This window comes from Clostridium transplantifaecale (genome assembly GCF_900626075.1).
Taxonomy (GTDB): Bacteria; Bacillota; Clostridia; order Lachnospirales; family Lachnospiraceae; genus Otoolea; species Otoolea transplantifaecalis.
In genome coordinates this window covers 173015-350482 of record NZ_UYZY01000006.1, presented here as the reverse complement: position 1 = coordinate 350482, position 177468 = coordinate 173015, and the positions used below count along the sequence as shown (strand labels likewise).

The following is a 177468-nucleotide window of genomic DNA, read 5'->3' as shown; positions in this document are numbered from 1 at the left end:
GCCCCCGACCGTCCCGGCGGCGTCCTCATTTCTCAACCACCCCCCTATTTTATAGTATAAGTATTACAGCGCCTATGCGCCGGCTTTTCTTCCTGTATTGACAAGCCGCTTTTTCTTTACTACAATGGGAAATGGTTATTACCAGTATGCGGCATCAGAGCCGCACAGAAAGAGGAGAGCTTCTTTACACGAGGCAAAGGGAGAGTACAATTATGAAAATTGCAATCGGAAACGACCATTCAGCCGTGGAGCTGAAAGAGATTATTAAAGAATTTTTAATGGAAAAGGGTTATGAGGTTCTGGATTTAGGAACGAATTCTACGGAGAGCTGTGATTATCCGGTTTATGGTGAGAAAGTCGGACGCGCGGTGGTTGACGGCGAGGCTGATCTGGGAATCGCCATCTGCGGTACGGGACTCGGTATTTCCCTGGCTGCCAATAAGGTAAAAGGCGTGCGCGCCTGTGTCTGCAGTGAACCGTATACTGCTAAAATGTCCAGGTTACATAACAATGCCAATGTACTTTGTTTCGGGGCACGTGTAGTAGGAAGTGAGCTGGCAAAGATGATTACCGAAGTATGGCTGAATACAGAATTTGAAGGCGGAAGACATCAGCGCAGAGTCGATCAGATTATGGCAATTGAAGATAAATAATATCAGTGAAATAAAAAAGGCATCCGCCGGACGGAATTCACTTCCTGTCCGGCGGATGCCTTTTTTATTTCATAGGAAATTACGTCCTATGAATTTGAAAACGCTCCGCGAGGATGCACATGCCGCGCAGAGATAAATAGTTGCTGAAGCAACCGCGCGGCAGCGCAAGAATCCCGCGGAACATTTATGCTTCAATTGAAATACTGTTTTACAATTTCAGTTCCATGAAAATCGCATCGGGCATGGGATTTTCATAGTAGGCCGGAATTTCCCGGAATCCATAAATATGATACAGTTTTACAGCGCTCTGAAGCGGTGTAACGGTATCCAGCAGCATGGAGTGATATCCCATATTCCGTGCGTTTTTAATGATTTCCTCCACCAGAGCCTGTCCGGCCCGGCGGCCGCGGTACTCCGGTTTGACAAAAAGACGCTTCATTTCGCAGCGGTTCTCATCAAACCTGCGAAGCGCGATGCAGCCGATGGCTTTGCCGTCCTCAAATGCCGCCAGGAGCTTCCCGTCGTGATCCGTGTACTTGGCCTTGATATCGTTCAGCTCCTCGTCCAGATTCTGGAAGGTCAAATCTCTCTTCAGGGAATTAGTATATTCCCTGATCAATTCCTTAATTTCTTCTATATATAATTCACCGGGTAAAATTTCCATAGTAGTTTCCTCTTCTCAATAAAAAGTAGTTTCTTACGATGTGCTGCATCGTATCAATTCCATTTTCTATACAGATATAAAAAGGATATCACTCATGGCCGGGTTCTGCAACCATTAAAGAAAAACTAAACATGTATCAGTCAGATATGCAACCGGAAGTTGCAACAAGGTAAAAATGTAAACTGCTATTTTTAGATAATTACATCTGTTAGAATAAAATCATTAGAAAATAAGACAATACGTGAATTGAATACTAACATCATTGCGCCGACTATCCTGGTGTCTGATAGGGCAGCGGTCAGTGGGGGAACTGTCCACGAGTGGACGGAAGCCGGAGCAGAGAAACGAGAGGAGCAGGAGGAAAGAGATGCCACATATTTTATCAGAAGAAAACAGGGAAATTCAGAAAATGGCCATGGAATTTGCGGAGATGAAGATCCGGCCGGTATCAAAAGAGTATGATTTAAAAGGGGAAACGCCGCTGGAGGTTTATAAGGAAGCGGCGGAGTTAGGATACACCTCCCTCTGTATCCCGGAAGAGCTGGGAGGGGCGGGGCTGGAGACGACGGCTAATATCCTGGTAGCCGAGGAATTTGCCAGGGCCGACGCGGGATTTTCCGTAGCGGTTCAGGCCAGCACACTGGCGATGAAGCCGATTCTCCTTGCAGGCACCAGGGAACAGAAACAGCTTGCAGCCGACGCGCTGATAAACGGAGGAATGGGTTCCTTCTGTCTGACAGAGCCGGATGCCGGTTCCGATGCGGGAGCAATCAGAACAAAGGCTGTTAAAAAAGATGGGGAATACATCATCACAGGACGCAAATGTTTTATAACCAATGCGCCGCATGCCGATTTTTACGTTGTGTTTGCAAAGACGACGCCCGATATGGGAACAAGAGGAATTTCCGCATTTTTGGTAGAGCGGGACAGGAAAGGCGTTTCGGTTGGAAAGCATGAGGATAAAATGGGAATCCGCCTCTCCACAACGGCCGATGTAATCCTTGAGGAGGTTCACGTACCGGAGGATCACCTTCTGGGAGAAGAGGGAAAAGGATTTAAACTGGCAATGCAGACGCTGGACAGAACGAGACTTGAGTGCGCTGCTATGGCAGTGGGACTCAGCCAGAGGGCCATCGACCTGAGCGTGGAATATGCAAAGACCAGGGTCACATTTGGAAAACCGATCGCAAACCTGCAGGCTATCCAGTTTATGCTGGCGGATATGGAAATCAGAAACCAGGCGGCCAGAAGTCTTGTTTACCAGTGCGCGGCTATGATTGACAGCGGAGCGGTGGACGGTAAAATGGATGCCATTGCAAAGACATTTGCCTCGGAAGCGGCCATGCAGAATGCGCTGGATGCCGTACAGATTTTCTCAGGATATGGTTACTCCAGAGAGTATGAGGTGGAAAAACTGATGCGTGATGCCAAGATATTTATGATTTTCGAGGGTACGAACCAGATTCAGAGAGCCGTTATATCGGGGCATCTGCTTAAATAAAACACAGAGCGGAGAGAGCCGGAAGGGAGGAAACTTGTGGCTGGTATTTTAGAGGGAATACGCATTGTGGATTTGACACGTTATATTGCAGGGCCGTACTGTGGCGCACTGCTCGCGGATATGGGGGCGGAGGTCATCAAGGTTGAAAAACCGGGAGCCGGTGAAGCCACCAGGACGGTAGGACCGTGGAAGGACGGAGTCAGCCTGTTCTTTCCGGCATACAACAGGAACAAGAAAAGCGTCACCGCAGATCTGCGCACCCCGCAGGGAATTGAAGTGGCGAAGAAACTCATTGAGAAATCGGACGTTATAATAGAAAATTTCCGTGTTGGGGTTATGGACAAGATGGGTCTGGGATATGAGGAGATAAAGAAAATCAATCCGCGTATGATCATGGTCTCCGTGACCGGATTTGGCCAGAGCGGGCCGATGAGCCGCAGAACGGCCTTTGACGGAATCATTTCCTCTGTATCAGGAGTGACAAGAATAGAAAAGGGCTGTGTAGAGCGCAGTAAAGGTCCCATTCATGATTATATGGCGGCTATGTATGCTGCTTTTGGAGCTGTTTTAGCTTTGTATGAGCGGGACAGGACAGGAGAAGGCCAGTATCTGGATGTGTCTATGGTTGCCGGTTCCTCCATGATCCGGACAACAGCGATAGCGGATGCCAGCGTCAATGGGGATGAGGCGGCCATAAGCGGAGATGACAGTTCGCCCTATGGGTATTTAAAAGCAGAGGACGGATGGATTAATTTCCACGCAGGAACGGATCCGCTTTTTAGAAGGCTGCTCAAATTAATTCCCGACAACAGCATCCTCGGAGCCCCGAAGTATCTGGACAACATTGAACTTCGGGTGACAGACATGGATCTGCTGATGGAAGAAATTCAGATATGGGCGAATGGAAAAACGTGTGGGGAGCTGGAAAAAGAATTTATCAGCGCCGATATCCCATGCGGAATCTGCGCAACACCGGGACGGCTTCTGCGGGATCCCCACCTGAATGAGAATGGCTATATTATCAGGCAGGATGTACAGGGTGTGGGGGAAGTCGCTTATATGGGATTCCCATTCAAAATGAGCGCCCATCCCGAACTGGAATACAGGCCCGCGCCAAAGGTTGGGGAACATACGGAAGATATTTACCGGAATGTGCTTCAGATGACGGAAGACGAGTTGGAGCAATTGAAAATGGAGGGTATTATTTAAGCGCAGAGACACATCTGCATGCCTGAGATGCCTACATATTGGGACACACCTTCCTATTGGAGTATACCTGCATGCCAGGCTCCGGTTAGATTCCCTACGCTTTTCATCCATATGGCGGGTCTGATTAGAAAAGATATAAAGCACAGGCGCCGAGCCCGTGTATATTTGCAGATAAAAATGTATGATATAATAGGAGAAAGTAACAGAACACAAATAAAATGAATATAAAGGAGATGGACAAGGATGTACAAACAGTATATTAATGGGAAACTGGTCGACGGTCAGGGCGAAATTGTCAGGATACTTGACCCGTCCGACAACACGGTTATCACAGAACTGGCAACCGCATCTGAAAAGCAGTGTGAAGAGGCGCTTGAGGCAGCCCAGGCGGCTTTTAAACCGTGGGCAAAAACTCCGGTTGGAACCAGGGTGGAGTGGTTATTAAAACTGAACAGCGCAATCATGGATGAGAAAGAAGAGATTGCTGAGATTCTGTCTGTGGAATCGGGAAAACCGTATGCGACGGCCATGGATGATCTTGTTATGTTTGATGAATTTATCCAGTATTATGCCGAGGAGGGAAAGAGGATGGACGGAACGACCGTTTATTCCCCGAATAAATCCTACGGTGAACTGTATCATGCCATAGAACGCCGTCCCATGGGTGTTGTCGTGGCTCACATTGCCTGGAATTATCCTGTTGCCATGATGGCGTTAAAGATTGGTCCGGCTATGGTGGCAGGAGATCCCCTGATTGTCAAACCGGCCAGCGATACACCGCTGTCCACGCTCTATATCGGAACAATTTGTGAAAAGATAGGCCTTCCGGCCGGTGTAATCAACTTTGTCAGCGGCCCGCCGAGTACCGTTGCCAGGGTACTGAATACAAGCAGGATCCCGAGAATGATTACTTTGATTGGTTCCTGTGAGACGGGCCGCCGGGCCATGGCCGAAGCATCGTCCACTTCTATTAAACGTTTTTCACTGGAACTGGGAGGAAACGCCCCCGTTATTGTTATGCCTGACAGTGACGTAGATTACGTTGTGGCGAATACAATCGGTATGAAGGTTTCAAATGCGGGACAAATCTGCACCAACTATAACCGCATTTATGTACATGAAGATATTTACGAAGAATTCCTTAAAAAAGTGGAAGAAGGCCTGAAAGAAGTTAAACTGGGCTGCAAGCACGATGAAGGTTACGTGATGGGACCGATGATCAGCCGTAATGCCAGAGACCGTATGCTGGAACTGATTGACGAAGCGGTAGCCGGAGGCGCCACACTGATATGCGGCGGCACGGTTCCGGAAGAGAAACAGGACGGCAACTACATCACGCCTGCTCTTTTACGCGATGTGCGTGAGGAGATGAGGGTCTGCAAAGAAGAGATATTCGGGCCGATTATCAGCGTACAGCCGTTTAAAGAGCTGGATGACGCCCTGGCAAAGGCAATTGACACTGAATACGGCTTGGCATCTTATTTCTACGGCCATGACGCACGCGATATCGCCAAAGCATTTGAAGTTCTGGAATCTGGCGACGTTTACATTAACGGAGCAGGCGGAGGCCCGCACACACCTCATATTGGAATCAAGCAGTCGGGACTTGGGTGTGACCAGTCACGCTGGAGCATGGAAGAGTATTTTGATTTAAAACGTATTTCCCTGATTCCGTAATCACAGTATTTTGTATTTATTGTATAGATATTTACAACATTCACATCATTTTAGTTTCCACATCAATCACAGCATAGGTCCTGCACAATTCATAACAGTAAAAATATAAATTATCCACCGGTTGGGGAACCGGAAAGCCGCTGCCGCCGTAACAGGCGGCGGACGGTGGGATTTTTGTACGCAAAAATTGGTTAAATGAGGGTTGGGAAAGCTGGTTTCTGCCGAAAAAGCGATTGGAGAACCGCAGGCATCGATTGGCTTCCGGGAGAGGAGGAGTACTTTGATTACTACGATTGTAATTGTAATGGCTATTTATTTTATCAGTATGATTGTCATCAGCTGGATGGGGAAAAAACATGCGAGCAATTTTGATTCCTATCTTAACATGGGCCGCTCCGGAGGAATTCTGCTCATCATGGGCGGAGCCATCGGCGCGCATATCGGCAACGGACTGGTGGTAGGAGGCGCGGGGGAAGGAGCCGCCGTCGGGTTCAGCGGGGCTGCCTATGGTTTCGGTTGTGCGCTTTCCTATGTGATTCTGGCCTTCTGCATCAGCAATTTTATGTACCGCGGAGGTTACCTGACGCTGGCGGATTATCTTCGCAAACGTTATAAGAGTGAAATTCCCGCACAAGTCTACAATGTGGCCACCGTTCTTTCTTATCTGGGAATCCTGGGGGCGCAGCTCATGGCGGGTAAGGCCCTGTTCATCGCCCTGGGGCTGAACGGAACCGCCGGTGTTATCGTAATCGCCGTCGTTGTTCTGCTCTATTCACAGATTTCGGGTCTGTGGGGAGCCTTTGCCACATCGGTTGTCCAGACACTTGTCATTGCCGCCGGACTAATTGTCAGTGTGGTCGTGCTGGTGTCGATCGGGGCGATGGATCTGATTCGGGAGGCTGTGGCAACAGGCGCGGTGCCGGAGACATTTACCAGTTTTACCGGAGGATATGACGCTGCAACGATGATGCTGCTCATTATCCCGGTTGCGCTCAGTATTTTTACGGATCAGTGCACGTTCCAGAGGGTTAACTCTGCAAAGAGCGCCGGGACTTCTAAAATTGCCCATCTGCTGGCCGCAGTCGTGATCATTCCTCTGAGTATTGCACCCACATTCGTGGGTATGTACGGGGCGGTCAAGTTTGGAGCCACGGGCAACGACGCATTCTTTTCCGTGGTAATGAATATCCTGCCGCCCGTTGCGGCCGCTCTGATTGTGACAGCGGTTGTCGCGGCTGTAATGTCCACGATTGACAGCGCCCTGATTGCATTTTCAGCCGTGCTTTTAAATGACATTTACAAGGGATATATCGACCGTGAAGCCACCCCTGAAAAACTGTCTAAGATGACCCTTGGGTTAAATATCGGCGTAACTGTGATTGGAATTGTGATTGCCCTGAGTTTCGGTTCAATTGTAAGTGTGCTTTCCAATACATATATGTTCCTCTGTGCAGCCTGCCTGATCCCGTTTCTTGGAGGCATTCTCTGGAAAAAGGGAACGCCGGCGGGGGCGGTTGCCAGTTCGGTGGTCGGAGTAGGATTTGAGCTGCTGGAACTTCTGGGCATTTATGCTCTGCCTTTTTCCACCATTACGGTATTTATTCCATCTCTGATTGCCTTTGCCGCAGTCAGCATGATGACACAGAAACAGTTAATAGATTAAAAAGGAGAGAAGAATATGATTAATCTGGTATTGCGTGGTAATACGGACCTCATCTACGGAAAAGGTGAGATAGCCAAAGTAGGCGCTTTGATTAAAGAAAACGGCGGATCCCGCGTGCTGGTCCACCATGTGAGCGAACCTTTTGTGCAGCCGTTAATTGAGACGGTAAAAGGGTATCTGGAAGCGGCCGGCCTGGAATATGTGGATTTGGGCGGAGTTGTGCCGAATCCCAGGCTGGATAAGGTATATGAAGGAATCGAATTGTGCCGCAGGGAAAAAGTGGATTTTGTCCTGGCTATAGGCGGAGGTTCGGTGATCGACAGTTCTAAAGCGATTGCGCTCGGCGTGCCGTATGATGGAGATGTGTGGGACTTCTTTACAATGAAAGCGGTCCATGAAGCATGCCTGCCGGTCGGAGTGATTTCCACATTTGCCGCCACCGGAAGTGAGTGTACTACGGGAACGGTTATCACCAAGGAAGATGAACAGTTAAAACGCGGTGTGGAGGATAACAATGACAATATAATGATCCGGCCGAAGTTTGCCATTCTGGATCCGACGCTTACCTTTACAGCGCCCCGGTTCCAGACGGCTTCGGGGACGGCGGATATCGTGTCACACATCTGCGAAAACTTCTTTTCAGCGGATCCGGATAATGATTTTTCCGATTATTTCTGTATCAGCGGACTGAAGACGGCAATCAAGTTCGGCCCTGTCTGCCTTGAAGATCCGAGGAATTATGAGGCCAGAGGGGCGCTGATGCTCCTGAGCGGCTATGCAATAAACGGATATATGAAATTCGGCCGTCACGGTGACTGGAACTGCCATGCCCTCGAACATGAGATGAGCGGCGAGTGGGATATTCCGCACGGCGCAGGGCTGGCAATTATCACACCGCACTGGATGAGATATATCTACAAAGAACACATGGACCTGTTCTTAAAATTTGCGACAAATGTGTTTAACATTCCTTATAATGCGGACGACCCGGATCAGACCGCGCTGGCGGGAATTGAGGCGCTGGCCGATTTCTTCCATAATAAACTGGGACTTCCGAAAAACCTGCGTGAGCTGGGAGTGAAGGAAGAACAGATGACGGATGAAATCCTGCACAAGGTGTGCAAACGAATTTTTTACTATGGAACTGATGTGGCGGGAGATCTGCACCCGATGCGTGAGGAAGACTTCTTTACTATCCTCAGGCAGTCTGTTTAGTCCGGCTGAAAGGAGGACACTGCGATGATCAATTTTGAACTTAAGAATATTCCTGATATGATTTTTGGCCGCGGCACGGAGGCAAGATGCGGCGAACTGCTTAAAAGCTTCGGTGGGACAAAGGCCCTGATTCACCACTCGGGCGAGCCGTTTGTACAGCCCCTGATCGAGAAAGTAAAAGGGTATCTGACGGATTCCGGCATGGAATTTGCGGAGCTGGGCGGCGTTGTTCCAAACCCCAGACTTTCCAAGGTATACGAGGGTATTGAACTGTGCCGGAAGGAAAAGTGTGACTGCGTTCTGGCCGTAGGAGGCGGATCCGTCATTGACAGCGCCAAAGGGATTGCCTGCGGCGTGCCTTATGACGGAGATGTGTGGGATATGTACCGGATGGTGGTAACGCCGGAAAAGGTGCTGACTCTGGGCGTTATTTCCACCTTCTCGGGAACGGGAAGCGAGTGCAGCTGCGCCTCGGTGGTAACGAACGAGAAGACACAGTTAAAGCTCTCCATTGACGACAACCCGCTGGTGCGTCCGGCGTTCTGTATCCTGAATCCGGAACTGACCTACAGCGTTCCGCCGATGCAGACCGCGTCCGGAGCCTCGGACATCATGTCCCATCTGGTGGAAAATTTCTGCACCGCGACGCCCGACGTATATATGAACCACCAGTTCCTGATAGCAGGGATGAAGACGGTGCTTAAAAATGCGCCGATCGCCGTCAGGGAACCGGATAATTATGCGGCCCGCAGCGCACTGGCCGCGACAGCTCCTTTTGCCATCAGCGGACTGCTCAGGATCGGACTGGTGGGAGACTGGGCCTGTCATCTGATGGAACACGAGATGAGCACGGAGTGGAACGTTCCCCATGGCCTGGGCCTGGCGATTATCACGCCGGTATGGATGCGTTATGTGTATAAACGGAATGTGAATCTTTTTGCAAAACTGGCTGTGGAGCTGTTCGGAATAGAGTATGATTTTGACTGCCCGGAGCGCACCGCTCTGGCCGGAATCGACGCCCTGTCGGAATGGTTCCAGTCCATCGGCATGCCGCGGACGATCCGGGAATTTGTGGACGGCGATACGTCTGAGGCCACACTCCGCAGGATGGCAGCCAGAATTGATTATCCGCTGGAAGGCCACAAAACCGGTTTTGCATTTGCAATCTCGTCGGAGGATGTCGTGAACATCTATAAGCTGGCTTTATAGAGGGAGAAGAATACTCGGCCGCAGGACGGCCAGGCAGTGATAAGCGAAACACAAATAAGCCGGGCGGAAATAAGTCCTAGCGGCAACAAGAAATCAAAAAAGCGTCCGGAAATTATGGGTACTAATGCATAATTTCCAGACGCTTTTCCTGTTGAAGGAGACAGTCCGGCCGCGGAGCGTACGGTTTCCCCTTCGATTACAGAGCAGCAGCCTTGGGGAGGCTGAAAATAAACTCAGTGCCTACGCCTTCGGTGCTGACTACGTCGATATTTTCGCCGTGGGACTGGATAATTTCTTTGACTATAGCGAGGCCCAGGCCGGTTCCTTTTTTGTCCTTACCGCGGGAGGCGTCACTTTTGTAGAAGCGTTCCCAGATTTTTTTGACGTTGTCTTTGGGGATGCCTACGCCGGTGTCCTTGACGGATACGAATACTTTTTCGTAGCGCACGGAGGTCTGGATATAGATGACGGAGTCTTCGTGGCTGAATTTGATGGCATTGTCGATCAGATTATAGAGAACCTGCTGGATTTTGCCAAGGTCTGCGTAGACCATCTGGATGGAATCCGAGAAGGTCAGGTCGAAGGTGATGCCTTTTGCGCTGCATGTACCTTCAAATGTGGCCGCCGTGTCTTTGACGGTCCTGTTAATGTCGAAGTTGGTGCGGCTTAAATAACCCTTACTGTCCAGGGAGTTGAGAGTGAGCATTCCCTGGGTCAGCTTGTTCAGGCGCTCCGTCTCCGAGATGATGATACCCAGATATTTTTTGTATAGTTCCGGAGGAATGGTCCCGTCCAGGATCGCTTCCAGATATCCCTTAATGGAGGTAAGGGGGGAGCGGAAGTCATGTGAAACGTTGGCAATGAATTTTCTCTGGTATTCCTCCATGTCGTTTAACTCATTCGACATATAGTTCAGCGTGCTGGCCAGATAGCCTATCTCATCCTGGCTGGTGACTTTGATATTGTGCGACAGGTTTCCGTCTGCGTACTGGTTCGCTGCGTAGGTGATCTTTTTCAGAGGAAAATATACTATTTTCGTAAATACGAGCAAAATAATCAGTGAGAGGCAGAAGATAATGGCGGATGTAATGTATACAATGTTCAGAAAACCGTTCTGCTCCGCTTTCACTACGCTGATGGGAAGGTGGATCGCCACATATCCGTAAGTGTTCATATTTCCTGTAACGGGAGCCAGCACCGACAGAACGTCGCTGTCAAACATCCCGTAATACCGGCCGATGGAATAGAGGCGGTTTCCCTGCGCTGTGGGGTCAAATCCTTCTATTGTGGTTCCGGTCGCTTTGCGGCTGCTGTCGGCGGTGATGACGCCGCTGTGATCCAGGATCCACACCCGCGCCTTCAGATAAGTGGCTACCGCATCCAGCTGGGGGTATGTGGCGTCGAGGTCCAGGTGCTTGCCTTCATAGACTTTGCTGCAGTTGTCTGCAATCATGGTGGCCTCGTCATAGAGGGCCTCCGCTTTCTGCCCGATCAGATGGTCGTATGTCATATCGGATGAAACTGTTGCAATTGTGACAAAACCCAAAAAACCGAACAGCAGATATCCCAGTATAAACTTGTAATAAAGTGTGTGTGTCATGACTTTCCTCCGTCCTGTAAAGTTAATATAAGACGCTGTTCAGGGAATAGGTGAGGAAGTCCACCAGTTCTTTGATCAGTGTTGGTTTGGGATAATTATTTCTTACAACCAGCGTAAGCGGGTAAGGAAATGCGTTGTCTTTGAATGGAATTGTCCTCAGTTCAGGATATTTGGGAACGAGATTTGACGCATTGGAGTCGATGCAGAGTCCGCAAAGCCCGTCCTCACTGCACAGCTTATACATGTAAACCGTGTCGCTGGTACGGCGCACATTGGGGGTAAAGCCCTCCGCCTGGCAGAGACGCAGAAACTTATTATAAGCAAAATCGTTGATGCACAGGATAAATTTCTGATTCTTCAAGTCTTTAAATTCCAGCTCTTCTTTTGAGGTCAATGGATTGTTTTTCTCAACAATTACAAGGCGTCTGGTGGACGGAAGACTGTAAGTGACATAGCCGTCAGAATTCTCATAGTCGGAGATAATGACGGCATCCAGCGTCCCGGCCTTCAGGAGTCTCAGCCCTTCTATGTAACCGTGTTCAAAGGACTCGATCTCCGTGTGCGGATGAAGTTCTTTAAAGTATTCCCAGATCTTGCTGGAACCAAAGTAAATAAGGCCTCCGGACAGACCAAGGCGTATCTTGCCTTTATAGTGGTTCGCCGATTCCTCCAGTTTCTGGTTCAGGCGCTCCCATTCTTCCAGGAGCGGACGGCTGCTCAGAAGCAGCTCCTGTCCGAACTGGGTGGGAATCATGCCTTTTGGAGTACGGTAAAACAGGGCGGCGCCCAGTTCCTTCTCCAGCAGAGACAGCGACTTGCTGAGAGCCTGATGGGAGATAAAAAGTATCTCGGATGCTCTCAAAAGACTGCCGCTCTCACATACCTGCACAAAATAACGCAGTTGCCTTATTTCCATCTAATCACCTGCCTGTCTGTATAAACTCACCTGCTCAAAACCGCCGGAAATCCCGTCGGATAACGGCTCCGGATAGTACCCTAATTATAGATCACTTTATTTTCAGATGCAACTTTCAGTTGCAAGATAGTAAAAATTTAAACTGCTATTTTTAGAAAATTTGCTCTGATACAATGAATACATAGAAAATTAAAAGGACGGTGGAAAAAGAATATGAAGATTATTGTATGTGTAAAACAGGTTCCCGACACAACGGAAATTAAAATTGATCCTGTGACAAACACACTGATACGCGCCGGTGTCCCAAGTATTGTAAATCCGTATGACGCATATGCCCTGGAGACAGCAATCCGTCTGAAGGAACGGTACGGGGCCGAGGTCCTTGTCATTTCCATGGGACCGGATCAGGCCAGAGCAGCGCTCAGGGAATGCCTGGCTATAGGGGCGGATCGGGCCTGGCTCATCAGTGACAGGGCGTTCGGAGGTTCGGACACTCTGGCAACCAGTTTTGTGCTGTCGGAGGCTGTTTCATGGCTGGGCAAAGAGGTCGGAGGAATCGATCTGGTACTCTGCGGAAAACAGGCGATTGACGGCGACACTGCCCAGGTCGGGCCGGAGATGGCGGAACATCTCGACATTCCGCAGATTACATATGCCTCCGACGCGGAACTTGCGGAGGACGCAGTGCTGGTGAAGAGGGAGAATGATGATGGATACGATGTGATAAGGGCGAAACTTCCGGCTGTTGTGACGGTAACCAAGATTTCCGGTGATACGAGACTCCCATCGATTAAAGGTAAAATGAGGGCGTCGAAGGCAGAGATTCCGGTACTCACGGCCGAGATGCTGGGGATCGACACCGAACGGTGCGGCCTGAAGGGCTCCCCGACGAAAGTAAAGAAAACATTTACACCGGTCAGGACAAAACAGGGAATTAAAGAGGAAGGAAAGACTGCTCCGGAATTTGCAGCCGGCCTGGCGGAATTTCTGGACGAAAAAAAATTGGTGTGACATGCGGGAGGGGATTTAAGTGGAACAGAAACAGGATTATAAGAATATCTGGGTATTTATTGAGACCGAGGAGGGAAAAGCAAAGCCAGTGGGCTATGAACTGCTGACGCCGGGCCGGATGCTGGCTGATAAGATGGGCCAGAGGCTGGTGGCGGTGATTCCGGCATATGGTGCGGACGAGACGGCCGCACAGGCCGCTGCTTACGGTGCGGACGAGGTGCTCCTGGTGGAGGATGAGATATACAGGAACTACAGAACCGACGTGTTTGCAGACTGCATGACACAGCTTGTGGAGAAGTACAGGCCCCTGGTGATTCTGATGGGAGCGACAAACAACGGAAGGGATCTGGGACCGAGGCTGGCATGCCGGCTGAAAACGGGGCTTACGGCTGACTGTACGGCGCTGGATATCAATGCGGAGACGGGAAACGTGGAGTGGACAAGACCGGCATTCGGCGGAAACCTGATGGCCACGATTCTCTGTCCTGACCACAGGCCCCAGATGGGAACCGTGAGACCGGGAGTATTCAAGAAGCCGGTAAAAGAAACAGGCATCGCGGAAGATACCCGGAATGAGATGAATGCGGAACAGAAGATTGTCAGAGAGAAGGCCGATATCAATCCGGAACGCATCCGGACCGAGATTGTGGAGCGCGTCAGGGAGGTGGTCCAGTCCGTCAATCTGGAGGAAGCGGATATCATCGTGTCCGGCGGCCGCGGAATCGGAAAAGCGGAAAACTTCTCCTACATCAGAGAGCTGGCCGAGGCGCTGGGAGGAGCGGTCGGTTCGTCGAGGGCCTGCGTGGATGCCGACTGGATTCCACATGCACACCAGGTGGGGCAGACCGGCAAAACGGTGGCGCCGAAGCTCTATATCGCCTGCGGTATTTCAGGGGCCATCCAGCACCTGGCCGGAATGTCGGGAGCTGAGACGATAGTGGCAATCAATAAGGACCCGGACGCCCCCATATTCGGAGTGGCCGATTATGGAATCGTGGGAGATCTTCTGGAGGTAATTCCGGAACTGATCCGTGAGATTAAGAAAATAAAAGCAAACTGATTAAAAATTCAAAAAAGAAAGTTCAAGGAAAGGATGGTTCAATATGAACGAATTATTATATGAAAAACAGGGGGCAATCGCCAAAATTATCATCAACAGACCGGAGAAGAGAAACGCGTTAAACAGCGCTGTCATTCACGGAATCGACGAGTCGCTTAAACTGGCGGCGGAGGACGATGAGGTCCGTGTTGTCATTCTCACGGGAGCAGGAGAAAAAGCGTTCACGGCAGGATTTGATTTAAAGGAGGCCATGGAGCACAACATCACCGGCGTTGTGGAGAGAAGGAAAGATACATCGGAGGAGATAGAGTTTTTCATGAGAATGTGGCATTTCCCAAAACCAATCGTAGCGGCTATCAGGGGATACTGCATCGGCGGAGGTATCACCCTCGCTATGCTCAGCGATATGGTAATCGCTTCGGAGGACGCTACATTCGGCAACCCGGAGATCCTTTTAGGATATGTGCCGGAGTTCCCGATGGAAGTCTGGAAAATGCCGTTTAACAAAGTAAGGGAATTCTTCTACCTGAGTAAATTCTTTACGGCTGCCGAGATGCGGGACATGAACGTGGTGAACCAGGTCGTTCCGGGTGATAAACTGGAAGAGACGGCTATGGCGGTTGCGGAGAGAATTGCACAGATACCGCCGGAGAGCACAAAGATTATTAAATACTCCCTGAATAAATGTTATGAGCTTCAGGGTTTCCGGAACACAATCGATTTTGTTTCCGAACTGTTCAATCTGGGCAGAGTCCATATGCAGACGACGCAGGTGGATGATTTCAGGAGCGATATTGCGGAGGGCGGACTTGCCTCGGCTCTCAAGAAACAGTACAACAAATAATGATGGAGGCCGGCAGAATGGAACGATTATGGAGAGAACAATATGCTGATAAAGTGATTTCCGCCCGTGAGGCGGCAGCCATGATACAGGATGGGGACAGCTTCTGCTGCGGAGCCAGGGAACCGGTGGGAATTCTCACCGAGCTTGGTAAAAGAAGCGATCTGACCGGGGCGAATTATTACGCCCCGGAGGAGGATTTTCCTCACCTTCTGGAGAATATGGGAAACGGGCTGAACGTCTATACCAGCTTTATGGATTCAGTGAACCGGGACTATATCAAAGAAGGAAGAATGCAGTTTATACCCTGCGGTTTTTCGGGATTTTCCAAGGTGGCGCTGAAAGACTTTCAGTGCCGTGTGGCTATCACCTGCGTGTCGGCCCCCAACAAGGACGGTTACGTCTCTTTCGGTAATTCGGCCGATATGATGGCTGATGTATGCCGGGCGGTGCCGCTTGCTATTGCGGAGCTGAATGAGGAGCTTCCGTTTGTCCACGGCGATAATGTGATGCATATTTCGGAATTTGACTATCTTGTGGAGGGGGAAGGCTATCCGCTCAACATCGGACAGATAGACGATTCCGATGAGAACCGGGAAAAATATAAGGCTATCGGAGCCAGCCTGTCAGAGCTGGTGGAAAATGAAGCCACTCTGGAAGTGGGAATCGGGCGCCTTAATTCCTCCGCTATGATGTACCTGGACGGTGTAAGAGATCTGGGAATCCATACGGAAATATATGGGGATCTTCTGATGAACCTGACTAAAAAAGGCCTTGTGACCAACCGGAAAAAGACCCTGAACCCGGGCGTTTCCATTTGTACCCAGGTGGTCGGCTCCGGGGAGCTGTTCGATTATGTGCAGGACAATCTGGAAATCCGCCTGGATTGCTGCAACCATGTCCTGACTCCCGGCATTATTGCAAAAAATAATAAGATGACGGCTATCAACAATGCGGTACAGGTCGATCTTCTCGGACAGGCTAATGCGGAATATTTAAAAGGGCGGCAGCACTCTGGAATGGGCGGAATCGGTGATTTTGCCGCGGGAGCGGTAAGCTGTCCCGACGGAAAATCCATTGTGGTTATAGAATCCGTCACAAAAAATGGAAAATACTCCAAGATAGTGCCGTATTTCGAGCCGGGAACACCCGTATCCCTGAGCCGTACAATGGTGGAGTATGTGGTATCGGAATATGGAATTGCGGTTTTAACCGGCAAATCGGTAAAAGAACGGGCGGAGGAATTAATCCACATTGCTCATCCGGCATTCAGGGAAGAGCTGAAGCATCAGGCAGAGACGGTGGGCATTTTGTAAAACAGAAGGCGGGCAGAGGCTGCCTGGAGATACGAGGGGAGAAAGGGGAAACGTATGAGCAGTTTAGGCATAGTATTAGTAATACTGGGAATTTACATGGCAGTGATGATTGCGATCGGACTTGCAGGCAGAAAATACGGCGGGAGCATGAACGATTTTATGACGGCCGGTAAACAGGGAACGCTTCTTTTGGTAACGGGATCCTATATCGGTTCCCATATCGGAAACGGTATCGTGGTCGGCGGAGCCGAATATGGGGCTGTATATGGAATTGGAGGCATGTGGTTCGGCGTCGGAGCCGCATTATCCTACATCCTGTTTGCCGCCGTTATGTCGAGACGTGTGTACAGGGGGAACTGTGTCACACTTTCGGATATGCTGGAGCAGAGATATGGGGACAAGGTCACGACCATTATGATGGCCGTCTTAAACGGAGCCGCCAATACGGCGGTCATGGCGGGACAGATTATGGCCGGAAAGCGTCTTTTTGAATACATCGGCATTAACCCGGTGGCGGGAGCGGTCATCACAACTTTGATTGTCATCATCTATTCTTCGATGTCGGGCCTTTGGGGCGTTATGATGACGGATGTGATCCAGAGTACGGTTATCTTCATCACAGTCATTGTCACTGTCATTTTCATCGGCAGCAAAGGCGGATTTCAGTTAATGGCCCAGAATCTGCCTGCGGAAAGTTTTAAGTTTATTCCGTTCAGCATGGACACGTTCATTATGATGCTGGGGCCGACGGCTCTATACGGCCTCGTTTCATCCGCGGCCTTCCAGCGTACCGTATCATGTAAAAATGAAAAAACGGCCGTGAGGGCGCCAATCATTGCAGCCCTTATGATTATTCCGTTTGTTATCCTTCCCGTTCTGATTGGAATGTACGGAAAGGCAATGTGGCCGGACGCAGCAAACGGCACGATTATTTTCCAGGTGTTGTTTGAAGCAATGCCGCCGGTGCTCGCAGGGCTCTTAATTGCATCGATCTGCGCGGCGGTCATGTCTACCTGTGACGGCGGTCTTGTTACAATTACGGCTAATATTGTCAGTGATATTTACTATAAACATATCAATCCGCAGGCCAGCGAGAAAACATTGGCGAGAATGACAACCTGGTCCACCGTGATTGTCGGACTTTTAGCCCTTGTTTTGTCCCTGCAGTTTACAAGCATTATTTCCCTGCTGTCAATGGCATATACGTTTATGACGGCCGGAGGCCTTGTCATGATTCTGGGCGGGATACTCTGGAAAAAGGGAACGACACAGGGAGCGGTTGCAAGTTTCTTTATCGGAATCGCCTGTGTCATTATAAATAAGATGGGAGTCCAAATGCCGTTTGCATCGATTTTCCCGATACTTCCGTCGGCAGCGGCCTATGTGGCGGTCAGCCTGGCAACACAGAAGAAAAGCCGGGAAACTATTTAAACGCAGGTCCTTCATCATTTTCATAGATTTATGCCGGCTGCATTATTTCTTACAGGGTTGAATGCAGACGGCAGCAAAAAAGGACTTCCTTTCGGATTGTGTCTTGTCCGGGGGGAGGTCCTTTTTACTGCCTTTTATTCCAAATCCTGAATATTCATCTTTTCCAGTTCCAGGTTCTTCTTTCTCCGGCTGCGCCGGGCGGTATAAATGCCGAGGAGAATCACGGTGGGAATATTGTTGCCGATGAATACGGAGAGTGCGGTTGCAGCTATCTGGCGCGAATCCTTCTTCTCAGGCGGTACGACGACATCCTCCTGGGTGACGGAGGTGCCGTTCTCCGTGATGGTAGTGACCGAGGTGCGCACGGAACTGTAGGTTGCGATGCCCAGCAGCGCCTGCAGAGACAACAGGAAGCAGATCAGGGGCAGGATGAGTCCCGGCCACCTGCCGGGTTTGCCTGACAGATAGAACTGAAGCCACAGGGAGCCTCCAAAAAAGACCAGAATAACAAGGATGATAACAAGCATGAAAGAGTTTGCCATTGCCATCTAGGGTTCCTCCTTTTTGATTTTCTTATATTCGGATATCAGAAGCTTGGCGGTGTCAAAATCCAGCTTTTCGTTCAGCGCAAGCCGCTTAATCAGGGCGATATACGGCTCATTCGCTGTGTCCTCGCTGATCAGGATCTTCTGAATTATTTTATCCAGTCTCAGCCGGACCGTGGGATAGGTTACATGATACTGGCCGGCAATCTCTTTCAGGGAACCGGAGGCCAGTATAAACTTTTTGATAAAAGTGACGTCCTCGTCATCCAGGTTTGCCATCCAGTCGGGTATGATTTCAATTGACATAAGCATTCACTCCTTACGTATACTGCTTATTTAATTTATGCATTAAATTTTATCGCTGAGATGCATGATTGTTTAATTAAATTTAGTATATACTTTAATATTGTTAAAGTCAATATAAAATTAAAGCTTAATAAAAATGAAATAAATCAGTAAGAAAAAGGGGTTCGACGGACCTTTTCTCCGTCAGAATCTACTTGAAGGGAAGAGTTCCGTATAGTAGAATAATGAGTAACGATTCTGTATTGAAACAGGAGCATTACGGTTACCGCGCTGCCGTGCACAAAACGTATTACAGAACAGACGGAAATCCGGGTTCAGGGCGGGAAGAAGGAGGCGCAGATGAAGGAGCTTTTTACAATCGGAGAGATGGCGAGGCTGTTTGATGTGAATATCCGCACGCTCCGGTATTACGATGATATCGGCATTCTGCGGCCGGAGACGACGGATCCGGATTCGGGCTACCGTTATTATTCCAGCCGGCAGTTTGAGCGTATGAATACAATCAAATATCTGCGCGCCCTGGACATGCCGCTTAAAAAAATAGCCCTGTTTTTTGAAAAGAGAGACGTGAAGAGCCTCCAGGTGATGATGGAGGAACAGAAACAGGATACAAGACGAAAGATCGAAGCACTGATGCGGATTGAACAGAAGCTGGAACGGAGACTGAATTCCCTGGAGGATGCCCTCGGCTCACCGACGGGGGAGATTCGGGAAATTTACTGCAAAAAGCGGCAGATTGCATTTCTGCGAAAGGAGATTGCCCTGGAGGATGATTTGGAATACCCAATCAGGGAACTGGAGCGGGCAAGCCTGCCCGAACCGGCGATTTTCCTGGGTAAGGTAGGAGTTGCCATTTCTAGGGAGAATTTACTGAAACGCAGCTTTGAACATTTTTCCGGCATTTTCGTGGTTCTGGAGGATGGGGATACCTGCAGCGGCGCGGAGCAGTATCTGCCGGAGGGAACGTATCTGACGGTACGTTTTACGGGCACGCATAAGGGAGCGGCCGGACATTATGAGAAGTTACTCGCCTGGATGGAGGAAAAAGGATATTCCCTGATCGGGGATTCCGTGGAGGTGACACTGATAGACGCCGGATTTACCGATGATACGGAGCAGTATGTGACGGAACTTCAGATCCCGGTGGAAAAGATGAGCTGACGGCTCTGGTGGAATAGGGAACCGGTTTAATGCGGGGCCTGTCAGCCGCCGTATATTCAATCAAATTAAAATTGAGTTGACCCTCTACTTACTGGAGGGTTTATTTTATTCTATAGGGAAGTAATACGAACTCTTCTTAACAAAAATCCTTCAGTCAAAATCCGCTCAGCGGCGGGAAGGACACAGCAGGTTAAGATGAGACGGAAGATAAATTAGTTTAAAGGAGTTAGAAATTATGAAACAGGAAAACCTTTTAACGGAAGGTAATATTTTCCGGGCGCTTTTGACATTTTCAATCCCGTTTTTGATAGCGAGCCTGATACAGGCGCTGTATGGCGCCGTGGATTTGATGGTGGTGGGATGGTACTGTTCTCCGGAGAGCGTTGCGGCCGTATCTACCGGAACCCAGGTGACCCAGATTATCACTAACCTGGTTTCGGGCCTTACAATGGGAGGCACTATCCTGGTGGGGAAATATACGGGGATGCAGGATGAGGAGCAGACGAGGAGAACCATAGGAACAACACTGTCTGTTTTTGCAATCGCCGCTATTATCCTCACGGGCGTTATGCTGTATTTTACCGACCCGATTCTGGCCCTCCTTAAGACACCGGCTGAATCGCTTTACCTGGCAAAGCAGTATGTCACGATCTGTTTTTGCGGAATCTTTTTCATCTGCGGATACAATGCAATCAGTGCAATCCTCCGAGGATACGGCGATTCCAGGCGGCCGATGTATTTTGTGGCCCTCTCCTGCGTACTTAATATCATCGGTGATTTTACATTTGTAAAATACCTGAATATGGGAGTGGCGGGAACGGCGCTGGCTACGGTTCTGTCTCAGTCCGTCAGCATGATTGTCTCAATTATTTACCTGAATAAAAAGAAATTCCTGTTTACGTTTACGCTCAGTAATATGCGGATTTATAAAGACAGGGTCAAAGAACTGGCCTGTGTCGGAATCCCGATTTCGTTCCAGGAGAGTATGGTCAGGCTCTCATTTCTCTACCTGACCTCGGTGACCAACAGGCTGGGAGTCAGTACGGCCGCCGCAGTGGGAATTGCAGGAAAATACGATGTGTTTGCCATGCTTCCGGCAACCTCCATTGCCAGCGCCCTGGCCGTTATCACCGCCCAGAATTACGGCGCGGGGAAACTTTACAGGGCTAAAAAATCACTGGCAGCGGGAATTGGCTTTGCCTTTCTTGCGTCCTGTCTGTTTTTTGTCTGGGCCCAGGTTTCACCGCAGACGATGATCGGCGTATTTAATACGGATCCGGAGATTGTCCGGGCCGGAATCCCGTTTTTCAGGGCCTGCAGTTATGATTATCTGGCGGTTTCCTTTGTGTTCTGCCTGAACGGTTATATGAACGGCAGGGGGAAGACCGTATTTACGATGATTAGCTGCTGCTTCGGCGCGCTGCTTTTAAGAATGCCTCTCATCTGGATTGTATATACAAATTACCCCGATAATCTGCTGCTGATCGGTTCTATAGCGCCTGCAGTTTCCGGTTTTATGGCCGTCTATACGCTGGGATTCGTCATCAGGCAGATACGGAAGGATTCGCGATAGGACGGACAGCGTTAATCCTGATAAAATCCGTATTTATGCATCCCGTACCATTCACGGGCGCCGTCTTCCGTCTTTGCTTTTAATATCAGAAGTATCTCCCTGGAAAATTCCAGGGCCGCGGAGCCGTTGGCCGTGATGATGCCGGAATCGGAGACAGCCTGCTTCTCAAGATAAAGCTTTTCACCTGAGTAATTCGGGGCCTGAGATTTCATAAATTCCACAGTATTCCCCGTATGGCGGACATGATCTAAAAATCCGTTTTGTGCCATGAAATTTGTAGCGTTGCAGATAGCCCCAACCGGAATATGGTTTCGGACCGCATAGTCTACAACGGGCAGGATTGCATCATTCTTTCGTTCCATCCAGGCAAGGCCGCCGGTTAAAAGCAGGAAACTGAAATCGTTCGGGAAATTATCTACCGTATAATCAGGAAGCGTGCGGAACCCGCCCATAGAAAGCTTCGGTTCACTGTCAAGACTGAGCGTTTTTACCACATAGTCAGTTTCGGGGTTATTTAACTCCGGGCAGATATAAGCGGGTTCCCAGTCGGCGTAACTGTCAAATATAAATACCAATATTTCTTTTTTCATTCCAATCACCTCGTTTTTAATTTTCTGTGTGTAGTTCCCCGCTTTTGCAAGGTGGTATGATTGTATAACAAAAAAGGTGACATCAGTGTGTCACCTTTTTGCTATACAGAAAAAGTTTTTCGTATTTTAGTCACCGGATCCGGTTTGCTTTTTGTAATTGTTTTATTTCACTGCTTAGTTCAGGAGGAGAGACGACCCTGACCTTGTTTATAAATCCAAGAATAAAGACTGCGGTCAGATAAAGGTCGGAAGTGTAAAAACGGATTTCACAGGGATTTTCGCCGTCATCCTTATTTCTCTTAAAAAAGGAGGCATCCACCTTTTCGGTCAGTTCAAATGCATCCTCCGGCTCATATTCCAGGACGACTTCCTCAAAGCCGTCCTGCTCATGCGCCGAAAAGAGTTCTTCTCCATAATATGAGACAAATTCGATGCTGTCTACAGGCCGGGGCCGGAACTGCTGTTCCAGTATATCAAACCAGACAATCCGGCTCAGCCTGAAGAGGCGGAATTCTTCTTTTTCCTGACAGAAGGCATAGAGATACCAGTGGGACTGCTTAAAAACCAGTTTGCAGGGTTCAACCGTTCTTACGGATCGTGATCTCCTGGAGATATATTCTAAACTCACGCAGCGTTTATCGCAGATTGCCCGGTGTAATTTCAGCGCTTTATCGTGCGTAATACTGTCACTGAACCAGGAGGAAAAGTCGATTACGTAATTACTCCGGGAGAAGAAGTCCGTCTCATTCTCTGGCACCAGTTTTGCGATCAGGCTTGAGACGGAGTCATCACTGCCCAGGCTTTTCAGGCCGTTCAGGGCGGTAAATATTTTTTCCTTATCATCGTTTGAGAGCATCTGGTTATTTAACTTGTAGCCCTCTATTACCGATACGCCCCCTCCAAATCCGGGACAGGAGGTGATGGGTATTCCGGCACGGCTTAATGCATCCAGATCGCGGAAAATAGTCCGTCTGGAAACCTCGAAACGGTCGGCAAGCTCCTGGACCGTAATCTGCTCCGTATTCGCCAGAACGGAAAGCAGGCCCGATAATCGGTCAATTTTCAAAATATTCCTCCTCTCATGAGAATTTTCATTTTACATTGCTTTATTGTGCTATAAAGGAAAGGAAAAGTCAAACCGTTCCGGTGGAGTATCTGCTTTCGGACCTTAAGCGGCATAATCCTGTCAATTCTTTCCAAAGCCTGTATTTTTCTGACGTTTCTATTAAGCTCGTTGTAAAAGAAGAACACGCATGTTAAAATTTCAGTAAATATCAGACAAGTATCAGGAGGAAAGAAACATGGAACTCAAGTACGAAATATATAAGGAATGCGGCAGTCTTTGCAAGCCCAATAATGGCTGGATCAAGGAGCTGAACCTGATAAGCTGGAACAACAGGGAGCCGGTCTACGATATCAGGGCATGGTCGGAAAACCACGAGAAGATGGGAAAGGGAGTCACCCTGATGGCCGGGGAACTCAAAGCGCTGAAAGAACTTCTGAACGGTATGGAACTGTAAAGCAGAGGCAGGAGATGAAACGGAATATTTAAGATTAGGATAATTTAGACAGGATAAGGTTGTATTGGGAGGTGGCTCATGAAAGATGCAATTCTTGAAAAGGGTGAAAGCTGGTACACCAACATGGCAGATGTTTTCCGGGCGCTGGACGGCGCACCGGCCATGTACAACTGGCTGATTACGGATATCCTGGTTTCTGGAAGAACCCGGTTACCATGCAGCATCCCCTGGCAGAGGTGGAAGTGACGGCCTGGGACAGCGCCTGCACAATGATAATCAGCAGGAATGAAAAAATAGTGGATGATTTTATGGCTGCGTTTCCGCTTAGCCGGACGTTAACAGAATATAACAGCCCGAAAGGAGAAAATGAGTATGTCAAATGGTGGTTATCAAATCATTGATGAAACGAACTGGAAGCTTGACTGGGGAAAGTATTTTGAGCGGGACGGGAGAGTCATTCTGCCGTTTTCCGTCCAGGCACACCACTCCTTTGTAGACGGTATCCATATTGGAAAATTGATCGATTTACTGCAGAAATACCTGAACAAAGGATAATGCTACAGAAAAGGGAGGAGATTTTATGAAAAACAGAAACACAATACGGAGCATACTTCTGCTCCTTAGTATTGGCTTTCTGCTCACGGCGTGCGGCAGTTCGAGTTCGAAAACAAGCGCGGTCGTAAATGCGCAGGATGCCATGCTGTATCACGAGGTTCCGCAGGAAACCGAGGCGGCCCAGGTGATGAAGGAGGAATACAGGTCGGATTCATCGGAAGAGGCGGACACGGTCACCTCTTCCGGCGGGATTCAGCCTGTGGACACGCAGAGAAAATTGATACGCACTGTGTCCATGAGCCTGGAATCTACACAGTTTGATTCACTGATGGAAAGCATCACTAAAAAAGTAACGGAACTGAACGGATACATAGAGAATTCTAATATTTCGGGCAGCAGCATCCGCTATGGCAACGATCGGAATCAGAGAAGCGCACAGATTACGGCGCGCATTCCGGCCGACAATCTCCCGGCCTTTATCACCGAGGTGGAGGAGAACGGAAACGTGACCGGGAAACAGGAATCCGTGGAAGATGTCACCCTGAGCTATGCCGACGTCGAGAGCAGGAAAAAGACACTGGAAGTGGAACAGGAACGCCTGTGGGAACTTCTTGAGAAAGCCGATACCACGGAGGCTATCATCACGCTGGAATCCAGACTTTCCGAGATACGTTACCAGTTGGAGTCCTATGAATCCCAGCTCCGCCTTATGGCAAACCAGGTTTCCTACAGTACCGTGAACCTGTATGTCGATGAGGTCAGTTTATTTACACCGACAAAGGAGGAGACGGTAGGCCAGCGAATCAGGAGAGGTTTCCTGGAAAACCTGGAGAGCGTAGGAAACGCCCTTACCGACCTTCTCGTATGGCTGATTTCCACCAGCCCGGCTATCGTACTTTGCCTGGCCGTGTTCTTTGTTATCTGGATGGCGGTAAAAAAATACGCACGCAGAAAAGAGAAAGACTCCGGGGAAGAAGGAATGGAAGAAAAGAAGAGATTTTTTAGACGGAAGAAATAGGGAGTTGATTGAGAAATGAGGACGCCGCCGTCAGGCCAGGGGCCGGGGTGGTGAGGGGGATCGATGAGTCTTTCGTCCCGGGCGTCAGGGTGTCGCGGGCGGGGAATCCGGGCAGAAAAAGTTCCTCCGGGAAACGCTTTCGCTCGTTGGAGTACATAATGGTCCTAACCTCGAAAAGACCTCGGTAAGTACCAATGAACTCCCAGGTTCCCTCCGGAATCTTTTTCTCCCTCCTAGTATAATAATGGTGTAGTCAAGAATGACTGCTAAATGAATCGTTACAGTTCGATTTTTTTATTATGTCTGAGGTTTCCATGATGCACCAGGCTTAGCATTGAGGTATAATCATTCTGAGCAGGATGATCGACGTTCCCTCCTTGGGAACCAGCGGTAGTTCGCCGGCAAAACCTCTTAGGAAGTCTGTCTGTCCATTCGGTGGTGATTTATGCTTTGGCTGGTTGGGAAGCCTCAGGCCATACCCGTATAAGCCGCTAGGTTGTGTATCCACCTTTTGGAAATGGAATCCTGCCAGAAAGGAGAAGACCATGCATGTTCAAAAAACACTTCCGATGCCTAAAGGCATTTCCTATCTCTCCGTCGGGTTTGATGTTGGCGCTGATTTTTCCTGGATGTCCATCATGCTCCCAAACGCCACTCTGAGCGGAAAACCTTCTAAGATCCTGCATACGGACTCGATTTCCAGGGAACTTGCTGTCGCAAAAATAAAGGAAGCACAAGAGCTGTATTCCCTTGAAAGCAAATGCTTCCTCGAGTCCACTGGGATCTACCACATCCCACTCCTGTACTTCCTTCGTGATAAGGGGTTTGACTGCTCGGTCATTAATCCTATCATCACTAAGAATAGCACAAATCTGAACATAAGGAAACTGCATAGTGACAAATTCGATTCAAAAAAGGCTGCAAAAATCGGTCTGGATCCTTCCCTGAAGACCTCGATTGTCCCGGATGATGACATCATTGACCTCCGGAACCTTGCCCGTGACTACTATTACTTCAAAGATCTGCAATCCGCAGTTGTCCTAAAGCTGCATGCAGAGCTTCGGGTATCGTTCCCGGCATATCTGCATGTATTCAGCAAGATTACCACGCTGACTTCACTTAAGCTGCTTGCTGAATACCCACTCGCCTCAGACATGCTTGCCGCCCCAAAAGAGAAGATCATAGAAATGATTAAGGGTATATCCCGTTTTGGGGATGCATATGCCCTTTCCAAATATGATGCTATCTGCGCGGCGGCCAGGGATGCAGCTGTCTTTGGACGGGCCCTTCCCAGCAACGCCCTCCGGATCAGGCTGTACATACAAACCTATCTGGAGTACCAGAAGCATCTGGATTCCCTACTGGAGGAGCTCCACAAAGCGATGGATAAGCTGAAGGGAAAGCCTGCCTATGACCGGTTCTGCCTTCTGCAGTCCCTGCACGGGGTCGGTTTCCTGAGTGCTGTGGTCCTGATTGCGGAAATGGGTGATTTTGACCTGTTTACTTCGCCAAAAAAGCTGTACGCCTACTTTGGCCTGGATCCTGCCGTGAAGCAGTCCGGCAAGTTTCATGGGGATAATGTCCATATGTCAAAACGGGGTTCAAGCCTCGCACGGCGCGTCCTGCATATGGTTGCCGTAAACAACCTGAAGATGGATAAAGGTACAAAATCACCGGTAAACCCGGTCATTTACGATTACTATATCCGTAAATGTGTGGGAAAGAAAAAGAATGTTGCGGTTGGGGCTGTCATGCATAAAATCTGTAATATTATTTTTGCGATGCTCCGGGATAACAAGCCGTTTGAGATCATCACACCACAGGAACATTGCAGCCGCTATACGGCAGAGCACCCTGCATCGATTGAGGGAGCTGCCTAATGAATCACGAAACAAGTTGATAGGTTCCCATGTAGATGGGCTTATTAAATTTACCCTTTTGTAGGAAGCGAAAAATATTTAATTTATTTAAGTTCCTACTTGACATTTCTTAGCTGGACTTCCCCGCAGGAAGGTTATGGCCGGGACGAAAGACTCAGCAAAGATGGCTGCCCGGCCCCCGGCCTGCGGCGTCTGATCTGTCCTCTTTCTTCAAGAGGGGAGGTGCTTGCCGCTGCCACTACGATTCTAGAGAATGCCTGGAAACTATATCCTGTTCACTATGAGACTGTGTAAGATTATAATCCTATAGTGTTTATTCTGATACTCTTTTTATGCAGCCCAAAATGCCGTTAAAAATGTAAAAGAATCACGATTATATAGTGGACGCGACAATACCATTCCCCCACTTGACGAAAGAGACAATCAGCCCCTGAAGCCGGCGGACGGGGCAACAACCTTCGCTGAGTCTTCAGTCCCGCCGACAACCTGCCCGGGGAAGGAAGGAGAAAACTTTCCGAAGGGAGACCTTGGAATCCGCCGGTGCTCGCTGAGGTTTCTCACGAAGCTAGCATCCGTTGCGCATTCCACAAGCGGGAGCGAGTCCCCGTAGGAATTTTTTCTCCTGGATTCCCCCTCACAACAACTTACAAACCGGGACTGAAGACTCATATACACCCACCAACTCCCCCGTCCGCCGTCTTACAGAGGCGTCCTCGCATCTCAACTAAATCCCCCTCACCGCTTCACTTCAAATTTATACCCAATACCCCATACCGTCGTCAAAGCCCATTTGTCATGATCCTTGATCTTCTCGCGCAGACGCTTAATATGTACGTCAACTGTTCTGGTATCTCCGATATATTCATATCCCCATATGTGATCCAGAAGCTGTTCCCTCGTGAAGACCTGATTGGGTGAAGAGGCCAGAAAGTATAAAAGCTCCAGTTCTTTCGGAGGCATCTCGATGGAATGCCCGTTGTAAATGACGGAATAATTGGTCAGGTTTACAATTAAATCCGGGTATTCGACGAAATCGCCGTGCTGATCCGTGGGCTGTGGGGCCGCCACAGGCGGAGCAGCCTGGTAACGCCGGAGTACGGCCTTTACCCTTGCAACCAGTTCTTTGGAGTCAAAGGGTTTAATCATGTAATCGTCCGCACCCAGTTCCAAACCGAGCACTTTGTCGAAAATCTCACCCTTGGCCGACAGCATGATGATAGGGACCTGTGAGGAGGCCCGAAGCTCCCGGCAGACCTGATACCCATCGATTCCGGGAAGCATCAGGTCCAAAAGCACCAGGTTAGGCCCGAAGACCGGGAAAAGCTTCAGAGCTTCCTCCCCGTCTCCGACAATTCTTGTCTCAAAACATTCTTTTGTCAGATAAAGAGAAATTAATTCTGCGATGTTGTAATCATCATCTACGATGAGGATCCGCTGTTTTTCTGCCATTTCTGTACCCCCTACTTAAATGTAACGATAGTAACACCGGTATCGCCTTCACCGAATTCACCAAGGCGGTAATCTTTAACATATTTTAAATTCTTCAGATGTCTGTGGACGCCTGCTTTCAGTGCGCCGGTGCCGCGTCCGTGTACGACCCGGACCTGTGGAAGATGGGCCAGATAGGCGTCATCCAGGTATTTGTCAAGCGCCGGCACCGCCTCGTCGACGGTCATCCCGATCAGATTGATCTCAGGAGAAACGGAATAGGATTTGGACATCTTGATTTTACTGCTGCCGCTGCCACCGCTTTTGCTTCCTGAGCTGCGGGGGCCGCCCTGTGGGATTCCCGGGCCGCTGATGGAATTTTCGTCAACCATCTCCAAATCCCTGATATTGACCATGGAGCGGAGGATTCCCATCTGGACATAGAGGTCTCCTTTGGCATTGGGAAGGGAGCTTACCGTACCCTTGAGGTTCATTGAGAGCACCCTGACAGTGTCTCCGAGCCTGAGTGTCTTTGGAGACACTGCCTTTTTCGGCGCCGCAGGTTTTAACGCCAGCTTTTTATCCACGTCGTTCAGTTTGCCTCTCAGCTTTGCGCGTTCTGCTTCCAGTTCCTTACTTACGCCGGATTCCCTGGACAGCTTATTGATATTGCGGATCGTCTGGTCAGCCGTATCCTTGGCATCCTGAAGAATTGCCTGAGCCTCCTCGCGGGCCTTTGCAAGCATTTTTTCCTTCTGCTCTGAAAAACGTTCCTCTTTCTGTTCCAGGCGTTTCTTTAAAATTGCCACCTGATCTTTATAGGAGGCGATTTCCGCGCGTTCTTTTTCGATCGTGACACGGTTGTCCTCCAAATCGGCCAGCAGGTCTTCGAAGGATTCATCCTCCTTTTCAATGTGCTTTTTCGCATCTTCTATAATGTAATCGGGAAGTCCCAGTTTTTTTGAGATCGCAAACGCGTTGCTCTTGCCGGGAATACCGATCAGCAGTCTGTAGGTTGGACGAAGCGTCTCAAGGCTGAACTCACAGCAGGCGTTTTCAACGCCGGGGGTGGTCAGGGCAAAGACTTTGAGCTCACTGTAATGGGTGGTTGCCATAGTCCGGCACGTCATATTGTGAAGGAAATTTAACACGGCAATGGCCAGTGCGGCTCCTTCTGTCGGATCGGTTCCGGCGCCCAGCTCGTCGAAGAGGCAGAGGGAATTGGAATCCGCCTGCTCCAGGATTGAGACGATATTAGTCATATGGGCGGAGAAGGTACTGAGACTCTGCTCAATACTCTGCTCGTCGCCGATGTCGGCAAAAACTTCGTCAAAGACGGCCAGTTCCGAACCGTCGAACGCTGGTATGTGGAGGCCTGCCTGCCCCATCAGGGTGAAGAGGCCCACGGTCTTTAAGGAAACGGTTTTACCGCCGGTATTGGGGCCGGTCACGATTAGCAGATCAAACTGATCACCCAAATAAATGTTGATTGGCACAACCTGTTTCGGATCCAGCAGCGGGTGGCGTCCGTCTTTGATATTGAGGTACCGCCTGTTATTGAATTTAGGCTCGGTACAGTTAAAATGTCTCGACAGTGCGGCTTTTGCAAAAATAAAGTCCAGCTTAGCCAGGATTTCAAGATTGACTGTGATTGGCTCGGTATAGGGAACCAGCTCACTTGAAAGGGCGGCCAGCACGAATTCAATCTCTCGTTTCTCCTGAATTTCCAGTTCGCGCAGTTCGTTGTTGAGCTTCACAATAGCCATCGGCTCAATGAAGATTGTAGAACCGGTGGAGGACTGGTCATGCACCATACCCGCAACCTGATTCTTATATTCTGATTTAACAGGAAGGCAGTAACGGCCGTCACGCATTGTGATTACAGCCTCCTGAAGGTAAGCTCTGCTGGAATTCAGGATAGAGTTTAACTGTGTGTGGACGCGGCCCGCGATAATCTTCATAGACTTACGGACTTTGGAAAGTCCCGGGCTGGCTTCGTCACTGACTTCATCCTCAGAAACGATACAGCGTTTAATCTCCGTATTGACCGGAGTTAACGGTTCCAGTGTCCGGAACATCTCATCCAGGGAATCATCCGTAAGCTCGGATTCCTCGTGGCGGCCGTAGGCCTTGGCCCTGGCGGTCACGGTCAGGAGGGAGCTTATGGCGAGCAGCTCGATCATATTTAAAGAGCTGCCGATTTCCAGACGTTTTAAAGAGCCGCGCACGTCCCTCACACCTCCGAAGGAAAGGCCGCCTTTCATGCGGACGCGGGAGACCGCATCCGTCGTCTCAGTCTGGTTCTGGCGAATCTCTTCCAGGCTGCATGACGGAATCAGTTCGCGGCAGAGGGCCTTACCCATCTCTGTGGATGCATACTCCTCCAGCTGGCTGATAATTTTATTGTATTCTAATGTTTTAAGTGCTTTTTGATTCATTTTAATTCACCTTGTATAGATAATTGAGTTATGGGTTCATAATTGCTGAGCTGAAATAATGACAGCCGGCACAGGTTGGCTGTCATTCGGTCTGGGGTATAATATCCGCTTACGCACACATTATATCATATCCAGTTTCCGTTATGCCACCCCTTAATTCCGTCCTTTTTCTTAAGATAAGGGGAAAATGTGTCGTTTAAGGTAAAAATATGCCGGTTTTTAAGAAAGAGAAGAAGAATATGATAAACAGCGGCCGCTTTAATAATCATTTCCGTGAATCGAAGAGTGAGTTGCTGAGCATGGAGCGCCTGATAACTGTAATTGCATAGCGCCTTATTTGCCTTGACTCTGCTGCAGCGGGAGTAGTAAAATACAAGGTATTATGGCAGGCTGCATATGAGCGGCAAGGGGTGGGGAGTATATGGATATCAAGCAACTGAAACGTTTCTTAGATTTGTGCGAGACAGGGAGCTTTACCAGAACGGCGGAAAATATGTTTCTTTCACAGCAGGCGCTCAGCACCTCCATGAATATTCTGGAGGAAGAGTTGGGGAGGATGCTGTTTAAACGCACTTCTAAGGGCGTCGTTTTGACAAAAGAGGGGAAGGTGCTGAAGGAACTGTGTACCCCTCTGGTTCAGAGTTTCGACGATATGACACTGGAACTCAACCGGCGTTTTAACAACGAGAGGGGGCATCTGGTGATTGGCCTGGCTCCGGGAGTTCTGCAGGCGAGTTCCCCGGACATGCTGCTGCGGTTCCGCTATGCTTATCCCAATTTTGATTTCAGGGCCATTGAAAGTCCCGATACGACCTGCGTCGACAACGTTCTGAACGGCGCTGTTGATCTGGCCTTCTGTCCGCGGCCCCACGATGAATCGGAGATAGAGTATCTCCCCCTGAGAGAAGAAAAGCTTTGCGCGGTAATCAACAGAAACAGCCCGCTGGCCTCTCTGGGCGCGCTGGGAGTGGAAGACCTGAAGGAGGAAAAGCTCGTTTCCCTCAACAAATATTATCAGATTTATTATCAGATCCTGGACTGGTACCGTCTGCACGGACTGGTACCCGACTTTGCGGTGGAATCCGGGGAAATCAGCATTCTGCTGAGTATGGTAAAGATGGATACATATGTATTTATATGTATGGACCACATTGCCGAGGACATGGATAAAAACAGCTGTGTCAGAGTTCCCATCGCCGATGACAATTTTGTATGGCAGTACGGAATTGTGTATAAGAAGGGGAAAAAACTGGATCACAGCGCCAAGGTGTTTATCGATTTTGTCAACAATAATTCACACCGGCATCTGTAGGCGGTAACCTGTCCGTGGTGCGTGCGGGTTGCTGTAAGCCGGCAATGAAACGTTCCGCGGGCTGTTTTACCGTTCCGCGGGTAAGGGAGAGGACAGACGGAAGATTCCGCCTGTCCTCTCTTTTTTCTTCTGTTTTGTATATATGAAAGGACATAAGTGATACAAATTTTATTTGTGGTTCCGACTCTTTATAACTGTTGGATTTCTAAGGCGCAGTGTTAGATAATTAAAGCACAGAATAAGTCAGCATTAGTAAATAGATTGGCGCCTGAAAATGCTGGTTTGAATGTCCGGAAAAGAGTCAGATTACTGACGAAAGCATGCTTGATATGAATGAAAGTGAATTGATAACACAAGTAAATCAGGGAGGTAAGGTTATGCAGGTAGTTAAAACTGACATACTTGTCATCGGCGGGGGAATCGCAGGCTGTTTTGCTGCAATCAGAGCGGCGAAAATGGGAAAAAGCGTAGCAATTCTTGACAAAGCCACACTCCGGCGGGGAGGCAGTGTGGGACCGGGCATGGATCATGTATCCATCGGCGTACATCCGGATTCTATCAGCTATGAAGAAGCCAGAAAATATGCTTCCACATCCAAAAAAGAACTGGTAGACCCAAACGTCACGCTGGCGGTTGACGTTCATGCTTATGAGCGCGTACAGGATATGGAGGAATTCGGCATTCCGGTCAGGGAAGATGACGGAAGCTATTTTATCTGGAGAATACCGGAGCGCCATTATTGCTGCGTTTCTTACAGAGGCGTGGATACAAAGGTAAAGCTGGGTCAAGCGGTTGAAAAGACAAATGCCCAGGTTTTTGAGAGAACGATGGGAGTGGAACTCCTGAAAAAAGACGGCCGGGTGGTCGGAGCAATCGGATTGAACACAAGGACCGGAGAACTGACGGCGTTCCTTGCAAAAGCGACGATACTTTCAACCGGGGAGACGACAAGGCAGTACATTGCCCCGGACGGACCCTATAATACATACTTTTCACCGACCAACACCGGTGACGCCGAGGCAATGGCTTACAGGGCGGGCGCCAAGATGGTCAACATGGAATTCCTTTACTGGGACTATGTGCTGGTGAGAGCCGGAGGCGGAATCGTGGGAGTGAAGCCCTTTGACAAGATGGCAAAGCTCGTAAACCGCAACGGCGACGTCATTCTTAATACGCCGGAAGAGAGCGTCATGCGCTGCTTCCTGATGCAGAAAGAATTGATTGAGGGCCGCGGTCCGCTGTACTGGGATTTGAGGGACCTTCCCGAAGACATCATAAAGATGCACGAGAGGGAGATGTCCAACGAGTATCCAATCACAAAACAGTGGTTTAAACAGAGAAAACTGGATCTGAGAAAAGATCTGATACCGATGAAACTGGATCCCTGCTGTATCATGGGAGGTCCGTTAGTAGATGAAACACTGAAAACCTCGGTTCCGGGCTTGTATGCAGCCGGCGCGACGACGGCGTTTGCGAGGGCAATTGTAGGAGCCAGCGTAACCGGTGATATTGCCGGTGAGCAGGCATCCATTTTTGCGGAAACGGCAGGAGAACCGGAAGTTACGGCCGAATATCTGAAAGAACTCGAAAACACGATCCTGGCTCCTCAGGGCAGGGAGGAAGGCATCGATCCGAAGGAGCTGGAACTGGCAGCAAGAGGGCTGATCACGGAATACGTGGGATACTTCAAAGATGAAAAAATGATGGAGTATGCACTGGAAAAACTCCTGGATCTCAAGAATAATTTTACGGATAAGATGACCGCGTCAAATCCTCATGAGCTGATGCGCTGCTGTGAAGTCAAAAGCATTATCGATTATGCGGAAATGCATATCAGGGCCTCCCTTTACCGCAAGGAAACGAGGTTCCGCCATCTGGCTAATTATGTGCACTACCGGGCCGACTATCCGGACACCGATCCGAAGTGGGAGAAGTGGGTGGTTGTGGAAAAAGGCGAGAACAATGAGATGGAGCTCAGCACAAGCGAAATTCCGGAATTAAAGGAGGCATAATTTATGAGCGTTAGAATTATTCACGACAATTGCAAAAAATGTAAGGCATGCTATAATCAATGTCCAAACGATGTGATTGGCTGGGATGATAAAAAGAATGCCCCTTTTATAGCATATCCCGACGAGTGCAGCCACTGCGGCGTGTGCGCGCTGGAATGTAAATTCGGGGCCATCAGCCATACCATACCGCTGGCCTGCTGTGATGATATTATGACATTTACGCCTGCCATCAATAAACCCGAGAAATTTGACTGGAAAAAGTGGGTTTAAAATCTGAAAGAGGGGAAACGTCTATGAAAAAAGATAAACCGAAACCACGTGAAAAACGTCAGCCAAGTCTGTTTGTTGCTCTTTTACCTATTGTTCTGATGCTGTTTATTATCGGCATTGGTTTCTCGGTCCTTAAGCTGCCCCTGACTATGGTGCTTTTGATGTCGGGCGCTGCCGCAGGCCTTGTGGCTCTCTATCTCGGCTGTACCTGGGAGGATATGCAGGAAGCAATTTCTGAAAAAGTAGGACGTTCCACCGGAGCCATCATGATTCTGATGGCGGTTGGAATGCTGATCGGCTCCTGGATGATTTCCGGCACCCTGCCGATGATGATTTATTACGGAATCCAGATTATCAACACCAAGTTTTTATATGTCACGGCCTTTTTAGCTACGGCGATTGTAGCCGTAATGTCGGGAACGTCTTACGGAGCGGCAGGCACCATGGGTGTCGTTGTCATGAGTATTGCCGCAACGCTTAACATGTCGCTGCCGATTACGGCGGGAGCCGCTGTTGCCGGAGCCTATTTCGGTGATAAGCTGAGTCCTCTGTCAGACACGACGGTTCTTGCATCCACCGTAACAAACACAAATATTTACGACCATATCAGACATATGCTGTGGACGACGCTTCCGGCCAGCCTTCTGGGCCTTGTCGTGTACCTGATTGCAGGCTTTAACAGCCCCGGCGGAGCCGTAGACTCCGAACTCGTCACCACGATGATGTCGCAGTTCAGCCAGATTTACAACTGGCACATCCTGCTGCTTCTTCCGTTAGCTATCGTCCTGATAGGCAGCGCCATGAAGTACCCGACTGCGCCCGTTATGTTTATATCCAGTATTGTGGCCTGCATTCTGGCCATGGGAATCCAGGGTTTTTCCTTTGTAGACGTCTTTAATTCCTGTGCAACCGGTTTTAAGGTTACTATGGTTGACAAAGCCGGCTTCGATTCCGCAGCGGTAATACCAGAGGTGCTGAAACTGGTCAACAGGGGCGGCATCAGCAGTATGATGGAGATGGTATTAATTACATACTGTGCCTATATTTTTGGAGGAATTATTTCCTGCGCGGGCTGCCTCGACGTACTGCTTCAGAAGCTCCAGACCAAAGTCAAAACGGATTCAGGCATTATCTGCAGTACCGTAGCGGCCAGCCTGCTCACAAGCTTAATCGGAGGAGTTTCCTACCTGACAATTATCGTATCGGCCGAATTATTCGGTGATGTGTACAAGGAGCGGGGACTTGCCTCCTGCAACCTGTCGCGTACGCTGGAAGATTCCGGTACCGTAATCACCGCGCTTGTTCCGTGGACGGGGGGCGCCGTATACATGGCGGCCACTCTGGGCGTTGCAACGCTTGACTATCTGCCGTGGGCTATCATGAACTATACAGGATTCCTGTTTGCCATTTTCTATGCAATTACGGGCATCAGCATCAAAAGAGTCGCCCCGGAAAAGCCCAATAAGGCGAAAGGAGCGACGGCGGAAGCCGAGGGATTATGCGCAGCCGGAGGAGCGGCAGAAAATTAATAGCCAATACTGCATTATCTTTAAACAAAACTATATTTAGCAAAATGACAGCGGGAAGTATTTCCACTGCGAATCAGTTAAAAGCGGCGTACGGACGAGAGACCGGCGCCGCTTTGTGTTGGAAAGATGTTTTCTGAAATGGTAATATTTTGAGCCGGGAAAATTTTCTTGCATAACGCCACGAAGAAAAGTATAATAGTGTTATGTTGTTCAAAGGAGAAAAGATATGCCGGATACGGAAGGACCTGAGAAAAAAAATCCCGTTAACCGGGAATTTATGAGGGAAAAGATTGTGAAACAGCCGTTGTCTAAAAAACAGATTGCAAAGCGCGTCCTCATTCTTATGTGCCTTGCGGTGTTGTTTGGCGTGATCTCGGCTGTCAGTTTTGTGCTGGCCAAACCTTTGGCGGACCGTTATCTGGGTAAAGAAGAGACGGAGGAAAGCACTTCAATTGTATTTACCAAGGATGATCCGGAGGCAACTGCCGTCAGCACGGCCGAGGAGGAGACGGTTCCCCTGAAGGTCGAGGAGGAAGAGCTTCGGATGGCGATTGAAGAAGCGCTTACCCGCTACAGCTTTACGCCGGAGAACCTGAATTCATTTTACAGTTCCCTTCGCGATGTGGCGGTTCAGGCAGATAAAAGAATTGTAAAAATCAGCTCGGGGAAACAGCAGACCGATCTCTTTTGCAATCCGGTTGAGAGTACCGGCGAATATGCCGGCGCGGTAATTGCCAGGACAAGCGGTGAGTATATGATATTTACCAGCGCGGATGCGGTCAGACAGGCGGACTCGATTTCCGTGACGTTTTTTGACGGAACCAGGGTTTCGGGACAGGCAAAACAGATTGACGAAGTTCTGGACATGGCGGTCATCAGCGTGAAAAGCGGGGAACTGGGAGAGGATCTCAGAAAAGATGTAAAGGTGCTGGTTCTGGGTAATTCCTACTCGGTGAAAGCGGGCGATATGGTGATCGGAGCAGGCGGTCCTTCGGGACAGGTACACTCCATGACATATGGAACCATTTCCTATATAGCAAGAAACGTTCAGATGACGGACGGCATTACCAGAATTTTATATGCCGATATCAGCAGCAATTCCAACATGGGTACATTTCTGCTCAACACGGCAGGAGAGATTATCGGATGGACTTCCGAGGATTATAAGACGGAAGAGAGCCAGAAGATGACGGCGGTCGTCGGGATATCCGACTATAAGCCGGTAATTGAGAAGATGACCAACGGGTTCCAGGTGCCTTATTTCGGCGTCAGAGGCCAGGAGGTCAACGAGGCCATGGTGGAGAACGGTTTTCCGCAGGGAGTCTACGTGGTAGAAGCGGTGGCCGGAGGACCTGCCTATGATGCAGGAATTCAGAACGGCGATATCATAACGCTGTTCGGTGAGAAAGAGATAACCACATTCAAGGAACTCCAGATGCAGATAGAAAACGCCCATTGCGGCGCCAGGGTCAATGTGAAAATCATGAGAAAAGGCCCGGACGGTTACAAGGAGCTGGATCCGTTTGAAGTGGAAATAAGAGCCAGATAGACGATAGAAGTCTGGCGTAAATGAAGAAGGTAATGCAAGCGTATTATGTGGGAGCCTGACTTGTCAGGCTCTCTGTTAACGAGGAGAGAGAGGAAAAGTATGAAATATATCGAGCAGTTCCGCGAGGGGATGCGCATCTCAGATGTGTATCTGTGTAAGACAAAACAGATCCTTCTGACGAAGAATGGAAAAGAGTATGTGTCCATGACGCTTCAGGATAAAACAGGGACCATTGACTCCAAGATCTGGGATCTGAGTTCCCCGGGAATCGGCAACTTTGAAGTGATGCAGTACGTGTTTATCGACGGGGATGTGACTGTATTCCAGGGCTCCAACCAGCTGAATGTGAAGAGAATCCGGAAAGCCGATGAGGGAGAGTACATAGAGAGCGATTACCTGCCGGTCAGCTCCAAAGATATTAAAGAGATGTACCGGGATCTTACCGCACTCATCCTGTCCATGAAGAATCCGTGGCTGAAACAGCTGGCAGGCAGCTATTTTATCGATGATAAGGATTTTGTTAAACAATTCTGCTTCCACTCAGCGGCCAAGAGCGTTCACCACGGTTTTGTAGGCGGACTGCTGGAGCATACACTGAGCGTGATGAAGCTGTGTGATTACTATTCCGGAACCTATCCGATGATCAACCGTGATCTGCTTCTGACGGCGGCGCTGTTCCACGATATCGGCAAGACAAAAGAACTGTCTGCATTTCCGGAGAATGATTACACGGATGACGGCCAGCTCCTGGGCCACATCATAATCGGTACCGAGATGGTGGGCGAGAGAATCCGCACTATTGCCGGTTTCCCGGAAAAGACGGCATCGGAATTAAAACACTGCATTCTGTCCCACCACGGTGAGCTGGAATACGGTTCTCCGAAAAAACCGGCGTTAATGGAAGCTTTGGCGCTGGCATTTGCAGACAATACGGACGCAAAACTGGAGACAATGACCGAGCTTCTCAAAAAAGCGGGCGACAACAATGAATGGCTCGGCTTTAACCGTCTGCTGGAGAGCAATGTGAGGAAGACGGCAACAGTTACTGATAACAGGTAGCATTCCGCGGTAAATTGGGATTGACGGGGCGGGACTGTCAGATTATAATAATCTCAACCGGCAGCACAAGCTGTCATAATGTTCCGGCTGAAAGCAATTTTCAATCACGCTCCAGGCCCGGCATGATTCCTGCACAAGCGGGATAAATAGTATGAAAATAAGTAATAACTGAAAAGTCACCCGCAGATGGCGTGATATTGAAATATGAAATTATACCAGGAAGGTATTTTTGTCCTCAAGGGGCAGAGTCTTTTCTGGTATTTTTTTCTGGAAAATTATCTTCATCGATTGAGTGGTAAAATTCAAATTGAAATGGATTGAAAGGGGAAACAGGTAATGAAAAAAATAAAGATTACTGCATTTTTTGCCGCCGCTGCCGCTGCCGGGCTGCTGCTAACGGGCTGCTCCGGTTCTGCGAAAAGATCCGGAACCGAAACGGAGACGAATGAGTCCGGAACGCAGGCACAGGAAACGGGAACGGAAGCGAAGAAGGATTCCGTCGTGGTGGTGATGACGACGAACTCCGAGCCGGAATCAGGATTTGACCCGGCCTATGGCTGGGGCGCGGGAGAGCACGTCCATGAGCCGCTGATCCAGAGCACCCTCACCGTGACCACACCGGATCTGGGGATTGGGTACGACCTTGCAACCTCCATGGAGGCCTCGGACGACGGAATGACATGGACCGTCACGATCCGCGACGATGTGAAATTTACGGATGGGGAGCCTCTGACGGCGGAGGATGTGGCATTTACCTATAATACGCTTAAGAAAACAAGTTCCGTCAACGATTTTACCATGCTTGAGAGCGCCGAGGCGGTGGATGGGACTACGGTTGCTTTCCATATGGAGCGTCCGTATTCCATCTGGCCTTATACGATGGCCATAACCGGAATTGTTCCGGAACATGCCTACGGTTCCGACTACGGAAGCAATCCGGTTGGTTCCGGGCGGTACATCCTGAAACAGTGGGACAGAGGGCAGCAGGTCATCCTGGAGGCCAACCCGGACTACTATGGGGAGGCGCCGAAGATGAAACAGGTGACCATCCTCTTTATGGATGAGGACGCTGCCTTTGCAGCAGTAAAAGCGGGGCAGGTGGATCTGGCCTACACGGCCGCTTCCTACACCGATCAGGAGACGGCGGGATATAATCTGCTATCCTGCGAGACGGTTGACAACAGAGGTTTTAACCTCCCGGCAATACCGAAGACGGAACTGGACGGCCTCACGGTGGGTAATGACTTTACAGCCGATGTGAAGGTCCGCCGGGCAATTAATCTGGCAATCGACAGGGAAGAGATGATAGGAAACGTTTTGAACGGATACGGCAGCCCCGCGTTCAGCGTCTGCGACAAAATGCCGTGGTATAACAGCGATGCGCAGATTTCATACGATCCTGAAGCGGCGGCCAGGCTGCTGGATGAAGCGGGATGGGTGACAGGCGCGGACGGAATCAGGGAAAAGGACGGAGTGAAGGCGGAGATCGAATTTATCTATCCGGCGGATGATTCCGTCAGACAGGCCCTGGCGGCGGATACGGCCAATCAGTTAAAGGAGCTGGGCATTCAGGCCACTTCCCGGGGAACAGGCTGGGATACAGCTTATGACGAGGCACAGTCACAGCCGCTCTTATGGGGCTGGGGAGCGCATACTCCGATGGAGCTTTACAATATCTACCACACGATGAAAGATACGGGTCTCGCATCCTACTCACCTTATGCCAATGAGACAGTTGACAGGTATATGGATGAGGCGCTGGCAAGCACGGATCTGGAAGGTTCCCTGGAGTTCTGGAAAAAGGCGCAGTGGGACGGAACCACAGGCATTACACAGGAAGGTGATATTCCGTGGATCTGGCTTGTGAATATCGACCATCTTTACTGGGAGCGGGACGGCCTTCATGTGGCCGAACAGAAACTTCATCCCCACGGCCATGGCTGGTCTATCGTAAATAATGTGGATCAGTGGAGCTGGGAATAAGAAAAAAGAGTGATAAGACATCCATCCCGGCGCGGGAATTCAGGATGGCGCTCCGCTGCTTTGCCGGATACGGCGGTGCAGCGGGCCGTCATACGGAATTCCCTGCCGGGATGAACAGGAAGAAGGAAGAAAACAGTGACTGGACGGTATGGTACATTTTTGGCAAAGAACGTGGTACGGATGGTAATATTACTGCTGGCTGTGAGTGCGGCGGCGTTTTTTTTGATTTCCATCTCGCCCGTGGATCCGTTGAAAACAAATGTGGGACAGGCGGCGCTCGGTTCCATGTCGGAGGAACAGATTAAGAGGCTGGAAGAATACTGGGGTGTCACGGTGCCTGCCGGTGAACGGTTTGCAAACTGGTTTTCCGGTATCTGCCATGGTGACTTCGGCACCTCCCTGCTCTACCGCAGGCCGGTTTTGGAAGTCATCGGGGAGAAATTTGCAAATTCCGCCTGGCTGATGGTGTCCGCCTGGATTTTTTCGGGCGTCGTCGGAACGGCCCTCGGCGTTGTGGCCGGTATGAAAAAGGGTAAGTGGCAGGATAAGGCGGTGACGGCATACTGCATGGTAATCGCCGGTACGCCTGCCTTCTGGCTGGCTCTGGTGCTTCTTTTAATCTTTGCCATCCAGTTTCCCATTTTTCCCATCGGTTTCAGCGTTCCCGTGGGAGTCGCCGCATCGGAGGTGACGCTTGGCGACCGGCTTATCCATGCCGCGCTGCCTGCGCTGACGCTCGGCCTGACCGGTGTTTCCAATATTGCCATGCATACCAGGAGCAAGATGATAGAGGTTTTAGAGAGCGACTATATTTTTTATGCCAGGGCAAGAGGAGAGTCCCCATGGCAGACCGTGAGGCGCCACGGGCTCAGAAATATCCTTCTGCCCGTCATTACGCTTCAGTTTGCTTCCATCAGTGAGATATTCGGCGGCTCCGTTCTCGTGGAGCAGGTTTTTTCTTACCCGGGACTCGGGCAGGCTGCCATTACGGCCGGTCTGGGCAGTGATGTGCCTCTGCTCTTAGGGATTACCCTGATCAGCGCGGCCGTTGTATTCCTTGGCAACTTTACGGCCGATCTGCTCTATTACGCCGTGGATCCGAGAATGAAGCGGGACAGGAAGAGATCGGCAGGAAAGGGGGAGGTTCTATGAATAACAGAAGAGCCAGAACTTTGACCGCTGTTTTCGCCTTTTCCCTGATTCTCCTTCTGGTTGCGGTTCTTGGGCATATCTGGGAGAGCGATGCGCTGGTGACCGATTTTTCCAGAAAGAACTTAAAACCGTGCGGCGCCTATCTTTTTGGTACCGACTGGCTGGGGCGCGATATGCTGAAACGGACGGCAGCCGGTCTTTCTATGAGCATCCGCCTCGGCGTCGTGACGGCTGCGTCCAGCGCGGTGATCGCCCTGGTTCTGGGTACGGCGGCTGCGGTTCTCGGGAAGGCGGCCGATATGGCTGTGTCGGGACTGATTGATACGATGATGGGAATCCCCCATATGCTCCTTCTTATATTAATATCCTTTGCCTGTGGAAAAGGTTTTACCGGAGTGGCTATCGGCATTGCGCTGACACACTGGCCTTCCCTGGCCAGGCTTATCAGGGCCGAGGTCCTTCAGCTTAAGGCCAGCCAGTATGTGAAGATTTCGGAACGGCTTGGAATGGGGAGATGGAGGATAGCGGCCGAACATATGCTGCCCCACCTGGTTCCGCAGTTTCTCACCGGCCTGGTGCTCATGTTTCCCCATGCTATCTTGCATGAGGCGTCCATCACCTTTTTAGGATTCGGACTGCCTCCGGAGGAACCGGCTATCGGCATTATTCTTTCGGAGAGCATGAAGTATCTCATCACCGGGAAATGGTGGCTGGCCGTTTTTCCGGGGGCGGCCCTGGTGGCCACGGTCCTCATTTTCCAGGGGCTGGGACAGAGCATAAGCGGCCTGCTGGATCCGGGGAGCGCCCATGAGTAAGCGGACGGTAATGGAAATCGTGACAGGGAGGAAGTAATATGCTGAATGAAACAATTCTGGAAGTCCACCGGCTGGGGATTTCATTTACCCAGTATGGGAAGGGACTCAGCCGCCGGACGCTTACCCCGGTTAAAAATCTGAACCTCACTCTGCGCGAAGGAGAAATGACGGCGGTCGTGGGAGCCAGCGGTTCCGGAAAAAGCCTGCTGGCCCATGCGATTCTCGGCATCATGCCATATAACTGCCGGGTTACCGGGGAGATACTGTACGGAGGTGAGCGTCTCACTGAAAAGAGGCTGGAAACACTGCGCGGTGGCGAGATTGCCCTGGTACCTCAGGGCGTATCCTATCTGGATCCTCTGATGAGGGTGGGAGAACAGATAAGAAAAGGAAAAAAAGACGGCGTTTCAAGGGAAAGATGCAGAGAGCTGCTTTCGCGGTTCGGCCTGGATGAAGCGACGGAAGAACTCTATCCTTTTGAACTGTCGGGAGGAATGGCAAGGCGGGTACTGATAGCGTCGGCCCTGATGGAGAATCCGCGTCTGGTGATTGCGGATGAGCCGACACCGGGCCTGGAACTGAATACGGCCAGACGCGTCATGGGACATTTCAGGGAAATTGCCGGTGAGGGCGCTGCGGTTTTGTTTATTACTCATGATCTGGAACTGGCACTGGAAACAGCGGACAGAATTATGGTATTCTATGAGGGAGAGATTATAGAGGAAGTAATGCCGGAGGATTTTGGCAGCCCGGAGAGACTTACACATCCCTACACAAAGGCGCTTTATTATGCCATGCCGGAACACGGATTTGCGGTGCCGGGACGAGGAAACGCAGTATCGGGGGATGGAGTTTCAGCACCGGACGGAGATGTGGAAATGACGTGTTCGGAGGTGAGGCCATGAGACTGGAAGCGAAAGACATTTCATTCCGCTATGATACCGGAAGCCGTCAGATTTTAAACAGGGTGTCCATTTCAGTTGAGAGCGGGGAGCGCGTCGCAATTGCGGCACCCAGCGGATTCGGGAAAACTACATTCTGTAAGATTCTTGCAGGCTACGAGAAGCCGGATTCGGGGAAGGTCATGCTTGACGGAACGGAGCTTGTAAATTTCAGAGGAAGGCTGCCGATCCAGATGATATGGCAGCACCCGGAGCAGTCGGTGAACCCGCGCTGGAAGATGGCGCACGTTTTAAAAGAGGGAGGCCGGATTTCTTCGGAATTACTGGATAAACTGGGAATAAGGCAGGAATGGCTGGACCGTTTTCCCTCGGAGCTTTCGGGCGGTGAGTTGCAGCGTTTCTGCATTGCAAGAGCTCTCGGAGAGGGTACGAAAATTCTGTTGGCGGATGAGATAACAACGATGCTTGATATGGTGACTCAAAGCGCCATCTGGCATGCACTGATAGAAGAGACGGAAAAGAGGGGGATCGGAATGCTGGTAGTCAGCCACTCCGACAGCCTGACGGACAGAGTCTGTACAAGAAAAATAAATTTAGTGCAGTGAGATAAGCGGCGGCACGCTTCATACAGGAGGAATAAATGGACGTAAAAATGATGTTGGAACAGGTGAAGGCAGGCACACTGTCCACCCTCGAGGCGGAGGAAATGCTTAAAAACCTTCCATACGAAGATTTAGGTTATGCAAAGCTGGATCTTCACAGAAAGCTCCGCTCCGGATTTCCGGAGACCGTATTCTGCCAGGGAAAACCGGATCAGTACCTGGCAGAGATATTCGCCGCGCTGTACCGTGAAAACGGCGAGGTGATGGGTACAAGAGCCACGGCGGAGCAGTATGAACTGGTAAGGGAGAAAATTCCCGGGATTGTCTATGACCCGATATCCCGTGTGCTGAAGGCAGAACCGGAGGGTAAAGTGAGAAAAGGCTGTGTTGCCGTCTGTACAGGCGGAACGGCCGATATTCCCGTGGCGGAGGAAGCGGCACAGACGGCGGAATTCTTCGGATGCTATGTGGACAGAATCTATGACGTCGGCGTTGCCGGAATACACAGAATTCTTTCCAAACGGGAGCAGATTACAAAGGCAAACTGTGTCATTACCATTGCGGGCATGGAGGGCGCCCTGGGAACCGTGGTGGCCGGGCTGGTGGAAAATCCGGTTATCGCAGTCCCCACATCAGTCGGTTACGGAGCCAGCTTTCACGGACTGTCGGCATTACTTACCATGCTCAATTCCTGTGCTAACGGGATATCTACAGTGAATATTGACAATGGTTACGGCGCAGGATACCTTGCGGCGCAAATTAACAGACTGGCAGTGGGAAACGGGAACGAAGGCGGGATTTAACGAAGGAAGGATGGAGAAGAATGAGCGGAAATACAAACCAGAATAAAGAGGAAAAATGGCTGTACCTGGAATGCTATTCCGGTATCAGCGGGGATATGACGGTAGGGGCTCTTCTGGATCTTGGAGCCAGCAGAAAAGTTCTTGAGGATACACTGGCGAGTTTGGGAGTGGAGGGATATCATCTGCATTTTGGAAGAAAACTGAAATGCGGTATTGATGCCTACGACTTTGATGTGCATCTGGAAGATGGTGCGGATCATGGACATGGTGAAGACGGTCATGATCATAATCACGGCGACGGCCACAATCATGACCACGCTTACAATTATGACCATGATCACGACCACAACCATGACCACAATCATGATCATGGCCATGACCATGCTCATACCCATGATCACGATCACGGCCATCCCCACATCCACAGAAACATCCACGATATTGTCTCAATCATCGATCGGATGAACGCAGGGGAGCCAGTTAAAGATCTGGCGAAAAAGATGTTCCAAATCGTAGCGGAAGCAGAGTCAAAGGCGCACGGTCTGCCGATAGAAGAGGTGCACTTCCATGAGGTGGGAGCCGTCGATTCCATCGTGGATATCATCAGCGTGGCGGTATGCCTCCACGATCTGGGAATAACAAAAGTGGCGGTATCCTCCCTGGCGGAAGGAAAAGGCTATGTCCGCTGCCAGCACGGCGTGATGCCGGTTCCGGTTCCGGCTACTGCCAATATTGCCGCGGCACACGGACTGGAACTGAAACTGACGGACAACGACGGGGAGATGGTAACGCCGACCGGCGCTGCGATTGCCGCCGCACTCCGCACGGAGGAGGAACTGCCGGAGCGCTATGTAATTGAAAAGATAGGCGTCGGAGCCGGAAATAAAGACTTTAAAAATGCTAATATTCTGAGGGCAATGCTGATCCGTCCTACGGAGGATAACAGGCATAAACCAGTAAAAAACAGGCAGGATACAGGAGAAAATCAGCAGAATACGGAGGAAAGACTCTGGATTCTGGAAACGAACATGGACGACTGTACGGGTGAGGCCCTGGGTTTTGTCATGGAATGCCTGATGGAAGAGGGGGCAAGGGACGTATGGTATACCCCGGCCTACATGAAAAAGAACCGTCCCGCTTATGTGCTCCGCATTCTCTGTACCGTTGATAAGAGAGAGGCAATGGAGGCGGCCGTATTTGCCCATACGACAACGATAGGAATCCGCCGGTGGCCTGTAGAGCGTACGGTTCTGGAACGGGAAGTCAGACGTGTGGAGACACGTTACGGCGTTGCCGATGTCAAGGTCAGCCGCAGCGCAGGCGTGGAGTATTTCTATCCCGAATATGAGAGCGTACGGAGAATCTGCCGCGAGCAGGGACTTGCTTTTACGGAAGTATATCACGCTCTGAAAGAGGATGCCCATGAGTGAAACAAAAAGGAACACGGACAGGCTGAAACAGATGATGGACGAATATGCGAAATCTCCTGTCTGCCTCGCTTTTTCCGGCGGGGTAGACAGCAGTCTTCTGCTGAAGCTGGCCTGTGAGAGCGGAAGAAAATACGGAAACCCCGTCTATGCGGTGACTTTTAATACGATGCTCCATCCTGCCTGCGATCTGGATACGGCAAAAAGAGTGGCGGACGAGATGGGGGCGGAGCATATTGTGATTCAGGTGGATGAGCTTCAGATGGAAGGTATGAAAGACAACCCTCCGGAGCGGTGCTACCTCTGTAAAAAGCATCTTTTCACAACGCTTCTTGATTTTGCCCGGGAAAAGAACATTGCCTGTATACTGGATGGCACGAATGAGGATGATATGCATGTATACCGTCCCGGCATCCGGGCGCTTAAAGAACTTGGAATCATCAGTCCCCTTGCCCTCTGCCATATCACAAAAAAAGAAGTCAAGGAGCTGGCCGCAGAACTTTCTATTTCAGTTGCATCCCGGCCTTCGACCCCGTGTATGGCAACCCGTCTTCCCTACGGAGAGAAATTAGACTATGAAATTCTCAGGAAAATAGAGGCCGGGGAGGAATATCTTCGCACCGTGTTCCGGGGGAATGTCCGTCTGCGCCTGCACCGTGATACGGTCAGGCTGGAGCTGGATCCGGATCAGATGACTGCGGCTATTGAAAAGCGGGACGAAGTCTGCAAAAAACTGAAGGAACTGGGATTTTGCTATATTACGCTGGATTTGGAAGGATTCCGTTCCGGGAGTATGGACCTGCATATTCTGGAACGTGTTTGAAAATTCTAAAATCAGAAATAACGGATAAAGTGCATGGCTCAGTCCGGCGGCAGAGGAGAAGATGATATGACGATAAGACATTTACAGATATTTGTAGCGGTTGCTGACTGCGGGAAGATGAGGGCCGCGGCAGACAGTCTGCACATTTCACAGCCCTCCGTCAGCCAGGCGGTGCGTGAGCTGGAGACGTACTATAATGTGAAGCTTTTTGAACGTCTGTCACAAAGAATCTATATAACCGAAACGGGCCGGAAGCTGCTTCCCTATGCACGTCATATCATTGACTCTTTCGAAAATATGGAGGGATTTTTAAACGATACTTCCGCAGGCAATATGATACGCGTAGGAGGCAGTGTATCCGTCGGAACCAGGCTGCTCCCGTCCCTGATAAAGAGCCTGGAAGTAGCGGTTCCCGGTATCGATGTCCGCGTTGTTGTGGACAATACGGCAGCCATTGAGGGGATGATTCAAAGAAGTGAGCTGGATATTGCAGTGGTAGAGGGAATTGTGAGAAGCGGAGAGCTGGTGAAGAAAGACGTCTGTGACGATGAGCTGATGCTCGTCGTGGGACCGGAACACGAGCTGTTTGACCATCCCGACATCACGCTGGGCGGACTGACCGGCCACGCCCTGATTTCCAGGGAAACAGGAAGCGTGGAGCGCAACCAGTTTGAACAGTTTCTGCTGGAACATGAAATCAGGATGAAAAACAAGTGGAGCTGCAGTAATACCGAGACGATTAAAAAGGCGGTGATGAACGGAGAGGGGATTGCCATCCTTTCCAGACTGGTGATTGAAAAGGAGATAGCCTGCGGTGAGGTCCACGCCCTGAACGTAGAAAATATCCAGATGAAGAGAAAAATTAAACTGATTTACCACAAAAATAAATTTATCTCCCAGTCCATGGAGCGGTTTATAGAAATCTGTGCATCGGTTCAGCCCTAATGTACTGACACATTTATAATCAGCCTAACTGCCCCGCCTATTTTGCACACCGGAGCAAATTCTAAAAATAAATCCCGCCATCTGTTGAAAATGAGGCATACAGATGGCGGGATTTATTTTTAAATACACTTTCATGTTCAGATTTTTCTTGTTAACTTATTTAAAGCGCAAGGCCGGTGGCCAGGTACATAACGGTTCCCACGACGCCGCTGCCAAGTATTACGGAAATGGAACCGGCTTTCTTTTTCCGGAGGAGATATAGGCCTCCGATGAAAAGAAGACATTCAATCACATGGAAATTCTCAAGTCTTACGCCCTGAAGCCCGGACTGAAAAAGTCCCAGTAACAGGATGGAGAGTCCGGCTGAACCAATCAATGCCACAACGGCCGGACGCAGCGCGCCGAGTACGGTCTGAACGCCTGAAAAGCTGCGGTATTTATAATAAAAATGTGCCAGTGTAAGACAGATGATGAACGACGGTATAATGCAGCCCAGCGTACAGAGAATTACGCCAAAGGGCCCTGAAAGTCTCATACCGACGAAAGTCGATGAGTTGATGGAAATCGGTCCGGGTGTCATTTCTGCGATTGTGATTAAGTCGGTAAATTCCTCCAGGGTCATTAAGCCATGGATGTTTACTATCTGGTTCTGAATCAGCGGAATTGCGGCATAGCCTCCGCCTACACTAAAAAGTCCTACCTGGATAAAACTTAAAAATAATTTAATCAGCAGCATATGATTCCTCCCTCTTTCCTGCCTGTTTTCTCATAGTGATTCCAAGATCCGCAAGGCCGATACCCAGGCAGACTAAGATGACGACCATAGCGCTGACGCCCAGGAAAAATGTTGCGATAAAAGAGACCGTCATCATTCCCACATACAGGAAACGTCTTGTCTTGCAGACATTGGCCGCCAGATTCCAAACCACATCCATAATAACCGCAGCAACTCCGGCTCTCATGACTTGAAGGGCGATTGCAATGTAGGTATTGGTGCGAAACTCCGTGTAAAACATGGAGATGACGGAGATAATAAACATCGGCGGTATAATGGTGCCGAGGATAGCCGTCAGCGAGCCGATAATTCCGCCCATTCTATATCCGATAATAACGGAAGCGTTGACCGGAAGGGGTCCCGGCGAGGACTGTGTGATTGCCGTGATATCTAACATCTCACTTTCATCCAGCCATTTAAGTTCCTCTACAAATTTCTTTTTCATTAACGACACAATGACGAAACCGCCGCCAAAGGTACATGCGCTTAAAACAAACATTGATTTAAACAGAATCCATAACGTCTTAACGTCTGCCTTCTTATTCATAATCGTTTACCTTCTCCTTTTTATTCCATTCCTTTTTGTGCTTGTCGAATTCGATAATTGGATTATATTTCATGACAATTAATATGTAAAATACATAAAAATAATAAAAATGATAAGTGATTACCTATTAAATTTGAATTTATAAGCAAATATGGATTTTTGTTTTACAGAAGATCTCTTATATGGAAGAAAGAGGAATGAAATGAAAGCAGGAACAATAATAAGAAATAAAAAGATTTTCAAGTCCGGGAAGAAAATATCTTAACTTTCAGGTTTGTGATATACTTTTATTATATAGGATGGAAGAAGGGGCAGCATATATTTTTTAATGAAATACACCACAGCGGAGTTTATCAAAGAGTATATGAAAAGCTGGATATTGTACAGGATATCTACGCTCACCCGGAAAATTATAAAGCGGAAACTCTTGAACATCATACGAGAGTGGCGATGAGGGAATTGGCGCTGGAAAAAGTGCGGAAGCTCAAGTATCCGGAATTTCCATCCAGAATGAGCTGCCTGTATGTTTCGGACAGCCCGGAGGAGGCCGAAAAGTGGGCCGGGCTTTTTATCGCATGGGGCAGACCGACTTATTCGATTGTAAAGCTGAGGATCAAGGGAAATCTGTTCACCGGCGATGCAAATAATTGTAAGGGGGTGTATTTTCAGGGGGCATAACAAAAGAGCCGCAGGGACGACCTGTGGCTCTTTTGTTATAAAAAAAATTTTTTTCAGTTTTGACTCCGGAAGTTTCTGAATAAGAAGGCTGTGTGTCAGGTTTACGCTACAAAAGCATACATCATAATATAATGACAAAGGCTTCCACCCATGACAAAGAGATGGAAAATCTCATGGGAACCAAAGTTCTTGTGCCTGGAATTGAAGATAGGCAGCTTCAGTGCATATATGATGCCTCCCACGGTGTAAATGATGCCCCCGGCCAGAAGCCAGCCGAAAGCAGCTCCGGGCAGAGCCAGGACAATCTGCTTGAAAGCCAGGACGCAGACCCAGCCCATGGCAATATAAATCAGAGAGGAAAACCACTTCGGGCAGTTGATCCAGAGGGCATTAATAATAATACCCGCCAGGGCAATTCCCCAGACAAGGGCCAGCATGGAATATCCCGATTTATCACCCAGGACAATGAGGCATACCGGGGTATAGGTTCCTGCAATCAGTATAAAGATCATCATATGATCCAGTTTTCTCAGGCGTTTGTTAACTTCTTCCGAAATATCAAGTGTATGATAGATAGTGCTGGCCGCGTACAGAAGGATCATGCTGACGATAAAAATAAACAGAGCCGCAAAATGAATATGATCCGGTTCGTGTGATGCCTTCAGCAGCAGCGGAACCGCCGCCGCGCCTGCTCCTACCATGGCGATAAAATGGGTCAGTGCACTGCCAGGGTCTTTGACTTTAATTTTCATAAGATTACCTCCTTACAACCTGTAGAAATTTTGTTACGTATCAATACCGGTCATTACCGAAAAATTACATAATAGAATATAAAAGCATGCAAAATATTTGTTTGAGTTCTCCGCGGTGTCAGCAATCCTGTAAATTTTGCTGAGATCAAGTTTTGACTAATCTGTTATGTAGTTTTGAAAACTACATCTTATATTTAACTATACTATACTCTTTTTTGTGCAAATATTCAAGACGGAATTATTATTTTTTTCAGGACAATAACAGAAAGCAGAATTAAAACGTAAAGCAGCAGGTATTGCCGCGGTCAGGTAAAATCTGCCGCCGGCCTGTTAGATGTTACTTGAAGAACGGGCCTTATCATAGTAAAATGAGACATAGAAACCGGAAACAGATTGAACAATGGCTGTTGGAACGACACTTATTTGGAAGAGAATCTAAGGAACGAGAATCTAAGAAAAGAGAATTAAAGAAAAGAGAATCCGGGGGACAGTAAAACGAGTATATGCATAGTAAAGATGAGAAAGTCAAATTATAAAAATAAGAGCAGAGGATAAACAATGTTAAATATACTATTTGAAGATTGCGATATTATGGTGGTGGAAAAACCGGCAGGGCTGGAGTCCCAGACCAGCCGTGGATTTGAGCCGGATATGGTCAGTGAAATTAAAAATTATCTGAAGAGAGCGGAGTTATCCCATTTATCCACAAAGCTGTCCACAAAAGCATCCACACGGCCTGTGGAACCTTATGTGGGAGTTATCCACAGGCTGGACAAGCCTGTTGGCGGCGTCATGGTCTATGCAAAGAATCAGAAGGCCGCTGCCTCCCTTAGTAAGCAGGTTCAGGACGGCCGGATGAAGAAAATATACAATGCGGTAATATGTGGAAAACTTGTGGATATTGTGGGTAACTATGTGGATTATCTGTTGAAAGACGGGAGGAACAACTATTCCCGAATTGTGGATAAGAATACACCGGACAGCAAAAGGGCGGAACTGAAGTACCGCGTGATAGATGTCAGGGACACGGAAAATATGACTGGCGCCGCAGAATCTGGGATAGATACGATTTCTCTTGTGGAAGTAGAGCTTCTGACCGGCCGGCATCACCAGATACGAGTGCAGTTTTCCGGCCACGGCACTCCTCTCTGGGGCGACGGAAAATACAATCCGCAGTGGGGAGGAACCCTGCCGACCGGCGTTAACATGCAGACGGTGCAAAGTCCGGTAAGGGGCAGGGGAGAGCGGGAACTGGCCCTTGCCGCCGTTAGGCTGTCCTTTGACCATCCCTCCACCGGCAAAAACATGGAATTTTCCATGAAACCGCGCGGAAAGGCATTTGAAAGGTTCGGTGAACGATGAAGAGGATCAGGAAACATATCTATTTCAGCGGAATGGTTCAGGGTGTCGGTTTCCGGTACCGCGCCATGCACGCCGCCCAGAGTCTCGGTCTGACGGGCTGGGTTAGAAATCTCTGGGATGAGCGGGTGGAAATGGAAGTGCAGGGAGATGAGGAATCCATCGACCGGATGATCAGACAGTTGGAGGAAGGCCATTTTATCCGTATTACAGGGATAGAAGCAGAGGTGAAAAACACCGATGATAGGGAGAGCAGTTTCCGTGTAATCGGATATTAAAAAGTTTGAATATTTTTAATTGTTTTGCTTATAATACTGTCTGTACAAAAGAAGTACAAATCATAAATGGGCGAGACCATGGGTAAGCTCCTTAAAGAAACTGAAGAGAAGCTTACAAAAGAGGATGCAGGAATGTCGGAGTATGGTGAGATACAGACGATGTTCCTGCATTTTTGTTTTGAATCAGATTCCTGAGGCAGAAAAATATAAAAGTTGGAAATTAAGATTCCGTCTGATTATCCGGGCATAAGATGCACGGCCTGTGGTGATACTAATTTCATTCAGAAAATATTAGAGCGTGTTTGAAGATTGCTTTCCGTCAGTTGGGTGTCGCACTTTGCGGGAATGAATTTTCAAACACGCTCTAGGGAAAGCAGGTGGGACAGATGCCGGAATTCACGGAAAAGCAGCGAAAAGTACTATTGACAGCGGGAGTGACGGCCGCTGTCTATCTTTGTTTTAAATTCCTTTTACCGCTGTTTCTGCCATTTCTTGTTTCATATCTGATTGCCTTAATTCTACGGCCGTCCGCGGCTTTTCTGGAGCGGAAGCTGCGCTTTCAGATCAAGGGAAAATCCTGCGGCGTGCCGATTGGGGTGATTGGAGGAATCGAGATTATTTTAGTTCTCACACTTCTTGGCGCGGGCTTTTTCTATGGGGGACGGCGTCTTTTTATGGAAGCCAACCAGCTGGTCAATGCCGTACCGGGATGGATTCAGAGCTTCGATGAATGGCTGACCGGCATGTGCCATTCGGTGGAGGCATTCTGCCGCCTGAAAGAGGGCGTCCTGGTAAAAATGATGCAGGATGTGCTCCTGGGCACAGCCAGAGCGTTTAAAACGGCAACAATGCCGAATCTGGTAGTCAATTCCGTGGCCGTTTTTGGATTTTTCATTAAAGTGGCAATCATAACGGTGATTCTTTTTATTGCATCCATCCTTTCCCTCCAGGAGATGGATGAGCTGAGGGAGAGACGGTACAATTCCATTTTCAGGAGAGAGTTTTCCCTTCTGGGCAAGAGACTGGCGCTGACGGGAAATGCATGGCTTAAGACCCAGTTTGTAATTCTCTTTCTGACCACCTGTCTCTGCATACTGACTTTAATAGCGATCGGAAATCCTTACTATATCATCGCGGGAATCGGAATCGGGCTTCTGGATGCGCTGCCTATCTTTGGAACAGGCACGGTTCTGATACCCTGGGGCATTTTTCTGTTACTGCAAAGAAAGTGGTATCAGGGCCTGATGCTCCTGGGCGTCTATCTGGTGTGCTACTTCCTGAGGGAGTTCGTTGAGGCCAAGCTGATGGGAAAAAAGATGGGCCTGTCGCCGCTGGAAACGTTGATGTCGATGTATGTTGGCCTTCAGCTTTTTGGATTTCTGGGATTCATTCTTGGTCCCGTCGGGTTAATGCTGATCGAAGATCTGGTGGAAGAATACGATAAAAACAGCAGGCACAAATACGGCTCAGGAAACAGTGGTGCAGACAGTACAGAAAACAATTGAGGTACCCGTAATAAGAATACGCTGCCTCCGGGACCGGCAATATAGAACTGGCAATATAGAACTGCGGGAAAATGTTGTCGAAATGCGATGAAATAACTGCAACAGGTTCACTAAATGTGATAAAATAGCAGAATGAGACTTCCGGCAAAACAGCCGGGGTTTAAAAGACAGAGGACAAGGAAGAAGAAACAGCATAAAATTAAAAACAGCAATAAAATAAAAAACAGTAATAAAATAAAAAACAGTAATAAAACAAAAAAGTAAAACGGAGGAACAGGAATGAAACTCTATTACCGGGAAAGCGGAAAGGGGCAGCCAATGATCCTGCTCCATGGAAATGGGGAGGACGGCACTTATTTTGAAAAACAAATCCGGTTTTTCTCAAAGAAATACCGGGTTATAGCTATAGACACGAGAGGGCACGGAAAATCTCCGAGAGGGACGGCGCCCTTCACGCTGGAACAGTTTGCAGAAGATTTAAAGAACTTTCTCGATGATAAAAAGCTCAGGCGGATTATTCTTCTTGGCTTCAGTGACGGAGGTAACATTGCTCTAACATTCGCGCTGCACTATCCGGAATATGTAGACCGCCTTATTCTAAACGGAGCGAATCTGAATCCATTTGGAGTAATATCTTCCGTACAGCTTCCAATAGCAGCAGAGTATGAACTCTGCCGTTTCCGCAGAATGGCGCCAAAGCTGTCCGGGGGAAAGAAGACCGTGAAAAGGGCGGCCGGAAATAAGATGCCCGCAGGAAAAACAGCCGGCTCAGAGAAGCAGCCCGAAGAAAGAGAGCGGTATAAGGGTTCCCTGGAGCAGAAGACAGAGCTTTTGGGCCTGATGGTCAAGGAACCCTGGATTCATCCGTCGGAGCTTAAAAAGCTCAAAATGCCGGTGCTTGTCATTGCGGGAACGGAAGATATGATAAGAGACGGCCATACGAGGCATATACACCGTGCGATTCCCGGCAGCAGGCTGAAGCTGATCCGCGGAGACCATTTCATCGCATTGAAAAAAAGCGCAGAATTCAACCACGCCGTAGCCGCTTTCCTTCATGCAACGGAAGGAAGCATGACAATGACCATGAAACGCCTTTGGGCAGACCGCCATCCGGGGCGGTTAGATCACGAGGATGGGGTGGATTTTTCAGTGCTTGTACCGCTTGTTAAAAAAGACGGGGAATATCATCTTTTATTCGAAGTCAGATCCGACGTGCTGAAGAGCCAGCCGGGAGAGGTTTGCTTCCCTGGCGGCGCAGTGGAGCCGGGAGAGACAAGAAAAGAGGCCGCTATCCGTGAAACAATGGAAGAACTGGGCATTTACGAAAACCAGATTGACATGATAGCCCCGCTCGACATACTCATCACTCCCGCCAACATGGGAGTATATCCATTCCTGGCGGAACTCAAGGGATACCGCGGAACATTCTCGGCCGAAGAAGTAGACCATATATTTACGGTCCCTCTGAAATGGTTCCTGGCCCATGAGCCGGAAAGCTATTCCACAGAGGTGCAGACAATACCGGGAAAAGACTTCCCATTTGAGCTGATCCCGAACGGAGAAGAATACCATTGGCGTAAAGGAAAATATAAAGTAATGTTCTATCAGTACGAGAATCAGGTAATATGGGGCATGACGGCCAAGATACTGCATTCCTTTATCCAGAGATGTAAAGAGGAAATGGGCATGAAAAAATAGTGGTCTCGGCAATTCCCCCAACGTGAAAAAGAGGCGGGATGGCCAGGCAGATTGGATGGCCGGGACCGAAGACTCATAACCCCTCCCTCATCCCATCCCCAATTGCCGCCCGCCCCTCATTTTTCACACCCTCCTCACCAGCACCTGCAGTTCTGTCAGATACTCCTCATGCCGGTTTGTATCATTCATATCAATATGGTACAGCTCCAGCGGCGTGCCGCAGCTTTCGCAGCCCGCGTCCCGGATACGTTCCATCAATTCTGCAAAAACTTCGGATATCCTCTGTTCATACATCCCCCAGTAAAACAGCGACGCGTAATGTCCTTCCGGTATCACGGAGCTGTGATTGTCCCAGTCACTGATGAAGAACACGGAACGGAAATGGTTATAAATCCCCTGTTCTATGCTGGCCGGATCCATTTCCGCGCCGAATCCTTTTATTCCTATGATATGGATATTGTCTTCATATCTGTTTTCCAGTTTCTTCAGGACAAAATCCACGTCGTTTTCCAGAATGATGTCTTCCGTAAGCTGGAAACATGGCCTGGCGTCGAAATGACGGATGGTGAATTTGCGGTCCTCGGTCAGCCGGTCCTCCAGCAGCTCTTTTTTGCGCGCCTCAATATCCTTATATTTTTCCTGCAGCCTTGCAACCTGAGTCAGAATCAGGTCCTCTTCCTCATCCAGAAGGTTCAGTGTGGACTCAATATCCCGGTTATTAATATATTCCCGTATCCGTTCCAGCGGGATATCCAGCTCTCTCAGGGAACGGATGATATTCAGCTTTCCAATATCCTGCACGCCGAAGATGCGGTATCCGTTTTGCCCCCGTTTGGGCGAGAGCAGCCCCTGTTCCTCATAATATCGCAGCGTGTCGCTGCAAAGTCCGTATAGTCTTGAAATTTCCTTGATTTTATATGAATTGTTCAACTTTTCATTCCTCCCTTGACCTTCGTATTATACGAAGGTTTATAATAGAAGTCAAGAAGAGGAGGTTTTATCATGTTACTTAAAAAATTCTGCCGGTTTGTTATTCCCTCCATTATCTCGATGTGGATCTTTGCGCTCTACACGATGGTAGATGGAATCTTCGTTGCAAGAGGAGTGGGGGAGTATGCCCTGGCAGCGGTTAACCTGTCCATGCCATATACGATTTTTATCTTTTCACTGGGGCTGATGATGGCGACGGGAACATCGACACTGATTGCAATATTTATGGGAGAAGGGAAAGAGGAGGAGGCCCGCAATACATTTAACCAGAACCTGGTTATCCTCATAGCGGCTGGAATCATTGTTTCCCTCCTGACCTGGTTTAATCTTGAGAGGATCGCGTACTTTCTGGGGGCGGCTCCGGAGACGATTGAATACGTGAAGGGATACCTGGGCTGGATATCGGTATTTGCGGTATTCTTTATTGTTTCTTATAATATGGAGATATTCGTGAAAACGGACGGCTGTCCGCCGCTTCAGATGGCCGGAGTAATGACCAGTGCAGTCACTAATATTATATTGGATTATCTCTTTGTCATGAAGCTCCACATGGGCGTGGAGGGAGCCGCAATTGCTACAGGTATTGCACAGGTGGTTTCCACTACACTGTTCCTTTTGTATTTCCGTTTCCGCTCCAAACGCCTGTATTTCTGCAAGTTTAAGTGGAACCTGAAGCTTTACCGGAGAATTATCCCGCTGGGACTTTCCGACAGTATCACCGAGATGTCGGGCGGCCTTGTGATTTTTCTGTTTAACCACATGATTTTGAGCGTGATTGGAAACGAGGGAATTGTCAGCTACACCGTTATTTCCTATATGAATACGCTGGCTCTCAACAGTATGGCGGGAATCAGCCAGGGAGCGCAGCCGCTTGTCAGTTTCCAATACGGAGCCGGGGAACAGAAGAAGTACCGGCAGCTGTTCCGTTATTCCGTCATATCCGCCTGCATTTCGGCTGTAGTGTTCCTGTTTATAGCAGAGGGGATGCCTCAGGCAGTGGTAGGGCTGTTCCTGGGAAATGCCGATCAGGAGCTGTCGGCCTACACGGTGAACGCGCTCCGCATGTACGGTCTTTCTTTCGCTATCGTTGGATTTAATGTGGTGACGGCCGGTTTCTTTACGGCGATTGAGCGGCCAATTTACTCCGTTGTGATTTCCTCCGCCAGAAGTTTTGTCCTCTTATCGGCCTGCCTCGTTGTTATGACGGCGCTGATTGGGGAGAACGGAATCTGGTTGTCTACCGTAGCATCGGAAACACTGTGCCTCTGTATTACCCTGTTTTTCTTTTGGCGATACAAAAAAGCAGGTAGTTTCAACGGAAACAGAGTGAGAAACGGTATGGCTTCGTCAGCGGAGAATACCCTATAGATTACCGGGGGCTGACTCATTCCCGGGCAATAAAAAAGTCCCGTATGGAACGGCAAAACGCACGGACCATATGGGACTTTACTAAATATATGCGCCGGAACGGATTTTTCCGAAATGCGCCTGTATTTACAATCATCACAGCGGGAAGATGTCGAGCCTCATAATCTTTCCGTCTTCGTCTATCTCGGTGATATAGGCGGTTACCGGGACAACCCGGTCGCCGTATTCGATGAAATAGCACACGTTGTCGTCTGCCTTATGCACCGTGTTGGTGATCGGGAACGGACCCCCGTTGAACCCGAATCTGTGATGGAACATCATTTCAATAGCCATCTTACCCTCCAGATGCATGATATCTTTGTTGAGTTTCAGGAAGGACGTATCGTGTAAGATCCCCTTTTCATTAAATAAATCGGCCAGGCCGATATTGTCGCCTTTTTTCATGCACTCCATGTATTGTTCTAAAATGCGCATAGCTTTTGCTCCCTTCTGATTATAATCAATATAAAATACGGCTAAAGTCCGTCCGCTTTTTTGTTAAAACCGGCTGTTGACCCGAAAAGTTAGGGTTCCCCGGCGCCTAGAAGCGCTCGGAACGGAGCAGGGCGTCGATTCCGCCGTCTACAAACAGGATAACGCCGTTGATGCCGCTGGCCAGAGGTGATGCCAGGAAAACGATAGCATTGGCGATCTCGGAAGCGTCCAGGAATTCCTTGCGGCCGTATCTGGTCGGGATGGGAATCAGCAGGGCTGCATCCATCTGTTTCTCCGTCATGCCTTTAGTCATCGGTGTGGTGGTGTTGCCGGGAGCTACCGCATTGATGCGCAGTCCGTCTGCAGCCCAGGAAGAAGATACACGGCGCACCCAGCGGGCCAGGGCGTGTTTGGATGAGCTGTAGCAGGACGGTGTTTTGTCCGGCGGGATATGTCCGGCAAATTCCATAGTTGCGCTCTCATCGGCCACGTTGGAGAGCATGTCGACCCAGTCTCTTTTTACGGTTGCGTTCGTAATAGAGTTGGACGAGGTCACGACGCAGTTGCCGCCCTTTTTCTTCAGCAGGGGGCGCAGGCCGTCGGCAATAGCGATTGCCGCAAAGAAATTCAGTGCAAAAATTTTCTTGGGCGGAGCGGTAGGTCCGACGCCGGCGTTGCAGATAACGCCGTCTATGCCGTCCGGGTATTTTAAAAATACAGCCTTGATGGCTCCCTTTCTTCCCTCATCTGTGGAGAGGTCCGCAGTATAATCGCCTCCGTTAAAGTCAATGTTAAATACTTCGTGGCCTTCGTCCTCCAGCTTCTTGCGGGCTTCGGCTCCTATTCCGGTAGTTCCTCCGGTAATTACATAGATACTCATTCTCCTCACCTCATTCTCTAAAATCCAAACGGCCGCCGTATGGTTTCGATGCGCTGTCGATTGGTGTGCTCCCAATTATAGTAAGCTCAAAAGTATTTGTCAAACTATTTTGTTTTCATTGTGAAGAACGTAACAATTGCTAATAAAACTGTTAAAGTTATAACGCTTGTTAAAAAAATAATATAAATAATCAGATAATTACTCGGAGCCCTTTATTTTAAAGCATTTCGCTGTACCCGGAGAGGAAAAGGCAAGAAGGGCATAACAGGGCCGCTCCCATCGGAGAGAGTAGAAAAACAGGGCTAAAAAAACATTTTTTTGACAATATATTTTTAATTGCTTTCAGCATGCCGCGCTTGAGCGGAGATGCTGCCCGTGAATGGCAATGCGGAGAAAACCTGTTATGATTCCTGTTGTGATTCCTGCCCTTCGGGGCTTGACAAAGAACGTATTCTGGCGTAGAATCAAATTTACCGAAAAAATTATAGAAAACATAATTTGATAGAGTAAAAAAGCGTTGAAGGGGACTATTAAATCTTTACACACATCCAGAGAGGAAACCGGCGGTGAGAGGTTTTCGTGTTAAGGAAGGTTGAACCTGCCCCGGAGCCATGCATGAAAGTGTATCGTAGATCCGGCGTTAACGGATATAAAGTGAACCGCGCACCGATGTCTCAGACCAGATGCCGAAGCCGGTTAAATTGGGTGGTACCGCCGAAGAATGTTAAGCCATTCGGTCCCTTCGATCATTTCGATGACGAAGAGATCGCGTGGCTTTTTTAGTCTATTAAAAAAGGAGAGTCATTATGGCAAAGGACAAAAAATTAGTGGAGGCCATCACGTCCATGGATGTGGATTTCGCACAGTGGTATACGGATGTGGTGAAGAAAGCAGAGTTAATCGATTACTCCAGCGTAAAGGGCTGTATGGTGATTAAACCGGCCGGATACGCTATCTGGGAGAACATCCAGGGGGAACTGGACCGGAGATTTAAGGAGACGGGTGTACAGAATGTATACATGCCGATGTTTATCCCGGAGAGCCTTCTTCAGAAAGAGAAGGATCACGTGGAAGGATTTGCGCCGGAGGTTGCCTGGGTGACTATGGGAGGCCTTGAGCCGCTTCCTGAAAAAATGTGTGTAAGACCGACTTCCGAGACCCTGTTCTGTGATTTCTATGCAAGGGATATCCAGTCCTACCGCGACCTTCCGAAGTTATACAACCAGTGGTGTTCGGTTGTACGCTGGGAGAAGACAACCAGGCCGTTCCTGCGTTCCAGGGAGTTCTTATGGCAGGAGGGACATACGGCACATGCTACGGCAGAGCAGGCAGAAGAGAGAACGGAGATGATGTTAAATCTCTACGCCGATTTCTGTGAGGAAGTGCTGGCAATGCCGGTTGTACGCGGCAGAAAGACAGACAAAGAGAAGTTCGCCGGCGCCGAGGCCACCTATACAATCGAAGCGCTGATGCATGACGGAAAAGCCCTGCAGTCGGGAACCAGCCACAACTTCGGCGACGGATTTGCAAAGGCGTTTGAGATCCAGTATCTTGATAAAGATAACCAGTTAAAATATGTCCATCAGACATCATGGGGCATGACAACACGCCTGATTGGTGCTATTATTATGGTACATGGTGACGACAACGGACTGGTGCTTCCTCCGAGGATTGCTCCTGTCCAGGTCATGATTGTCCCGATTCAGCAGAATAAGGAAGGCGTTCTCGACAAAGCATTTGAGATTAAGGAAGTGCTTTCCGGCTTCAGCGTAAAAGTGGACGATTCCGACAAATCACCGGGATGGAAATTCAGCGAATCAGAGATGCGCGGAATTCCGGTACGCGTGGAGATTGGACCGAGAGACCTGGCGGAAAACCAGGCAGTGCTGGTACGCCGTGACACACATGAGAAAATGACTGTTTCACTGGATGAGATAAATGAAAAGGTGGCTGAACTCCTTGAGACAATCCAGCATGATATGTTTGAGAGAGCGAAAGCACACCGCGACGCGCATACGTATCAGGCTGTGAACATGGAGGAGATGAAGGATCTGGCCGACAATAAACCGGGCTTTATCAAAGCGATGTGGTGCGGCTGCCAGGAGTGCGAGGATCAGCTGAAGGAGAGCGTGGGCGTTACGTCACGCTGTATGCCTTTTGAGCAGGAAACATTATCTGATAAATGTGTATGCTGCGGAAAACCCGCAACAAAGATGGTATACTGGGGAAAAGCATACTAATTCATGAGATCAAGAGTTCCGCGTGCGGGACTCTTGATTGATATTCAGGACAGAAAGGAGCTGGCGGGGTGCAGATAATAATACCAAAACAAGTGGAATGGATTCTTGCAGAGCTGAGAGAGCACGGCTATGAGGCATTTGCCGTTGGCGGCTGTATCAGGGATGCGCTTCTTCACCGTGAACCGGGCGACTGGGACATCACTACGTCGGCCAGGCCGGATCAGGTAAAACAGGTTTTTGGTAAAACTATTGATACCGGTCTTCAGCACGGAACCGTAACGGTCATGCGGGAGCATGTCGGGTATGAGATTACCACATACCGGATAGACGGGGAATACGAGGATGGAAGGCACCCGAAGGAGGTGGCGTTCACCTCGGATTTAAAGGAAGATCTGAGACGGCGTGATTTCACGATCAATGCCATGGCCTACAACCGTGAGACCGGGATTGTGGACATTTTCGGCGGAATCCCGGATTTGGAGAAAAGAATCGTGCGCTGCGTCGGCGACCCGATGGAACGGTTCACGGAAGATGCACTTCGGATCCTCCGGGCTATCCGGTTTTCCGCCCAGCTGGGGTTTGAGATAGAGGATAATACGTACCGGGCGCTGTCGGTGATTGCCCCGAACCTTGCTCATGTGAGCAAAGAGAGAATCCAGGTGGAGCTTACAAAGACACTTCTGTCGGAACATCCGGAACGGATTTATCTGGTGGATGAGACGGGGATGAGCCCTTATGTGTCAGATACCTTTGGCGCCGTTTTTGAGGGAACCGGGAAAGAGAGGGGAATCTCCGCCTGTACGAGGGCGTCGCGCCTGCCTGCCCGGAAAGCGCTCAGATGGGCGGCCTTTCTGGCGTATGCCGGGGAGGTAAACACGGTCCGGATTCTCAAAGAATTGAAGATGGACAATGACACGATAAACAGGGCGGAGACCCTGGTAAAGTGGTTTGCACAAGAGCTTTCCCAAGAGGAGGCAAAGCTCCGGGCCGTCATGAGCAGCATGGAGGACGATCTTTTTGACGATCTTCTTCTGCTCAGGGAATTTCTGCTTCCGGAGGAAAGGGCGGTGACGGAGACATTCAGGGAAACGGCCGAGATAATCCGCGGCCGCGGTGACTGTATCCGTATGAAGGATATGGCGGTGAGCGGAAAAGATCTGATTGCGGCGGGGGTAAAACCGGGACCGGAGATGGGCGGCATCCTGAGCAGCCTGTTCGCACATGTGCTTAAGCATCCCGAGGACAATGAAAAGGGATATCTGCTTCATATGGCAGGTACGCTCAGATGACACTGCAAAGGCGGAACGTAACAGGAAGGAGAAAAGCAATTAATGAGTGAGGCAAACCTGGACGCAAAATACATTCAGATGACGCAGACACCTGTGGAGAGCCTGATTTGCAGGCTGGCTGTTCCGACGATCATCAGCAACCTGATCACAACATTTTACAACATGGCAGACACTTTTTTTATCGGCAGAATCAGCACCAGCGCCTCCGGCGCGGTAGGAATCGCTTTTTCCGTCATGGCGGCCATACAGGCTGTGGGCTTTTTCTTCGGCCAGGGTTCGGGGAACAATATTTCCAGGCTCCTGGGCAGGCAGGAGACGGACAAGGCGGGAAAACTGGCCGCGGTCGGCTTTTATTCGGCGTTAATAGGAGGGGCGGCCATTGCCTTTCTCGGGCTTTTTTTCCTGGAACCGCTCTGTATGCTGCTGGGTTCCACGGAGACCATCCTCCCTTATGCGAAAGACTATCTCAAATATATACTCATCGGCGCACCCTATATGGCGGCTTCACTGGTACTGAACAACCAGCTTCGTTTTGAGGGAAGCGCGTTTTACGGCATGATAGGCCTGACGACGGGGGCTTTGCTCAACATCGTACTTGACCCGATCCTGATATTCGGATTCCATATGGGAATCTCCGGCGCCGCCCTGGCTACCATCATCAGCCAGTTTGTCAGCTTCTGCCTGCTGTACTGGGGAGTCAGAAGGGCAGGCAACGTCCTGATACGGTTTAAGAATTTCAGGCCGTCGGTTTACTTCTATAAAATGATATTAAACGGCGGCCTGCCTTCGTTGTGCCGTCAGTCTATCTCAGGCATTGCCATGATCTGTCTGAATACGGCGGCCAGGCCCTATGGGGATGCAGCTATCGCAGCCATGGCGATCGTATCCAGAATTACCAACTTTACGAATTCCATCCTTCTCGGTTTCGGACAGGGTTTCCAGCCAGTGTGCGGATTTAATTATGGGGCAAAGCTCTATGAAAGAGTGAAAAAAGGATTCTGGTTCTGCGTGAAAATCGGAACGGTATTTCTCCTGGTTCTGGCTGCGGTGGAATTTGCCGCTGCGCCGCTTCTGATTCAGCTTTTCCGGAAAGGTGACGCGCAGGTACTGGAGATAGGAGTGAAAGCGCTGAGACTCCAGTGTCTTACATACGGTTTGAACGGCTGGGTTATGATCAGCAATATGATGATGCAGACGACGGGAAAGATGTTCCGGGCTTCATTTATGGGCGTGTCCAGGCAGGGGATATTCCTGATTCCGGCCGTACTGATGCTGCCTGCCTTTATCGGCATACTGGGGATCCAGATTGCGCAGCCGCTGGCCGACTGTATCACGTTTGTCGTATGCCTGGTTCTGCAGACCGGGCTTTTGCGGGAAATGAGCAGGGAAGAGAAGGAAAATGAAAGACTTCAGGCGGAAGCTTCCGGCCCGGATTATATGGGAGGATAGTCAGGAATGGTTTTTGATCGAAGAGAGAAAATAATTGCGATGCTGAACCGCGACGGCATGGTCAAGGTAAGTGAACTGGTGGAGCTGTTCCAGGTGTCGGTGGAAACAATACGCCGCGATTTGGAATATCTGGAGAAACAGGGGCTTTTAAGCCGTGTTTACGGAGGCGCCGTGGCCAACAAGAAGCGGGGAATCGAACCGCATATTGAGTTGAGGCAGACGGAGCATTACGCGGAAAAATGCGCAATTGGGGAGCGGGCCGTCGATTTTGTGGATGACGGTGACGTGATTGCAATCGATTTGGGGACAACGACCCTGGAATTTGCCAAAGCGCTGGCAGGGAAAAAGCGCGGTCTGACGGTTCTGACCAATTCGATCCCGATTGCCGTGGCGCTCTCGGAGGACGACGGGACCCGTGTGTTCCTGGTCGGTGGAGAGGTAAGAAAAAGGGAGCTGTCTGTTTCAGGACATCTGGCCGATGAGAATATGAGATTATTCCAGACCGATAAGGTGTTTCTGGGGGTCGGCGGCCTGACGGAGAATTTCGGAATCACAGATTTCCATGTGGAAGAGACACCGTTTCGCAGAATCGGGATTAAAAAGACACAGAAGGTATTCGCGCTGTGCGATCACAGCAAATTCGGAGTCACGGCGATGAACCATGTCTGTGACCTCGGGGAAATCGATATTTTGATAACAGATCGTGAGACGGATAAAAAGACGGTCAGCCGGTTCCGGGCCCAGGGAGTGGAGGTTTATCTGGCATAGATGGTATCCGGCCCGGAAATTATCGGAATCAAAGACTTTCCGCCAAAATGTGGATTTGACGGAAAACGGAGGTTTACCGGATAACGGGAGACTTGTTTTTTCCTGTATCACATCAGTTTCTTATAATAAAAATAAGGTTTTAAAAGCGGTCTGCCGTTCAAACGGCGGGCCGCTTTTTTTGACTAAAATGTGTAATGTTGTGGATTTATGAGGAGATATGCAAATTTTAACTCAAAAAGTCAATAAAAAACACAAAAAACTTTTGTATATTCTGCGTATATAAAAGAAAAATTAAATGTGATATATTGAGAACTACATAAAAACATTAAAAAAGTTATCAAGAATACACATGACGGAGTTGGCAGAGAGAAAGGACAGGGGCGCGTGGGCAGCAAATACTATATGGGAATTGACCAGGGAACGACGGGGACGACGGTTCTGCTGCTGGATGGGGAATGGAATCTGGCGGCGCAGGCTCATAAAGAGCACAGACAATACTACCCCCGGCCCGGATGGGTAGAGCATGATCCGGAAGAAATACTCAGGCAGGTGACGGAAGCGGCCTGTGAGGTAATGAAGAAGGCGGGAGCTCTGGCAAAAGAGGTGCAGTGCATCGGCATCGATAATCAGGGAGAGACGGTTGTAGTGTGGGACAAAGAGACCGGGAAGCCGGTTTATCCGGCCATCGTCTGGCAGGATCGGCGGACGGCAGCATGGGTGGAGCAGTTAAAAGACGGGGAACGGAAGATAATACGTGAAAAGACGGGACTCCATGCGGATGCCTATTTCGGCGCGACAAAGATAAGATGGATTCTGAACACGGTGGAAGGAGCCAGGACAAGGGCGGAAGAAGGGAAACTTCTGGCAGGTCCACTGGATGCATGGTTCTTATGGAATATGACGGGCGGCCGTGTGTTTGCCACCGATTACTCTACCGCGTCGCGGACCATGCTCTTTAATATCCACGAAAAAAAGTGGGATGAGGATCTTCTAAAGCTTTTTGATATTCCGGTAAATATACTTCCGGCGATACGATGCACAGCAGGAGATTACGGCAGTGCCTGTCTTGAGGGAGCGGACGGACAAGAGGCGTGCATACCGATCACGGGAAATATTGTGGATCAGCAGGCTGCGCTTTTCGGCCAGGCCTGTCTTGAGGAAGGAATGGCAAAGACAACGTATGGGACAGGATGTTTCATGCTGATGAATACGGGCACACGCCCCGTCTACTCGGAGTCGGGGCTTTTAACAAGCGTAGCCTGGAAATTAAAAGAAGACGAGATGAGGTTCGAGCTGGATGGAGGAATCTATGTGGCAGGTTCGGTCATCACCTGGATGAAAAATAAGATGAACCTGATAGAGTCTGCGGAGGAGACGAATCAACTGGCCGTCTCGGTCCCGGATACGGCGGGTGTTTACTTCGTGCCTGCGATGACGGGCCTTGCGGCTCCTTACTGGGATCCGTATGCGAGAGGCATGCTGATCGGCATTACCCCGGGAACCGAAAAGGCCCATATTGTAAGGGCGGCCCTTGAGAGCATTGCATACCAGGTCAAAGATATCCTGGAACTGATGGAAAAGGATTCAGGAATAAAAATTAAGACGATGAGGGCGGACGGGGGAATTGCATCGAATGATTTTCTGATGCAGTTCCAGGCGGATATCCTGGGGATCCCGGTGGATGTTCCGGTTATTTCCGAGACAACTGCGCTGGGCGCCGCCTACATAGCCGCTTATGGCATAGGCCAGTTCAATGAACTGAGCGAGATAGAGAGCAACTGGAAACTGAAAAAGCGATATCTTCCGCGAATTGATGAAAATCAGAGGAAGAGGCTCATGGCCAGATGGCACCGCGCTGTGGAGCGCGCCAAAGGCTGGATTGAAGAAGACGAAAACCAGGAAACAAAACAATAGGAATATCCGGCTGCAGTTTGGCCAAAGGCTGAACCGCGGCGATATTTGGGAGTGAGAGAGGAGAGAATATGAAAACAGATGTTGTAATCATTGGCGCAGGAGCGGTAGGCTGCGCGATTGCGAGGGAGTTGTCCAGATATAAACTGGATGTGACTGTAGTTGATAAAAATGAGGACATTGGAGGAGACGCCTCAAAATCCAACAGCGCCATCATCCATACCGGCTACGACGCATCACCGGGAACGCTGGAATCCCAGCTCGTGGCGGCGGCCAATCCAATGTATGATAAGCTCGCTGAGGAACTGGATGTTCCCTTTAAACGGATCGGCGCGATCCTGCCGGCCATTACACAGGAGCAGTTCGAAAAGCTGCCGGAGATTAAACACAAGGCATTTTTAAACCGCGTTTACGATGTGGAATACAAAACGGGAGAGGAACTTCTCAAAATGGAGCCAAACCTGAACCCGGAGGTGAAAGGCGGACTATATATCCCAAGGGAGAGCATCATCGATCCCTTTATCCTGGTGCAGGCGCTGGCAGAGAACGCCAATGAAAATGGGGTGAACTTTCTTCTGAACACAAAGGTGACGGATATCCGGACAGAAAACGGGGCCGTAAAAGAAGTAGTTACCACAGGGGGAACCATCACGGCCGATTATGTAATTAATGCTGCCGCCCTCTACTGCGATGAGATTGCCGCAATGGTTGGCAAGGCGGATTACAAGGTGGTGGCCAGGAGAGGGCAGTTCTACATTCTGGATAAAAATACAGACTGCCAGGTAAAGCAGATTGTGCTCCCGATTCCGACAAAGGTAACCAAGGGAAAACTGATGTGCCCGACTATTCACGGAAATATGCTGGTGGGGCCGACCGCGGAGGATTTGGACAACAAGACTGATAAATCCGTGACCTCAGACGGCCTCGTCAGCATTCTCGAAGACGTAAAGCGGCTGATTCCGGGTGTCAATATCCGCGACAGCATTACACAGTACAGCGGCCTGCGTCCAAACAGGAACCCGGAGGGGCTGCATGTGGACGTATACGATGATTTGAAAGGTTACATCAACCTGTCGGGCGTCCGTTCCACCGGGCTGACACTCTCAGTTGCCATGGGAGTTTACGTGGCCGATTTGATGCGTGAAACGGGAGCCGTCATGGAGCCGAAGGAACACTTTACAGAGAGAAGGAAAGGCGTTCTCCGTTTCCACGAACTGGACAGGGAAGAACAGGACGAGGCGGTGAAGAGGAACCCGCTTTACGGGAAGATTGTGTGCCGCTGTGAGACCGTCACAGAGGGAGAAATTCTGGACTGTATCCGCAGACCGTTGGGAGCCAGAAGCATGGATGCGGTAAAACGCCGCGTCAGGGCAGGAATGGGACGGTGCCAGGGAGGATTCTGCGGCCCGAAGGTCATTGAAATCCTGGCCCGCGAACTAGGTATCACGGTGGAAGAAGTGAACAAGAACAATGAAGGCTCTTACATGGTTGCCGGTAAGACGAGATAGGAGGACGAGATGTACGAAATTGCTTGTGACGTGGTGATTATTGGCGGCGGCCCAGCCGGCCTGTCCGCAGCGGTGGCTGCCAAGAAAGAGGGAGCAGGAAAGGTATTGATTATAGAGAGAGATGAAAAGCTTGGCGGCATTCTGCAGCAGTGCATCCATCCGGGATTTGGCCTGACTTATTTCAATCAGGAATTAACGGGACCGGAGTATGCGGGACGTTTTAAGGAGGAGGCCTTGGAGCTGGGGGCAGAGGCGTTGTTAAACTCCATGGTCCTGGAGGTGCTCCCCGAAGAAAATGCGGTAATCTGCGTTAACTCCGAATACGGCATGACGAGGGTGACGTCTAAGAGCATCGTGCTCGCTATGGGCTGCCGTGAGAGAACAAGAGCAGGTATTATGATTCCGGGAACCAGGCCGGCGGGAGTTTACACGGCCGGCGCCGCCCAGCGCCTGATTAACCGCCAGAACGCGGTGGTGGGAAAAAACATCGTAATTCTGGGTTCCGGTGATATAGGAATGATTATGGCGAGAAGGATGACGCTGGAGGGAGCCAAGGTTCTGGCAGTGGTGGAACTGCAGGACTATCTGGCCGGACTGACAAGAAATAAGGTGCAGTGTCTCGACGATTTTGGGATACCGCTCAAACTGTCCCATACCGTGACCCGGATTGCAGGCAATGAGAGAGTGGAAGGCGTTTTCGTAGCCGCAGTGGATGAGAATAAAAAACCTCTCCGGGAGACGGAAGAGTACATAGCCTGTGACACACTGCTCCTGTCCGTAGGGCTGATTCCGGAGAATGAGCTGAGCAGAAAGGCACAAATCGCTATTTCCCCGGTCACGAACGGACCGGTGGTTAATCAGTATATGCAAACTTCGGAGGAAAACCTGTTTGCTTGCGGAAATGTGGTCCATGTAAATGATTTGGTGGACAATGTGACCGTGGAGAGCATGAACGCGGGAAAATATGCGGCCCGCTATGCAAAAGGGGAACTGCCGGAAGCAGTGAAAGAAGTCATAGCCGTTCCGGGAGCCAATGTGCGTTATCTCTGCCCGCACAAGGTGAGGGTGGCTGAGGAGGACGAGACGGTCCGTCTCTTTTTCCGGGTGACGGCTCCGGATCAAAATGTGACGCTCATTACAAAATCAGGTGGCAGCATTCTGTCCCATAAAAAGGAAATGCGCGTTAATCCCGGTGAGATGTGCCATGTGGATATAAAAACATCGGAGATAACAGGGGATGATGTCACGGTAGAAGCAGTGGGACAGGAGGCGTAAAACGATGAAAAAAGAGATTATCTGCACAATCTGCCCGTTGGGCTGCCATATCACGGTGACCGGCGAAGGCGACAGGATTGAATCGATAGAAGGATATACCTGCAGAAGGGGTGAGGAATACGGAAAGCAGGAGTTTGCCCATCCGGTAAGAATACTGACCAGCACGGTAAAGCTTACGGGCGGGGAGCAGCCCCTCCTCCCGGTGCGCTCCGAGAAACCGGTTCCCAGGGAACTGCTGGTTTCCTGCATGGATGTCCTTAAGGAGACATCGGTGAGCGTTCCGGTTAAACGTTATGACGTGATTGTGGAAAATATCTGCGGAAGCGGAGTCAATATCGTAGCGTCTGACACCGTAGAATGACAATATATAATTCACAGTATCCGTATCAAATAGCAGAAAAAAAGGCAGCAGGGAGATTCCCGGCTGCCTTGGCGTGCAGTTGTATAAGAGGACAAGCCGAGATAGGGGCACGGTTTTCCTTTTTATGGAAATCCCTTATGAAATATGACAAGATTTCCGATTTTTCCTATTGTAACATAAAACGAATTGTTAAAATCATGGAAAAGGGGGCTGTAATGAAAATGACAGAAGCGATGGGCGAAAAAACGAATTTTTTCTCTCAGCAGCCATTTTGGGAGGTGACGAAACAGAGAGAAAATTCACTGCTGAGAACGGAGGATTTTGAACTCAGAGTACTGCGCTACAATGTGAACCAGGGGTGCACCGGGTTAAACTGCATACCGGGCGTAGGTCAGTTGGGGCTGGTATTCTCGGTTCAGGAAAAAGAAGCTTCGGCCTATGTGTTCGGGGTACTGCCGGAGAAGAAGGAAATACCGATGTACGGAATTGAAAAGGCGCTGATGGTACAGTTCGTTCCGGGCAGCTTTACATGCGCCACCGGAATCCCGGCCGATGAGGTGCCGCCTGAAGGGCTGAAACTGGGGGATGTGTTCCCGTGGGCTATGCCGATGGTGGAGAATATCAATGCGGTGGACAGTGAGAAAGAGCATTTTATGCTGCTGGGCCGGTTTCTGGCCCAGTGTCAGGAGAAGAAGGGGGAAAGAAGGGAAAACGAGGAAAAGATGGCGGTATCTATCGCACACTATATGATGCAGAGAAACCGTTCCGTACGGATGAAGGAGCTGGAGGAATGCTATGGCTACACGGCCAGAACGCTTCAAAAACTGGTTCTCAAAAATGTGGGAATCACGCCGAAGCAGCTGAACCTTCAGATATGCCTGCAAAGCGCCATCCGGCAGATGTCACAGAGCAAAGGAGGCTCGCTGACGGAGATGTCCCACCAGATGGATTTTTATGATCAGTCCCATTTTAACAGAATTTTCCGGAAGATGACGGGGTTATGTCCGGGAGAATATTTGAAACGGCTGCAGAGCGGGCAGGTTACGGGGAAGATAACATGTTAGGGTGTATCCTTTTGATACACCGGTATGAAGGAGAGAAGAGGAGGTCGTTATATGTTAGTAGCAACATGGATTATCACATTTACATTAATTATCGGAGTAGGAATCTATGCGGGAACTAAAATTACCAGCGCCAACCAGTGGTCCGGCGGCGATAAGACGATGGGGGCGTTCGCTATCGGAGCCGTTCTCGGAGCCTGGCAGATAGGCGGCATGAGCATCGTGGGCGCGGCACAGAACGGTTACACGATGGGTATTGCCGGATGCTGGTATTCCATAGCGGGAGGTCTGTATTTTCTGCTGGTGGGAGTATTGTCCAAGGTGCTCCGCCAGAATATGGTCAGCGAGGCCCTTCCCGATTTCCTGGCCAGGAGATATTCGACTCCGTTAGCCAGAATCCAGTCCTATATCTGGGTGGTATTCGGATGTATCTACATTCCGATTCAGCTTAAAACCATTGCTTCCATTATCCAGATTGTTATTCCCGGATTCAACTCTGCGGCAGCTATGGTCTGCGGCGTTACAATTGCGGCCGTGTATACAGGATTTGCCGGCATGAAGGGTTCGTCCGCCATCGGGCGTATCGTCTGCATTTCCACTTACGTGCTGCTGATTATATTCGTGGTTAAAAATCTGGCCGGATTTGGTGGATACGCAGGTCTGATTGCCCAGCTTCCAAAAGATTATGATAAACTGATTGTTCCCGCCATGCCGAAACAGCAGATATTTGCCTGGGCGGTCGGAGGCGCCCTGAGCTCGGCGGTTATGCAGTCGGTGCTTCAGCCGGTTCTGGCGGCAAAGGATGCGAAAGCAGGACGGAACGGATGTATTATCGGTTACATTTTCGCGGCTCCTATCTGTATTTTGACAGCCATGATCGGTATGATGGGCCGTGCCGCCAACGACGGCCTGGGTGACGGAGCCACGGCATTCGCCTGGACCATTAAAGAATTCAGCTCCCCGCTCTATGCAGGAGTCATTTTCGCAGTCTGCACCATGATTATTGCCGCAACAATGGCAACCATGATGATGGCGACCGGAACAATCCTCACGAACATTTATAAGAACCAGATTAACACAAAGGCATCCGACAAACAGATCCTGAATGTATCCCGCTGGGGAACCATCATTCTGGCATTCTTTACACTGATTCCGGGGTTCCTGATTCCGTCTGCGCAGCTGACTGACTTGTTCCTGACCCTGACCTACAGCGTTACGGCTCCGTTCAGCTTCTGCGTTATCATCGGTATCCTCTGGAAAAAGGTGAACTCCAAAGCAGCCACGGCCAGCGCGGCAGTTGGAATTATCGTAGCCATAACCTGGGTGATTCTGGGACTGAATGCAAAGCTTAATATCGTATATCCGGTTATTATCGCCAGCTACACCGTGGGAATTATTGTAACGCTTCTGACCTCCAAAGAGGATGCGGTGAAAACACAGTAAAAAGGCAGTTCAGTTAAAAAAGAAAGGAGAAATGAATTATGCCAAACAGACCATATCTTGGAAGGGAAGTATCTGAAATAGCAATGTATAAGCCGCATGTATCCGGCACGGAGGGGGCAGTGAGCTGCAATAACCCCTATGCCGCGTCGGCGGGGCTTGAAATGATGAAAAAGGGAGGAAACGCCATCGACGCAGCCGTTGCGGTGTCCCTGGTCCTGGGAGTTGTGGAGCCTTACCACAGCGGCATCGGCGGAGGCTGTTTCCATATCGTATACCACAAAGAATCGAATGAATTTTTTGCCGTGGATGCCAGAGGAGTGGCGCCGATTAATGCATGGCAGGACATGTTCCTGGATGAAAACGGCGAGGTGGATTTAAACCTGACCGAATTTTCCGGCAGGGCCGTAGCCGTACCGGCTTTCTACCGCGCTATGGACAATGTGCTCAAGAAATACGGGACCATGACATGGAAAGATGTCTCCGGACCGGCCATCCGTCTGTGCCGTGAAGGTTTTAAGTGCGGCTTTGCTTATGCAAGGATCTCCAATACACCGGAGGCCGAGCATAACAAGGCGGAGTATGCAGGTTTTGCCGAGCTTTACCTGAACGGAGGAAAGCCGAGGGAGTTTGGCGAGATTATCACAAACCCCGATCTGGCCGATACGATGGAAGGCGTGGCGGAGCACGGTGTGGACTGGTTCTACAACGGCCCGGTTGCCGACGATATGGTGGCGCATGTACAGAAACACAAAGGCGTCCTTGTAAAAGAGGATCTGGAAAAATGCGCGCCGATCGAGAGGAAGCCGGTAAGAGGCACATACAGAGGCTATGACGTGGTATCCATGGCGCCGCCGTCCTCCGGCGGAAGCCACATTATACAGATGTTAAATATTTTGGAGCATTTTGATTTAAAGGGAATGGGATTCCATTCAGCGGACAGCACCCATGTGCTGGCTGAGACGATGAAACTGATGTTTGCAGACCGCTCTGTGGCTATGGGTGACCCGGATTTTGTGGAAGTACAGGTTGAAAAGATCATTTCCAAGGAATACGCGGAGGAACTGGCAGCCAAAATTGATATGAATGAGGCGAAGGAATTTGCCCCGACGGATGGAATTGAAGCAAAAGAGTACAGGGGCTGTACCTCCCATTTCTCGGTCATGGATAAAGAGGGTAACGTATTTGTGCAGACCCAGACAATCCGTAACTGGTGGGGCTGCGGCGTCGTAATCCCGGGCAGGGGATTTATCATGAACAACACCATGGCCGACTTCAGCCCGAAGGCCGGAGTCAGGACGACACAGGGGCTTGCCTACGGCATGGCTAATGCGGTGCGTCCCGGAAAGACTCCGCTTTCCAGTATGTCTCCTACTATTGTCCTGAAAGATCAGGAGCCGGTTCTGGCCGTGGGCAGCGCCGGAGGCCCAAGAATTATTACCAGCACGCTTCAGTTGATTATCAATACGCTGGATTACGGCATGATGATGGATTCTGCGGTAAAAACGCCCCATATGTGCTGCCTGACAAAGGATCAGGGCCTGGAACTGGAGGAAGGATTCTCTCCTGACACGGTAAAACTCCTGGAGGAAAAGGGCCACAAAGTAATTGGAACGTCCGATTTTGGAGTGCTTCTCGTTATGCCGAACGGCATTATGAAGAAGGACGGCCAGCTCTTCCCGGGCGGAACGAGCCGGGTAGACGGCGGGGGCGGAGTTCTCACGAAAGACGGAACCGTGGCCATCGACGGATTGTGTTTTGAACCGTAACAGAGAATGTAAAAAAAGAATGGAAATAAAGAATAGAAATAAAGAATAGGAAGAATGGCAATTAAAAAACTGTAACATCACTTTAACAAAAACCTTATTCCGGCTATAACCTTAAAAGCCCCGTAACCCGGGGCTTTTTCTTTTCGAAAAACGTTAAAATACGCGGTTGACTTTGCTTCTGCTATATGAGGGATAATAAATACCAGAGAAAAAAGAAAGGGGTATTTATTATGAGACGCAGCATGAAAACGAAAGTATTGGCAGGGGTATTAGGGGCAGTCATGACCGCTTCACTTCTGGCCGGATGCGGAACGCAGAACCAGGGCGGGCAGCAGGCGCAGACTGAAGCGGCCACAAACGCAGCAGAAACAAAAGCAGAGGAAACAAAAGCTGAGGACGGCAAAACGGACGCCGGAGATACGGCCTCCCAGGTGAAAACAGAGAAAAACACGGCGTCAGCGGAGGCGAAGGAGGGGGAAGTGCTTCTGCCGAACCGGAAACTGAACGTATCCGTCATCCAGATGCCGATGCTTGACACGGCGGAGAGCCTGCAGTATTTAAGCGACACGGTTGACGGCCTGATGTACGGAACCCTCCGTCCCGAACTTGTCGTGGGAGTGGAGGACGGCCTTGGTTTCACTCCGCAGAGGATGGACAGTGATTTTATCGACTATCTGGGTGCAATCGCCAAAAAGTACGGTATTTACTTTGTACCTGGAACGTTCCGCGAGATTTCAGACGATCTGCCGGAAGGTGAAACGTATAACACCTGTCCGGTATTCGGACCCGATGGAGAATTAATTGATGTCTACAGAAAGAAAGCTCCATACTATCCGGTAGAGTCCAACACTCCAAGCAGCAGCTCTGATTACTGCACTTTCTATATACCGGAAAAAGACGTTACGGTTGGACTTCAGATCTGCTACGATCAGTTCTTCCCGGAGATTTCCCGTACGCTGGCCCTGGAAGGAGCTGAACTGATACTGACGCCGTCCTACGATCCGGCCGAATATGATTTCATCCCCGATGTCATTCCGAGGGCAAGGGCGCTGGAAAATGAGTGCTATTACATATGGACCAACGGCGTAAACGGGCCTTGCGGCAATTCCACCATTGTGGATCCGGAGGGACAGGTCATTTATAAATGTGACTCCACGGAAATGACATATACAACGACGCTTGACTTTGCAAGAGTTACCGAAAAACGTCTTTACGGACAGGATCAGCACCTGAATTCCCTGCGCAAATTTAACCTGCAGTATCCATATGCGGGCCGTGTTGCAGAGGCGCCCGTATATGAGGGCTGGCCGGAGCTGACTCTGGACAGAACAGAGTATGATAACCGCGTTTCGGAGATCGGCATGAGCACGATGCCAAGAGAACTGAGCCAGGAAATGCAGGCGGAACAGGACAAACTGATGGATGAGAAGATGAAGAGCATCCAGGGAAGCGGAAAATAAACAAACAGAATAATATTCAAGGGGGTATCTTTCATGTCAGAAACGGCTGCAGTAAAATCAAAGGGCAGTGCAACGGCAAAGTCGGGCAGTAATATAACAAAATTTTTACTTTTAAACGCAATCGGTATTTTTATGTTCTTTATTTCCGTTACCATAAACGGAACCAAATCCATCCCGATTGACCATATTGTTACGGCAATCAGAAGCATCCCGAATTTCGGATCGGTCTACGGCGGGCTGATTGTCGTTATCGGAGCAGTCCTTCCATTTGTGAGGGGAACCTGGAATAAGGATACGGTAACAACGGTTTTCTCCATCTTCAAGGTAATTGGCATCGGCGTCGTCATCATGGCTATCTTCGGGTTTGGCCCCGCCAGATTCCATGATCCGGATATGCTTCCTTTTGTTTTCAACAAAGTGGTTGTGCCGGTAACCTCCCTTGTGCCGATCGGGGCCATTTTCCTGGCGTTCCTGATTAACTACGGGCTGATGGAGTTCATCGGAGTATTCATGAAGCCGGTTATGCGCCCGCTGTGGAAGACCCCGGGCCGTTCCGCAATCGATGCGGTTGCCTCCTTCGTGGGAAGCTATTCCGTAGGACTTCTGATTACCAACAGAGTATATAAAGAGGGATTCTATTCCCAGAAAGAAGCGAGCATCATTGCAACGGGATTTTCCACCGTATCGGCCACCTTCATGGTTGTTGTAGCTAAGACCCTGGGACTGATGGACAAATGGAACCTCTATTTCTGGTCCACCCTGATCATCACTTTCCTGGTAACCGCCATCACGACGAGAATCTATCCTCTGAACAAAAAGCCTGATCTCGGCTACGAGGGGATGGAAGTAGTAAAAGAGCCTGTCGTAGAAAAAGGCAAGCTTTTTTCCACCGCGCTGAACGAAGGCCTTGAGGCATGCTCTAAGGCGCCGGGATTCGTGGAAGGCCTGATTAAGAACTTCAAGGACGGTATCAACCTTGCCTTAAATATCGGTCCGACCCTGATGTCCATCGGTTTCCTCGGCCTGCTTCTGGCAGAGTACACGCCGCTCTTTGACATCATGGGATACATCTTCCTCCCATTCACAATGATTCTGGGCTTTGGCCCGGAGGCAATGATGGTAGCCAAGGGCTGCGCCATCAGCCTCGCCGAGATGTTCCTCCCGGCCAATATCGTGGCCGCGGGTTCACCTCTGGCACAGGGCGTAATCGCAATTGTGTGCGTAGCCGAGATTTTATTCTTCTCCGCATCAATTCCATGTATTCTAGGAACGGACATCAAGCTCAGTGTTAAGGATCTTGTGATTATCTGGGCGGAGAGGGTGGTTTTCTCATTGATATTGGCTACTCCGGTTGTGATGTTCCTGTATTAAGGGAGATTGATTGAGAAAGGAGAACGCCGCCGGTGACGGTCGGGGTTCGGGATGGTGAGAGGGAGGCTATGAGGTTCAGTCCCATGGATGGGTGTGGTGAGGGGGAATCCAGGAGAAAAAATTCCTACGGGGACTCGCTCCCGCTTGTGGAATGCGCAACGGGTGCTAGATTCGGCAATACCTCATCAAGCACCGGCGGATTCCAAGGTCCCCTTCGGAAAGTTTTCTCCTTCCTTCCCCGGGAAGGTTGTCGACGGGACTGAAGACGCGAAGGTTATCGCCATCATGAACCCCGGCCTGCGGCCGCTGATTTGTTCTATTTCTTCAATGGGGAAGAGTATTGTCGCAGCCACTATGTTTCGCCAAAGAATTTAGCTTTAGATTCTGAAACGCATTCTCTTTAGCTACAGCCGGAGATGCCGTCAGATTGTAAAGTATCACAACTGTATCGTGCCTGCGACAATACCTCTCACGCACTTGACGAAAGAGACAATCAGCCCTTGAAGATGACGGACGGGGGAGTGGGAGGTGGTGTATGAGTCTTCAGTTCCGGCGGTTGGTTATGGTGAGGGGGAATCCGGAGAAAAAAATTCCTGCGGGGACACGCTCCCGCTTGTGAAGCGCACAGCGGATGCTAAGCTCGAAAACACCTCGCCAAGCACCGGTGGGCTTCAAGGTCACCCTTCGGAAAGTTTTTCTCCTCCTTCCCCGGGGCAGGTAGTCGATGGGACTGAAGACTCAGCGAAGGATGTTGCCCCGTCCGCCGTCTTCAGGGGCTGACTGTCTCTTTCGTCAAGTGTGGGGATGGTATTGTCGCAGCCACTACTCGGTTATGGTGCTTTTCATTTTGCCGGCATTCCGGGCTGACTGGAGCCAGCTGCCAAACATTTATAAAGAACGTAGTGGCTGAGACAATACCCCTCCCTTATTGAAGGAGTAGAACAATTCAGCGGCCGCAGGCCGAGGTTCGGAATGGCGATAACCTCGGCGTCTTCAGTCCCGGGCTATAACCTTCCTGTGGGGAAGAAGGGAGAAAAAGATTCCGGAGGGAACCTGGAGTCCATCGGCACTTACCGAGGTTTTTTCGAGGTTAGTGTCCGTTATGTACTCCGAAGAGCGCGAGCGTTTCCCGCAGGAACTTTTTCTGCCCGGATTCCCCACCCGCGACCGCCCTCACTCCGGGACTGAAGACTCATCCCCACCCTCTCACCATCCCAAACCCCGACCTACCGGCGGCGTTCTCCCTCCCCAATAAAATCCCCCAGTGGCGGCCTGCAAAGCAGGAAATGCTTGCAAAGAGCCGCCCAATGTGCTATATTGCAAAACAGAGGATATGCATACCCTGAAAAAACAACGAAAGGAGACCATTACGATGAAACAGAGAAACGTTATTAAAGGACTGGATCGGAGCATAAGGCACAGTTATCACTGTGATCAGCAGATTGTGCAATTGAATATCGTGCCATGCCGCCGGGAAAACGGGTCTGTTTTTTGTAGTGGAATTCTGCATTTGTAAACAGATTGTCTCTCCGGCTGCGTGAAGACTGGCTGCCGGCGGACGAATACCCTGTTAAGGGGGATAAAAGACGTCACATATGATAGGATATGAGAATTTTTAGGAGCCAACTGGTTCCCCGTATATATGTATCGGGGATCACGGCTCCTTTTTTTGAGGTGAAAAATAAAATGAAAACAGTAAAAGGAAGATATAACGAGGCAAAAGTATTTACAGAGGTAGTGGAAGAAACAGCGTTGGAACAGATTAAGATGCTCTGCGATCAGGAATTTTCATCGGGGAGCCGGATCCGGATTATGCCCGACGTCCATGCGGGAGCCGGATGCACCATCGGAACCACGATGACGATCCGCGACAAGGCAGTCCCGAATCTGGTGGGAGTCGATATCGGCTGCGGTATGGAGACAATCCGCATTGGAAACTCCCATATCGAGCTGGAAAAGCTGGACAAACTGATCTACGAAAAGATTCCTTCCGGGTTTAACATCAGGAAAGAGCCGCATCCCTATAATGAGCAGATTGATCTGAATAAACTCCGGTGCAAAATGGCCGGGAAGATTAACCTGGATCGGGCGGTCCGTTCCCTCGGGACGCTGGGAGGCGGAAACCATTTTATAGAAGTGGACCGGGATACAGAGGGAAAACTCTACCTTGTCGTCCACTCCGGTTCCAGACACCTGGGGCTGGAGATTGCCCAATTCTACCAGAATGAGGCGTACAAGGCGCTCAATGGTAATTCCCCGGCCGATGTGGATACTCTGATTAAGGAATACAAGACGGCGGGGCGTGAGAAGGAAATCCAGAAGGCACTGAAAGAACTGAAAGCGCAGGTGACGACCACGGTTCCAAAGGCCCTGGCCTACTGTGAGGGGGAGCTTCTTGAAGATTACATCCACGACATGACGCTGGTACAGCGTTTTGCCATGCTGAACAGAAAAGCGATGATGGATGAGATGATCCGTGGGATGAAGCTCAAAGTGGAAGAGCAGTTTACTACCATCCACAACTATATTGATACGGAAAACATGATCCTCAGGAAAGGGGCTGTCTCGGCGAAGGCGGGAGGAAAACTCCTGATCCCAATCAATATGAGGGACGGTTCCCTGATCTGCGTCGGTAAGGGCAATGAGGACTGGAACTGTTCGGCACCCCATGGCGCAGGACGCCTGATGTCCAGAACCCAGGCGAAAAAATCCTATACCGTCTCGGAGTTCAGAAAAGAGATGGAGGGAATCTACACGACTTCGGTCAATACGGAAACCCTGGATGAATGTCCGATGGCCTATAAGAGGATGCAGGATATCGTGGATAATATTGGAGATACCGCCGGGATTTTATCGGTGATTAAGCCGGTTTACAACTTTAAGGCGGGAGAAGAGGGATGACGGAATTCTTTTAATTCTGGCACCGGCAGGATGCAAAAATACCGGGAAGACAGGAGAAGTTCCTGTTTCCCGGTATAGAAACATACGGAGGCGGCGGCTCAGGCCCGGATTTAGGCGGCCTCCTCAATTTTTCCCAGCTTTTTGTATTCTCTTGTAAAGAGAAGCGCCGTTGTGCTCACCGCAATGATGTCTGCAATCGGCTCAGCGATGAATACGGCCAGCACCTGGTTGCTGAAGAACTGCGGCAGTATAAAGATAAGAGGAATCAGGAGCAGAACTTTTCTGAGCAGGGCGAGAAAGACGGAGGTCTTCGCATTACCCAGGGCAATGAAGGTCTGCTGGCATGCTATCTGAATACTGAAAATCAGGGATGCGGCCATGTAAACCCGCATTGCCCAGACGGTAAACTGCGTTAAATCCGCATTGCTGGTGAAGATAGCGATGAAAACTCTTGGCGTGAACATGCAGATTGCCCACAAAAGAGTGGAGTAGCAGATGGAAACACGCAGGAGAAGGTGGAACGCCTTTTTAACACGGTCGATATTGCCCGCTCCGTAGTTGAAGCTGATAATCGGCTGCGCACCCTGTGTCAGGCCCTGGAGAGGCAGCATGGAGAACTGCATCACGCTCATCAGGATTGTCATGGCTCCGACCGCGATGTCTCCGCCGTATTTCAAAAGGCTGGTATTAAAGCAGACGGAGAGGACGCTCTCGGTGAACTGCATGATAAACGGCGCAAGGCCCAGAGAGACACAGGTGACGATAATATTTCTGTCCAGTTTCATATTCTGGAGCTTGATTTTCAGCAGGCTCTTTTTACCGGTCAAAAATTTGAGGATCCAGACACAGGATACGGCCTGTGAAATGATAGTGGCCCATGCGGCTCCGCGCACGCCCATACCCATACCGAAAATGAAAATCGGGTCCAGGATGATATTGCATATGGCTCCGATGGCGACCGTCATCATTCCGATTTTTGCATAACCCTGCGCATTGATAAATGCATTCAGGCCAAGGGCCAGCTGGACGAAGATGGTGCCGCAGGCATAGATTTCCATGTAGGCCCAGGCATAGACAATGGTCTTTTCACTGGCGCCGAACATCAGCAGGATAGAGCGCCCGAATATCAGGAAGAGCGCAGTCAGCGCAACCGAGATAATCAGGAGCATGGAGGTACAGTTACCGAGGATCTTTTCCGCCTGGTCATTTTTCCCTTTTCCCATCATAATGGAGGCGCGGGGCGCTCCGCCCATGCTGACCAGGGCCGCGAAAGCCGAGATGCACATGATAACCGGCATCGTCACTCCCACTCCGGTCAGTGCGTCGGGGCCTATGTTTTCAATGTGTCCGATATACATACGGTCTACCATATTGTACAAAACGTTAATTATCTGAGCCAGGATAGCCGGAAGCGCCAGGCTCAGCAGAAGTTTTCCGATGTTGTCGTGGCCTAAATCGGCCTCCTTCGAGATGCCGGAACCGGCTTCCTTTGATGTGAACTTATTCTGCATGATTCTCTCTCCCTTTTAATAATAATTCGGTGTTAACAAGAAGTTTATCCAGAGTTTCCGATGTGATGCGAAGCTCCTCCTGAGAAATACCGCGCTCGATATTCCGGGCCATTTCTTTCTGTTTGACGGAGATGCGTTCTGTGATCGGCAGACTCTTTTCACTGAGCTTCAGATGAACAATGCGCCGATCGGACGGCTCGCGGACTGTTTCCAGATAGCCCTTGGCAAAGAGTGAGTCTACGGAACGGGCCACCAGGCCCTTGGAGATTCCCTTGCAGCGGACGATGTCAGTCGCCGTATCTAACTCAGGGGAATTGTTGTGCAAAAATAAGATGACGGCAATCTCATTCGGCGTAAACTGGTACTCTGCCAGTTCATACTGATAAAACCTCCGGTACATCTTATCTATCTTCTGAAATTTTTCAAAAAATCTTCCGGGTGAAGCCAGCAAATTTCTTTCCTCCCTATCAATAAAGTTTATTTTTAAACTGTTCAAAAATAAACTATAATACCTTTTATTCCGTTTGTCAACAGGAAACTAAATGGAAGAAATGAGGGCATATGCGATGAAGTAAACAGTCCGGGCCGTCACCCATCTGTCCGTGATCCCATTTCTGAATTAAAGGCATGTCCGGTACATATTTGGGCAAAAGAGAACATACCCTAGAAGTAGCTTAAAAGAAAGTTGTCTGGAGGGGTGAAGCGTGAATGACAGAAATACAGAAGTATTAGAGCAATATGAACTGGAAATTAAGGCGTTTCGCAGAGGCAGGGGTGCCTGGGTCTGTGAAACCGACAAAGGGCTGAAGCTGCTCCGTGAATATAAAGGGACGGTAAAACGCCTGGAGTTTGAGGAGGAAGTGCTCCGTTCACTTAAGGCGAGTGGGAGCTGTTTTGTGGATCAGTATATCAGAAATAAAGAGGGTGAACTGATGTCGACGGCCGGAGACGGCAGCCGTTATGTGGTGAAGGACTGGTTTTCAGACCGTGAGTGCAACATCCGGGATGAAGAGGAGATTATAGGCGCCGTATCGCAGATTGCCCGTCTCCATAAGACCCTCAGAAAGATAGAGGCAAAGGAGGAGTGGAATCTGGGTTCCATTCTGGCCGAGCCAATGACAGAGGAAATGGAGCGCCACAACAGGGAACTGCGCCGCACCAGGAATTTTATCAGCTCCAAACGCAAAAAAACGGATTTTGAGCTTTGCGTGATGGGGAATTTCTCCATGTTTTATGAACAGGCCCTGGAGGCCCGTGAGGGACTGGGAAAGATGGTGAGCGAGACGGGAGCGCCGGAGCATTACCTGTGCCACGGCGAGCTGAACCAGCACCACATCCTGATGGGACCCGGCTACACGGCAGTAATCGAATTTAATAAAATGCATCTGGGCGTCCAGGTGGCGGATCTGTATCATTTTATCAGAAAGGCTATGGAGAAACATGGATGGAATATGAAACTGGGGATGCGTCTTCTGGATTCCTACGACAGGGTCCTTAAGATGGACGCCAAGGAGAGGGAATATCTCTATTATCTGTTCCTTTATCCTGAAAAATACTGGAAACAGCTTAACTTCTATTATAATGCGAACAAGGCCTGGATTCCTTCTAGAAATGTGGAGAAGCTTCAGAACCTGGAGGTACAGCAGAAGGACAGAAACGAATTTCTGAAAAGGATCCGGTAAGGTGGGGAGCGGATGAGGACGCCGCCCAAACGGCCGGGAGGGAATTGGCTGGGTCTTTAGTCCCGCAGCTTCCGCACCAGGATTGAAGACTCATGTCAATCAAATGATGCAAAACGTTCCACTGCAGTAAACCGATGGAAAACGCCGTCTTGGTCTTTCTAGGCATGGGACGCTACAACATTGACAAAATAAAAGCGCCGCTGTATGCTGAACCTGAGGGATAGGGGGAGACGTGCATGTGGATAAAAAAAACGACAGTCAAAACTCAAAAGGGGAATTATACATATATTCAACTCGTGCAGAGTACATCCGTCAGAGGGAAGAGCCGACATAAGGTGATTGCAAATCTGGGCAGGATGGATCGGCTCGACATGGAAACGGTGGAAGCGCTGGTAGCTTCTGTTTCGTCTGGCACATATGATTCCCTGAAAATGGAGGAGATAAGCTTACTTCCGGTCAAGAGGTATGGGGGTGTTTTGCTTCTTAAGTATCTGTTTGAGGAGACGGGGATTAGAAGACTGCTGGTTGACATCGCAAACTATAAAAATTTAGATTTGTCCACAGTCGATGCTGTTTTTGCACTGGTTGCGTACTATTCGACGAATCACGATGAGGCGATGCGGTTTGACGACTGGATTAAGGCGGTTCACGTTCCCAATTCTGAGAATGTAAATAAGCAGTCAATCAGAGCATCGGCGGCGCTGCTAAATGATACCACCATCATATGTGAAAGTCTGGCGAGCGTCGTAAATACGGACAGTTCCTTAAAGTACAACTACGTAAACCTGTGCATGAATAAAAATATAAAGAATATTCCTGAAAATGTCGTAGTCTCCGCGCTGACCACGGAAGATATGACGCCTGTAAATTTCAAGATTCTGAAATTTCCGGCTTTCAACCAATATGATATTTTTTCTGATTCTGATGTGATTATCTGCGACAATTTAGAGATTCTAAAGGCATGCAGAAATTTTGAAGCATGTGCAATAAAATATATTTATAAGCTCAAAAAAGAAGAGGCCTCCTTTTTCTTTCAGGATGCAGGGTGCGTCGGTGATTTTGTGTCTTCGGGCGGGTATTTCACCGTACACGGAGATATCGGATATAAATCGCAGCTCTTTGAAGGAAAGCAAATCATTGTAATCCGCCCGACCGGAGGATATGTAGAGGAGCTTTTACAATCTGCCAGGGAGCCCCGGGACGTGCTGGTAACAAATCTCGACGCCGGTGCACGGAAAATATTGGATTTATATTTTCACACGGAAAAGATACAGAACTATTTTTACACGATATTTTTACCCATTGATCTGGACTACCTGTATGCGCAGATGAGCAATGATCTCTTATGCCACATGATATTAAACATTTACTTTCTGAGTTTCCTTTTTTCGGACACGATAGAAAAGCGTGCCGCGCCGCTTGGACTCAGCACAGAGGATGTGTTTAATGAACTAGACGACATCGTGTCTGCAAAGATTTCAAACGGGGTCACGACCCGGCATTTCCATTCCAAGCTGACGGAAAGACATATTGAGATACTGAGCAGGATGGGACTTAGTCCTCATCCTACGGTTAAAATCTGAACCCAGATCACGGCTCTTCCCTATCCTCCTGCTTCTTAAGCTTTTGAAGCGTAAGGTACAGTATAATGGTGATGATGATGGTGGAAAGCGTCTTTAAAAAAACAGGGATTCCGCCAATATTGATGATAACGGCAGCGACTACCAGGGATACTGCGGCGGCTTTATAGTTCATCAGTGCAAACTGGGTAAAGATAGCGCCGAACATTGCCGGTACGATATACTGGATCATGCCGAATATTCTCTGAGGCAGGAATTTCAGCAGGGTGCCGCCCATGGTTGCAAGGAGGAGTAAACACAGAGTGTTGACCACGGTTGAAGCAATTACACAAAAAGTAGAGAGGATATCGGCCTTAGGCGTGCCGGGTTCGATTCCCAGTGAGGCCAGGGTTGACAAGACGCTGGGAAGTTTCATATTCTTTACATTGCCCGACAGGACGGATACATAGGATGCGGCCGGTCCCATAAGCAGAATATATGTCATGGTATCGGCCACGGCGATCCAGTTATGTCCCATGATTGCCCCAATACTCAACAGGCTGGTCAATATTTTATCCCAGCCGGGATGATAACCTCTGACAAAACTCAGATAGAGACCGTATAAAAAACAGCTCACTATTCCGAGAGCCAGTGTAAGCATTCCCCAAAATTGTACTTTCCTATAATAATCCCTTGTATACTCATCCATAGATAGCAGCTCCTCTCCGGTTTTCGTTTTTTGATCAGATAATACTTGCAGCGGTAATGGCGATCAGGATGGAGAGCGCCATTGCCCACTCCTTAAGCCAGGTCTTTTTGCAGCGGTTTCCCAGATAGGTTAGCAGCCACATGGATAGGGCGGCAGAACCAACTGCCACAAAATTCTTCATATCCTTGATAGAATAATCAAGAGCGAAGTATCCGAAGGAGGCGAGAGAGGCGCAAATTCCGATTATCTTACCCAGATTTCCACGCTGATTCACTTTCTGGCGCATCGTGGAAAATGGTTTCAGAAACAGCAGATGAGGCAGAATCATCAGCGCTCCGCCGATATTCATAACCCAGACAGAGCAGGTAAAGGCAGACAGACTGTATGTATCGGAATTGATGCTCGTACCCAGAGTTGATGCGGCGACTTCCGCAGCAGTAGTCTCATAGACTGCATTACCCACCACACTGAGGCGGGAGAGGGACAGGGGAGCGCCAATTTGGGTAATCAGGGCAAGGCCTACGATGAATACGGATAAGGCCGGTCCAATCGTAGTAATGATTCCGGACTTGACGGCTTTTCTAATTTCCACTCCTGTAATACCGAATTGACCCCGGTAGCGCAGACTGATCCTGGCAAATATTAAAGTCTGCAAAAATATCAGAAATACCATAGAGAGGTTGATAATCCACGAGGGAAAGCTGTTGGCTACTTGTAGAACTTCATCATGTGGTGTCATAAACGATAGCTCCTTATCTCATCGGTAATTCACAGGAGGACTCGCCGTCATTTCTCATACGGGAGCCCTTCGGTGAAGTCTGTGTAGTTTACGTTTCTCCGGGAACGGCATCCTGGGGAAGGGGACAGGTATATGGATATACGCGGATGGTCTCGTCGAATTCCTTCTTTGCCTCGGCCAAAATTTCGGGATGTGTCAGAACATCCATCGCCGTCATTGTCATCGCTTTTCCAGCAAAAATCATGCCCTTATGTCCAATGCTCATACCGGCGCATACCGCCTGCTGCCATGAGTGGTTTGGCGAACCAATGGTTTGGGCGGCGATAAACAACTGGCACATGGGGGCCATCCAACTGACATCCCCTGAGTCGGTGGAATAAGGAGATACTTTTACATTCTCAAGCAGGTTGTCGGAAATGCCCTCATGCAAGTCGAGTTCAGCCAGCTTCGGATCTGTGACTCCATGGACTACCATGGATTTTGCCTTGGCCGCTGTGCTGATTCCTTCGTTCAGTTTTTTTGCAAAGAGCTTTTCCTGCTCCGTAAAAACAGGCGCTCCGATTTCGTGCATATTTTTAAGCGCCACTTTCGACAGAACCTTGTTGGGCAGTGTACTGGAGGAGGCGGAGAGGACCTTTATATCTACGGTGGTCTCAGTTGCCATTGCCATACCGTACGCGATTTTTTTCATTCGTTCAAATATTTCATCTGCATCCGCTTTCTTTTGCCCACGCACGCCGTACCAGATTTCGGCATAATCGGGTACAATATTTGGAACAGTTCCCCCGTTTGATATAACAGAATGAATGCGCGCATCCGATGAGACGTGCTCCCGCAGGTAGTTTACGGCTACATCCATCAAAATTGCGGCGTCAAGGGCGCTTCTTCCAGCATCAGGAGAGACTGCGGCATGTGCGGCTTTGCCGTGGAAAATGTATTTAACCGAATAATGTGTCAGACACGGTGACACGCTTACATAAGAAATATTCTGGGGATGCCAGCGGATAATGGCGTCAATTCCATCGAAAACATGGTCACGTACCATGAATACTTTTGCCGCACCGCCTTCCTCCGCAGGACAGCCGAAGTATTTTACCGTACCGGTTACGTGCAATTCGGTCATCGCCTGTTTCAGGCAGAGAGCGGTGGACAGGCTGCCCACACCAAGCAGATTATGGGCGCAGCCGTGACCGGCCTTTCCTGTAGGTTCCTTTTTATCAGAAATCTTGTGGCCCAGACCAGGCAAAGCGTCATATTCGCCGATCAGCGCGATGACCGGGCCGGGGCCGTTGGACCATTCGCTGACAAATGCGGTTTGGATGCCTGCCACGCCTTTTGTTACCGTGAATCCGTTTTGTTCAAACACGTCTTCTAATAAAGCTGCAGATTGGAATTCCTGGAACAGGGTCTCTGCATATTCCCATATACGGTCGCTCAAGTCCGTCATTTTACTTTCATTTTCTTCAAACCATTTCGTTATAATCTCTTTGTAGCTCTCCGTTGTGATTCCCATTCTTTCTTCCTCCATCTTTTACATTATACGATAATCCTCATAATAAGACCTGCGATGATGGTGCATAAAATCATGATGATATAGCATGCGCCAAAGGATTTGCCCTTTACGCCGGTTACGCCCAGGATTCTTCCGATTGCCCCCGCATTGCCGGTTAACATGAGCATTGGCAACAGAATGGTGACATGCTCGGCGGTAAGAATTCCGTCGTTGAGCAGGGTGACGGCGCTGAGACAGCCGCCCGGCATTGAGATGAGGCAGGTGAGATAGGGAACGACCGCTTCACCGGGCAATGCGAAAATACTCATGATAGGACCGAGAATTTTCCCTAGAAATGTCATAAGACCTGTAACTTCAACGATCCGCATGATTAAAACCGATAATACAATGCCTGGGACATTGGAATTCAGCCACATGTGAACGCCTTTGCGGGCGCCGGCCATGAAAACTTCAATAAAAGTCTGTTTTTCCTTAACTGCGCTGCCGTCCATATTATTCTACCTCCCCGGATACTTTGTTTTTATTAGCAAATTTCAGGTAAAATCGCATCATATTTCCCGATACGAATTTCATTACGATAACTACGAGGAATACCGCTCCCTGGCCGAATTTCAGTTGGGGAAGAAACCATATACCATAGCTGACCATCATACCAATGATGGCGGTTCCGGTAAACAAATAGGAAGACAGGATATCCCGCTGGTCGGAGGTGATTTTTTTGTTCTCATACAGTTCTTTGACGATGGCGGTACTCCCGTCTGTTGTTTCCAGGTTAGCAATAATGGCCAGGGAGCTTTCTCCCGGAACTCCCATAAGAAATCCAAGTATGGGTGAAAGCAGCTTGCCTGCAGCTTTCATTCCGCCGTAGTAGTCAACCACGTTTACTACGGCTACAGCAAAAAATATGCCTGGTGCGATAGTCAGTGATTGAAGAAACATATATTTCAGGCCGTAACCGCCCGAACCGAGAATGCCAGGGGAAGCCCCTTCCACTATGGTTCCGAACTGGCCCAGATATGTTTGAAGATCAAGTATTTTTAATGGTCCGGGTCCCTTCTGGAATAACCCGGAGAAAAACAGTAATCCAAGCAGAAACACTAAATACTCTTTAAATCCTACGCCATCTTTTTTCTCTTTTTTCACACAACCGTCCTCACTTTCTGAATTTTTATAAATTTACATTCGAATTGCGGCCCGCATATGTATGATGATAATTATAATTGGTTTTTGGGGTGATGAAAAGACTTATTTTTGTTCTATTTAGAGACGAAATCGCCTATATGGTGGCAAATTTTGAGAGAGCTTGAATATGCAATTATCTATGAACGGAGGTATGGTGGCAAACTTTTGAAGGATAGGTTACTGGGCGTGGAATGGAGCAATACTACGAAGATTAGGGATTTAGTTGAGATGCGAGGACGCCTCTGTAAGACGGCGGACAGGGTGGTGAGAGGTTGTTTATGAGTCTTCAGTCCTGGTTTGCAGGGTGTGGTGAGGGGGAATCCAGGAGAAAAAATTCCTACGGGGACTCGCTCCCGCTTGTGTAATGCGCAGCGGATGCTAGCTTCGTGTAAGACCTCAGCAAGCACCGGCGGATTCCAAGGTCCCCTTCGGAAAGTTTTCTCCTTCCTTCCCCGGGCAGGTTGTCGACGGGACTAAAGACTCAGGGAAGGTTGTTGCCCCGTCCGCCGGCTTCAGGGGCTGATTGTCTCTTTCGTCAAGTGGGGGAATGGTATTGTCGCGTCCACTATATAATCGTGATTCTTTTACATTTTTAACGGCATTTTGGGCTGCATAAAAAGAGTATCAGAATAAACACTATAGGATTATAATCTTACACAGTTTCATAGTGAACAGGATATAGTTTTTAGGCATCCTGAGAAACGTAGTGGCAGCGGCAAGCGCCTCCCCTCTTGAAGAAAGAGGACAGATCAGCCGCCGCAGGCTGGGGGCCGGGCAGCGTCTTGGCTAAGTCTTTCGTCCCGGCCATAACCTTCCTGCGGGGAAGAAGGGAGAAAAAGATTCCGGAGGGAACCTGGGAGTTCATTGGTACTTACCGAGGTCTTTTCGAGGTTAGTACCATTATGTACTCCAATGAGCGAAAGCGTTTCCCGCAGGAACTTTTTCTGCCCGGATTCCCCGCCCACGACACTCTGACGCCCGGGACGAAAGACGCATCGATCCCTCTCACCACCCCGGCCCCCGACCTGACGGCGGCGTCCTCATTTCTCAATTAAATCTTTATTTTTTCGTGAAAATAGACTATAATTGTAGTTAGAATGCAGCAATAAGAATATGTCAGTGGATGGGAGATAATTATGAAGGATTACATGAAAATTTATAAAGAATGGCTGGATAATCCATACTTTGACGAGGCAACAAAAGAAGAGCTGAGAAAAATCGCTGATGACGAGAATGAAATCAAAGAGCGTTTTTACATGGATCTGGAATTCGGTACGGCAGGCCTTCGCGGTATCATTGGCGCAGGAATCAATCGTATGAATATTTATACAGTACGCAGGGCTACACAGGGACTGGCTAATTATATCATCAAGCAGGGAGGGGCCGGCAAGGGAGTCGCAATTGCGTTTGATTCACGCCGCATGTCCCCGGAATTTGCCGAAGAAGCAGCCCTCACACTGGCAGCCAACGGCATTAAGGCGTATAAGTTTGAATCACTCCGTCCGACCCCGGAACTGTCATTTGCAGTGCGGGAACTGGGCTGTATCGCGGGAATCAATATCACTGCCAGCCACAATCCGCCGGAATATAACGGATATAAAGTATACTGGGAGGACGGCGCACAGTTTACACCGCCTCACGACAAGGGAGTAACAGACGAAGTAATGGCAATCACCGATCTTTCCACCGTGAAGACAACGGACGAAGAGAGCGCCAAAGCAGCCGGTAAATACCAGATTATCGGCGCGGAGATTGACGACAAATACATAGCGCAGGTAAAAGCGCAGGTGGTAAACCAGGCAGCCATTGACAAGATGCAGGATCAGATTACGATCGTGTACACGCCGCTTCACGGAACCGGCAATATTCCTGCCCGCCGTGTAATGAAGGAACTTGGATTCACCCATGTATACGTGGTGCCGGAGCAGGAGCTTCCGGACGGAGAATTCCCGACTGTAAGTTATCCGAACCCGGAGGCAAAAGAGGCATTTGAACTGGGCCTTAAGCTGGCGGCGGAGAAAGACGCCGATCTCGTACTGGCTACGGATCCGGATGCGGACCGCCTCGGCGTTTATGTAAAAGATGGGAAATCAGGGGAATATATCCCTCTGACCGGCAATATGTCCGGTTCCCTTCTCTGTGAGTATGTGTTGAGCCAGAAGAAGGCCAAAGGGGAGATCCCGGCGGACGGCCAGGTGGTTAAGTCCATCGTGACCACGAACCTGGTGGATGCCGTGGCAGGCTTTTACGGCGCGGAGCTTGTGGAAGTCCTGACCGGTTTTAAGTGGATCGGCCAGAAGGTTCTCGAGAACGAGAAGGCGGGTAAAGGAACTTACCTGTTTGGAATGGAAGAGAGCTATGGCTGCCTGATCGGCACCTATGCCCGTGACAAGGACGCTATCTCGGCGACGGCAGCGCTCTGTGAGGCAGCCGCTTATTATAAAGAAAAAGGCATGACCCTCTGGGATGCCATGGTAGAGATGTACGAGAAGTACGGATACTACAAAGACGAGGTTCAGTCCATCGGCCTCAAAGGAATTGAAGGCCTGGCCAAAATCCAGGAAATCATGGAATATTTCCGGGCCAATACCCCGGTGGCTATCGGCAGCTATAAAGTTTTATCCGCAAGAGATTACAAGGAAGACACAATCAAAGACATGGCCTCGGGAACCGTGAAGCCGACGGGCCTCCCGTCCTCCAACGTGCTTTACTATGATCTGGAAGATAATGCATGGCTCTGTGTCAGACCGTCCGGAACCGAGCCGAAGATTAAATTCTACTACGGCGTCAAAGGCACATCTCTGGAGGATGCGAATGAAAAATCCGCAAAGCTTGGGGATGCGGTGATGGAGACGGTGAATAAGCTGCTGTAGAGATTATGGCGGGCGGCGCCCGAACTTGAATGTCTGCTGCAATTGTGAATATGAACTGGCATAAGGGCCGGTGAATATTCTCATTGCAGCAGATTTTTTATTCTATTAGGAGAATTCTACGAACTCTCCTAATAGAATAAAAAGCCCTCCGGGCAGGATGCGCACTCGCGCGAAAATGTAATATGCCGCTATGCGGCCGCGCCCGGCGCGCGAGTCCGGCTCACCGGACTCTTTCTCAGTCACAGGAACGTAATTTTCAAACACGCTCTAGTAATTTTCGATCCGGCGCTGTTTGCGCAGATCGTTCCGGCGTTTTCCGGCATCCCAGGCCGCCTTCTCCTCCTCTGTCTCCAGAATCAGGCCGGGAACGGCTGTCGGATGATCATTTTCATCCAGCGCGACCATGACAAAAAAGGCAGTGTTGACCAGTTTCCGGGTTCCGTCCAGCGCTTCGACAAAGCTGTCCACCTGTACCTCCATGGACGTGTGGCCCACATAGGTGACCTTGCCCAAAAGAATGAGCGTGTCGTTCAGATGGACGGCTTCTTTAAAATGAAGGCTGTCAACCGATGCGGTGGTCTGGTTGCAGTGGGAATGGCGGCGGGCTACAACAGCCGCTACGATGTCGATCCACTCCATCAGCTGTCCGCCGAAAAGCCGTCCTGCCCCGTTGATGTGGCTGTTTAATATAATCTGTGTCTGTGTCACTGCGGAATCCGCTACGTGCCGCATAAGTTTCTGTTCCATAATGAACGCCCCTTTCTGGATGAAAAAATGTTATGACTCAGTATAAGGCCTTTTGTGGGGAATTGGCAAGACGTTTTATTTTAAAGTTTTGCCGCTTCTGGGCGGCTGCTGCTGTTCACCCCAGTTAAAAGCAGCTGTGCTGCGAACATCACGCTTTGCAATGCACAGAAACGGGCGGTTTGCCTGAGGTGAGACTAATAATATTTAGATACATATGAATTACTTATGATATGTATCTTATTTTGATATTTTTAATTATAAATATAACCTGCTATACTTAGAAATAAGAAATTAAGAAATAAGAAATAAAAAATAAGCCTGGAAATTCAGCCGGAAGCGGCAAAACCAGGCTGTTCAAGAGCACGGCAGTATCATTTTTCGGAGGGAAACACTATGATGATTAACAAGCCGGCCGTCTGCGGCACGCTGGAATCCAGTGATGTGCAGATTACAATCAGGCCAAATGAAGGAAAAGGAATAGAAATTGAACTGGACAGTGTTGTAAAAACTATTTTTGGTGATGAAATTTTGAAAACGGTGAGAGAGGTTCTGGAGGAGTTTGGGGTGGAGGACGCCGAAGTCAGCCTGGTTGATAAGGGAGCGCTGGACTGCGTGATACGTTCCAGAATGCAGGCCGTGATTCTCCGCGCTTCCGGGGAGAAATACGACTGGTCAAAGGAGGACGCATTATGGAAAACAGCCTGACAAAGAAAAGCAGCTTAAAAAGGACATCCCTCTATGCCAGCGCATCCAGCCCGGTCAACATGATACAGGCGGCATTCTATGAGGAAGACTGCATCGTTTACGATCTGGAAGACTCCGTATCGGCGGCGGAGAAGGACTCGGCCCGGTTTTTGGTCTGCAATACCCTGCGTTACCACAGACCAAAGGATAAATATGTGGTGGTCCGTGTAAACGGCATCTACTCCGAACATATTGAGGAGGATCTGGAGGCTGTGGTACGGGCCAGGCCGGATGCCATCCGTATTCCCAAGGTGGAATATGGAAGAGAGGTAAAATCTATTTCCTTAAAGATAGCGGAGATTGAGAAAAAAGCGGGAATTGAAGAAGGAACCACCAGGCTATGGTGTAATATTGAATCCTATATGGGCGTCCTGAATGCCAGGGAGATTGCCCTTGCGGATCCGCGTGTGGAGGCGATGGCTCTTGGGGCGGAGGATTTTACCGCCAGCATGGGAGCAGTCAGGACCAGAACCGGCATGGAGGTATTTTATGCAAGAAATGCCGTTCTTCTGGCATGCCGCGAAGCAGGAATCGACGCACTCGATATCGTATTTTCCAATATTAACGATATGGAGGGTCTTAAAGAGGACGCCGCGCTGTCAAGGAATCTGGGATTCGACGGTAAAACGGTGATCCATCCAAGGCAGATTGAGGCAGTCAATACCTGTTTTGCTCCAAGCGAGAAGGAGGTGCGCTACGCGATGAGAGTGCTTCAGACTCTGGAGGAAGGAAAGCAGAAGGGGAAGGGCGTCATCACGCTGGACGGCAGTATGCTCGATAAACCGATGGAGCTGCGCGCGAAGGCAACACTTGAAAAGGCCAGGGCAGCCGGAATGAACGTGGGAGGTGAGTACCTTGATTAAGAATGCAGTGGGAAGAGAGCTTCCTGAAATGATAGGGAACTACAAAGTGAAACCTTATACAGGCATCGAAGGCGACTGTTCTTCGGAAAAGCCGGTGGCGTCGGCCAGACGTCTGTCCACGGTGAGACCGGGAGACCAGAAGCTGCAGCCGGGCTTAAAAGAGGCGATTATAGCAAGCGGGCTGAAAGACGGAATGACGATATCGTTCCATCACAGCTTCCGCGAGGGAGATCAGATTATCGGCCAGGTTTTGACGGCAATCAAAGATTTGGGGATCAAAGGCCTTAAATTTGCGCCCAGTGCAGTGGTAAATATCAAGAATCCGTCCATCGTGGATTTTGTAAAGGACGGCACAATCGTGCGTATCGAAGCAAGCGGAATCAGGGGAGAGCTGGGAGACGCCGTACTGGACGGCGTGATGGAGGAACCGGTGATTCTCCGTCCCCACGGTGCAAGGCCGAGGGCGATTGAGGCGGGAGAGCTGTCGGTTGACGTGGCTTTTATCGGAGCCTCTGCGGCCGATGATTACGGCAATGCGACGGGCCTTGTAGGACCCAATGCCTGCGGGGCGCTTGGCTATTCCTTTATCGATGCGATGACCGCGGAAAAAGTGATTATCGTTACCGATAACCTGGTGGAATACCCCTGTATCCCGATCAGCATTTCACAGGAGTATGTGGACTATGTGGTGGTAGTGGATTCCATCGGAGATACGGCTAAGATAGGCGCCGGGGCGGCGAGAGTGACGAAAAATCCCAGGGATCTTCTGATAGCAAAGAGGGCGGCTGAAGTGATAGCCGCATCGAGGCGTTTTACCGACGGCTTTGTATTCCAGACAGGAGCCGGCGCTATCAGTATTGCCTGCACAAAATATCTGGAAGAAAAGATGGAGGAGAGAGGCGTAAAGGCCTCCATGGCCCTGGGCGGAATTCCGGCGGCAATCGTGGAGATGCATGAAAAAGGCCTTGTCCGCACCGTGGCCTGTTCTCAGTCGTTTGACGCCGTGGCTGCGAAAGCGATTGTAGACTATCCGGGTATTATTGAAATTGATAACTCTCTCTATGCCAATCCGGGCAGGAAGGGATGCATGCTGAACCGGGAGACGTTCGGAGTCCTGGCGGCTCTGGAAGTGGACACGGATTTTAACGTCAACATCCTGACCGGCTGCAGCGGAGAGATGATGGGAGGACTCGGCGGCGGGCCTGATGTGGCGGCTGGGGCACAGATTTCCATTGTAGTGCTGCCAATTGTCAGAGGACGTATCCCGTCGGTAGTGAAAAGGGTATTTACCTGCTGCACGCCGGGAGATACGGTGGCCGTTGTTATTACGGAAGCCGGCATTGCCCTGAATCCGAGGCATAAAAATTATCAGGAATTGAAGGAAGATCTTGAAAAGACGAATCTGAAGCTGGTTACCATCGAAGAACTCCGGCTAATCGCCGAGGGGATGACAGGAACACCCAAGCCAATCGAATGCACGGATAAGATTACCTGCATCGTCGAGTACAGGGACGGAACGGTTCTGGATGTAATCCATGAGATTAAGAGGCCGGATGATTTATAATGGTTCATCCGCCTCAGAGAAGGACTGTTTCACGTAATTCCAGAACGCTTTGGCTCCGGCCGGGAGCAGTCTGTTACGTCCGCAAATCATATAGAGATGGGAGGTTGGCTCCGGTTCGGTGATTTTTAAATAGGCCAGCCTCCGGTCGTCCGTATAGAGCTTGACGGATTCCGGGCAGATGGCAACCCCTGTATTCTGGGCAATCAGGGGGATAATTCCTGCCAGCTGGTTATAAAGCGCAAATATCTGGTAGCTTTCCGAGGCGGAGCTGAACCAGTTCAGGATTTCACGCTGAAGCGGCTGGCGGGAGGGAATGAACAGCGGTTCACGGCTGAGCCGTTCCAGCGAGACGCATGCCTCTTTAGCAAGGGGATGATTTTTGCTGACAATGGCAATCCATGTCTCCGTCTTCAAAAAGACAGTTTCAAATTTCTGCTGTTCCAGCGGCGCCCGCACGATTCCGATATCGGCAATACCCTCCTTGATGCGGCGGCAGACGTCGTTGCTGTTTCCGCACCATATGTCATAGCTGATTTGCGGGTACAGCGTCTTAAAACCGGGAAGAATGGCGGGCAGGACACTGGCGCTGCACGTCTCGGTGACGCCAAGCAGCAGGGTTCCTTTGACGGTTTCCTGTTTCATCAGGTTAAGCTGTTTTGCGGTGTGCTCCGCCAGATTGAGAATGTGTTCCGCCTGCTGAGCCAGGTATTTCCCCTCCTCGGTCAGCTGGATTTTCCGTTTTCCTCGCACGAAAAGCTGAACCCCAAGTTCTTCCTCCAGCTGGCTCAGTTGTCTGCTTAAGGGCGGCTGGGAGATGTTGAGCTTGTGTGCAGCATGGGTGATATTCAGTTCGGCGGCAACGGTAAGAAAATATTTTAAAGTTCTAAGTTCCATTTTACGATACCTTTTTTATATGATAATAGTGATATTATATGTATTTTAAATAAATCCGTCAATGTGGTATTATGATAAAAACACAAATTTAGAAGGAAAAGGGTAAAATGGATACAACACTGCATTATATTATGTCTTATATAGGAGGCTTTTTAGGCGTCTATACAATATTGCTGCGAGGCGGAAACTTCGGTTCCGCCCAGACAGGAAACCTGATTTATCTGGTTACGGGCTGGTTTGGCGGAAGTTTTCAGGAGATGGTGATACGCGTGATCGCCCTGATGATTTTCATTGCGTCGATGATTGCCGCATATCTGCTGCCGAAGTATGTGAAGGGTGACATCAGAAGAATTTGTATCTGGGTCGAAATTACGGGGGTGGCCCTGGCGGGATTTCTGCCGGCCGAGATGAACAACGTGGTTGCACTGTACCCGATTTTCGCGGTTTCGGCGTTCCAGTGGGGCGTCTTCAGCGGAGCAAGAGGATACAACAGCGCCACGACGTTTTCAACCAACAACCTGAAACAGATGGTACTGGCCCTCACGGACTATGTCAGGACAAAAGAAGCGAAGGAAAAAGAAAAAGCGATATTCTATGCAGCTACGCTTATTTCCTTCCAGATCGGTGTGCTGGGCGGCTTCCTTGCAGTCAGCGAATGGCAGATCGCCGGCATCTGGTCCTGCCTGATTCCGCTTGGCGCAGCTTTGACCCTGATCGAAATGAAGAGCGCCAGGGTCCGCGTATTGAAGAAAAAGATGGCGGGCTGAAGGGAAAACGGTTTGGAGCCGGGTAATATTAAAGCGGAAAAGAAAAATAACAAAGAAAAATAATAACGGATAATGAAAAAGTCGGAGAGTAGTCTCCGGCTTTTTCTTCTGCAGCAGTGAAAGTGTTTTGCAATGGAACGTACAGTTCACTGCTAATCGTTCAATTCCTGAAGCTGCTCTTTAAGTTCTTTCAGTGCAGCGGAAAATTTGGTGGATACGGCTCCCGGGTTACCTCTCAGCAGACCCCTGCGGTAGAAGTGGCGGAAGCTGTTTTTCGGCAGCAGGTTGTGCCGGCGTTCCGCTACTTCCTCTAACTGGCCTGTAAGCAGAGCCAGCTTCTCACGTGTGCCCTCCCGGACGGCGGCCAGCCGTTCGGCCGAAGCTTCTTTGGCGGCGGTCAGCCGTTCAGATGAAGCTTCTTTGGCGGCGGCCAGCTTTTCGGCCGAAACTTCTCTGGCGGCGGTCAGCCGTTCGGCCGAAACTTCTTTGGCGGCAGCCAGTATTTCAGCCGTTTCTTCTTTTGCATTAGCCAGCCTTTCGGCCGTGCCCTCCCTGACGGCAGATACGTGTTCGGCCGCTTCTTCCTTCAGCGCCGCAATGCGGGCCTGGAGATCCTCCATCTCCGCCTTCAGCTTTGTCATGGCTTCCAGGGACTTTCCGAGAGCCAGGGCCTCCTTAGTAGACTCATAGGCATCGGCGGTGAACATCATAGTTACGATGAAAACGCAGAACAGCAGGATATTCGGGTTAAAATCGAGCACGATCCTGGCAATCGGTTCGTGAATGACTTCCGTCATCAATATGGTGAGAAAGCCCCAGGCGATGGAGGAAGACAGGCAGATATATCCATGTATCTGGAATTTCTGGTTGCTGTAATCCCAGTAACGGATTTTAAAGAGCTGCTCCATTACATATCCGGTCACATATTCGAGCGCGGTAGCGGCGATCACACCGGATAGATACACGAGAAACAGGTTATCTTTAAACGGCAGGGAAACCCACAGCATCATGACGGCGCCGGAGCCATAGAGCGGCAGCATGGGAATACGCAGGAATCCCCGGTTTACAAAGTGTCTTTTTTTCAGTGAAACGTAGGTAGATTCAAAAATCCACCCAAAGAAACAATATATATAGAAGAAGGCCAACCATTGGTACCAATTATAAGTATACATACAAGTCACTCCCGGTTTCTGCCCTGTGTCAGGGCGGTTATGATGATTTCTGTCGTATTATGACAAACACTGTAATCTTTTCTATCATATATAATTTTTTCCACAAGTTCAAGGGGGCGTTTAAAATAATGAACGAAAGAAAACTTCCATATTTTCTGTTAAAAGGGAAAAATAGAATAAAGGACTTGCCAGGGTTGTGCTTTTTCCTGTAAATAACTTGACAAATGAAGGCTCCTCTGTTACGATAGGAAAACAATTGAAAATCACCCGTGAGGGAGTAGTAAGCGCAGTATGCGTGGCAAGTCAACATACTGACCGGAAGCGGTCTGGCTTGTCTTAAATAACGAGACTCATGTATAGCTTTTTAGCCATACACCAGTCTTTTTTTATTTTCATGAAGATCCATGTATGGCCTGGAGGGCTGTATTTGGGTCTTTTTTTGTGTCATGGGAAGATAACCTGCGATACAAAAAGGCTCTCGGAGCAGGTTTCGAAAATCAAAGGAGGTAACCTGGTATGAGTGAATTTACAAGAAACAGCGAAGAGCTGGTGGTCTGTCTTAAGAGTGATCCAGGCAGAGGACTGACAGAGGAACAGGCAAAGAAAAACCGGGAGGTTTACGGCGCAAACCGCTTTACAAGGGAAAAACCGGAATCTCTTTTTCACAGGATCCTGGCAGCATCTTCCGAGCCGATGATTATCATGCTGATTCTCGCAGGTTTTATTACTCTGGGAGTCAATGCAGCGAGATATTACACCGGAGGTGAGGCTGATTTTCTTGAATGCGTCGGTATTTTTGCCGCCATTTCCCTGTCCGTCGTGATTACGGTGTTTATGGAGGGCAAAAGTGCAAAAGCATTCGAAACCCTGAGCCGGATTGGAGAGGATGCACAGGTAAGGGCCATGCGGAACGGGGAAATCAGAATGATTCCGCAGAAGGATGTGGTGGCCGGCGATATCCTGTACATAGAGACGGGGGATAAACTGCCCGCGGACGGAAGACTTTTGGAGAGCACGGCGCTGATGGCGGACGAATCGGTCCTGACCGGTGAGAGTATGCCTGTAAAAAAAGACGCTCAGGCTATTTTTACCGATGAAATGACGCCGGTTGCCGAGCGCAGCAATATGCTCTACTCGGGATGTTTTATCACGGAGGGCAGCGGCAGGATGGTGGTAACCGGAGTCGGTGATCATACGGAATTCGGAAAAATAGCAGGGGAGCTTTCTTCCGTGGACAAAAGTACGACGCCGCTTCAGGAAAAGATGGCCCGCCTGGGAAAAAACATTACGGTCCTGGGAACCACCGCGGCCGCGGCCGTTTTTCTTCTCCAGCTTTTTATCTTTATCTCAAACGGCACAGCATCGCTCGATACGGTTTCGGAGGCTTTTATCACCAGTATTGTCCTGATAGTCGCGGCCGTGCCGGAGGGCCTGCCGACCATCGTCGCCGTATCCCTGGCGGTCAATATCATCAAGATGTCAAAACAGAACGCCCTGGTGAAGAAAATGATCGCCTGTGAGACAGTTGGCTGCATCAATGTGATTTGTTCCGATAAGACAGGAACCCTGACAAAAAATAAAATGACGGTGACGGATGTATTTTTTCATGGGATGCTGGTAGAGCCGGATGAACTGACGGATCGCGATTTACTGGAAAACTTCTGCATCAACTCCACTGCGGATCTCAGGCGGGAAGACGGGCGGGTGGAATTCATCGGTAATCCTACGGAATGTTCCCTTCTGGCGGCTGCCGGAAAAGCGGGATATGATTACAGGCAAATGCGTTCCGGCGCAGAGATTATCCACAGGTATCCGTTTACCTCGGAGAGCAAAAACATGACAACCGTGATCGCGGACGGCAAAGTCTGTCTTGCATACAGTAAGGGCAGTCCGGAAAAAATCATGTCCATGTGCGGGATGGGAGAGAAGGAGAGGCGTGAGGCGGAGGCACAGATTGTGGAATTTCAGTCAAAAGCCTGCCGCGTCATCGGATTTGCCCATAAGAACCTGGACGTGGAACCCGATTTTGAAACGGAGCGGGCCGGAATTGAATCGGAGATGGTGTTCGACGGATTTGCGGCAATCACGGATCCTCTCAGGGATGATGTTTATCAGGCGGCCGTGCGCTGCCGTGCGGCGGGCATTGACCTGAAAATGCTGACCGGCGACAATATTGTGACGGCCAGGGCGATTGCAGGGGAGCTGGGCCTTCTCGATGATTCCCACACGGCTGTGGAAGCGGGCGAGATTGAAGGACTTTCGGAGGAGGAGCTGGCAGCGGCGCTTCCGGGAATCGGCGTAATTGCCAGGAGTACGCCTGTCATCAAGATGAGAGTGGTAAATGCGCTCAAATCGCTGGGTAATGTGGTGGCGGTCACCGGAGACGGCATCAACGACGCTCCGGCTATTAAGAACGCAGACGTCGGAGTGGCAATGGGGATCTCAGGTACGGAGGTGTCTAAAGAGGCCAGCGATATTGTCCTGCTGGACGACAGCTTTTCCACAATCGTGAAGGCCGTCCAGTGGGGACGCGGAATCTATGAAAATTTCCAGCGTTTTATCCAGTTCCAGCTCACGGTGAACCTGTCCTCGGTTATTGTAGTGCTGGCGTCTATTCTTTCCGGATTTATGGCGCCCTTTACGGCTCTTCAGCTTTTATGGATTAATATTATCATGGACGGCCCGCCTGCGCTGACACTGGGGCTGGAGCCGATCAGGGGCGATCTGATGGACAGGAAACCCACACGGCGCGATTCCAACATCGTTTCACGGGGAATGCTCTCGAGGATTCTGGTCAACGGTATATTTATTTCCGTGGTATTTATGGCCCAGCACTGGACTAATTTTCTGGGAGGGACGGAGGAACAGCTCCCTACCATCCTGTTCACGCTGTTTGTGGTGTTCCAGTTGTTCAATGCCTTTAACAGCCGCGAGCTGGGGAATAAAAGCATCTTAAAGAATATGGCTTCCAACCGGCTGATGCTGGGAATCTTTGCCCTGACCTTCGGACTTCAGGTTATCATCACTCAGTATGGCGGCGCTTTTTTCGGCACGGTGCCGCTGCCCGGGTTCATGTGGGTGCGGATTGTGCTTCTGGGATGTTCCGTTATACTTATATCAGAGCTGGCAAAGCTGCTTAAGAGGGCATAGAATGATGAAGCTGAGAGCAAAGCGGTCATAAACAGGCTGCGTTAATATTTTAGAATCCCTTTCCCGTCCGGAATAAAATCTTTCTTCCTGGAAAAACTGTTAGAAAAAGGAACCGGAAAGAAAGGTGGAACTAAAATGGTCAGGGAACTGGAAGAAAATGTAATGGTGAACTTTATGAAACGTTTTTCAGAGCACCCGTTTCTGATAAAAGTAGACGGAAAAGAATTCAGCGTGGGGGAAGGGGAGCCGGAATTTGCAGTCAGCATCAAGCAGCCTATTCCGCTTACAAATCTGGCCTCCAGCACGTCGCTGGCGCTGGGGGAGGCATATATGGAGGGGGCTCTCGATATAGAGGGAGATCTCTACCACGCGCTGGATCATTTCCTGGGACAGATGGGAAAATTCTCCACGGACAGGAAGGGACTGAAAAAACTCCTCTATCCGGCTCTGTCCCGAAAGAGCCAGAAAACGGAAGTGACGAGCCACTACGATATCGGCAATGAATTCTACAAGCTCTGGCTGGATGAGACGATGAGCTACTCCTGCGGATATTTTAGGAATGAGGACGACACGCTGCAGCAGGCCCAGGAGAACAAGGTGGATTACATCCTGAGCAAGCTCTGTCTGAAAGAGGGAATGAGTCTTGTGGACATTGGGTGCGGCTGGGGATATCTGCTGATACGCGCCGCAAAACAGTACCGCGTCAAAGGAACGGGAATCACCCTCAGCGAGGAACAGTACCGTGAGTTCTCCCGCCGGATCAGCGAGGAGGGGCTGGAGGATCTATTGACGGTAAAACTGATGGATTACCGGGATCTGCCCGAGACGGGACTGAGCTTTGACAGGGCGGTGAGCGTCGGCATGGTGGAGCATGTGGGAAGAGGAAATTACCAGCTTTTCACGGACTGCGTAAACAGCGTCCTGAAACCGGGCGGCCTGTTTCTTCTCCACTTTATCAGCGGCCTGAAAGAGTATCCGGGAGACCCGTGGATCAAAAAATATATATTCCCTGGCGGAGTCGTGCCGAGCCTCAGGGAAATGCTTTTCTGCCTTTGTGAGGACAATTTCCACACACTGGACGTGGAGAACCTGCGCCTGCATTATAATAAAACGCTCCGATGCTGGGAACAGAATTACAGGGAACACATTGACGAGGTGAAAGAAATGTTTGACGAAAAGTTTGCCAGGATGTGGGAACTTTATCTCTGCTCCTGTGCGGCAACTTTCCACAATGGGATTATTGATCTGCATCAGATTCTTGTGTCCAAAGGTGTGAATAATGAGCTGTCGCCGGTGCGGTGGTATTAGGGAAAAAGCGTAATAAAACGCTGCCTGTACCAGGGCCTGCCCATATTGAAATCTCAAAACGCACGATGTACCTGGAGCGCTATTATAGAAACGTTTTTCCAATAGAATTAAATCCCCGATCGTAAGACACAGCTTACGATTTATAAAAAACTCCCCACCGGGAGTTTTTTTAATCCCCCGACCTATTTTTTAACGTCCACATATCCATAATTTTCTACAAATCCCATTCCTATAACAGCAGGTAACACAGCCGCTCCCGGCCGGGGACGGGGGACATTAGCCTAGGCGTCTTCAGGGTGCGCAGGCGGTCCGGCGGGAGCGGTTCCCATAGGAAATCTTTTCTGCCCGTATCCCCCGCCGGGCCGTCTGTGCACCCTGAAGACTCATCGCCTCCCACTCACCCCCGTCCCAATCATCATTCCCACTTGCATCATCCCGCTTTGTCATGTAGAATGGTGAGGTGGAAACCCAAAAAAGAAAAAAACAGGCGCCGGAATCCCCAATTAGCGGGGGTCTGTCCCTGATATAAATCGAGGAGTTTATAAAATGAGTATTTTAAACGTAGAACATTTGAGCCACGGATTTGGCGACAGAGCAATTTTTCAGGATGTATCTTTCCGGCTGCTGAAAGGGGAGCATATCGGCCTGATCGGAGCGAACGGAGAAGGAAAATCCACGTTCATGAATATTATCACCGGCAAACTGCAGCCGGATGAGGGGAAAGTAGAGTGGGCCAAGAGGGTCCGCATCGGTTATCTGGATCAGCATACGGTTCTGGAAAAGGGAATGACAATCAGGGATGTTCTAAAGAATGCATTCGCCTTCCTGTTTGAACTGGAGGGACAGATGAACGACATCTGCGATCACCTGGGTGATGCGCCTGAGGATGAGATGAATGCGATGATGGAGGAACTGGGAACTATCCAGGACCTTTTGATGAACCACGACTTCTATTCCATCGATGCCAAGGTGGAGGAGGTCGGACGCGCCCTGGGACTTACGGACATCGGTCTGGACAAGGATGTAACCGATCTGAGCGGAGGCCAGAGAACCAAGGTCCTTCTGGGTAAACTTCTCCTGGAGAAGCCGGATATCCTGCTCCTGGACGAGCCGACCAACTATCTGGATGTACAGCACATTGAATGGCTGAAACGCTACCTGCTGGAATATGAAAATGCCTTTATTCTGATTTCCCATGACATTCCGTTCCTGAACAGCGTAATCAATATCATTTACCACATGGAAAACCAGCGCCTTGACCGGTATGTGGGAGATTATGATAAGTTCCAGGAAGTGTATGAGGTGAGGAAGAGCCAGCTGGAAGCTGCTTATAAGAAACAGCAGCAGGAAATTTCCCAGCTCCAGGATTTTGTTGCAAGAAATAAGGCCAGAGTTGCCACGAGAAATATGGCAATGTCACGCCAGAAGAAGCTGGACAAGATGGATGTGATTGAGCTGGCAAGGGAAAAACCAAAGCCGGAATTCCATTTCCTGGAGGCAAGAGCCACGGGAAAATGCATTTTTGAGACAGAGGGACTGGTAATCGGATACGATGAGCCGCTTTCCAAACCGCTCGACCTCTATATGGAGCGCGGTGAGAAGATTGTTCTGACCGGCGCCAACGGAATTGGTAAAACTACGCTTTTAAAGAGCATTCTCGGACTGATACCCGCCCTGGAGGGTAAGGTGACTTTGGGTGACTATCTCTATATCGGATATTTTGAGCAGGAGATGGCTCCGGGTAATACGACTACCTGTATTGAGGAGATCTGGAAGGAATTTCCTTCCTATACCCAGTATCAGGTTCGTTCCGCCCTGGCAAAATGCGGCCTTACTACCAAACATATCGAGAGCCAGGTCCGGGTTCTGAGCGGCGGTGAGCAGGCGAAGGTAAGGTTATGTAAACTGATTAACAGGGAGTCAAACCTGCTTCTTCTGGACGAGCCGACTAATCATCTGGATGTGGAGGCAAAGGAAGAGTTAAAACGCGCCCTGACGGAATACAAGGGTAATATTGTTTTAATCTGCCATGAACCTGACTTTTACGAGGGTTTTGCCACAAAAATCTGGGACTGCAGCCAGTGGAGCCTGAAAATCCAGTAACGCCGGAAAAATCAGAAAAGTTTAAATAAGCAGAGCGGGAAATGCTGGCGGTGGCATTAGAACCGTCGGTTCAAACACCGTAAACCGTCTTACAGTAGAGGAGGGGAAGAGGGATGAAAAAGAAAATCTGCCCGGTCTGTGATACAGAACTTAAGCCGGGAAACTTCTGTCCGGTCTGCAGGAAGATAGTATGGCAGCCGAGATACGAGGGGCGAAACTATAACCTGAATGAAAGCCGCGGCGACGCATCCCCTTACTCTGTGAAAGAATCACCGGCGGGGGGCGAAAGACAGTATGACGATATTTCCCCCGGGGAAGAAATGCCGCAAAAAACGCCGGGACAAGTATACAGGAGGGCGGAAACACAGAGATATCATCCGGCAGGAGGGAGACAGCGGGGCGGATTTCCTCCGTCGGTCATCATCGCCACGGCATTGACAGCGGTTGTGATAATAGGAGTGATATTTGCAGAGCCGAGAGTTCCCTACGGAACGGGCGGCGACGGTTTTATCCTGGAGCTGCCTGACGGAGGAGATAACTGGGACGACGGGTACGGCAGCACGTACCAGGAATATGAGGTGAGCGAGGAAGAGGCCAGGGCGGCAGAATCGGACTGCGACTGGTATTCCCATTCCGGGTTAACCGTTACCGGGGCCGAGGAAGCGATTGACGATTTTATTTCCGAATTCGGCAGCATTGAGGTAAAAATAGAGCGTTACAGTGACAACCGGAAATATGTTTACGATGACGGCCGCGTGGAGACTTCCTTCGTAAGCGGGAACAAATACCATGTCAAAGAGGCCAGCCCCGGGGCAGGCGGTGAAATAGAGCTGAATTATGACACATCGACCGGCCGTGTTCACTATTTCTATATTTCCGGAAGCGATATTGATTTCGTTACATCATGGGCAATGAGGCTGGGAGAAATCATGGATGATTCCGATTCGGTGAGAAGTATAACCGCAAAGGAGATGGAGGAAGCGCTGCGCACTCTTCCTGGTATGGATCCGGAAGATTATGACGATGAGCTGTGGCTGTATGGCGACGACTGGTATCTATACGGATATCCGTATGACGGCATGTACTCTGTCTGGCTGGAGGCCGATGAACGGATGGAAGAGTCCGCGCAGGTGGTACATCAATAGGCATATCAATAAGAAAAGCAGAACCTCCATCGGTGTTGCCCGATGGAGGTCTGCTTTTCTTAATTGGGAATGGTAGGTATATATAAAAAAGAAATTGGCTTAGGGGGGCCGGACGGTTATTACCATCCGGTATGAGTATGAAAAAGTTTAATTAACTTTCATGTTTATATTATGCCAGTAAATTATGTTGAAAGTATGGACATTCCATAAAAAAATCCTAAAAAGTATTGAAAAAGAATAAACTATTAATATATAAAAAAATTAAAACATCTTATGGCGAAAAATCCGCCTGGATAAAGCGGATGGAATTCTTTTATTTAGGGGAATAACCGTCATTCCTTTTGCAGCGTTCGGTACACAGCTGAATACATGTTTCTAACCAGTTACAGGTGCCTTCTTCCCGTGTGATCGCACCTAAAAGCACCATATAATCACTAAATTCAGCTTCGTCCAGCCTGGAGACGGAAGCAAACTTTTCCGAGTTATTTTTGAGATGAATCAGACGCTCCCGATGCTGGGAAAGCTGATTTTGCAGCAGCAGTATTCTTTGTCCGGCAGGAAGGCAGTCGGAAAAGAATAGCTGCAGTTTAAATTCATCTTTTGGTACCGGCTTCATTTTGCAGAATGTTTTTTCCCATTCCAGTAATTTATCTTTTCCCGCATCGGTAATCGTATATAACTTTTTCTCCAACACATTTCCTGAAATCTCAGTTTTAAATTCCACGAGTTTATTATCAGTCAGAGCCTTAAGTTCCGGGTAAATCTGGCTGTGTTTGGCGCTCCAGAATTCGGAAAGATTGGCCTCAAATTCTTTTGATAAATCATATCCGGTCATGTCTTTGCGGTTAAGAAGGCCGAGTATTGCATATTGTAAGGTTCCCATAATCGATCGCCGTCCTTTCATAAGAGGAGTTGTTATAAAAAGTATAGCATAGATGCACAATTAAATCCAGATTTAATACATGTATTTTTAAACATGTCTATATTGACATGTTAGAGAGGCGGTGTTACTATAAAAACAGAAAGACATTTTACAGCAGACAAATAAAGACAGAAAGATTTTAAGAGGGTGGATAAGATGGAAAAGACAAAACGATATATCATTTTTATACTGGGGCTGCTTGTGAATTCCCTGGGAGTCAGTTTAGTAACGAAGGCGAATTTGGGGACTTCCCCAATATCCTCCATACCGTATGTACTGAGTATGAACTTTTCCCTGTCGCTGGGAACATTTACCGTGCTGTTCAGTCTGCTATTAATCTGGCTTCAGCTTATGATTCTGCAAAAGAATTTCAAATTTGAACATATTCTTCAGATTCCGGTCGCATTTGCATTTGGTATTTTTATTGATTTATGTATGGCTCTGCTGAGTTTTCTGCAACCGGAGTTATACGGAATGAAATTCTTTTGTCTGGTGATTGGATGCCTGGTTCTTGGTACCGGCGTTTATATGGAGATTCTGGCCGACGTTGTCATGCTTCCCGGGGAGTCACTGGTGCGCTCGATTGTATTTCGCTGGAAACGGGAATTTGGCCTGACGAAGGTTGCATTTGATGTTTCAATGACAATTGGCGCGGGGGTATTATCTCTTCTGCTGGCCGGCAGGATATCGGGGGTCAGGGAGGGGACGGTTATTGCCGCCGTTCTGGTTGGGTTTATTGCAAGATTTATAGGGAGCAGGCTTGGATTTCTTTTTAACGCACTCTTTGCGGTTCCTGTCTGCGGACAGAGCGGAAACGTTGGACATGATGCCGAAAACATATAAAACCATAAAAATATAAATAACAGGCCGGCACGATGGGAAATGCAGCCGGAAAAGAGAGGAAAAGAAAGATATGAAACGAAAATATCCACATTTATGCCAGCCAATTACACTTGGCAATGTAACATTCCGCAACCGGATGTTTGCATCCCCAATCGGGGCAACCGATATCGATAAGGACTGTGTCCCGGGAGAGCGGACCCGCGCGTTCTATGAGCTCCGTGCAAAAGGCGGAGCAGCGGCCGTGACGATGAGTGAGCTGGTGGTCCACCCGGAGACGGACGGCTCCCATATGCTTCATTTAGACATTGCCACCGTTGGCTCTCTGGCCGCATTTACATTCTGCGCTGATTCCATTAAAAGACACGGGGCCGTTCCAAGCGTGGAATTTTCCCATTCCGGGCAGTATGCAGGTACGTATATGGCGGACAAAAATAAGAAACAGGGTTTGAACCAGTTCGGGCCGGATGACGCTGTGCGCCCGGATGGAATGAAGGTGAAAGCGCTTACGAAAGGCCAGATTGCCGATATTGTAAAACGCTATGGCGAAACGGCTGTTCTGGCAAAACGGGCAGGATTTGAAATGATTATGATTCATGGAGGACATACATGGCTCCTCAACCAGTTCATATCCCCCTACTTCAACCATAGAATCGATGAGTACGGCGGTTGTTTTGAGAACCGCATGCGGTTTACGCTCGAAGTGTTAAAAGCGGTCAGGGAAGCGGTCGGTCCCCTGTTTCCAATTGAGTTCCGTATGAGCGGATCCGAGTTGTTCGAGGGCGGATACGACATTGACGAGGGAGTCCGGATTGCACAGGCAGTGGAAGCATACGTTGATCTGATCCATGTATCGGCCGGTTCCTATCAGTTCGGATTTTTCCGCACTCATCCGTCCATGTTCTCAGGACATGGCTGCAATGTATACCTTGCGGCAGAAATTAAAAAGCATGTAAAGAAACCGGTGGCCACCATTGGCGCTTTAAATGATCCGGCACAGATGGAAGAAATTATTGCATCAGGAAAAGCGGATGTCGTATATATGGGACGCGCCCTGCTGGCCGATCCCTATCTGCCGCAGAAGGTAACGGCGGGAGAGGACGATAAGATTGTAAAATGCCTCCGCTGTTTCACCTGTATGGCGGAACGCCCGACGACCCAGACACGCCGCTGTACGGTAAACCCGGTAATCGGCCGCGAATCAGAGGGTACGGAAGTGCTCCCGGCATCCCGAAAGAAAAAGGTGCTGGTTGTGGGCGGCGGCGTGGCAGGGCTGAAAGCTGCTGTAACGGCGGCACAGCGGGGCCATGAAGTGATTCTCTGTGAAAAGTCGGACAAGATGGGCGGGATTTTAAAATGTGAGCAGGCAATCGACTTCAAGCGCGAGATGTATGAGCTGGGTCTGGCCCTGGAAGCGCAGGCGGAAGAGGTGGGCGTTGAAATCCGCCGCAGCACGGAGGTGACTCCTGAATATGCGGAAAAAATCAATGCAGATTACATGATTCTGGCAGTCGGTTCCAGGCCCATCGTACCGCCGCTGCCTGGAATGGATGGAGAAAACGTGGTAATTGTAAATAATTACTACCTGGAGAAAGAGAAAGTCGGCGGCTCGGTTGTGGTTCTTGGCGGCGGGCTGGCCGGATGCGAGGCGGCAATCCACTTTGCACAGGAAGGCAAAAAGGTTCATCTGGTAGAGATGAGGGATACGCTTGCCCCCGACGCCAATATCCGCCACCGCCCGATTCTTATGAAGATGATAGACGAATATGTGGAGGCACATACGGGATATCAGGGCATAAAGGTAACTGCCGACGGTGTGCTCTGTAAAGATCCCGAAGGCAGAGAAGTGCTTGTTTCGGGCAAAACCGTCGTCTGCGCAGTCGGACAAAGGTCGGACCGGGAGAGTGTGAACGCACTTCTGGACGCAGCGCCGGTGGTACGCCAGATAGGCGACTGCGTCAGGCCGGGCAATATAACGGCTGCGATTTACCAGGGCTATCATGCCGGACTGGATATATAGAAAGAGTAAAACAGAGATTCATTGATACGGCGGTTCTGCACCGGGCGCTGTTTGGGTTTGGATTCATGAAATGGAATTCTACCCGGGCAGGCGCCCGGTGTTTCTGGTTATACTCTGGATTCCGGAGCAGAAACGTTGTAATAGTCCATTACAAAGTTCCAGAAATCTTTTGCCACCTCCGTCATCTGTGCTTTGCGGCGGCGCATCAGATAGAGCGTGCGGGTGGTGTCGTGATCCAGGATAGTAAAACTGCGTGTAGCGGGAGACAGTTTATGGACGGCAGGAAGACAGCATTCGGGAAGAAATGCGATTGCCAGACCAGCATCCACCAGACGCACCTTTGTCAAAAAATCTTCTGTTGAGCAGAAGATTTTGGGTGCAAAACCAGATTCATGGCAGAGTGAATAGGTAATATCTTTTGTGAAGCTGTTGTCTAACGGCATTCCGATAAACTGCTCCTCCTTTAAATCGGCAATATTAAGCCCGGTTACATCATCCGGATAAGTGCGGTATCCGGGAGAAATAACAAGGCGGATTGATTCCGTCATAACAGGCTGGGAGACCCAGTTGTCCGTATCCAGATCCGTCAATTTTGGATTGACGGAAAGAAAATAGAAATCATGTTCCCTGGCCGCAGAGGGAGCGTCATGGCCGCGCTGGCAGATTGACAGCCTTATTTTGGGATTGAGCCGTGTATACTCTACGATACTGTCTTCAATTGCACCAATAAAAGCATAGCAGATGAGCTGAATGGAGCCGACCATGTCATACATGGACTGTTTTACGCTTATGATGCCGCTGTCCAGGGAGTCAATACAATTTTGAGCATAATGCATAAAATTATGGCCATACGCGTTCAGGTAAATCCTGTTTCCACGCCTGTCGAACAGCCTTGCTCCCAGTTCTTTCTCAAGGCCGGCGATGCTGCGGCTGAGAGCCGGCTGTGATATTCCCAGTATTCCGGCGGCTTCCGACACGTGCTCCAGACTCGCAAGCGTCAAAAAATACCGAATCTGAGTAAGTTCCATATAGTTCCCCTCCTTAGTATAACTTTAATGATATAGTATCATGATTTGTGCAATATTGCAAAGATATACGGAAAAGTATAGACTTATTTTGTTGAATGTGTCGACACTTATTTATGAAAAACTTTAATGAAAAATCAACTTATTTTACGAAGGGGGAAACGTGTAATGAATATTAGCCTGCTTATCACGCTGATTGCTTTTATTTTTGTAGCCGTCTGTCTTTTGACCGGTAGGATTCCCGGCTCGATCGCCTGCGGGACGGCAGTTGTGGTTCTTTGGTTTACGCATGTTATTACGGAGGCGGAGGCCTTTGCCAATTTTGTCAGCAGCAGTATTATTGTTATGGTCTGCATGATGATTGTAACGGCAGCCCTGATGAGAACCGACATCATGCCTGCCATTGCCGATACGGTCCGGAAGGCGAAAGGAGGAGGCATTACAATTTTACTGGCGGTCACTATGATCGTACCCTACATTCTGTGCCAGTTTGTGGGCGGCGTCACTTCCATGATTATCGTGATTCCGCTGGCTATGGCTCTAGCTAAGGAAGCCGGTGTATCCCCAACGGCTATGGTGCTCCCGGCGTCCGTAGGAGCACAGGCGGGGCTGCTTTCATTGCCTATCGGAGGGGGTGCTGCCATGTATCTTCTGAAAAACCAGCTGATGGCCGGTGTAGGGGTGACGGAGGAACTGGGATTCTGGGATCTGTTCTTCGTACGTATGCCGGGTACCGCAGCAATCTTTCTGTTTATTCTTTTATACGGATGGAAACTCCTGCCTCAGCGGGGGCTTGGGCAAAGCAGTATGCTGGACGGTAACCGCAATCTGGAAAAGAGTACCCTTCCACAGTGGAAGCAGAATGTTATCTATGCTATTTTCTTAGCCACCATGGTTCTGTTGAGTATATGCGGTAAAATCGGTCTCACCAATACGCAGGTTTCTCTGGCGGCGGCGATGATTGTGATGCTGTTCCGCCTTGTGGATGAGCGCGAAGCATACGCTTCGGTCAATTGGCCCCTGATTTTCATGATGTCTTTTATGCTGTCAATTTCCACCGCGCTTGGCAACAGCGGGGCCGGTGAGATGCTGGCAGGGCTGTTATCGCCGGTTTACGGCAGCGGAAACATGATTGTTGCGGTAACCGTTACTTTCATTTTCTGTGCGGTTGCCACACAGTTTATGGACAATATGACCCTGGTAAATATTCTTACCCCCATATGCGCCCTGGCCTGCGTGCAGAACGGCATGAGCGCACTGCCCGTTGTCGTTGCCATCGATGCTTCCTGCCTGATATCCTTCAGCACCCCTCTGGCATCTCCGAGTTCGCTTCTGGCATATCAGCTGGGCGGTTACAACATGAAGGAAATGCTGAAATTTAATCTGCCGCTGATTTTTATTTCGACAGTTGTTTCCTGTGTATGGATACCGGTTTACATATCAATTATTCATTAAAAATTATTTATGATCGGAGGAAAAATTATGCCAAAAGAGGAAAAGAAACAGGCCCCGGAAGGATTTGAGCCGTCTATGTTTGAAAATGTTGAACCCATCTGTTTATTTGACGATCTGTTTTATGTCGGAAACCGGGTGGTGGGAATCCATATTTTAAAAACGAGTGAGGGATTAGTCCTGTTTGAGGGTACCGACAACCCTGATGCGGACGAAGAGATTTTACAGCCGGGCCTTAAAAAACTGGGGCTGCAAAATGAGAAAATCCTTGCTTTGATGATTACCCACGGGCATTTTGATCATTATATGGGAGCTGCTAAAATTCAGGGCCGCACAGGATGTCCGGTGGGCATGAGCCTCGAGGATACCGCATATCTGTCCTGGGCGGATGAGAATATGGGACCGGACATTCCAAGAGAACTGCCGCGAATTACCCGGATATTAAAAGACGGCGAAAATTTAGTTTATGGGGATCACTGCGTTTATGTCATGGCGGCGCCCGGGCACACGCCCGGCTGCCTTAACTTTTGCTTTGATGTGCATGACTGCGGGGAAATCCATCATGTTGTCATGATGGGAGGATACGGCGTATTCGGTCCCGGAAATTACCCGGACGGAGCGTATCCCTACGGTGTCCAGTGGGCGGTTGACCAGGCGCTGCTCTTTGCATCCTCCTGTGTGAAAACATGGGAGTACTGCAAGAAAAACCATTGTGATGTCTATATGAATCCCCATCCTCATCTCTGCGAGCTGATTGAACATGCCGAGCAGAACAGGCACCGTAAAGAGGGGGAGGCCAATGCCTTTGTCATTGGTACGGAGGGAGTGAGACAATGGATTTCAGAACGGTTTCATGTTTGCATTGAATCTGCGCAGAAATTTACCGATATCCAGGTTCCGGGCAGGAATTGAGGCTGCTGACAGCACCCTGTAACATGGGACTTTTCACGCAAAATGTGCGGGAACATGCCTCGTGGTAGATTACCCTGTGAATAGTAACGAACAGTTCACACCTCCGCTCCAGTGCCATTTCCAATACCTTGTATTTGTGACGCCGATATCCTATAATAGGAACAGAAAAGACGCCTCTTTTCCGGCAATAAAGAGAGAGGGGAGTTCCTGGGAGACGGAAGGGAGAGGGTTATATGAATCTCAAAGAACAGCTGTATGTGTGCACACTGGCAAAATGCGGGACGATATCAAAAGCGGCGGAGGAACTTTATATTTCACCTCCGGCGCTCAGTGTTTATTTGAGCAATCTGGAAAAGTACCTGGGAGTCAGGCTCTTTGAACGGACGGGGAAAAGCCTGGTCCTCACTTCCATGGGGCGGGAGTATGTGGAGCGGGCGGAGAAGATGCTTCAGATGAAGGAAGACTTTGAGCTTTTACTGGAGCAGTCAAACGGCAAATGCAAGGGGAGCCTGCGTGTTGGAATCCAGCACAGGCGTGCCATTTCAATCGCCCCGTTTCTTATGGTGCACTTTTTAAAGGAGTACCCGGATATCAATCTTATCATAAAGGAGGGGGTCTATGACGAACTGGTTCAGATGTACCAGACAAACGCCATTGATTTTCTCATCTATACATGCGCGGATGAACTGCCGGACACAACTTATGTAGAGCTGGGGGAGGAACATGTACTGCTGGTCCTCCCGGAGAAACATCCGGCTAACGCAAGAACCTGGTGGAAAGAGGGGGAGCATTATCCTCATCTGGATCCCCGCTGCCTGACGGATGAAGTATTCGTTCTGCCGATAAAAAAACAGAGCCTCCGGGGGACTGCTGAGAGGATTCTGGAGCAGTACAGGATACGGCCGAAACGTATCATAGAGATACGGTACTTTGAGACCGCCATGTCCATGGTGGAACAGGGAGTGGGGATCGGATTCAACCGTTCAGGTTATATCCAGGGAATGGACCGTTTTCCGGGAGTGAGGTACTGCCTGATTGGGGATGTGCCGTACAGCGCCCGGCTGGTTCTGGCATACCGGAAGGGACGGAATTTAGCGCCCCATATGGTACGGCTCATCGAGCTTATTAAGGGGCACATAAATAAAACTTAAAGAGCCGTTAAATTTAATGTAATTGTTGCAGACCCGGTTCCTGATTATAATCATAGTAACAAGATTGTTGAAAAAGTTATAATCAGGAGGGTATAGTATGAATGCAAAAAAGAAACACTTCAAGATGCCGCACAGTTTTGTAATTGTCTTTACAATTATTGTAGCGGCTGTACTGATGACCTGGATCATTCCTGCCGGCGAGTATCTGCGCGTCGAAAATGCACAGGGGATCAAGGTCATTGATCCGACTCAGTTCCAATATCTGGCCCGTTCGCCGGTAAATCCATTCTTAATTCCGTTGTATATTGTAAAAGCGTTTATGAAAAGGGTCGATTTGATCCTGGTAATCCTGTTTTCCGGCGGCGCATTTCACATGCTGACGGAATCGGGCGCCCTGCAGGCCGTCATCGCCAAGGTTGCCAAGAAATTTGCCCACAATCTCTATATTTTTATTCCAATTCTTACTCTGGTATTCGGCCTTATCTGTACCACGCAGGGAGTAAATCTTTTTATTGCGTTTGCCCCGGTTATGGTTATGATGTCGCTGGCTATGGGAATGGACTCCATCACAGGGGCGGCGATTATTCTTCTGGGAGGAGCCATTGGCTTTTCAACCGGAACCCTGAATCCCAATACCACCATTGTAGCCCAGAAAATTGCCGAGCTTCCGGCCTACTCAGGTCTTGGTTACCGCGCCGTCTGTTTCGTGGTTTACTATATTGTGACTAATATCTACCTGATTCGGTACGCATTAAAAATCAGAAAAGATCCGACACTTAGTCCCATGTACGATCTGGACAAGGAGAATGATCTGAACAATGGAGGAGATTTGGACTCTTTCGGCACTCTCAGCGTGCGTAAGGTTGTAATCATCCTTTCCCTTGTTCTTTCTCTGGGCGCTATTATTTACGGAAGCGTTAAGATGGGGTGGGACATGCCGGAGATGGCGGCTGTATTTATTGCGCTAGCTATTGTTGTCGGCGTAATTGCGGGATTTGATTCAACCACTATCTCAAAACATTTTCTGGAGGGATGTAAAAAAATGCTTTCTGCCGCCATCATCATCGGCCTGGCCCAGTCTATCAGCGCGATCATGACGGACGGTAAAATCATCGATACCGTAGTACATGTGCTGGCGGGAGGACTAAACAGTGTGCCGGCTCTTCTGCAGGCTCCGGCCATGCTGCTCGCCAACACGGGGATCAATGTTTTCCTGACCTCCGGTTCGGGTCAGGCGGCGGCTGTGATGCCGATTATGGTGCCGCTCTCTGATCTGATTGGGATGACGAGGCAGACCGCGATCCTTGCATTCAATTTTGGTGACGGATTCTGCAACTATATTCTTCCCACCTCCACTGCGCTGATGGGAATTATCGGCGCATCTAATATTCCGTACGACCGCTGGATGAAATTCATGTGGAAAATGTTCCTGATATGGCTTGCCGTCGGCACCGTACTTTTAATTATTGCCCAAGCAGTCCATCTGGGACCGATGTAAGGCAAAGAATGGATGAAACCGCGGAAAATGAAAGTGATTGTTCATGGTAAAATAGAACCATGGTGGAAGAGAATAATGGCGGAAGAGAATAATGGCGGAAGAGAATAATGGCGAAAAAGAGCCATTGTGGAATAAGGTATTGAAAAATAGAAAGCGAGGACGTCTGTAATGATTAAGGATAAGCTTTTTCAGAGAGTGGAGCAGCAGAAGGAAAAACTGTGGGAGATGGCGGATCAAATCTTTGAGCACCCGGAATATGAGGGCGAAGAGGTCATGGCCTCGGAACTTCTGGCCGCCTATCTGAGGGAACATGGATTTACGGTGGAAATGGGGGTCGGCGGTTTTAAGACCGCTTTCCGGGCAGAGTACCATCACGGTACCGGGGGACCGGTAATTGGAATCCTGTGCGAGTATGACGCCTTGAGGGGACTGGGCCACGGCTGCGGGCACCATATGCAGGGACCGTCCTGTCTCGGCGCGGCGATTGCTTTAAAAGACATGGACACCGACCGGCCGTTTCAGCTCGTCGTGTACGGGACGCCTGCGGAGGAAACGCTTGGGTCCAAATGTGACATGCTGAAGGCGGGCTGTTTTAAAGAGCTGGATGTGGCATTTATGATGCATGGAGCGCCAAATACCTGTACGGACATCAAATGCCTGGCGCAGAACAGCTACCATGTGGTTTTTCAGGGAAAGAAAGCCCACGCTGCCCTGGCTCCGGAAAAAGGGAGAAGCGCTTTCGACGCACTTCTCATTGCTTTCCAGGGAGTGGAATTTCTTCGGGAACACGTCCCGGATGACGTCAGAATGCACTATACCGTATCTGAGCTGCCGGGACCAAGTAACGTAGTTCCGGATCGGGCGGTGGGAGATTTCTCCATCCGTTCATTCTCAAAGAAAACGCTGGAGGCGGTTTCGGAACGGTTCCAGGAAATTATAAGGGGAGCCTCCCTGATCGGCGGGGTAAGCTATGAAATAACTCCGGGAAAAACCTTTTATAATAAAATACCTGTACTTCTTTTAAATGATCTTCTTATGAAGAATGCAGAATTAGTGGGAGCGCCTCAGCTTGCACCGCCCCGTGAGAAGACGGGTTCCACAGATTTTGGCAACGTGATGTATGAGATACCGGGTTCCTGCATCCGAGTTGCCTTCGTCCCCGAGGGGACGGCCTCACATTCCCAGGAATACGTAGACGCCGGAAAATCGGATGCCGCACATGACTGCGTCATCTATGGCGCCAAGGCGATTGCAGGGGCTGCGTATGATTTAATTGAAACGGATGGGCTTATGGAGAGGGTGAAGGAGGAATTTGCGGAGAGTAAAAAGAAGAATATGTGAGGGTTTAATTGAGATGCGAGGACGCCTCTGTAAGACGGCGGACGGGGGAGTGGGTGGGTGTTTATGAGTCTTCAGTCCCGGTTTGCAGGGTGTGGTGAGGGGGAATCCAGGAGAAAAAATTCCTACGGGGACTCGCTCTCGCTTGTGGAATGCGCAACGGGTGCTAGATTCGAAAATACCTCATCAAGCACCGGCGGATTCCAAGGTCCCCTTCGGAAAGTTTTCTCCTTCCTTCCCCGGGCAGGTTGTCGGCGGGACTGAAGACTCAGTGAAGGTATTGCCCCGTCCGACGGCTTCAGGGGCTGATTGTCTCTTTCGTCAAGTGGGGAGGTGGTATTGTCGCGGCCACGAAATAGTCGTAACTATTTTACATTTTGACGATATCCTGGGCTGCATAAAAAGAGTATCAGAATAAACACTCTAAGATTAAAAGATTATAAGTTTACATAGTCTCATAGTGTACTGGATGTAGTTTTCAGGCATTCTATAGAGACGTAGTGGCAGCGACAAGCGCCTCCCCCATTGAAGGAATAGGACAGATCAGCCGCCGCAGGCCGGGGACCGGGCCGCTATCTTGGCTGAGTCTTTCGTCCCGGCCATAACCCTCCTGTGGGGAAGAAGGGAGAAAAAGATTCCGGAGGGAACCTGGGAGTTCATTGGTACTTACCGAGGTTTTTTCGAGGTTAGTACCATTATGTACTCCAACGAGCGCAAGCGTTTCCCGAAGGAACTTTTTCTGCCCGGATTCCCCGCCCGCGACAACCTGGCGCCCGGGACGAAAGACTCATCGATCCCCCTCACCACCCCGGTCCCCGGCCTGACGGCGGCGTCCTCATTTCTCAATTAAATCCCCATTAATTCAGGTTTGTACAAACACCATAATTGTAGTACAATGTTTCACATAGCGATACATTGAAAGAAGGTGAAGAGTGAATGAATCAGAAACATAAAGCAATGGCGCAGAGCCGGGGCGCGGCGAGGGACTTGACTGTCTGCGCATTGCTTTCCTCCCTGATTGCGGTTGGGGCTTTTATTAAAATTGTTATACCGGTTGGGGCGGATACCATGAATTTTACATTGCAGTGGTTTTTTGTCTTGCTGGCCGGTCTTCTATTGGGATCCAGAAAAGCGTTTTGGAGTGTGGCAATCTATCTGCTGGTCGGCCTTTCGGGAATTCCCGTTTTTGCACGGGGAGGAGGCCTGGGTTATCTGATCCGTCCTACCTTTGGTTTCCTTCTGGGGTTTGCCCTGGCAGCGTATGCCATGGGAAAAGTATGCGAGTGGATACATTCGTACAAAACAGCGGCCTGTCTTTTTGCGGCGACGGTAGGGTATGTCATCTATTACGGAATGGGAATTCTTTATTTTTATTTTATTACCCATTTTGTAGTTGTGACACCGCACACGGTAGGATGGGGCCCTATTTTTGCCGTTTACTGTCTGCCGACGATGCTGCCGGACTATATTCTCTGCATCGTGGCCGTGATGGTTTCAAAACGCCTCCGGCCGGTTGTGGCGCAGGGGTTGCGTTGAAAATAATATATTGCATTTAGACTGAAAAATCCGTCTGCAGCGATTGGCATGGTGCGGTCTTTTTCGGAAAACAATAAATGCCCTGGTATTAGAGCCGGAAAGACATGGACTGGACGAGGATCAGGTTTTGAGGTTCTGGATGTACGAAAAAGTTATTTTAAGATCTATTACAAGGTGCATGAATCCACAGAGAACGTGGGGGCTCCGAATCCCCCATATGCTGGTTGACAGCAGAGCCAAACTATATCGTGTTTTTGAACTTTGACATTTAGGAAATATAATTTTAGAGAAAGAGTGCTGTGGGAACGGTGGTAGCGTTTTCAAGGCACTCTTTTTATCGCTGACGCTACCCAGATGCACTGTGGAGATTGTAGAGGACAAGCTTTTTTGACACAAAATTTGACACACTTTTAAGCCTGGAAGTACCTATAAATGCAGGTAAATGAATCAGCGCAGAACCTCTCGCTGAATTAAACTATAAAGGAAAATAAATGTATATAACAAAAAAACCGCCTCAGCAGTTGCCTGAGCGGTAAAATATTTAGGGGGGCCGGATGATCTTGCGATCATCCGGTATGAGTATGAAAAAGCTTTATTATTTCAAGCAATACTTGAAACAAAGGCCTGTCATCCTTTCGGATAACATATTTGTATTATAAAAGAGATTTGTGACCAAAGTATGTACCGCCGATTAAAAAAACATAAACATAATAAAAAAATAAAAAACCCTTTGAAAACAGAAGGAAATTGTATATAATAGTAATCGGTATAGTCTGCCTGAATGATCCAGGGCACTATTTTTGTTTTAGACGCACGAAATAAGAACGATAAAAAGATAGAATACAAAGCAGGAGGAAAAACAAGTATGATGATGTCCAATGACATTGGTATCGATCTTGGCACGGCCAGTATCCTTGTATATATTAAAGGGAAAGGCGTTGTCTTAAAAGAACCGTCAGTAGTAGCCATTGACCGTGATACAAACAAGATTATGGCCATTGGAGAGGAAGCACGCCTGATGATCGGAAGAACCCCGGGTAATATCGTTGCAGTACGTCCGCTGCGCCAGGGTGTTATTTCTGATTATACAGTAACAGAGAAGATGCTCAAATATTTTATTAATAAAGCAGTCGGCAAGAAGACGCTCAGAAAACCGAGAATCAGCGTCTGCATTCCAAGCGGCGCCACCGAGGTGGAGAGAAAGGCCGTAGAGGACGCGACACTGCAGGCAGGGGCAAGAGAGGTTTCCATTATCGAGGAGCCGGTTGCCGCAGCCATCGGCGCAGGCATTGATATCGCCAAGGCTTGCGGTAACATGATCGTAGATATCGGAGGAGGTACGGCCGATATCGCGGTAATTTCCTTGGGCGGTACGGTAGTAAGTACATCTATTAAAGTAGCCGGAGACGATTTCGACGAGGCTCTGGTACGCTACATGCGTAAAAAACATAATCTTCTGATCGGTGAAAGAACGGCCGAGGAGATCAAGATTAATATAGGAGCAGCCTACAGAAGGCCGGAAGTAATCACGATGGAAGTCCGCGGACGTAACCTGGTAACAGGTCTTCCGAAGACAATTGTGGTTACATCGGACGAGACTCTGGAGGCGCTGCGTGAACCGGCCCTGCAGATTGTAGATGCCGTTCACAACGTGCTGGAGAGAACACCACCGGAGCTGGCGGCCGATATCTTCGACCGCGGTATCGTACTGACCGGAGGCGGTTCCCTTTTAAGCGGACTCGATGCACTGATTGAGGAGAAGACGGGCATCACTACGATGATTGCCGAGGATCCTCTGACGGCAGTGGCTATCGGCACCGGCAAATTTATCGAATTTGCCCACGGAGAACTTACACCTAAGAATTACGACTAATAATCTTGCGGTTCACGTCCCCGGCAGCGCGGCGGTTTCGTGAATGGTACGGGAATAAATTTATGGCAGCAGTAAAAGGATATGTTGAGAAAATCAAATACCGTAATGAGGATAACGGCTATACGGTTATGAGCGTCACCGGGAGCGAGGATGGGGAAGAGTACATCCTGGTCGGAAATTTCTCCTATATTTCGGAGGGAGAACTGGTGGAGGCGACGGGCCGCATGACGGAACATCCGATTTACGGGGAACAGCTGGCGGTGGAGAGCTATGAGCTCAAAGCGCCGGAGGACACTGTTTCCATGGAACGATATTTAGGCTCCGGTGCCGTGAAAGGCATCGGGGCTGCTTTGGCTTCAAGAATAGTAAAAAAGTTCAAGGCCGATACCTTCCGCATTATGGAGGAGGAACCGGAACGGCTGTCCGAGATCAAAGGCATCAGCGAAAAGATGGCGATGGCTATTGCGGAGCAGATCAGTGAGAAAAAGGATATGCGGCAGGCTATGATGTTTTTGCAGAACTACGGCATTTCCATGAATCTTTCGGTGAAAATCTATCAGGAATACGGTCCGGCCATGTACAATGTGATTAAGAATAATCCGTATAAACTGGCGGACGACATTCCGGGAGTCGGTTTTAAGATGGCCGATGAGATTGCATCCAAGGTCGGAATCTTTACGGATTCTGACTTTCGTATTAAGAGCGGAATCCTTTATACACTCCTTCAGGCCTCGGCCAACGGACATACATATCTGCCGGAGGGGGAACTTAAGGCGCAGGCCGCCGAGCTTCTGAAAGTGGATCCTGAAGCGATAGGGAAACATCTGATGGATATGCAGATCGATAAGCGCCTTGTCGTAAAGAATGTGGAAAGCGCCGGACGGACGTCCTCTGAGGGCAGTGAGGCACGGATGGGAACGGTACGCAGGCCGGATGAAGGTTCTGAGGAGTTTTCTGAAGAGAACCGGGACATATACGGGGAAGACCGGGAGTTCCCTGAGGAAGCGCCGGAAGTCCGAAGGGGAGTTTACGCGGCCCAGTATTATTATACGGAACTTAATACCGCCAGGATGCTCCATGATTTGAATATTACGGGTTCGGAGCCGGAGGAACAGATACGCAAAAGCCTTGCAAGAATTCAGGAGCAGGAGAAGATAGAGCTGGATGAACTGCAAATCCAGGCGGTCATCGAAGCGGTCAACTGCGGTCTTCTCATTGTGACAGGAGGACCCGGTACGGGAAAGACGACGACCATCAATACAATCATACGTTATTTTGAGATGGGGGAGATGGACATTCTCCTGGCGGCGCCCACGGGAAGGGCGGCCAAGAGGATGACGGAGGCCACCGGCTACGAGGCCAGGACAATCCACCGTCTCCTGGAACTGAGCGGAATGCCGGAGCCGAATGAGAAAAGCCAGAATTCCGGGATGCATTTTGAACGGAATGAGGAGAATCCCCTGGATGCCGATGTAATCATCATCGATGAGATGTCCATGGTGGATATCCACCTGATGCACGCTCTCTTAAAGGCGGTCAATGTGGGAACGAGATTAATCCTGGTAGGCGATGTGGACCAGCTTCCAAGCGTGGGACCCGGCAATGTGCTGAGGGATATGATTGATTCACAGCGTTTCCATGTGGTGAAGCTGACAAGAATTTTCCGGCAGGCGGCCCAGAGTGACATCATCGTCAATGCCCACAGAATCAACGACGGCCAGAGAGTGGATCTGGCGAAGAGAAGCAGGGACTTCCTGTTTATTAAGCGGGATGAGCCTAATGCGATTATCAATGCAATGATTACGCTGGTAAAGGAAAAATTGCCTTCTTACGTGGGGGCGAATATCTTTGATATCCAGATTATGACGCCGATGCGCAAGGGAGCGCTGGGAGTAGACCGACTGAACACGATCCTTCAGGACTTCTTAAACCCGGCGTCGTCCGACAAGCCGGAGAAGGAAGCGGCCGGCACCCTGTTCCGACTCGGTGACAAGGTAATGCAGATAAAAAATAACTATCAGTTAGAGTGGAAACTCTGTAACAAATACGGGATTCCTATCGACAAGGGAACCGGCGTGTTTAACGGCGATACGGGAATTGTCCGTGAAATCAACAGCTTTGCCGAACTGCTTACCGTGGAGTTTGACGAGGGAAAGCTGGTGGATTACAGCTTCAGACAGCTTGAAGAACTGGAACTGGCATACGCCATCACAATCCACAAATCCCAGGGAAGCGAGTATCCGGCTGTTGTGATTCCTGTTTACAGCGGCCCCAGGATGCTGATGACCAGAAACCTGATTTACACGGCTGTGACCAGGGCGCGGTCCTGCGTCTGCCTGGTGGGAATACCGGAGGTGTTCCAGCAGATGGTGGACAATGCAATGGAACAGAAGCGCTATTCGGGCCTGAAGGCCCGCATTGAGGAGCTGATTATTTGAAAATAAGATACAAAAAGGCGGCGTCCGTTTTCCTGGACGCCCTTTTTCCAAGGCGATGCCCTGTCTGCGGGGATATCGCAGCGCCCGTGGGGAATCTAATCTGCCCCTCCTGCCGGGACAAACTTTCTTTTGTAAAATCCCCTGTATGTAAAAAATGCGGCAAAGAAGTGATGAGTGAGACCGTCGAATACTGTTTTGACTGCAGCCGCCACCGGCGCAGCTTTGAGTATGGGCTGGCGCTTCTGAACTATAATGAGCTCTCCGGCCGATCCATGGCCGCGGTTAAGTATAAAAACAGAAGAGAATATCTGGATTATTACGCGGAAGAAGCCGTAAGGCGCTGCGGGGCGAAGCTGTTGGAAATGGAGGCGGACTGCCTGATTCCGGTCCCCATTCATCCGTCCAGATACCGGAGCAGAGGCTTTAACCAGGCCCTTGTCCTGGCCCGGAAACTGGAGGAGCGGACTGGGATACCGGTCTGCCCAGATTTGCTGAAACGCAATAAAAATACTGAACCGCAGAAGGAACTGGGGCCTGCCGGGCGGCTTAAAAACCTGGAACAGGCGTTTTCGGCAGGGCCGGTTCCGGATGGAATCACAAGTGTTATTCTCATCGACGACATCTATACGACCGGGAGTACGATAGAGGCATGTACGCGCGTTCTGAGGGCAGCCGGAGTAAAAAACGTATATTTTTTTGCTGTTTGTATTGGACAGGGGCAGTAAAGTAGGATATGATAATAGGACAGGAAAACAGAGCGTTTTTCGGAGAAGGCATTGATGTATGCGAACAATAATGGAATGAAAAGGAGTTTATAAAGATGCGTGAATTAGAGTATCAACTGGTAAAAGACGATTATAAAAACTGGATACACTGGAACGTGCTCCGCAATGAATCAAAAAAGATGAAGATTTTTTCACTGGTCATTTATGTTGGTTTTGTCGTAATTTATGTAGGCGGAAGCCTCAATTCGGCCAAAGGTAATATGGCGGCGCTCATTCCGGCCATTGGCATGGCGCTTTTAGTAGGAGCGGCTATGTTTTACACCACCTCCCATCATAATCAGGAGCGTATGATCTGGAAGAAGAGCGGACTGAAGAGACTGGAGAGGAATAATAATTTCCCGGTTGTCCATTTAACACTTAACGATCTGGGGCTCGTTATGGAAGTTCCGTCCGAAAACGTGACAAAAGAATACCGTTACAGCGAGCTTTTTGGAATACTCGAAATTGAGAGACTGTTTCTTTTGGAAGCCAATGACAAGACATGGCAGTTCATCGCCAAATCCGCGTTCAGCAGCCAGGAAGAGATGGACGAATTCAAGGCATTTATGGAAGAAAAGATAGCCGATGCCAAGGAAAATCCTGAAAAGTACGAGAAGAAAGAGGAGATTCCGGAAGAACCGCAGGCAGCCGGCAGTGACGTCACAGATGCGTCTTATGAAGGCGGCAGCGCATCCGGTTCCGACGAAGAGGCGGAGGAGATCGAGCCGGTTGACACCAGCAATATGGGAAAGATTGGCAAGATGGCCCATATTATGGCGGCTATGGCGGCTGATGCAGAGAATGAAGAGGACTCCGAAGGAACGGAAGAATCCACGGTGGATGAGGCAGCCGAAGCTGCTGCAGAAGCCGGGCAGGAACAGGAAGCGGTTTCCGCGGCAGAGGCCGACAGCAGGGAATTATGACAGTGCAGGGGGATGAGCAGAATGACAATCCGGTGGGCAGAAGAAAGTGATTTACAGGAGATGGTTGAGATTTTTAATTATGAGGTGCTGAACGGCACGGCGTCATTCTCAATCAGGCCCAGAACCGTTGAGGAGAGAAGGGCCTGGTTTGAGCAGCATAACAGGGATGAGTTTCCTCTGATTGTGGCGGAGGAGGACGGTGCGGTTGCGGGTTATGCCAGCCTGTCCGTATACCGTGACAATGATGCCTATGCCCCTACGACGGAACTTTCGGTTTATGTGGCTCATAAATACAAAGGCAGAAAAGTCGGAGAAGCGCTGATGACGGAGCTGCTGCGGATTGCCAGGGAGAAGGGCAGAACGCATGCAATTATCTCGGTAATTACATCGGACAACACCGCCAGTATCCGTCTGCACGAGAAATTCGGTTTTGAATACTGTGGAGTCACGAAAGAAGTTGGCCGGAAGTTCGGCCGCTGGCTTGACACATTGTTTTATCAGTTGATAATCTGAGTATAGCTTGGATCCGTGGAGGTGAAGGTCAATTTATGAAGGGAAGAGCGGTAAGGAGAATTCTGCTTCCGGTTCTGACAATCGTTTTTATTGCACTGAATCCCCCTGCTCCTGTGCATGCCGACTGGATACAGGATAAGTTTGGCTGGTGGTACCAGGAAGAGGACGGCAGCTGTCCCGTTTCCGTCTGGAAAGAGATGGACGGGAAATGGTATTATTTCAAAGATACCGGCTACATGGCCGACACCCCGATGATCATTGACGGTGTGCAGTATTATTTCCACAAATCCGGCGCTATGGTATCGGATGAGTGGGTTGAATTCATGGGAGAATGGTACTATTTCAACAAAGACGGTTCACTGGCAAGAAGCTGCTGGATCGGCGATCTCTATTATGTTGATAAACTGGGAGCCATGGTAAAGGATAAGCGGGTGAACGGGATTTATATTGACGAAGATGGAGTTGCAGAACATCCGGGGGACGATTTTTTTGACTAAAAGACAGACATTGGAGGACAACTAAAGGTGAGCCGTACAATATTAAAATTTTCATCAATTGTAATTCTGGCACAGGCGATTCTCACCGTAATATCGGGTGTGATTCTGGCAGCCGGCAGCAGCGCCCTGAGCGGGACGGAGTATGAATCGCTGATTGGAGCCACGATAATGCTTGCTATGGTTGCGATAGTGGAATCGGTTTTCCGCGGAATCGCGGCAATTATGGGACTTAAGAGCTGCAGACCCGGTTCCGGGACAAAAGCCATCTTTATTCTGGGTATTATTATGGTGGCTCTGGATGCGGCGGGGTTAATCAATACGCTGCTCACAAGCGCACAGAGCGCCCCGGCGTCCCTGATTGCGGTGGCGATGTCGGGATTATATTTATTTTCGGTGTTGAAGATCAGAAAAGAAAATGCGGAGGGAAACTGAGTTTCCCGATGATGGAAGAGAACGCTTCCGGGCTCAATGGATCAGCCCGGAAGCTATTTTTATGAAATTGGACTATTGTATATCAAAAAGAACAGTTAGACAATTAGATTTAATACTTTATAATATAGGATATAAGGGGGGAAGAAAAATGTTGGAGATAACAGTAATTGGTCTGTTTGTAGCGGCGCTGCTGCTTTCGGCCGTATTTGGAGTTTCGGTCCTGTACGCGCTGATTTTCGGATATTTTGTTTTTGCCGGATATGCCTTGATAAAACATAATTCGTTGGCGGAAGTTCTTAAGATGTCTTTTAACGGAGTGAGAACCGTTAAAAATGTGCTGATCGTTTTTATGCTAATAGGTATGCTGACCGCTCTGTGGCGTGCCGCGGGAACAATTCCGTTTCTTGTTGTCTGCACCTCCGGTCTGATTGTGCCTTCCGCATTTATTCTTTTTATTTTTCTCCTCAACTGCTTCGTCTCTGTCCTTACTGGGACCTCACTTGGGACGGCGGCCACCAGCGGTGTGATCAGCATGGCAATGGCCACTGCAGCGGGGGTGAATCCCGTCTATGCGGGCGGAGCCATCCTGTCGGGAATTTACTTTGGCGACCGATGTTCCCCGATGTCGACCAGCGCCCTGCTTGTCAGCGAACTGACAGGAACGGACATTTTTGATAATATAAAAAATATGATTCGGACTTCGGTTGTCCCCTTTGCAGCGGTGTGTGCCATCTATCTGGCCCTTGGCATGAACGGAACCGGCGCATCGCCCGACGGCAGTCTTCTTACACTGCTGAAGGACAGTTTTAACATGCACTGGCTCGCGGCGTTACCCGCCGGAATCGTTATTATCCTGTCCCTGTTCAGGGTCAGGGTCAAAAAGACCATGATGATCAGCATACTGACGGCCGGCATCATCAGTATATTCCTTCAGGGAGTAACACTTCCTGAGCTTTTTTCGTTCCTGTTCACCGGTTACCGCATTGAGGAACCGGGACTGACGGCCATGATGAACGGGGGCGGCTTATTATCCATGGTGAAAGTAAGCGCAATTATCTGTATTTCTTCCTCCTATTCCGACATTTTTGAGCAAACAGGAATTCTTCAGGGACTTAAGCAGAGGATAGGCAGACTGGGACAGAAAATCACACCTTATGGAGGCGAACTGGTCACCTCTCTGGTGGCTTCGATGGCGGCATGCAACCAGACGCTGGGAATTATCCTAACCTATCAGCTCTGCAAAGATATGGTCCATGACAAGAGGGAGATGGCGCTCTACCTGGAAAATACGGCTGTTATTGTGGCGCCGCTGGTACCCTGGTCCGTTGCCTGCGCAGCGCCTATGGCGGCGATATCGGCTGTCAATGTAGGCGGATGCATACTTTTTGCTTTTTACATTTACCTGCTTCCGGCATGGAATCTTTTCAGAAACAGAAAGAGACGGGAGGAAAGCATTTATGGAAATCGTAAGACTTTTTAACCTTCAGGGAAGCTTATTCATAATGATTTTGGCCGGAGCCGTTTTAAAGAGAAAAGGAATCATAGATGAGCCGGGAAAACGATGCCTGACGGACCTCTGTGTCAATATCATCATACCCTGCAATATCATTAAATCCTGCCTGATTGAATTCGACCTGTCGATCATGAAGGCCTGCGGCCTTCTTCTGGCAGTGGGAATTGTCATGCAGTTTTTCTGTCTCTTTCTCAACCGGTTTTTATTTAACGGCTTTGGAGAACAGCAGAAAAAGGTGCTCCAGTACTGTACGATCGTATCAAACGGAGGATTTCTTGGAAATCCGGTTGCGGAGGGCGTTTACGGTTCTCTGGGACTGCTGTATGCCTCCATCTTTCTGATACCGATGCGCGTGGTCATGTGGTCGGCGGGCACTTCCTATTTTGTAGCAGGAACGTCTGATAAAAAGAAAGTGATTCATAACATACTGACCCACCCCTGCCTGGTTGCTGTGTACATCGGGCTGTTTCTGATGTTCACCCAGATTCATGTGCCGGAAGCTGCGGCCTCCACGGTTAAAAGCATTGGCGGCTGCAATTCGGCTATTACAATGTTCATTATCGGAACAATTCTTGCGGATGTGGACGTCAGAACCATTATTAATAAAACTACGGTCGGCTTCAGCATCTTCCGTCTCGTCCTGCTCCCGGCCGCAGCCCTGGCACTCAGCCGTGCCCTGGGCCTCGACCCGGTGGCCTCCGGCGTGGCCGTGATCATGACGGGCATGCCGGCCGGAGCAACGGCGGCTATCTTTGCGGCACGGTATGGAAGCGATGCGGAATTCGCCACCAAATGCGTGGTGCTGTCTACGCTGCTGTCGATGATCACGATTCCGATGTGGGTGATGTAATAACCGGGTTTATAGAACAATGCATTTCTGGGCTGGCGAGTCAGTCACGTGCCTGAGAATGTTTATGAATGTGAATTCTGTAAAAGTGATTTTGAAAGAGAGGGTGTATTCTGTGATGGAGTTGAGAAGGGCTGTTATGGATGATTTGCCGCAGATCAGGGCGGTCTATAAGGAGATATGCCGGGACATGGACAGGAACGGCATCCAAATCTGGGATGAGATTTATCCGGGGGAAGTCTTTGGGGAAGATATCGAAAACCATCGGCTCTATGTGCTGACGCAGCAGAAAGAGATCGTGTCGGCATTTGCCTTATGTGATTCCAATTCCGGAGCTGACTGTCTGAAATGGAGGAATCAGAATGGAAGGGCAATCTATCTCGACCGTCTCGGCGTAAACGTCAATTACAAAAGAAAAGGAATCGGAAGTCTGGCGCTCCAAAAAGCCACAGCCCTGGCAGGTTCCCTTGGAGCCGGGTATCTCAGACTCTTTGTCGTAGATATCAATCATCCCGCGATAAATCTCTATTTGAAAAACGGGTTTACAAAAGCAGATGGGAGCTATGACGAAGTAATTGACGAAGATTTGGTTCTGCATGAATTTGGATATGAGAAAAAGACAACCATATGATATAGTTTTCAATGTGGACAGTTTCGTTGGACAGTTCATTAAGAGTGACCTTCATGTCTTAACATCGGAATAAGGCTCTGTTTTTTTGTGAATAATCAATTTAAATAAAACAAAAAACTAACATCCCAAAAACAATCAGTACCGTAACCGGCCAAACATCCCCGAAACAATTCGCGCCTGCAACAAGTGCGTCCCCGCACTTGGGGAAGAGTCATTCAGCCTTACAAACGGTCCTCTATGCCCAACTAAAAATATATTGACGAATCCCCAGATTTATGATATAGTAGACGGGCGAATGGAAGAACTTAGGTCTTTTTTTTATGCTCAAAATCAGGGCCAAAACCCTGCAAAACGTTGTAAAATAAAGGCTGTGACAAATCAACAATTTTAAGTGGAGGTGGAAGTCGTGCGCACAAGAATTACACTGGCATGTACAGAATGCAAACAACGTAATTACAACATGACTAAGGATAAGAAGACTCATCCTGACAGAATGGAAACAAAGAAGTATTGCAGATTCTGTAAAACACATACGTTACACAAAGAAACAAAATAAGGTAACTGATTGTACCTGGGATCAGGCGCCAGCCTGATAACATTGGAGGACAAAATATGGGTGAAACAGAAAATACCAAAAAGGCTCCTAAAAAGAGCTATTGGAAAGGCCTTCAGGCCGAGTACAAGAAAATCGTCTGGCCCGACAAAGATACTGTCATTAAGCAGACAGGCGCCGTTGTTGCGGTTGCCGTTGCTTTGGGACTGATTATTGCAGCACTTGATACGATTATCGTAACAGGACTGCACTTCGTTATCTAATTTAAGGGCAAAGGTGAGAATATGTCAGAAGCAAATTGGTATGTAGTGCATACTTATTCCGGCTATGAAAACAAAGTAAAAGTTGACATTGAAAAGACAATTGAAAACAGAAAGCTCCAGGATCAGATCTTAGAGGTATCCGTGCCTATGCAGGATGTCATTGAGCTGAAGAACGGGGCACAGAAACAGGTTGCCAAGAAGATGTTTCCCGGATATGTACTGATTAACATGGTTATGAACGATGACACATGGTATGTAGTACGCAACACCCGTGGTGTAACAGGATTTGTTGGTCCGGGTTCCAAGCCGGTTCCGCTTACGGAAGGCGAGATGGATTCTCTGGGATTCAGGGAAGCCGGATTAGTAGTCGATTTTGAAGAAGGTGACACAGTTGTTGTTACCGCAGGGGCCTGGAAAGATACCGTTGGTGTTATCAAGTCCATCAACGAAGGAAAGCAGACCCTTACTATCAATGTGGAGATGTTCGGCCGTGAAACACCGGTAGAACTGTCTTTTACAGAAGTAAAGAAGATGTAACAAGTACGGCCTTTAACCGGTTTAGAGGCTCGTGGGAGGGAAATCCCCGCAATTACCACATTTATTTAGGAGGTGCCTAATCATGGCAAAGAAAGTAACAGGATACATTAAATTACAGATTCCTGCTGGTAAAGCTACACCAGCACCGCCAGTTGGACCAGCTCTTGGTCAGCACGGCGTTAATATCGTTCAGTTCACAAAAGAATTCAACGCAAGAACAGCAGATCAGGGCGACCTGGTTATCCCGGTTGTTATCACTGTATATGCTGACAGAAGTTTCAGCTTTATTACAAAGACTCCGCCGGCTGCAGTTTTGTTAAAGAAGGCATGCAAGCTTAAATCCGGCTCTGCTGCACCTAACAAGACAAAAGTAGCTACCATCTCTAAAGAAGAACTTCAGAAAATTGCAGAATTAAAGATGCCAGACTTAAATGCAGCAAGCCTTGAGGCTGCTATGAGCATGATCGCTGGTACAGCAAGAAGTATGGGAATCACTGTTGCTGAATAAGCTGAAGTAATTAGTCATACCCGTGAAGTATAATTGAGATGTTTTTTTGTAACGTGGGAGGGAAATCCCCGACAACACCACTAGGAGGTTATTTATAATGAAAAGAGGAAAAAGATACGTAGAGGCTGCTAAATTAGTAGACCGCACAAATCTTTATGATGCTGCAGAAGCTATTTCTATCGTTAAGAAAGCAGCAGCAGCTAAATTTGATGAAACAATTGAAGCTCACATCAGAACCGGCTGTGACGGACGTCATGCTGATCAGCAGATCCGTGGTGCCGTAGTTTTACCACACGGAACCGGTAAGACAGTTAGAATCCTTGTATTCGCTAAGGGACCGAAGGCAGACGAGGCTCAGGCAGCAGGCGCAGATTTCGTAGGCGCAGAAGAGCTCATCCCGAAGATCCAGAATGAAGGATGGTTAGATTTCGACGTAGTTGTTGCTACACCTGATATGATGGGTGTTGTTGGACGTTTAGGACGTGTACTTGGACCGAAGGGCTTAATGCCAAACCCGAAGGCCGGCACAGTTACTATGGACGTAACCAAGGCTATCAACGATATCAAAGCTGGTAAGATTGAGTACAGACTTGATAAAACAAACATTATCCATGTGCCAGTAGGAAAAGCTTCTTTCACAGAAGACAAATTAGCGGACAACTTCCAGACGCTTATCGACGCTATCCTGAAGGCAAAACCTGCTACATTAAAGGGCTCTTACTTAAAGAGCGTAACACTGACATCCACTATGGGTCCTGGTGTTAAATTAAATGTTGCAAAGCTTGTGAACTAATTCAGGGGCGATAGAAAAATTTATATCAGAAAACCGGAACGAAGGCCGTGTGCTTTTGTTCCGGTTTTTTTGCGGATTGGTAATGAAAAGTTCGTGAAGCGTACCTTTTGCATTAATTGTAATGATAATAGACATCGGGAATGTGATCCTGTATACTTAGATATGAAAGACAAAGACAAAAGGGCGAAAATGGTGATGGGAAGATATGACGAAGAAAAAAATGTATGCTATGATATCGTTGATGGCACTTACGCTGCTATGCGGTATTACAGGATGTAACAATAGAGAAACGGCGGCTCCGAAGTCTGAATCGCCGGTGGTGATTACACTATGGCATTCTTATAATGCCGTGGCGAAGATGCAGTTCGACAATCTGGTTCAGGAGTTTAATGATACGGTCGGGATGGAGAAAGATATTATTGTAGACGCCAAAGGATATGGCACCAGTGATGAGCTGGAGGAGGTTTTGTATGCATCTGCGAACCGCATGATCGGATCAGAGCCTCTTCCTGATTTATTTGCATCCTATCCGGACAGCGCCTACAGGCTGGATCAGATAGCCCCGCTAGTCCATTTGGAACGGTATTTTACGGCAGAAGAGCTGCAGAAGTACCAGCCGGAGTTTCTGGAAGAGGGCGTATGGGATGATGAGGGGAACCATAAGATGATCCCGGTGGCAAAGTCGACCGAACTTTTATATCTGAACAAGACCGACTGGGAAATCTTTTCAGCGGAGACAGGCGCGTCGAAAGAGCAGCTTGGAACCTGGGAGGGCCTGGCGGAAGTGGCGGGGCTTTACTACGGATGGTCCGGAGGAAAACCATTTCTCGGTATGAATTATTACAATGATTTTTCAATCATGGCAGCGGCCCAGCTTGGAGAGACGATTTACAGCGACAGCGGTAATTTCGAATTTTCCAGGGAGGCGGCCCGCAGAGCGTGGGAGGCTTATTATGTGCCTCACGTAATGGGATGGTATGAGAGCCGGGAATACAATCAGGACGGCGTCAAGAGCGGAAAGCTGATGGCCTATATCGGCTCATCGGCCGGAGCCGGTTTTTTTCCGGGAGAGGTTATAGAAGATGAGGAGAAGTCCTACCCGATCGAGTGCGAATGTTTTCCATACCCTACATTTGGCGGGGGAGCCGGGTATATGACACAGAGAGGGGCCAATATGGGCGTCTTTGCCTCTGACGGGATACGGGAGAAGGCAGCCTGTGAATTTCTTAAGTGGTTTACGGCGCCGGAACAGAATATACGCTTTGCCGTAGCCACCGGATATCTGCCAGTGGAAGAAAAAGCTCTTGAATCCGTGCCGGAGTTATTAAATCACGTCGACAGGACGAATAACGCGGACGCAATCGGCAGCAGCATCTGTGTATTTTTGGACGCTAGAAAACAAAGGCCATTTTACATTAAAAAGGTTTTTGAAGGTTCCTATGATAAGAATAAGTATTTTGCAGAGTCACTTCAAAATAAGACCGTCGAAGCCCTGGAGATAATGAAAAGACGGATCGAAAACGGGGAAATAAGGAAAGATGTGCAGTCGGATCTGCAGTCGGATGTTTTTTTTAACCGGTGGTATGATTCTCTTATCAAAGAAATGGCTGGTATAACAGATGGGGAAAAAGATTAGGAGCAGGAATATTGCATTTAATTTAGCAGTGGTATTTGTCTGTTTTGCTGTCTTCCAAAGTGTTCTGCTGACCGGCATTATGGTTGGCAGCGGCGTTCTGACAAGGGCAAAGCAGAATGAGTACAGGATTTTTTCCGAGAAGGTAAACGGACAGAAGAATAATCTGGAAAATGAGATGGAGAATATCTGGACGAATTTCGAGTATGATACGGAACGGATGAGCCGTTACTTCGAAAGCATGGATAATCCGGACATTTCCGGGCGGGAAAACGAGGTTCTGGAAGCTCTGGCTCCGACGGTGCTGGATGCACTATTCCATACAAAGACCACGGGAGCATTTCTGATATTGCCGGACGAGGGAGGGACGGATAACTCCCTCGCTGCACTCTACTTTCGGAATAATAATCCTGACAAGACGGGAGAGGACAATGCTAATGTCTATATGCTGACGGGGCCCTGGAACGTGGCTGAGAAAATGGGGATTGCGACAACTGCAAACTGGAGTTTTCAGCTTGATTTAACCGACAGCAACCGGGATTTTTTTGATAAACCATATGAAGCAGCAATGAAGTATGGACGTTCGGGATGGCTGGGATATTGGAGCCTGCCATTCAAGGTAAACCCGCAGGACGAGGAGGTTATCACGTATTCCATTCCTCTGTTTGGCGAGAATGGTAAAGTGGCGGCGGTGTTCGGAGTTGAGATATCGGTAAACTATATGTACCGCTTCCTTCCGGCAAAAGATCTGCAGTCCAGCGGCTCTTACGGCTATGCTATTGCAACCGGTTCAATAGAGGATGAACTTGAACTTTCTATCACCCATGGAGCAGTACAAAAGCGGATGCTGGATGAGAGCGGACCGCTTAAACTGGAATGCCTGGATGAGCAGAACGGCATTTACCGTCTCTTAAATCACAACAGCAATCATGAAATATATGCCTGTGTCAGCCAGATGGGCATGTATTACCATAATACGCCGTTTGAGAATGAGGGATGGTATCTGATGGGGATGATGGAAGAACCGGTCCTTCTTTATTTCCCAAATAAGATAGAAAAAATACTGGTGTATGCCCTTGTGATGTCGGCTGCCATTGGTCTTATTATTGCAGTATTTGTCAGCATGTGGTTTACAAGGCATGCGAAATTGATGGAACTGTCCGAGCTTCCTCTGGGAGTTTTTGAGATACGTTCCCATTCGGGCGGCGTGTTTATGACGAACCAGATTCCGGGACTTCTTGGCCTGACCCGGGAACAGGAACGGAATTACACCAGAGATAAGACAAAATTCGCAGAATTTTTAAAGGGTCTTGAGCGTTCCGGAGAAGGTGAAATTTTTAAAGTGAATAACATGGACGGCAGCCGGTGGCTCAAGATCACCCGCAAGTCTGCGGACGGCACGGTCCGGTGTGTTGTCGAAGATGTGACGGATGAGGTCCTGCAGACAAAGGCGCTTAAGGTGGAGCGCGACAGAGACGGGCTGACGGGAGTTAAAAACAGACTGGCCTTTGAAAAAAAGATGGAATACATCCGGGACCATTTTGACGGCACCGTTAAAATAGGCTTTGTCATGTGTGATTTAAATGATCTGAAAAGCGTCAATGACAGATACGGCCACGATATGGGCGATGAATATATCCGGATGGCAGCTAAAGCAATCCAGGATGCCTTCCCAAGCGGCCGGGTCTACCGGATAGGCGGAGACGAATTTGCCGTATACCTGGAAGACAGTGATACCGCAGAAGCAGTGGATGGAATCGGAAGAATTAAGAAATCAATGGAAGAGTACAGCCAGACCAGAGAATTCAATGCATCGATCGCGTCAGGATATGCCTTTTACACACCGGGCCGCGATATGGAGCCGAAGGATGTGCTGTCCAGGGCGGATGCCTATATGTACCGGAATAAAAGAAGGATAAAGGGAAAAGCACACCGGTAAAATATTCCTGAGGAAGGAGAACGCCGCCGGGACGGCCGGTGGGCGGGATGGTGAGAGGGAGGTTGTGAGTCTTCAGTCCCGGAGTAAAGGTTGTTGCGGGTGGGGAATCCGGGCAGAAAAAGTTCCTGCGGGAAACGCTTGCGCTCTTCGGAGTACATAGCGGACTCTAACCTCGAAAAGACCTCGGTAAGTGCCGATGAACTCCCAGGTTCCCTCCGGAATCTTTTTCTCCCTACTTCCCCACGGGCAGGTTATGGTCCGGGACTGAAGACGCGAAGGTTTTCGCCATCCCGAACCACGGCCTGAGGCCGCTGATTTGTTCTATTCTTTCAGGAGAAGGGATATTGTCGCGACCACTGCGATTATACCTCTACCGCACTTGACGAAAGAGACAATCAGCCCCTGATGACGGCGGACGGGGCAATACCCTTCCCTGAGTCTTCAGTCCCGCCGATAACCTGCCCGGGGAAGGAGGAGAAAAACTTTCCGAAGGGAGACCTTGAAGCCCGCCGGTGCTTAGCGAGGTCCCTCACGAGCTTAGCATCCGCTGTGCGTTTCACAAGCGGGAGCGAGTCCCCGTAGGAATTTTTTCTCCTGGATTCCCCTTCACGACAACTTACAAACCGGGACTGAAGAATCATATACCCCCACTCCCCCGTCCGCCGTCTTACAGAGGCGTCCTCACATCTCAATTAAAAAAATCCCCTTGACAAACCCGAATAAATATGGTATTTTATCTTAGTGTTAACTGCCGAAGACAGCAGGTGCCGTAAGGCATAAGGTTAAAACGCCTGCCGAGGGAACATACCATATTAAATGTGTAAGTTTGCGCCTCTTTGTCTTCATGGATAAAGAGGTTTTTTATTGGTTATCGAAGTTTACCAGGCGGTTAGATTAAATAATACAGGAGGTAAACCATTCATGGCAAAAGTTGAATTAAAACAGCCGGTTGTAGCTGAAATTTCTGAATTATTCAACGGCGCTAAGACAGCAGTAGTCGTTGACTACCGTGGTCTGACTGTAGAGCAGGATACACAGCTCCGTAAACAGTTAAGGGAAGCAGGCGTTTCTTATAAAGTATATAAGAACACGATGATTCGCTTTGCTGCTAAGGGAACTGCATTCGAAGCTTTAGAGCCAAATCTGGAAGGACCTACAGCTTTAGCTGTATCCAAAGAAGATGCAACAGCACCGGCAAGAATTTTAGCTGAATTCGCAAAGAAAGCAGACAAGTTGGAGATCAAAGGTGGTATTGTTGAAGAAACATACTACGATGCAAAGGGAATGCAGGTTATCGCAACTATCCCGTCCAGAGAAGTTCTTCTTGGAAAACTGCTTGGAAGCATCCAGTCCCCAATTACCAACTTTGCTCGCGTTCTCAATCAGATCGCAGAGTCCAAAGAGGCATAATTTCCATCCGGGAAATCAAGACGGAAAGAATTGTAAAGCTGCCTAGGGCAGCAGAGACAGCACAGAAAAGCTGTGCATAAATATTAAATAGTAAAATTACAGGAGGAACATTAAAATGGCAAAATTAACAACAGCTGAATTTATCGAAGCTATTAAAGAATTATCTGTATTAGAATTAAACGACTTAGTAAAAGCATGTGAAGAAGAGTTTGGTGTATCCGCAGCAGCAGGCGTTGTAGTTGCAGCAGCAGGCGCAGCAGAAGCAGTAGAAGAGAAGACAGAATTTGACGTAGAGTTAACAGAAGTTGGCGCTAACAAAGTTAAAGTTATCAAAGTTGTTCGTGAAGCTACAGGCCTTGGCTTAAAAGAAGCTAAAGAAGTAGTTGACAGCGCTCCTAAGGCTGTAAAAGTTGGCGTTTCCAAAGAGGAAGCAGAAGACTTAAAGGCAAAATTAGAAGCAGAAGGCGCAAAAGTTACATTAAAATAATTTTGCAATCCAGCTTAATTTGCATTACAATAAAAGAGTCTGTGGCGTGTGGTTTCCATGCGTTGCGGGCTCTTTTGGCGTTTCCGGGTACGGATTAACAGTGAACCTTTGAGGTTCTATGCACATATGACAGGAGGGCAGAGATGGAAGAGTATGATAAAATTGTGGATAATCTGCGGGAAAATTTGAAGGATTGTGAATATGTCCTGATTGGAATCGGAGCCGAGTGGGGAAAATCGAAGGAATCCGATGTAAAGGAGGCATACCGGGCCTTATTCAGGCTGATGGAGGGAAAAGATTATTTTATCGTGACAACCGTGACGGACGGCCGAATTTTTCAGAGTCCTCTGAATGCGGAGAGGATTACGGCTCCCTGCGGCAATGTGAACTGGTTTCAGTGCAGGGATGCATGTACGAAGGATATCTGGGAAAAGGATGAGATTGCGGACGGTCTCTGTCCCCACTGCAAGGCTCCTCTGATCAGCAATACGATAGAGGCGGAACACTATATCGAGGAAGGTTATCTGCCGGGATGGAACCGGTATAAGGAGTGGCTTGCAGGAACGCTAGGCCATCGTCTGCTGGTACTGGAGCTGGGGGAAGGTTTTAAAACTCCGACCGTAATACGCTGGCCGTTTGAAAAAACGGTATTCTTTAACAGGAATGCGCAGATGTACCGGGTGAATGCTAAACTCGCCCAGGTATCGGAGGAAATAAGGGAGAGAGCTGTACCGGTTGCCGTCGATTCATTGGAATTTATCGTGAAATGTGCCGATAAATGATTGTGAATGCTCCACGACTGTGATAAAATTTGTTAAGAAGGCTGTGGAAGCACCGCAGTACCGACAAAATATGAGACAGGAGCGCATGATACATGGGAGCGATCAGCAATGACTGGCTTGTGCCTCTCGGGGTTGAATTTAAGAAGCCATATTATAAAAAATTATATGAGACGGTAAAGCATGAATATCAGACGAGGGCCGTTTATCCGGATGCCAATGATATATTTAATGCTTTTGATTTTACGCCCCTTGGCAAGGTCAAGGTGGTAATTCTGGGACAGGATCCCTATCACGGTCCGGGACAGGCACACGGCCTGTGCTTTTCTGTGAAGCCGGAGGTGGAGATACCGCCGTCCCTGGTTAATATCTATCAGGAGCTTCAGGAGGATCTGGGCTGTTATATCCCTAACAACGGATACCTTAAGAAATGGGCGGAGCAGGGCGTTATGCTGCTCAATACGGTGCTGACCGTACGGGCGCATCAGGCGAACTCCCACAGGGGGATCGGCTGGGAAGAGTTCACGGATGCAGCCATAAAGATTCTGGCGGAGCAGGATCGGCCTATGGTGTTTATCCTTTGGGGAAGACCTGCCCAGATGAAAAAACCGATGCTCACGAATCCGAAACACTTAATTCTGGAAGCGCCGCATCCCAGCCCGCTGTCTGCGTACAGGGGATTTTTCGGCAGTAAACCTTTCAGCAAAACGAATGAATATCTGAAAGAAAATGGTTTGGAACCAATAGACTGGCAGATTGAAAATATATAGTGGAAAGGAAAAAGCATGAGTTTTGTAGAAATTTTAAAGGTCATCGTGCTGGGAATTGTGGAAGGATTCACGGAATGGCTTCCTATCAGCAGCACTGGCCATATGATTTTAGTGGATGAGATTATTCATCTCGATGTCAGCGAGGCGTACCGTGAAGTATTTATGGTAGTGATTCAGCTGGGAGCCATACTGGCGGTGCTGGTTCTGTATTTTCACAAGCTGAATCCGTTCTCTGGCCGCAAGTCGGAAGCCCAGAAGAGAGGGACGCTCCGGCTTTGGGCAAAGATTATTGTGGCCTGCATTCCGGCAGCGGTGGTGGGACTTCCTCTTGATAATTTTATGAACAAGCTGCTGAACGGTTATGTGGTGTCGGCGATGCTGATTATCTACGGCGTATTTTTTATCCTTCTGGAGAAAAGGAACCAGAATGCCAGATTCCCGATTGACCGCGTGACACAGATTTCTTTTCAGACGGCTGCTATCATCGGCTGTTTCCAGGTGCTTGCGCTGATACCCGGCACCTCCCGTTCGGGAGCGACCATCCTGGGGGCCATGCTCATCGGCTGTTCGAGAGGCGCTGCGGCCGAGTTCTCATTTTTCCTCGGAATTCCGGTTATGTTTGGAGCCAGCCTCTTAAAGATTGTGAAATTCTTTATTGAAGGCGGAGCTTTTAAGGGATATGAGGTGTTCTACCTGCTTCTTGGCATGGTCATTGCCTTCGCTGTGTCGGTGTATTCCATTAAATTTTTAATGGGGTATATCAGACGACATGATTTCAAATTTTTCGGTTATTACAGGATTATACTTGGACTTATCGTTTTATCCTATTTCGGCATCTCGGCATTGGCATCTTAATTTGATTCACGGATACGGAAGGAACCGCGCTTTGGGCACGTTTCCTGCCTATCCGTGTTTTTTTGTTGAGAGGCAATGAAAAGTCCGCGAAGCGTGCGTTTCGTTGTTCGAATGTATTTTACCGATATGCGTTCCTGCCCGGTGAGGACACAGCTCTTAACTCTTTTTCGGGTTTACAATTCTGATGGACACAGCCGCTGCATATATTGATTAATAATGGCGGCGGAAGGCAGAAGAGGGAAACGCATGTGAAAAGAAAAGTGTTTTTGCTGATGCTCACAATGGTGATGGATGTATTTCTGGCCTGTTTTTGTTTTTCGGCAGTCAGAGATTTTGTCTCAGCTTACGGAAACAGGACAGGGGTGCAGGCATCGGCAGAGCCGGATGAGCCGGATTCTGCAGGGCAGGGGAAGGAAAAACAGAAAGAAAAGCAGAAGGAAAAGCAAAAAGAAGCGAAGAAAGAGACTCAGCCGGAAGAAAAGGGGGAAAAACTGCTGGCCCTGACATTTGACGACGGTCCGCATTCTGTTTACACTAAAAAGCTGCTGGATGGACTCAAACAGAGAGGGGTGAGAGCCTCCTTTTTTCTGGTTGGGGAGAACATACCGGGTAATGAAGAACTGGTGAAACAGATGGAGGAAGACGGGCATTTGATCGGAACGCACTGTTACAGCCATGTGGATCTGACAAAGAGAACCACGGAGGCTGCATGTGCCGACATTATCAAGACGAATGAGATGATAAAGGCGATTACGGGCAGAGCGCCAGAATACATCAGGCCGCCGTACGGGATATGGAATGATGAGCTGGAGGAGTGCGTCCGGATGACGCCGGTTTTCTGGGATATCGACACACTGGACTGGAAGAGCCAGAACTCCCAGAAGGTAGTGAAGCACATCTGCAAAAGCGTGGGCAAACACCAGGTGATCCTGCTTCACGACGTGTTCGGAACATCGGTGGATGCGGCGCTTGCAGCCATTGACACTTTGACGAAGCAGGGCTATACTTTTGTTACAGTGGATGAACTGCTGATAGATTAGAGACAGAGGGATACTATGGATTTATTTGATTATATGAGAAGCAACACGATGGAGAAGGAGGCGCCGCTGGCCTCCAGGCTCCGCCCTGCCACACTGGATGAGGTGGTTGGACAGAAACATATTATAGGGAAGGACAAACTGCTGTACCGGGCGATCAAGGCGGATAAGCTAGGTTCCATTATTTTTTACGGCCCTCCCGGAACCGGCAAGACTACACTGGCTAAGGTGATTGCAGGCACAACCAGCGCCAGGTTCAAGCAGCTTAACGCAACCGTGGCGGGGAAGAAAGATATGGAGGAGGTCGTACAGGAAGCAAAAGACGCGCTGGGGATGTACGGCCAGAAGACTATCCTGTTTGTGGATGAAATCCACCGCTTTAACAAGAGTCAGCAGGACTACCTGCTTCCTTTTGTGGAGGACGGTACGCTGCTGTTAATCGGAGCGACGACGGAGAACCCCTATTTTGAGGTCAACGGCGCCCTTATTTCACGTTCCAGAATTTTTGAACTGAAACCGTTGGAAAAAGAAGACATCTACGAACTGCTGAAACGGGCTGTCTATGATAAAGAAAAGGGGATGGGAAGTTATCGGGCGGACATTTCCGAGGATGCCCTGGACTTCCTGGCAGATATGGCGGGAGGTGACGCCAGGGCAGCCTTAAACGCGGTTGAATTGGGAGTTCTGACAACCGAACGGTCGGAGGACGGACTGATTCACATCACTCTGGATGTGGCCCAGGAGTGCATCCAGAAACGCGCTGTGCGCTATGATAAAGGCGGAGATAATCACTATGACACGATTTCTGCATTTATTAAAAGTATGAGGGGTTCTGATCCGGATGCCGCCGTTTATTATCTTGCAAAGATGCTCTACGCAGGCGAAGACATTAAATTTATAGCGAGAAGAATTATGATCTGCGCGTCCGAGGATGTGGGAAATGCTGATCCGCAAGCCCTCGTAGTGGCCGTCAATGCGGCTCAGGCAGTAGAGCGCCTTGGAATGCCGGAGGCCAGAATCGTACTTTCCCAGGCGGTCACCTATGTGGCCAGCGCACCGAAAAGCAATGCGGCCTGTATGGCGATTGAAGAGGCGGAAACAGCCGTACGTAATACCGGAGCGGCTCCCGTTCCGGTACACCTCCAGGATCGGCATTACAAGGGAGCGGAGAAGCTGGGAAGGGGACTTGATTACAAGTACGCCCACAATTATCCGAATCACTATGTAAAGCAACAGTATCTGCCGGACGGACTGGAGGGAGCTTCCTTCTATCGGCCTACTGAAAACGGCTATGAGAAAAAGATCGGGGAATGGCTTCGCTTTTTAAAGGAATCCGAATAAAAAAATTTGCAATTTTCCAAAAATGGTATATAATAAGAAGACAAGAAAAGTAATTCCGACGTTTCTTATTTCTTAATAATCCCCAATAAAAAAATCAAAACTTAACAAATCAAGGAGAGTTGTATGAGAGAAAAATTGCAGACCCTTCCTTTGACACAGCTTCGAGAACTGGCAAAGGCACAGGGGCTTAAAGGCGTTACCGCCCTTAAAAAAGCAGAAATTATAGACAGGCTGTGTGAAATAGCCGGCGCAAAAGCAGATGACAAAGATACGCAGGAGAAGGGCGACGCAGAGAGCGGGGAAAGCGGCTTAACGCTCGTTTTACCTGAGCCGGCGGCTGAAAAGGCGGCGGAGGGTAAAAAGCCGGATGTAAAACTTACGGAAACCGCCAGCCAGGAACCGCGCAGTAACAAAAGAAACGTCAGGGATGAAAGAAAAGACGATTCCCCAAGGAAAGAGACAAACCGCTACAACAGGGATGACGGCCGCAAACGCGATTATCAGCAGCGAAGCGATAACCAGCGCAGTGACAGCCAGCCGAGAAGTGACTACCAGCAGCGGGGCGACAGCCAGTCGAGAAGCGATTACCAGCAGCGTGGCGACAGCCAGTCCAGGAACGATTACCAGCAGCGTAATGACCAGCCGAGAAGTGATTACCAGCAGCGCAGTGACGGCCAGCCGAGAAACGATTATCAGCAGCGCAGTGACGGCCAGCCGAGAAGTGATTACCAGCAGCGGAGCGACAGCCAGTCCAGAGGCGACTATCAGCAGCGGGGGGACAGCCAGCCGAGAAGCGATTACCAGCAGCGCACTGAGAGCCAGCCGAGGAATGACTACCAGAGCAGGAGTGATGAGCCTAAGACGGATTTCCAGGAGCTCGACAGCGGGATTCAGGCGGATGGTATTCTGGAAGTAATGCCGGACGGTTTTGGATTTATCCGCTGTGAGAATTTCCTTCCAGGGGAGAATGATGTCTACGTGGCTCCGTCACAGATCAGACGTTTTAACCTGAAGACAGGCGATATCGTAGGCGGCAGCAGAAGAGTGAAGACAGCCACAGAGAAGTTTGCGGCTTTACTTTATATTAATACGGTTAACGGATACCCGACCAGCGTGGTGGAGCGCAGGCCGAACTTTGAAAACCTGACTCCTATTTTCCCGAACAGCCGTCTCCATCTGGAGATGCAGGGTTCCAAAAACTCCACCGCCATGCGTGTGATGGATTTACTTTCACCAATAGGAAAGGGACAGCGAGGCATGATTGTTTCGCCGCCAAAGGCAGGTAAGACGACACTGTTAAAACAGGTGGCAAGGGCGGTTACGGTAAACCATCCGGAGATGCACCTGATTATCCTTCTGATCGACGAGCGCCCTGAGGAGGTTACGGATATCAAGGAGGCCATCACGGGACCTAATGTGGAGGTAATCTACTCTACCTTCGATGAACTTCCTGATCGCCATAAGAGAGTGTCCGAGATGGTAATTGAGAGGGCCAAACGTCTTGTGGAGCATGGAAGGGATGTCATGATCCTGTTAGACAGCATCACACGTCTCGCCAGGGCATACAACCTCGTGGTTCCGCCCAGCGGCCGTACGCTTTCCGGCGGTCTTGACCCGGCGGCTCTCCATATGCCGAAGCGTTTCTTCGGAGCGGCGAGAAATATGAGGGAGAATGGCAGCCTGACAATCCTGGCTACAGCGCTGATCGATACGGGCAGCCGTATGGATGATGTGATATACGAGGAATTTAAGGGAACCGGCAACATGGAGATTGTCTTGGACCGCAAGCTGTCGGAGAAGAGGATTTTCCCGGCCATCGACATCTTAAAGTCGGGCACAAGAAGGGACGATCTGCTGCTGACGCAGGAAGAGTCCGAGGCCGTGGATATCATCCATAAGGCTACCAATACCCAGAAACCGGAAGAATCGGTGGAGAGAATCCTGGATTTATTTGCAAAAACGAGAAACAATCAGGAGTTCGTAGAGATTACGCGCAAGAGGCGTTTCTTCTAAATTGATTCGTTTAATTCACCTTTAATTCATTTTGAAAGCGCTTGCAATTCACGGATTCATATGGTATACTGGATAAGCTGTATAATTAGACGGTAGTTTTGACATCTGCGTGAGTCGTCCTTACGGTTGATGATCTGCTTAGACGATGGAAGAGCGGAACATGGATGTGCAAGGCTTTAATATAGTAACAAAAACAGCGGTCGGAAATCGCACAAGAAAAATCAGAGAGGTGAAAATCATGAAAGAAGGAATCCATCCAGCCTATTATCAGGCAAAAGTTGTTTGCAACTGTGGCAACGAGTTCGTAACAGGATCTACAAGAAAGGACATTCACGTTGAGGTTTGTTCTAAATGCCATTCATTCTACACAGGTCAGCAGAAAGCTGCTTCAGCCCGTGGACGTATTGATAAGTTCAACCGTAAATACGGTATGAGTGCAGACAAATAAGTTTGAACAATGTAAGGGTTGGGTTTTAGTGGCGACATTAAACTCAACCTTTTTATTTTAAAATTTTATTGATTGGCAATGAAAAGTCCGCGTAGCGTGCTTCTTCGTTGTTTCAGATGTCAAGCCGGTTTTCCGGCGGGAGTATAACGAATGAAATATTCAGGAATTGGCGGCCAGGCCGTCATTGAGGGAATTATGATGATGAACCGCAACGATTATGCGGTGGCGGTCCGCAGACCCGATGGAGAGATTGAGGTCAAGAAGGACAACTATGAGAGCATCACGGCGAAAGCAAAGATACTGTCCCTTCCATTTATCAGAGGAGTATTCAGATTTGCTGATTCTATGATTCTGGGAATGAAGACGCTGACTTATTCCGCCAGCTTTTTTGAGGACGATGAGGAGGAAGAACCGGGGAAATTCGAGAAGTTTCTGGACCGCGTATTCGGTGAAAAGCTGGAGAGCGTGGTTATGACAATCGTAATGGTATTTTCTTTTATTCTGGCAATCGGTATTTTTATGCTTCTTCCCCTTGTGATTGCTAACTTTTTTAAATCATTTATTGCATCGGAACATGTGATGGCTGTTCTGGAAGGTGTAATCAGAATCGCAATTTTTATTTTATATATCAAGCTTGTTTCAAGGATGGAGGACATCAGAAGAACCTTCATGTACCACGGAGCGGAACATAAGTGTATTAACTGTGTGGAACACGGACATCCTCTTACGGTAGAGAATGTCAGGGCGAGTTCCAAGGAACATAAAAGATGCGGAACCAGTTTTATTCTGATCGTCATGATAATCAGTATCCTGTTTTTTATGGTGATCCGGATTGATAATATCGGCCTGAGGATGCTGAGCCGGATTATTTTGATTCCTGTAATCGCCGGTGTGTCTTATGAGATACTGCAGAAGGCGGGCAGGAGCAACTCAAAATTCATGGATCTTGTCAGCCGTCCGGGAATGTGGATGCAGGGACTTACGACAACAGAGCCGGACGACAGCATGATAGAGGTTGCTATTGCGGCGACTGAAGCCGTGTTTGACTGGAAAGAATATTTAAAGGAGAATTTTCCGGAGACGAAATTATGACTACATTTCTGAAAGAAGAGAAGGAGCCCACCTGGCAGCAGCTGCTGGAGGAAGGGAAAAACTGTCTTCTGGACGCAGGAGTGGCGGATGCAGAACTGGATGCATGGTATCTCCTGGAGGCGGCTTTCCCTATTGATCGGGTGCATTTTCTGATTGATAAAAATCGGCCGGTGAACGGGCAGATACTCTCAAAGTCCGGTCCGGTTTATCAGGAATATCTTGAAAAAAGAGCGGCGCGTATTCCGATCCAGCATATTCTGGGCAACCAGGAATTTATGGGTCTGGAGTTTACGGTCAACGAGAATGTTCTGATACCCAGACAGGATACGGAAAAACTGGTGGAGACGGTATTGAAAGAGCACCCTGGCAGGGATATCTCAATCCTTGACATGTGTACGGGTTCCGGATGTATCGCCGTCAGTCTGGCGGTGCTGGGTTCCTATGAAAAGATAACGGCCGCCGATATATCCAGGGCAGCGCTTAAAGTGGCGAAGAAGAATGCGCGCCGTCATTTCCTCGTCCAGAAGGGAACGGTCCGTTCAGAGTCTACGTTACTTTCGGAAATGCCGTGGAAGCTTAAGATGAGCACGTACGTTTACAGCTCGGATTCCTCTGAAGGAGAGCGGCAGTCCGCCTCGGGAGAGGGAACGAAAGCGGCGGTGAGAGCCAGGGAACCGGGAATCGCTGCAGTGCCGGGAGTCAGGAAGAGAGAGCTGTTCCTTGTGGAGAGTGACCTGTTTTCCAGCCTGGATCAAAGCGATAAATATGATATTATTGTATCAAATCCGCCGTATATCCCGTCTTCGGTCATTGACGGGCTGGAACCTGAGGTAAAGGATCATGAGCCGAGACTGGCTCTGGACGGCTCCGGGGACGGACTGTACTTTTACCGGCGTTTGGCCTGGCAGAGCGGCGCCTACCTGAAAAAGGACGGGATGATTTATTTTGAAATCGGATATGATCAGGCGGCAGCGGTATGGCAGCTCCTGGATACGGCCGGGTTTTGCGACATTGAGATAATTAAGGATGAACCGGGGCTTGACCGTGTGGTCAAAGCACGCTGGAACAGATAGTTTATAAATTGGAAGCGTTATAAATAACGCAGGAGGTTACCATGTTTGACAGATTGGACGATTTGCTGATTCGTTTTGAAGAGCTGATGGAAGAGCTGAACAGTCCGGATGTGGCGCTGGATCAGAAAAGGTTCCGGAAGCTGATGAAAGAGCAGGCGGATCTGACGCCGATTGTAGAGGCGTATAAAGGGTATAAGAAAGCAAACCAGGATGTGGAAGACAGCCTGGCTCTTCTGGAGGAGGAGTCCGATGAGGAGATGCGCGAGATGGCCAAGGAAGAACTGGCCGAAGCAAAGAAGAGAATAGAGGAACTGGAGCAGGAGATGAAGATCCTTCTGCTTCCCAAGGATCCGAATGACGATAAGAACGTAATGGTGGAAATCCGCGCCGGAGCCGGCGGCGATGAGGCGGCTCTTTTTGCCTCGGAACTTTACAGAATGTATGTGCATTTTGCGGAGAGCAACCGCTGGAAGACGGAGCTTGTTAGTGTTAATGAGAATGGAATCGGCGGTTTCAAGGAAGTGGTGTTCATGGTTACAGGCCAGGGCGCGTACTCCAAGATGAAGTATGAGAGCGGCGTACACCGTGTGCAGAGGGTACCCGAGACAGAGTCGGGTGGAAGAATCCATACATCCACCGCATCCGTCGCCGTTATGCCCGAGGCCGAGGAATTCGACGTTGTGATTGACGACAAAGATATCCGTATCGACGTTATGCGTGCGTCCGGTAACGGCGGACAGTGTGTCAATACCACCGATTCGGCCGTCCGCCTGACCCATATGCCGACGGGAATCGTAATCTACAGCCAGACCGAGAAATCACAGCTTCAGAATAAAGAAAAGGCATTCCGCCTGCTCCGTTCCAAACTGTTTGACATGGAGCTGGAGAAACGCCAGAGCCAGGAGGCGGAAGAACGCCGCAGCCAGATTGGCACGGGTGACCGTTCCGAGAAAATCCGCACTTACAATTTTCCTCAGGGACGTGTGACGGAGCACAGAATTAAACTGACGCTCTATAAAATCGATTCCGTTATGAACGGAGAGCTAAATGAACTGATTGACAGCCTGATTGCCGCCGACCAGGCAGCAAAGTTAAGTAAATTGAACGAACAGATCTAAAAACAACCGTTATTATCATCGCTCCATTTTATATAGAAAATGGGGCGATTTTTGACATCACGGGAAAGTACATCAGTTCAGATTTTATCACCGGCAGTATTACACATAGAAGGGAGGACGGTAAGATGAAAAAAACAGGAAAGTTACTATTGCTATTAGCAGCAACCATATTGTTAACTGCCTGTAAAAGCGGCATGCAGGGGATATCTGGCAACAGTGCAAAAGAAAGCAGCATAAGTGCCGGGAGAGATGCAGTTACTTCGGAAGGAGAAGAACAGCCGGAGAGGCTGACACAGCCGGACAGCCCGATAAAGCAGGAAGGCCCAGCGCCATCCCAGGCACCCGCAGCTATAGGAAACGAGCCCGCGATAGAAGAAGCAGACTGGTCATCCTATTTTCAGGGGCTAAACGGCGGTGCGGTAATCTATCTTCCAAATGAGAACAAATATCAGATTTATAATGAGAGTGTATGTAATACCAGAAGATCCCCATGCTCCACCTTTAAGATTATATCATCTCTGATTGGAATTAAGAATGGAGTTATCTCGGAGGAGAATTCCGTTAGGAAGTGGAGCGGGGAGGTATTCTGGAACGATAAATGGAACAGGGATATTGGCTTTAAGGACGCCTTTCAAACCTCCTGTGTCTGGTATTTCAGAAAAATCACAGATGAGCTGGGCCCGGATGCCATCCGGGAGGAACTGGACAAACTGAATTACGGAAATTGTGATATTTCCGACTGGGAGGGACGCCTTAATAATAATAACAATAACCGTTCCCTGACCGGGTTCTGGATCGAATCATCCTTGAAAATTTCCCCCAAAGAGCAGGTTGAAGTGTTGGAACGCATTTTCGGCGAAAATTCATTATATAGCGAGCCGGAGCTGGCTTTGCTTAAAGATGCAATGCTGGTAACAGATTCTGATATGTCCGATATTAAAATCTATGGAAAAACAGGACTGGGGAAGATATCCGGAATTGTTGCAGATGCATGGTACACCGGTTTTGCCGATAATGGAAAAGAAAAGGTATATTTCTGCGTCTACTTAGGGGAGACGGACAGTAAAGACGTTTCCAGCGCCGATGCAAAAAGAATAGCCATTGAACTGATGAGAGACCATCAGCCGCTGTTCAGCGAGTAGGCAGTAAAGCCGCTGCGTGACAGCAATAGGCATACAGAGTCATGAGAAAAGGAAAGCATGCATAAATGGAAAACATGTATAAACGGAGATTACCGTTGTAGCGGAACTTAACAAAGAGTATAATCAATGTATTATGTATTGAGACAGGAACAAGGTGGAAAAATGAAAAACAGAGAGGAAATAATCAGCTACTGCCGCACGTTTAAGAATGTTTATGAGGATCAGCCGTTTCACGATCCGAACTGGACGGTCATGCGGCACAAAGAGAATAAGAAGGTTTTTGCATGGATATTTGAGCGGGAAGGCCATATGTGGATCAATGTGAAATGCAGACCCGACTGGAGAGACTTCTGGCGCCGGGTTTATAAGTCCGTAATACCGGCTTATCACCTTAATAAAGTTCACTGGAACTCTATTATAATGGATGGAACGGTTCCTGAGGAAGAGGTGAAACGGATGATAGGGGAAAGTTATGATTTGACGTGTTAGGTTAGTTGAGATGCGAGGACGCCTCTGTATGACGGCGGACGGGGGAGTGAGTAGTTGTGTATGAGTCTTCAGTCCCGGTTTGTAGGTTGTCGTGAGGGGGAATCCAGGAGAAAAAATTCCTACGGGGACTCGCTCCCGCTGGTGGAATGCGCAGCGGATGCTAAGCTCGAAAGAACCTCGCTAAGCACCGGCGGATTCCAAGGTCCCCTTCGGAAAGTTTTCTCCTTCCTTCCCCGGGCAGGTTTTCGGCGGGACTGAAGACTCAGCGAAGGTGATTGCCCCGTCCGCCGGCTTCAGGGGCTGATTGTCTCTTTCGTCAAGTGGGGAGGTGGTATTGTCGCGGCCACGATATAGTCGTGATTCTTTTACATTTTGATGGCATCTTGGGCTGCATAAAAAGAGTATCAGAATAAACACTCTAAGATTATGAGCTTACACAGTCTCATAGTAAATAGGATGTAGTTTTCAGACATCCAGAGAAACGTAGTGGCAGCGACAAGCGCCTCCCCCTTTTGAAGAAATAGGACAGATCAGGCGCCGCAGGCCGGGGGCCGGGCAGCCATCTGGGCTGAGTCTTTCGTCCCGGCCATAACCTTCCTGCGGGGAAGAAGGGAGAAAAAGATTCCGGAGGGAACCTGGGAGTTCATTGGTACTTACCGAGGTCTTTTCGAGGTTAGTACCATTATGTACTCCAACGAGCGAAAGCGTTTCCCGCAGGAACTTTTTCTGCCCGGATTCCCCGCCCGCGACAACCTGACGCCCGGGACGAAAGACTCATCGATCCCCCTCACCACCCCGGCCCCTGGCCTGACGGCGGCGTCCTCATTTCTCAAACTTAATCCCCACATAGAAAGGAAAACAACCATGAAAGAGAATAAATATGACAACGACATTTTTTTCGAGAAGTACAGCCAGATGGATCGCTCCAAGGGAGGACTGACTGCAGCCGGTGAATGGGAGACTTTAAAAGAGCTGCTTCCCGATTTCAAAGGAAAACGCATGCTGGATCTTGGATGCGGATACGGATGGCACTGCATCTACGCGATGGAGCAGGGGGCTGATTCGGCCGTGGGGATTGATATTTCCAGAAAGATGCTGGAGGTTGCCAGGGAGAAGACGAAAGGCCTTCAGGTGAAGTATCAGTGCGTGGCTATGGAGGACATGGATTTTCCGGCAGAGAGCTTTGACATTGCCCTGAGTTCTCTGGCGTTTCATTATATTGAATCGTTTGATGCCGTGGCAAAGAAGGTACAGACCTTTTTAAAGCCGGGCGGAAGTTTTGTGTTTTCGGTGGAGCATCCTGTTTTTACCGCTTACGGTACACAGGACTGGTATTATGATGACAAGGGGGAGATTCTCCATTTTCCGGTAGATAATTATTATTATGAGGGAAAGAGAACCGCTAATTTCCTGGGTGAGGATGTTGTGAAGTACCATAAGACTCTGACAACTTATCTGAACGGCCTGCTTACAAATGGATTTGAAATTAAAAATATTGTGGAACCGCAGCCGCCCGCTCACATGCTCGATACGGTCCCGGGCATGAGGGATGAGATGCGCCGCCCGATGATGCTGATTGTCAGTGCGGTAAAACGGTGATTAAACTCTACGGAGCGTTGATTGAATAATCCGCCGTTCTTGTTTATACTGAATTTGTACAGACTTACAGGAGGTAGAAAGAAGTGGACTATCATAAAGTGGGAACGCTCATATCGTCTTTGCGGAAGGAAAAAGGGTATACGCAGAAACAGCTTGCAGAGATGATTCAGGTAAGCGACAAGGCCGTTTCCAAATGGGAACGCGGTATGGGATGCCCCGACGTTTCGCTGCTTGGAGAACTTTCTGCGGCCCTGGGGGTAAACATTGAGAAGATACTGACGGGGCAGCTGGACCCTAACAGTGAAGACGGAGGAAACATGAAACGGATTAAATTTTACATCTGCCCCGACTGCGGCAATATCCTGACGGCCACAGGGGAAGCTGAGATTTCCTGCTGCGGAAGGAAGCTGGCGCCCCAGGCGCCGCAGAAAGCAGACGGAATACACAGGCTCCATGTGGAGGAAATCGACGATGAATCCTATATTACATTTGAGCATGAGATGACAAAGGAACATTATTTGAGCTTTATAGCATATGTGAACTACAACAGCATTCACTTGGTGCGCCTTTACCCGGAACAGAGCGGTGAGGTGAGAATGCCGCGTATGCGCGGCGGTAAATTCTATTTTGGGTGCAGCCGGGATGGAGTATGGGTGCGGTGAATTGTCAGACAACTAACCGGGTATATGCTAAAAAAATGCAAAAATCTATATGGTATTGACATCATTTGACAGTGGTGTATGATAGTATCAGCAGAGAAAAGATGTTATGTGCATTGTAACACAAGCGAATCCCCGGAGAGCGGCAACTCTCCGGGGATTCTTTTTTCCCTTTAGGGTAGGAATATCCCAGGCCAGATGTTGAAATTTACTTTCTGTCAATTGAAATAAGGAGGAGATTATGCACGGCAGGTATTATATTCTGCTCATTGCAGGAACAGCGGCAGTTTTATATGGATGTGGGAAACCGGAGATGGCACGGCCCTCATCAGAACCGGCAGCGGCACAGAGTACAGAATTGGCGGCATCCCGGAGCACGGAGCAGACAGTGGTTCAGAGTACAGGAGAAAATGCAGATTATAATTCAGATCCAGTTGCAGCCGGGGAACATGCACAGGATACTGGCAGTCAGGGGTTCCCGGAGGATGTATATACCGATGGGGCTCTCTCTTCCGACAGATTTTTTGAAAAGGACGGAAAATCATATGAGAAAGTTCCGGATCTTGTGGAGGGGAGATATAAGTGGGCCAGCGCCTTGACCGTGGGGGCGGCCGTGAGGGACGGGAATGGCTGTGAGAGCATTGATTACAATTCCCAGTCCCGCAGTTTCGAAAGGCTGGACGGAGGGAAGAAGCTGGGTGTGCGCAGATGGGACAATCTGCTTTATTCGGCTGGAGACTACCTGATTTTTGAGTATGACGGGACGGTGCATGTGTCGGAGCCTGATGACCTGTATCACCCTGTGTTAAGCTATGATAAGGGCGCTACACATCAGATTGTTACAAAGGTTCCGGACGGTTATATGATCGCCGATGATCGAAAATATACAGTCGCATTCTATGATGAGGATTTCAAACTCACGAGACTGCGGGAAGGTTACCGCTATCTGGAAAATGGAAAATGTTACGGTGACGGCCTGATGGCGGTCCGGGACATGAATACGGGCCTTATGGGATTTATGGATCAGTCCGGGGACATTGCAATCCCCTGCGAATATGGGTATGTCAGCGATTTTTTCAACGGCTACGCCTCTGTCCTGGCGGGAGGCAGCCTCCGTCCCTTTACAGAGGACGGCGGCGCCATTTCCATGTTTGATGTGGAAGGCGGACAGTGGGGGATCATTGACACTCATGGGAATTATGCGGTAGAGCCGTCGGAGAAATTTGCGAATCCCGCTCCGGATCCAGGCGCCGCCAGTAATTATTACTGCGGCTCCAGACGGTTTACAGAGGTGAGGGAGGATGGAACGGTAGATTTCGTGGATGTCAGCGCAGCAGACAATCCGGTAATCGAGACGATCCGGCTCCGCTGATTGAGTCAGGCTCCACTGATTGAGTCCGGCTCCACTGATTGAGTCCGGCTTCACTGATTAAATCCGGAGCCGCTGATTGAACCCGGAACCATTGATTTAAAAAGGCAGCGCTCCCTTTTATCATTACAAATATGCCTCCCTTAAGTTCCGGCTTAAGAGAGGCATATTGGGTTTCCCTGATTGGGAGTATTTAACACATACGGGGTTAAATCTTCATCACAGAGCCGGGATAAATGCTCCTGAAGTAGCCCATGAAAACAAGGATGGCATCAGCACCATAATCACGGAGACAAACACAATCAGGGCGCTCAGCTTGATTACGTATTTGCCCAACTGACCGATGGTGCAGCCTACAATCGGACACATGACGAAAATACACAGGCCGCAGAGCGGGCTGCAGAGGCCGACTGCCTGGCACATGATAATCGCGACGATGGCTGTATAGGGATCCATACCGAAGCTGATAATGACCGGTGCAAACAGCGGAACCAGGATTGTCATTGCGGCGCCGCAGTCCATGAATGCGCCCAGGATCAGCATGCATACCAGAATCAGGAGAATCAGGAGCGTGCTGGAAACGCCGGAGCTTATCAGGGCGCCTGCCAGGCTGGCCGGGATATCCAGCGCCCTCATGGCCGCTGAAAATACGTTGGACAGAGCAATCAGGAAGCAGAGGGGAGCGGCGTTCATCACGCATTTCTTCAGAATCGGAACGACATCCTCGACCCGGATTGTATGGTATACAAAAATTGCCACTATCATTGAATAGGCCAGACTCAGAACCGCGGCCTGGGCCGTGTCGGCAATGCCGCTGAAGATGGTGCCCAGAATCAGGACCGGAGTCAAAAGCGCCCAGATACTGTCCTTAAAGAGAGAACCAAAGCTCTGTTCGTGGAGCTTATCGACGGCGGCGCTGATTTTCACCTGATCTCCGTCATTTTTCAGGCAGCAGTGCAGATAGGCATAGCCAATCAGCAGGAGACCGGCGCAGACACCGCCGACGGCTGCGATCTGGTACAGGGGAACCAGTTCCAGCCCTCCGGCCAGTCCGGCGGCTCCGGTCAGCGGTACGCTGGGAGGAATGACCATTCCAAGACAGCCGGCCGACACCAGGATGCTGGCGCTGAAAAATTTATCGTAGCCCATGCCGACCAGCATCGGGTAGCACATTGCGCCGACAGCCGCGGTTGTAGCGGGGCCGGAGCCCGAGATGGCGCCGTAAAACATACAGGTTGCGATGGAGATAATGGGCATAAATCCTTTTTTCTTGCCAAAGAAATAGGAGAAGGTATCAAAGATTTTATCGGTCAGTTTTCCTCTGGCCATAAATTCGCCGGCCACCATGAAAAGTACAATAGTCAGCCCGACATTATTGGCGACCGCGCCGTTGATTGCTTCGCCGGCTATCTGCGTCCACATAAGAGGCGAGGCTGCGCCCATGAACAGGGGAATACTGGCTGCCGACACCAGGATACATCCGGCAATAGGCATTCCAACAAAGATTAATCCACAGAAGAAAAGTATCAGAAATATAGCTGTCATGATTCAGCGCCTCCTTTCTTAGCCTGAGTAAACCGCGCAACATATGCGATTACTCCCAGGGCATATCCTATAACCGGTGCGGCATAAGCCAGAGCCAGCGGAATGATTGGTGTTTTAGCGTTGACGGCTCCGGTGGAAACGGCGTCCAGCAGATTCTGAATGCTGAACCAGCACATTAAAATCATCATGATGAACAGGACGGCGTCGCAGAAAATCTTCAGAAAGTTTTTAATGCCCTCCGGATACAGGCCGACCACCATGTCGATCCGCATAAAGGCGGCTCTTTTCACCGCAGGCCCCAAAGCCAGAAATACCATCCAGCCGTAAGCATAGTAAGAAAACTGCATAAATAATGTCTTGATGTCTTCCGAGATAAACTGAAACACCACGCTGAGCAGGGTGCAGACCGATGCGATGACAATCATAATCAGCATCAGATTCTGTGCCAGTTCGTCCAGAAAATCCTTCTTTTGTTCCATAACCCTCGTCTCCTTCCATTCTACATTGTTGTCTCGTAGTCCCCCGGCGTACCGAGCAGAAAATACCCGCGTTCGGGAATCTGTCTCACATATTGATCAAAAAACTTTACGAATTCAAACACATTTTCATCCGTTTTGAAAGCGGGATCCGAGTGTTCCGCACCCTCGAAAAGCCGGATGGAGATATGGCTGTCCCCCAGAAGCTCGGTATATTTTTGATAAAACCTTTCACACTGACAGTAAGGAACTACATGATCCCCTGTTCCGTGTTCCACATAAAACGGCACTGTTCGGCTGTCCAGATGGCAGACGGGGCTGGCATCCTTAAGACGTTCCGGATGTTCTTTCAGAGAGTGTCCGAACATATATGCCTCGGCGCCGAATTCATAGTCAAAACTGCGTTCCGGATATGTTTTCATGCAGTCTTCGGCCCAGTTTATAAAATCGTAAACGCCGAACCAGACGAAGACAGCCTGGACGCTGCTGGAATAGTCTGCGCAGCCCATAGTCAAATCTTCATATAGGGCCTTTCCGTTTGTCGTGCCCATCATGGCTGCCAGATGGCCTCCGGCGGAATTGCCCGCTACGCCAATCCGTTCCGTATCCAGATTATATTTTGCCGCGTTAGCCCGCAGAAAACGGACGGCAGCTTTGCAGTCATACAGGGGAAGAGGCCATTTGGCTTCGTCCGAGAGTCTGTAATTGATGCAGCATACGGCATATCCGGCATACAGAAGCCGGTAAACTGACTGGGTCTGGACATGGTTTTTATCACCGGTCAGCCAGCCTCCCCCGTGGATGAACATGATTACCGGATAAGGCCCCTCTCCTTCATTCGGCAGTACGATATTGAGCTTTTGAGCGGCAGAACCGTCCGCATACGGCAGGTCTGTATAAGAACGGGAAAACCCGCTTAAATCGGTGCTCCTGGGGATTGTCTCACTTCCGGGAATTGTACGGAGCACATCCTCCTTAGTTACAGAATACATTTTTTCTCCTTTCCTTCAGGAGGGAGTTGTGTTCCCTTCCGAAAGCCGTCTTTTTTAACTAATCACATTATATAGTCGGAATTGGAATTATTCTACAAAGGATCTTACTATGTTGCTTAAGAAACTTATCATTTTGCATACGGATTTACGGGGGTAAAAACTGGTTTTGACAGTTTTAACCAAATTATCTTCTCATTTGGTGAATTATTTTTCTATTTCCGTCTACCGTGTCCCCAATTTTATTGTCAAAAAAATTTCTTCTTGTTATAATTGGTGAAGTGGGAAGGAGGGTTCACATGTGGATCTACGACTATAAATCAGAAAAGGATAATCCCTACCGGCAGCAGCCGTTTGTAGAGATTACCCATATGTGCTATATTGATAACCTGCCGCTTTGGACATACCCGTGGCATGACCATAAAGATGTTTATGAGATCGCGTTTATCACCAGCGGGTGCGGCCATCTGGTGATTGACAACCAGTCTTTTCCCGTAAAAAACGGTTCCGTTATCATCATTCCGCCTGACATCGCCCACCGTTTTACGGCGGATGATGATATTGGCATGCAGTATTATACCCTGCGTTTTAAGGATACGCCGGAGGATGGCGAATTCCAGACGTTCTTTCGCGGTTTAGGGCTGGCGGTTACATCGGGGCTTAACTGTCTCCCTTATATTCAGAGTACATTGCAGCTGCTTTTTAATATCCACCATGCCAACGGCGGTATTGCGGACGGAGCATTTCAGTCCATCTGCCTGGGGCTTCTGGAGCTTACCCGGATTCTGTTTACCAATGAGACCATGACGCTGAGAATTGCCTCAAAATATTCCCTGAGCGATATCCTGAATTACATCCAGGACAACAGGGAACAGAAGATTACACTGGAATCGCTGTCCAGCCACTTTAATATCAGCCCTTCACACCTGAGCCGGATTTTTACCCAGGCCTATCATATGTCTCCGATCAATTACCTGATTCACTGTCGGATTACTTATGCAACAGAGTATCTTCTGAAATCGGATTTGACCATAACGGAGATCTCGGAACGCGTCGGCTATGACAATCCGACCCATTTTACCAATATGTTTACAAAACGGATTGGCTGCACTCCCAGCGAATACAGGGAGAGGAACGGCCGGATTCCGCTGGAGGAGAAGGCGGAAGAATAATTTGGAAGGAGAAATACCTTGGTTTACAATAAGGCGCTGGATGGCGCCTTCCGCTGGCATAAGCAGGTGAGTGAGAACATGGAGTCGGATTATTACGGCTTATATAAGAATATAAAGTCCAGGAATGGAGGTGAGGCGCCCGGATGGAGGAAAAACAAAGAGATAAAAGCAGTAAAAACAGAGACGGAAAGAGGCCGGACATAAACAAAGAGCAGCCTGGCATGGGCAAACAAAGAGCATATAATAAAAGACGCCCCTGGAAAATCGTGGACACGTTCCTTCTGATTCTCATAACCGTCTGCGCCGTATTGATTGCCGGGCATATCATGGAGGGAATCCGGCAGAGAAACAAGGAAGAGGAAATCCGCAGGCTGGCGCTTCAGGAAACGCAGCAGACCCAGGCGGAAACCACGGCAAAGAGCAGCCGTGAGACGGAGGAAGAATCGGCGCCCCGTGGGACGGAACCCTATCATTCTCCTGTGGATTTTGAAAGCCTCCGGGCGGTGAATCCCGATGTTGTCGCCTGGGTGGAAATATCTGGGACAGACATCAGTTATCCGGTTGTGCAGGCAGGGGACAATGAGACGTACCTGAAACGCGATTTCGAGGGAAAGACCAGCGCATCCGGAGCTATTTTTCTGGATATGGACAGCGATGCCGATCTTATGGGACTGCACTCGATTCTTTACGGGCATCACATGAAAAATCAGACGATGTTTGCCCAGCTTGTGAAATTTAAAGAGGAAGCATTTTTTAAGAAGAACCGGGAGGTGATTCTCTATACGCCGGAGGCGGAGCTTCACCTGAGAACGATAGCAGCCGTGTACGGCGACGCCGACGGAGAGAAGAGAAGGACACAGTTCGCTTCCCATGAGTCATTTGACGCCTATGTGGATGAGATGACGAAAAACTGCAGCTTCCGCGAACTGCCGGAGGGTGATATCGGGGGCCTGTATTCCTTTGTCACATGCAGTTATGAGTTCAATGACGCCCGTACCATCCTTTACGCGGTCCGGGAAAACGAAAGGGCGGAATAAAGGAAAAAGGGATAAAAAGCCGCAGACAGAGAAAAACAGCGGTAAATATTAAGTTTTTTGTAAATGTTATCCGTTTACAAGCCCATTTCCTTTGTGCTATATTACCTATAGTGCCGAGATCTGCCCATTTTCAGTGATGAGCGCCGCAAGGAGCCCGGATCTGAGATGGATACAAAAGCAGAAAATAAAAAGTACGAGGAGAAGACAATGAAAGGTATCGTTCTGGCAGGCGGTTCAGGAACACGCCTGTATCCGCTTACAAAAGTAACTTCCAAACAGTTATTGCCTATCTATGACAAACCGATGATTTATTATCCGCTTTCAGTTCTGATGAATGCTGGAATCCGTGATATTCTGATTATTTCCACACCGGATGATACGCCGAGGTTTGAAGAGCTGTTCGGCGACGGCCATCAGTTTGGCATCAATTTAAGTTATGCGGTACAGCCGAGTCCCGACGGGCTGGCCCAGGCCTTTATTATAGGAGAAGAATTTATCGGAGGTGACTCTGTCGCCATGATTCTGGGAGATAACATTTTCCAGGGACAGGGACTCAGAAAGCGCCTGCGCGCCGCGTCCTCCAAGGAAAACGGGGCCACTGTTTTCGGATATTATGTCGATGATCCGGAGCGTTTCGGTATTGTGGAGTTCGATGAGACGGGCAAAGCCATATCGATCGAAGAAAAACCCGAGAAACCGAAGTCGAATTATTGTGTGACCGGCCTCTATTTCTATGACAACCGCGTTGTGGAGTATGCGAAGAACTTAAAGCCGTCCGCCAGAGGCGAGCTGGAGATTACCGATTTGAACCGCATCTATCTGGAAAACGGCGATCTGGATGTCATCCTGATGGGACAGGGGTTCACCTGGCTGGATACGGGAACCCATGAGTCTCTTGTGGAGGCCACCAACTTCGTGAAGACGGTGGAGACGCACCAGCACAGGAAGATTGCCTGCCTGGAGGAGATTGCGTACTTAAACGGCTGGATCAGCCGCGATGAGGTTATGGCCGCATATGAGGTTTATAAGAAAAACCAGTACGGCAAATACTTAAAGGATGTTCTGGACGGCAAATATGTAGACAAGCTTCAGGACAGATAGACCATACGGCAGGGCGAAAACATGCAGGACGAAAATATGCACGACGGCCTGAAAATAAATTTGAGGAGAATATACTATGAAAATCATCGTAACAGGAGGCGCCGGATTCATCGGCGGCAACTTTGTACACCATATGGTAAATAAATATCCCGATTATCAGATCATCAATCTGGATCTGCTCACCTATGCGGGAAATCTGGAAACGCTCAAACCGGTCGAGAATAAGCCGAATTATAAATTTGTTAAGGGAGATATCGCCGACAGGAAGTTTGTCTTTGATTTATTTGAGAAAGAGAAGCCGGATATGGTGGTCAACTTTGCGGCGGAGAGCCATGTGGACCGTTCCATCACTGATCCGGAGGCCTTTGTCAGGACCAATGTTATCGGCACAACGACACTTCTGGACGCGTGCCGTGAATATGGAATCAAGCGCTACCATCAGGTATCCACGGATGAGGTTTACGGGGATCTGCCTCTTGACCGCCCGGATCTCTTTTTTACGGAGGAAACGCCGCTTCACACATCAAGCCCGTATTCTTCCTCCAAGGCCAGCGCGGATCTCTTTGTGCTTGCCTATAACAGGACATACGGACTGCCTGTGACGGTGTCCAGATGTTCCAACAACTACGGCCCGTATCATTTCCCGGAGAAGCTGATTCCGCTTATGATCAGCCGCGCCCTTGCCGATGAAGAACTGCCGGTATACGGCGACGGCGCCAATGTGCGTGACTGGCTCCACGTTTCCGACCACTGTGAGGCTATTGATCTGATTATCCACAAGGGCCGTGTGGGCGAGGTTTATAATATCGGCGGCCATAATGAGAGGACCAACCTGGAGGTGGTTAAGACGATTCTGAAGGCGCTTGACAAGCCGGAGAGCTTAATCCGCTACGTCAAGGACCGTCCGGGCCATGATCTGCGTTATGCGATTGACCCGACCAAGATGGAGACGGAGCTTGGCTGGAAACCGCAGTACAACTTTGATACGGGAATCAAGCAGACAATCGAATGGTACCTGGCGAACGAGGACTGGTGGAAACATATCATCAGCGGTGAGTACAGCCAGTATTTCGATAAGATGTATGGAGACAGATTATAAGAAGCCGGGAGATAATGCGATGAAAGTTTTAGTGACGGGAGTCAAAGGCCAGTTGGGTTACGATGTCATGAACGAACTGGCAAAACGCGGGATTGAGGGTATCGGAGTGGACGTGGACGAGATGGATATCACGGACGCCGCCGCCTGCCGCCGCGTAATTACGGAAGCGGGACCAGATGCCGTTATCCACTGCGCTGCATATACTGCAGTAGATGCAGCGGAACAGAACATGGAAGTCTGCAGGAAGGTCAACGCAGAGGGAACACGCAACATTGCCGTGGTCTGCCGCGATTTGGATATAAAGATGATGTACATCAGCACGGACTACGTGTTTAACGGGATGGGCGAACGGCCCTGGGAGCCGGATGATGAAAGAGAGCCTTTGAACGCATACGGCCAGTCCAAGTACGAGGGAGAACTGGCTATTGAGGAACTGCTGGATAAGTATTTTATCGTCCGTATCGCCTGGGTATTCGGCGTCAACGGAAAGAACTTTATTAAAACCATGCTGCGGCTCGGCAAAGAGAACGGAGCTGTTTCGGTCGTGGATGATCAGATCGGTTCGCCGACCTACACCTATGATCTGGCAAGGCTTTTAGTGGATATGATAGAGACTGACAAATACGGCCGTTACCATGCCACCAACGAGGGACTTTGCAGCTGGTATGAATTTGCTGCGGAGATCTTTAAAAAAGCCGGCATGGAGGACGTCAGAGTGACGCCTGTGGATACGGAAGAATACACCAGGAGCTTTCCAAACCAGGCCAAGAGGCCGATGAACAGCCGTATCAGCAAGGATAAGCTGGAACAGAACGGCTTTGAACGGCTGCCGTCATGGCAGGATGCCCTGGAACGGTATCTGAAGGAAATTCTGTGACAATAAAGGGACAAATCAAGGAGGACATCCACAGATGGGAAAATATTTTGGCACCGACGGCTTCCGCGGGGAAGCAAATGTGAATCTGACAGTAGAAGATGCGTTTAAAGTAGGACGTTTTCTGGGCTGGTATTACGGACAGAAGGCAGCCGACAGCCGTTGCCGCGTTGTGATTGGAAAAGACACGAGAAGAAGCAGCTACATGTTTGAATATTCTCTAGTTGCAGGCCTTACGGCCTCTGGAGCCGACGTTTATCTGCTCCACGTGACGACCACGCCCAGCGTTTCTTATGTGGTCCGGACGGAAGAATTTAACTGCGGCATCATGATCTCCGCCAGCCATAATCCATATTATGACAACGGAATCAAGGTAATCAACGAGCGCGGAGAGAAACTGGAAGAAGAAGTGATCGACAGGATCGAGGAATACCTGGACGGTAAAATCGGGGAAATTCCGCTTGCCAAGAGAGATTCCATCGGACGCACCATTGATTTTGCGGCAGGCAGAAACCGTTATATCGGATATCTGATTTCCATTGCAACACGTTCTTTCAAGAACATGAGGGTCGGACTGGACTGCGCCAACGGAAGCGCTTTTTCCATTGCCAAGAATGTATTCGATGCACTCGGGGCGGAGACACATGTGATCAGTAATAATCCGGACGGAACCAATATTAATACCAACTGCGGTTCTACCCATATCGGGCAGCTCCAGAAGTTTGTGAAAGACAATAAGCTGGATGTGGGCTTTGCTTATGACGGCGACGCCGACCGCTGTCTGGCCGTGGACGAGAACGGTGAAGTGGTGGACGGTGACAAGATCCTGTACGTCTGCGGTAAATACATGAAGGAACAGGGAACCCTGGTTAACAACACGGTTGTGACGACGGTTATGTCTAACTTCGGCCTCTATAAAGCCTTTGAAAGAGAAGGAATCAGCTACGAGAAGACGGCCGTGGGCGACAAGTATGTATATGAGAATATGGCCCAGAATGGGCACTGCCTCGGCGGCGAGCAGTCCGGCCACATTATTTTCAGCAAGAATGCCACGACAGGCGACGGTATTCTTACATCCCTCAAGGTGATGGAAGTAATCCTGGAGAAAAAACAGACGCTCGGCAAGCTGGCGTCGGAGATTCAGATTTACCCTCAGGTCCTTAAGAATGTGAAGGTTCAGAGTAAAGCGGAAGCCCAGGATGACGCCGATGTCCAGGCTGAGGTGGAGAAGGTGGCAAAAGCTCTCGGAGATACGGGACGCATCCTGCTCCGCCAGAGCGGAACCGAGCCGGTGATCCGCGTTATGGTGGAAGCCCAGACCGACGAAATCTGCGAAAAATACGTGGATCAGGTAATTGCGGTTATGAAGGAGAAAGGACATCTCCTGTAAAGCCGGTTAAAACCGGGAATAGAATCAGGCTGGCCTGGCTTGCACAGGCTGCCTTTATCAATCAATAATACGGCTGTCTGCCTCTGCAGACAGCCGCATAGCTTTTTCGGGGAAAGGTGATAGATATGCGGGAACAACTGACGGAAAGTGATATTAAAAAGATTCAGGAAGAGATAGATCACAGAAAACTGGTGGTCAGGAAAGAGGCAATCGAGGCCGTAAAAGAGGCCAGGGCACAAGGCGATCTCAGTGAAAATTTTGAATATTATGCAGCCAAAAAGGACAAGAACCGGAATGAGAGCCGCATCCGTTATCTGGAAAATATGCTTAAGAATGCAAGGGTGGTATCGGACAAATCGAGGCCCGACGAGGTGGGCTTAAACGATACGGTCACCCTCTATTTTGAGGAGGACGACGAGGAGGAAGTTTACCGCCTTGTGACGAGTATCAGGGGGAATTCCCTGAAGGGCCTAATAAGCATCGAATCACCTCTGGGAAAAGCCGTTAAGGGCCACAGGGAAGGGGACAGCGTGGATGTCCGGATCAGTGAAAAGGCCGGGTATACCGTCACGATAAAGAAGATAGAGAAGACCGGTGAGGACGACGCCGACCGAATCAGGAGTTTTTAGTTCAGGCTCCGCTTCATTGCTCTTAAAAGGCTCTGAAAACGAGATTGGCGGCTTTGATTTATGAGAACTCATTATTAATTGACAAGGATTTGACAATATTAATTTATGATTTTTTAAAATATAAAGAAAATTCCGAAAGAAATAAAGCGTAACACCGATTTTAACATTAATTTGTAAAGTATCTGTAAAGCGTTATTGAAATTGCCGGATTCTACCAATATAATGGATGAAAAGGTATGAATTTATACCAAGACAAGGGGAGGAAAGATTATGTATGCTATGTATTTTGTAGCGGTTGGTTCACTGGCAGCGCTCTTGTTCGCAGCATCGATGTTTGCCAAAGTGAAAAAACAGCCGGAAGGAAACTCCGAGATGATTCGGATTTCCACTGCTGTGCGTGAAGGTGCCAATGCTTATCTGAAGAGACAGTATAAGGGTATCGGTATTTTCTTTGCAGTTATGTTTGTAATATTATTAGGTTTGGCGTTCAGCGGTTTACTCAGCTTCTTTACGCCGTTTGCGTTCCTGACAGGCGGATTTTTCTCAGGATTATCCGGATTCATCGGAATGCGCACCGCCACGATGGCGAACTGCCGTACGGCAGAGGGAGCGTCCCACAGCCTGAACAGAGGACTGAAGGTGGCCTTTTCCGCCGGTTCCGTTATGGGATTTACGGTTGTAGGCCTTGGACTTCTCGATATCACCATCTGGTACACGATTTTGAACCTGGTATTCGGTTCACTGCCTGAGGCTGAGCGTATTGCCCAGGTAACCGCCAACATGCTGACATTTGGTATGGGCGCCTCCAGTATGGCGCTGTTTGCCCGTGTAGGCGGCGGTATCTTTACAAAAGCGGCCGACGTAGGCGCCGATCTGGTTGGTAAGGTCGAGGCGGGAATTCCGGAGGATGATCCGCGTAATCCGGCTGTTATCGCAGACAACGTAGGTGACAACGTAGGCGACGTTGCCGGTATGGGCGCCGATCTTTACGAATCCTATGTAGGTTCCATTTTATCCACATTCGCCCTGGCTGTTGCAGCAGGACTGGGTGTGAAGGGCGTTGCAGTTCCAATGCTCTTAGCTTCACTGGGAGTTCTCTTCTCCATCATCGGCACCTTCTTTGTAAGCACCAAAGAGGATGCATCCCAGAAGAACCTTCTGCAGGCTCTGAGAAAAGGTACGAATATCAGTGCCGTTTTAATCATTATCGCTTCTTTCGTGGCAGTGAAGGTGCTGCTTCCGAATAATATGGGCGTATACGCGGCCATCATTTCCGGACTTGTTGCCGGTGTCCTGATTGGCGCGCTGACAGAGTATTATACATCCGACACTTACAAACCGACACAGGATCTGGCCGGTTCCAGTGAGACAGGCGCTGCAACCGTTATTATCAGCGGACTCTCTCTTGGAATGCTTTCCACGGTGGCTCCTGTTGTTATCGTCGGCATCTCCGTGCTCGTCAGCTATTTCTGCGCAGGCGGAGCATCCGATTTCAACCTGGGACTTTACGGAGTAGGCGTTTCCGCAGTAGGTATGCTGTCCACACTGGGAATCACACTGGCAACCGATGCTTACGGCCCAATCGCCGATAATGCGGGCGGTATTGCCGAGATGACCCATATGCCTCACGAAGTAAGGGAACGTACGGATGCCCTTGATTCCCTGGGCAACACGACCGCGGCAACCGGTAAAGGTTTTGCCATCGGTTCCGCAGCCTTAACGGCTTTGGCCCTGATTGCATCTTATATTGATAAAGTACATCAGATTGCACCCGACCTAGAGATGGATCTGACTATTATTAATCCGCCTGTACTGATTGGTCTTTTCATCGGCGGTATGCTGCCGTTCCTGTTCGCAGCCCTTACTATGGATGCCGTAGGTAAGGCAGCGCAGTCCATCGTAGTGGAAGTGCGCCGCCAGTTCAAGGCAATCCCCGGACTGATGGAAGGAAAAGAGCAGCCCGACTATGCAGCCTGCGTAGACATGTGTACAAAATCAGCACAGAGCCTGATGATTGCACCGGCGCTGATTGCCGTTATCGTACCTGTCGGAGTTGGCCTTATCCTCGGAGTAAACGGCGTGGCCGGACTTCTTGCCGGAAATACCGTTACAGGTTTCGTACTTGCCATCATGATGGCTAACTCAGGCGGAGCCTGGGACAATGCAAAGAAATACATCGAGAGCGGAGCTCACGGCGGCAAGGGAAGCGACTGCCACAAGGCAGCGGTTGTAGGCGATACTGTAGGTGACCCATTCAAAGATACCTCAGGTCCTGCCATCAACATCCTGATTAAGCTGACCACGATGGTTTCGATCGTATTTGCGGGAGTGGTTGTTTCATTCCATCTTCTGTAAAGACTGAAATGGCATAAAATCAGACATCGGGAGCGCTGCTGTCCGGCATGGAATAAACTTTCCGGCGGCAAGCGCTCCTTCTGTATCATAAAACACCCCCGAGCGTGGCATAAAGCCTCTCGGGGGTGCTTTTTTCTGCCGCATACACTCAGGGCAGATTCAGTTGTATTTCTATCAGAACCGTTATTTCACTAGAGCTTTTTTCGCCCATCCTCCGGTTTTATACCTTGTAAAGGAGATAGCGGAACCAACAAACCATCCAATCGGGATGGACCACCAGATTGCCCCCGGGCCGATGCGGCTGGCCAGGAAGTAAGCCAGGAGTACACGGGAGAAAAGGTTGCCCAGCGAGCTGAACATAAAGGTTTTCATATCGCCCGCGCCCCGTAAAAGACCATTGCTTGAAAACATGATTCCCATTAATATGTAGAACGAGGATACTACGTGCATATAATCCATGCCATAATTGATTGCCTGGACGTTAGCATTGGAATCCATAAACATGTTTAACAGATTCGGGCCGAACAGGAAGATAACCAGGGTGATAATGGCGCTGAATACGACAACCATAAACATGTTGGCTTTATACCCTTCTTTAACGCGTTCAATTTTCCCTGCCCCGATATTCTGGGCCGTGTAACTGGACATGGCGTTTGAAAAGTTCATGTTGGGCATCATTGCAAGGCTGTCGATCTTAGTCGCAGCCGTATAACCGGCAATGAAGACGGAGCCGTAGGAGTTTACCAGACCCTGCATCATCAGCATGCTGATGGAGACGATGGACTGCTGAATCATGGATGGAACGCCGATTCTGGCAATCCGTTCCACCGCGGAGAAATGGAACAGCGGCCGTTTGCCCTCATCCTCATGCCCCGGTTCATCCTCCAGATTTTTAAGACGGGCCATGATAACGACTAACGACAGGCCGGCACAGACTCCCTGGGCAATCAGAGTGGCCCAGGCCACACCGGCGACGCCCATGTGGAACTTGATTACAAACAAAAGATCCAGTACGATATTAGTCAGGGTGGACAATATCAGGAAGCAAAGCGGTGTCTTACTGTCCCCCAGAGCATTATAGATACCGTTTAAAGTATTGTAAATAAAGAGGAAAATGGCTCCTCCAAGATAAATGCGCAGGTAAATCAGGGAGTCCGCCATGATATTGTCCGGTGTTTTTAAGAGCCTTAAAATTCCGGGGGAGATAATCTCTCCAATCACGGTGATAGCGGCGCTTAAGACAAACTGGCCGATCAGTGCGGTGGAAATCGTGGTTTTCATCTCACGCACCCGTCCCGCTCCAAAGAGCTGGGAGATAACTACGTTGCATCCCATAGACAGACCGGAGGCCAAGGCAACAGCCAGAAAAACAACCGGGAACGATGCCCCGACGGCGGCCAGAGCGTCGGCTCCGACAAAATTGCCGACAACGATGGAGTCCACCATGTTGTATAATTGTTGAAACAGATTTCCCATCAGCATAGGAAGAGAAAAGAAAAACAGCAGTTTCAGCGGTTTTCCTTCCGTCAGATTTTTAATCATTTTCTATATTCTCCTTTCCTGCAAGAGCATTTCTGGCAATCCGCTCCAGATAACTTTGGTACTCCTGCTTTTCATCTTCCGTGAATCCTGCAAAACAGCGTTCATTCCATTCTCTGGAAAAGGAATTGATGACTTCCAGCATCTTCTCCCCTTCTTCCGTCATTTCAATCAGTTTTTCACGTTTGTTGTCAGGGTTAACCAGACGGCGTATCAGGCTGCGTTCTTCCAGACGCTCCATCACCCTTGCCATCCGGCCCTTGTCGATATTGACGATACTGCAGAGGGTGTCCTGGTTGCACTGTCCGTGGCGGCTTAAGGCCAGCAGGACAACGCTGTCCACAGGCTTAAGCTTACAGGTGCGCAGCCGATCCCTCAAAAAACTCTGCTCACATCGGCGTATAATACCAATATTGATTTGCATAAAAACCTCCCGGGAAATAATATGAGATACAGTTTAGCCGGGGATTGAGCATTAGTGAGGTAAGAGAGTTACTATTCACTCCGCGCGCAGTAACGAAAAATACATTCGGGCCAAACTGCAATAAAATAGTGATGAATCAGATACATACGAAATCATGGTAATTCGTATGTTGCATAATATAACCGTTGTTAACTTCAACTATTATATGGGGTGGGAGAGAAAAAATCAATAGGTTTTGATATTTTTTTTCAATATAATGGAAATTCCGGTTTTGCTATGCTATGATTAAAAGATTAGAGCAGAGAAGACATTGGAGGAGTGATGGATATGGAAAGAGATACTGGTAAAAAGGCGTGGGTAAAAATAGCCGGTTTTCCGCTTCCGCTTTATCTGGCGATATTTGCGCTGGTCACGGTCTGTATGTATGCAGGCTGTCTGCCGAAAGGCCTGGTGGGAGGCCTGATATTTTTAATGGTGCTGGGAGAGGGGCTGAATGCAATCGGCAATTCGGTGCCGGTGGTCCAGACTTATCTGGGAGGTTCCGTTATCTGCATTCTGGGCGCGGCCGTGATTCAATCGGCTGGACTGATACCGGAGGAGACACATACAATTATAGATAACTTTGTGAACCAGGAGGGATTCCTGGTGTTTTATATTTCCGCCCTGATCACCGGCAGCCTGTTCAATATTGACCGGGATCTTCTGATCAGAGCAACCGTAAAACTGCTCCCGACCGCAGTGATTGCGCTGGCGGTGGGAGTGAGCCTGTCCGGGGTTCTCGGACTTTTTATGGGAAACAGCTTCCTGGAGGGAATCCTTTTTATTGGGATTCCGATGACGAGCGGAGGAATGACGGCGGGAGCGGTTCCTCTTTCAGAGATGTATTCCTCCGTGCTGGGAATGGATGCGGGAGGGATACTGACCCGTATCGCCCCGGCCACCGTGCTGGGAAACTGTGTGGCTATTGTGTTCGGAGCACTGGCAAACAACCTGGGAGAACGGAAACCGAACCTGACGGGAAACGGGCGTCTTGTCAACGACGGGCATGAGATAGAGCCGCGTCCGCCGATGAAACCTACTTTTGCCCTGCTGTGTACGGGACTTGTCATTTCCCTGGCATTTTATGAGTTGGGGGCGCTGTTTCATCGGTATGTGCCTGTCATCCCGACTTATGCCTGGATGATTATTGCAGTGGTTTTGGTGAAGGGTACCGGAATCATGTCGGAGCAGCTGGAGGATGCGGCGAGGGAGTGGGGGCAGTTTGCCATCCACAGCTGGACGGCGGCGGCCCTGACGGGAATCGGTGCCACGCTGATCGATTTAAAGACTATTCTCAGCACAATCACTCCGTTCTACCTTCTTACGGTGGTTCTGGTTGTTGCGGCGATCACGCTGACCGCCACATTTGTTGGTAAAAGGATGGGATTTTATCCTCTGGAGTCTGCCATTGCCGCCGGTATGTGCACAACCAACATGGGAGGTTCGGGCAACGTAGCCGTTCTGAGCAGCGCGAAGCGGATGGAACTGCTCCCTTTTGCGCAGATTGTGACCAGGTCATGCGGCGCGCTGATGCTGACTCTTGGGGGAGTGCTGGTACAGATGCTGAAGTGATGAGATGTTATTGTTCACAGCGCAATGCGGTGTGAATAATAACACATGAGATTATAGGGTGTAAAAGCATAAAACCGCAGTGACAAATTAAGTTTGTGCATGCTATACTTAGGGCAGAAAATATTTGCCAGGAGAGGTGAGCAGGGATGAACAAAAGAGAGATTGATGCATATTCCTACCAGTTGGGAGTGATCGACTGTTTTAATGAGATGGTTAACGCGGGAGTAAAGAAGATTGCCATGAGCCACCCGTGCCGGACGCAGGAGGAGCGGGATGAGTGTTTGGAGGCATGCCGTGAGATATGCGCTCAGTATGGTACCAAGATGTATGCAGAAAATGATTCTCTTGTCACGGATCTATTTCCGGAAGAGATGAACAGAGGAGCCAGTCACTATATCTTCTATAAGAATGACGAAGATTTAGACAGCTATCTGTCCCTCAGAAAACGGAAGGAAGAGTTAATCAAAGAAGGCAGGTATACGGGGGAGGCCCGTTACCGGATTGCCTGGGATTTCGGTAAACTCCTGTCCTACACGGACGAAGCGGTTGAACGTCTGATCCGTGAGACCACAGGGGCAGAGCGATGAACGGCGGAATCATAGAACTGGATCTGCACGGCAGGAAGGCTGAGGAGGCAAAACGCCTGATCGACGCCCAGATTGACCGGGCAGGTCGGAATGTCTACCGGCTCCGCCTGATACATGGGTTCCATGGAGGAACGGGAATAAAGAACATGATTTGGGAGGAGTATTCCTACGGCCGTGAACCGCGGGTGGTGCGGCTGGAGCACGGGATGAACCAGGGAATAACGGAACTGGTGCTGCGCGAATACTAAAACACGGCAGACAGAACCGCCGCAGACGGGATATGAGTCCCTGCCTGCGGCGGTTCTGTTATTCTTTATATTTCTCAAATCTTATTGCTGCGTCTCCAGATATTCATCTTCTCGGCATCCTTAATCAGTTCATCTCTGAACTGTGGATGTGCAACGGAGATGATAGCTTCGCATTTCTGCCAGGTGGACAGACCTTTTAAATTAACCTTGCCGTACTCTGTTACGAGATAATGGATATTGGCGCGGGTGTCCGTTACGATGGAACCCTGGTTTAAGGTCGGAAGAATTCTGGATTTCAACTGGCCGTCCCTTGTGCTGAAGGTGGAGGAACAGCAGATAAAGCTCTTTCCGCCTTTGGAAAGGTAAGCGCCCAGAACAAAGTCAAGCTGTCCGCCTGCTCCGCTGATATGTTTAACGCCTGCCGACTCCGCATTGACCTGTCCGAAGAGGTCTACGTCTACCGCATTGTTGATGGACATGAAGTTATCCAGCGCGGAGATGGAGCGGATATCATTGGTGTAGTCAACCGGTGCGCTCATACATTCAGGATTGTTATTAATATAGTCATAAAGTTTTTTCGTACCGGCGCCGAATGCGTAAACCTGACGGCCCTTGTCGATGCCCTTGTGAGCGCCTGTGATCTTACCGGCGGCGGCAATGTCCACAAATGCGTCAACATACATCTCGGTGTGAACGCCCAGATCCTTTAAGTCTGACTTGGCGATGAGGGAACCTACGGCATTCGGCATTCCGCCGATACCGAGCTGAAGGCAGGCTCCGTTCGGGATCTCCTCCACAATCAGTTTTGCAACAGCCTCATCCACCTCTGTGGCGGCTCCGCCTGCACCCATCTCGGCGATAGGAGGATTGCTTCCCTCTACAACCATATCAACCTGGGAGATATGTACGCCGTTTTCAAATCCGCCGAGGCAGACCGGCATATTCTCATTCACTTCCACGATGATGACTTTGGAGGTTTCGCAGCAGGCTGCCATATGGGAGGCGTTTGGCCCGAAGTTAAAGTATCCGTGTGCGTCCATCGGAGCAACCTGGAAGATGGCAACGTCCGGTTTGGTAGAGGATTCTCTGTAGTATCTTGGAAGCTCGGAATAGCGGATTGGAGCATAATAGGAAAATCCCTGTGCAATTGCCTTTCTCTCGATTCCGCTCATGTGCCAGGAATTCCATGTGAGATGCTCGGCCGGATTCTCGATTTTGAAAATCTCCGGTACCCACATCAGGATTCCGCCCCTGAAATTGACGTTGGTCAGCTCCGGCATACGTTTTGCCAGGGCGGCGTCTACGGCAACCGGAGTTCCGGTCGTCCATCCATAGTCAACCCAGTCACCAGACTTGACCACTGCCGCGGCCGCGTCGGCGGAAACCAGTTTTTCTGCATACATTTTCTTATAATCCATACTGTTCACCTTATCCTTAAACTTTTTAAAATGATGAAATAAGTGTAGCATTCTGTGGATTTTTTGTCAATGCTCACGGGCAGGGTGCTTATGCTCTCTGATACTCCGTCAGGGCATTGATGAGCTTTGGCAGCAGGACTTCCACGCTGCCGACAATTCCAAGGTCGGAAATATCGAAAATCGGCGCGGCCGGATTCTTATTGATGGAAATAATCAGCCGGGACGCCTCCATTCCCGTCACGTGCTGGAATGCTCCCGAGATTCCGCAGGCCAGATAGAGGTCGGGGCGCACGGTTTTTCCCGTTTGTCCCACCTGAGGGGAGGCGTCGATCCAACCGGACTCCACACATGCCCTGGAACAGGCAATCTGGCCGTCCAGGAGGGATGCCAGTGTCCGGAGCGTTTTAAATCCTTCCGGACTGCCGATGCCGCGCCCTCCTGCGACAAGGACCCTGGCCCGGGTGATGTCGGATTCCTGTTCCCTGCCTTTGACCGTGGAGATGACGGAGACGCCGTCTTCTATATCACTAAAATCCACGGGAAAGGATCGGATAACCGCCGGGACCACAGCGGGAGAGTGCAAATCCGGCGGCGCCGCTTCAGCAGGAAATGTATCCGCGGCCCTCATTTTTGCAAGCACGCCCGGCCTGACCGTAGCCATCTGCGGCCGTTTTTCTTTGCAGACAAAGGTATCGATGGAAATTCCGTCCGTATTGGGGCGCGTCATGAGCAGCAGGCCGTCTTCCGGTGAGAGGGAGAGGGCGGTGCAGTCGGTGACAAGGCCGGTATTAAGCCTGGCGGCGGCGCCGGAGGCGATTTCTATCCCGGTCATGGTGGATCCGAAGAGGACAATTTCAGGTTCTGCCTTTTTAATGGCCAGGCTCACGGCTTCCGCATAGGGTTTCGCCCTGTACGTTTCAAGGAATGGAGAGTCAATTACCCACACTTCGTCACTGCCTTCTTCCGCCAGTTTCTCTGCGGATTCTTTAAGCCGGAAACCGGCGATAACGGCGATTACCCTGCCTCCCGTCTGTCTTGCCAGGTCTCTGGCCCCGTAAATCAGTTCCAAACTGATTTTCTGTAATTTTAAGTCTCTCTGCTCCGCGATTATGACAATATCATGGTTCATTTTTTATCCCTTTCTTCTAAATTATATGGTTTTTATGCATAATGTCCATAATGGCGGTTATAGCCTCCTCCGTAGGAACGGTGAGGACGGTCCCGTGATGCCTCTCTTTTTTCTTATTTGAATGGAGAAGTGTGAGACAGGAGGGATTGCCGGAAGGGAGCGATTTATCCGCCGGTATCACCGGAATCTTCATCGAGTAGGCCCTGGTAATGCCGTCGGCCGTCATATAGATTCGTTTTCCGGGCTGCAAAAGGGCGCTTATCAGACAGGGGGAAGGGAGACTTAATATCTGATACCTGTCTTCAAACAGGCGTTTTACGGTAAAGCCGTCCTTTTCAGAATAGGCGGCTTCGTCCGCATATCCGGCCTGGGGCAGATCCAGAAATGAGGCCAGCAGAAAACCGGTTTGTATTGTGTCGGCATCCACGTTATAACAGCTCGTGAAAATGGCGTCAAACTCCATGGGGCGGAGTTTATCGCACAGCAGCCGGGCATACAGCAGCGGTTCGGGAGCGGAAGGAAGGCCGGGAGGGAGAAGGAGCAGAAGCGCGCCGTCACATCCCATTGCAACGGCCTCCCTGAGGAGGGAAAGTCCTGCCTCTGTTCCTAGGCAGACCGCGGTGACGGAACCGCCGGCCTGCTTCTTTAAGCGCAGGGCGGCTTCCACTGCGGCGTAATCCTGCTTTGCCTCTGTGCCAGGGGCGGTTTGGCGAATGATTGCTATTGTATTCATAAAAAATCCTCCGGGGATACAAGGAAAAGTTCATAAGGCGGACTTTTCGCTGTTAATTTAAGAAAAAGCATTGTGTCAAGAAGACTACAATGCTTTTTCCGCAATCTGCCGCAGCGATTTTCTTATAAAATCTGTTTCCTTCGGACTGAAATCCTTTAAGACTTCCTCGTTCACCTCATCGATAATCTTGAGAACCGGTTCCTTCAGGGCCTCGCCTTTTGGAGTAATCATGACGAGAATCTCACGCCGGTTATCCGGGTTGATGACACGGTCAATCAAATCCTTCTTCTGCATTCTGTCCAGGATTCCTGATACAGTGGAGGTCTCCAGGCAGAGCAGTTCTGCGATCTGGCGCGGAAGGCAGGTGCCGCCGCCGATCCACAGGCAGTTTAATATGCCGTACTGGGAAGGGGTGATGTCATAAGGCGCCAGCCGCTGGCTCAGATACTGGAAAACCGTATGCTGTGCAGTGGTGAGCAGAAAATTAATACATTCTTTGAGTTCCATTTTTGTTTGTTCATCGCCTTTCTGTGCAAATATTTTCTGTTCGAACTGTTTCTATTATAAGAAAATTTGCATGCAAAGTCAAACAGATCCGGGCTTGTTACGGCACAGCCGGGAAACGGCCGTGCCGTGAACAGTAACAGAAGACGTATGGGTGACCTTTATCTGAATAAACTTCCGCTGATTACAAGTTTCTGGATTTCGTTTGTTCCTTCGTAGATCTGAGTGATTTTAGCATCCCTCATCATGCGTTCCACATGATATTCTTTCATGAAACCGTTGCCGCCCAGCATCTGTACAGCCTCTGTTGTCACATGCATGGCAGCATCCGTGCAGACAAGTTTTGCCTTGGCGGCAGGAATGGAATAAGATCTTCCTTCGGATTTGTCGAGAGCCGCTTTGTAGAGCATATATTTAGCCTGCTCGATCTCGCATTCCAGTTCAGCCATCTTAAAGGCAAGGTACTGGTTTCTGTAAAGTGGTTTTCCGAACTGCTCTCTTGACATGAGGTATTTTCTTGCGATTTCAAAAGCGCCTTCTGCAATTCCGAGTCCCTGTGCGGCAACGCCGATACGCCCTCCGTCCAGTGTCTTCATTGCAATTTTAAAGCCCTGCTTTTCTTCACCCAGAAGGGCTGTCTCAGGAATTTCACAGTTTTCAAAAACAAGCTCAGATACCTGCGCGGAACGGATTCCCATTTTGTTTTCGATTTTTCCGATAGAGAAACCGGGTGTGCCTTTTTTTACATGGAAGCAGGAGAGGCCCTTGCTGCCCAGCTCCGGATGTGTCAGTGCATATACTGCAAAGTGGTCGGAGAGAGGTCCGTTGGTATTGAAGCACTTAAGGCCGTTTAATACGTATTTATCGCCTTTTTTTTCAGCAATTGTAACACAGCCGCCAGCGTCGGATCCTGCGTTTGGCTCAGTCAGGCCGAAGGAGCCAAAGGTTTTACCTGAAAGAACTTCAGGAAGGAATTCTCTCTTCTGCTCTTCGGAACCGCCGTTTGCAATGCTGCCGCCGTACAGGGAAGTAGATACGGAGTAGGAGATGCCGACGGATGCGTCAACCTTGGAAATTTCTTCTACTGCAATTGCGTAGTCCAGATAGTCTCTTCCGGAACCACCGTATTCTTTCGCATAAGGAAGGCCGATCAGGCCCATTTCTCCCATTTTTTTATAAAGGTCTACCGGATACTCACTTTTTTCATCACGCTCAATGACACCCGGCGCCAGTTCCTTCTCTGCAAATTCTCTTACTGCCTGCTGTAATGCTAAACGGTCTTCTGATAACTGGAAATTCATAGTATTACCTCCTTAGGATAAAATAATCTCTCGGAATCTCTAAGCCACTAAATTCAAGGCTTTCAGATTCACTTTTTATTAAAATCCCCCACTTTTTTGCCATAACACTTGACAACTTCATCGAAAAATGCGGCGCTCCGCGCCCTTGATTAAAAGTATATTTTTCGATTGGAGGCGATTTTCTTGTTACCTGTTAACTCTGGCGGTCACTCCGCCTATCAAGACTTTGTTCTTGAAAATCTTCGTATATACTATCCGAATCCTGATTCTATTGCCCGCTCCACTTGGGATATCATAGATCGGTTTTGGAACCTTGACCTTTCTTTCACGGATAGTTTTATGCGGGATAAATACTCTGTTTATGGTCCCAAACCCAGAACTCCCTCCTGTATGCAGCGGTCCTATCTGTTATCCCTTGATTTCAAAGTCTCTTCGCTGACTGACTGGGCCGCACAGCTTAAAATCAATCCTCTTTACGCCATCTTAAGTGGATTTGAGTTCGGGAACACTCCCGGTGTCGGCACTTTTTATGACTTCCTCGACCGTTTGTGGGATTCTGATGACAATCATCTTTCCCCTCATATCCAGCCTCTTAAGACAAAAGTTAAGAAGCCTAAAACCAAAGGCGCCAAGGCAGATTCTGTTGAGAAAATCAAAGTGGCGCAATTACTTCCCAAATTAGAAAACACCATTTTTGATATCAAAGACCAGCCTTATGCTTCCCTTTTTTCTCTTTATCAGAATGAATTCCTAAACAGGTCTGTTTCCAAGGGACTTATCAATCCCAAAGCTCTGGCTTTAGCTGGGGATGGAACTCCTGTTGTAACTTCTCACAGAGAGCGGAAACACCGCATCTGTGACTGTGCTTCGAACGGCATTACCGATTGTAACTGTGACAGATTTTTTTCTCAGCCTGACTGCGATATCGGTTGGGACTCCTCCAGAGACTGCTGGTATCATGGCTATGATTTATATATGCTTGTCGCATCGGATTCGGAAAGCGATCTTCCTGTCTTCCCTTTATTGAACTCCGCTTCAAAGCATGATTCTCACAGTTTTCTGCACACCTATTTCAGAATGAAAAGCTTTCTTCCCCATTTCAATGTCTCAAAGGTTCTACTGGATTCTGCTCATGACGCAATGCCTTACTATGAATATTTCAGGAAGGAAAACATCACACCTTTTATTGATCTCAATGAAAAGCGGGGCATCAAACTGCCTTACAAGGACGACTTCACCATTGGCAAAGACGGGGTTCTTGTATGCAGAGAAGGCAGATGTATGAATCATGATGGTTCTGAGCCTTCCAAACACCGTATAAAATTCAGATGTCCTTTAGCCAGCAGGAAATATGGATGCTCCTGTGAACATCCCTGCTCCCGTTCTAAATATGGAAGAACCGTACATGTGGCTATGAAAGATAATCCAAGGCTGTTTAATATTCCGCCTCGTGACTCGCAAGAATGGAAACTTGAGTATAACGCAAGAACTTCTGCTGAACGCTCGAACAAGCGTGAGAAAGTAGACTTTAAATTAGAAGACGGCAGACACCGCTCAACTAAGATGTGGTACTGCCGCCTCTACCACATCCTGATGCTGCAACATCTGGATGCATGGGATTTGCCTTTTGAATCTGCCCTAAGAAAGTTGATTCTACAAGCGGCATAATCCATTCCCTATTATAACTGATTTCTCAAGGCATAGCGACAGTTATGTCTATTTCTCCTACTCTTTTTTCCATTTTTTATTTCTTATCGGATAATAATCACTTTTCAATGTT

The 177468-nt window shown here is 49.3% G+C and carries 161 protein-coding genes and 2 other annotated features; of the genes, 122 read left to right on the top strand and 39 right to left on the bottom strand.

The window, feature by feature from the left end; translation table 11 throughout:
• The first annotated feature begins 212 nt into the window (after positions 1-212).
• Entirely contained in the window at positions 213-653 is a 441-nt protein-coding gene (gene rpiB, locus EJL91_RS21185) for a ribose 5-phosphate isomerase B (RefSeq protein WP_125143944.1), read from the top strand.
• Positions 654-861: 208 nt separating this feature from the next.
• Here rpiB and EJL91_RS21180 read toward each other — a convergent pair whose 3' ends face one another.
• On the bottom strand, positions 862-1317 hold the full coding sequence (locus EJL91_RS21180; protein ID WP_125143943.1) for a GNAT family N-acetyltransferase: 456 nt from the start codon (positions 1315-1317) through the stop codon (positions 862-864).
• Between the two features lie 367 nt (positions 1318-1684).
• Here EJL91_RS21180 and EJL91_RS21175 point away from each other — a divergent pair, with 367 nt between their 5' ends.
• The 6 genes from EJL91_RS21175 to EJL91_RS21150 all read left to right on the top strand — a co-directional run bounded on the left by EJL91_RS21175 (position 1685) and on the right by EJL91_RS21150 (position 9791).
• Entirely contained in the window at positions 1685-2818 is a 1134-nt protein-coding gene (locus tag EJL91_RS21175) for an acyl-CoA dehydrogenase family protein (protein ID WP_125143942.1), read from the top strand.
• A gap of 36 nt (positions 2819-2854) precedes the next feature.
• Positions 2855-4027 carry a CaiB/BaiF CoA transferase family protein gene (locus EJL91_RS21170; RefSeq protein ID WP_125143941.1) on the top strand — a complete coding sequence of 391 codons (1173 nt, stop codon included), beginning with the start codon at positions 2855-2857 and terminating at the stop codon, positions 4025-4027.
• Between the two features lie 243 nt (positions 4028-4270).
• Positions 4271-5704, top strand: a complete 1434-nt coding sequence (locus tag EJL91_RS21165) for an aldehyde dehydrogenase family protein (RefSeq protein WP_125143940.1) — start codon at positions 4271-4273, stop codon at positions 5702-5704.
• Between the two features lie 280 nt (positions 5705-5984).
• Positions 5985-7367, top strand: coding sequence for a sodium:solute symporter family protein (locus EJL91_RS21160; RefSeq protein WP_243125504.1), 1383 nt, complete (start codon positions 5985-5987; stop codon positions 7365-7367).
• Positions 7368-7382: 15 nt separating this feature from the next.
• Entirely contained in the window at positions 7383-8582 is a 1200-nt protein-coding gene (locus tag EJL91_RS21155; protein ID WP_125143939.1) for an iron-containing alcohol dehydrogenase, read from the top strand.
• 24 nt (positions 8583-8606) lie between these two features.
• A complete protein-coding gene (locus tag EJL91_RS21150; RefSeq protein ID WP_125143938.1) occupies positions 8607-9791 on the top strand; it encodes an iron-containing alcohol dehydrogenase in 1185 nt (394 codons plus the stop codon).
• A 196-nt stretch (positions 9792-9987) separates the two neighbouring features.
• On the opposite strand, the gene EJL91_RS21145 is transcribed toward EJL91_RS21150, so the two are convergent.
• Positions 9988-11391 carry a sensor histidine kinase gene (locus EJL91_RS21145; RefSeq protein ID WP_125143937.1) on the bottom strand — a complete coding sequence of 468 codons (1404 nt, stop codon included), beginning with the start codon at positions 11389-11391 and terminating at the stop codon, positions 9988-9990.
• A 22-nt stretch (positions 11392-11413) separates the two neighbouring features.
• A complete protein-coding gene (locus tag EJL91_RS21140; protein WP_125143936.1) occupies positions 11414-12307 on the bottom strand; it encodes a LysR family transcriptional regulator in 894 nt (297 codons plus the stop codon).
• A 213-nt stretch (positions 12308-12520) separates the two neighbouring features.
• Here EJL91_RS21140 and EJL91_RS21135 point away from each other — a divergent pair, with 213 nt between their 5' ends.
• The 5 genes from EJL91_RS21135 to EJL91_RS21115 are packed head-to-tail and all read left to right on the top strand — an operon-like array spanning position 12521 to position 17966.
• Positions 12521-13318: an electron transfer flavoprotein subunit beta/FixA family protein gene (locus EJL91_RS21135; RefSeq protein WP_125143935.1), complete on the top strand. Its 798-nt coding sequence runs from the start codon at positions 12521-12523 to the stop codon at positions 13316-13318.
• A gap of 19 nt (positions 13319-13337) precedes the next feature.
• The gene (locus tag EJL91_RS21130) at positions 13338-14378 is read left to right on the top strand and encodes an electron transfer flavoprotein subunit alpha/FixB family protein (protein WP_125143934.1); all 1041 of its coding nucleotides are present in this window, start codon (positions 13338-13340) and stop codon (positions 14376-14378) included.
• Positions 14379-14421: 43 nt separating this feature from the next.
• Positions 14422-15222, top strand: a complete 801-nt coding sequence (locus tag EJL91_RS21125; protein ID WP_125143933.1) for an enoyl-CoA hydratase/isomerase family protein — start codon at positions 14422-14424, stop codon at positions 15220-15222.
• Positions 15223-15239: 17 nt separating this feature from the next.
• Complete coding sequence (locus tag EJL91_RS21120; RefSeq protein WP_125143932.1) at positions 15240-16535, top strand: acetyl-CoA hydrolase/transferase family protein; 1296 nt, start codon at positions 15240-15242, stop codon at positions 16533-16535.
• 54 nt (positions 16536-16589) lie between these two features.
• The gene (locus EJL91_RS21115) at positions 16590-17966 is read left to right on the top strand and encodes a sodium:solute symporter family protein (RefSeq protein ID WP_125143931.1); all 1377 of its coding nucleotides are present in this window, start codon (positions 16590-16592) and stop codon (positions 17964-17966) included.
• 134 nt (positions 17967-18100) lie between these two features.
• On the opposite strand, the gene EJL91_RS21110 is transcribed toward EJL91_RS21115, so the two are convergent.
• Both EJL91_RS21110 and EJL91_RS21105 read right to left on the bottom strand, forming a co-directional pair.
• Positions 18101-18514 carry a hypothetical protein gene (locus EJL91_RS21110; protein ID WP_125143930.1) on the bottom strand — a complete coding sequence of 138 codons (414 nt, stop codon included), beginning with the start codon at positions 18512-18514 and terminating at the stop codon, positions 18101-18103.
• Complete coding sequence (locus EJL91_RS21105; protein ID WP_125143929.1) at positions 18515-18817, bottom strand: DUF2089 family protein; 303 nt, start codon at positions 18815-18817, stop codon at positions 18515-18517.
• Between the two features lie 339 nt (positions 18818-19156).
• Here EJL91_RS21105 and EJL91_RS21100 point away from each other — a divergent pair, with 339 nt between their 5' ends.
• Complete coding sequence (locus EJL91_RS21100; RefSeq protein WP_125143928.1) at positions 19157-19978, top strand: MerR family transcriptional regulator; 822 nt, start codon at positions 19157-19159, stop codon at positions 19976-19978.
• A 235-nt stretch (positions 19979-20213) separates the two neighbouring features.
• Complete coding sequence (locus EJL91_RS21095) at positions 20214-21551, top strand: MATE family efflux transporter (protein WP_125143927.1); 1338 nt, start codon at positions 20214-20216, stop codon at positions 21549-21551.
• Between the two features lie 11 nt (positions 21552-21562).
• Here the strand turns inward: EJL91_RS21095 and EJL91_RS21090 are convergent, their stop codons facing one another.
• The gene (locus EJL91_RS21090; protein WP_125143926.1) at positions 21563-22141 is read right to left on the bottom strand and encodes a type 1 glutamine amidotransferase family protein; all 579 of its coding nucleotides are present in this window, start codon (positions 22139-22141) and stop codon (positions 21563-21565) included.
• 130 nt (positions 22142-22271) lie between these two features.
• On the bottom strand, positions 22272-23207 hold the full coding sequence (locus EJL91_RS21085; protein WP_125143925.1) for a helix-turn-helix transcriptional regulator: 936 nt from the start codon (positions 23205-23207) through the stop codon (positions 22272-22274).
• A 235-nt stretch (positions 23208-23442) separates the two neighbouring features.
• Between EJL91_RS21085 and EJL91_RS21080 the strand changes: the two genes are divergently transcribed.
• The 4 genes from EJL91_RS21080 to EJL91_RS21065 all read left to right on the top strand — a co-directional run bounded on the left by EJL91_RS21080 (position 23443) and on the right by EJL91_RS21065 (position 25234).
• Entirely contained in the window at positions 23443-23661 is a 219-nt protein-coding gene (locus tag EJL91_RS21080) for a YdbC family protein (RefSeq protein ID WP_125143924.1), read from the top strand.
• A gap of 78 nt (positions 23662-23739) precedes the next feature.
• Positions 23740-23907 carry a hypothetical protein gene (locus EJL91_RS25035; protein ID WP_243125502.1) on the top strand — a complete coding sequence of 56 codons (168 nt, stop codon included), beginning with the start codon at positions 23740-23742 and terminating at the stop codon, positions 23905-23907.
• A 126-nt stretch (positions 23908-24033) separates the two neighbouring features.
• Complete coding sequence (locus tag EJL91_RS21070) at positions 24034-24216, top strand: CatA-like O-acetyltransferase (RefSeq protein WP_341467042.1); 183 nt, start codon at positions 24034-24036, stop codon at positions 24214-24216.
• 25 nt (positions 24217-24241) lie between these two features.
• Positions 24242-25234 carry a DUF4349 domain-containing protein gene (locus EJL91_RS21065; RefSeq protein ID WP_125143923.1) on the top strand — a complete coding sequence of 331 codons (993 nt, stop codon included), beginning with the start codon at positions 24242-24244 and terminating at the stop codon, positions 25232-25234.
• Here the strand turns inward: EJL91_RS21065 and EJL91_RS24700 are convergent.
• On the bottom strand, positions 25218-25391 hold the full coding sequence (locus EJL91_RS24700) for a hypothetical protein (RefSeq protein WP_164516911.1): 174 nt from the start codon (positions 25389-25391) through the stop codon (positions 25218-25220). The two genes, EJL91_RS21065 and EJL91_RS24700, sit on opposite strands and share 17 nt — an antisense overlap.
• 388 nt (positions 25392-25779) lie before the next feature.
• On the opposite strand from EJL91_RS24700, the gene EJL91_RS21060 reads away from it, so the two are divergent.
• On the top strand, positions 25780-27114 hold the full coding sequence (locus tag EJL91_RS21060) for an IS110 family RNA-guided transposase (RefSeq protein ID WP_125141536.1): 1335 nt from the start codon (positions 25780-25782) through the stop codon (positions 27112-27114).
• 735 nt (positions 27115-27849) lie between these two features.
• Here the strand turns inward: EJL91_RS21060 and EJL91_RS21055 are convergent.
• Positions 27850-28563: a response regulator transcription factor gene (locus EJL91_RS21055; protein ID WP_125143922.1), complete on the bottom strand. Its 714-nt coding sequence runs from the start codon at positions 28561-28563 to the stop codon at positions 27850-27852.
• Positions 28564-28574: 11 nt separating this feature from the next.
• Positions 28575-30980, bottom strand: coding sequence for an endonuclease MutS2 (locus EJL91_RS21050; RefSeq protein ID WP_125143921.1), 2406 nt, complete (start codon positions 30978-30980; stop codon positions 28575-28577).
• A gap of 421 nt (positions 30981-31401) precedes the next feature.
• On the opposite strand from EJL91_RS21050, the gene EJL91_RS21045 reads away from it, so the two are divergent.
• From EJL91_RS21045 to EJL91_RS20970, 15 genes are all read left to right on the top strand, one after another.
• Entirely contained in the window at positions 31402-32292 is an 891-nt protein-coding gene (locus tag EJL91_RS21045; RefSeq protein WP_125143920.1) for a LysR family transcriptional regulator, read from the top strand.
• Positions 32293-32669: 377 nt separating this feature from the next.
• Positions 32670-34304 carry an FAD-dependent oxidoreductase gene (locus EJL91_RS21040; protein ID WP_164516910.1) on the top strand — a complete coding sequence of 545 codons (1635 nt, stop codon included), beginning with the start codon at positions 32670-32672 and terminating at the stop codon, positions 34302-34304.
• A gap of 3 nt (positions 34305-34307) precedes the next feature.
• Positions 34308-34574 carry a 4Fe-4S dicluster domain-containing protein gene (locus EJL91_RS21035; RefSeq protein WP_125143918.1) on the top strand — a complete coding sequence of 89 codons (267 nt, stop codon included), beginning with the start codon at positions 34308-34310 and terminating at the stop codon, positions 34572-34574.
• A gap of 23 nt (positions 34575-34597) precedes the next feature.
• Entirely contained in the window at positions 34598-36103 is a 1506-nt protein-coding gene (gene nhaC / locus EJL91_RS21030) for a Na+/H+ antiporter NhaC (protein WP_125143917.1), read from the top strand.
• 226 nt (positions 36104-36329) lie between these two features.
• Complete coding sequence (locus tag EJL91_RS21025) at positions 36330-37652, top strand: S1C family serine protease (RefSeq protein ID WP_125143916.1); 1323 nt, start codon at positions 36330-36332, stop codon at positions 37650-37652.
• Positions 37653-37751: 99 nt separating this feature from the next.
• The gene (locus EJL91_RS21020; protein ID WP_125143915.1) at positions 37752-38711 is read left to right on the top strand and encodes a 3'-5' exoribonuclease YhaM family protein; all 960 of its coding nucleotides are present in this window, start codon (positions 37752-37754) and stop codon (positions 38709-38711) included.
• Between the two features lie 336 nt (positions 38712-39047).
• On the top strand, positions 39048-40694 hold the full coding sequence (locus tag EJL91_RS21015; RefSeq protein ID WP_125143914.1) for an ABC transporter substrate-binding protein: 1647 nt from the start codon (positions 39048-39050) through the stop codon (positions 40692-40694).
• Positions 40695-40829: 135 nt separating this feature from the next.
• Positions 40830-41846 carry an ABC transporter permease gene (locus EJL91_RS21010; protein ID WP_341467041.1) on the top strand — a complete coding sequence of 339 codons (1017 nt, stop codon included), beginning with the start codon at positions 40830-40832 and terminating at the stop codon, positions 41844-41846.
• Complete coding sequence (locus EJL91_RS21005) at positions 41843-42661, top strand: ABC transporter permease (RefSeq protein ID WP_125143913.1); 819 nt, start codon at positions 41843-41845, stop codon at positions 42659-42661. The genes EJL91_RS21010 and EJL91_RS21005 overlap by 4 nt, the downstream gene beginning before the upstream one ends.
• Positions 42662-42699: 38 nt before the next feature.
• On the top strand, positions 42700-43566 hold the full coding sequence (locus EJL91_RS21000) for an ATP-binding cassette domain-containing protein (RefSeq protein WP_125143912.1): 867 nt from the start codon (positions 42700-42702) through the stop codon (positions 43564-43566).
• On the top strand, positions 43563-44168 hold the full coding sequence (locus tag EJL91_RS20995) for an ABC transporter ATP-binding protein (protein ID WP_125143911.1): 606 nt from the start codon (positions 43563-43565) through the stop codon (positions 44166-44168). The genes EJL91_RS21000 and EJL91_RS20995 overlap by 4 nt, the downstream gene beginning before the upstream one ends.
• Positions 44169-44203: 35 nt before the next feature.
• Positions 44204-44968: a nickel pincer cofactor biosynthesis protein LarB gene (gene larB / locus EJL91_RS20990; RefSeq protein ID WP_125143910.1), complete on the top strand. Its 765-nt coding sequence runs from the start codon at positions 44204-44206 to the stop codon at positions 44966-44968.
• 20 nt (positions 44969-44988) lie between these two features.
• Positions 44989-46398: a nickel pincer cofactor biosynthesis protein LarC gene (larC, locus tag EJL91_RS20985; RefSeq protein WP_125143909.1), complete on the top strand. Its 1410-nt coding sequence runs from the start codon at positions 44989-44991 to the stop codon at positions 46396-46398.
• A complete protein-coding gene (gene larE / locus EJL91_RS20980) occupies positions 46391-47218 on the top strand; it encodes an ATP-dependent sacrificial sulfur transferase LarE (RefSeq protein WP_341467040.1) in 828 nt (275 codons plus the stop codon). The genes larC and larE overlap by 8 nt, the downstream gene beginning before the upstream one ends.
• A gap of 66 nt (positions 47219-47284) precedes the next feature.
• Complete coding sequence (locus tag EJL91_RS20970; protein ID WP_125143907.1) at positions 47285-48163, top strand: LysR family transcriptional regulator; 879 nt, start codon at positions 47285-47287, stop codon at positions 48161-48163.
• A gap of 160 nt (positions 48164-48323) precedes the next feature.
• Here EJL91_RS20970 and EJL91_RS20965 read toward each other — a convergent pair whose 3' ends face one another.
• Positions 48324-48899 carry a chromate transporter gene (locus EJL91_RS20965; RefSeq protein WP_125143906.1) on the bottom strand — a complete coding sequence of 192 codons (576 nt, stop codon included), beginning with the start codon at positions 48897-48899 and terminating at the stop codon, positions 48324-48326.
• The gene (locus EJL91_RS20960) at positions 48886-49485 is read right to left on the bottom strand and encodes a chromate transporter (RefSeq protein WP_125143905.1); all 600 of its coding nucleotides are present in this window, start codon (positions 49483-49485) and stop codon (positions 48886-48888) included. The genes EJL91_RS20965 and EJL91_RS20960 overlap by 14 nt, the downstream gene beginning before the upstream one ends.
• Positions 49486-49761: 276 nt before the next feature.
• Here EJL91_RS20960 and EJL91_RS25195 point away from each other — a divergent pair, with 276 nt between their 5' ends.
• Positions 49762-50163, top strand: coding sequence for a DUF2441 domain-containing protein (locus tag EJL91_RS25195; RefSeq protein WP_279230059.1), 402 nt, complete (start codon positions 49762-49764; stop codon positions 50161-50163).
• A gap of 101 nt (positions 50164-50264) precedes the next feature.
• On the opposite strand, the gene trhA is transcribed toward EJL91_RS25195, so the two are convergent.
• Positions 50265-50915, bottom strand: a complete 651-nt coding sequence (gene trhA, locus EJL91_RS20950) for a PAQR family membrane homeostasis protein TrhA (RefSeq protein WP_125143903.1) — start codon at positions 50913-50915, stop codon at positions 50265-50267.
• Positions 50916-51473: 558 nt separating this feature from the next.
• Here trhA and EJL91_RS20945 point away from each other — a divergent pair.
• Both EJL91_RS20945 and EJL91_RS20940 read left to right on the top strand, forming a co-directional pair.
• Entirely contained in the window at positions 51474-52277 is an 804-nt protein-coding gene (locus tag EJL91_RS20945; RefSeq protein WP_125143902.1) for an RluA family pseudouridine synthase, read from the top strand.
• Positions 52274-52552, top strand: a complete 279-nt coding sequence (locus EJL91_RS20940; RefSeq protein ID WP_125143901.1) for an acylphosphatase — start codon at positions 52274-52276, stop codon at positions 52550-52552. The genes EJL91_RS20945 and EJL91_RS20940 overlap by 4 nt, the downstream gene beginning before the upstream one ends.
• 281 nt (positions 52553-52833) lie before the next feature.
• Here the strand turns inward: EJL91_RS20940 and EJL91_RS25415 are convergent, their stop codons facing one another.
• Positions 52834-52899, bottom strand: coding sequence for a DUF6783 domain-containing protein (locus tag EJL91_RS25415; RefSeq protein ID WP_423243462.1), 66 nt, complete (start codon positions 52897-52899; stop codon positions 52834-52836).
• Between the two features lie 39 nt (positions 52900-52938).
• Between EJL91_RS25415 and EJL91_RS20935 the strand changes: the two genes are divergently transcribed.
• Together EJL91_RS20935 and EJL91_RS20930 are read left to right on the top strand one after the other, a co-directional pair.
• Entirely contained in the window at positions 52939-54057 is a 1119-nt protein-coding gene (locus EJL91_RS20935) for an AI-2E family transporter (protein WP_125143900.1), read from the top strand.
• A 279-nt stretch (positions 54058-54336) separates the two neighbouring features.
• The gene (locus EJL91_RS20930; protein WP_125143899.1) at positions 54337-55755 is read left to right on the top strand and encodes an alpha/beta fold hydrolase; all 1419 of its coding nucleotides are present in this window, start codon (positions 54337-54339) and stop codon (positions 55753-55755) included.
• A gap of 123 nt (positions 55756-55878) precedes the next feature.
• Here EJL91_RS20930 and EJL91_RS20925 read toward each other — a convergent pair whose 3' ends face one another.
• On the bottom strand, positions 55879-56685 hold the full coding sequence (locus EJL91_RS20925; protein ID WP_125143898.1) for a MerR family transcriptional regulator: 807 nt from the start codon (positions 56683-56685) through the stop codon (positions 55879-55881).
• A 72-nt stretch (positions 56686-56757) separates the two neighbouring features.
• On the opposite strand from EJL91_RS20925, the gene EJL91_RS20920 reads away from it, so the two are divergent.
• Positions 56758-58113, top strand: a complete 1356-nt coding sequence (locus tag EJL91_RS20920; protein ID WP_125143897.1) for an MATE family efflux transporter — start codon at positions 56758-56760, stop codon at positions 58111-58113.
• A 135-nt stretch (positions 58114-58248) separates the two neighbouring features.
• Here the strand turns inward: EJL91_RS20920 and EJL91_RS20915 are convergent, their stop codons facing one another.
• Both EJL91_RS20915 and EJL91_RS20910 read right to left on the bottom strand, forming a co-directional pair.
• A complete protein-coding gene (locus EJL91_RS20915; protein WP_003502602.1) occupies positions 58249-58587 on the bottom strand; it encodes a hypothetical protein in 339 nt (112 codons plus the stop codon).
• Positions 58588-58693: 106 nt separating this feature from the next.
• The gene (locus tag EJL91_RS20910; protein WP_125143896.1) at positions 58694-59467 is read right to left on the bottom strand and encodes an SDR family oxidoreductase; all 774 of its coding nucleotides are present in this window, start codon (positions 59465-59467) and stop codon (positions 58694-58696) included.
• Positions 59468-59975: 508 nt separating this feature from the next.
• Positions 59976-60212, top strand: a binding site (T-box leader).
• Positions 60213-60273: 61 nt separating this feature from the next.
• On the opposite strand from EJL91_RS20910, the gene proS reads away from it, so the two are divergent.
• The 14 genes from proS to EJL91_RS20840 all read left to right on the top strand — a co-directional run bounded on the left by proS (position 60274) and on the right by EJL91_RS20840 (position 80270).
• A complete protein-coding gene (proS, locus tag EJL91_RS20905; RefSeq protein WP_125143895.1) occupies positions 60274-61707 on the top strand; it encodes a proline--tRNA ligase in 1434 nt (477 codons plus the stop codon).
• A 68-nt stretch (positions 61708-61775) separates the two neighbouring features.
• Positions 61776-62996, top strand: a complete 1221-nt coding sequence (locus EJL91_RS20900) for a CCA tRNA nucleotidyltransferase (RefSeq protein ID WP_125143894.1) — start codon at positions 61776-61778, stop codon at positions 62994-62996.
• Between the two features lie 42 nt (positions 62997-63038).
• Positions 63039-64445: an MATE family efflux transporter gene (locus EJL91_RS20895; RefSeq protein WP_125143893.1), complete on the top strand. Its 1407-nt coding sequence runs from the start codon at positions 63039-63041 to the stop codon at positions 64443-64445.
• A 6-nt stretch (positions 64446-64451) separates the two neighbouring features.
• Positions 64452-65213, top strand: coding sequence for a DeoR/GlpR family DNA-binding transcription regulator (locus EJL91_RS20890; protein WP_125143892.1), 762 nt, complete (start codon positions 64452-64454; stop codon positions 65211-65213).
• 402 nt (positions 65214-65615) lie between these two features.
• A complete protein-coding gene (gene glpK, locus EJL91_RS20885; RefSeq protein ID WP_125143963.1) occupies positions 65616-67127 on the top strand; it encodes a glycerol kinase GlpK in 1512 nt (503 codons plus the stop codon).
• A gap of 68 nt (positions 67128-67195) precedes the next feature.
• Complete coding sequence (locus EJL91_RS20880) at positions 67196-68632, top strand: NAD(P)/FAD-dependent oxidoreductase (RefSeq protein WP_125143891.1); 1437 nt, start codon at positions 67196-67198, stop codon at positions 68630-68632.
• Positions 68633-68641: 9 nt separating this feature from the next.
• Positions 68642-69907, top strand: coding sequence for an NAD(P)/FAD-dependent oxidoreductase (locus EJL91_RS20875; protein WP_125143890.1), 1266 nt, complete (start codon positions 68642-68644; stop codon positions 69905-69907).
• Between the two features lie 4 nt (positions 69908-69911).
• Entirely contained in the window at positions 69912-70268 is a 357-nt protein-coding gene (locus EJL91_RS20870) for a DUF1667 domain-containing protein (RefSeq protein WP_125143889.1), read from the top strand.
• A 215-nt stretch (positions 70269-70483) separates the two neighbouring features.
• Positions 70484-71332: a helix-turn-helix domain-containing protein gene (locus EJL91_RS20865; RefSeq protein WP_243125500.1), complete on the top strand. Its 849-nt coding sequence runs from the start codon at positions 70484-70486 to the stop codon at positions 71330-71332.
• 51 nt (positions 71333-71383) lie between these two features.
• A complete protein-coding gene (locus EJL91_RS20860; RefSeq protein ID WP_125143888.1) occupies positions 71384-72772 on the top strand; it encodes a sodium:solute symporter family protein in 1389 nt (462 codons plus the stop codon).
• A gap of 38 nt (positions 72773-72810) precedes the next feature.
• Positions 72811-74538, top strand: coding sequence for a gamma-glutamyltransferase (ggt, locus tag EJL91_RS20855; RefSeq protein WP_125143887.1), 1728 nt, complete (start codon positions 72811-72813; stop codon positions 74536-74538).
• A 242-nt stretch (positions 74539-74780) separates the two neighbouring features.
• Complete coding sequence (locus EJL91_RS20850) at positions 74781-75998, top strand: carbon-nitrogen hydrolase family protein (protein WP_243125499.1); 1218 nt, start codon at positions 74781-74783, stop codon at positions 75996-75998.
• A 33-nt stretch (positions 75999-76031) separates the two neighbouring features.
• On the top strand, positions 76032-77369 hold the full coding sequence (locus EJL91_RS20845) for a YjiH family protein (RefSeq protein ID WP_125143886.1): 1338 nt from the start codon (positions 76032-76034) through the stop codon (positions 77367-77369).
• A 1686-nt stretch (positions 77370-79055) separates the two neighbouring features.
• Positions 79056-80270, top strand: coding sequence for an RtcB family protein (locus tag EJL91_RS20840; protein WP_125143885.1), 1215 nt, complete (start codon positions 79056-79058; stop codon positions 80268-80270).
• 110 nt (positions 80271-80380) lie between these two features.
• Here the strand turns inward: EJL91_RS20840 and EJL91_RS20835 are convergent, their stop codons facing one another.
• Together EJL91_RS20835 and EJL91_RS20830 are read right to left on the bottom strand one after the other, a co-directional pair.
• On the bottom strand, positions 80381-81781 hold the full coding sequence (locus tag EJL91_RS20835) for an MATE family efflux transporter (protein WP_125143884.1): 1401 nt from the start codon (positions 81779-81781) through the stop codon (positions 80381-80383).
• Complete coding sequence (locus EJL91_RS20830) at positions 81771-82181, bottom strand: MarR family winged helix-turn-helix transcriptional regulator (protein ID WP_243125498.1); 411 nt, start codon at positions 82179-82181, stop codon at positions 81771-81773. The genes EJL91_RS20835 and EJL91_RS20830 overlap by 11 nt, the downstream gene beginning before the upstream one ends.
• Positions 82182-82485: 304 nt before the next feature.
• Here EJL91_RS20830 and EJL91_RS20825 point away from each other — a divergent pair, with 304 nt between their 5' ends.
• Both EJL91_RS20825 and EJL91_RS20820 read left to right on the top strand, forming a co-directional pair.
• Positions 82486-83463, top strand: coding sequence for a protein kinase family protein (locus tag EJL91_RS20825; protein WP_125143882.1), 978 nt, complete (start codon positions 82486-82488; stop codon positions 83461-83463).
• Between the two features lie 236 nt (positions 83464-83699).
• Entirely contained in the window at positions 83700-85046 is a 1347-nt protein-coding gene (locus tag EJL91_RS20820) for a hypothetical protein (protein ID WP_125143881.1), read from the top strand.
• A gap of 7 nt (positions 85047-85053) precedes the next feature.
• Here EJL91_RS20820 and EJL91_RS20815 read toward each other — a convergent pair whose 3' ends face one another.
• The 5 genes from EJL91_RS20815 to EJL91_RS20795 form a co-directional block, all read right to left on the bottom strand.
• Positions 85054-85731, bottom strand: a complete 678-nt coding sequence (locus EJL91_RS20815; protein ID WP_125143880.1) for a hypothetical protein — start codon at positions 85729-85731, stop codon at positions 85054-85056.
• 34 nt (positions 85732-85765) lie between these two features.
• Positions 85766-86470, bottom strand: a complete 705-nt coding sequence (locus tag EJL91_RS20810) for a DUF5058 family protein (RefSeq protein ID WP_125143879.1) — start codon at positions 86468-86470, stop codon at positions 85766-85768.
• An 88-nt stretch (positions 86471-86558) separates the two neighbouring features.
• Positions 86559-87983, bottom strand: coding sequence for an amidohydrolase (locus EJL91_RS20805; protein WP_164516909.1), 1425 nt, complete (start codon positions 87981-87983; stop codon positions 86559-86561).
• A gap of 23 nt (positions 87984-88006) precedes the next feature.
• A complete protein-coding gene (locus EJL91_RS20800; protein ID WP_125143877.1) occupies positions 88007-88474 on the bottom strand; it encodes a hypothetical protein in 468 nt (155 codons plus the stop codon).
• A gap of 1 nt (position 88475) precedes the next feature.
• A complete protein-coding gene (locus tag EJL91_RS20795) occupies positions 88476-89126 on the bottom strand; it encodes a hypothetical protein (protein WP_125143876.1) in 651 nt (216 codons plus the stop codon).
• An 821-nt stretch (positions 89127-89947) separates the two neighbouring features.
• Here EJL91_RS20795 and EJL91_RS20790 point away from each other — a divergent pair.
• Together EJL91_RS20790 and EJL91_RS20785 are read left to right on the top strand one after the other, a co-directional pair.
• On the top strand, positions 89948-90220 hold the full coding sequence (locus tag EJL91_RS20790) for a hypothetical protein (RefSeq protein WP_125143875.1): 273 nt from the start codon (positions 89948-89950) through the stop codon (positions 90218-90220).
• An 81-nt stretch (positions 90221-90301) separates the two neighbouring features.
• A complete protein-coding gene (locus tag EJL91_RS20785) occupies positions 90302-92038 on the top strand; it encodes a phospho-sugar mutase (protein WP_125143874.1) in 1737 nt (578 codons plus the stop codon).
• 267 nt (positions 92039-92305) lie between these two features.
• On the opposite strand, the gene EJL91_RS20780 is transcribed toward EJL91_RS20785, so the two are convergent.
• Complete coding sequence (locus EJL91_RS20780; RefSeq protein ID WP_125143873.1) at positions 92306-92785, bottom strand: acyl-CoA thioesterase; 480 nt, start codon at positions 92783-92785, stop codon at positions 92306-92308.
• A gap of 393 nt (positions 92786-93178) precedes the next feature.
• Here EJL91_RS20780 and citD point away from each other — a divergent pair, with 393 nt between their 5' ends.
• The 3 genes from citD to citF are packed head-to-tail and all read left to right on the top strand — an operon-like array spanning position 93179 to position 95956.
• Positions 93179-93490, top strand: a complete 312-nt coding sequence (gene citD / locus EJL91_RS20775; protein ID WP_125143872.1) for a citrate lyase acyl carrier protein — start codon at positions 93179-93181, stop codon at positions 93488-93490.
• Positions 93475-94392 carry an HpcH/HpaI aldolase/citrate lyase family protein gene (locus tag EJL91_RS20770; RefSeq protein WP_125143871.1) on the top strand — a complete coding sequence of 306 codons (918 nt, stop codon included), beginning with the start codon at positions 93475-93477 and terminating at the stop codon, positions 94390-94392. The genes citD and EJL91_RS20770 overlap by 16 nt, the downstream gene beginning before the upstream one ends.
• Positions 94385-95956, top strand: a complete 1572-nt coding sequence (gene citF, locus EJL91_RS20765) for a citrate lyase subunit alpha (RefSeq protein ID WP_479723358.1) — start codon at positions 94385-94387, stop codon at positions 95954-95956. Before EJL91_RS20770 ends, citF begins: the two co-directional genes overlap by 8 nt.
• On the opposite strand, the gene EJL91_RS20760 is transcribed toward citF, so the two are convergent.
• Positions 95951-96850, bottom strand: a complete 900-nt coding sequence (locus EJL91_RS20760) for a LysR family transcriptional regulator (RefSeq protein WP_125143870.1) — start codon at positions 96848-96850, stop codon at positions 95951-95953. The genes citF and EJL91_RS20760 overlap by 6 nt on opposite strands.
• 107 nt (positions 96851-96957) lie before the next feature.
• Between EJL91_RS20760 and EJL91_RS20755 the strand changes: the two genes are divergently transcribed.
• Positions 96958-97617, top strand: coding sequence for a YoaK family protein (locus tag EJL91_RS20755; RefSeq protein WP_125143869.1), 660 nt, complete (start codon positions 96958-96960; stop codon positions 97615-97617).
• A 152-nt stretch (positions 97618-97769) separates the two neighbouring features.
• Here the strand turns inward: EJL91_RS20755 and EJL91_RS20750 are convergent, their stop codons facing one another.
• Positions 97770-98789: a putative ABC transporter permease gene (locus EJL91_RS20750; protein WP_125143868.1), complete on the bottom strand. Its 1020-nt coding sequence runs from the start codon at positions 98787-98789 to the stop codon at positions 97770-97772.
• Between the two features lie 516 nt (positions 98790-99305).
• Here EJL91_RS20750 and EJL91_RS20745 point away from each other — a divergent pair.
• The 4 genes from EJL91_RS20745 to EJL91_RS20730 all read left to right on the top strand — a co-directional run bounded on the left by EJL91_RS20745 (position 99306) and on the right by EJL91_RS20730 (position 106495).
• A complete protein-coding gene (locus EJL91_RS20745; RefSeq protein WP_125143867.1) occupies positions 99306-101939 on the top strand; it encodes a calcium-translocating P-type ATPase, PMCA-type in 2634 nt (877 codons plus the stop codon).
• Positions 101940-102074: 135 nt separating this feature from the next.
• Entirely contained in the window at positions 102075-103247 is a 1173-nt protein-coding gene (locus EJL91_RS20740; RefSeq protein WP_125143866.1) for an SAM-dependent methyltransferase, read from the top strand.
• Between the two features lie 546 nt (positions 103248-103793).
• Complete coding sequence (locus EJL91_RS20735; RefSeq protein ID WP_125143865.1) at positions 103794-105350, top strand: ABC-F family ATP-binding cassette domain-containing protein; 1557 nt, start codon at positions 103794-103796, stop codon at positions 105348-105350.
• A 113-nt stretch (positions 105351-105463) separates the two neighbouring features.
• Entirely contained in the window at positions 105464-106495 is a 1032-nt protein-coding gene (locus EJL91_RS20730) for a hypothetical protein (RefSeq protein ID WP_125143864.1), read from the top strand.
• A gap of 313 nt (positions 106496-106808) precedes the next feature.
• On the opposite strand, the gene EJL91_RS20725 is transcribed toward EJL91_RS20730, so the two are convergent.
• Positions 106809-107378 carry a PadR family transcriptional regulator gene (locus EJL91_RS20725; protein ID WP_125143863.1) on the bottom strand — a complete coding sequence of 190 codons (570 nt, stop codon included), beginning with the start codon at positions 107376-107378 and terminating at the stop codon, positions 106809-106811.
• Positions 107379-107573: 195 nt separating this feature from the next.
• Here EJL91_RS20725 and EJL91_RS20720 point away from each other — a divergent pair, with 195 nt between their 5' ends.
• The gene (locus EJL91_RS20720) at positions 107574-108260 is read left to right on the top strand and encodes a YczE/YyaS/YitT family protein (protein WP_125143862.1); all 687 of its coding nucleotides are present in this window, start codon (positions 107574-107576) and stop codon (positions 108258-108260) included.
• 70 nt (positions 108261-108330) lie between these two features.
• A complete protein-coding gene (locus EJL91_RS20715) occupies positions 108331-110277 on the top strand; it encodes an oxidoreductase (protein ID WP_125143861.1) in 1947 nt (648 codons plus the stop codon).
• A gap of 107 nt (positions 110278-110384) precedes the next feature.
• Here EJL91_RS20715 and EJL91_RS20710 read toward each other — a convergent pair whose 3' ends face one another.
• Positions 110385-111305 carry a LysR family transcriptional regulator gene (locus EJL91_RS20710; protein ID WP_125143860.1) on the bottom strand — a complete coding sequence of 307 codons (921 nt, stop codon included), beginning with the start codon at positions 111303-111305 and terminating at the stop codon, positions 110385-110387.
• A 165-nt stretch (positions 111306-111470) separates the two neighbouring features.
• On the opposite strand from EJL91_RS20710, the gene EJL91_RS20705 reads away from it, so the two are divergent.
• From EJL91_RS20705 to EJL91_RS20510, 41 genes are all read left to right on the top strand, one after another.
• On the top strand, positions 111471-112757 hold the full coding sequence (locus EJL91_RS20705) for an SLC13 family permease (protein WP_164516908.1): 1287 nt from the start codon (positions 111471-111473) through the stop codon (positions 112755-112757).
• A gap of 27 nt (positions 112758-112784) precedes the next feature.
• A complete protein-coding gene (locus EJL91_RS20700; RefSeq protein ID WP_164516907.1) occupies positions 112785-113666 on the top strand; it encodes an MBL fold metallo-hydrolase in 882 nt (293 codons plus the stop codon).
• 233 nt (positions 113667-113899) lie between these two features.
• Complete coding sequence (locus EJL91_RS20695; RefSeq protein WP_125143857.1) at positions 113900-114817, top strand: LysR family transcriptional regulator; 918 nt, start codon at positions 113900-113902, stop codon at positions 114815-114817.
• Between the two features lie 97 nt (positions 114818-114914).
• Positions 114915-116315, top strand: coding sequence for a YfcC family protein (locus tag EJL91_RS20690; RefSeq protein WP_125143856.1), 1401 nt, complete (start codon positions 114915-114917; stop codon positions 116313-116315).
• 168 nt (positions 116316-116483) lie between these two features.
• A complete protein-coding gene (locus tag EJL91_RS20685; RefSeq protein ID WP_206429530.1) occupies positions 116484-117656 on the top strand; it encodes a M20 family metallopeptidase in 1173 nt (390 codons plus the stop codon).
• A 694-nt stretch (positions 117657-118350) separates the two neighbouring features.
• Positions 118351-118503, top strand: coding sequence for a hypothetical protein (locus tag EJL91_RS24695; protein WP_164516906.1), 153 nt, complete (start codon positions 118351-118353; stop codon positions 118501-118503).
• Between the two features lie 86 nt (positions 118504-118589).
• A complete protein-coding gene (locus tag EJL91_RS20680; RefSeq protein ID WP_125143855.1) occupies positions 118590-119189 on the top strand; it encodes a biotin transporter BioY in 600 nt (199 codons plus the stop codon).
• Between the two features lie 865 nt (positions 119190-120054).
• Entirely contained in the window at positions 120055-121062 is a 1008-nt protein-coding gene (mreB, locus tag EJL91_RS20675; RefSeq protein WP_125143854.1) for a rod shape-determining protein, read from the top strand.
• A gap of 62 nt (positions 121063-121124) precedes the next feature.
• Entirely contained in the window at positions 121125-123500 is a 2376-nt protein-coding gene (gene recD2 / locus EJL91_RS20670; protein ID WP_125143853.1) for an SF1B family DNA helicase RecD2, read from the top strand.
• On the top strand, positions 123497-124225 hold the full coding sequence (locus tag EJL91_RS20665; RefSeq protein WP_125143852.1) for a ComF family protein: 729 nt from the start codon (positions 123497-123499) through the stop codon (positions 124223-124225). Before recD2 ends, EJL91_RS20665 begins: the two co-directional genes overlap by 4 nt.
• Positions 124226-124320: 95 nt before the next feature.
• Positions 124321-125187, top strand: a complete 867-nt coding sequence (locus EJL91_RS20660; RefSeq protein ID WP_125143851.1) for a YcxB family protein — start codon at positions 124321-124323, stop codon at positions 125185-125187.
• Positions 125188-125208: 21 nt separating this feature from the next.
• A complete protein-coding gene (locus EJL91_RS20655; protein ID WP_125143850.1) occupies positions 125209-125700 on the top strand; it encodes a GNAT family N-acetyltransferase in 492 nt (163 codons plus the stop codon).
• Positions 125701-125735: 35 nt separating this feature from the next.
• Positions 125736-126197: a hypothetical protein gene (locus tag EJL91_RS20650; RefSeq protein ID WP_125143849.1), complete on the top strand. Its 462-nt coding sequence runs from the start codon at positions 125736-125738 to the stop codon at positions 126195-126197.
• 27 nt (positions 126198-126224) lie between these two features.
• Entirely contained in the window at positions 126225-126629 is a 405-nt protein-coding gene (locus tag EJL91_RS20645) for a hypothetical protein (RefSeq protein WP_125143848.1), read from the top strand.
• A gap of 148 nt (positions 126630-126777) precedes the next feature.
• The gene (locus tag EJL91_RS20640; protein WP_125143847.1) at positions 126778-128109 is read left to right on the top strand and encodes a Na+/H+ antiporter NhaC family protein; all 1332 of its coding nucleotides are present in this window, start codon (positions 126778-126780) and stop codon (positions 128107-128109) included.
• The gene (locus EJL91_RS20635; RefSeq protein ID WP_125143846.1) at positions 128087-128992 is read left to right on the top strand and encodes an AEC family transporter; all 906 of its coding nucleotides are present in this window, start codon (positions 128087-128089) and stop codon (positions 128990-128992) included. The genes EJL91_RS20640 and EJL91_RS20635 overlap by 23 nt, the downstream gene beginning before the upstream one ends.
• Before the next feature lie 115 nt (positions 128993-129107).
• Positions 129108-129620 (top strand): GNAT family N-acetyltransferase, encoded by a 513-nt coding sequence (locus tag EJL91_RS20630; RefSeq protein ID WP_125143958.1) that lies wholly within the window; start codon positions 129108-129110, stop codon positions 129618-129620.
• Positions 129621-130026: 406 nt separating this feature from the next.
• Positions 130027-130176, top strand: a complete 150-nt coding sequence (gene rpmG, locus EJL91_RS20625; RefSeq protein WP_021640493.1) for a 50S ribosomal protein L33 — start codon at positions 130027-130029, stop codon at positions 130174-130176.
• A 56-nt stretch (positions 130177-130232) separates the two neighbouring features.
• Complete coding sequence (secE, locus tag EJL91_RS20620) at positions 130233-130436, top strand: preprotein translocase subunit SecE (RefSeq protein ID WP_125143845.1); 204 nt, start codon at positions 130233-130235, stop codon at positions 130434-130436.
• Positions 130437-130457: 21 nt separating this feature from the next.
• Positions 130458-130973 (top strand): transcription termination/antitermination protein NusG, encoded by a 516-nt coding sequence (nusG, locus tag EJL91_RS20615; RefSeq protein ID WP_125143844.1) that lies wholly within the window; start codon positions 130458-130460, stop codon positions 130971-130973.
• Positions 130974-131055: 82 nt separating this feature from the next.
• On the top strand, positions 131056-131481 hold the full coding sequence (gene rplK, locus EJL91_RS20610; RefSeq protein ID WP_125143843.1) for a 50S ribosomal protein L11: 426 nt from the start codon (positions 131056-131058) through the stop codon (positions 131479-131481).
• 97 nt (positions 131482-131578) lie between these two features.
• Positions 131579-132274 (top strand): 50S ribosomal protein L1, encoded by a 696-nt coding sequence (gene rplA, locus EJL91_RS20605; RefSeq protein ID WP_125143842.1) that lies wholly within the window; start codon positions 131579-131581, stop codon positions 132272-132274.
• Positions 132275-132479: 205 nt separating this feature from the next.
• Entirely contained in the window at positions 132480-133910 is a 1431-nt protein-coding gene (locus EJL91_RS20600; protein ID WP_125143841.1) for an extracellular solute-binding protein, read from the top strand.
• Positions 133894-135846 (top strand): sensor domain-containing diguanylate cyclase, encoded by a 1953-nt coding sequence (locus EJL91_RS20595; protein WP_125143840.1) that lies wholly within the window; start codon positions 133894-133896, stop codon positions 135844-135846. Before EJL91_RS20600 ends, EJL91_RS20595 begins: the two co-directional genes overlap by 17 nt.
• 733 nt (positions 135847-136579) lie before the next feature.
• Positions 136580-136718, top strand: a sequence feature (ribosomal protein L10 leader region).
• 49 nt (positions 136719-136767) lie between these two features.
• Positions 136768-137256, top strand: a complete 489-nt coding sequence (rplJ, locus tag EJL91_RS20590) for a 50S ribosomal protein L10 (protein WP_125143839.1) — start codon at positions 136768-136770, stop codon at positions 137254-137256.
• A gap of 115 nt (positions 137257-137371) precedes the next feature.
• Positions 137372-137743, top strand: coding sequence for a 50S ribosomal protein L7/L12 (rplL, locus tag EJL91_RS20585; RefSeq protein WP_125143838.1), 372 nt, complete (start codon positions 137372-137374; stop codon positions 137741-137743).
• Positions 137744-137886: 143 nt separating this feature from the next.
• Positions 137887-138525 carry a hypothetical protein gene (locus tag EJL91_RS20580; RefSeq protein ID WP_125143837.1) on the top strand — a complete coding sequence of 213 codons (639 nt, stop codon included), beginning with the start codon at positions 137887-137889 and terminating at the stop codon, positions 138523-138525.
• Positions 138526-138617: 92 nt separating this feature from the next.
• Entirely contained in the window at positions 138618-139292 is a 675-nt protein-coding gene (locus EJL91_RS20575; protein ID WP_125143836.1) for a uracil-DNA glycosylase, read from the top strand.
• 15 nt (positions 139293-139307) lie between these two features.
• Positions 139308-140147: an undecaprenyl-diphosphate phosphatase gene (locus tag EJL91_RS20570; RefSeq protein WP_125143835.1), complete on the top strand. Its 840-nt coding sequence runs from the start codon at positions 139308-139310 to the stop codon at positions 140145-140147.
• Between the two features lie 248 nt (positions 140148-140395).
• Positions 140396-141187 carry a polysaccharide deacetylase family protein gene (locus EJL91_RS20565; protein WP_125143834.1) on the top strand — a complete coding sequence of 264 codons (792 nt, stop codon included), beginning with the start codon at positions 140396-140398 and terminating at the stop codon, positions 141185-141187.
• A 15-nt stretch (positions 141188-141202) separates the two neighbouring features.
• The gene (locus EJL91_RS20560; protein WP_125143833.1) at positions 141203-142525 is read left to right on the top strand and encodes a replication-associated recombination protein A; all 1323 of its coding nucleotides are present in this window, start codon (positions 141203-141205) and stop codon (positions 142523-142525) included.
• Between the two features lie 123 nt (positions 142526-142648).
• Positions 142649-144538 (top strand): transcription termination factor Rho, encoded by a 1890-nt coding sequence (rho, locus tag EJL91_RS20555; RefSeq protein ID WP_125143832.1) that lies wholly within the window; start codon positions 142649-142651, stop codon positions 144536-144538.
• 238 nt (positions 144539-144776) lie between these two features.
• Positions 144777-144986: a 50S ribosomal protein L31 gene (rpmE, locus tag EJL91_RS20550; protein ID WP_125143831.1), complete on the top strand. Its 210-nt coding sequence runs from the start codon at positions 144777-144779 to the stop codon at positions 144984-144986.
• A 150-nt stretch (positions 144987-145136) separates the two neighbouring features.
• Positions 145137-146078 carry a DUF1385 domain-containing protein gene (locus tag EJL91_RS20545; protein WP_125143830.1) on the top strand — a complete coding sequence of 314 codons (942 nt, stop codon included), beginning with the start codon at positions 145137-145139 and terminating at the stop codon, positions 146076-146078.
• Positions 146075-147151 (top strand): N5-glutamine methyltransferase family protein, encoded by a 1077-nt coding sequence (locus tag EJL91_RS20540; protein ID WP_125143829.1) that lies wholly within the window; start codon positions 146075-146077, stop codon positions 147149-147151. The genes EJL91_RS20545 and EJL91_RS20540 overlap by 4 nt, the downstream gene beginning before the upstream one ends.
• A gap of 41 nt (positions 147152-147192) precedes the next feature.
• A complete protein-coding gene (gene prfA / locus EJL91_RS20535) occupies positions 147193-148269 on the top strand; it encodes a peptide chain release factor 1 (protein ID WP_125143828.1) in 1077 nt (358 codons plus the stop codon).
• A 125-nt stretch (positions 148270-148394) separates the two neighbouring features.
• Complete coding sequence (locus EJL91_RS20530; protein WP_243125497.1) at positions 148395-149411, top strand: penicillin-binding transpeptidase domain-containing protein; 1017 nt, start codon at positions 148395-148397, stop codon at positions 149409-149411.
• A 162-nt stretch (positions 149412-149573) separates the two neighbouring features.
• The gene (locus EJL91_RS20525; protein ID WP_125143827.1) at positions 149574-149900 is read left to right on the top strand and encodes an MmcQ/YjbR family DNA-binding protein; all 327 of its coding nucleotides are present in this window, start codon (positions 149574-149576) and stop codon (positions 149898-149900) included.
• Positions 149901-150815: 915 nt separating this feature from the next.
• Positions 150816-151499, top strand: coding sequence for a class I SAM-dependent methyltransferase (locus EJL91_RS20520; RefSeq protein ID WP_423243461.1), 684 nt, complete (start codon positions 150816-150818; stop codon positions 151497-151499).
• An 83-nt stretch (positions 151500-151582) separates the two neighbouring features.
• Positions 151583-152161, top strand: coding sequence for a helix-turn-helix domain-containing protein (locus EJL91_RS20515; protein ID WP_125143826.1), 579 nt, complete (start codon positions 151583-151585; stop codon positions 152159-152161).
• Between the two features lie 238 nt (positions 152162-152399).
• Complete coding sequence (locus tag EJL91_RS20510) at positions 152400-153530, top strand: WG repeat-containing protein (RefSeq protein WP_125143825.1); 1131 nt, start codon at positions 152400-152402, stop codon at positions 153528-153530.
• A gap of 216 nt (positions 153531-153746) precedes the next feature.
• Here EJL91_RS20510 and EJL91_RS20505 read toward each other — a convergent pair whose 3' ends face one another.
• The 3 genes from EJL91_RS20505 to EJL91_RS20495 are packed head-to-tail and all read right to left on the bottom strand — an operon-like array spanning position 153747 to position 156540.
• Positions 153747-155072, bottom strand: coding sequence for a TRAP transporter large permease subunit (locus EJL91_RS20505; protein ID WP_125143824.1), 1326 nt, complete (start codon positions 155070-155072; stop codon positions 153747-153749).
• Positions 155069-155551: a TRAP transporter small permease gene (locus tag EJL91_RS20500; RefSeq protein WP_125143823.1), complete on the bottom strand. Its 483-nt coding sequence runs from the start codon at positions 155549-155551 to the stop codon at positions 155069-155071. The genes EJL91_RS20505 and EJL91_RS20500 overlap by 4 nt, the downstream gene beginning before the upstream one ends.
• Before the next feature lie 20 nt (positions 155552-155571).
• Positions 155572-156540, bottom strand: coding sequence for an alpha/beta hydrolase (locus EJL91_RS20495; protein WP_125143822.1), 969 nt, complete (start codon positions 156538-156540; stop codon positions 155572-155574).
• Between the two features lie 296 nt (positions 156541-156836).
• Here EJL91_RS20495 and EJL91_RS20490 point away from each other — a divergent pair, with 296 nt between their 5' ends.
• The 9 genes from EJL91_RS20490 to EJL91_RS20450 all read left to right on the top strand — a co-directional run bounded on the left by EJL91_RS20490 (position 156837) and on the right by EJL91_RS20450 (position 166194).
• Entirely contained in the window at positions 156837-157709 is an 873-nt protein-coding gene (locus EJL91_RS20490; RefSeq protein ID WP_125143821.1) for a helix-turn-helix transcriptional regulator, read from the top strand.
• A gap of 18 nt (positions 157710-157727) precedes the next feature.
• Positions 157728-157913 carry a hypothetical protein gene (locus EJL91_RS20485; protein ID WP_125143820.1) on the top strand — a complete coding sequence of 62 codons (186 nt, stop codon included), beginning with the start codon at positions 157728-157730 and terminating at the stop codon, positions 157911-157913.
• A 17-nt stretch (positions 157914-157930) separates the two neighbouring features.
• Positions 157931-158746, top strand: coding sequence for a class B sortase (srtB, locus tag EJL91_RS20480; protein WP_125143819.1), 816 nt, complete (start codon positions 157931-157933; stop codon positions 158744-158746).
• A gap of 207 nt (positions 158747-158953) precedes the next feature.
• Positions 158954-159847 (top strand): glucose-1-phosphate thymidylyltransferase RfbA, encoded by an 894-nt coding sequence (gene rfbA, locus EJL91_RS20475; RefSeq protein WP_125143955.1) that lies wholly within the window; start codon positions 158954-158956, stop codon positions 159845-159847.
• 76 nt (positions 159848-159923) lie between these two features.
• Positions 159924-160946: a dTDP-glucose 4,6-dehydratase gene (gene rfbB, locus EJL91_RS20470; RefSeq protein ID WP_125143818.1), complete on the top strand. Its 1023-nt coding sequence runs from the start codon at positions 159924-159926 to the stop codon at positions 160944-160946.
• Between the two features lie 19 nt (positions 160947-160965).
• Positions 160966-161823, top strand: coding sequence for a dTDP-4-dehydrorhamnose reductase (rfbD, locus tag EJL91_RS20465; RefSeq protein ID WP_125143817.1), 858 nt, complete (start codon positions 160966-160968; stop codon positions 161821-161823).
• Between the two features lie 34 nt (positions 161824-161857).
• Positions 161858-163210, top strand: coding sequence for a phosphoglucosamine mutase (gene glmM / locus EJL91_RS20460; RefSeq protein ID WP_125143816.1), 1353 nt, complete (start codon positions 161858-161860; stop codon positions 163208-163210).
• Between the two features lie 125 nt (positions 163211-163335).
• Entirely contained in the window at positions 163336-163839 is a 504-nt protein-coding gene (gene greA / locus EJL91_RS20455) for a transcription elongation factor GreA (protein WP_125143815.1), read from the top strand.
• A 270-nt stretch (positions 163840-164109) separates the two neighbouring features.
• Positions 164110-166194, top strand: coding sequence for a sodium-translocating pyrophosphatase (locus tag EJL91_RS20450; RefSeq protein ID WP_125143814.1), 2085 nt, complete (start codon positions 164110-164112; stop codon positions 166192-166194).
• 183 nt (positions 166195-166377) lie between these two features.
• On the opposite strand, the gene EJL91_RS20445 is transcribed toward EJL91_RS20450, so the two are convergent.
• Positions 166378-167736, bottom strand: a complete 1359-nt coding sequence (locus EJL91_RS20445; RefSeq protein ID WP_125143813.1) for an MATE family efflux transporter — start codon at positions 167734-167736, stop codon at positions 166378-166380.
• Positions 167729-168157: a MarR family winged helix-turn-helix transcriptional regulator gene (locus tag EJL91_RS20440; RefSeq protein WP_125143812.1), complete on the bottom strand. Its 429-nt coding sequence runs from the start codon at positions 168155-168157 to the stop codon at positions 167729-167731. The genes EJL91_RS20445 and EJL91_RS20440 overlap by 8 nt, the downstream gene beginning before the upstream one ends.
• Before the next feature lie 327 nt (positions 168158-168484).
• On the opposite strand from EJL91_RS20440, the gene EJL91_RS20435 reads away from it, so the two are divergent.
• From EJL91_RS20435 to EJL91_RS20425, 3 genes are all read left to right on the top strand, one after another.
• Positions 168485-169768 (top strand): 2-hydroxycarboxylate transporter family protein, encoded by a 1284-nt coding sequence (locus tag EJL91_RS20435; RefSeq protein ID WP_125143811.1) that lies wholly within the window; start codon positions 168485-168487, stop codon positions 169766-169768.
• 146 nt (positions 169769-169914) lie between these two features.
• The gene (locus EJL91_RS20430; protein ID WP_125143810.1) at positions 169915-170355 is read left to right on the top strand and encodes a hypothetical protein; all 441 of its coding nucleotides are present in this window, start codon (positions 169915-169917) and stop codon (positions 170353-170355) included.
• Positions 170352-170603, top strand: coding sequence for a Smr/MutS family protein (locus EJL91_RS20425; protein WP_125143809.1), 252 nt, complete (start codon positions 170352-170354; stop codon positions 170601-170603). The genes EJL91_RS20430 and EJL91_RS20425 overlap by 4 nt, the downstream gene beginning before the upstream one ends.
• 74 nt (positions 170604-170677) lie before the next feature.
• On the opposite strand, the gene EJL91_RS20420 is transcribed toward EJL91_RS20425, so the two are convergent.
• From EJL91_RS20420 to EJL91_RS20400, 5 genes are all read right to left on the bottom strand, one after another.
• Positions 170678-172021 carry a butyryl-CoA:acetate CoA-transferase gene (locus EJL91_RS20420; protein ID WP_125143808.1) on the bottom strand — a complete coding sequence of 448 codons (1344 nt, stop codon included), beginning with the start codon at positions 172019-172021 and terminating at the stop codon, positions 170678-170680.
• Positions 172022-172109: 88 nt separating this feature from the next.
• Positions 172110-173150 (bottom strand): electron transfer flavoprotein subunit alpha/FixB family protein, encoded by a 1041-nt coding sequence (locus tag EJL91_RS20415; protein WP_125143807.1) that lies wholly within the window; start codon positions 173148-173150, stop codon positions 172110-172112.
• Positions 173151-173166: 16 nt separating this feature from the next.
• A complete protein-coding gene (locus tag EJL91_RS20410; RefSeq protein WP_125143806.1) occupies positions 173167-173883 on the bottom strand; it encodes an adenine nucleotide alpha hydrolase family protein in 717 nt (238 codons plus the stop codon).
• 84 nt (positions 173884-173967) lie between these two features.
• A complete protein-coding gene (locus EJL91_RS20405; RefSeq protein WP_125143805.1) occupies positions 173968-174390 on the bottom strand; it encodes a MarR family winged helix-turn-helix transcriptional regulator in 423 nt (140 codons plus the stop codon).
• Positions 174391-174548: 158 nt separating this feature from the next.
• On the bottom strand, positions 174549-175688 hold the full coding sequence (locus EJL91_RS20400; RefSeq protein WP_125143804.1) for an acyl-CoA dehydrogenase family protein: 1140 nt from the start codon (positions 175686-175688) through the stop codon (positions 174549-174551).
• A 183-nt stretch (positions 175689-175871) separates the two neighbouring features.
• On the opposite strand from EJL91_RS20400, the gene EJL91_RS20390 reads away from it, so the two are divergent.
• A complete protein-coding gene (locus EJL91_RS20390) occupies positions 175872-177356 on the top strand; it encodes a hypothetical protein (protein WP_125143803.1) in 1485 nt (494 codons plus the stop codon).
• The last annotated feature ends 112 nt before the right edge of the window (positions 177357-177468 follow it).

What these genes read in the sequence shown, in the direction of transcription:
- EJL91_RS21155 (WP_125143939.1), top strand. Translation starts at nt 7,383, where the DNA reads ATGATTAATCTGGTATTGCGTGGTAATACGGACCTCATCTACGGAAAA.
- EJL91_RS20705 (WP_164516908.1), top strand. Translation starts at nt 111,471, where the DNA reads ATGAATATTAGCCTGCTTATCACGCTGATTGCTTTTATTTTTGTAGCC.
- EJL91_RS20875 (WP_125143890.1), top strand. Translation starts at nt 68,642, where the DNA reads ATGTACGAAATTGCTTGTGACGTGGTGATTATTGGCGGCGGCCCAGCC.
- EJL91_RS20830 (WP_243125498.1), bottom strand. Translation starts at nt 82,181, where the DNA reads ATGTACCGGAGGTTTTATCAGTATGAACTGGCAGAGTACCAGTTTACG.
- EJL91_RS20815 (WP_125143880.1), bottom strand. Translation starts at nt 85,731, where the DNA reads ATGGATGAGTATACAAGGGATTATTATAGGAAAGTACAATTTTGGGGA.
- citD (WP_125143872.1), top strand. Translation starts at nt 93,179, where the DNA reads ATGATGATTAACAAGCCGGCCGTCTGCGGCACGCTGGAATCCAGTGAT.
- EJL91_RS20730 (WP_125143864.1), top strand. Translation starts at nt 105,464, where the DNA reads ATGAAAAAGAAAATCTGCCCGGTCTGTGATACAGAACTTAAGCCGGGA.
- EJL91_RS24695 (WP_164516906.1), top strand. Translation starts at nt 118,351, where the DNA reads ATGTACTCCAACGAGCGCAAGCGTTTCCCGAAGGAACTTTTTCTGCCC.
- nhaC (WP_125143917.1), top strand. Translation starts at nt 34,598, where the DNA reads ATGAAAAAAGATAAACCGAAACCACGTGAAAAACGTCAGCCAAGTCTG.
- EJL91_RS20965 (WP_125143906.1), bottom strand. Translation starts at nt 48,899, where the DNA reads ATGCTGCTGATTAAATTATTTTTAAGTTTTATCCAGGTAGGACTTTTT.
- EJL91_RS20425 (WP_125143809.1), top strand. Translation starts at nt 170,352, where the DNA reads ATGAACGGCGGAATCATAGAACTGGATCTGCACGGCAGGAAGGCTGAG.
- EJL91_RS20740 (WP_125143866.1), top strand. Translation starts at nt 102,075, where the DNA reads ATGGTCAGGGAACTGGAAGAAAATGTAATGGTGAACTTTATGAAACGT.
- EJL91_RS20865 (WP_243125500.1), top strand. Translation starts at nt 70,484, where the DNA reads ATGAAAATGACAGAAGCGATGGGCGAAAAAACGAATTTTTTCTCTCAG.
- EJL91_RS20835 (WP_125143884.1), bottom strand. Translation starts at nt 81,781, where the DNA reads ATGCAGAATAAGTTCACATCAAAGGAAGCCGGTTCCGGCATCTCGAAG.
- EJL91_RS20870 (WP_125143889.1), top strand. Translation starts at nt 69,912, where the DNA reads ATGAAAAAAGAGATTATCTGCACAATCTGCCCGTTGGGCTGCCATATC.
- rfbB (WP_125143818.1), top strand. Translation starts at nt 159,924, where the DNA reads ATGAAAATCATCGTAACAGGAGGCGCCGGATTCATCGGCGGCAACTTT.
- larC (WP_125143909.1), top strand. Translation starts at nt 44,989, where the DNA reads ATGAGCGGAAATACAAACCAGAATAAAGAGGAAAAATGGCTGTACCTG.
- EJL91_RS20970 (WP_125143907.1), top strand. Translation starts at nt 47,285, where the DNA reads ATGACGATAAGACATTTACAGATATTTGTAGCGGTTGCTGACTGCGGG.
- EJL91_RS20995 (WP_125143911.1), top strand. Translation starts at nt 43,563, where the DNA reads ATGAGACTGGAAGCGAAAGACATTTCATTCCGCTATGATACCGGAAGC.
- EJL91_RS21110 (WP_125143930.1), bottom strand. Translation starts at nt 18,514, where the DNA reads ATGGCAATGGCAAACTCTTTCATGCTTGTTATCATCCTTGTTATTCTG.
- EJL91_RS20435 (WP_125143811.1), top strand. Translation starts at nt 168,485, where the DNA reads ATGGAAAGAGATACTGGTAAAAAGGCGTGGGTAAAAATAGCCGGTTTT.
- rfbA (WP_125143955.1), top strand. Translation starts at nt 158,954, where the DNA reads ATGAAAGGTATCGTTCTGGCAGGCGGTTCAGGAACACGCCTGTATCCG.
- EJL91_RS20785 (WP_125143874.1), top strand. Translation starts at nt 90,302, where the DNA reads ATGAAGGATTACATGAAAATTTATAAAGAATGGCTGGATAATCCATAC.
- EJL91_RS20490 (WP_125143821.1), top strand. Translation starts at nt 156,837, where the DNA reads ATGTGGATCTACGACTATAAATCAGAAAAGGATAATCCCTACCGGCAG.
- EJL91_RS21140 (WP_125143936.1), bottom strand. Translation starts at nt 12,307, where the DNA reads ATGGAAATAAGGCAACTGCGTTATTTTGTGCAGGTATGTGAGAGCGGC.
- EJL91_RS20570 (WP_125143835.1), top strand. Translation starts at nt 139,308, where the DNA reads ATGAGTTTTGTAGAAATTTTAAAGGTCATCGTGCTGGGAATTGTGGAA.
- larE (WP_341467040.1), top strand. Translation starts at nt 46,391, where the DNA reads ATGAGTGAAACAAAAAGGAACACGGACAGGCTGAAACAGATGATGGAC.
- EJL91_RS20650 (WP_125143849.1), top strand. Translation starts at nt 125,736, where the DNA reads ATGAAGGGAAGAGCGGTAAGGAGAATTCTGCTTCCGGTTCTGACAATC.
- greA (WP_125143815.1), top strand. Translation starts at nt 163,336, where the DNA reads ATGCGGGAACAACTGACGGAAAGTGATATTAAAAAGATTCAGGAAGAG.
- EJL91_RS20505 (WP_125143824.1), bottom strand. Translation starts at nt 155,072, where the DNA reads ATGACAGCTATATTTCTGATACTTTTCTTCTGTGGATTAATCTTTGTT.
- ggt (WP_125143887.1), top strand. Translation starts at nt 72,811, where the DNA reads ATGCCAAACAGACCATATCTTGGAAGGGAAGTATCTGAAATAGCAATG.
- rplJ (WP_125143839.1), top strand. Translation starts at nt 136,768, where the DNA reads ATGGCAAAAGTTGAATTAAAACAGCCGGTTGTAGCTGAAATTTCTGAA.
- rho (WP_125143832.1), top strand. Translation starts at nt 142,649, where the DNA reads ATGAGAGAAAAATTGCAGACCCTTCCTTTGACACAGCTTCGAGAACTG.
- EJL91_RS20735 (WP_125143865.1), top strand. Translation starts at nt 103,794, where the DNA reads ATGAGTATTTTAAACGTAGAACATTTGAGCCACGGATTTGGCGACAGA.
- EJL91_RS21000 (WP_125143912.1), top strand. Translation starts at nt 42,700, where the DNA reads ATGCTGAATGAAACAATTCTGGAAGTCCACCGGCTGGGGATTTCATTT.
- EJL91_RS20575 (WP_125143836.1), top strand. Translation starts at nt 138,618, where the DNA reads ATGGGAGCGATCAGCAATGACTGGCTTGTGCCTCTCGGGGTTGAATTT.
- EJL91_RS20880 (WP_125143891.1), top strand. Translation starts at nt 67,196, where the DNA reads ATGAAAACAGATGTTGTAATCATTGGCGCAGGAGCGGTAGGCTGCGCG.
- EJL91_RS20750 (WP_125143868.1), bottom strand. Translation starts at nt 98,789, where the DNA reads ATGTATACTTATAATTGGTACCAATGGTTGGCCTTCTTCTATATATAT.
- EJL91_RS20805 (WP_164516909.1), bottom strand. Translation starts at nt 87,983, where the DNA reads ATGGGAATCACAACGGAGAGCTACAAAGAGATTATAACGAAATGGTTT.
- EJL91_RS20845 (WP_125143886.1), top strand. Translation starts at nt 76,032, where the DNA reads ATGTCAGAAACGGCTGCAGTAAAATCAAAGGGCAGTGCAACGGCAAAG.
- EJL91_RS20430 (WP_125143810.1), top strand. Translation starts at nt 169,915, where the DNA reads ATGAACAAAAGAGAGATTGATGCATATTCCTACCAGTTGGGAGTGATC.
- EJL91_RS21120 (WP_125143932.1), top strand. Translation starts at nt 15,240, where the DNA reads ATGGAACGATTATGGAGAGAACAATATGCTGATAAAGTGATTTCCGCC.
- srtB (WP_125143819.1), top strand. Translation starts at nt 157,931, where the DNA reads ATGGGCAAACAAAGAGCATATAATAAAAGACGCCCCTGGAAAATCGTG.
- EJL91_RS20935 (WP_125143900.1), top strand. Translation starts at nt 52,939, where the DNA reads ATGCCGGAATTCACGGAAAAGCAGCGAAAAGTACTATTGACAGCGGGA.
- EJL91_RS20680 (WP_125143855.1), top strand. Translation starts at nt 118,590, where the DNA reads ATGAATCAGAAACATAAAGCAATGGCGCAGAGCCGGGGCGCGGCGAGG.
- rplK (WP_125143843.1), top strand. Translation starts at nt 131,056, where the DNA reads ATGGCAAAGAAAGTAACAGGATACATTAAATTACAGATTCCTGCTGGT.
- EJL91_RS20595 (WP_125143840.1), top strand. Translation starts at nt 133,894, where the DNA reads ATGGGGAAAAAGATTAGGAGCAGGAATATTGCATTTAATTTAGCAGTG.
- rpmE (WP_125143831.1), top strand. Translation starts at nt 144,777, where the DNA reads ATGAAAGAAGGAATCCATCCAGCCTATTATCAGGCAAAAGTTGTTTGC.
- EJL91_RS20500 (WP_125143823.1), bottom strand. Translation starts at nt 155,551, where the DNA reads ATGGAACAAAAGAAGGATTTTCTGGACGAACTGGCACAGAATCTGATG.
- prfA (WP_125143828.1), top strand. Translation starts at nt 147,193, where the DNA reads ATGTTTGACAGATTGGACGATTTGCTGATTCGTTTTGAAGAGCTGATG.
- EJL91_RS20840 (WP_125143885.1), top strand. Translation starts at nt 79,056, where the DNA reads ATGAAAACAGTAAAAGGAAGATATAACGAGGCAAAAGTATTTACAGAG.
- EJL91_RS21100 (WP_125143928.1), top strand. Translation starts at nt 19,157, where the DNA reads ATGAAGGAGCTTTTTACAATCGGAGAGATGGCGAGGCTGTTTGATGTG.
- EJL91_RS21025 (WP_125143916.1), top strand. Translation starts at nt 36,330, where the DNA reads ATGCCGGATACGGAAGGACCTGAGAAAAAAAATCCCGTTAACCGGGAA.
- EJL91_RS20890 (WP_125143892.1), top strand. Translation starts at nt 64,452, where the DNA reads ATGGTTTTTGATCGAAGAGAGAAAATAATTGCGATGCTGAACCGCGAC.
- EJL91_RS20400 (WP_125143804.1), bottom strand. Translation starts at nt 175,688, where the DNA reads ATGAATTTCCAGTTATCAGAAGACCGTTTAGCATTACAGCAGGCAGTA.
- EJL91_RS21055 (WP_125143922.1), bottom strand. Translation starts at nt 28,563, where the DNA reads ATGGCAGAAAAACAGCGGATCCTCATCGTAGATGATGATTACAACATC.
- EJL91_RS21015 (WP_125143914.1), top strand. Translation starts at nt 39,048, where the DNA reads ATGAAAAAAATAAAGATTACTGCATTTTTTGCCGCCGCTGCCGCTGCC.
- EJL91_RS20520 (WP_423243461.1), top strand. Translation starts at nt 150,816, where the DNA reads ATGGATCGCTCCAAGGGAGGACTGACTGCAGCCGGTGAATGGGAGACT.
- trhA (WP_125143903.1), bottom strand. Translation starts at nt 50,915, where the DNA reads ATGAAAATTAAAGTCAAAGACCCTGGCAGTGCACTGACCCATTTTATC.
- EJL91_RS21065 (WP_125143923.1), top strand. Translation starts at nt 24,242, where the DNA reads ATGAAAAACAGAAACACAATACGGAGCATACTTCTGCTCCTTAGTATT.
- EJL91_RS20635 (WP_125143846.1), top strand. Translation starts at nt 128,087, where the DNA reads ATGGAAATCGTAAGACTTTTTAACCTTCAGGGAAGCTTATTCATAATG.
- EJL91_RS20930 (WP_125143899.1), top strand. Translation starts at nt 54,337, where the DNA reads ATGAAACTCTATTACCGGGAAAGCGGAAAGGGGCAGCCAATGATCCTG.
- EJL91_RS20540 (WP_125143829.1), top strand. Translation starts at nt 146,075, where the DNA reads ATGACTACATTTCTGAAAGAAGAGAAGGAGCCCACCTGGCAGCAGCTG.
- EJL91_RS21020 (WP_125143915.1), top strand. Translation starts at nt 37,752, where the DNA reads ATGAAATATATCGAGCAGTTCCGCGAGGGGATGCGCATCTCAGATGTG.
- EJL91_RS20580 (WP_125143837.1), top strand. Translation starts at nt 137,887, where the DNA reads ATGGAAGAGTATGATAAAATTGTGGATAATCTGCGGGAAAATTTGAAG.
- EJL91_RS20525 (WP_125143827.1), top strand. Translation starts at nt 149,574, where the DNA reads ATGAAAAACAGAGAGGAAATAATCAGCTACTGCCGCACGTTTAAGAAT.
- EJL91_RS20895 (WP_125143893.1), top strand. Translation starts at nt 63,039, where the DNA reads ATGAGTGAGGCAAACCTGGACGCAAAATACATTCAGATGACGCAGACA.
- EJL91_RS21150 (WP_125143938.1), top strand. Translation starts at nt 8,607, where the DNA reads ATGATCAATTTTGAACTTAAGAATATTCCTGATATGATTTTTGGCCGC.
- EJL91_RS20820 (WP_125143881.1), top strand. Translation starts at nt 83,700, where the DNA reads ATGTGGATAAAAAAAACGACAGTCAAAACTCAAAAGGGGAATTATACA.
- rplA (WP_125143842.1), top strand. Translation starts at nt 131,579, where the DNA reads ATGAAAAGAGGAAAAAGATACGTAGAGGCTGCTAAATTAGTAGACCGC.
- EJL91_RS20755 (WP_125143869.1), top strand. Translation starts at nt 96,958, where the DNA reads ATGGATACAACACTGCATTATATTATGTCTTATATAGGAGGCTTTTTA.
- recD2 (WP_125143853.1), top strand. Translation starts at nt 121,125, where the DNA reads ATGGCAGCAGTAAAAGGATATGTTGAGAAAATCAAATACCGTAATGAG.
- EJL91_RS20660 (WP_125143851.1), top strand. Translation starts at nt 124,321, where the DNA reads ATGCGTGAATTAGAGTATCAACTGGTAAAAGACGATTATAAAAACTGG.
- EJL91_RS21135 (WP_125143935.1), top strand. Translation starts at nt 12,521, where the DNA reads ATGAAGATTATTGTATGTGTAAAACAGGTTCCCGACACAACGGAAATT.
- EJL91_RS21180 (WP_125143943.1), bottom strand. Translation starts at nt 1,317, where the DNA reads ATGGAAATTTTACCCGGTGAATTATATATAGAAGAAATTAAGGAATTG.
- rplL (WP_125143838.1), top strand. Translation starts at nt 137,372, where the DNA reads ATGGCAAAATTAACAACAGCTGAATTTATCGAAGCTATTAAAGAATTA.
- EJL91_RS20725 (WP_125143863.1), bottom strand. Translation starts at nt 107,378, where the DNA reads ATGGGAACCTTACAATATGCAATACTCGGCCTTCTTAACCGCAAAGAC.
- EJL91_RS21050 (WP_125143921.1), bottom strand. Translation starts at nt 30,980, where the DNA reads ATGAATCAAAAAGCACTTAAAACATTAGAATACAATAAAATTATCAGC.
- EJL91_RS20405 (WP_125143805.1), bottom strand. Translation starts at nt 174,390, where the DNA reads ATGGAACTCAAAGAATGTATTAATTTTCTGCTCACCACTGCACAGCAT.
- EJL91_RS20710 (WP_125143860.1), bottom strand. Translation starts at nt 111,305, where the DNA reads ATGGAACTTACTCAGATTCGGTATTTTTTGACGCTTGCGAGTCTGGAG.
- mreB (WP_125143854.1), top strand. Translation starts at nt 120,055, where the DNA reads ATGATGATGTCCAATGACATTGGTATCGATCTTGGCACGGCCAGTATC.
- EJL91_RS20920 (WP_125143897.1), top strand. Translation starts at nt 56,758, where the DNA reads ATGTTACTTAAAAAATTCTGCCGGTTTGTTATTCCCTCCATTATCTCG.
- EJL91_RS21175 (WP_125143942.1), top strand. Translation starts at nt 1,685, where the DNA reads ATGCCACATATTTTATCAGAAGAAAACAGGGAAATTCAGAAAATGGCC.
- EJL91_RS20450 (WP_125143814.1), top strand. Translation starts at nt 164,110, where the DNA reads ATGTATGCTATGTATTTTGTAGCGGTTGGTTCACTGGCAGCGCTCTTG.
- EJL91_RS20420 (WP_125143808.1), bottom strand. Translation starts at nt 172,021, where the DNA reads ATGGATTATAAGAAAATGTATGCAGAAAAACTGGTTTCCGCCGACGCG.
- EJL91_RS20780 (WP_125143873.1), bottom strand. Translation starts at nt 92,785, where the DNA reads ATGGAACAGAAACTTATGCGGCACGTAGCGGATTCCGCAGTGACACAG.
- EJL91_RS20530 (WP_243125497.1), top strand. Translation starts at nt 148,395, where the DNA reads ATGAAAAAAACAGGAAAGTTACTATTGCTATTAGCAGCAACCATATTG.
- EJL91_RS20545 (WP_125143830.1), top strand. Translation starts at nt 145,137, where the DNA reads ATGAAATATTCAGGAATTGGCGGCCAGGCCGTCATTGAGGGAATTATG.
- EJL91_RS21045 (WP_125143920.1), top strand. Translation starts at nt 31,402, where the DNA reads ATGGATATCAAGCAACTGAAACGTTTCTTAGATTTGTGCGAGACAGGG.
- EJL91_RS21105 (WP_125143929.1), bottom strand. Translation starts at nt 18,817, where the DNA reads ATGTCAATTGAAATCATACCCGACTGGATGGCAAACCTGGATGACGAG.
- EJL91_RS24700 (WP_164516911.1), bottom strand. Translation starts at nt 25,391, where the DNA reads ATGTACTCCAACGAGCGAAAGCGTTTCCCGGAGGAACTTTTTCTGCCC.
- EJL91_RS21095 (WP_125143927.1), top strand. Translation starts at nt 20,214, where the DNA reads ATGAAACAGGAAAACCTTTTAACGGAAGGTAATATTTTCCGGGCGCTT.
- EJL91_RS20940 (WP_125143901.1), top strand. Translation starts at nt 52,274, where the DNA reads ATGAAGAGGATCAGGAAACATATCTATTTCAGCGGAATGGTTCAGGGT.
- EJL91_RS21115 (WP_125143931.1), top strand. Translation starts at nt 16,590, where the DNA reads ATGAGCAGTTTAGGCATAGTATTAGTAATACTGGGAATTTACATGGCA.
- EJL91_RS21060 (WP_125141536.1), top strand. Translation starts at nt 25,780, where the DNA reads ATGCATGTTCAAAAAACACTTCCGATGCCTAAAGGCATTTCCTATCTC.
- EJL91_RS20685 (WP_206429530.1), top strand. Translation starts at nt 116,484, where the DNA reads ATGATTAAGGATAAGCTTTTTCAGAGAGTGGAGCAGCAGAAGGAAAAA.
- EJL91_RS21040 (WP_164516910.1), top strand. Translation starts at nt 32,670, where the DNA reads ATGCAGGTAGTTAAAACTGACATACTTGTCATCGGCGGGGGAATCGCA.
- EJL91_RS20415 (WP_125143807.1), bottom strand. Translation starts at nt 173,150, where the DNA reads ATGAACCATGATATTGTCATAATCGCGGAGCAGAGAGACTTAAAATTA.
- EJL91_RS21005 (WP_125143913.1), top strand. Translation starts at nt 41,843, where the DNA reads ATGAATAACAGAAGAGCCAGAACTTTGACCGCTGTTTTCGCCTTTTCC.
- EJL91_RS20945 (WP_125143902.1), top strand. Translation starts at nt 51,474, where the DNA reads ATGTTAAATATACTATTTGAAGATTGCGATATTATGGTGGTGGAAAAA.
- EJL91_RS25035 (WP_243125502.1), top strand. Translation starts at nt 23,740, where the DNA reads ATGAAAGATGCAATTCTTGAAAAGGGTGAAAGCTGGTACACCAACATG.
- EJL91_RS21165 (WP_125143940.1), top strand. Translation starts at nt 4,271, where the DNA reads ATGTACAAACAGTATATTAATGGGAAACTGGTCGACGGTCAGGGCGAA.
- EJL91_RS21145 (WP_125143937.1), bottom strand. Translation starts at nt 11,391, where the DNA reads ATGACACACACACTTTATTACAAGTTTATACTGGGATATCTGCTGTTC.
- rfbD (WP_125143817.1), top strand. Translation starts at nt 160,966, where the DNA reads ATGAAAGTTTTAGTGACGGGAGTCAAAGGCCAGTTGGGTTACGATGTC.
- EJL91_RS21035 (WP_125143918.1), top strand. Translation starts at nt 34,308, where the DNA reads ATGAGCGTTAGAATTATTCACGACAATTGCAAAAAATGTAAGGCATGC.
- EJL91_RS20960 (WP_125143905.1), bottom strand. Translation starts at nt 49,485, where the DNA reads ATGAATAAGAAGGCAGACGTTAAGACGTTATGGATTCTGTTTAAATCA.
- EJL91_RS21070 (WP_341467042.1), top strand. Translation starts at nt 24,034, where the DNA reads ATGTCAAATGGTGGTTATCAAATCATTGATGAAACGAACTGGAAGCTT.
- EJL91_RS20810 (WP_125143879.1), bottom strand. Translation starts at nt 86,470, where the DNA reads ATGACACCACATGATGAAGTTCTACAAGTAGCCAACAGCTTTCCCTCG.
- EJL91_RS20915 (WP_003502602.1), bottom strand. Translation starts at nt 58,587, where the DNA reads ATGCGCATTTTAGAACAATACATGGAGTGCATGAAAAAAGGCGACAAT.
- EJL91_RS20445 (WP_125143813.1), bottom strand. Translation starts at nt 167,736, where the DNA reads ATGATTAAAAATCTGACGGAAGGAAAACCGCTGAAACTGCTGTTTTTC.
- EJL91_RS20745 (WP_125143867.1), top strand. Translation starts at nt 99,306, where the DNA reads ATGAGTGAATTTACAAGAAACAGCGAAGAGCTGGTGGTCTGTCTTAAG.
- EJL91_RS21080 (WP_125143924.1), top strand. Translation starts at nt 23,443, where the DNA reads ATGGAACTCAAGTACGAAATATATAAGGAATGCGGCAGTCTTTGCAAG.
- rpiB (WP_125143944.1), top strand. Translation starts at nt 213, where the DNA reads ATGAAAATTGCAATCGGAAACGACCATTCAGCCGTGGAGCTGAAAGAG.
- EJL91_RS20410 (WP_125143806.1), bottom strand. Translation starts at nt 173,883, where the DNA reads ATGAATACAATAGCAATCATTCGCCAAACCGCCCCTGGCACAGAGGCA.
- nusG (WP_125143844.1), top strand. Translation starts at nt 130,458, where the DNA reads ATGTCAGAAGCAAATTGGTATGTAGTGCATACTTATTCCGGCTATGAA.
- EJL91_RS20860 (WP_125143888.1), top strand. Translation starts at nt 71,384, where the DNA reads ATGTTAGTAGCAACATGGATTATCACATTTACATTAATTATCGGAGTA.
- glmM (WP_125143816.1), top strand. Translation starts at nt 161,858, where the DNA reads ATGGGAAAATATTTTGGCACCGACGGCTTCCGCGGGGAAGCAAATGTG.
- EJL91_RS20910 (WP_125143896.1), bottom strand. Translation starts at nt 59,467, where the DNA reads ATGAGTATCTATGTAATTACCGGAGGAACTACCGGAATAGGAGCCGAA.
- larB (WP_125143910.1), top strand. Translation starts at nt 44,204, where the DNA reads ATGGACGTAAAAATGATGTTGGAACAGGTGAAGGCAGGCACACTGTCC.
- EJL91_RS20495 (WP_125143822.1), bottom strand. Translation starts at nt 156,540, where the DNA reads ATGTATTCTGTAACTAAGGAGGATGTGCTCCGTACAATTCCCGGAAGT.
- EJL91_RS20770 (WP_125143871.1), top strand. Translation starts at nt 93,475, where the DNA reads ATGGAAAACAGCCTGACAAAGAAAAGCAGCTTAAAAAGGACATCCCTC.
- EJL91_RS20440 (WP_125143812.1), bottom strand. Translation starts at nt 168,157, where the DNA reads ATGCAAATCAATATTGGTATTATACGCCGATGTGAGCAGAGTTTTTTG.
- EJL91_RS21125 (WP_125143933.1), top strand. Translation starts at nt 14,422, where the DNA reads ATGAACGAATTATTATATGAAAAACAGGGGGCAATCGCCAAAATTATC.
- EJL91_RS20690 (WP_125143856.1), top strand. Translation starts at nt 114,915, where the DNA reads ATGAATGCAAAAAAGAAACACTTCAAGATGCCGCACAGTTTTGTAATT.
- EJL91_RS20760 (WP_125143870.1), bottom strand. Translation starts at nt 96,850, where the DNA reads ATGGAACTTAGAACTTTAAAATATTTTCTTACCGTTGCCGCCGAACTG.
- EJL91_RS20600 (WP_125143841.1), top strand. Translation starts at nt 132,480, where the DNA reads ATGACGAAGAAAAAAATGTATGCTATGATATCGTTGATGGCACTTACG.
- EJL91_RS20715 (WP_125143861.1), top strand. Translation starts at nt 108,331, where the DNA reads ATGAAACGAAAATATCCACATTTATGCCAGCCAATTACACTTGGCAAT.
- EJL91_RS20800 (WP_125143877.1), bottom strand. Translation starts at nt 88,474, where the DNA reads ATGGACGGCAGCGCAGTTAAGGAAAAACAGACTTTTATTGAAGTTTTC.
- proS (WP_125143895.1), top strand. Translation starts at nt 60,274, where the DNA reads ATGGCAAAGGACAAAAAATTAGTGGAGGCCATCACGTCCATGGATGTG.
- EJL91_RS21090 (WP_125143926.1), bottom strand. Translation starts at nt 22,141, where the DNA reads ATGAAAAAAGAAATATTGGTATTTATATTTGACAGTTACGCCGACTGG.
- secE (WP_125143845.1), top strand. Translation starts at nt 130,233, where the DNA reads ATGGGTGAAACAGAAAATACCAAAAAGGCTCCTAAAAAGAGCTATTGG.
- EJL91_RS20695 (WP_125143857.1), top strand. Translation starts at nt 113,900, where the DNA reads ATGAATCTCAAAGAACAGCTGTATGTGTGCACACTGGCAAAATGCGGG.
- EJL91_RS20720 (WP_125143862.1), top strand. Translation starts at nt 107,574, where the DNA reads ATGGAAAAGACAAAACGATATATCATTTTTATACTGGGGCTGCTTGTG.
- EJL91_RS20630 (WP_125143958.1), top strand. Translation starts at nt 129,108, where the DNA reads ATGGAGTTGAGAAGGGCTGTTATGGATGATTTGCCGCAGATCAGGGCG.
- EJL91_RS20560 (WP_125143833.1), top strand. Translation starts at nt 141,203, where the DNA reads ATGGATTTATTTGATTATATGAGAAGCAACACGATGGAGAAGGAGGCG.
- EJL91_RS20700 (WP_164516907.1), top strand. Translation starts at nt 112,785, where the DNA reads ATGCCAAAAGAGGAAAAGAAACAGGCCCCGGAAGGATTTGAGCCGTCT.
- glpK (WP_125143963.1), top strand. Translation starts at nt 65,616, where the DNA reads ATGGGAATTGACCAGGGAACGACGGGGACGACGGTTCTGCTGCTGGAT.
- EJL91_RS20510 (WP_125143825.1), top strand. Translation starts at nt 152,400, where the DNA reads ATGCACGGCAGGTATTATATTCTGCTCATTGCAGGAACAGCGGCAGTT.
- EJL91_RS20655 (WP_125143850.1), top strand. Translation starts at nt 125,209, where the DNA reads ATGACAATCCGGTGGGCAGAAGAAAGTGATTTACAGGAGATGGTTGAG.
- EJL91_RS20850 (WP_243125499.1), top strand. Translation starts at nt 74,781, where the DNA reads ATGAAAACGAAAGTATTGGCAGGGGTATTAGGGGCAGTCATGACCGCT.
- EJL91_RS20640 (WP_125143847.1), top strand. Translation starts at nt 126,778, where the DNA reads ATGTTGGAGATAACAGTAATTGGTCTGTTTGTAGCGGCGCTGCTGCTT.